This is a genomic window from Exiguobacterium sp. s160 (assembly GCF_018617575.1).
In the GTDB taxonomy this organism is placed as follows: domain Bacteria; phylum Bacillota; class Bacilli; order Exiguobacteriales; family Exiguobacteriaceae; genus Exiguobacterium; species Exiguobacterium aestuarii_A.
The window spans coordinates 229,675-454,133 of the sequence record NZ_JACSKK010000002.1 but is presented as its reverse complement, the minus strand read 5'-3'; the positions used below and the strand labels follow the sequence as shown (position 1 = coordinate 454,133).

Here is a 224,459-nt window from a genome sequence, read left to right as displayed (position 1 = left end):
GCTTTACATATTTTATTTGGACTCGTCTTGTCATGGCTGAGTCTTCTCGCAGCCATTCTGTTTTTCTTCATCGATCGTCGACTGATCAATCGGATGGACGTGACGAAACGAGCTGCAATCAGAAGTGTTTTCATCCCGATCGGGTGTTTGCTTGTCGTGATGGGAAGTGTGTATCTGATTGGGGTCGTTCAAGATTTTTTCGTTCGATTCAACTCCATTTAGGGAAACGAACAAGGACAACCTTACATAAGGAGGGGTAACCATGAGATGGATGATTTACGGGGCGAATGGATATACAGGGGAACTGATTGCCCGTCAGGCCGTCAATGACGGATTGCGTCCGATTCTTGCGGGTCGCACTGGTCGTGAGATTCATCGACTCGGAGACGAGCTCGACTGCGAGACATCGATTTTCGCATTAAGTCGTGAGGCGGCAATCAAGGCGCTTCGCGATATAGATCTAGTCCTTCACTGTGCGGGTCCGTTCACGGATACGAGTCAAGTGATGATCGAGGCATGTCTGGAAACGGGTACGCATTACTTGGATATTACCGGGGAAATCGATGTGTTCGAATATGTTCATTCTAAACAACGGGCGGCTCAGGCGAAGGCACGTGGTGTCATTCTATGTTCTGGCGTTGGATTTGACGTCATCCCGACCGACTGTGTCGCACGAAAATTAAAGGAACTCTTACCCGATGCGACATCACTCGCTCTCGGATTTTCGGCGGCAGGTGGCATCTCACCAGGAACGATGAAGACAGCTGTTCGTGGACTTGGATCGAGTAGCGTGGAACGTGTGAACGGAAAGTTATCACCGTTCCCAATCGGGGCAAAACGCAGAACGATTGATTTTGGACGAGGAAGCCGCACCGCGATTGCGATTCCGTGGGGAGACGTTTCGACCGCCTACTATACGACGGAGATCCCGAATATTACGACGTGGGTGCCAGTGCCGACAGCGGCAGCCTATGTGGCACGCGCCTTGTCTTGGTTCAGTCCCATTCTTGGGAAAGTTGCTGTGCAGCAGCGATTGCTGCGTTATGTTGATGAGAACGTATCGGGACCGAATGAAGCAGAACGTGAAAAAACCTCGACGTATGTATGGGGAGAGGCGACAAATGAGGAGGGGCGCAAAATCGTCGTTCGCATCCAAACGGCGAGCACGTATGCTTTCACCGTATACGGTGCACTCGCCGTCGTCAATCGATTGCTCGGTTCCGGTCGGATGCTTGCAGGCAGTTTCACGCCGGCCATGTTGTTTGGATCACATTTCATCGAAGAGATTCAAGGTTCATCTTCTTTCACGATTGATGAGATTCGTCCATGAGCCGGGAAATGTGGGATTTACTAGACGAAAATCGGCAACCGCTCGGTCGAACGCATCTTCGTGGAGATGAACTGGATCCGAATACGTTTCACACAGTCATCGAAGTATTCACATTTGATCCGAATGGCAAATTGTTACTCTCGAAGCGTCATCCTGATAAGAAGTATCCTCTTCTTTGGGAAGGGACAGGCGGCTCGATTTTAACGGGCGAGACGAGTCGGCAAGGTGCGGTCCGTGAACTCCAAGAAGAATTAGGACTAAACGTCGACCCCGAACAGTTGCGTTTCGTGACGACAATCAAGCGCGGGACGTACTTCTTAGATGTGTATGTCTACACGAGCGAGCGGCCGATTGATGTAAATCAACTTTCCTTACAAATCGATGAAGTGGTCGATGTGAGATTAGAGGAGTGGGACACGGTGCTCGATTCTGTTGAACTCGTGCCTAATGTCAAAGAACGGTTAATCCAGTACGGTCACTTGATTCGAACGTGATATGCTACACTCAACATGAAAAGCAAGGGAGGGAACAAAGTGAAACGTTTAGAATTGGCACGACGCATCGAAAGCATTAAAGCAGAGGGAACGTCTGCTTATATTCGACACCGCAAACAAACCCCTCCCTATGAAGGTGCGGAATTACACGTAGAAGGTAAGGGGCACGTGTTCAAAATGGGGAATATGAGCTTTGCAGTCGGATTCGGACTCAATCGACCGACAAGCTTTTACGACCTGCACCAGATGGAAAAGTGGGTGCGTGGAAAAAATGTGTCCCGACTACATATCGAAGTTTGTCCGTTAGCGGACGATTCCTTACTACGCTTACTGCAAGAACGTAACTATACGCTCGATCACTTTTTAGACGTATGGACGTTAGATGTGACGCAATATGATGGACCGCCGGCTTCGAATCAAGTGGAAAAGGTACAAGATGAGACGCTCCATGAATGGGCGCACGCGATTGCGGCTGGATTTGCCGAATCTGGAACAATTCTTCAAGAGACGGTCGATACGGCGAAAGGATTTTATGCGATGCCGAGTAATCATGCTTATCTCGTTCGGGAAAAAGATGCCGTCGTAGCGGGTGGGATTCTCGCCACGCAAGACGGAATCGGGGAATTGTTTCTAACGAGTACCGTACCGTCTTACCGTCAAAAAGGCTATCAAACCCAACTCATCTTAGAACGAATCGCCGAGGCGAAAGCGCTTGGCTGTGACGTTCTGACCGTCACGACGAAGGTCGACTCAGCTTCAGGGCGAAATATGGAACGACTCGGGTTTCAACCGTTTTACCAAAAAGCGGTCATGAAAAGTCCGATTCTCAAATAAAAGTAGACCATTTCGTATGAAATGGTCTACTTTTTGATTACAAGAGAGATTCAGCACCGTCAACGTACACTTCAGAACCGGTGACGTGGCTTGACATGTTGCTCGCAAAGAATAAAACGACGTCAGCGACTTGTTTCGCAGCACCGGACTTTCCAGCAAGCGGTTGGTTGCCGAGCGGATACTCGATAGGGATGACGATTTCTTCGAGCAATGCGTCATCTCGATTGGTCGAATCATCGATATTCGTATCAATGGCTCCAGGACAAATCGAATTTACGCGAATTCCGAATTGCGCGAGCTCCGCAGCTGCCATTTTCGCAAATCCGGTCTGACCTGCTTTCGTCGTCGCATAGCCACTGAAACCAAAGTTTTTAAAGTATCGATTGCCGTTGATTGACGAGGTGATGATGATACTGCCACCATTCTCTTTCAAATGAGGAATGGCATGTTTGACGGTCAAAAACGTTCCCGTCAGATTCGTCTCCACGACACCATTCCAGTCTTCAATGGACAAGTGTTCAATTGGTGTGATGGTCCCGTTCCGTCCGGCGTTGGCGAAGACGATATCGATTTGTCCGAATCGCTCAATCGTCCGTGCATACGCTTCTTTCATTGCTGCTTCATCCGCAACATCGGCGCTGATCCCGATGGCCCGTTCCTCTCCGACGAGACTAGCGAGACGCATGGCGTCCTCTTCGTTCAAATCGAGAATGGCAACTTTCGCACCCGCTTGAATGAAACGGATGACGGCGGCACGTCCGATACCGGAGGCTGCTCCAGTGACGAGCGCTACTTTTCCAGATAGTAATTTATTTGAAATCAATCCGATCACTCCTTTATCATGACTCTTTCTCATATTCCACAGTTCTGGAAAAGTTACGCTTCATTTCAGAAAATCATGGTGATGTGACTTCAATCGTCCGTGCGATGTTCAAGTTGGACTCCGTGGGGATGACCTCGATGGTGACGAGCTGACCGCTTTGTAATCCTTGTACGCTATTGACGATGCCAGTCACTTCGGTTTGGTCGTTGATTAAAATGACGCGCAACGTGACCTCTTCTGAGGATTCAGTGGATTCAATCAATAGCTGAGGAATGTCGACCCGTTCAATTTGGCCTTCGACCACATTGTCATTCCATGTACTCATCCAATACATGACGATTAAAAAAAGACCGAGAAAGACTAGGGCAAAGGTTAACCTTGCACTCATGCGCAACCCACTCCTTCATTGTCCGGCATCGCATCTTGTCTAATTTACCTTTACCCGGAAATTCTCTCATTACTTGAAAAAATAGTAGGAATCTCAAGAAAAATGGGGAATAGAAAGAAAAACGAAAAGGTGAGGTGCGGGCGAATGTGGATGATGGTTGCGGCGCTAGGATTTGTTGCTTGTGTATGGATCGCGTTTGGTTGGTTTACAATCGGTAATGCAAGGCGACGAGTACGTGGAGGGCTCTTTTCGCTGAGTCTGACTTGTTTGTTCGCGCCACTCTTACTTGTGAAACTAGGAGAACAGTACGGATTTATCGGGGTTCAAGTAGGGCTGACCGTCTTATTTGGTTTACTAGCGGGTGCTTTTTTCTTCGTTGCGCTCGGCTGGACGGGGCGACCGACGAAAGTCCGAAAAGTAAGAACGCTATCGGAAGACCCTGATTTATTTTGAAGCCTGACTTACCACTCCTACGGTATAATGCGGTCATAACGATGTTTACAGGAAATGGAGTGGAAATGATGATTGCACCACCACAGTTAAAGAACGGAGATACAATTGGGATCATCACGCCTTCTTTTCCAGCACCCGTGCAGTTTGAGGAGCGCTATCAACGAGGGATCAATCAGCTTAAGCGTATGGGGTTCAAGGTGAAAGAAGGCACATGTACATATGAATCAGAAGGGTATCGGTCATCCTCCATTCAGAATCGAGTGAACGAACTGAATGCGTTTTTGCATGACTCTGAAGTGAATGCGATTATCAGTACGATTGGAGGAACGAATTCGAACTCATTGCTCCCATATATCGACTATGAACAATTGCGACGCCACCCCAAAATCATTATGGGCTATAGTGATGTGACAGCAATTTTGATGGCGTGTTACGCCAAAACGGAAGTTGTCACGTTTTACGGACCGGCTGTCGTACCATCATTCGGCGAGTATGGTGGGATGTTCGAGAAAGGGTCCCAGTACGTACGAGATATCCTCAGTTTGGAGAAAACTGCCCCGTTCGATTTGGACGTGCCGAAAGAGTGGACCGAAGAGATGCTCGATTGGTCGACGCAGCAACGTATCAAAACCTTCCAACCGAATGAAGGATGGGTACCATTAAGGGATGGAAAGGCACAAGGCACATTGATTGGCGGGAATTTGAATACGATGTCAGGTTTCTTCAAATCGGACTATTATCCCGATTTGAAGGGGGCGATTCTTTTCCTGGAAGACTCGTTCAAAACGATGGCTGAAGAAGAACGTTCGCTTAGCATGTTGAAATTGGCTGGTGTATTTGATGAGATTTCGGGTCTGGTCATCGGCAAGCACGAACATTTCCAAGATCAATCAGCTCCGTTCTCGTTCAACGACTTGTTGCTTGAAGTCGTCGGCGACACGGACATCCCTATTTTGACGAATGTCGATATTGGTCATACGTTCCCGTCACACGTCTTCCCGATTGGCATTCAGGTCGAATTGGATGCGACGAATGGAACCATCCGGTTTTTAGAAGATGGGGTGTCAGCATGAAAGAATACCTCACGATATTTGACGAAAATCATCAAAAAATAGGAGAGAAAGAGCGGGGACAGGTTCATGTAGACGGAGATTGGCATGAGACGTTCCACTGCTGGTTCTGGAAAGACCAATTTGTCTATCTACAGCGTAGAAGTATGGAGAAACAGGATTTTCCCGGGAAATATGACATCACCGCAGCGGGACATCTCTCTTCAAACGAGACGTTCATTGATGGTATTCGTGAAATTGAAGAAGAGCTCGGACTGTCATTGACGTTCGAACAGCTCACAGCTCTTGGAATATTTGAAGACGTGATTGAACTGAACGGTTTCCTCGATCGCGAGTTTGCACATACGTATAGCTACGCTTATCAAGACGAACCGCTCCGTTTTGACGACCAGGAAGTGATGGACGTGGTAGCTGTGTACAGGGACGAGCTGATGGCGCTCACGGAAGGACGATTGCGTACGATTGAAGGAAACTCCATCCTGACGAACCATCTCGTTCAAATCACACAAGCCGATTTAGTTCCGCATCGTCTGACGTATTGGCACCGTATATGTGAGGGATTGGCACGAATCGATGCGTCAAATCGATAAAGAGAGAATTCTCTGCTCGCCGATCGGTCCACCGATTCGACGTCCGGTATCGACCCATCCGTTTGTCGTATAAAGTGTAAACGCCACATCATTTTTCAGGTTGACGGACAATACGACTTCACGGATATGAGGGAAATGTTGACGCACGAACTTCGGAAGTTCTTGGAGTGCCGCTTTTGCGTACCCCTTGCCTTGATCTGCCTCATTGATGGCAAAAGCCGAGAAGAGCAGCGCATGTGGTTCATCCGTATAAGAAGCGACTCGTTCGTTGTCATGTAGTAAAAACATTCCGACTGGCTTCTGCTCGACGACAACAATCGGATGAACGCCTTCAGGAAGTGGGTCGTCCATGTCTTTTGGAAGGGTTGTATACTTTTCTTGGTCCGTCGGCAACGTGAACGTATCGAGAATCGGTCGATGCGTATCATTTCGATATTCTAATGAGATGTTCATAAGGCGTCTCCTTCTGGCTTTATTGATTTCATTCAGAAAAGGGGAATTATATGACTACACAAGTTACATATCGTCAAAATCCGCCTGTACAAGATCTATATCGGGCGTTTATGACTGGTTTTTCTGATTATATCATTCCGTTCCAATTCGATGAGCAGACGTTTGAAGACGTCTTTCTCGTACGAGACCAAAATCAGCCGTCTCGTTCAATCGTCGCTTATGACGGGGAAGAGCCGGTCGGCGTCGTATTGAGTGGGATTGCATATCTCGATTCGGGATGGCAGACACGTTGCGGCGGACTTGCTGTCGCCCCGCACGCTCGGAAATTAGGCGTTGCGACCGAGTTGATGCAACGATTTGAAGAGGACGCCAAAGGAACTCGTTTGCTTGAAGTAATTCAAGGGAACGATGCAGCGTTGTCGCTTTATCATCAACTTGGATATAAGACGACACGTGAAATCTATTACTTTCAGGCGGTACCACTTGAAACGACTGCTCACATGACTTCGGAACCGATTCAAACGTTGTTCGACCGACTATACCCGACAGCTCAGCATGTTCCGATTTGGCAACGCGATGTGCGCGTGACTCAACAGGAGGCGGAACTTGTGAAAGTGGTAGAAAATAAACAAGAAGGATTTTTGTTATACCGCGATCATGTACTGCTCGATGTTTTTGGTCACGCTGAAGATGCAGAATGGCTATTGCGCGCGGCTGCGAGTCGATCTCCGCTTTACCTCACTTTGACGTCCGACCGTCCTGAATGGATTGACGCAGCACGACGATTAGGATTTGTACAAGACGACATTTCGCAGTTTGAAATGGTGAAGGACGAACGATGAAGCGATTGTTACTTGTCTGTATCATCGGATTGATGTTAGGAAATACAGCGACCATCATCGCGCTGACGACAAATCTCTCGCCAGGAACGGCGAATCTGTTGCTAACAGGTGGGGTTGGACTGACCATCCTGTCAGTCCTCGGCATCGTCCTTGCCGGATATTATACGAGAAAACGCAAGTGAAATCCTTGTGAAGTAATGCTTGAAAATATCACATTGTCCTGTCATGAATGACATGAAAATGAAAAACTTCATTTATTGAAATGTTTAACCCCCAGTGGTATATTCGCATATGTAGCTTTTTTGAAGTTCATGAATGTATCAATTTGGAGGGTTTATTATATATATGTGGAAACAACTGATCATGACAGCAGGTGTCGGCGTACTCTTGTTCCAAGGACAAACCGCATCCGCTAACGAAATGACCCCGCAAGACCTCGTTCAAACGGAGAAATCTGTCCAACAAACTACGAAACAAGTCAAAGAAACGAAACAAGCCATTCAAAAAATCCAGTCAAAGTTGGATGAAGTCAATCAAAACGCGGAAGTATTGCGTGACAAGATTGAAGGCACTTCTGAAGAATTAGAAGCGGTCGAAGAGGAACTCGTTCCGACAGAACAGTCGCTCTTTGCGAAAGTCGTATCTTCTGTTCTACCGAGTGCGAAAGCGGAGGCTGCTGAGGCCGAGGAAGCGCATCAAGCACTCATTGAGAAGAAAGAAAAAGCGAATGAATCGCTGAAACAATTAAAAGAAGAACAACAACAGATTGAAGCGACACGTCAAGACGTGAAGACGGCATATGACGAGAAATCGAAACAATATAAGAAACAAACGAACCAGTTAAGTGATTTGAAAAAACAGTACGAAGCGATGGCGCCTGATCGGTTCTTGATGCCTGCAGAAGGACGTCTCTCACAAGGGTTCGGTGCAGCAAGCGGACAGTTCGGATACACGTTCCACAACGGTCTTGATATTGCCGCTAAAACAGGTACACCGATTTACGCCGCAGAAGCTGGAAAAGTCACAAAAGTTAGCTCAAGTGGACCTTATGGAAACCATATTCAAATTGAGCATAACGTAGATGGCCAGAAATGGACGACGGTCTATGCCCATATGCATAAAGTCGATGTGAAAAAAGGTCAGACGGTGCGCCAAGGTGAACCGATTGGTCAAATCGGAAACACGGGCAACTCGTCAGGTCCACACTTACACTTTGAAATTCATAAAGGGAACTACAATTTCTCAGCTAGTTCAGCTGGAAATGCCGTCAACCCGATGAAAGTGGCAGAGCGCCTTGGTGGTGCTTCTCCAGTGAAAGCAACGTTTTAATCAGACAGATGCCCTGAGCCTCGTAAACGAGGTCAGGGCATTTTTCATTGTTCGCGTGTCGGGTCGTGGTTGCCTTCACTATCGGCAATCGTATCCGAACTGCCGTAATCTTCAACTTGTGAAAAGGCATCCGTTTTTTGACCGGGTTCATCCGTTCCGTCCAGTTCTTTGCGACGGGCCGTCTCGTTCGGGTTCAATACGTCTTCTTCGACCGGTCGATCGAGTTCATGTTCGTGCTCTTCTTCTTCCTGTGCACGAGCATGTTCGATGCAAAGTGTAGCTTCTGGGATGACTTCAAGCCGGTCCAGTTCAATGTCTTTCCCGCACACTTCACATTTGCCATACGTACCATTCTGGATGGCGAGTAGTGCTTTATCGACATCGCTCAAAAACTCTTCGTCGAGCTCGTTGAGCGCTTGATCGCGTTCCCGTAAAAAGAGTTCTTCACCGGAATCGGCCGGGTGATTATCGTAATGAGAGAGCTCGCCTTCATCATACGTCTCTTCTCGGCTATCCATGTAACCTTCTGTTTTTGCTTTTTCTTTCAACAGACGTTTTTTAAACGTTTCGATTTGTTCTGCAGTCAACATATTGATTCACTCTCCAGTTCTCAAGTCATTAATATAAGGTTTCCCATTTTATATGCGCACAAACCTTTTGAAGTGGAATCCATTATGTCGAGAGGGGAAAAGGGTATGATGACAATAGAGCATATGGATTTTAGTGAGGAGGAACGAATCATGCGAAAAGTTGAAGTGGTCGCATATCATCCGGAATGGAAGCACCGATTTGAAGAAGAGGCAGGGAAATTGCGCCGATTGTTTGAAGGAGAGCTCGTCGCGATTCATCATATCGGGAGCACCTCGGTCGAAGGACTCGCGGCGAAGCCAATCATCGATATGATGCCTGTCGTACGGGACATCGAACGAGTTGATGCGTATACGGAACGGATGGAAGCGCTTGGGTATCGAGGGCTCGGTGAATACGGTATTCCAAAGCGTCGCTATTTCCGGAAAGGGGAAGAGGAGCGGACGGTTCACGTACATGTGTTTGAAGAAGGGAACCCAGATGTCTTGAGACACCTTGCCTTCCGGGATTACTTGCGTACATTCCCTGAGGTGCGCGATGCGTATGGAGAATTGAAATTGCAGCTCGCAGCGCAACACCCGGAAGATATGGAAGGCTACATCCAAGGAAAACATGGGTGGATCATCGAAACGGAACGACTGGCGACGAAGTGGTATAAAGAAAATCATGGCGTGTGAAACCTTTTTGTGGGAATCGTCGTATAATACATCAAACCTTGAGGGGGGGAGATCTCATATGAAATGGTTTTTTGGAAAATGCGTAGAATACTCCTTGGCTGCACTCGTATTCGTCGGGTTATTCTTCGTCCTCCGGATGATCGCTGGGGATACAGATAAAGGGTATATGTTGACGGTACTCGGTTCATTTTTTCTTGTGTTGCCGATTTCGCTTCTTATGGGTTACTTCTTGGCCCGTCCGCTTCAACGTCGCCTAGAAGGGAAAGGGACTTCGACTTCGAAAGAGCATACGTTGCATGGGACTGAAAAACCACATGGTGTGATAGAAGATCGGAATCACACAGGATTTAACGGTTGATGGACAGCGTGTTTGTCTCGACAACAGATGCCCGACTCATCGCACGATTGAATCGTTCCATTCATGAGCATCACGTCCGAATGAATTCAGATTACTTTGCAGAGTATGAGGAAGAGAAGATGTATGAAGCCTTTTTGACGCTGATAGGGAGATCGAATCATCATTTCATGGTGATGGAAGTAGAGGCAACCCCTGTCGGCTACATATGGTTCGAGGAGAAAGTGAGTGAGGCGACCGCGTTTCGTCAAGCCGTCCGAACGGTGTATGTGCATCACATCAGCATCGATACGATGTATCAGCGCAAAGGATATGGACGCCGCATGATGGAGTGGATCGAGCAATGGGCACGTGATCACCAATTCAAGTCGATTGAGTTGGACTATTGGATGATCAACAGCGAAGCGGCCTCTTTTTACGACGAAATCGGATTCGCTCCGAAACGTCAGATTGTCATCAAAACATTGGGGGAATGAGCAAATGGAATTGTTCGCAATTGGATTAGGAATTCTCGGGGTACTTTCATTGGGTTGGTTCTTTTATAGTTACTGGCTCGGATATAAAGGGGGCAATATTGTCATGACCCTCGATGAGCATTACACGAAGTTAGAAGAATACGTGCCTGCCATTTTGGCGAAGCTATATGAAGACGGCAAGGCTGCCCACTACCTTGGGGACCGCAAGTTCGAAGTCGAAGGCAAACGTTACGTCCTCGTGGAGCGTACTGTACCAATCGGTCACGTTCCGACACAACAAACCGTATTACAACCGGAAAAATGAACGGAAGGGAGCTCTCGCGAATGAGATGCTCCCTTTGTTTATTTGACGGCTGGAGGGCCGAAGCCGCCGCTGTGGTAGTCGCGGAAGGCTTGTCGAATTTCTTCTTCGGTATTCATCACGAAAGGACCGTGCGCGATATACTCTTCCCGAATCGGTTTTCCCGAATAGATGAGGACGCGTGTGCGGCTTGTCGCTTGGAGGTGAAGGGTACTCATCGCATCGGATGTTTCATCAAACGTCAGTGTCGCCACATACGTCTTATCGAGCGGGATACTGGACGTCCCGACTTCAACAGATCCTGCTAGGACATACAGGAAGCTGTTATGATTCGCAGGAAGGACATGTTCGTACGCACTCCCTTCTTTCAACCATATTTCGGTCATTGTGATTGGAACGAGACTCTCCATCGGTCCTTTCATACCGGCAATTTCGCCAGAGTAGACACGAAGCTGCCCACCGTCAATCAGAACAACCGGCGCGTCTTCGACATACACATTTTGATAAGAGGTCGTCGTTGTTTTTAGTGACTTCGGCAAATTCAACCACAATTGAAGGGTATGGATGAGGTCATCATCGACGGCTTCCTCAGCGTGGCGAGCCGCCCATCCGGCGTTCATATATTGGACATCACCGGCATCTAAAATCGAATGTCCTCCATGATTGTCAATGTGTTCGAGACGCCCGTCGATGACATATGTGATCGTCTGGAACCCACGATGTGGATGATCGGAAAACGTTCCTCGTTTGAACCAGTCTTCGGCCATCAAAATGAAGGGGTCGAACGCTTCTTTTTGTTCAGGTGGTAATACCCAACCTTGTTGAACGTGCGGATATCCGTTTTGGCGATAACTGACGCGCCAATGCTTGTCGACATCTCTAACAAATGAATTGGTCACAACACTTCACTCCTTTCTCTTTTTATCTTCCCAAAAAACGTTTTCGTTAGGGTCTAATTTGCTTCATGGATATACAAAAAAGGCAGATGCGCTTGGCATCTGCCGAATCAACTATTGTCTTTAAATAGGTTATGCCACTTGATGGCGTCCTCACGTAACAGTTTAAAGTGGGCCCCCGTCTCCGCATTCGTTACGTAGACATCGTTCCCGTCATAACTCACGTCAAACGTTTGGGCACATACACCTTGAAACAGTGTCAAATAAGGAACGGGTGCAGGTGTTCCTGCGTGAGATGTCGCATTCGCCTGTTCAATCGCACGGAAGAGAAAGTCTACTTCTTCTGTTCCGACATGCTGTAAAAACGAGGCGTCTTTTGACTCTGTACCGAGAAGCGCTAACTCATGAAACAGGGCATGCCGCTCACTGCTTAACGTTTCATGAATCTGTTTATTCAATTCCTCTCCATCCATTAATTCTGGTTGATGATACGTGATGGAGACGAGCTGACGGTGCGCCGTTCCGTCTTTCATGTACGTAAAACTATACAGTGGATAGCTGTGTCCGGGTATAAGAACGGATGGCAATTGAGATGCTGCCTTCGCACCGAATACCTGTGACATATGACCATCTTTCGGTCGTAAGACCGTTTGATAATCGTTTTGATCTGAACTGGTGTAAATCGCATATTGTAACGTATCATCCGATTGCTCTGTCCCGAGCCCTACTGACAGATAAGGATGACGCGATGCATCAATTGAAATCATCAGACGCTCTTCTCCTTCTGATGATTTCAATGTCAGTTCAAATTCTCCGTTAAACGGCATCGTGATATGGAAGAGGGTATGTTCGATTCCGGTTCGTTCTGGATAGGGCTCATTACCTATCGACTTTTTCATCTCTTCAGCAAAGTGATCATATTCATGTGGTTCGGCAGAGCGAATCTTCGCGATATCTGGATAAGAGTCTGCTGTATATTGGACATCATGTAAGCTTTCAGGAAGATTGTTTGTTTTGGTGACATACATAATCGAGTCTAGCTGACATTGTACGTACGATTCATTATTGACTGTAAACAATGTGGCCGTCGGGAACGCGGATGACGTGGCGACATCTGTTAAGGGCTGTGTCAGCGTGACCGTTCCAAGCCAATGTCTCTCGCCGCTCGGGATTGTCGAAACTGCATTGTCTGGTTGACACAATTCGATGATCAATGCGCGATCGGATTCTGGCATTTCGATTTGTTGTCCATTCGGTAACAAGGCACGTCCTTGATAATATTCTGGGGCAGGTTGGAGTCGGAGTGCGCGTTCTTCCTCGCACCCGAATAAGAAAAATAGGATGACGAGGGTACTGAAAATCAGGTACTTTTTCACATCGGTACTCTCCTTCGATGAATCACTTTCACCATTCTAGCACCATTTTTTTGTGACTTTAGTCTTAGGAAAATTAATGTGTTATTTTAAAAAAAAATTAAAAAACCCGTCCAACTTGAACTGGACGGGGGATAAAACCATTTATGTTTTATTTTTACTTTTAACCTTTTTTGCCGTGTCGATTTTTGACGAAAAAACGTTGATTTGAAGCAGATTCGAAAAATAGCAATTTTTCGTCTAAATCATCAGATTAGAATCCGATGGAATTTATTTGATGAAGTTCCCTTCAATCAACATCTCGACCGCGTGCTGCCTTCAAAATTTCGAACCATTCTTCACGCGTGAGATCGATTTGAAGTGCGTCGACACCTGTTTGAACGCGCTCGATTTTTCCTGATCCGATGATTGGCATGATGTTCGCAGGGTGTTTGATGAGCCATGCATACACAATCGAGTCGATTCCGCTCGCATTGTGACGTGCGCGAATCTCCTCGAGTTTTTCACGAAGAGGTGCGTACTGTTCGTCTTTGAAAAGCTGCCCTCCTGCGAGTGGGCTCCAAGCCATGAGTGGCATCCGTTTTTCGTGACAAAGGTCAACCGACCCATCTTCGAAATGCTTCAATTGCATTGGAGAGAGTTCAAGTTGGTTCGTCACGAGTTGGAACGGGAGACGTGATTGAAGCAAGTTTTGTGTGGCCGGCACGTGGTTGGATACACCGAATTCACGTACTTTCCCGCTATCACGTAACGTAATGAAGGCCTCGGCCACTTCATCCGGGTTCATGAGTGGGTCTGGGCGGTGAATCAATAATGTATCAATGTGATCGATGGCAAGTTCTTTTAACGAACGCTCCGCTTGCGCGATGATATGTTCTTTTGTCGTGTCATAATAGTTGAGCGTTTGACCCGGATTGAATGATCCTGTCAATTTGATGCCTGTTTTTGTGACGATCTCCATTTGGTCACGGAGTTCAGGCTTTAGTTTTAACGCTTCCCCAAATAATCCTTCACATGTATAACCACCATAAATATCCGCATGGTCAAACGTCGTGATGCCGAGTTCGAGACATTGTTCGATGAACGTGAGACGTTCCTGTGGGGTCATGTCCCAATCAGCGAGTCGCCACATTCCATGGATGACGCGTGAGAATGATAGTTCTTCTGTTAAAGCGATGCGTTGCATAATAACTCCTCCTTGGTTGTCAGTCGCTTTTCATTATACGTCTTCAAAGAAAGCGCGTCACTTGTCACCCCCTCGAGCAGTTTTAGCGTCAAATGAGCTTGTATGCGCTATGATGATAAAGAAGAGAAACAGGAAAGAGGCGTGACAGATGAGTGACTATAAACCATATGCGGACGTCACCTTCGAGCGGGTGGGCGACTCGTTTCAGGTAATGGCGATGCACCCCGATCTTCAGTTACACGGGATTGGACGCAGTGCGGCCGTGTTTCGTTTAAAAGAAAGGGACCGCGTCATTAAAGTGTTCTTTCCGGGATACGAACAAATCGCAATCGAAGAGGCAGCCATCTATGAAAAGCTAAAAGAGCTTCCTTATTTTCCGACTTGTTATGAAGCGGGTGACTCTTATTTAGTCATGGATTACATCGAAGGGAAGACGCTGTTTGAGTGTCTGACAGAGGGCATCTGGATTGACCCGTCTTATATCGAAATCGTGGACGAAGCACTTCGTCAAGCACGGTTGTTAGGATTGACCCCATCGGACGTCCATTTGCGAAACATTATTTTGACACCGAACGGACAAGTTTTCTTGATTGATTTGGCACGCTTTAGACAAGGACAACAAATCGACCATCAATGGGAAGACTTGAAGCGAATGTATCGTCTCTATCGTTATCGTTTCATGCCGAAACAGTATAATGAGGCCTTACTTAATCGAATCGCTTATTTGTACCGTAAACTCGTGAACGATCCGGATGTTTAATCTGGGTCGTTTTTCTTTTGTCGATTAGGGAACATGAGTAACGTGTCCAAATCCAAAGGAGAAGTGAAAGGAGAATGACGAATGGCTCATCGAATCTATGCGAATGAACTCGAAACACTCCACGAATGCGTGGAGACATGTAATTATTGCTTGGAATCCTGTCTAGAGGAAAAAGATGTACAGATGATGGTCGATTGTATCCGGCTCGACCGTGAATGTGCCGCGGCCTGTGCATTTCTCGCTGAGGCGATGACGCGTGATTCGGCATTTGTCCCAGAACTTGCTCGAGCGTGTGCGGTCATCTGCAAAGCCTGTGCACAAGAGTGTGGGAAACATAAACACGCGCATTGTCAGGAATGTGCACGCGTCTGTGCAGAATGCGCCTCGATGTGTGACCGCTTAGCAGCATAATCTGAGTGACTGGTCGATGGGACCGGTCACTTTTTTCGTGTCTTTTGAAGAGGGGATTCGTATAATGAAAAAAACGAGAAGTAGGTGTTTGTATGATTCGCAACTGTCGGCGAGACGATCTTCAAATGATTTTACATATTTATAATGACGCAATCGTGAACAGTACGGCCGTCTATCATTATGAACCGGTAACGCTCGAGAACAGGGTCGCCTGGTATGAAGAGAAGAAAGAACAAGACTGTCCGATCATCGTGTGGGTTGAGGATGATGTCGTCATGGGATTTGCGACGTTCGGGCCATTCCGCCCGTGGCCTGCATACCACTACACGGTCGAGCATTCCGTGTACGTACACCCTGGCTATCGCGGGAAAGGGATTGGCAATAAATTATTAAAGGAAATCATCCGTATCGCAGAAGCGAGAGGGATGAAGACTGTGATTGGTGGAATTGACGCGTCGAACGTGACGAGTATCCGTGCCCATGAAAAAGTGGGATTCGTACATTCAGGAACGATTCGAAATGCCGGGTATAAATTCGGAAAATGGCTCGATTTATCGTTTTATCAACTGGATTTAGAAGGTCCTGCGTCACCCACGGAAGGATGAACCGTCTAGAAAGGGTGCCACTCCATACGATATACTGAAACGAGTGAATCGAATGGAGGAAAATGTATGAACGAGTACCCGAATTGCCCAAAATGCCAATCGTCTTATGTATATGAGGACGGTCCACTGCTCGTCTGCCCGGAGTGCGCCTATGAGTGGTCACCGAGCGAGGCAGCCGAAGCGGAAGCCGCGTCTCAAATCAAAGACGTGAACGGAAATCCACTTCAAGATGGAGATACTGTCACTGTCATCAAGGATTTGAAAGTGAAAGGCACATCGCTTGTCGTCAAACAAGGAACGAAAGTAAAAGGGATTCGACTTGTGGACGGTGACCATGATATCGACTGTAAAATCGACGGTCTAGGTGCGATGAAACTGAAGTCAGAGTTTGTGAAGAAAATCTAACATAACGTCAGACTGTCGACGAATTGGGGCGTGAAATGCGCCTTGGTTCGTCTTTTTTGTAAACTTTTGTTTATCGTAATGATGTAAATGAACTCTTAGAGTGATTGGAATGGTAAAAAATAGTATGTGCCTTATGTAGATATGAGATGATGAAGGCATTCTAAATCGAAAAAGAGGAGGAAGACATTCGTGGGACAACGATTTGTATTGAAGTCAAAACAGCATATGAGTGGTGGAATTATAAAAATTGTCGTGGATAGCTATACAGGCGTTCACTACTTGATGACTAGCGGCTTAGGATTGAGTGGAATGACGCCTCTCTTAGATGAACATGGAAAAGTCGTCATTGAGAAGCCGAAATCGACTTCGTGAAATCGTGGAGTATAGAATTCATACAAAAAACCAAGCTGATCAGCCTGGTTTTTTGTATGGCCGTATTATGAGAAGAATGGTTTATACTCGCGACGTTCATGCATGACCGACACCCATTGGAGAGTCGTGAACTCTTCGAGTACCCATTCGCCGTTGAAACGTCCGAGACCAGAGTTTTTCTCGCCTCCGAACGGCATGTGCGGTTCATCGTTGACCGACTGGTCGTTGACGTGAATCATGCCGGTTTCGACTTTTCGTGCGAAATTGGTCGCACGGTAAACCGAACCGTGGACGGCACCGCTCAATCCATACGGCAATTCATTCGAGAGACGGAGTGCCTCTTCGTCATCTTTAAACGACAGGATGACCGCAACCGGTCCAAAGATTTCATTTTTCGCAAGTGGCATGTCATTCGTGACACCACTGAGGACGGTCGGTTCGAGAACGTTGCCGTCGGCTGTTCCACCAGTATGAACGGTCGCACCTGCATCGACGGTTTTCTCGATTTGCTCTAAGATACGATCGATTTGATCGTGGTCGATGAGCGGACCGACTTGCGTGTCTTTTTCGTTCGGGTCACCCGCTTTTAACTGTTTAACACGCTCGACGTAACGTTTCACGAACTCGTCATGAATCGATTCAGCGACGAGGATTCGGTTCGTCGACATACAAATTTGCCCTTGATGGTAGAACTTGCTGTATACCGCAGATTCGACGGCACGGTCGAGGTCAGCATCATCGAGCACGACAAACACGTTATTCCCACCGAGTTCAAGAGCCGTCTTTTTCAATAGACGACCGGCTTTCTCTGCGATTCCTTGACCGACCTCGGTCGAACCTGTGAACGAGATGAGACGCGGAATCGGATGTTCGACGATGGCGTCGCCGATTTCAGACCCTCGTCCGACGACGACATTAAGTACGCCTTTTGGAAGTCCTGCTTCTTCAAAGAGCGATGCGAACAGAAGACCACCTGTGACCGGTGTCGCGGTAGCTGGTTTGACGACGACCGCATTCCCGGTCGCGAGAGCTGTCACGATTGAACGAACAGCCAAATGGAACGGGAAATTCCAAGGACTGATGATTCCGATGACCCCGAGTGGTTTCCGATAAACCCGGTTCTCTTTGTTCGGCACGACCGAAGGTTTGATGAGTCCGTCCATACGGAATGGGAATGTCGCGGCTTCCTTGATGATAGCCATTGATGCGGCAAATTCGCCTTCTGCCTTGATCCGTGTACTGCCAGACTCTTTCACGAGCCAGTCGACGATGTAGTCCTTGTTGTCCATCGTCACCTGAGCAAACTTCTCGATTAATTCCCGTCGTGCTTGCGGAAGCATGTCAGCCCAGTCCGTCTGAGACGCTTTGGCTGCTTCATAAGCACGATTCAAATCATCTTCATCCGCTGATTGAATCGAGAACAGTGTTTCGTTCGAGAACGGATTGACGTTGTCGATCAACTTCTCACTTGATCCGCTTACCCACTCACCATTGATGTGCATTTTCGTAAAATCTGTATGCATATAGAACACTCCTTTGTTTTTCTTCACCATAGGAAGTATTCACTTATTTTATAAAAATAAACATCTTAATCGGTCGAGCGATCAGACTTGAAGCATGACGTTTGAGACGGATAAGGGAAGTGGGGAGGTCTGTTAGCAAGAGTAGAAACATTCCATTACTAGAACTCAAGTGTGGGTTCGTCCATCACCACTCCTTTTGAAGTTCCTGAATACTTCCTGTACAGTTAGACGAAGAGAGGGGTTAGAAAGAAACATGAAACGATATGAAGCGATTTTATTTGATATTGATGACACGTTGTTAGATTTTAAGCAAAGTGAGCACGTCGCCTTAGAACAATTACTCGCATTCTACAATGTCCGGATGACGGATGAAGTGAAGGCGCGGTACGTCGACATTAACAGCGGCCTATGGCGCGCATTTGAGCGCGGCGAAGTAGACCGTGAAGAAGTACTCGTCGGTCGTCACACGAAACTGTTCGATTCGCTCGGACTCACGGTCGACGGTCCGCAGGTCGAACAGCAGTATCGGGACTACTTACATGCAGGCGTACACATGGTCGACGGCGCGTTAGAGATTGTCCAAACGCTGAGCGCGGACTATCCGCTCTATATCGTCACAAACGGTGTGACGGAGACGCAATTCAAACGGTTAGAGTCATCGGGACTATTGCCGTACTTCCAAGACGTCTTCGTATCGGATGCGACCGGCTCACAAAAACCGATGAAGCCGTTCTTTGACTACGTCTTTGATCGAATCCCGAACGTAAAGCCAGAGAAGGGCTTAATCATTGGCGACTCAGTCACGGCAGACATCGCAGGTGGGCGGATGTACGGCCTAGATACATGTTGGTTCAATCCGAATGAAGTGGCCGCGACGATGGAGTCGACGTACGAGATTCGACACTTAAACGAGTTGAAATCACTTCTCTAAGTTCAAGCCGGATTTAGTGAATGAGACGGCAAGCGATTCGGTAGTTGCGCGAGTACTTCTGGATAGAGTGTGACGTCTCGAAGACGGTCAAGTTTTTGCCAACGATAGATGAGGTGGTCTCCTTCAGGTCCGTAAAAGTCCCCTTCTTGGAGCGGGAGGTCACCGTCTACATAAAAATAGAGACCGATTTCATGAAACGGTTGGTCGTTGTAGGTAAACAAGTTCTCGTGGACGAAGGCGAACGTGGTATCGGTCACGCGCATATCCAATTCTTCATGTAGCTCGCGTGCGAGGGCGGTTGCGGCTTCTTCACCGAGCGTCACGCGACCACCAGGCAGTGCCCAAAAGTCATCTCGGATATTTCGGTGAATCAATACGTGTCCGTCTTTCACGAAAATACCGGCGACGCGGTAATTGAAGACGCCTTGTTCAGTCGGGAATACGAGGTCCATCTATATCACTTCCAATCTTTGTCATATGTTCTAGTATACCTGAAGGAGGGATATTATGTTTCAACCACATACGCAATATCGAGATGAAGATTTCCGCGACGTGACACTCCGTGACGAAGAGCTGTCACACGTCACGTTCGAGAACTGTCGCTTCACATACGTCGATGCGACGGAACTACAAACGGAACGCTGTCAGTTCATCAACTGTGATTTTACCGATTCGAAATGGAATGCGTCCCGTCATATTGGCAGCTCATTTTTGAACTGTCAGTTCCATGGTGCCAATTTGTTCACGAGTGAGTTTGAGCAATGTAAAATGACGGGGTCTTCCTTTGAGGAGAGCCAGTTTGAAGGCGTCCATGTCACAGAAGGGGACTGGTCATTCGTCAACCTTCGTCACGTGTCTCTTAAGAAAATGGATTGGTCCCACGTTCGTTTGGTTGAGGCGGACCTATACGGTGCTGATTTGACCGAGACGGTTTGGCATCAGGCGGACTTGTCACGAGCGACACTTCAACATGCGGTGTGCCGTGGTGCTGACTTCAGAGGAGCACTTGTCGACGGGGTTGATTTTTCGAACGTGACGTTACAACAAACAAAACTAGACGCGATGCAGGCAATCCAAGTCGCGCGCTCATTGGGGGCGATTATAGAATGAAACCGGAACAAATTATTGAACAGTTGATTGCGTTCGCGAAAGAACGTGAATACATCCGAACGGTCGTCTTAAACGGTTCGCTCGTCAATCCGAACATCCGACCAGACCCATACCAAGATGTCGACCTTGTTTTTTACGTAGAAGATGTAAAAGCGGTTGCGACCGATCGCTCATGGATCGATATGTTTGGAGAAGTCTTGATCATGCAGACACCTGAAACGTCTGATCCCGAACGACATGTGGCATTTTTGGTGCAGTATGTAGACGGACATCGTATTGATTTGACGATTCGAAGCATCGAGCAACTTGATGAGATGCTCGAAGCCGATTCGCTCAGTCAGATTATGTTCGACCGAGACCATCATCCGAGTGTGACACCGTCAGACGACACATACCGTGTGACACGCCCGTCTGCTGATGAGTATGCGTCTTGTTGGAATGAATTTTGGTGGGTGTCACTTTATGTTGTCAAAGGAATCAAACGACACCAGGTGTTATACGCGCTCGATCATCTCGACATCATGCGAAATATGCTCCGTCAGATGATGCAATGGAATATCGGCTATGCGACGAACTTTTCTGTGAATCTCGGAAAATCGGGCGACGGGATGCGAGAGCATTTACCGGAAGAGTTGTGGGAGATGCTCACGGCGACGTATGCCTCGGCTGAGCTGAGCGCGATTGAAGACACGCATGACCGCCTGCAATCACTCTTCTTCTTTTGCGCGCAGCGTGTCGCGGAACAAGGTGATTTCGTCTTCCAGGAAGAAGAAGCCAGACGCGTCCGTGCCGCATGTGCAACACTTCGACATTCGAACGATTAATGAGGCCGTGAGCCGGGAAACGCTCCTTATAGAGAAAGGAGCGTTTTTTCATGAACCCATATACGACATTTATTGCTCTTCTAGTCGGAAGTCTTGTCCTCTTTGTCGGCATTCGCTTAAAAAAATGGCCAATCATTTTGGTTGCGATGCTCCCCCTTGGTCTCGTCGCATTTAATATGTTCTTACTCATCACGGGGCGCTAGGACATGTTCACTTGTCTTTTTGATACATCGATTTGATGAAGAAGGCACTCGGTAACAAAATGCCGATGGCGCCTTCGATGATGGCGAATAATCGGGTCAAACCAATCGGCAACAAATCACCAAATCCGATTGATAATAAAGTGACCCCGCTGAAATACAGGAGGTTTTCCCAAGTCGGTTCAACGGCATTCATGGATTCGAGTGAAGTCACAAGAATGACTGAATCACGAGATAAAGCATAATAAATCAATGTGAATCCTAACATGACACCAAGTAGGCTAACGAACAACTGAGCGAACAATCTCCCGTCAAATCCTGTTTGCTTGTACGTTTGACGTTTGAAAAACCAAAATACGTTCAAACTGATGAAGAGTAATGCAATGGTTAATAAAATCGTATTCAATCCGGACACATCCTTTTCATGTAAATGAGTTCATTTATTCATTCCCGAAGCGAAGAATGAAAAACAGAATCGGAAAAGGTTTGCAATTGATGAAAAGATTGATAGAATGTGGTCGAAGACGACTGAATTTCATAATGTTTGCCACTAGGGGAGTCGCGTCACGCGGCTGAGATGGACAAGGTCCAGACCCTTCGAACCTGATCTAGTTCACGCTAGCGTAGGGAAGTGGGCGAGACGACTCATATGGCTTCACCTAGATATGACTGTTCGAGACGCCGCTTCCGTTATGGGAGGCGGCGTCTTTTTATCTGTTATAAGGGGGAGTTATTATGAAATTTACAGATCACTTACGTCAGGAAGCGGATGGATTGTTTGAAGCAAGCTTTCATCATCCGTTCGTTCGTTCACTCGGAGAAGGAACGCTCGATGAGAAAAAGTTTAGACATTACGTCATGCAAGATTCGTATTACTTGAATCAATTCTCGAAAGTCCAGGCCAAAGGGGCGACGCTCGCACCGACGATGGAACTATCGAGTCGCTTTTTGACACATGCGTTGCACACGATTGAGGCGGAACTCTCACTTCATCGTGAGTTCTTTACGATGCTCAACGTGACGGATGTTGAACTGGCGACATTCGAGCCGGCACCAACCGCTTACGCGTATGCGCTTCATATGCAACAGGCAGGACCGACACTCGGTGACGTATTGGCGTCAATCCTTCCGTGTTATTGGGTGTATTACGAAATCGGTGAACGTTTAAAAGATAAACGACCCGACCATCCGATTTATTCAGCTTGGATTGCGACGTACGGTTCGGAGTGGTTCCGTGAGTTGGTGGAAGAACAGATTGATCGGTTGGATGAATTGGCTGGACAAGCGACAGAAGAAGAACGGCTTCGTTACACAAAACTCTTCTTGAAGAGTTGCTATTACGAAGTCGCCTTCTGGGAAATGGCATGGACGCTTGAATCTTGGACGTTGTCACAGGAGGTCAACCAATGAGACATGAGATTTGGAGTGAGATTCGAAAGCAGGAACCGTTGATTCACAACATCACAAACACGGTCGTCGCCAACTTTTCGGCGAATGGACTGCTCGCCATCGGTGCCTCTCCCGTCATGGCAGATGCGATTGAAGAAGTGGCAGAGATGACATTTGTGAGCGATGCGCTCGTGTTAAACATCGGAACACTTGGGACGATGACGGAAGCGACGATGATTCGTGCGGGGCAAGCTGCAAATGAAGCGGGATGTCCGGTCGTGCTCGATCCCGTCGGTGTCGGGGCCACGTCGTTCCGTCGAGATGTCGTCGAGCGGATCCTTCGTCACGTCCGCGTGTCAGTCATTCGTGGAAATGCAGGAGAAATTGCCACATTGATCGGCGTTGATTGGACAGCGCGAGGTGTCGATGCGGGTGACGGGGCGTATGAACCAAATCAATTGGCACTCGAAGCGGCGAAACGATATGGATGTGTCGTGGCCGTGACAGGAAAAGAAGATCAGGTCAGCGATGGAAGTATCGTCATAGAAGTTCATGGAGGGACAAAACGGATGACTAAAACGACCGGTACAGGCTGTTTACTCAGTGCGGTCGTCGGAGCATGTCTAGCGGTCGAAAAGAATGCACTCAAAGCGACGGTGACAGCCGTGTCGGGATATGCCTATTGCGGAGAGTTGGCGAGTGAACGGGCAGAAGGACCAGGAGATTTTCCGATTCATTTTTTAAATTCCCTCCATCAATTGACGCAATATACAATCCCGACGAATCGAATCGAGGTGTCGACCTCATGAGACCACAAGTATTGACGATTGCAGGATCTGATTCAGGGGGCGGCGCCGGTATTCAAGCCGACTTAAAAACGTTTCAAGAGCTCGGTGCGTTCGGGACAAGTGTACTTACCGCCATCACAGCCCAGAATACACTCGGTGTGCATGGGATTGAAGCGATTTCCCCGGAAATGATCACCGGACAAATCGATGCAGTGGCCAATGACTTTCAGATTACAGCATGTAAGACCGGCATGTTGGTAGATGCGGAGCGGATTGAAGCGGTAGCCGTAGCACTTGAACGTCATCGTTTCCAACACGTTGTCGTCGATCCTGTCATGGTGGCGAAAGGGGGCGCTTCTCTGTTGCAAGATAGCGCGGTCGAGGCACTTCGGACGAAGCTGTTGCCACATGCGACGGTCGTGACGCCAAATATCCCTGAGGCAGAGGTATTGGCCGGACTCGAGATTCGAACAGAGGCAGATCAGATGAAGGCCGCTCAATTGATTCGGGCACTCGGAGTCGAAGTCGTCATCATCAAAGGTGGACATATGGAAGGTGTGAAGGCCGTCGATTTGATTGTGTCCGAATCTGAAGTGTTTCAAGTGAGCGCACCCCGCGTTCGGACGAAAGACACACATGGAACGGGATGTACGTTCTCTGCAGCTTTGACGGCTGAGCTGGCATACGGAAAGACACTTCGTCAAGCTGTCGTGGACGCGAAGCAATTTATCCATCAGGCGATCACGCATGGATTATCGATTGGACAGGGGCATGGCCCGACAAATCATTGGGGACATCGTTTAGCGAAAGAAGAGGTGGTTACCGTTGACGTCATGTACGAAACAAGCACTTACTAAGCAACTTTGTCTTTATTTTGTGTGTGGGACGACGGATACATCTGATTTGGTGGGGACACTCGAAGCGGCACTTCGATGTGGTGTGACATGTTTTCAATTTCGCGAAAAAGGTAAAGATGCATTGTATGGAGATGAAAAAGAAGCAATGGCGAAGGCGCTCCAACAGGTATGTCGACAAGCGAATGTTCCATTCATCATCAATGACGATGTGGACTTGGCAATCTCGATTGATGCAGACGGTGTGCATGTCGGACAAGACGACTTGCCTGCCGAATGGGTCCGTGCAAAGTTAGGACCTGACAAATGGTTAGGGGTGTCGGTCCATACGATGGAGGAAGTGCGTGCAGCTCTTCCATTCGCAGATTATGTCGGGATTGGCCCGATTCACGCGACGAAGAGCAAGTTAGACGCGGGACGTGTGCGCGGGACGGAACTGATTCAGCAAGTTCGTCAGCGATATCCGCGGCTTCCGATTGTGGGGATTGGAGGTATTCTTCCGGAGCATGTTCCTTCAATCATTTCTGACGGGGCAGACGGCGTTGCCGTCATCTCTGCCATTGCTTCTGCACCGGACGTAGCAATGGCTACCCGGCGTTTCGCTTGTCTCTGAATTTAATGCTTGAGGAGGAAGACAGATGAACGTATTTGTAATCGGTGCAAACGGCCAGATTGGCCATCAATTGGTGGAAAAGTTACACAATGAAGGAAAGCATCACGTCACGGCGATGGTGCGTAAAGAAGAACAACTCAATGACTTCAAGTCAAAAGGATACAACGCCGTACTCGGTGATCTCGAAGGTTCAGTGGCAGACTTGGAAAAGGCAATCGACGGAATGGATGTCATCGTGTTCGCAGCCGGTTCTGGTGGAAGCACTGGAGCAGACAAGACACTCTTAATTGACCTAGATGGTGCAGCGAAGAGTATCGAAGCAGCACAAGCGAACGGGAACATCAAACACTTCGTCATGGTCAGCGCCTTGAAAGCAGAGGATCGCTCAGCTTGGCCAGATTCGATGAAGCCGTACTATGTAGCGAAGCATCATGCCGATCGCTTACTCGAACAGAGTGGACTCACATACACGATTGTTCGTCCGGGCGCGTTGACAGATGATGCGGGAACGGGCAAAGTGAACACGCAATTTGAGGGAAGTGGAGAGATTCCACGCGAAGACGTGGCATCATTCTTGGTGCATGTCCTTCATAACCATTCAAACGCGCAGAACAAAGCAATCGATTTAATTAAGGGGGATACCCCAATCGAAGAAACGCTATAAGTATGTAACATCAAGAACGGGATGTGAACCATCCCGTTTTTTGTCGCGTTAAAGAGGGAAAAGAACGCAGAATAACGAAATAATAGAAGAATACGAACAGGTGAGGAGGTCCCGCATGACCGAGATGTTTATTTATCTGGCGGTCTATTTGTTACCGTCATTTTTGCTCGGCTTTTTAGCAATCGATGTCTTTCAACGAAATCCGAATAAAGTAGAGCATCGTTTGCTGAGCCTGTTTGTGTTCGGTTATTCGATGCTCTTCTTGGCTGAATTTGTCCGCCATCTTTCTCCGATTGAATACAGTCCGGCACTCATTGCGTATTGGTTTGGGAATGCCGGCATCTTCATCTTTATCTTTTCTGTTCATTTCATATTAAGTATCACAGGCGTCGGAGCAAAGGCACCGAAGTGGTTGTATCCTTGGGTCGTCTATTTGCCGCTGATTCCCGTCATACTGACGTATATCCGGCGAGAGAACATCATCAACAGTCAGCAGTTTGAGCAAGTGGGGATCTGGATTTATCCCGAATTCAATGCTTCTTATTTGATTACGCTGACCGTCGGGAACATCTTTCACATATTGATCATCGGTCTCATTTTTTATGCTCTCAAACGTGCGGAACGAAGAGAACACCAACGCGTGTTGCGCATGCTTTTTTGGACGGCGAATGTCGTATTGTTATGGGATGTTGTCTTCGGTTATTTTCAATTCCGTGGGTTCATTCCGCCGTACTCTTATATGTATGGAGGGCTCGTATGGGCAGTGGCGCTCGTCATCGCAATGAATCGTTTGGATTTCTTGACCTCTTACGTGAAGCGATACGGGACACTATATAACTTGAATCCATCTGCCATCTTGTTGATTGATCCCGATGGAAAAGTGGAAAGTGCGAATCCGGCTGCACGAACGCTATTTCATACGGTCCGGGTCGTAAATGAACGCTTTGTCGATTTATTACCGGAAAAGAAAAAGGCGGAGTGGATGGAACATTATCATCAACATTTCCAGACTCGCAAAAAGTTTTTAGAGTTCGAGACGAAGATTATGACGAAATCCGGCCAAGAGCGATATGTCGTCATTGATGGGGACTTTGTTGATATCGATCGAACAATTCATGGGATGATCATCATTCGGGACGTGCATTCGTTCAAAGAAGCCGAGCAAACAATCCGTTTCTTTGCCTATCATGACCCACTGACGAAGTTGACCAATCGACGTGCGTTTTATGAACAGGCAGACCATGCGTTACTAAGTTCCTCAAGATTATCTTTATTGATTATTGATTTGGACGGTTTCAAAGCGGTCAACGATACGTATGGTCACCAAGAGGGCGATCATTTCTTAACGCATTTAGGTGGATTGTTAGAAGCATCAACGCGAGACGTCGGCTTGGCTTCTCGTGTCGGAGGCGATGAGTTTTATATCTACTTAGTCAATCTGACGGAATCTGAAGTACTCGCATTTATTCACGAACTTCAAATGACGTTGAATCGGAATCCATACAGAACGTCGGATGTGACGATACCAATCCGGGCAAGTATTGGGGTCAGTCATGCGCCGGACCAAGGGACGGACTTGGATACGCTGATTCATAAAGCGGACCAAGCGATGTACCAAATCAAGCAGGACGGAAAAAATGATTATGCGATTTATGACGAGGCGTTACATGGCCCGAAATAAAGGGAACATAGAAGTGTTTGATTATGGAGAGGAGGATGGAACATGTCAGAAAGACCGTTAGTGACGATGCGCGCCGAGGGAGAAGCCGGAGGCGTCAAGACGACTGTACGTGTAGGTGAGCACACCCCATTTATCGTAGATGAGCCGGAACGACTCGGTGGAACGAACAAAGGACCGAACCCGCTTGAGTATCTTCTCGGTGCCCAGTCGTCCTGTACGACCATCATGATTGCGTATGCCGCACAGGACTTAAACTTTGATTACGAAGGGGTCGAGTTCGTAACAGAAGGAACGCTCGATCCACGAGGATTCCAAGGGATGGAAGGTGTCCGAACTTATTTCGAGTCGACTCATATGAAAGTTGTATTGGACACGACCGAATCGGATGAGCGAATCGAAGCATTAAGGAAGGCTGTCGAAGCACGCTGTCCGATTCATAATCTGATGCATGCAGCAGACGTGGCGATGACGGCAGAATGGACTCGAAAATAAAGATGGGGGCGACCTCATCTTTTTTACATAGTAATCGTGAAAAGAGTACGGAGGGGAGACGAATGCATCACCGACCGATGAAGCGTGAATGGGCAAGTCAAATTCAAGAATGGACATACGGAGTTCCTTATGACTTTTATAATCAGTCGCCTTCTGAAGAGGGGATTGACGAGTTGATGACATATCAGGCGATGTTAGAGGATCATGAGCTGATTGGATTTTATTGCATCGGTTCACCGGCTCAAGTACCCAATTCGACATATCCGTATTCGTCAGACTTCGCGGACATTGGGCTTGGGATGCGACCTGATTTGACAGGAAAAGGATATGGGAAATCGTTCGTGACATACGTCATGGAGAGAGCGGTGGAACAGGGGAAACCGCTCCGTCTAACTGTTGCCTCTTTCAACGAGCGTGCGATTCACCTATATGAAACGCTTGGATTTCATACCATCACATCGTTTGAGCGGAATGAGGTTCCGTTTCAAGTGATGGTGCGCGATTAACCATATTGTTTCTGATGTGCCTTTTTACGTCTTAAATAATCCTCATCGGCACGGAGTTGATCCCAATACGTTTTGAAGATGCGGGCAGACTCTGCTTTTTCTTCGTCGATTTCGCGCTCGTGGATGTCACCATCTTCTTTATATTTACGTCCTCCTTTATAATTGGCGTAGCGTCGGGCTCGCGTGTAGCCCATTTGGATGAACTTTCGGGCCATGTCCATTCCGATGAAATCATCGTTTGCGCGATACGCTTCAAACAATTCCATGATTTCTTCAGCGGATTGCTTGGCGATCTCTGGCGTTTTAAATCGCCAATGTGGCAAAATCTCACTTTTATACGGTTCGACAAGTAGTACCCCTTGTTCACCACGCCCGACTCGGTACAGTTCGGGTTGTTTTCGGAAGTCGATTTCATCAAAATTTAAATCATAGTCAAATGGCATGTTCATTCCTCCTCGCCTAACGTTTTCCCATTAGGTCGGGGAAAGAAACAACTTGAAGGAAAAGGATGGGTTTGTATGATCAAGATGGAGACAGAACGATTGATCTTAAGAGCATTTACGCTAGAAGACGCAGAGGATATGTATCGTTACGCCAAAGACGAACGTGTCGGACCGATGGCAGGTTGGGCGCCACATGAATCCGTTGAAGAGACGAAAGATGTCATTCGACTGTTTGTTGAGGAAAAAGACGTGTGGGCGATCGTGTTGAAAGAAACCGGGCAAGTGATTGGCAGCATCGGATTACACGACCGAAGACCGGACCCTACGATTCAACATGAGGCTCAACGTGAAATCGGTTATGTGCTCAGCCCCGATTATTGGGGGAACGGCTATGTGCCGGAAGCCGTTCAGGCGATGATTCGATTTGGATTCGAAGCATTAGGGCTGGAGCGAATTTGGTGCGGCTATTTCAGCTTCAATGACCAATCCCGACGCGTCGTTGAGAAATGTGGGTTCACCTATGCGTTCACGAAGACGCAAGAATTGACCCGACTCGATGGACGGACGGTAGAATGTCTCGTCTATGTCCAACTCAATCCGACATTCTCTACACATTGAAGCGCTGTTTCAATGTGTTTTTTCATGAAATCATAAAAACCCCTTGATATGTAACCGGTTACACATTAAGATGGGTTTGTAAGCGTTTCCAGAACGGAGGATGTCAAATGGCGACCATCAAACAAGTGGCAAAACATGCGAACGTCTCAGTGGCGACCGTATCACGTGTCATGAATAAGAGCGGATATGTGAGCGAAGAGGCGAAAGAAGCGGTCGAAAAGGCGATTGCGGAACTGAATTACGCACCGAACCGAGTCGCTCGTTCGCTCTATAAAAAATCGTCGAATTTGATTGGACTCATCATGCCAGACATCACAAACCCGTTCTTTCCACAGCTGGCTCGGGCGATTGAGGATGTCGCCAATCAGCATGGGTATCAAGTCGTCTTATGCAACACAGACGAACAGCTCGAAAAAGAGCAGACATATTTGGTCGCCTTGCAGACGATGCATGTCGACGGGCTGATCATCACGACGAACCATTCGCACAACCCGAATTACGAGACGTTGGATTTACCGATGGTCGCGCTCGACCGAATCGTGAAGGCGGGAATCGACGCCGTTGTATCGGACGGTTATGAGGGCGGAAAGTTGGCAGCTGACACATTGTTACAACACGGTGCGACACGTCTGGCTCATATTGCCGGACCTGATCATCTCAAGACGGTCAAGCGTCGGACCGAAGGATTTGTCGAAGTAGCGGGAGACAAGCTCGTCGGGATGACCGAGTCCACGTTCACGTTCAAAGACGCCTTGAAAGCGTCCCAAGAGCTGTTCGATCATGCGTGGCCGTTCGACGGCATCTTTGCAGCAAACGATGTGATTGCAGCCGCCGTATTGCAGGAAGCAGTTCGTCGAAACATTCGTGTCCCAGAAGAACTACAGGTCATCGGATATGACGGGATCGAGCTAGGGGAGATGACGTCTCCGCCGCTGACGACCATCGTTCAACCGATTTATGAGATGGGGCGAGTGGCGACAGAACGATTGCTCGATTTGATTGAGAAAAAAGATACACGACCGAGAGAGATGCTGTTACCGGTCACGTTACTTGAAAGACAAACGACAAAGCGGAAGGAGAAATAAAGAATGAAACGCATTGTTGTCATTGGCAGTATATCGATGGACCTTGTCGTCACGTCCGACAAACGTCCGCAAGCAGGGGAAACCGTCATCGGCGAGTCGTTCCGTACCGTTCCAGGGGGGAAAGGTGCGAACCAAGCGGTCGCTGCTTCTAAGTTAGGGAGTGCCGTGCAGATGGTCGGTTGTGTAGGGAACGATCCGTTCGGTCAGCAGATTGTTGAGAACTTCAAACAGCATGGTGTCGATGTTGCGCACGTTCGGGTCATACCGAATGAAGTGACGGGGACGGCACACATCGTATTGGCGGAAGCAGATAATTCGATTGTCGTCGTTCAATCGGCGAACAAGCAGGTCTTCTTCAAGGACGAGGAACTAGATCAGCTTCTCGATGAGCAGTCGTTCGTACTCTTACAGCTCGAGATTCCGATCGAGATCGTTCAGCAAGTGACCGCTTACTGTAAAGCGAAAGGGATTCCGGTACTACTCAATCCGGCACCGTCGCAACCACTCCCGCCAGAAGTGATTGAAGACGTCACGTACTTGACGCCGAATGAACATGAATGCCGGGATTTATTTAAGGGATTGTCCGTGGACGAAGTGCTTGAACGATATCCGAACAAGTTACTCGTGACAGAAGGCGTCCGAGGTGTTCGATTCCATGACGGACGAGAAGTGCGGCATGTGCCAGCTATCCGAGCGAACGTCGTCGACACGACAGGAGCCGGTGACACGTTCAACGGTGCGCTCGCTGTCTCCCTCATCGAACAAGATGATTTGGAGACGGCCGTACGGTTTGCCGTGGTCGCATCCGGCATGAGCGTCGAAGGCTTTGGTGCACAAGGTGGTATGCCGACACGAGAAGATGTACAACAACGATTGGAGCGCGTGTGATGAAAAAACAAGGGATATTAAATAGTCATCTAGCAAAAATCTTTGCCGATCTCGGGCATACGGATCGCATCGTCATCGCAGACTGCGGACTCCCGATTCCGGACGGGGTGAAGCGTGTCGACCTTAGCCTCCGAATCGGGGAACCTTCCTTTCTTGAAGTACTTGATGTCGTCGAATCGGATTTGGTCGTAGAGCGCATCACGATTGCCGAGGAAATCCTCACACACAACCCGACGATTGCAGATTCACTGAAAGAACGATACACAAGCATCGACATGTGTTCGCATGAAGACTTCAAACGGGAGGTCGCAAAAGCAAAAGTGGTCATTCGAACTGGGGAAGCGACACCTTACGCGAACGTCATCTTACACGCCGGGGTCATTTTTTAAGGGGGGATTTCGATGCATATTCAGTTGAAAGGCATCCATAAGTCGTTCGGTCCGGTCTCCGTCTTGAAAGGAGTCGACTTCGACCTGTTGCCTGGAGAGATTCATGCGCTCATGGGAGAAAACGGAGCGGGCAAGTCGACGTTGATGAAAGTAATGACCGGTCTTCACGCTCAAGATGAAGGAGACATCCTCATCGACGAGAAGAAACGTCAATTCAAACACCCAAAAGAAGCGGAGCAAGAAGGCATTGCCTTCATCCATCAGGAGCTCAACATTTTACCGGAGATGACGGTAACGGAAAACTTATTTTTAGGTCGAGAGCTGACGGGACCGTTCGGGATGGTCAAACAACAGGAAATGACACGACGCGCTCGTGAATATTTGGCAGAATTGAACGTCTTCATGGATGTCGATGAAGTGGCACGCAACTTATCGGTCGGACAGCAACAGATGATTGAGATTGCCAAGGCCCTCATGACAGATGCGAAAGTCATCGTCATGGACGAACCGACGGCCGCCTTGACGGACCGGGAAATTCAGGCACTCTTTGCCGTATCGCGAGCTCTACGGGATCAAGGTGTGTCAATCATCTATATCTCTCACCGCATGGAAGAAATTTTCGACTTGTGTGATCGGATCACCGTGCTTCGGGATGGACAGTCCATCTCGACCCGTATGATTTCGGACACTTCTTTTGAAGAAACCGTGCGCGACATGGTCGGACGTGAGATCGGTGAACGTTATCCGACGCGCACGGCGACGCTCGGGGAGGTCGTTCTTGAAGTAGATGATTTAATAGGTAACCGGTTCCACAACGTATCATTCAACGTTCGAGCTGGTGAAATCGTCGGATTCTCCGGATTGATGGGAGCAGGACGGACTGAAGTGATGCGTGCTTTGTTCGGAGCAGACACCCACAAAGGGGGAGTCATCAAGCTGAACGGGAAACCGATTCGAATCAAGACTCCGGCAGACGCCATCAAACATGGCATCGCCTTTTTGACAGAAGACCGAAAAGGCGAGGGCTTGCTTCTCGACTTCTCGCTAAGAGAAAACTTATCACTCCCGACACTCGATAAACGGGCGAAAGGGTCAGTCATCTCGAAGCAGCAAGAAGCGACGTTCGCCGAGACATACTTACAAAAACTGCGGGTCAAGCATCATTCGATGGAGCAAAAAGTGAAGTCGTTATCCGGTGGGAACCAACAGAAGATTGTGCTCGGTAAATGGTTAGGTGTCGAACCGGACGTCTTGATTTTGGATGAACCGACCCGTGGAGTCGACGTCGGTGCCAAGAAAGAAATTTACAACATCATGAGTGATCTTGCGGAGTCAGGTGTTGCCATCATCATGGTCTCCTCCGATTTACCGGAAGTGCTCGGGATGAGTGACCGAATCGTCGTCATGCGGGAAGGTGTTGTGACCGGAACGCTCACGAAAGAAGAGGCGACGCAAGAAAAAGTAATGACGTATGCGACAGGAGGGCAATGATATGGAATTGAAAGCAACGACTGCACTGAAGCGCCCGGGTCGACTTGGATGGGGACAAAAATTAGGACCGCTGTTTGGTCTACTTGTCATCGTCGTCGTTGTGACCGCGCTCGAACCTGGATTTTTATCATTAAATAATATCTTTAACGTACTTCGACAAGTTTCCATCAATGCCTTGATTGCCTTCGGGATGACATTCGTCATCTTGACAGGCGGGATTGATTTATCGGTCGGCTCGATTTTAGCGCTCGCCTCTGCACTAGTGGCAGGCATGATGGTGGACGGTCAACATGCGGTCATGGCCGTTGCACTTGGCTTGATTGCGGGTGCCGTTCTCGGGGCCTTTAACGGGGCGGTCATCACATACGGGAAAGTGGCGCCGTTCATCGCGACATTGGCCACGATGACGATTTACCGAGGTTTGACGCTCGTCTATACGGACGGGCGACCGATTACTGGTCTCGGAAATTCTGGGTGGTTCGAGATGCTGGGACGTGGCTACTTCTGGATTATCCCGGTGCCGGCATTGACGATGTTACTCGCGTTCGGTGTTCTTTATTTCATTTTGAAAAAGACGACATTTGGTCGTCACACGTACGCAATCGGTGGAAATGAAGAAGCAGCAAAATTGATGGGGATTGGCGTCAATAAAGTCAAAATTATGATTTATTCGCTATCGGGTATGCTTGCTGCACTCGCGGGCATCATCTTGACATCACGTCTCAACTCCGCACAACCGACGGCAGGAACGTCATATGAACTCGATGCTATCGCGGCGGTCGTTCTCGGGGGAACGAGCCTTGCAGGTGGTCGAGGTTGGATTGTCGGAACATTGATTGGGGCACTGATCATCGGAACGTTGAACAACGGATTGAACCTTCTCGGCGTATCATCTTTCTTCCAACTCGTCGTAAAAGGTGCAGTTATATTGTTTGCAGTATTGCTTGATCGTCGACAAAACGCGTAACACGCGAAAGGGGAAAACGGAACATGAAAAAATGGACAGCTTGGCTACTCGCACTGACTATGGTACTGATGGCAGCTTGCTCGACTGAACAACCGGGGTCTACGTCTGAGACGGAAACGAAAGATGGGGATTATGAAATCGGCTTATCCATCTCGACATTGAACAACCCGTTCTTCGTCGCATTGAAAGAAGGCGCGGAAGAACAGGCGAACGAAATGGATGCGACATTGACAGTGGCGGACGCGCAAAACGATGCCGCGAAACAAGTGAATGACGTTGAAGACATGATTCAAAAAGGAATGGATTTGATTCTCATCAACCCGACAGATTCAGAAGCAGTCGGCGCAGCGGTACAAGCAGCAAATGATGCAGGCATTCCGGTCATTACGGTAGACCGTAACGCAGAGACTGGTGAAGTGGTCGCACACGTCGCTTCAGACAACGTCGCGGGTGGACAGTTGGCGGGTGATTATATGGTTGAACTCGTAGGCGAAGGTCAAAAAGTCGTCGAACTCGAAGGGATTCCGGGAGCGTCAGCGACACGTGACCGTGGACAAGGATTCAACGAAGCAATCGATGGGAAATTGGAAGTCGTGGCAAAACAATCTGCAAACTTTGACCGTGCAGAAGGATTAACGGTCATGGAGAATATTTTACAAGACAATAAAGACATCGTCGCTGTATTCGCACATAACGATGAGATGGCACTCGGTGCCGTTCAAGCACTTGAAGCGGCTGGAATGAGTGACGTGAAAGTCATCGGATTCGATGCAACAGACGATGCGGTCAAAGCGGTCGAAGGTGGGACGATGGCAGCAACGGTTGCCCAAAAACCAGCTGAGATTGGAAAATTGGGTGTAGAAGCGGCAATCAACCATTTGAAGGGTGAAACGGTGGAAGAAAACATCCCGGTCGAACTCGAATTAATCAAATAAGGAAGATGAAACCTCACGATGCCTCGATTTCGGGTAGAACTCGTGAGGTTTTTAAATGTTTACATATCCCTCTTCAAAAATTGGATAGTTCCTCCCTTTTTAAGGGTATATCTAGGTAAAATACAGGAAGGGGGGAGTCGTTTCTTCTTTTTGAGAAACGCAGCACATATGTATAAACTCAAACCGGTGTTTAAAGAACGTATTTGGGGTGGCCGTCAGCTAGAGACGTTATTTCATCTTTCGTTACCGGAAGGGAAGATTGGCGAGTGTTGGGCGGCATCCGCACATCCGAGTGGAATGACAAAATTTGAAAATGGACCATATGTAGGACAGACGCTCGCGGATTTATGGGATGCCCACCGTTTAGAGCTATTCGGTCCGTATCCATTCGCGATATTTCCGTTACACGTCAAACTACTCGACGCGCGTGCCTATTTATCAGTGCAAGTTCACCCGAACGATGAGCAGGCGCAACGTCTCGAACAAGAAGAGTTTGGGAAAGAAGAGTGCTGGTACGTGTTAGACGCAGAACCGAATGCCGAGATTATCGTCGGCCATACGTTCCGAACGAAACAAGAGGTATATACATGTGTGCAACAAAAAGAATGGGCGACTCGTCTAAAGACGCAAACCGTGAAAAAAGGTGACTTCATTTACATCCCGAGCGGAACCGTTCACGCTCTTGGTCCGGGTGTCGTGTTGCTTGAAATTCAACAGACGAGTGACCGGACATATCGTCTTTACGATTTTGATCGAGTGGATGACACGGGTCGTCTTCGTGACCTTCATATCGAGAAAGCCGTGGAAGTGATGAACATTCCGGATCGTCGGACAGACGAACTCGTACGGACAGATTTAAAAGATGCGTTGACGACCGAATTGATTTCAAAACCATCTTTTAAAATCATGCGACACCAAGTGAATGGAACGCCAGCGATTTTAGAGAAGTCGGAAACGTTCCGATTGATCTCGGTCGTTTCGGGAGAAGGCTTCGTGCAAGGTGAAGACGGCGTTCAAGCCATCCGGGCAGGAGATCACTATTTCGTTCCAAAAGGAAAAGGACCTCACTTGTTCACCGGAAAGGTGGAAATCGTCACAAGTGAAGTCCCTGTTCCAACAACGCATCGCGTCAATACTGTTTATCAAGTGGAGACGGCACAGGACAAGCATCGTCGAGTGTCCAATCGTTTGAATACTGAACCTCGATGAACACGACGTCTTCGTGAGCTTTGAGCGTGTGAGCCGCACCGCGTTGAATCGAGATGACGTCGGTCGGCTTCGCCTCAAATGATTGTCCGTCAATTGTTACGGTCGCCGTTCCTTGAAGCATCGTCCAAATCGTATCGGTCGCTTCGTGATAATGATAGCTGAGTTCTTTTCCGACCTGGACGAGCATCCGTCGCGTCACACTGTGATGACCGTCCGCGAGCGTCTCGTGATGAATCACTTCGGATTGTCCCCAGCGCTTCCATTTGAACTTTGGATAGTCGTCAGAGGAGGCTAGATAATCTTTTAACTGCGGCGTCGCATCTTTCGTCGAGACGAGAATCCCGTCCGCGTTGACGGCGACAACGAGATCTTCGAGCCCGATTCCAATCAACGGAAGATTCAATTCATTGATGACATGGGTGTTCGTCGACTCGAACAACTCAACCTGACCGTGCGTGGTGGACGTCATTTCTTCGGTCAAGGTATTCCATGTCCCTAAGTCCTTCCAGTCCCCATCGTAGCGATGGACGAACACGGACTCCGCATGTTCGACAACGGCATAGTCGAACGACGTTTTTTCTAAATCATCGTAGCGGGTCGTGAGCTCTGAATATGTCGTCGGTAAGTTTCGCTCCGTCAGTTCATCGAGCAACAAGTGCAACTTACAAGCGAAGATTCCACAGTTCCATAATGCGCCTTGTTCAATCAACTGTTCCGCCACATCGACGGTCGGTTTCTCTTGGAACAACCGGACGGAGGAGACTTGAGCCGTTTCGTCTGGGACGATGTATCCGTATTTCGATGTCGGGTGGAGGGGCGTGACCCCAATCAGATGCAAGGCATCGTCACTCGCTTGTACCGCTTCATCTACTTGAGGGAAATATTCAAAGAAGCGAAGGTCGACATAAGCATCGACCGGCATCACGAGTACTGTCTCATCCGGGTCGACACGTTGTTCGTTCAAATAACTAGCACCGAGCACGATGGCAGGGAATGTATCTCGACGACTCGGTTCGGTGATGATATTGGCCTCGGTCCCGATTTGATAAACGATGGCATCGCGTTGAAGCGCGTTTGTTAAAATAAAGGCATCTCGATCTAATTGCATGTCACTTAGTTGGGAGAAGACCCGTTCAATCATCGATTGTTTGGCACCTTGACCGTCATCAAGTAATCGAATGAACTGTTTCGAGTTGATATCGTTCGAAAGTGGCCAAAGACGCTTTCCTGATCCACCTGATAGTAAGAGTAGTTTCATTTCGTGACACCCTTTCTCGATTAAAATTTCGGAGGTACACAACATGGCAAATTACTTACTCGTCGAACCGCACGAGCATACGCGCAAGACGTTGGCTCGTCTGTTGATGAAAGAAGGAGAACTCATTTTTGAAGCGACGGAAGCGACGGAAGCGATTGAGATTTTAGAATCGAGCGACATCGACGTCGTCATCACCGAATTAAGACTCCCCCATACGGACGGGGTCGAACTGTTATCGTATGTGAAGAAAAAGTTCCCGCTCATTCATCAAATCGTATTGACGGATTACACGCATACCCATACGTTGATCGCGGCCGTCAATTATGGAAACGTCAAGCGCATCATGACAAAACCGATGAAAATCGATGAGTATGTGATTCGCGTCATCAAGGATGTCGGTCAAGAAGCCGTCAACATGAAGACGAATAAGTATCGAGTCGCAGACATGTTGACGGAGTTTCTAGACGATCTTGGACAGGCATACTGTCTGTTTTATGAGAGCGGAGACTTGGTCAGCTCGGAAAATCTTGTCGTCCCGTTCGAATCGGGGGAGACGAGCGAGCTGAAACGGTTCGTCATTCCGACGCAATATGGAGAATTTATTTTGTATCAGTCACGGGATCGTTCTTCCCGAACTTGTGGGTAAAGAGTTGCGATACTCCGATCATCGTTAATCGAAGGTACATGTAGGCGACCCCTAATGTTAATACAGGGTGTCGTCTATATTTTTTGAGGTTGGACGGATGATAGAGCACCGGTCTGAAGAAATACCAGCGAGCGAGTGCCTTTCGGAAGCCGCCTTCCTCTGTCTCGAGCGTTTGCGGCATCACTTGGAAGTAATAGCGCTTCTTCTCGAGCAGATTTTGGAGCGTCACTTCCTTCTCGTTATGTTTCACCGCAGTGAAGGTGGCGCGACGGATGATCCCGCCTTGTTGGATGTAACGAATGGTCGGTTGGGTCTCTTCAAAACTGATTTGAGCAGGGTTGATCCCGCCTGATGCCTCGTACGCTTCCATCCGCCAAAACCGTGCCGCCTCGATGGAGCGGTCATCAATCCGTTCTTCTGGGATTTGGAATAGATTCCGTTCAAACACCTTTACTTTGGAGAAAAAGTTGGTGTACGTGCTATAGGCCTCTTCTGGGATGACGAGCGCCCCGACCTCTTCGTGATGCTTAAGGTAAAGCAGGCAACTCGTCAACAGTCCCTCGGTCAACACCATGTCCGAGTCGATGACATACAAGACATCGACGTGGAGTTCACGAAGTCGACCGATTGCCTCTTTACGGGCGATGCCACGCTCCCCATGTGGGAGGGAAAGAATGATGAAGCGGTCATCGTCTACAGTCAACTCTCGCATGACCTCGACGGTTCGATCGGTCGAGCCGTCATCCGCGATCACACAGACAAACTCGGCCGTTTGCTGTTGGATGGACTGAATCGTTTCCCGAATGATTTCCTCGTTACAATACGTAGACATCGCGATTCCAATCATGATGTTCTCCCTTCCTGAATCAAGATTCCTAACTTTTGATTCAACCATTGTTCAAATGCCGCGCCGGTGCGACTCCATTGCAGTGTTTTTGAAAATGCATGGGCATCACGTCGCACGACCTCATAATGATCTTGATCGTTCAAACAGCGTCTCATCTCGAGCGCGAGTGCCTCTGCGGTCTGTGCCATCGTCATGTAACCAAGTTTTCCATATTGAACCGCGTCCCGAAGTCCCGGCGCATCGTACACGATGGTCGGTGTCCCGACAGCAGCGGCCTCGCTGACGGTCAAACCCCATCCTTCACGACGGGACGGAAAGAGGAGGGCTGTCGCCCGACTCATGCGTTCGAGTTTCTCTTCTTCACTGACGAATCCGAAGTAATGAATATCCGACCGTACATCCTCAGGCGTGATCGGATCAAGTTGTTCGGCGATGTACGCCTCGTTCTTCTTCCCGATGATCCACAGTTGTGCGGTCGGGAAATCGCGCTTGATCGATACGAACGCCTTGACGGCATCATTGATCCCTTTATAGGCGGACATGCGTCCGACGTATAAGAACGTGGGATGCTCTTCTTTCTCAAACCATTCTTCTTCTGGCCAAGGTGTGAAGTTGAGTCCTTCCGGCAAAATCGTGACATGAGACTCAGGAATTCCGACGGCGACGAGGTCATCTGCCGTCGACTGGCTGACGGTCAAGACATCGCTTTGCCGATAGAGCCGCAGACGACTCGTTTCCGTCCATGCCCCGACCCATGACACGGGAGGTGGTAGGTTGATTCGCCAAATCTCACGCGTCAATTGGTGGATGAAGAGAACACGTTTATGTGCCGGCACATAGAATGGCGTGAAGTAATGGTGTGTATTCATTTGGTCGAGGACGAGATCGATTTCTTCTTCGTGCGCTTTGTAGTAGCGCCGTGCCTCTAAGATGCTCGTCATGTCTGTACCGGAGCGAATATACCGAACACCATCAATCCATTCCTCGTCCTCACATCCTTCGATATGAGGGGACAGATGGATAATATTGTAACGAGGAGAAACGTAAGCTAGCATCTCATGCGTGAATACTTCGGCTCCTCCTGCTTTCGGATGTTTGATGTCTCGCCAAGAGAGACATAATAAAGTGGGTTTCATCACGATTCCTCCTTTAATTGTTGGCGTCGCTCAGAATGAAAGCGGAAACGAAGAAGTAGAGACCCTCCGAGTAAGACGACCGCTTGAGCGAATAGCCACATCTCCATCGATTGCCGGAATAGGAATAAGGCAACGAGAAAGACGAAGAGTAGCGCCCAATACCAACGCAAGTACCGATTGTTTCGTAAGATGAATTGCAACATCGCCTCATATTGCACAATGATGATGCCGATATAGGTGAAAATCATATAGCGTACGAAATAACCTGCCTCGTCATATCCTTGACCGAAGAAAATCGGTACAACCGACGGAATGACAAAATAATAGACGATGGTGATGATTCCGAGAGCAGCCAATAATAATCGGAATACGGTGCGCTCAAACGATAGGAATGAATCCGTCTCGGCCGCCCGGCTCAGACGTGGCAAAAGGACTTGGAAAATCGACAGACAGACGAACAAGACGAGCTGACTAAAGCGTAGGCTGACGGAATAATCTCCGACTAACGATGGAAAGAATAAGGTGACGAGTAAGCTGTCGACCGAGAAGAAGAGTGTCATGACAATCTGCACATGGATGAGTTGGAACAAACCATGGAACTGTTTGTCACCAGCCGTTTCCGGGAAGTGAGTTTGCCATATACTGAGTCCATATGTGAGAATCATGCCGATCAAAATCCCAATCAAAGCGAGCGTGATATCAAGCTGTTCGAGAAAAATCCACGTGACCCCCACTTTCACAATCGCTTCAACGTAATAAGAAAGGGTGAGGGCATAAAATCGTTCATTTGCCTGCAAGACCCCACGCCGGAATGATACGAGAATATGGAAAAATACTGTAACTGCAAGTAAAAAGAGGTTAATCCTAGATAAAGGAAGAATATATGGGATAAGTATAAAGAGTACACTGGATAAACCCATCGCGACGAGTAAGATGATCCGTTCGATATACCGATAGTCGGTCGCGATTTGTTGTCCTAAGTTTCGGGTGACAATCCATTGGACGGCGCTCCCGATGATGAGTAACAGTCCGAGAAGGGCGAGATATGCGTTTAAGAGACCATAATCTTGACTCGTTAACCCGCGGGCTAAGAAGAAATGATATGAATAGTTGATGATATTTAGTAACGCATCAAGAACAGGGAAGATGAGTAAGATCGAATAACGGCTCATGACAGCTTTCATACAATCACCTCTTTCAGGTCGTCAATCTTAAAAGGAGGACAATGTGATGGATAAAGGTAAAGTAGTGATTTTTACAGATCAACAACGGCAAATTCCTTATGCTTCGTCTATTCCGCACTACGAACTTATCATTTCTGAATCAGGTATATCATCTGAACCGAAAATTTCACCAGACATTCGTGCCATGAAAGAGCAAATTAAAGTGTATGTGATTGACTATATCGACTATGAAACGGGTTTAAACGTAGCGGCAACGTTACGGACGTATCATCCCCAGTCGTCGATTCTGTGGGTTGATGACGTTATTCGACATAAAGGAAACTTCCCCTTCAAACAATTGTTAGGGAATGGGATATTTAGAATATTTTATTATAGAGAAGAATACACAGATGAACTTTTAGCTGAAATTCAAAATATCATTCATCCAGAATATGCTGTGAAAAAAGGGACTGTAGCCTTTATATTACCAATTTTCAACGAAGAGAAACGGTTTTCACACATTCATGCTTTTTTGACATCCCTTACCAAAATGATTGAACGGAACTATTTGCACGGGTCCATCTACTTTGTGGACGATGCCTCCTCCGATCAGTCGAAACACCTGTTACAGGAGTATCGGGACATCGTCATGAACGCGACAGACACGTTGTTCAAAATTGATTATTTAAAGATGTATGAGTTGAAGCAGAATACGAAAAAAGCGGGTCTCTTTATCGAAGGGATGACGCATATCTCGAGCGAATATTATGTGTTCGTTGATGCGGACAATTCGTTCAAAGTCGATGACATCGCTCAACTGCTGAGTATTGCGGAAAATGATTATTACGATATCGTCATCGGGACGAAAGATTTGACGATTGAAGACCGAAGCTTTGTCCGAAAGTTTGTGAGTTTTGCAAAACGAACCATCACAAAACCGTTCCTACCAGAAGGTGTGTCGGATTCTCAGACGGGTCTTAAAATCATCAATCGTCGGGCGATTCCACGGTTACTTCCGTATTTGAGCGCGACGAGCGGGTTTGCCATCGATTTAGAGATGATGTACGCCGCAAAAAAAGAGCGTCTCCGTGTCTATCAGCAGCCGGTGACTTGTATCGAGCGGGAAGGGTCTCACGTTGACCTCGTGAAAGACTCGATTGCGTTCCTTAAGACGATGGTCCTTCTTTTACGACGACAGCGAGCTGTCAGTCGGGCAAGACGATAAACGCACATCACGCATAAAGCCCACGTCGTTTATTGGACGTGGGCTTTTGTTTGGGCTTATTCGTGGGTGATTGATTCAGCGATTGAAGAGTCCGTCTCTGTATATTCAATCGTGATAACATCTCCGACGTTCAGTGTATCGAGGTGGTTGGGTTTCCCGTCGACAATCGTCGACGAAGTAAGTGTCACCTCCCGTAGCGCATACTGTTCCTCAGGGTCTTGATGAGATGGCGCAATCCATAGGGTGTTGCCTTGTCGGTCTTCAATCACACTGTCTTCGTCACCCATCGTACAAGCGCTAAGAATCATCATGCAGCCCAAAAAAGTAGTGAGCAGTAAAGTCCGAAGCATGAGCCGTCACCCTTTCTTCAATCGTTGTCGTACTCGGCGGAGGAGCGGCTCTTCCTGCCGCGCATTCCAATAGAAGAAGAACGAGACAGGTGTGGCGAGTAACAAAAGGGTCATGCCGGCGAAGTAGACGAGACGTAAGACGGCATTCACCTGTACGTCACTTTCAGAGGACATGTACAGTTGTGTCACGCCATTCAATGCGACTTCACCGCGCTGTGCCCCTTCACTGGTCGAAAGCTCGAATAACGGAGATGGGGAGTCGTTTAACGTGAAGCGGCCGAGTGAATCTTCGTGAGAGACCGTCCGTTTCATGACACTTCGCGTCACATCAAGAGATTCGGCGTCTGTTGTAGTGAGTAGCGGACGTTCTGTCACTTCCTCGACGGTCACTTGGTCGGTCAGGAGAAGGTGGTCGTAGCGGACGACGTTCAAGTTCTTCATCTCCAGTCGTCCTGCATTTTCAACATTTCCACGTGCCCAAATATGAAGCTGCATCGAGTCGGTTCCCTTCGGTGGGATCAAAATCTGTTCGTAGTGGTTCCATGTCGATTTACGATACTCTTCCACTTCGCTGATGAAGTCGGTCCCGATCACGCGACGTTCCTCGTCAAGATAGTACATCTTCACATGGCGATTTCGAATCTGTTCGCTCCTTGCGTCAAAAGCGACCAAATATTCTCGGTCGGGGAGTGCTTCGATTTGATCCGACGCGAAGATATACCAGTCACAGGAACAGGTCGATTCGTAAGATGCGATAAACGTGTCATCTTCTACCGTGGACTCGAACATATCGTCTGTAATGGATACACAAGTCGCGCACGTCGCGGCAGCTTCAGGTGTCGCGAGTGGTTCAGTCACGACAATCTCATTCGGGTCGAACTTCCGTAAATCCTCCAACTCGATTCGTGACGGCACGTTACTGTCTACGGTCAATTCGAGCGTGTATGATCCCGGCTCCATCTCGAATGTATTCGGTGTCCACCGTTTCAATGTCGGATGGACATCTTCGAGTGATTGAAGTTGGTATGGAAAATCGCGACGCAAGGAGTCATACGTGACCGTCTGTGTACCGATATCCGTTTTCACATCAGGCAGTCGCTGCATCGCCGTGACGCCAATCGTCTCTTCTTGGACAACTTCTTCGTCCTGCAGGAGGCGTAAGCGAATCGTCCCATCTGTCGAAACAGGAGGTGTCAAGTTGATGTGGAAACGGTAATCACCAGGCTCTGCCACATCGATTGTACGAGACAACGTACCGGATGTGAGTGAGACGCCTTTCCCGAAACTGAGAGACGGGTAGTTGCGCTCAGACTGGATCGTCCCGCTATAATCGAAATCTTGTTCACCTTCGAGAACCATGAAGGTGTTCGTGGGTTCTAATACCTTTTGGAGTGACTGTTGTAACGTCTTCCATTCTTCCTCTGGTAAGAAGACGATGTTTTGAATGGCATTGAAACCGACCGTATTCTCGACAGTGATGGTCGTTTCACTCGTATCAACATCGTGTATTCCGAGCGGTACCCACTCGAGCCGTGCCCCCGTTTGTCGGGTCGTTTCGACGTTTTGCTCGTCATCATTGATCGTAACGTCAAGCTGTCCGCCACTTTGATTCATCAAGACACGCGCGAATCCGATGTAGCGGTCCGGAGGTGTCTCTTTCGTGATGGAGAACGTGTTCGGTACCATGTGTGACTCGAAACTCTCGATTTGAACATCGTGAATCCACCAATATGTCTTCCGTTCTGGTTTTTGATAACTTAGTAAGTCGATGCGCATCGTCTCGGCAGCCCGTGGCGTCACGTATTCCCCACGAAGGTGAATCCCGTCTAAATTCCCGGAATCTCTCGGGGCGACGACGTAAGTCTGGTCGATTTCTTCCCCGGATGCATCGAAAAAGCGGACTTTCACGTGCAAGCGGTCGACCCCTCGACCCGATGCGACGATATCGAACCGATAGGCGTTATTCGGGAGTGCCGGTAAGAGACCGGACTTCGCGACTTGCCAAATGTAGTTCGGGTCTCCTTTGGCGACTTCCGCTTGAAGAAGGGGCAAGTCGTTCGTTGAAGACAACGGGTTAGGTGACAGATCGACGATGTCCGGGTTATCGGCTTTGAAGAACGTTTCATCCTCAAGCATCGAATTGAACGATGCGACTTGTTTCGTCGACAAATCATCGAGCTCGTAAGGGGGGGCATCGATTCGGGCAGAAGCGAAGGAAAGTCCGACACCGTCTCCGAAATCAAGATCGAATGCAGGATCTTTCACACCTTGCGTTTGTTGATACCAACGCCAGTCACTGTTCGCGAAAAGGGTCTTGCCCCATGTGAGGAACGGGTTGGCGGAATCGATTGCCTCAAACGGCTTCCAGTAATAGTCATCGGGGACCTGACTGAGCAGCATGTCTTTTTGTTCGATCATCTCAATCGCATCACCTGAACGAATCCAATCAAAATCGTCACTATGTCGCTGTGTCGTGAATAAAATGGATTGCTTCCCTTGCTCATATTCAGGAATCGTTCCATATGTGATGGAACGGTCGATTCCGTAAGGCGTTACGATAAGCTGTGGGACGGTTCGATCGGTGAGCGGTGCGACGACATCGAATAAAGTGAATAGACCGACTTGCTTCGTCCGCAGTAAATCACGTTGCGAGTCAAGGACCTCTAAGTTGAACTGCTGTCGCTCTTCCATCCCTAAATATTCATCCCGATATGCGAACTGGTCGACACCGAACACTTTAATCAAGTTACTCGCCTCGTCTGAACGTCCTGTATCGAGCAAGTATTGTAAGAGTGAAAACAGATAACGAATCGCAGGCGTCGACCCTTCATGATGGAACACTGTATTTTCAAGCGAACTGTACACGTGGAAGTCCCCGGTCGGTTTGACCGTCTCGCCGAGTGCGGGATTTTCGTTCCATCTCGGTGTCGCCACCCCGGTAATCGGCTGGGTCATCTCATCGGCAACGGGGAACTGTAGCCACTTCCCATCGATTTCTTGTTGTACGGTCGCGTATTCTTCAGGAACGTCGACCGGTTTATAAAAACCCTCCATATACACGGTGCGATACGGATAAATAAAGAGCGTCAACGCGACAAAACTACCGATAAAAAGGATACCGCGATAAAGCGGACGTGGTATCGCTTTAGATTGTCTGGCATCAACAATCCCGATACCGAGAGAGAGCAGCAAGCTGTAACTGACAATCAATAGGCCGACGAGCTTATTCGGGTCGCGGAACATCGGACCAATCAACGGTGTGTACGTGACGAGCGCGACGAACGCCGTCGCGACCCATTCATACGTTCCAGTCGCAAAGATGATCAAACCGATGCCGAGTAAGCCGAAGAACAGGTGAATCGGTCGTTTGTAGCTTCCGAGAAGACCGATTCCGATGAAGAAGAGCAAGATTCCACCGGCCACCCAAAACGTCAGTGGAAGTGTATGCAAGTCAAACATCGGCCACCAATAACTGATGGTATACAACACGTTCTCAATCGACGAGTTTCGACTGAACAGCATCAACGTCTCGGTGACGTTAATATTATGTTGGGATGCCTGCGCCCCGAACAGGATAGAACCGACATACATAAAGAACCAGTAGCCGTTGAACAAGATGAACACGAACCCGACCGCTGTGATCAGGCGGACGTAATAGAAGAAATACGATTTGAACAATAGCGTCTTCCGTTCGGTCCAAAGCGTTTTGAGCACGATCAGTCCGAGCATGATGCCCATATAAATGGCTGAGAAGAAAAAGTAATGGATTCCGGCAGACATGAACATGAACACAACGGACAACCCGATGGCATCAATCCAGATTCTCGGTGAGAGTCGTTTGTTAAACGAAAAGTCTGGATCCAACTGACGTCGGAATTTCGGGTCGAACAAGTTAAAGAAGAGTAGAAGTGCGAACGGGAACAGCGCATAGCCGCACAGGAGATAAATATGTTGAATGCGTGTGATGATCCACGGGTTCAACGCGTAAAAGAGCCCGGCAAGCGTGAATGTCATGAGTGTCATCAACTGAAAGTGTTTCGTGATATAAATCGAATGAAGTCGTTTGACGAGCGCATACATGCTGAGTGCCGAAACGATGAGCAACGTCAAGATGAATGATTTGATTAAGAATGGTCCAGATGCACCGAACAATAAACTTAATCCATACAGTGGTGCGATGAAGACGAGTCGAGGCACATTCAACAATGTTGTCGTGCTCCATCGTTCATTCCAGGCACCAAAAATCTCTTCGATATAACGGTCGGACGATAGACCGAATGCGATATCACTAAAGACGACCATCCCCGACGAAAAGAGTGGGTACGCATAGGCGAGGATACATGACAACATAATCGTCAAGGCGATGAGGTCGTAACGGTACGTATGCAGACCGTTTCGTAGTGTAGATAAGATGCGTTGCAAATCCGATCTGCCTCCTTTCATCACGTATGTCATCTATTTCGCCAAACGTCGAACTATCCCTGTCTAATCAAAAAAGAGACAGCCGATTCCGGCTATCTCTTTACGACATGGGGCGAAGCAGTGCACGAACGGGGCTTCCGTCACCTTCGACGATTGGGAGCGGGACGGCATTTAAGTCATAATCCCCCGGCAAAATATCGTCTAGGACGAGCCCTTCTAATATATGGACACCATTTCGTGCTAACGCATGATGAGCACCCATCTCTTTACTGTCAATCGCATCAACGGACGGCAAGTCGAGCCCGATCAAGAAAATCCCAAGTTCTCCGAGACGATCGGCAAGAGACGGCGTCAGTTCAGGAATTGTCTCTGGGAAGACGCTCTTATCTGGCCAACCATCCGTCTTCAAAATGAGGCGTTCGACCCCGGTCAAGTCATGAGCGTCCAAATCAGATGCTTCAATTTTTGTCTTATGTGGCATATGAATGACACGGGCTGGACCGATATAAAGGGAAGGGTCGAGGTCGATGACGCGCTTCCCGTGGTCGTCAAAGTGAAACGGGGCATCGATATGCGTCCCGACATGTAAACTCATCGTCACTTTCCCGACATTCACTGAACCGCTCTGTGCCATCGGCCAAGCGATCTCGTACGAAAACTTCGTGTCTCCCGGCCATGTCGTCACATCGGCATGAAGCGGTTGGGATACATCAATCCATGTCATTTCGTTCAGCTCCTCTTATAATGATGTTCGGACCGTCCAAAGCTCTGGGAAGAAACGATGATCGAGCACGCGGCGCAAATAGTTCACGCCAGACGAGCCGCCTGTTCCCATCTTCTGTCCGATGATGCGTTCTACGGTACTCATATGGTTGAAGCGCCACATCTGTTGCTGGCTTCCGATATCGAGTAGCTTTTCACCGAGCTCATACAAATCCCAATACGTGTCGACGTCGCGATAGACCTCGACCCATGCCTTCTCGACACTCTCGTTCCATTCCCAGTCCTGCGTGACATCTCGTTCGAGCACGCTCGCATCAATCGGAAGACCACGGCGATGCATCTCACGGACGGTCACGTCATAAATGCTAGGTGCTTGAAGCGACCCTTCGAGCAGTGGATATAGTTTTTCATCATGCGCATAGACGCTGAGCGTCCGTGCGTTTTTGAAGCCGAGCGCGAATTCAATCTGTCGGTTTTGGTAAGACTGAAAACCAGATGAAGAGCCGAGTTGGTCTCGGAACTCTAAATACTCGGCCGGTGTCAACGTAGCGAGGACGCCCCACGACTGGATGAGTTGTTGCTGAATCTTTGAGACGCGAGCGAGCATCTTGAATGAGCGCTCGAGTTCCCCGTTCGTGATGGCCGTCGTGGCTGCCGTCAATTCATGCAAGATGAGCTTCATCCACAACTCGCTCGTCTGATGGATGATGATAAAGAGCATCTCATCGTGATGGTCGGAAAGGCGATGCTGGCTCGATAAAATCGGGTCGAGCTGGAGATAGTCCCCGTACGACATATCTTTAGAGAAGTCGGTTTGAATCGTTTTTTCCACTTTATGTTCCATACGTTCACTCATGACAATTCCCCCTTATGCGACCACTTCGCGGACGTTCTCGAACGCCTCATATTCTTTGTCATCCATGATTTTCTTCAACGTCACAATCACGTCATACACGTCGGTAAACGTGTTATACAATGCGACCGGTGCGAGACGGATGATGTTCGGTGCCCGGAAGTCAGGGATGATGTGATGTTTTTTCAATGCTTTACAGATGCGTGCCGCCTCAGGGTGCTCGAGGCTCAAGTGGGCACCGCGTTGACGTGTGTCTGTCGGGCTTCCGATGAAGAACCCGTGTGGTGCAAGCATGTCTTCAATCAACTCCATCATATATGTCGTGAGCGTGAGTGATTTTTGACGAATCGCTTCCATCCCGACCTCGTTAAACATCTCGAGGGCACCAAGCTGCGGAGCGAGGCTCATGACATGTGGCGTCCCGATTTGGAAAGCACCGGCATGTTCAGCCGGTGTCATCGTATGGTCCATATCGAACTGTTTGTCTTTGCGTGAACCGAACCATCCAGCGAGTCCTGGTGTCGTGCCGAAGTGACGTTCATGTACGAATAAGCCGCCGACCGTTCCCGGACCACCGTTCAAATGTTTATAGTTGCACCAGTAAGCGAAGTCGACACCCCAGTCGTGGAAGTCGTGAGGGATGGCACCGACGGAATGACAAGCATCAAATCCGATTAAAATACCACGCTCGTGCGCCGCTTTCGTCAGGCGCGGCATGTCTAAAATCTGACCGCTCCGATAGAGGACAGTCGGCAATACGATCAGGGCAATCTCGTCGGTCATCGCAGCAATCAAGTCGTTTTCTACTAAGAAGCGCCCATCCGGACTGCCTACTTGAACGAGGTGCTCCGAAGGGTCGAGTCCGCGCAGTTCGAGCTGACTTTTCAAAGCGTAAATGTCAGACGGAAATGTGAGGGCATCTGCCAAAATTTTCGTGCGTTTTCCTTCTGGTTTAAAGAACGAAGCAACGAGTTGATGCAAGTTCACCGTCGTCGAGCCGGTGACCATCACTTCTTCTGGCTTTCCACCGATGAGCGGCGCATTCAGTGCGGCCAACTCTTCGGACAAGTTGAACCAAGGATGACGACCGGACATCCAGCCGTCAATCCCGAGCTCTTTCCAGTCCGCAAGTGATTCAAGGAGCGTGCGCTCGGCTCGTTTCGATAAGAGACCGAGTGAATTCCCATCCATATAAATCCCGTCTCCCGGTAAATAAAATTCTTCCCGATAAGATGCGAGCGGGTCTTGTTTGTCTAGTTGTTGTGCGTAAGCACGTGTGAAATCGTTCATATCCCCATTTCCCCCTTCATGCTGTGTACGTTGTCAAAATCGTAGCAATCGGTCATGAGGAAGTCAACAAACAACGAGGTGTCGGCGAGTCAAACTAAAAAACGCTCAAGCGTAATCTTGAGCGTTTAGGAGTGTAGCTTATTTTATTTTTCGAACATTCTCTTGTCGGAGTAACTTGAATAGTGTGAAGACCATCAACAAAAGGATGATGGTAAACGGCAAGGCGGAAATCAACGATGCGGTTTGAAGTCCTTCTAAGCCGCTCGCGATCAACAGGACGGCGGCGATTCCTCCTAACAGAACACCCCAGGCGATTCGAACGGGGAGGGGAGGATTCAAGCTTCCGTTTGTCGTCATACTACTGATGATATAGGTAGCAGAATCGGCCGACGTGATCAAGAACGTCAAAATCAAGAGAATCGACAAGACGGACAGGATGAAGCTGAACGGCAGCTCGGCAAACGTCACAAACAACGCGCTCGTCACGTCCGCATTGACGGCTTCGGCGATGGAAGTTCCTTCGAACAAATCTAAATGGAGGGCAGTGCCGCCAAACACGGCAATCCATAAGAGTGCGATGAACGGAGGAACGATGAGGACCCCGACGATGAACTCACGAATGGTGCGTCCTCGTGAGACACGTGCGACGAATGCTCCGACGAACGGTGACCAAGCGATGGCCCACGCCCAATAAAAGATCGTCCAATCTCGGACCCACGTCCCTTGCTGATACGGTTGTAGACGCAGACTATAGCGAATGAAATTTTGTAAGTAGTCACCTAAGCCAAGGGTGAGGGTCTCTAGGATGAAGATGGTTGGACCGGCAAAGAAGACAAACACCATCAACACGAGTGCGGTCCCTAAATTAATATTACTCAACCACTTGATGCCGCGATCGAGCCCTGTCGTCGTCGATGTTAAAAAGAGGGCTGTCAAGACGACGATGATGGCGACTTGCATCCAAGCGGTGTTCGGGAGCCCGAATACACTGTTCAGTCCGCCATTGATTTGAAGAACACCTAAACCAAGTGACGTCGCGACACCCATGACAGTGGCGATGACCGCTAAAATATCAATCGTCTGGTTCAACGGTTGTTTGTACGGTCGCTCTTTTATAAGCGGTGAAAGGCTAGTCGAGATGAGTCCGTCCGCATTACGACGGAACTGGAAGTAGGCGATGATCAGTCCGACAATCGCAAAAACAGACCACTGACTGACACCCCAATGGAAGAACGAATAGGCCATCGCAAGACGTGCTCCCTCAACCGTCAGTGGCTCCGTATCCGCGTACGGTGGCGTGAAGAAATGACTCATCGGCTCGGCAACACCCCAAAAGACGAGTCCGACACCGAATCCGGCGGAGAATAACATGCCGATCCAAGTGAAGAACGGATATTGAGGGCGATCGTCATCTTTCCCGAGACGAATTTTTCCGTATTTACTAAACGCTAAAAAGACTAAAAAGAGCACAAACAAGAACACGGAAAGTAAATAGAACCAACCGAACGAGCGAGTCGTAAAGTTAAAAATGGATCCTGCGATTGAAGCGAATGTCGTTGGTGCAATCGCTCCGAATAGAACGAGTAAGGCGATCAAACTTGCTGAAATGTAAAAGACGCGATTCAAACGTGGCTTTTGTGTAGAATCTTTCATAGATGTCTCCTTTCAAAAAATATTATGTAGGACTAATAAACGATTCCCTAATCTTCACGTTGCAAACAGGAAGCGCGTTTTATCGTGTTTTGTATAGTTGAATCGGGAAAAGAACCAAAGAGGAGGAAATGCTATGAAATTGATTGCGATTGATTTAGACGGGACGCTGTTATCGCGCACGGGTGTGATTACAGAGGCGAACCAGGAAGCGATTCGTCGTCGACAAGAAAATGATGATATCGTCGCCATTTGTTCAGGACGTTCGATTCATGATATCGAAGAACTGTTGAAGCGAAGTGACCTCGTCTGTCCGATTTTGTCAGGTAACGGAGCAATCGGCTTTTATGAGAACGAGCGAATTTACTATCATGCGATGGACCAGACAATTGTAAATGAACTATGGGAAATCGCAAAAGCGGACGATGCGTACGTCGAATTTTATACGAATGCGGGAGTGAAGGTGCTTCGTTCGGGAAGCGATTTATTAAAGCGGGAACTCGATGAAGTGTTGCCGCACGATCAATCATTTAGTCGGGAATGGGCAGAACGTGAGATTGAAATTCAAAATGAACAGTTTGGTCTGACGTACATGGACTCGATGGAAGACATCGACTTTGAACGAGATGAAGTGTACAAGGTGTTTGTCTACTCGTTCGATCGCCGAAAACTACACCGCTTGCGCAAAGTTTATGAACCACGGAACGACATTTTGATCACGACAGCGGGTTGGACGAAAATTGAGATTGGACATCCTCATGCAAGTAAAGGAGCGGCGCTAAAACAGCTAGCGGAGCATTATCAGATTGCCATGCATGATGTCGTTGCCATCGGAGACAATTTGAATGATGTATCGATGTTTGAAGTAGCAGAGACAAGGATTGCGATGGGAAATGCCGTGGATTCGCTAAAAGATTTGAGCACACATATTACCAAAGATGTGGAAGAGGACGGGGTCGCTTACGCGTTGGCGCATTATGTATAAATTGGATTATGGAGAAATCGTGAACGAGGATTGAATCTCGCTTAAAACGGATATTGTATACATGTAACCATTCACTTTCTGAAATGAGTCGGGGAACGGGGAGGCACTTTCGTCACCTGTAGCTGATCGCAGAAAGCGGATGGGAAAGTCCATGTGAGCGTGAATCGTGTATTCCAAACGATGATGCGTCGGCCTCTGCTTGCCATACGATCAAGCATACCAGACAGACTGTTTGTATAAGGAATTCCACATGATCCGCGCCAGAAGTGGACAGTATAGGTGCCAAGTCTATCGTGCCCATTCAATCAAAATGTCTACGAGTCACCTGTTCGATTTCATTTTATGTAATGAAAAACGATTGGTGAACCAATGGACGATGAACTGATTCGAATGATGCGTCACGTTGGCTTGGACATCTCTAGTCGAACCAAATCACAGATGGGACGGTCAATCGAGCGGAGCTTGGTTGGATGAAAGTCCGGGGACTAGAGAATCAAGAAAAGCGCCGGGTGAGGGCGCTTTTCTTGTGGTATCCTATTGAGTGAATGCAACCGATGGAGGGATCATATGCCAAAGCTATATTGGTTTGGGACGTTCTTGAGTGGAATGATTCTTTTGACCACGGGAACGATGGAAGGTCTTTATCGCATATTCCCGATTGGGTTGATGGCCATCGCGGTCATCGGCTATCTCATACAGACTCGATTTGAGCAAAAGAAGCGACGCCCTTGATTGGGTGCCGCTTCTTTTTATAAAGATTCGAGTAAACGTGTCATCACGTCATCGATTTCTTCTTGCAGTGCATCAACTTGTTGTTGTAGCGCCATCAATTCATCAAGGTCATCCAATTCATTCATCCGTTGGAGCAGTGCCTGATGCTCTGCTTCTAATCGGGTCAGGTGAGCTTCTTCATCAATCGTAGATGGAGTAGATTTCGTCTGCTTCACCGATTTCGATGGTTTAACGTGTTCCGTTATAGGTTCATCTTTCGATTCCTGTCCACGTTTGTCGAGGGCATAGGCGACGTTGCCTTCAAACCGCGTCATCGTCCTGTCAAGCCAATACGTGATGGGGAACAATTTATTTAAGAAGTAGCGGTCATGGGAGACGGTAACGACCGTTCCAGGGAAACGTTCGAGCGCTTCTTCAAGTGCCTCTCTCGATTCGATATCAAGGTGGTTTGTCGGCTCGTCTAAGACGAGGACATTGATTTCTTCATGGACGAGGATTGCAAGCATGAGGCGCATCTTCTCACCGCCGCTTAAATTCGAGACAGGTTTGAACACACTCGGTCCGTAGAACAAAAACTGAGCAAGGAGGTGTCTCGCTTTTCCTTCATCGACCGCGATTCGGTCTCGGAATGCTTCAATTAATCGATGCGACTCATCAAACGTGATGTGTTGCGATAAATAACCGATTTTGGCTTGGTCGGCTCGCCTCACAGTTCCGGCTTGCGGTACGACTTGATCGAGCAATATCTTCAACAGCGAAGACTTCCCGCTCCCGTTCGGTCCGACGATGGCGACGCGTTCCCCGTGCCCCGTGTAAAAATGCACGTCTTCAAATAGAGGACGATCATAGGCGAGTGTCACGTCACTCACTTCGAAGACGTCGCGCCCGGTCCGTCCGTTCGTTGTGAAGTGGATGTTCGGTTGGTCGGCTTCGAGTTGTGGTTTCTTGATCCGCTCGATTCGTTCGAGAGCCTTTTCCATCGATTTAGCGCGACGATAGAACTTTTCATTCGGTGGATTGCCTTCGTTGGCCCATTGCCGTAACTGCCGAATCGTTTCTTTCATCTTTTTAATCTTCTTTTGTTGCTCGGTATAGGCATGGAACTGATCGAGCAATTGTTTTTCTTTTTGGGCGACGAAATCGGTATAGTTTCCGGGATAACTCGTCAATTCGCCGTCTTCACACTCGACGATTCGCGTGGCGACCGCATCCAAGAAGACACGGTCGTGGGACACAATCAGGAGCGCTGAATCGTAATCCTGTAAATAGGATTCGAGCCACGTCATCGCTTCTAAATCCAGATGGTTCGTTGGTTCATCCAAAATGAGTAGGTCTGGCTCTTGAAGAAGCGCCAAGGCGAGGCCTATTTTTGTACGTTCCCCGCCGCTCAACGTATCGAACGGTTGGTCCACGAATGAGGTCAGCTTCAACCCGTCAATCATCGCATTGATTTTTGACTCGTAGACGTAGCCGCCCGCATGTTCGAATTGCGCTTGGGTCGTCCCGTATGTTTCGAGAAGACGTTCGAGCTGTTCGGTCGTCGCCATCTCTTCCTCGAGGCGAGACATCTTATCGCGAAGGCGAAGGACTTCCTCGAAAGCGGTCTGGAGGACATCGCGTCCACTGTTTCCTGGATAGTCAGGAAGCTGAACCAAATAGCCGATAGAGAGTCGCTGCCGACGGTAAATCGTTCCGGCGTCATGCTCTTCAGAGCCGACGATCATGCGTAGTAGTGTCGTTTTACCGCTGCCGTTCCGACCGACGAGGCCGACTCGTTCGCGTTCATTGATCATTAAATTCGCATCTGTGAGAACGGCGTGACCACCGTATTGTTTTTGAATGTGTTGTAAATCGATTAACATAATAGGTTCCTCCTGAGATCAGGGCCTATCAAAAAACCGAGCGCAAAGAAGCGCTCGGTTTAGAGAGAGAGGCGCTTTGTCGTATATTCAGCAATGTCTAAAAAAGGACAGACGGGTCCCTTGATTAAGCGACATCGTGAAAAATCGCACGCAAAATGTACAAATGTTCAGTTGTCCAATGCGTACGTCCGACAAATTTCACCTTTCTCCCTCCTTTCATTCATCTATGTCTTGATTGTAAGCGTTTTTCTTGAGACTGACAATGAAAATAAAGGAAATGGACACAAGGACGTCGTATATAGTCGCCATTGAGGAGGCGAGAGCATGAGGAAAGAATGGCTAGGAGCACTCAGTTTGACACTTGCGGCGAGTATATGGGGCGGGATGTATGTGGTCAGTAAGTATGCGCTCGCTTATATTGAACCGTTCACGTTTGTCTGGCTACGATATGCTGTTGCATTTATGGTCCTATTCGTTGTCTGGCTTCGGTTTGGACGGGAGCGGATTCGACGGACAGATTGGAAATGGATTGGACTCGTCGGTGTCATCGGGTACGTCGCTTCGATTTCGTTTCAATTTATCGGGACGAAGCTATCGGATGCGCATACCGGATCGCTCGTGACCGCAGCGACGCCGGCGTTCATGGTCTTATTCGCTCGAATCCTATTGAAGGAGAGATTAACTCCAGTCAAAGTAGGTGCGCTCGGACTGGCGACGGTGGGTGTTCTCATTGTGGTCGGTTGGGAAGGGGAAGGGACGTATCGTTTAGGTAGTTTTATACTCGTATTAGCCGCCGTGACGTGGGCGCTCATGTCCATCTACGTGAAAATCGGGACACAGACCTTATCGACGTTGACACTGACGACGTTTGCGATTGGAGTCGCCTGGTTGTTGATGACTCCTTTGATGAGTATGGAGGTCATGCAAAACCAAAACGGCTTTCCGGAATTGAATGGTGTCCTTTGGCTCAGTGTCCTGTATATCGGTGTCGTGTCGACGGCAGGGGCGTTCTTCTTTTGGAACAAAGGACTTGAGTTGATGGATGCTAGTGTCGGGTCACTCTTTTTCTTCTTCCAGCCTTTGGTCGGAGGGACGCTCGGGTGGCTCGTCTTGAATGAGACGCTCCATCTGAATTTCTTTATCGGTGCCGGTTGTATCATGACAGCCGTGACGTGGTCGACGCTCGCAGAACGGCGACAACAACTGCCCATTTCAGAACGCAATCTTTGACGACAAAGCGGTCGCCCTCATGTTTAGAGGGCGACCGCTTTTATTAAAATCCATGATGATCGAGCTTGTCTTGTTCGCGTTTCATTTCAAGTTCAAGACGTTGAATGGCGAGTTTCTCTTCTTCGATTTTCAGGCGACGTTCTTCGACACGAGCTTCTCTCGTTTTGATAATCGTATTGGCACCGACCGACGAAACGACGATTACCATGACCATAACGTAGAAAAAGAAATCCATGTGTTTCCCTCCTTTACTCGAAACATTTTGTGACAAGTCGCTGTGTCTCAAGCGCAACACGACCGTCTGTTTGAATGGGTGTATCATCGATGAGCGCTGAAATGAAGTGGTCAATCGCCTCTTGGAAACCACGTTGGGTGAGTGTCGGGTCCCACGATCCGAACGTCTCCATTCCATGTCGTCCATCTTTGAAGCGATGTAGCGTGACCATCTCGTCAACGGATAGTCGTTCTCCGTCACGGACGATGGAGACGTGCTCATGGTTCGCCCCGGCCGAGCGATGCATCGATGTCGTATGCATTCCGTGCTCGTCTTGCCATACATGACGGGCGAAGCGAAGTTCTTGTTTGTCATTGACCTCGAGTTGACCTGAGACGAGTCGAAGCTCATTTCCGGCGAGGAAGCGTAACGTATCAACGACATGCAGATAATCATCGAGTAGGATGAACATCGCATCCTGTGGACCGACACCGTTCTCCCGGTGTTTCACCACATCGATCATATGTGAGGGCGATTCTTGTTGGAGACGTCTATACATCGGGGCAAAGCGTCGATTGAACCCGACCATCAATTTGCGACCGAGTCGCTCGGCTAGTTCGACGAGTTGTTCCGCCTCATCCAATGTTGCAGCGAGGGGTTTATCCACGTAAATGTCGACCCCGCGTTCTAGTAAATACGAGACAACGTCATAATGGGTTTCAGTCGAACTATGTACGAATGCCGCATCGACCGATGAGGCGAGGTTCTCTAACGTGTCGAACGAGGTCATCCGATACGTTTGGCAAATCTTTTCTCGCTTCGATGTATTCGGAGAAAATGCACCGACAATGTCAATTAGGGGGTGGTTCGCGAGAATCGGTAAATACGCTTTTTGGGCGATGTTTCCGAGTCCGACAATCCCGATTTTAGGTTTTTGCATCCCATTCACTCCTTTGGTCCATCATAACAAAAAACCGGACGGCAGATGCGTCCGGTTAGGGAATTATAAACTTGCGCTTAAGACCATTTCACCTTGTGGTGTCTCGTTGCCACGATTCGGTTCTTTTGTGACGGCGACTGTATCCCAGTCGACGTCGACTTCATCCGAGTCGAGCGTATAGATGACCGTCCCGTTACCCTTATCGTCTGTGACGAAGGCACCAGTCGGGATTGGGGCATTATCTTTTAACAGCCACACTTGGTACACTTCATTGTCATCGAGTGAGCCTAAGCCGTTCGTTTGAACAATCAATTGTGTTGTACCATCCTGTTCTGCGAGATAAGCAGTCCCTTCGGATTCACCTTCAAGTGGAATGGTTTCAGTCAACGCGATGCCAGGTGAATCGGATTGATTGGTAAGCAGATACCCGTTTCCGATCAAAGAGAGCAGGAGCGCCGCCGCGAGCGCAACCATTCCCCAAACAGGTACGTTTCGTTCTCGTTTCTGTTTGAAAGGTGTGACGGGTGGAGCGGATTCGGATGTCACGGGCGATGTGACGGGTTCGTTGTCTTCTTCTTCGAATACACGATCGAGGACACGTGCTTTCATGCCTCGGGGTGGTTCAATCGGAGTAGACAAGAACGCGACGCCACCGACAAGTGCTTCGAGTTGCTCGAGCTCTTCTTGACAATCTTTACACGATGCTAAGTGTTGTTCGAATTTCTCTCGTTCATCTTCCGATAGATGTTGGTTGAAATAGTCAATCAATTGGTCGCATGCGTTCATTGTTCTACCTCCTTTCCGATGAATTCATGGGATAACTGTTTCCTCAGTTGCTTCAGCGCCAGTCGAATCCTTCCTTTCACTGTACCAAGCGGGATACCACATGCATCAGCAATCTTTTGCTGACTGAGCCCTTGGAAGTACATGAGTCGGACGACTTGCTGTTGTTCGGCCGGCAGTGTCGCCATGGCCGTCTCGATTTGAGCGCGTTCTTCTTGCCACTCCACTTCCTTTTCAACGGATGGTGAATCAGAAGGAATGGCTTCGGCGTACGATTCGTCTAGTTGTAAATCAGGTTTACGCTTTCGAATCAAGTCGATGGCCACGTGACGGCTCATCGTAAAGAGCCAAGACCTGAACTTGCCTTTCGAATCATCATAGACGCCACCGCCGCGCCACAACTTGATAAAAACTTCTTGCATGGCTTCTTCGGCTAAGTCGCGATCCTTTGTCAGCTGTAAAACAAAAGCATATAGAATTCGTTCATACCGATCATACAATATTTCGAGCGCTTCTTTGTCTTTTTGCCGGACACGCTCATATAACTCTAAATCAGTCATAACATACTCCTTTGCGCAGAAGGGATGTCCCTTGTATTGATCTAACGTACAAAACAGAAAAATGGATGACTATTTTGTGTGACGATTTATTGAACATGTTGTTGTCTGGACTGGAAGCTTTGTATAAATGAACAAGCGTAATTTTTCTGAAAGGATATAGCTAATGACACTTAATCCAATGGATGTCATTAGCATCAATCCGATTGCGATTAAGGAAGAGCTTACTGCCGCCCAAAAGAAATATGAGCGGATGCCAAAAAGAAAAGCAAATACAATGAAACATCCTGTGATCAGGCTACTCATTTGGCAATAGGCTTGAGAGATTCGTTGAATCATAAGATGCCTCCTTTGTTTCATTGTACTATAGGAGAAAGAGAAAACGATAAGGAGACGATAGAATGAGACGATTTACACACGAGGGGCGTACACTCGTTTGTTTTGACTTTGATGAGACCTACTTTCCACATGCGTGTTCTGATGACCAACTAGCCTCCGTCCGTCAACTCGAGGATTTTCTGGAACGACATTCGTCACACGTGTCGACGATGTGGGTGACGGGTAGTTCTCTTGAATCGTTGCACGAGAAAGTAGAGCGAGCGAATCTTCGCTTTTGGCCTCATCGGATTGCTTCGAGTCTCGGCACAGAATTATATCGAATCGAGACGGACGGAACGTTCATTGAGGATAAGGTCTATCAAGAACTATTTCCGAGCGATTTTGTATCACGTGTGGAACGTATTGTGTCACAGACTGACCAGATGCGTATTCAATTAGATGAACAGCCGGGGAATGAGATGAGTCCTTGGATTCGAAGTTACTATGTCCGCGACCAAGTTGGTTCATGGAAAGAAACGCTTCGCATGCTGACAGATTCAGCTGGCATCGCAGTCAATATCAGTCAATGTAATCCGAACGCAGGTGATCCGGCTGATGCATTTGATATCGATTTTTACCCGATCCATGCCGGGAAAGTCTCAAGTATTAAATATGTATGTGCCACTTCTTCTTTTGTACGAGAAGATACATATGCTTTTGGAGACAGCGGGAATGACCTAAACATGTTGGCACATGTGGGGAACGGATACTTGGTGAACAACGCGACCGAACAGGCGAAACGGTTATATTCAAAGGTGACAAAAAAACCTTATGCGGAAGGTATTTTAGAAGTGCTCGAAGCGGATGTTTCTTCGTTCATCTGATAAATGATGTGTTCTAAAGAACGGATCAGGGTTTCACGAACGGTTTCTGTATGAGGTTCAAATTTGAGACGTTGTTGCCAGACACGACAAAATAAATCAGTCAAAGCCGCTTCTGCAGTTGCAGGGCGGTTATTTAAATGAAGTGCGTATCGATAGAGTAAGTTTTCATAACGGGCATATAAGTGTTCTAGGGCTTGTCGATTTTTTAAACGAATTTGATCGATTAGGCGCTCGTCGAGTGTAGGAAGCATATGCAACTCCTTTCGCATGGAGTGAAGGGATCAACGATGAAAGAATCAGGAACTTTACTCAGATAAAGCATCCTTTCTGTTCTTTCACTCATTTGCTCTCATTCAAACCAAGGAATATGAAAAATAGCGGTCGAATATGCAATACCCCTCAACGATTCAAAACGTGTGATAACAATTCGGACACGTCTGCGCATCTCCCGGCGCGCGTTTAAATGACGTTTTGCACTTCGGGCAAGTGACGGTCTCACTCTGTTGATTGAACAGGGTGCCGCGATTGAATAAAATGTTGCGAAGATTTGGTAATGCCAGTGCAGCGAAAATCATCGCACCGAATAAAAAGGCCGCTAAAACGAGTAATAAAACGTAGGTCATCGTCTTCTTTCCTTTCCTGTTGAATTTCTTCCATCATAATCGAAATTTACATATGCGAACAGCTTATCAATAGAAATGAGAACAAATGTTCTGTATACTTATACTAAATAAAAGGAGGGGAAAACAGGATGAGAGAAGAATTGTTACGATGGATGCGTTCGGGTCTGGTCACAGAAATGGTATATGTGGATCGACATGGAGTGTTTTCAAAGCGGCGGGTCAAATTGATGAAAGTGCAGGGAGAACATGTCGTGGCGTGGGATTTGAATAAACGGGCCAGACGAACATTTCGAATCGAACAAGTTCTTGCCTGTCTTCCCATCAACGAACGATTTAGAAAGCGGAAGGTGGAAATTGGATGATTGCCTTACCGAGATTAGCTGCACCAGCCAAAAGAGCTTTGACGTCAAAAGGAGTCGATTCCTTAGATGACTTGGCTCTTTATACGCGTCGCGAAGTAGAGAGTTGGCATGGCATTGGTCCCAATGTCATCCACGTCCTGCAAAACGAGTTAACCAAATATCATCTAGCATTTAAGGAAGAGAAACCTAGTACGTGAATGAAACGTCTAGGTTTTTTTCATGCAGTGATTGCTTTTCATTGAAAACGGGAAGTAATATATTTGTCATCTCAATTGCCGTTAAAATCTAGTAACATGACGATAAGGTTTATACACCTAGCGACACCCATGAGAAAGGACGTACACAGCATGAGAACGAAACGTTTATCCGCCATTTTACAAAATGAGATGGATGACATAAAGCTTGATCCATGGGTGACCGGAGTCGAAACGGATTCCAGAAAGGTCAGTTCAGGGAATGTCTTTATTTGCATTCGTGGCTATACGGTTGACGGGCACAAGTTTGCCGAAGACGCCGTGACCAATGGTGCGAGTGCGGTCATCTCAGAATATCCACTCGATCTCGACGTACCGAATGTGGTTGTTGCCGATACGAAGCAGACAGCAGGAGCGGTTGCGAGTACTTTTTATGATCATCCGTCTCATCGGATGCGTATATATGGTGTGACAGGAACGAATGGAAAAACAACGACAGCGACATTGACATATGATTTATTGCGTCTCTCTGGACTTCGTGCAGGGATTGTCAGTACAATCGGTGCCCGTTTCCACAATCAAACGATTGAGACGGCCAATACGACCCCGGAAGCCGTCGTCTTACATCGTATTTTAGCGGATATGGTCGATGCAGGTGTCACAGACTGTGTACTTGAAGTGTCATCTCATGCATTGATGGAGGGACGTGTGGCCGGAATTCACTTTCATGCGGCCGCATTTACGAATTTGACGCATGATCATTTAGATTACCATCGTTCGATGGATGAATATGCTCGTGCAAAAGCACGATTGTTTGAACAGATAGAAGTGACGAATGGAGACGCAATCGTGTTAAACGCGGAAGACAAGGCGAGCCGAGTCATGTCCGAGTTTGCACCGACACGCCAAACCATTATGTATAGTACATCAGAGCAAATAGAGGCCGACATTCAAGTCATCTGGCGTGAAGATACGGTTCTTGTTCATATGAAAGAATTTAAGCTAGAAGTTCCCGTCCGGTTTATGGGCGCATTCAATGCGTCGAATTTGGCAGCTGCAATCGGACTTGTCTCCACTTCTGATATGGCACTTCGAACGATTGTCTCGAACGTACCGGGACTCACGTTGCCAAAAGGACGTCTCGAACGTCTCGATACAGAAGATGCTGAAATTTTTATTGATTACGCACACACTCCGGACGGTCTAGAGAAATGCTTATCTACGTTACAACAAGACGACCGATCTCTTGTCGTCGTCTTAAGTGCGGCAGGAGACCGTGACCCGACGAAACGTCAAGATATGGGACGAATTGCGAGTCAATATTCAGATGACGTGATTGTCACTGTACATGATGTTCGAATGGAGGATCCGAAACAAATCATTGAAGATTTAGTCAAAGGGATTCAGCCGAACGTGAAGTACGTGACATTTGAAGCGAGAGAAGATGCCCTTCGCCATGCTGCGATGCAGGCATTAAAAGGGAAGAGAGTCGTGGTCGTCGGTAAAGGACACGATCACATCGAGCGAATCGGTCGACGTTCGATTCCCTTCAATGAATCAGATATCTTATTGGAAGAATTGAAAAAACAAAAAGGGCAGGAACCTGCCGTTTAACAAAACGATGACGGTTGTCATCGTTTTTTAATGTGTGAAAAATGATGAGGAAGGTAATACATAATAATGTAGTAGAATTGAAGGAGGAGAATAGACATGTCAGTTTTGTACAAAGAATTTACAAATGATGAAGAAGTCGTAACCGCCGTTCAATCGATGAAATCAAATGGGGTAGATGAGTCCAACATCTATGTCATCACACATGACAATGACAGAAGTAAACGTATTGCGGACAATGCAGATGCGAACACCGTCTCTGCGAGTGATGTTGGCTTGGGGACAGCCGCTAAAAACATGTTCCGTAAAAAAGGGGACGAGCTTCGCGCTGAGTTCCAAGAACTCGGTTTTACGAAAGAAGAGTCGGAACGTTTAGAAGAAAAACTAGACCAAGGAAAAGTGCTCGTCGTTGTGAAAGACGCACCGGCTGGCTTTACCATCTAATTCCACACCATGGAGAATAGAGAGAAAAGAGGCTGAATCGCGAGCGATTCAGCCTCTTTTGATGTGTTTAGCGAAGACGGACAACGGTGCGACCGCTCAATTCGCCACGCATCATCGCTTCGGCGTGACGTGGGACGTCGTGTAGCGGAATCTCGTGGATCATGTCATTCAACACTTTCGTGTCAATGAGTTCCTCAAGGCGTTCCCATGCATTCGTACGGCGTGCCATCGGCTGCATAACCGAGTCGATTCCAATCAGTTTCACCCCACGCAGGATGAACGGATAGACACTCGTCGGCAAGTCGGCGCCGCCGACGAGACCGCATGCGGCGACAGCACCTTCGTATCGGGTTTGGCTCAAGATGTTAGCGAGGGTGTTTCCGCCGACCGAATCAATCGCAGCATCAAAGCGTTGTTTAGCCAGTGGACGAGGAGGTCCTTCTAATTCGCTTCGGTCGATGATGGTCTCGACACCGAGTGAGCGTAAGTATGGTGAATCCGTTTTACCAGTCGAGGCGACGACATGATAGCCGAGACGACGGAGTAACGTAATGGCGAAACTTCCTACGCCACCCGTCGCGCCTGTGACAAGCACTTCTTCCCCAGGTCGAACGCCAGCATGTTCGAGCGCATCAATGGAAAGCATGGCTGTGAGTCCCGGAGTCCCGATTGCGATGGCGTCCCGCATGCTCATCCCTTTCGGTAATTTGACGAGCCAGTTACCTGGCACTTGGGCGTATTGACTGAAGCCGCCGAAATGACGCTCCCCGATTCCGAAACCGGTGGCGATGACTTCGTCCCCAACTTTAATATCCAGATGATCCGATTCGACTACTTTCCCGACAAATTCACATCCTGGAATAAATGGGTAATGGCTTACGATTTTGCCTGATGTCGTCAATCCGAGCGCGTCTTTATAATTCAACGCGGAGTAGTGGACTTCCACTAACACATTTCCGTCTTCTTCTTTCGGAAGGACGTCGGATTTCACTTCTTTCACTTCGGCATGAAGGTGTTCATCATGCTGGTCGAGCACGAGTGCTTGGAATGATTCATTCATGTGCGTAACCTCTTTTCCTATGGATGTTCTCACTCTAACATTCTTTCCCGTGACAAATAAAATATATGCACGAATCTTTAGGGGGAATCGGGTAGAGAGTGGTACAATAAAGGGGATTCAAATTGCGTAAGGAGGAATGTAGTATGCGGCACGATGACTATGAGTTTGATGATGTAGAAGTAGAAGAAGGCGAATTGTTCAACGTATACGATATTCTCCCGCCAGATGGGACAATCCTCGAGATGGCGACCGCTGAAGAAATGGTCCGAGCGGCCGAATTAGAAGCGAAACATCATGCGCTTCAACGGCTCCAAGACTCAAACTTCCAATTAACGGGTGTTTCGTTCAAAGAACTCCTGACAGAATTTGAACAGTATGAGCAAGAATCGATGGAGTTCTGGACAGGGGTTTATAACCGGTTACGCATTCCTTGGGCGTGGACGATTCGCATCGATGTGGCCAATGGTCCAATCCACGTTGTGAACGATCGCGATATCTTTATCGACGAAGAAGACTTTGAAGAATATGATGTCGACGATTTATTAGAAGAATACGAAGAAGATTGAATCAAAAACGTCTTTCCCTCATTCAGATGGGAAAGACGTTTTTTGGTCATGAAGCAAATCGCTGCGGACGCGGGCAAGCTCAGTCGACCCGAAAAAGAGACCGACACTACACAATAGTGCGACGCCACTGACCATTGCCCCGACGACAGCGGTATCTCCAATCATCGTGAACGACATCGTCAAACTAAATAATCCAAATAATAGTAATCCTCCGGCAATCGTCTTCATCATGATTCACCCTTTCACATGTCTATGAGAGTAGTGTAGACGGTTTACCGATAAGAGGGTGATTCTATTTTTGACCAGGTAAATTATTTGATTAAGTCATAAATCGAGTACGTCTTGCCGTTTTCAAGAGGGCGGTCAATCAATTGTTCGACGAATACACGCGCGACCGTCTCGGGAGAGCGGAGTCGGCCCTCTGTTTCGTATGAACGGAATTGTTCGAGGTCAGCGAACGCCTCTTCTGAAGAAGAACGAATCTCCGCCTGCATCGATGTATCCATCACGCCAGGATTAAAGAGTGCCGCTCGATGCGGGGTACCTTCGAGCTCGAGTGCTAGCGTTTCCGTGAAATGGTCGAGTCCTGCTTTCGTGCCGCAATACGCACTCCAACCTGAAATCGGACGTTTGGCCGCGCCAGACGTCACATGAATCAAATCGGTCGGCTTGTTGAAAGCGAGGACCGCGTTCGCCAATAGCATCGGTGCGAGTAGGTTGGCATGGACATGGGCCGTCACTTTCTTCCCATCCAACTGTCCGACACGATGAATCGGTTCGATCCATGCGGCATTTTGAACGAGAAGAATCGAATCGGCATTCTCTAAAAGGGAAGTGATGTCTCGAATGGCCGTTTCGATTCCTGAGACGTCTGAGAGGTCGATGGGTAATTGTTCATATGTGACGTCTTCAGACTGTGAACGTGAGAGACCGATTACGTCATAATCTCGAGCTTGGAGTTCTTGGGCAATGGCACGACCGAGACCGCGTGATGCCCCGGTGACGAGTGCGAGTTTCATATATATTCCTCCTATTCGTGAATCGTTTTCCGAAAGCCGTAAAACGGACGGAATCGTAGTTTTTTGTAATATGTGTGCGAGGCTTGACTCGCTAGCATCTCAAGACGCGTGTCAGGATAGAGCGCATGGACATGTTGAAGAAGTTGTTCACCAAGACCTTGTTTTCGATAGGCGGAAGCGACCAACAATTCACAAACATACAAGCTGACTGTCGTATCGGTCAGTCCCCGTAAGTAGGCGACAATCTCTCCATTATCAGACTCCATGACATACGTGACGTTCGATTGACGCCACGCTTCACGGGTCAGCTCTCCCTGTTCGACGAGTTGAGTCCAACCTTCCTCACGATTGAGCTGCTGGATGTGTTCAAAATCAGATGCGACATATGCAAGGATCTTCATTCGATTCGCTCTCTAATCTGTGCTTCGATTTGCTTCATCACATCAAACGCACCGTCTGATTGATTCGAACAAACGACCGAAATGACCTCAGTTTCCGGGTAGTACCCGGAATGAAAGCTGACGCCCGGGTCATATCCCATCACATGGTACTTATAAATGTCTCCTGAAGAATGATGCTGAATCCAAACCCCGTATCCATAACTGCCACCTCGGTCATTGACCGTCACATGTGGTGTGAGAAGTAGGGACGTGGAGGCGGCGTCAAGAAGTTGATGTGAAAACAAAGCCTCCCAAAAACGAGTCATATCTTGAACGGTCACATAAGCTCCGCCATCTGCTCCGCCTTTGACCGGAATCGCATATTGATTCGTACGCCATGAGCCGTCCGAATGATCGATATAGCCGAGCGCCGTCTTGGCGGGTAAGGCATCGAGCGAGAAATATCCGGAATCGCTCATGTTAGCAGGTTGAAAAATCGACTGTTCGATATAGTCGGTGAAGGGTTGCCCGGTCACTTCTTCGACAATCAACCCTAACAGAATATACCCGGCATTGTTGTAGGAGAATCGGGAACCTGGTTCATTCTTCATCGCTTTTTGTTGAAATAGCGGTAAAAAATCTCGTAGTTGTTGAAGACGATACATCGGAACATCACGCCACAACGCTTCGAAGTCGTCAGAGATGGACTCATCAAAATAGTCAGGGATGCCCGACGTATGCGTTAATAGCTGATGGATTGTAACTTCTGAGGATATGTAGGGCAGGTCGAATGTCTGAAACGAATCCAGTGAAGTTGAAAAAGAGAGTCGACCTCGTTCGACTAACTGACAAATGGCGATTGCTGTGAACAGTTTGCAACCGGAAGCGATTCCGAACCTCGTTGCGACTTCATGTTGAATCTGTTCCGAGCGATTAGCATAGCCAAGGGATTGATGAATGGACGTATCCGGGTTGGTGACGGAATAGACACCAGAGAATGTTTCGTCCAATGTGAGATGCGTGATGTTTTGCAAAAGAACCTCCAAATGTTGAGTCATCAAGTACTTCGACTATATCACGTCTAAATGCACCATCCATAAATTTACTCAATATTCAAAAAAACATTTACCAAATAACAGGAATTGAGACAGGTGTCTGACCTCGAACGTGGTACGATATGTGCGAACAGAGAGGAAGTGTATTCAATGAAGCTATTCTTTTTAGGGATACTCGTTGGATGTTTGATTGCTTTGTGGCTACATAAGCGTCAACGGCCACATCCACAGACGCTTTCGTTCATGCATTTCGGGAACCAAACGAAAGATGTCATCTATATTTTTGAAACGAAACCAACGTGGCGTTTTCGGTATATTAGTCCTTCTTTAGATTTATATCTAGGGGAAGGGACCGTCATACGTAGTTATTCGAATGCGCAGGAATGTTTCCGCAGAATCCATCCGGACGATCGGCGATTGTTGCTAGACAAAGTGTTGGGGCGCGTCGACTATGAAGAAGCAATTCTTCAGCGGTGGCGGACGAATGAAGGGACTTATGTATGGTTCGAAGAGTATACGACCCCGATCTATGAGAACGGTCAGATTGTGGCGGTGCAAGGTGTGATTCGGAACATCGAGGCGGCCATGACAGAGCGTGAGCGTCTTCTGTATGAAAGTCGTCATGACAGTTTGACGGGTGTCTTCAATCGTCGGGCGTTTGAAGAGACAATCGGTCAAGCGGAAGGGATGAGAAACACCGGAATCATCGTACTCGATGTGAATGACTTGAAAGTCATGAACGATCAGAAAGGACACTCTGCCGGTGATGGTTTATTGAAGCGTGTCGGTAACCTCCTTCAAACCATCGAGTCCTCTGTCTATCGGATTGGAGGAGACGAGTTCGTCTTGTTTCTTCAGATGATGTCAGAAGAGGCATGTGAGAAGATGGTTCATGAGATTGAAACGACATGCCGAGAAGAGGAAATCTCAGTGGCCATCGGGTTGGCCTGGGCATCTCATCCAGAATCAATCGAAGTACTCTGGCAAGAAGCAGATGACGCGATGTATGAACAAAAGCAGCAACAAAAAAGAGATCTTCTTGACGTTTAGTTCAAGAAAATCTCTTTTTCGTTAACTACTCGCTTCCTCTACTTCAGGTGGTTCTTCACCTAAGTTATTGAGATAACGTTCATATCGTGCGAGTCCATAGCGATAAGATGCCCAAATCAGAAGGGTCGTCACGGCAATGAGTCCAACCGTCAATGGAGCGAACCATCCGGAAACAATTCCATCCGCGTAGGCAAGTCCAATTGGTGAAAAGACGAGATAGACGAAAATCATCGAAGCGACAAGTAAAATCGAAGTCGATAGCGCATGACGCCACGGTTTGACTCGTCCGAGGTCGATTCGAATCGGATTCACTTGAAGCATCGGTCGTACGCGAGCGAAGATGAGCATGATAGCCGTCTCGACGACGAAGAGAATACCGTAAATATGGATAAAGTTAATCCCGATTTCCACGCCGAACCATTGCTCCGTTCCCCACACGAGGAAATAGTAAGCAATGACGTGGAAGACGACGACGGTCTTCGCAGCAATCGGGGGAACTCGTTTGACGAGCATACCGATTAGGACAATGACAAGAATTGGGATGTTGAAGAAGCCTGTAAAACGACGAATCAAATCCCATAACCCGTCTGGTGCATACATGAGATTCGGGGCGACAAAGAAAGAGACGAGCGCCACGAACGTGCCAAACCATTTGCTGACGCGAATCAAATCTTGATCGGAGGCATCTGGTTTGAACTTCGGTTTATAAATATCGAGTACGAATAGCGTTGCGATACTATTTAATAGTGAGTTAAATGAGCTGAACACGGCACCGAGTAAGACGGCAAGGAAAAAGCCCATGAGCCACATCGGGAGTAGCTCAGCAATCAAGCTCGGATACGCTAAATCGGCTTTCTCGACGTTCGATCCATACAAATGGAAGGCGATGACGCCAGGCAAGAGCATAAAAATGGGAACAAGTAGTTTTAAATAACCCGTAAAAAGTACTCCTTTTTGTCCTTCTGCCAAGTTTTTTGCGCCGAGAGCGCGTTGAATCACGTATTGATTGAGTGCCCAGTAGAACAAGTTCGCAAAAATCATCCCCGTAAAAATGGAGAGGAACGGGACCGAGTCATTGGCGGAGCCAATGGCGTTCAACTTTTCGGGATTCGTCGTCGCAATCGTCTTCATCCCGTCCAACAGATTCCCGTCACCTAATGCGAGGAATCCAAGCGTCGGAACGAGGAAGCCGATGATGATGAGACCGATTCCGTTTAGCGTGTCGGAAACGGCGACCGCGCGAAGCCCACCGAAGATGGCGTAAATCGCCCCAATGATCCCGATGAACCAGACGACAATCCAAAGGGACTGCTCGAAGCTAATCCCGAGAAGGGCAGGCACGTCGAATAGTTGGAGGACAGCTAATCCGCCAGAATAGAGCATGGACGGAATCGTGACACACATGTATCCGAGTAAGAACAATAAGACGGTCAATCGACGAACGTCCTCGTCATATCGTTGACTTAGAAATTCAGGGATGGTCGAGATCCCGATGCCAAGAAAACGCGGTAGTAAAAAAAGCGCCATGATGATGGCTGCAATCCCGGCCGTGACTTCCCAAGCCATTGCCGACATATTGCCGGCGAACGATTGACCGTTCAAACCAATCAATTGTTCAGCAGACAAGTTGGTCAACAGGAGCGAACCTGCGATGAAGACGCCCGTCAATCCGCGACCAGCCAAGAAATAATCATCGGCACTTTCGACTTTTCCTCGCGTCATGCGATATGAGACGTAGGCGACGAGTGCCATGAACAAAGCACCAGTCACGAGTATGTAGAGTACTTGCTGAATCGTCATAGAATCCCCTCACTTCTTACTTATGTTATATAATCTATTTGTAGAAAATACCCTAAAGTGTAAGAAAGTAGTCCTCTTATGTTGATGGAATGATAAAAAGTCATGGGCTAGGCATAAATTAATAAAGTTCTCAATGTGATCGATTAGAAATTCAATAGGGTGAATCGGTGGGAGGAATCTCTTTGAGGAAATGGATGATTGGAATATTATCTGTTGCAGTGGTAGCAGGTTATGTCATGTTTAGCGAAATCCTGAAAGAAGGAAACACGAGTGATTTGGCTGTGACCGAAAGCTTCCGACACATAGACGATTTAGCTACACGCTCGCCGGTCGTCATCGTCGGCAAAGTCAGCAGTCACCCGAGATCTTTTGAATATCATTCGGTTACTTTCTTTGAATCAGATATTCACGTGCAGCGTGTCTATCGAGACGTGAGTCATGAACTCAAGCAAACAGATACGATCACCCTCTTACAAAACGATATGGAAGAAGACCGGCTCGTCAGACAAGGAGAAAACGTTCTCTTGTATTTACAAAAATATGAAGGACCCGTGATTGAGAGCGCGTATCGAATTGTCGGTCTACAACAAGGACATTTCAAAGTGAATCGGGCGGGGACACTGACTTCGGTAGGAGAATCCAATCTGTATCAAGAAAGCAGGCGAAGTGCTGACTTGAGTAAACTAGAGACATTATTGAAAGACAACCCTTATATGGCAGAACAAAACGACGTGATGACGGATGAAGACATTGAAGCTTTTAACGAGACCCAAGAACGTCTATTAGAGGAATCTCATTAATATAACGAGTGAAAGCGGCGCTGACAAAATCAGCACCGCTTTTTCGTGTGAACTTTTATAAATGTCATAAAAACTGAAGCATGGACGTCGCGACCGTGAAATAGATGATGAGACCGAGGTTGTCCATCAGCGTCGTAATGAACGGTCCGGATGCGACAGCGGGGTCTAACTTCAGGCGATTGATGAGAAGCGGAACAATCGTGCCGATCATCGTGGCGACACTGAGTGCTGCAAAGATGGAGACCCCGACAATGAAGCCGATGAGCATGTTGTCATAAAGAATCGTGATGACCCCGAAAATGACAATCATACAAGCAATTCCTAAGATGATGCCCGTCCCGAGCTCGCGTCGAATCATCTTCATGACGTTCTTGCGATTGATTGTGCCAAGCGCAATCGAACGAACAGCTACGACAAGTGACTGGGTGGCTGCGTTCCCGGCAGACCCCATGACAAGTGGCATGAAGACAGCGAGGAGCACAATTGTTTCAAGCGTCTCTTCAAAACCACCGATTGTCGAAGCCGTAATCATCCCGAGAAACATGAGGCTGACAATCCACGGGGCGCGTTTTTTCGCCGCCTCGAACGGACTCATGTTGATATCGGACGATCCCTTCGTCGCGGAAAGTTCTTCAAAGTCTTCCGTCGTCTCGCGCTCGATGACGTCTAACACATCATCGACTGTGATGATGCCGAGTAGCTTTTGCTGATCGTCGATGACAGGAAGGGCCAATAAATCATACTTTTGGACAATCCGAGCCAAGTCTTCCTGGTCGGTCATGACGTTTGCCGAGATGACACGAAAACCCATGATGTCCTCGATTTTCGCCTCGAGCGGCGCGACAATCAAATCACGTAAGGAGACAACACCAACCAGTTGGTGCGCTTGGTCGACTACATATAAGTAATAAATCGTCTCAGCGTCTGGTCCGAGTTCACGCAATTCTTCTAAAGTCAGTCCGACCGTCTTGTTCGCTTGAAGGACGACGAACTCGGTCGTCATGAGCGCCCCGGCCGTCTCTTCCGGATATTGCATCAAATCTTTGACTTCTTGTTCCTCGATATCGTCCATCTGTTCGAATAGTGTGTCCATGAACGCATCGGGTAGCTCCCGCATCAAATCGGCGGCGTTATCTGAATACATCTCATTTAAAATTCGGACAGCATACGGCTGAGGCGTTTCTTGGATGAATGTACATTGCTCTTCTAACGTCAGTTTTTCAAAAAGGTCAGTAAATATTTCAGGTGAGATTGTTCGATATACGAACGCGCGCTCATGCTGATTGAGTTCGATAAAATGATCAGCCTGTTCACCGGGGTGGAGGGAGAGGAAGAGGTCTTGAAAATCGACCGGGTCTCCCTTTTGAATCAATGTGCGAAGTGCCGCTTCATGTTCGTTGTATTCCATTTCTTCTATTTTCATATGCTCACATCCTGATCTTTCGCATTTTTCAAAAAAAGTTTTCCTTATTTTTTAGAAGGATTGTATTCATCATCCATACATCTCGTTTCCCCTTGTCAGGGCGCCGATTTTTCGTGCATTGTTTGTTCATTCACAAAGGTGAACATTTATACATAGCCATGTGGAATCACTAACAGGTGAAGTGCCGGATTAGACATTCGCAAATTTGGTAAAGTGATAAGGTAAGGGTAGTCACACACCCGAATCACAAGGAGGAAGCGAGATGATCTCAATGACGAATCAACCGATTTCACAAGATACGACGCTGAAACATCCGATTCATGTGTATTCAGAAATTGGAGAATTAAAAACGGTATTACTGAAACGACCGGGAAGGGAATTAGAAAACCTCACCCCGGAATATTTAGAACGCCTCTTGTTCGATGATATTCCCCATTTGCCGGTCATTCAAAAAGAGCACGACTATTTTGCGAGTGCGCTCCAAAATCGCGGTGTGGAAGTCCTTTATCTCGAAAAATTAATGGCTGAGACATTGTCGCTCCCTGGTGTGCGCGAAAAGTTTGTCGCGGATATCTTATCGGAGTCGAAATCAAATATCAACGGCTCTTATGAAACGTTAAAAGAATATTTACTGGATTTTGATAATGAGATGTTGATTGAAACGGTGATGGCCGGTATCCGAAAATCGGAGATCAAGCCGGAGAAACGCCGACATTTACACGAAATGATTGAAGATACGTACCCCTTCTTTTTAGATCCTATGCCAAACCTCTATTTCACACGAGATCCGGCCGCCGCAATCGGTCATGGTCTCTCTATCAACCGAATGAAAGAACCGGCACGTCGCCGTGAATCACTCTTCACGCAATATATTATGCGCTATCACCCACGCTTTGCGAAACATGATGTTCCGATTTGGTCAGACCGCGACTATCGATTTGCGATGGAGGGCGGAGATGAGCTTGTCTTATCGAAAGAAGTCGTCGCCATCGGCATCTCTGAACGAACGACTGCGCAAGGAATCGAACGCGTCGCCCTCAATTTGCTCAAACATGGAGACAGCTTCAAAAAAGTCATCGCCATCGAAATTCCAAAATCACGCGCCTTCATGCATCTCGATACCGTCTTTACGATGGTCGACCATGATAAATTCACCATCCATCCGTTCATTCAAGGGCCGGAAGGAAAGATGAATATTTTCGAACTTTCATTGAATGCAGAAGGTGAATTGCAGATCACGCAGCACAGTGATTTGTTGAACGTGTTAAAAGACGTCCTCGGCTTACAGGAAGCGACGTTGATTCCTTGTGGAGGCGGCGACCCGATCGCAGCGGCACGCGAACAGTGGAACGATGGATCGAATACGCTCGCCATCGCACCGGGTGTCGTGGTCACGTATGACCGGAACTACGTCTCAAATGAACTGCTCCGTAAAGAAGGCGTCGAAGTGATTGAAATCATGTCGAGTGAACTATCGCGCGGACGTGGGGGTCCACGTTGCATGAGTTGTCCGATTATCCGCCAAGACATCTAAATGTGATAAGGAGGAAGCAGTATGTCTACAACGTTCAATTTTGATTTGAAAGGTCGTCACTTTTTATCGTTAAACGAGTTTTCTGGTGAAGAAATCAATTATTTGATCGACTTGTCTGCTGCATTCAAACGTCAAAAGAAACAAGGCATCCCACATCGGATTTGTGAAGGCAAAAACATTGCCTTACTCTTTGAAAAACCATCGACGCGGACGCGTTGTGCGTTCACGGTCGCCGCAATCGACTTAGGGATGCATCCTGAATATTTAGGCAAAAATGATATCCAGTTCGGGAAGAAAGAATCGGTGCGCGATACGGCCATCGTCCTCGGGCGCATGTTTGACGGTATTCAATTCCGCGGTTTCGCCCACGAGACGGTCGAAGGTCTTGCGAAAGATGCAGGGGTACCGGTTTGGAACGGATTGACCGACCTCTATCATCCGACACAAATCTTGGCCGACTTCTTGACGGTGAAAGAACAAAAAGGAGAATTGGCCGGAATCAAATTCGTGTACGTCGGCGACGGCCGGAACAACATGGGGAACACGCTATTGATCGGTGGCGCAAAAGTAGGGATGGATATGCGGATTTGCGCACCGAAATCACTTTGGCCATCTGACGAAATCGTTAATTATGCGAAATCGGTTGCTGCTGAAACAGGCGCTGTTATCACATTGACGGAGAGCATTGAAGAAGCGATGGACCAGGCAGACGTCGTCTACACGGATGTATGGGTGTCGATGGGCGAAGAGGCGGCCTTCGCAGAACGGATCGAATTGTTGCGACCATATCAAGTGAACATGGATATGTTTCAAAAAAGCGGCAACCCGGACATCATGTTCTTACACTGCCTCCCTGCCTTCCACGACTTAGAGACAGAGGTCGGTCGGGCGATTCATGAACAGTACGGATTGACAGAAATGGAAGTGACTGATGAGGTGTTCCGCAGTCGTCACTCGTTCGTATTTGATGAAGCGGAAAACCGGATGCATACGATCAAGGCGGTAATGGCGGCAACGCTCACGGAGACACGCGAATGGCTTGAACGTTGACGGGGGAGGGGACTTCCCCTCCCGTTTCAAAATAACCGAAAGGGATGAGTAGAATGTCTACGAAGTTGGAGCATGACTCAGGTGGTTCGGCTGGAGTACATCCTGACAAGCAAGACAAGCGATTAGGTCTCGGAGCGTTGACGGCACTTGTCGTTGGATCGATGATTGGCGGTGGAGCCTTCAACTTGGCCGCCGATTTGGCACAAGGGGCGAACGCGGGTGCCATTCTCATCGGGTGGGCCATCACGGGAATCGGGATTATCGCGCTCGGTCTCAGTTTTCAAAATCTGACGATGCGCCGCCCTGATTTGGATGGTGGTGTCTATAGCTATGCCCGTGCCGGTTTCGGTTCGTTCGTCGGATTCAACTCGGCTTGGGGATACTGGTTATCTGCTTGGCTCGGAAACGTGGCGTATGCCACACTGCTGTTCAGTTCGGTCGGCTATTTCTTCCCGGTTTTTGAAGGGGGACAAAATATTGCCTCCATCGTCGGGGCCTCCATCATGCTCTGGCTCGTACACACGCTCATTCTTCGTGGGGTGCATGAGGCGTCGATGATCAACATTGTCACCACGATTGCCAAGCTCGTTCCGATTTTTGCATTCATTACGATTACGTTGTTCTTCTTCAATCTCGAAAACTTCACCTTCGATTTTTGGGGACAAGGCGGCTTCTCATGGGGAAGTGTTCGCGACCAGGTCGTCTCGACGATGCTTGTCACGCTGTGGGTATTCATCGGTGTCGAGGGGGCAGTCGTTCTCTCGGGTCGTGCTCGGAAGCGTTCTGACGTCGGAAAGGCAACTGTCATCGGGTTACTCGGGACACTCGTCATCTATCTGCTCATCTCTGTCATGTCGCTCGGCCTCATGACACCGGAAAACGTAGCGAACGCCTCGCAACCGGCGATGGCTTACTTGCTCGAGTCAGCAGTCGGTCCTTGGGGCGCGATGCTCATCAACGGTGGACTCGTCATCTCCGTACTCGGGGCATGGCTCGGTTGGACGCTTCTCGCGGCTGAGATTCCGTTCGTTGCTGCGAAAGACGGCGTGTTCCCGAAATGGTTCACGAAAGAGAATAAAAATCAGGCACCTGTCAACGCACTTTGGTTAACAAACGGATTGATCCAGCTCTTCCTCTTCACCTTCTTGATTTCAGATGCCGCCTATAATTTTGCGTTCTCCCTCGCTTCAAGTGCCATTTTGATCCCGTATGTATTCTCGGCATTTTACCAAGTGAAGGTATCGAAAAATGGAATCGGTTATAGCACCGGTGAACGGAGAACACGCGATTTGACGATCGGATTGGTCGCTTCCATTTACGGATTGTGGCTCATCTATGCGGCAGGAATCGATTATTTACTGCTCACGACCCTTCTATACGCACCAGGAACACTTCTCTACATGAAAGCGCAACGTGAAAATGGCATCAAGTCACTCAACAAAACGGAATGGTTGGTCGCCGGAGTGTTGACCGCACTCGCCATTTTCGCAGTCGTACGCATACTATCTGGTAATATCTCAGTCATCTGATCGGGGGTATCGATATGGAGAAAAAACGTGTGGTCATCGCCCTAGGCGGAAATGCGATTCAACAAGGTAAAGATGCGACAGCGGAAGCACAAATGCGAGCGGTCGAGGCGACGGCAGAATCTCTCGCAGCACTGATTGCAGAAGGGGTCGACGTCATCATCACACACGGGAACGGTCCGCAAGTCGGAAATTTAATGTTACAACAAGCCGCATCAGACAGTCCGGCTACGCCGGCGATGCCCCTTGATGTATGTGGTGCGATGACGCAAGGAATGATTGGATACTGGTTTGAAAATGCGCTGACGAAAGCACTGCGTGCGCGCGGTCTTGAACGAGATGTGGCTTCGCTCGTCACACGAAGCGTGGTCGATCCGAATGATAGTGCGTTTCATCATCCATCGAAGCCGATCGGTCCGTTTTATACGGAAGAAGAGGCACTTCATCTCGAACGGACGACGGGTTACGTATTCAAAGAAGATGCAGGTCGTGGATACCGTCGTGTCGTCCCGAGCCCGGTTCCGATGAAAATCGCGGAACACGCCGTCATCCGAACGCTCGTTGAAGCGGGGCATATCGTCGTCGCTTCCGGTGGCGGTGGTATTCCGGTCATGGAGACGACTGAAGGGTATGTCGGAATCGAGGCGGTCATCGATAAAGACTTTGCGGCTGCGAAACTCGCGGACCTCGTCAACGCAGACGTATTGCTCATCCTGACTGCGGTCGAACATGTGTATGTCAACTTCGGGAAGCCAGATGAGACGGCGCTCCAGGAGACCTCAAAGGAACAGATGGAGATGTATATCGCCGAAGGACAGTTTGCTCCGGGCAGCATGTTACCAAAAGTGAGAGCGGCACTACAGTTCGCAGAATCCGGCACGAACCGGATCGCCATCATCACGTCACTCGACCAGGCGCTAGCTGCCATTTATGGGGATGCCGGAACACGCGTCCGTTTAGCTCCATCCCTCCAACAATAAGAATGTGTCGCAAACGTGAAACGTTTGCGACTTTTTGTTTTCTGTCCCGATTCAAGGGGAAGGAATGTTGTATGCCAAAAATGAGATTGCTATCATATTCAGTGTAAACGTTTGCACTAATTTCAGGAAGGAAGTGACGGAGAGCGGAAACGCTCGAGTGTATGCGCCTATTCGAAGAAAATCATGTATATCAGTCGTGGATGAGACCGAAAGCAAGAGAAGAGGCAATCGTGCAAGGAAGCTGTTATCGTTTTACCGTATTGACGAGTCAGTTAATTCGGATGGAGTATGCAGAAGACGGGATTTTTGAAGACCGTGCCACCCAAGTGGCGTGGAATCGAGAATTTGACGTTCCACAATTCCGAGTGATTGAAGATGAGGCAGAGCTCCAAATCATCACGGAACACGTTCACTTATATTATACGAAAGGACCGTTCGCACCGAACACGCTCTATGTGGACGTGAAAGGGAACTTCAGTACGTATTACAGCCGCTACATGTTCAACGGTCCCGAGCGGACGCTGAAAGGGACGGCGCGGACGCTCGACCATGTGGACGGGGCGACGGAGTTAGAAGAAGGGATCCTTTCGAAACAAGGATATGCGATCATTGATGATTCGTCCTCGTTTTTGATGACGGATGATCGCTTCGTCGAGCCGAGACGAAAAGGAATTCATGACATTTACTACTTCGGATATGGCCATGACTATAAACAGGCACTTCGAGATTTTTACACGTTGACGGGCCCGACGCCGATGCTTCCTCGTAAAGCGCTCGGAAACTGGTGGAGTCGCTACTGGCGATACGACGAAAAAGAATATAAGGCGCTGATGCGCCGCTTCAAATCCGAAGACGTCCCGTTCTCGGTCAGCGTCATCGATATGGACTGGCACGTGACAGACATCCCGGAAGAGTATGGGAGTGGCTGGACGGGCTATTCGTGGAATAGAAACTTATTCCCTGAACCGAAGCGATTCCTCAAATGGTTAAAAGACGAGGGGATGATGGTGACATTGAACTTACACCCCGCTGACGGGGTCCGTGCGTTTGAAGACCAGTATGCGGCGATGGCTGAGGCGATGGGGGTCGATCCGGAATCGGGTGACCGAATCCCGTTCGATTTTTCGGATAAGCGATTCATTCAAGCGTATTTCGAACAGATGCATCACCCGCATGAAGCAGACGGCGTTGATTTTTGGTGGATCGACTGGCAACAAGGGTCGACGTCGAAGATGGAAGGACTCGATCCGTTATGGATGTTAAATCATTATCATGCCATCGATATCGCCCGTGACGGCAAACGCCCGCTCATTTTTTCTCGTTACGCTGGGCCAGGGAGCCACCGTTACCCGGTCGGATTCTCAGGGGACACAATCATCTCTTGGGCATCACTCGCCTTCCAGCCGTATTTCACGGCAACAGCGACGAACATTGGTTATGGATGGTGGAGTCATGACATCGGAGGGCATCATCGTGGTAAAAAAGACGATGAGCTCGCGGCACGTTGGGTCGCATACGGAGTGTTCAGTCCAATCATGCGCCTCCACTCGACGTTCAGCACGTTCAACGGAAAAGAGCCTTGGCGTTTCGGAATCGAAGCCGAACAGTCGATGAAGCGATTCTTACGCCTGCGTCATCAACTCATTCCTTACTTGTATACGATGAACTATCGGAACCATGCAGAAGCGTTGCCACTCGTGTTACCGATGTATATCGAACATCCCGATGATGAAGCGGCTTATCAGGTGCCGAATCAGTTTTATTTCGGAAGTGAACTCATCGTCTCCCCGATTGTCACACCAATGGACCGACAGCTCCATGTCGCGGGTGCGAACGTGTGGTTGCCGAAAGGGCAATGGTTCGATTTCTTCACGGGTCATCGTTATGAAGGCGACAAGTCGATTCGTGTGTTCCGTGGACTCGAAGGGCAACCGGTCTTCGCCAAAGCGGGTGCCATCATTCCAATGATGCCGCATGAACCGCATGCGAACGAAACGGGGAACCCGAGCGAGCTAGAAGTACTCGTCTTTCCAGGTGCCTCGAACACGTTCACGATGTACGAAGATGACGGGGAAAGCCGTGATTATGAGACGGGGGCGTCACTCGAAACGACGTTCACGCTCGATTGGGAAGCGCGTACGCTTCACATCGAGACATCAGGTGATTTGACACTCGTCCCGGCGAATCGGACGTTGACGATTCTTGTCCGGGGGGTCGTCGGAGAAGGGGACTATGATGCGGAGACGCAGACGTTACACATCCCACTCGGTGAATGGAAACGGGAGCAGACCGTGACGCTTCCGGTCGATCTGACACAAAACGCACATCGACTCGACCGTCTCTATCGGTTCTTAGACCGCGCCGAAATCGCTTATGACTTAAAAGATCGTCTGTATCAGATGGCGACCACGAAGACGCGTCTCGAGGCATGGCTGTTTGACCTCCATGCGTTAGAGCTCGATCGTGATTTACAGGACGCGCTATTGGAACTGATGTTGGACTGAAAAAGGGGGGGAGACCCCCTTTTGTCATGTCAGAAAACTGTCGGATTTAGAAAGCGCTTTCAATAAAAATCCCACTATACTGAAGATAGAAGAATAGAAATGAGGGGATGAACATGCGACACATGTGGACGATTGACGATTTACGGCAGTTGACGCTGTTTGAGACATGTCCGAGTCGAGCACTTGAACAGTTGATTCCGCACGTCTATTGCCGGACGTATCGGAAAGGACAACTGTTGTTCATGGAAGGGGATCCGCGTGAGCGTGTGTATTTCTTGATGAGCGGTTATATCAAACTCGAACGGATGAATGAGAATGCGACCCATCATTACGCCGATTACGTGAAACCGAAACAATTTTTCCCATACAACGGTTTATTCACAGGGGAAGACTATCGTCATACGGCTGAAGCGGTGACGGACATTGAGGTCATCTACATCCCGACGGATCGCTTTGAGCGGTTCGTGTCCACGCAGTCGAGCATGCTGCTCTATATCATTGGCCAGATGAATCGTATTCTTGATTTGCATGAAAGGCGTGTCCAAGAAATCATCACGCCGAGTGCGAAAGAGCGTGTCATCAATACGCTCCATTTCTTGATTGAAGATTTAGGGGAACCGGACGAACAAGGTGTTCGCGTCCGATGCCCATTCACCGCAATCGAACTTTCTCGTCTGTCCGGTACGTCTAGGGAGACGGTCTCGACGATTTTAGCCAAGCTTCGAAAAGAAGAGATACTTCGCATCGACGCCCATCAACTTGTGATCGGGCATCCTGAATATTTTGAACAAGACATCGACTGACGCCACTCGGATGAGGGCGTCTTTTACATGTTCGTACGAGCGGAGCGTTCGCTTCAACACGTGGCATATTGTATAATTAGTGATGAATCTCACAAAGCAATGGAATTGTAAATAGAGAAAGGATGAATGCAGTGAAACGACTGCAAGCCCTTGCTTTCGCCGAAAGGGGTCACATCATCGGACTCGTGTTATCCGCGGTCATGATTGGACTATCGATTTTGGCGCAAGCGTATTTAATCGTCGACATCGTCGACCGAATCTTTTTAAAGGATGAATCATTCGAAGCCATCCTTCCGGCTTTGCTATGGCTCGTCGTTGCCTTATTGGCACGAGCGCTTTTTGGATACGTGTCAGGACGCATCGGTGCGAGTTTATCCGTAAAGGCGAAACAGACGTTACGCCTTCAACTGTTGGAACGGTACGCCACGAGTCCGGTCGAGTCATCTTTGACAGGACAATCAGGTAAAAAGGTCAGTGTGTTCATGGATGCTGTCGACGAGGTGGACGCTTACTTCAGTCAATATTGGCCGCAAGTCATCCAAACATCGATCATCCCGCTCCTCATTTTGGTTGTCGTCTTCAGCCAACACTGGATTTCAGGAGTCATCATGATGGTCACTGCACCGTTCATTCCACTGTTCTTCATCATCATTGGGATTGCGACCCAGAAAAAATCAGAAGAACAGATGGAGAAGATGAATCAATTTTCCGGTAAGTTTTTAGATGTCTTACAAGGATTGACGACGCTCAAGCTTTACAATCGCACGGAGCAAGAAGCGAAGGCGATTGAGAAGAGCAGCCTCGACTTTCGAGATGCGACGATGGTCGTTTTAAAGACGGCGTTCTTATCGGGACTTATGCTCGAGTTCATCTCGATGCTCAGTACCGGAGTTGTCGCGTTAGAAGTCGCCTTACAAATGGTCGTCTGGGAGAACCTCACGTTCTTCTCTGGCTTTTTGATTCTCGTATTGGCGCCAGAGTATTATTTGGCGATTAAAGATTTAGGAAGTGCCTTCCATACAGGGCGTGGAAGTATGGGCGCAGCCGACCGAATTTTTGAGGTATTAGACGCCCCCGATGACCGCATCGAATGGGGAACGAAGTCACTTGGTTCACGAACACCAAACCTTGAACTCGAAGACGTCACCTTCGAATATGAAGGCGGACGCTTTGCGCTTCAACCGTTGAGCGGTCGGATTCCGTCCGGCACTCACCTGGCCTTAGTTGGTGCGAGCGGTTCCGGGAAGACGACAGTACTGAATGTCATCTCCGGACTGCTACAGGTGAAATCGGGACGTGTCCTCGTGGATGGTGAACCACTTCAGTCGTTTGACGAGTCTGCCTGGTACGGAAACATTTCCTATATCTCACAAAACCCTTATCTATTCGCCGGGACACTTGCCGATAACATCTCCTTAGGCGAAGAGACTGATGAGCTCGCGTTACGGGAAGCGGTCGATGCGGCAGGACTGTCTGAGGTGATTGATCAATTACCGAACGGGATTTGGACGGAACTTGGAGAAGGTGGATTTGGTCTATCGGGTGGGGAACGACAACGTCTCGCGCTCGCCCGGGCCTTCTTTAAACGACCAGGAATCCTTTTATTCGATGAGCCGACGACCGGTCTCGATTTGAAGACCGAGCAGATTGTGAGACGTTCAATCGCTGAGTTGTCGAAAGAGGCAACGTTGATCACGGTGGCACACCGTCTGCATACAATCAAAGAGGCAGATATGATTTGGTTTATGGAGGATGGGAAGCGAATCGCAGAAGGGACGCATGACGCGTTGCTCGCCGTCCCAGAGTATGCGGAACTGTTTGCGCTTCAGAAAGGGGTGAGCCGATGAACTCGCTTTGGACGATTACAAAATGGATGATGCGCGAGAAGAAAGATATCCTTCTCTCCATCTTCTTTGGATATGCAGCCGGGATTGCGGCGGTCGCCCTGTTTGCAGCAAGCGGATACCTCGTCTCAAGGGCAGGGCTTGTTCCGCCACTGTATGCGCTCATGGTACCCGTCGTTCTCATCAAACTGTTCGGAGTCATTCGGGCAGGAAGTCGTTATCGGGAGCGCCTCGCGTCACACCGGGCGACGTTTACGATATTGAGCGAGCTGCGTGTCCGCTTTTATCGACAACTTGAACCGCTCGTCCCCTCGATTTTTGCGAAATATCGGAGTGGGGATTTGCTTGCACGTGTCGTCGGAGATGTGGAGAGCCTACAAAACTATTTTCTCCGCGTATTCTATCCGCCGATTATACTCGTGCTCGTGTTCTTAAGTACGATCTTCTTTGTGACGTTCTTCTCGTTCGCGGTCAGTCTATGGATCTTACTCGGTGTGCTCGTCACCGGATTTTTGATCCCACTCGGATTTGCTCGAATTCGCGCTCGTCATGACGAGACGATTCGTGCATTGCGCGGGGATGTATCGATTCAGTTGACCGAGATGATGTACGGATATCGAGATTTAAAACTACATCATCAACTCGACCGTACGAAGCAAGCCGTCTATGCGCGTAGCGAACGCTACATGGAAGCGGAGCGGAAAGATGCGACGAACCAATTTTTCAACTCCGCACTCGTCGTTGCTGCCTCTTTACTCGTTTCATGGGGCGTCTTAGCAATCGGTGCCTATCAAGTCGTAGATGGAGATTTGAACGGGCTCTTCTTGGCGATGCTCATCATGATGTCGCTCACAGCGTTTGAGAACACGACACCGATGGCTGTATTTCCGGGACACTTTGCAGATAGCAAACAAGCTGCTGATCGATTGTTTGAAGTGATGGAGCCGAGTGAAATGATTGAGGCGCTCGAAGCGAAGCGTCAGGATGTGACGTTCACGACATCGCCATCCATCTCATTTGAGCATGTTCACTACCGCTATCCGGATACGTATCGAGACGTGATTGACGATGTGTCGTTACACATCCCGAGCGGTTCGAAGACGGTCATCGTTGGACCGAGCGGCTCCGGGAAGTCGACGTTGCTCCAACTGTTGTTGGCATTTGTCCGGACAGAAGACGGGACAATCCGACTCGATCAAGACAACTTGAATGACATGAAACAGACTTCAATCTGGCAACATGCAAGTGTCGTCTTGCAAGACAATCACTTCTTTTACGGGACCGTACGGGAGAACTTGGCACTGGCTGGCGACTTTACCGATGAAGAGATGCTTGTGGCGCTTGAACGTGTCCGTTTATCGTTTTCACTCGATGAGCCGGTCCTTGAGAAAGGAGCGAACTTGTCAGGCGGAGAACGTCAACGGTTAGCGATTGCACGAGCCCTTCTAAAAAACGGGCTGATCTGGTTGCTCGATGAACCTACTTCAGCGCTTGATGCAGGAACGGAAGCGCATGTCTTTTCTGAACTAGTGAATCAGGCTGGGGCAGGGACGCTCATTCTTGTCAGTCACCGCTTGACGGGACTCGAAACCTTCGACCAAATCATCGTTATGGAAGCTGGACGAATCGTCGAAGTTGGATCTTATGAGGAATTGATGATGAAACGTGGTATGTTCTACGAATTGAAACAAATCGAACAAGAAGTGTTCGCATAACAAAAAGACGAGCAGCCCCGTCGGTGGCCTGCTCGTCTTGTTTTTGGCAAATATGGGTGCAACAAATGGGGGTTGTCGCAGCAATGCTTTCAAAAAGAGTGTCGTGGAGGGGAATCCACGTGACGTGATTGGTTTGGGGAACGTGCACGTCAAGCTTTTAGGAAGCTACATCTAGAGTATAGTTGATAACGATTCTCATTGTCAATGAGAATTGCGAAAAAAATATCCATACGTGCGAACACGTATGGATAGGATCTCGAATCAGTTCGAGGCCACGCCTTTTTGAACCGTGAATCGAATGAGACTGAACAAGTATCTCGTGAAGAAGAGCGCGAACGCATAAAATAGCGCGATGAACGGTGACTGGAGGTCGATTCCAGGAATGTTCATCAAAAACTCTAAGACGAGAATCGATAGCAAGAATACGTAAAGAGCAGCGTCTAAATAAAGTGGCATGAGACGACCCCGTTGATGCCAAAACGTACGAATCAGTGGTGCGACGGTCATTCCGATGATCCGTTCGGCAAAACCGATACTAAGTACGGCGATCAAGAAAGATGAGACGGTGTTAAATGCCACTAAATCTGAAAACACGAGTCCTGAAATGAGTAAGAGTGGGCCGATGACAATCATCATCGAGAGCGACGTACGGAAAAAGATCCATAAGTTTTGTTGTATCGAACGAATTCCCCCGAGTGTCGATTGTTGAAGCGTCTTCCCACGTTTATAGTCAATCGCGAACGAGCTGATAAACATAATTCCAAACAAAGATAACAAAACTGACATGAACGATGTTTCCCCTTTTCTGAATAAATCCTGATGTACAAATCTGAACCAAAGTCTAGCCTAGTTTAACGATTCGTTTCGAGAAAGTAAAGCGAGAAAACATGCCCAAGTGTGAAGTGTTCAATCCTTTAAGAAGCGAGAATGAATCGATTTCGTCCAGACTCTTTTGCGTGATATAACGCTTCGTCTGCGTGCTTCAATACACTGTCGATTTCAATATCGTTCGAATGGCAGGCTCCTAGTGAAACGGTGATGTGTAGCGTACCTGCGCTCGTTTCGAACGGGAACGACGAAACCTTTTCTCGGATAGATTCTGCGAGGCGAGACACTTCATCCCGCGTAGCGTGTGGCATGACGATTAAAAATTCTTCTCCACCGAAGCGACCGACCAGATGTCGCTCTTCACTTTCGTTGACGAGCAGCATACCGAGTTCACGTAACACGTCATCACCGACGTCGTGCCCGTACGTGTCATTCACCCGCTTGAAGTGATCAATATCGACTAAGATTAATGCATATTCTTCTGCTTCGACCGTCAAGTTGGCCATCGCTTCATTCAACAGGCGTCGGTTGGCAATTCCAGTGAGCGCATCAGTGCGCGCAAGCTGTTGTTGATGTTGGACGTTCTCAAAGTGACGGCGTAATTCGAGCAATAACCGATAGGCGGCACAAGCTCCACCATAAGACATTAACGTGTAGACGATTAGGACGGGATAGAATAGATTGAGCGGCAGTGCGGCATAGATGGCTGCCCCGAAGATGGCGATGCTAACTGTCGTGAAGACGAGTAATGTCGGGCGTGTGTTATCCATACGTTTCCGTAAAATACTAATCGATCCGACGAGAACGAACATGGTTGCAAACGCTAAGTACAATCCAATCATTGCGCCGTCCGTGTACCAGACGACGAAAGCACGGCCAATCAGATAGATGATTCCAGCGACTGTACCGCTTACCCAACCACCGAATAAGACAGCTAGCATAATCGGAATGGCGCGCAAATCGATGAGTACCCCTTCGAGAGGCAGGGCGTTTGCTAACAGTAAGATGGCAATCAGTCCAGTCTGTACACCGAGCAAGACTCTGCCCTTTAACGGAGATTGTGGTGTCAGACGAGGGCGATTACGGAACGGTAAAAAGGAAATCGTGAAGAGCGTGAACAAGATACACAGGTTGATAAAGAATGCATTGACGATTGTGAGCATCGAAGCTCCTCCTTATCCTGTATGGAAATATTTAGTTTTAGTATAAATCATCTTGTCGGAAACAGGTAGGATTAACCTGCGACCAAAAATATAATTACTTCTGATTAGAATTCAAGTCCAACCCCAATCATTCCTTTTCAGTTTCACAGACATGTTTCAACTTTTTAGAACTTTCGTTATCGAAAATCGAAAGTTTGGTATGATAAGAGAAAAGGAGGACTGTCCGTGCGTTACTGGGATCATTTTAAACGAGCGTTTATTCCGATTGCGCTCATTTTGATTGGATTAGCGATCTTTTATACTTTATCGGCTAGAGATAACATGGTGTTGACGCTTTTAGGGGCTGCGATTGTAGGAGTCATCTTATTTTTAGTGATGCGTCATGTGAACCAAGTCGAAGAAGACTAAAACGAGAACACATTTTGTGGTTCTCGTTTTTTGTTGTCTTGCGACTTTTTTGGGTACACTACAAAGTAAGGAGGGATTTTTTATGGCAAAAGCTACATTTGCGGGAGGCTGTTTTTGGTGTATGGTCAAACCGTTTCATAAATATGAGGGGGTCGAACGTGTCATTTCCGGATACACGGGAGGACATGTCGATAACCCAACGTATCAACAAGTCTGTTCAGAGACGACGGGACATTTAGAGGCGGTCGAGATCACGTTCGACCCTGAGGTCATCTCGTATGAGGAGTTGCTCCGTATCTATTGGCGTCAAATCGACCCGACAGACGGCGGGGGACAATTCAATGACCGAGGCGAATCATATCGTCCGGCCATCTTCTATCATTCAGAGGAACAACGGGACGCAGCGGAACGTTCGAAACAAGAAGTGGAAGACTCCGGACGCTTTGATCGTCCGATTGAAGTCGACATCCGCCCTGCGAAAACGTTCTGGGAAGCGGAAGATTACCATCAGGATTACTATAAAAAGAATCCGTTCCGCTACGAGATGTATCGGGTCGGGTCGGGGCGCGCGAAATTCATCAAAGAGGCTTGGAGCGATCGGAAGAAGCAACAGGCACTCCGTGAACGTTTGACGCCGATGCAATATAAAGTCACGCAAGAAAACGGAACAGAGCCGCCGTTTAAAAATGAATACTGGGACGAAGAACGTGAAGGATTGTACGTCGACATCGTTGATGGGACACCACTGTTCACATCTCACGATAAGTTCCAGTCAAACTGTGGATGGCCGAGCTTCTCACGTCCAATCGAAGAGAAACGAGTCGACTTGAACATGGACACGACGCACCACATGGTACGGACGGAAGTCCGTTCAAAACAAGGTGACAGTCACCTCGGTCACGTCTTTGATGATGGACCGAAAGAACTCGGTGGTTTACGCTATTGCATCAACTCGGCCGCTCTCCAATTCATCCCTGTAGAAAAGCTTGAGGAAGCTGGGTACGAGGAATATAAACACTTATTCAACAAGTGAAGGGGAGAGTCGTATGTTCACAGCCGTCAAACAACAAATTCGGTGCGAAACGATTGGGACCGTCCTTGATTTTTACGACCAGTCGATTCGACATCTTTCGGAAGAAGCGAGACAAGAGAAGTACGCCAAAATGAGTTCGAGCCCGTTCTCGTTCTTTCGAGGGAGCTCACACTTGTTCTATTACGACTTTGCGAAAGTCCCCATCGCGTTTGACACAGGTCCCGACCACCCGACGTTCATTCAAGGAGACTTGCACTTTGAGAATTTCGGTGTGTTCGAGGACGGGGCTGGTACGATCATTTATGACGTAAACGACTTTGACGAGGCGTATATCGGCTCCTATCTGTTCGACTTATTGCGGATGGCGGTCTCTGTCGATTTGTTCGCGGCCGAATCAGGGTTTGACGGTAAAGCGGCCATCGAGGCATTTGCACGCTCGTATGCAGAGGCGATTGAGAAGCATGCGAACGGAAAAAGTGAACATATTCAATTTACAAAAGAGAATACGTGTAAAGCTGTGAAGAAAGTCATTAAAAAGGCGGAGAAAAAGAAAGACGAATTTATGTCCGAACGGACGGAAGTACGGGACGAAGAACGTTATTTTTCAACGAGTGACGACTTACTTGCCGTTTCACCTGAAGTACGAGACAAAATCGAGGCGGCCTGGGAAGATTATTTATCTTCTTTGTCGGATGAGCATCGTCATCATGCCGATCATTATGAAATCAAAGATATCGCCATCAAGCTACAAAGCGGTACGGCCTCTATCGGTCTAGAGCGTTATTATATTTTGATTGAAGGGGCCGATCAAGAGCACGATGAAGATGTCATTTTAGAGATGAAACAGGCACAGTCCGCTGTTCCATCGCTATTTCTGCCGACACATCCACTATTTGAGAATGGATTGTCGCACCAAGGGGCGCGTGTCGTTGCCGCGCAGCGGGCAATGGTCCATAGTCGTGACCCTTATCTCGGTTATTTGACGATTGATGGGAAAGAGTACTATGTCAGGCAGCGTTCGCCGTACAAACGAAAAGTGAAGGCAAAGCATATGAAAGACGAGACGTCACTCATTGAGACGTTGAAGGTGCAAGCACAAATCACAGCGAAAATTCACGCACGGGCCGATGCGACGTCTAACGCGCTAGATTATACGGCGAGTGAACGAATTACGGCGGCCATCGGGGACTCACCATCGTTATTCATTCGACAGTTGTCGAGATGGGCCGATTTTTATGCAAATCAAGTTCGCTTTGATTACGATGCCTTTTTGAACTGGGTCGAATCAAGGAAACGTTGAGGACACTTGCGAATCGTAGGGGAAATCCTGCACAATGGAAGCGTAAAGGATGTGTAAGGATCATGATTACAGAACAACAAGTCATCGCCCAGATGCGTCAGGTGATGACACAAATTGAGTCGTCGACGGGCGAAGTGCAAAAGCGTCATTTGGCAAAGTTGATGGGTTTTTGCGAACTGCTGCTAGCGGAGACGTCTGAAGGGAAACCTGTCAGCACGCCACAAATGACGACACCTACGAGTGAGGAAAAACCTCCGCTTGATCGTCAGATGGCCGCTTTCCTCGGGATTCCCATGGAAGAAGACGAACCACCCAAATCCGATTCATTGCTCGATTTTTGAACCACATGTGATACACATGTGGTTTTTTTGTGGATTCACATTCATTGACTTAAATACCATAGGGGGTATAATGAGTGTAAGAAATGAAAAGCAAATGGAGGCGTGAATATGTTGGACTTTCTTTTTGTGGCGGTCATCATTGGAATCGTGTATTTTTGGTGGAGTCGCCGAAACAATGTTAAAACGGTCTCAACGGATGATTTGAAGCGTAGAATCGCAGAAGAGCGGAACATTCAATTGTTGGATGTACGTGAGCCGCATGAATACCGTGGGGGACACATTAAACAAGCGAAAAACGTCCCACTTTCTGGTTTCGGGAACGCACAAGCGAAATATCCGAAAGAAAAGGAGCGTCCCGTCTACGTCATCTGTCAAAGTGGCATGCGTAGCCAACGCGCTGCAGCGATGCTCAAGAGTGCCGGATATACCGACGTCTATTCTGTAAAAGGCGGAATGAACTTCTGGCGTGGATAATAGATGCGACTGAACGAATCGGTTCAGTCGTTTTTTTGTCACCACGTTTTCTCTTTTGCATTTTCGGGGATTCTGCTACGGTAAGGGAAGCAATTGAAAGAGAGGAGATTCATCCAATGGCAGTGATTTTATTTGATATCGATGGCACGTTAGTAGATACGACTGGACCGATGACGCAGGCGATTCATGAGGCGCTCGAGGAACTTCCTCACCTTCCGAAACCGAGTGAAGAGGCGGTCCGTTCAGGATATGGCTTGGCAGGTAACGCGTTTTGGGAGCATGTCATCCCGGAAGCGACGCTCGAAGAAATTCGTCTCATTCGGAGATTGCGTCACACGACGCTCGAAAAGACGATGGAAGGGCAAAACGTCTTATTCGATGGCATTCGTGACATGTTGGAGACGCTTCACGAACAAGGTCATACATTGACGACGGCGAGCAACTGCGGTGTTCATTACATGAACTTGATTTTAGATACGCAACAGATTCGCTCCTACATGACGGCACCGGAATGTTTGGAGTCTGTCAGTGGCGAAAAGAAAGCGGACATTCTGACAGCACACCGTGTCCGTCACGGTGAGGCGGACTATATGATGGTTGGCGATCGCAAATCGGATGTCGAGGCAGCACGGGCACATGATTTCCCGGTCGTTTTGACAGGGTTCGGATTCGGAAATGAAGAAGAGTGGGCGCTTGCGGATCACGTCATCAAATCGCCGAACGATTTAGTCGAATGGGTCAACCGATAAGAAAAGGCTTGTCGCACGTGCGACAAGCCTTTTTGTATGCCTATTCTTACAACCCGAGTGAGATGTATTTGACTTCTAAAAATTCTTCGATGCCGTGATGACCACCTTCACGCCCGAGTCCACTTTCTTTCCAACCACCGAACGGCGCTTGAGGAGTTGAAGGAAGACCGTCGTTCACACCAACGATTCCATACTCTAACGACTCCGCTAAATAGACGGCTTCGTTGATGTCTTGTGTGAACAAGTAAGCGGCTAAGCCGAACGGCGTATTGTTCGCCCGTTCGATCACTTCGTCGAGTGAATCGAATGTCGCGATTGGGGCGACAGGACCAAATGTCTCTTCATTCATGCAGAGCATGTCTTCATTCGCATAACGGATGACTGCTGGACGGATGAAGAGGCCATCTAACACTTCGCCACCATACACTTCACCGCCGCGAATTTGAGCGTCCTCGATATGCTTTTCGACTTTACTGAGCGCATCATCATCAATGAGCGGACCGATGTCGACACCTTCCTCTAGACCGTTCCCGACTTTCAGCGCTTCGACTTCTTTGATGAAACGCTCCGAGAATTCATCGACGACGGCACGTTCGACATAGATCCGGTTCGCACAGACGCACGTCTGTCCGCCATTACGGAACTTCGTGGCGACCGCTTGCGGGACGGCTTTATCTAAGTCAGCTTTGGCCGTGACGATGAGCGGGGCGTGCCCTCCGAGCTCAAGGGAAATCTTTTTCATCGTGTCCGCCGCGTCACGCATGAGCATTTTCCCGACTTCGGTCGACCCGGTGAACGTCAATTTTCGCACTCGCTTGTCTTGTTGCCACGCTTTGACGATATCAGATGCTTGCCCTGTCACGAGGTTGATGACTCCTTTTGGGAACCCTGCCTTTTCGGCTAATTTGACCAATTCAATCGCAGTCAACGGAGTCGCCGATGCAGGTTTCATGACGACCGTACAGCCTGCGGCGAGTGCTGGTGCGACTTTTCGCGTGATCATGGCAGCCGGGAAGTTCCAAGGTGTGATGGCGGCGATGACGCCGACCGGTTGTTTGATGGCAAAGATTCGTTTTTGGTTCGAAGAGGCGGGAATCGTTTCCCCGTACACGCGCCGTCCTTCTGCCGCATACCAGTCGATAAAGCCGTTCGCATAATTGATTTCACCGATGGCTTCTTTCAGTGGCTTTCCTTGTTCCTCGACCATCGTCCGGGCAAGTTCTTCTGTATGTTCTGCAATCAAACGATGCCACTCATTGAGTAGCGCCCCTCGTTCGTCCGCGGTCTTCTGTTGCCATTCCTGAAGCGCTTCATGCGCCGCATCGACAGCTTGTGTCGCTTCGGCGGTATCACTTTTCGTCACGACGGCCATCACATTTCCTGTGGCCGGATTTCGTACCTCGATCGTCTGTTCCGTCTCTGTCCATTCCCCGTTAATGAAGTTTTTCTCTTCTCGCATCTTGATTTCCCCTTTCCAAAAAGTGCACAGTTAATTAGAGGATACCCGTTTTTCTGAAACGCACACAAATTTCCAAAAAATGAGGGGATACAATGTGGATCATCATCGGCTATCTAGTCGGGAGTCTGCTCGGCGGAAGACTTTATGGGTTGTTAAGTGGTCATGATTTAGCGACATCTGGTTCCAACAACACCGGTGCCCGCAATGCGCATCGTATCGGAGGGGTGAAGGCGTTTCTGATCGTGTACGGATTCGATGTGTTGAAGACGATTCTTGTCCTACAGGTGAGCGGAACGTATTTTTGGCAGACGGCACTCGCACTCACGCTCGGTCATATTTATCCGTTTTGGCGAATCCGCGCCGGCGGGAAGGGATATGCCGTTTTTTCTGGAATCATATGGGCATACGACCCGTGGTGGTTTATCGGTGGTCTCCTGATCTTATTACTTTTGATCAAAATGACGGGCAATTCGCGTGAGACCGGGCTCATCATGCTCGTCTTACTTCCGTTGGCTGCACTTGGAAGTATCGGAAATATCATTTGGGCCACACTCATTGCCATCGTGATTGTCTATCATCATGTGAAGGAGGGGAAAGCATGATTGTTTATCGAAAAGCCAGTTCATCTGATTTTGACGCCATTCATCGATTAAATTACGAAACGTTCGTCGAAGAGATTCCGCAACATCCGCCGAATCTAGAACGTCGACTCGTCGACAAGTTTCATGAAGAGAATACATATTGGATTGGGGAAGTGAATGGTGAAGTGGTCGCCATGTGCGCGCTACGTGGCGAAAGACCTTTTTCGTTAGAACAAAAAGGGGTGTGTATGCCTGACGGGGAATGGCTTGAGATACGTCTGCTCGCTGTGAAGAAAGCGTATCGGCGCAATCGTACGTTCGCCGGATTGATGCGAGCAGTCATTGGGGATGCGACAGAACGTGAAGTCGACGGTATCGTCATCAGTAGGACAACGCGTGAACAAGTGCTCTATCGTCGATTCGGGTTTGTCCCATTTGCGGATCCAATCGGTCCTGAGGAAGCACGATATGTACCGATGGTGTTAACGCGTTCGGCATTTTATGAATCAAAGTCAGCGTCGACGCTTCGGCCAAAGAGTTTGCTCGCAGGTCCTGTCGAATGCTCGGAGCGTGTAAGAGCGAGGCTCTCGAGACAGCCGCTCCCACATCGTTCAAACGAGACGGGCCGTATGCTTGAATCCGTTCAGCAACAATTGACGAAACGAATCGGACTTCCTTATGTCTACACGCTTTTAGGAAGCGGCACGGTGGCCAACGATGCGGTCGCATCACGATTGAGCGGACATGGTGTCATTTTATGCGCCGGCGAATTCGGAGAACGTCTTATGGATCACGCATCTCGCGTCAGTCTCTCGTTTGACGTCATTCAAGCTGACCGTAAAGGGAAGTGGGATGTTTCTGAACTTGAACGCATTAAACCAGACTGGGTGTGGACGGTGCATTGTGAGACATCTTTGGGGATCTTAATCGATCTCACCCCGCTTCATGCGTGGCAAGATGTCGTTGCCGTCGATGCGATTAGTGCTGTTGGGACACTCGTCTATGACTATTCCTTTGCTGATTTTGTGACCTTCTCCTCAGGAAAGGCGCTACGGAACGCCCCAGGTCTCGCGTTCGTTGCCATGAAAGAGCGGGCAGAAGCGTTACGAGACGTGCCTCGCTACTTTGACTTATCCCTTTACCAACCAATCGCCTTCACACAGTCAGAACCGCTCCTTGCGGCGATGGATGTCGCATTAGAAGAACTGACGGAAGAGGAAGTCGCGTCGCATGAAGAGAAGATGCTCGTCCTGATCAACTCACTCCGTGAGAACGGCTTACAGATCGAGCTGAGTCCCGCCCAGTCCCCCGGCATCATCACGATCCCGGTGCCGTACGGACAGTCCTCAATCGAGCTCGGTCGACAGCTGTCGTATCAAGGTTATCTCGTGCAATATGAGAGTGAATATTTGAAGCGGGCGAACGTCATCCAAGTATCGACGATGGGTTGGACGACACCTCGCATGATGCGTGACGTCGGTGCCTATATTGCCGAGTGGATGCAACAAAAAACCGCCACTCCTGAGAGTGACGGTTCGCTCAAACTCGAAAATCCTGACGTGCCAAGTGACGAATTTTTCGTCCGAGGCGTCTCCAATTGAAGTAAGCCAGTACGGAGACGACGCCACCCGACCAGAACAGCCATTCATCCGGTCGGATATAGCCGAGTAGTCCGACGAGCAACCCGAGCAAGATGACGATGGCATTGAACGTTTGGCGGTGCAACAGTTCTTTGGATTCCAAGTTGCGTTGGAACATCGCTTGCTCCGACAGGCGTTTTCGCGTTGGTTCTTTTAAGTAGTTGTCGAGAAGCGGCGGGACGTTCAATAATTTCTTCGCATAATTGATTCCGGTCTTCACATATCGGTTTTGAAGCGTTGTCCCGTCTTCCTCGAGCCATTCGATGACAATCGGTTTGCCGAGTGTGAACAGGTCGATTTTCGGGTCGAGAATTTGCAGGATGCCAAGCAAGGTCGACGCGGCCCGCCCGAAGAAGGCAAATTCCGCCGGGAGTTGAATTGGTTCATTTTTGACGAGCAACTGAATATCTTGCAACACTTTCTCGATTAACTTCGTATCGACCGTATCGATATCGGTCTCCAAATAAAACGTCACGGCCTTTTCGAGTGCTTGGCGGATGTTTTGTTTGTTCGCCGTCGGTAGCAAGAATCGTAAATCCTCGAGTCCGTCGACGATGCTGTCATAGTCGAGCGAGATGAACGCCTGTAGAATGTTTCGAATCGTCGCCATGTCTTGCGCTGTCGTCTGTCCGACCATACCGAAGTCGAGTAAGATGATGGTGCCGTCCGCCCGAATTTGGACGTTTCCGGGGTGTGGGTCGGCATGGAACTGTCCACCGAACAACAACTGTTCGGCGGCGAGCGTGAACAGCCGTTCGGCTAGTGCGGAGCGATCGATGTCATTTTCTTTTAAGAAGGCGAGATCGGTGATTCGTCTCGCATCGACCCAGTCCATCGTCAAGACACGGTTTGTACAGAGGTGCTCGTGATAATCCGGGATATAAACGTCCGGGTTATCGGCATACTTTGCTTTAAAATAGAGAGCATTTTTTAATTCGGTTTGAAAATTTAGTTCATCCCCGATGACAAAAATCATTTGGCGATATAAGCTATCTAAGTCGGTCGATTTAGCGAGGGATGTCCGCTTCAACATCGACGTGACAATTCGCATGGCACGGAAGTCCGTACGAATGATTTTTTCGATATTCGGACGTTGAATTTTGATGGCGACCCGTTTCCCGTTTTCAAGCAATGTGGCGCCGTATACTTCCCCAATCGAGGCGGAGGCGACGGCATCGATTCCGACGTCTTTGACGACTTGCGAGTAAGGAACGCCCCATTCAGCCTCTAGAATCGCGCGCGACTTCTCCCAACCCGATGTCGGGACACGGTCGACAAGTTCAGAGAGCTCATTCAGGACGGCGGGTGGCAATAAGTCTGCACGAATGGACAAAAATTGTCCGAGCTTGATCAACAAGCCTTCGAGCCGTAACGCATTTCGTTTATACTCACGCGCGAGCTTGAGCATAAGTGCTTCATATTCTTCTGTCGTGGCAACGCCTTGTTGTTGTTTACGTGAAAAGGCGTACAGCCGAATGATGAATCGGGCGAACATGGTGACGATAATCCATATACGGAACAAAGCGATACGTTTCATTGTAATACCGACATCCTTTACGACAGTCGCTCGACTGACCTGATTTTTTGTAACTATACTTTACCATACAATGCGTTGAAGAAAGGGCAAGGGATGTTCATGGAGTGGGAATTGCTCAACGTCGTCGGAACGATAGCGTTCGCGGCGAGCGGAGCCATCATTGCGATGGATGAAAAATACGATATTTTTGGGGTGTGGCTGCTCGCGTTTATCACCGCCTTTGGGGGCGGTGCGATCCGAAACGTCCTATTAGGAAACCCCGTCAGTTTAATTTGGCAACAGAATGATTTATTTATTTTATGTTTTCTTGTCGCACTCCTTATCTTCCTGCTACCGAGTGTCGTATTGCCACATTGGGAACGTTGGGGTGTCATTGTCGATGCCATCGGTTTGGTCGCCTTCGCCTTTCAAGGAGCACAAGTCGCCATCAAGCTAGATTTGCCATTATCGGCAGCGATTGCGGCTGCTGTCCTGACAGGTGTCGGGGGTGGTGTGGTCCGCGACTTACTGGCCGGGCGTAAACCGCTCGTCTTACAATCGGAAGTGTATGCGATTTGGGCGATCCTCATCGCGGTCATCACGTATTACTTCAAGCTCGAAGGTGGCCTTGCCGTCTATGCACTTTTAATTGTCGTGGCGACACTTCGAGTGATATCCTACTATCGGAAGTGGAATTTACCAGCACGTAAAGTCAGATAAGGGGGAACACAAATGAAAATCTTATTAATGATTGGTGCCGGATTGATGGCACTCGGCGTAGCACTCGGTGCGTTCGGCGCACATGCCTTAAAAGAGAGACTGTCACCAAACATGTTGGCGAACTGGCAAACCGGGGTACTCTATCATATGATTCACGCACTCGGAATCATCGGAATTGCGTCACTGCTCATGCGTGTGAGCATCAGTCAATTTAACATTGCCGGATGGCTCATGTTTGCCGGAATCATCTTCTTCTCAGGAAGCTTGTATGTCATGGCATTGACGGGGATCACGAAACTCGGAGCCGTGACACCGATTGGCGGAGTCTTGTTCATCGCCGCTTGGATTTTTGTGATCGTTGGCGCAACCAAGTTATAACAGAAGACCAGTCAAACCGACATCCATGTCTTTGCTCATGTGTACATGAGGCGAGGATGTGGATTTTTTTTGATGGGTCGTTCCATCAATTGGAAACTTATGAATGATGTATTCAAAATATTATTTGAAAATAGGGTAAAGCGTTTTCTATTTACATAAAACATTACAGGAAGATTTCAAATTGAACGATTCAAAAAGGTATTGATAAATAATAAGTTAGACGATTTCGTTGCCTGCGCGTCTGTCTGTGCGTAATAAAATTGAAATATAACTTTAACAGGAAAATATCTAGCAGTTAGATATAATTAGTCGTGTTGAAACTCAACTAAATGATCGTTTTTGTTACATACTGAAACGGCTTTAAAAATATGTAGTGTAGTAGGTACCCACGTTTGTTATTTAAGAAAGGATGTACCCCATTCATGAATTGGAAACGCACAGTCTCGACGCTGACGCTTGGTGTGATGCTCATCAGCACACATACAGTTGCCGATGCATCGACTTCAATTAAAGAAAAGCAAGAAGAACAACAAAAAGTACAAGAAAAACGCAATAGCGTGAAAAAAGACCAAGCCGACACGTCTTCAAAGATTGAAGTGAACAAAGAAGAGATTTCAAAAGTTCAGGCAGAGGTCAATAAAATGGACGCACAATTGCAAGACATCATCAATGATGTCGCGATGAAGCGCCAAGAAATCAAGCGTACCGAGATGAAAATCGAGGATCTTGAAGCCGACATTAAAGATTACCAAGAAAAAATGAAGGCACAAGAAGCAATGATGAAAGAACGGATGGCCACGATGCAAAAGAACGGTGGCGGCTCGATCAACTGGGCTGAATTCATCTTCGGTTCAAAAAACCTTTCGGACCTCGTCACGCGTATGATCACGGCTGGAACAATCCAGCGAAGTGACCAGGAATTGTTCGATGACTATGAAGCGACACAAAAGTCGTTGAAAGAAGCACAGGCTGACTTGAAAGCAGAACGCGCTTCACTTCTCGAACAGCAAAAAGCACTCGAAGTTCGTCAAGCCGAACTTGAGAAGAAAATGAAGCAACGTGAAAAACGCATCAAAGAACTTGAAGAGAAGAACATCAAGTTCGAATCGCAAATTTTCGATCTTCAAGAGATTGAAGCGACGTTAGTCGCACAAGAACAGGCGATTGCGGCTGAAATCGAAGCACAACGTCGTGAGGAAGAAGAAGCTCGTCGTCGTGCTGAAGAAGCAGCTCGTCAAGAGGCGGCACGTAAAGCAGAAGAAGCACGCCAAGCAGAAGCTGCACGTCAAGCTGAGGCTGCTCGTAAGGCAGAGGCAGCACGAGAAGCGGAAGCGGCTCGTGAAGCTGCACAACAGAAGCAAGCTGCACAACAGAAGCAGGACAATAAATCGAATACCCCGTCTTCGTCGTCTTCAAACAACACGGCTTCATCAACACCAGCACCAAAACCTGAGCCAAAACCGGCGCCAGCACCGAAGCCTGCACCAGCACCAGCGCCAAAACCGGCACCGACGACGTCGACACCAGCACCATCTAGCTCAATGTTCATTCAACCGGCTTCAGGACGCTACTCACAAGGATGGGGTCCTGCGAGTGGCGCGTATGGTTACACGTTCCATAATGGTTTAGATATCGCAGGTCCGACAGGGACACCGATTCGCGCGTCTGCGACAGGTACGGTCATTCGTGCAGGTTGGGGTGGCGCATACGGGAACCACGTCATGATTGCGCACGTCATCAACGGTCAAGTTTGGACAACGGTCTATGCACACATGAACTCGGTATCTGTCAGCTCTGGACAACGTGTGACACAAGGGTCGAACATCGGGACACTTGGGAACACAGGGAACTCGTCAGGTCCGCACTTGCACTTTGAGATTCATAAAGGCGGCTACTCATACTCGGCAACGAGCGCAGGTAGCACAGTCAACCCGCGTCAGTTCTTCTGATACCTCATACAGAAAGCTCCTTTCGATTGCGAAAGGGGCTTTTGTGCGTACAAAAAATCCCTCCGCTGTCGCGAAGGGATGCTTGTTAGTTGGCTTGTTCGATATCGCTTTGACGATTTTGTTTTTTACGCATTTGTTCACGCACGACATAGACGATTGTCAACCCGACCAACCAAGGGATCCCGAACTTCAGCAAAATATTGAAGTCCGTGAACCATGTCGTGATCATTAGGCTGAGGAGTAAGACTGCTCCGAGCAATGGGAGGAACGGATACCCCATCATGCGGACAGGAAGTTTTCGCCCAGTCCATTTCTTACGGAAGAACAAGTGGGAGACGAAGACCATGAACCAAGTGAAAATGGCTCCGAACATCGAGATTCCCATCAAGAACGGATACGATGACTCCATGAATACTTGTAGCAAAGCAGCGAGGACAATCCCGCCCGTTGAAACGAGTAGCGCGAACATCGGAATGCCATTTTTGCTGATTGTTTTGAATGCTTTCGGTGCATCACCGGCTTCCGCGAGTGAGTACATCATACGTGTCGACGCGTAAAGCTGTGCGTTCATCGCAGACAAGGCAGCAATCAAAATGACAAAGTTGAGGATGCCTGCCGCGAACGGGACATCAAACTGTTCCATGACGAGCACGAACGGACTTTGATCGATCCCTGCTTGCTGCCATGGGATGAGCATGAGCATGATGGCGAGCGTGACGACATAGAAGAACGTCAAGCGGAACACGGTAGCGCGTAAAGCGCGTGGTACGGCTTGGTCCGGGTCTTTCGCTTCACCTGCAGTGACGGCAACGAGTTCGGTCCCGAGAAAACTGAAGAGGGAGATGAAAATCGTCACCCACATCCCGTAAAAGCCGAAAGCGAAGAATCCTTCGTTTCCTGTCGTGATCGATTCAATCGGTGATCCTGGTTCGCCGAACAATGTAGCGGCACCAAGGACGATGAAGAGGATGATGGCAGTTACTTTGATGAATGATAACCAGTATTCGGTTGTTCCGAACGTATGAACGTGACGGGCGTTGACGTAAATGAGGAGTCCACCGAAGAGGGCGACCCATACGAACCCGTTCACATCCGGGAACCAGTAACGCATATAGATGGCGATGGCACTGACCTCAACCCCTACAGCTAGTACGTTCGCGACCCAGTAAGAGTAACGGACAAGAAAGCCGGCGAGTGGATGGACGTAGCGCTCGGCGATCGTCCCGAATGATCCGGATGTTGGATGAGCGACCGTCATTTCGGCGAGTGCACCCATGAGTAAGAGGACGATGAACGCCCCGATGGCATAACTGACGAGCACGCTCGGACCAGCAGTTTGGATCGCAAGACCGCTTCCGAGGAAAAGCCCGGTTCCGATGGCGCTCCCGAGGGAAATCATCGTGAGTTGCCGGGTGGACAGCTCGCGTTTTAGTTTATTTGTTTCCAAAATCGATTCTCCTTTAACTGAGTGAAATGTTGTTGTGGACGACTATAGCAGACCGAAAAAAACGATGTCAATTCGAAAAATCGGTGAAGGTTCTCCATTTCGGGGTGCACATATAGAGGCAAAGTTTTTTTAATTTTTTTATTTGACATGGATTCATCCGCCCTGTATAGTACGAGTTAACTTAACTGAAACGAATAAAGGCGTCGACGAAGAGAAGTAACGACGAATCCTGTATGACAGAGAGCTGATGGGTGGTGCGAATCAGTATATAGGACGTCGCGAATGGACTTCTGAGCTCTAAACCGAACTTTGAGTAGGCTTTAGCGGGTTACCCACCGTTATCACGGGGAAGCGGATGATTGTCCGTGAAGTGGGTTCTGTAGAACCAACGAAGGTGGCACCACGGGGTTACTCGTCCTTCTTGTAGCGTAAGCTATGAGGAGACGGGTGACCCCTTTTTCGTTTCAACAATACAAATCGAGGATTGAGAAGAGTAGCGCGAGAAGACGTTTCGTCCAGAGAGTCAGGGATAGTGAAATCCTGACCGAGGCGTCCGCGTGAATGGGCTCATGAGAGCATGGCTGAATGAAGTAGGTCGTGACGGTTTCCCCCGTTATCGGGATACGATGTGATTGCATCGGAGAGAGGATTCTTTGGAATCAACGAGAGGTGGCACCGCGGTCTAGAACCGTCCTCCATACGACGACTGTCGTGTGGAGTTTTTTTATACACATTTTTAGAGGGGGAACAGACGATGATTCAACAATTGGAGACAAACGCATTATCAACAACAGATATGAAAGTGGCAGCAAGCGAGATGTTCCAAGCGGATGAGGCGCAAATCGAACGGGTGCTACTCGCGATGAAAGAACGCGGGGAGACGGCAGAAGAGATGGCGGGACTCGCAGCGTACATCCGTGAAGCGGCACAGTTCCCCCCGACTGATTTACCGGTACTCGATGTGTGTGGTACTGGCGGCGATGGGGCGCACACGTTCAACATCAGTTCGACCGTCGCGTTTGTCCTAGCCGGTCTCGGCATTCCGGTCGCCAAACACGGAAACCGAAGCGTATCGAGTCGATCGGGAAGCGCCGACGTCCTCGAGGCATTGAACGTTCCAATCGTGAAGACGGCAGAAGAAGTACATGCCGACTTGAAGCGGACGAATTTGAGTTTCCTCTTCGCCCAACATGTCCATCCGATTATGAAGCACGTCATGCCAGTCCGGAAACGACTCGCAACGGCGACCATCTTCAATCAAATCGGACCGTTGACGAATCCGCTTCGTCCGAAACGACAACTTGTCGGTGTTTATCATCCGTCGCTACTTGAGAAAATGGCGACCGCGATGCGTCATCTTGGCGTAGAGCGCGGCATGGTCGTACACGGTGCGGGAGGCCTCGATGAAGCGAGCCTCGCCGGTGTGAACGATGTGTACTTCTTTGATGGGGAACAGACGGCGCGTTACGCGGTCGACCCACGAGATGTCGGCTTGATGCGGGCACCGCTCGAAGCATTACGCGGAGGGACACCGGAAGAGAACGCCGCGACACTTCTCGCCGTGTTGAACGGAGAAACAGGTCCGGCACGAGACGTCGTCTTACTGAACGCGGCGCTGGCACTTTGCACGTACGGCACGACTTCGACGCTCCGTGAGGGAGTGAAAGAGGCGAAACGAAGCATTGACGAAGGACACGCCTTGCGCGTGTTACAACACTTACAACGTACGGAGGTAGAGGCATGAGTTATTTAACGAAAATCATCGGAACGAAAATCGAAGAGGTCAGTCGCATGCAGCCTATTGATGTTGCTGTGACAAAACCGGTTGCTCTTTTAAATATGATGAATGATGGATTTCATATCATCTCGGAAATCAAGCGATCATCCCCCTCGAAAGGAATGATTCGAGAAACGGTCGACGTCGCCGAACGGGCTCGTCAATATGAACAAGCCGGTGCCACGATGATTTCCGTTCTGACAGACAAAACGTATTTCAACGGATCGTTTGACGATTTGCGACAAGTCGCCGACGTTGTCACGATTCCGGTGCTCTGTAAAGATTTCATCATCGATGAACGACAACTCGACTATGCGAAGCATTACGGAGCGAGTGTGGCACTTCTCATCGTGGCAGCCCTTCATCCGACACGTCTCCACGAGTTGACGCGATATGCCCGCTCCATTGGTCTCGACGTCTTAGTCGAAGTACATGACGAGACGGAGTTACACATCGCGCTCGAACTTGATGACGTGTTGATTGGCATCAATAACAGAGACTTAAAAACGTTCGATGTATCCCTCGAGACATCGATTGATTTGATGAAACGCTACCCCGACGTCACATTTGTCAGCGAAAGTGGTGTCAGTACGGTCGAGGCAGCTGCGCGTTTACAAGAAGCTGGGGCAAGCGCCATTCTCGTCGGGGAAGCACTCATGCGTGAAGAAGACCCGACCCGGTTACTCGAGGAGTTGAAAACATGTTCGTTAAAATCTGTGGAATAAAGACAGAAGAAGCTGTCCAGGCAGCGGTCGAGGCGGGAGCGGATGCCATCGGGTTCGTATTCGCACCGAGTTCCCGTCAAATCGACGTGGCGACAGCGAAGGCGCTAGCTACACAGATCCCACAATCGGTTCGAATCGTTGGTGTGTTTTTAAGTCCTTCAATGGAAGACATCAAGCAAGCGATGGACGTCGGGCTGACGGATTTACAAATTCACCATCGGACACAATCAATGGAAGAACTCCGCATCTTCGGGTTACCGGTTATCGATGCGTCGACCGAGGAGACGGCGGATGTCCGGTTGATGGATCATCCGAATCCGGGAAGTGGGCAAGTATTAAACTGGGACGCAATCGACCGGCCGAAACGTCCGTTTTGGCTAGCGGGTGGTCTATCCCCAGATAATGTGAAACAAGCGATTCAAACGATTCAACCAGACGGCGTCGACGTCTCGAGCGGTGTCGAGACGGACGGTGTGAAAGATATCGAAAAAATTCGTGCGTTCATTCAGCGCGCCAAGGAGGAACTATGATGTATGCACAACCAGTGAACGGGAAATTTGGACAATACGGTGGGAAGTACATTCCGGAGACGCTCATGCAAGCGGTCGAAGAATTAGAGGTCGCTTACGAAGAAGCGAAGCAAGATCCTGAGTTTCAAGAACGCTTCTCTTCTTTATTAAGCGAATACGTGGGACGTGAGACACCTCTCTACTATGCGTCGAACTTGAGTCGTCGCCTCGGGACGAATGTCTATTTGAAACGGGAAGACTTGAACCATACCGGTGCCCATAAAATCAATAACACGATTGGGCAGGCGCTCCTCGCGAAGCGGATGGGGAAACAGAAAGTCGTCGCGGAGACGGGTGCTGGTCAGCACGGCGTCGCGACTGCGACGGTATGTGCATTACTCGATTTAGAGTGCACCATCTTCATGGGTGAGATCGACGTCGAACGCCAAGCGTTAAACGTCTTTCGGATGGAACTGCTCGGAGCGAAAGTCGTCCCTGTCAAATCAGGCAGCCGTACGCTAAAAGATGCCGTCAATGAAGCGCTCCGTTACTGGGTCAAACATGTCGACGATACACATTATGTGATGGGCTCTGTACTCGGACCGCACCCGTTCCCGCAGATGGTACGTGACTTCCAAAGCGTGATTGGAACAGAGACGCGTCGTCAAATCCTCGAACAGACCGGACGCCTCCCAGACGCCGTGGTCGCTTGTGTCGGTGGAGGAAGTAACGCCATGGGGATGTTCTATCCGTTCTTGAACGATGAGTCGGTCGCCCTCTACGGTGTCGAGGCGGCAGGTAGTGGCATTGATACAGATAAACACGCGGCAACCCTTACGAAAGGGGAAGTCGGTGTCCTACATGGTTCGCTCATGTATGTCCTACAAGATGCGGCGGGTCAAATCGAGGAGGCACATTCAATCTCAGCCGGGCTCGATTACCCAGGGGTAGGACCAGAGCATAGCTTCTTGAAAGATATTGAGCGGGTGCGGTATGCAGCTGTTACAGATGAAGCGGCACTCGATGCGTGTCTTGCTCTCAGTCGACAAGAAGGCATCATTCCTGCCTTGGAGTCTTCGCACGCTCTCGCTTACGCGGAGACGCTCGCGAAGACAATGGGAGAAGACGAAACATTGGTGATTTGTTTATCAGGGCGCGGAGACAAAGATGTCCACACAATCCGAGAGAAGGTGGCGACACGATGAAACTAGAGACAGCGATTCGAGAGCGAGAAGGGGCTGCATTCGTCCCGTATATCATGGCTGGTGATGGCGGGATGGACCGACTCATTCCGACCATTGTGGAACTAGAACGGATGGGTGCGACGGCGATTGAACTAGGAATCCCTTTCTCGGATCCGGTGGCAGATGGCCCCATCATTGAGGCGGCAGGAATGCGTGCTCTTGAAGCAGGTGTGACGCTTGAAATGGTATTGAACCATTTAATAGAAGGAAATGATCAATTTAACGTTCCAATCGTCTTGATGACATACTTGAATCCAGTGTTTCGGTTCGGGGTTCAACCGTTCTTTGACCGGGCGAACGAATGCGGCGTAAGTGGGGTCATCATTCCGGATCTCCCGTTTGAAGAGAGTCTCCAATTGTTCGCAGATATCGAGCGGCATGACGTCGCCGTCATCCCGCTCGTTACATTGACGAGTAGCGAAGAGCGTACGGCATCCATCTTAGAGAAAGCGGAAGGGTTCGTCTATGCGGTCACGCTCAAAGGGACGACAGGGAAAGCGGATGTGTTCCCGGACGAGTTACTCGCCTATCTGACTCGATTGACAGAGCAGTCGCGCGTTCCCGTCTTAGCAGGGTTCGGCGTACATCGTCCGGAGCAAGTGCAGACGTTAGGACAAGCATGTGATGGTGTCGTCGTCGGAAGTTTCATCGTCGAGGCACTCCATGAAGGACGAACAGATGACGTCGAGACGTTGATTCGATCGGCAAAGCACATACACGCATAAGAAAACCGGCGCTTCAAAAGAGGCGCCGGTTATTCGTTTACTCATAATTCCACTCGATCGAGACCGTCTTCACCAAATTTTTGGTCGAGTTGATCATGACGATACATCGAAGCGAGCACATATAAAAGGTCGCCTTCTTCGATGGATGTTTGTCCATTTGGTGGAATCAAGTATTCGTTTCGGACGATGGCGTTCACGACGGTGTTCGGTGGGAGCGTGATATCCGCTAGCGTCTTGCCAATCATCGAAGAACTCTCCGTGACAACATAAGGAACGAGCTTATGTTGGGACTGTTTACTCGAGACGAGGGCAATCGTATACGGGGAACGGATTTTATCCGGACCGAGTAACCCTAATTTTTCAGCGAGCGGTGTCAACGTCGTTCCTTGAATCAAGGCACTCGTTACGACGACGAAGAAGACGGCATTGAATAAAAGCTGACTGTCTTCAATCCCTGCGATTAGAGGGAAGGTAGCTAATACAATCGGGACAGCTCCCTTTAATCCGGCCCAAGAGATAAACAGTTTCTCTTTTCTCGTGAATGCCATGCCGAGCGTCGATAGATAGACGGCGATCGGGCGGGCGAAGAACATGAGGACGAATGAAATGAGTAGGCCTTTCCAAATCAAGTCCGGTTCGATGAGTTGACGTGGGAAGACGAGTAACCCAAGAATGACGAACATGATGATTTGCATAATCCATGCGAGTGCTTCTGAGAATTGGACGATTGTCACTTCATGCGCCGTATCCGCATTTCCGACAATCATGGCGGCGATATAGACGGCGAGCAGTCCGCTTCCTAATAAGTAAGCCGTGATACCGTATGTGAGAAATGCCATCGAAATCATGAGGACGGCATGCAGTCCACTCGACTCTAATCTCAGATGATTCAACATGAGGCGTGACAGTTGGCCAAGGATAAAGCCGATGAGTGCTCCGACAACGATCTGAAGGACAAACATCCAGATCCCATCCCAGATGGTCGTTTCTGGCTTCATCATGAAATCGAGAGCGAGAATCGTCAAAAACATCGCCATCGGGTCGTTCGTGCCGGACTCGGCTTCGAGTGTCGCACCGACTTTCGGTGAGATGTTCTTTCCTTTAAATGCAGCGAAGACGGCTGCCGCGTCGGTCGAACCGATAATCGCACCGAACAAGAAAGATTCAATCCAATCGAAACCAAATACGAAACGAACGGCCACGGCAACAACGCTTGTCGTGATTAAGACACCAAGCGTAGCGAGTGAAGCGGCTGGCGCGAGCACGCGACGCATCGATGACCATTTCGTCTGAAGCCCCCCTTCAAACAAAATAACGATCAAGGCGGCTACCCCGATCAGCTGTGCCAGGTTGGAGTCGTCGAAGAAGATGAGACCTGTAATATCGCTTCCCATGATCATGCCGATCCCCATAAACAAAATCAAGGCGGGCAGGCCGAAGCGAGTCGAGATTCGCGTCGCCATGACACCGGCTACAAGGAGTAGACCGAAGAGTAAAATGAGTACATCAGTACTTAAGACAGGTACGGGCAAACACAACACATCCTTTCCAAAAGCAATACTCTTAAGTTCATTGTACCATGAAATCGTCTGATATTTCAGAATTGGGGATTATACCAACCTTGCGCATTGGAATTATGAGTTATGGATGTGGTAAAGTGAGGACATCGAATAAGGAGGGATGATGATGTCTAAAATTCACGTCATTCATGAGAACGAAGAATGGACGAACCACCTGGTTCATCGTTTAGAAGAACTACAGTTGCCTTATGAACTATGGCACTTGGACCAAGGGACGATTGATCTCGAAGCAATCCCCCCGGAAGGTGTCTTTTATAATCGTATGAGTGCTTCTTCGCACACACGCGGTCATCGGTACGCGCCTGAGTTGACGGAAGGTGTCCTCGCTTGGCTAGAGGCGCATGACCGTACCGTGTTCAACGGAACGCGTGCCATCCGTCTAGAAGTGAGTAAAGTCAATCAGTACACGGCGCTTCGCCGCGAAGGGATTCGTGTACCGAAGACGATTGCGGCGGTCGGTAAAGACCAAATCATCGAGGCGGCCGAAAAGCTAGACATGACACCGTTCATCACGAAACATAATCGTGCCGGAAAAGGACTCGGGGTCCAATTGTTCCATACGATCGAAGGATTGAAGGAATATGTGTATGGTGCCTCGTTTGAGGACTCGATTGACGGCATCACGCTCATCCAACAGTATATTGAAGCCCCGGAACCGTATATTACCCGTTGTGAATTCATCGGTGGGAAGTTCCTTTATGCGGTGCGTGTCGATACATCGGAAGGATTCCAGCTCTGCCCGGCAGATGCCTGCTCGATTGAAGACCAGTTCTGCCCGGTCGGGGAGACGCCACCGGCGAAGTTTGAAATCGTCGAAGGATTCGATGACCCCATCATTCCACAGCTCGAACAGTTCCTGAAAGCGAATGAGATTGATATCGCCGGAATTGAGATTATCCGAGACCGAGACGGTAACGTCTACGCCTACGACGTCAATACGAACACGAACTATAATTCCGACGCTGAAGCGAAAGCAGGGCGCTATGGGATGCTTGAATTGGCTACTTTCTTAGGCGACGCGCTTCACGTCACCACGACAAAATAAGGGTCAGGCGCTCGCCTGACCCTTTTGCTGTGTATGTTTGAGTTGCTCTTCAAATCGATGTTGGACTAATTCTGCTGTCGGTGCCATTCGTTCGATGAACGAATCTAAACGTTCCGCAGTGTCACGATCGGTTTCTTTAAACACGCGCATCGTTGTTCACCTCGTTAATCAGGATTACTTGCTTACATCATCCTTAATTCCCGAGGTGCTATACGCGTAAACCTTTTACACGCTAAAGAATGTGCTCAAATTTTCTTTCGGTAAGATGTTTCCGACGTAGAAGTCGCCGAACTCACCGTATTTCGCACTCACTTCATCGAAGCGCATCTCGTATACGATCTTCTTGAACTGAAGTGAATCTTCAGCGAAGAGCGTGACGCCCCATTCCCATGCGTCGAATCCAGTCGACCCACCGATGAACTGCTGAATCTTACCGGCATAACTACGGCCGATCATGCTGTGGCGATACATGAGGTCTTTGCGCTCATCCATCGACAACATGTACCAGTTGTCGCCGTCGCGACGAGCCTTGCTCATCGGATAGAAACAGATGTGTGCGGCTTTTGGAAGTGTCGGGTAGAGACGTGAGCGGATATGAGGGTTTTGATATGGGTCCCCATCTCCAGATCCACGATACATACCGAGCTCGATGACCGACACGTACGAATACGACGGAATCATATAGTCGTATAGCGCTGTTTTGCGGAATGCGCGCTCGACGTCTTCAAGTTCGTTGAATGTCGGGCGAAGCACCATTAAGACGAGGTCTGCCTTTTGACCGAGAATCGAGTAGAAGGCGTGGCTTCCTTCACCTTTTGCTTCAACTTCTTCAAGTGAGGTGAGGAACGCAGTGAACTCGTCAATCATCTGTTGACGCTTCTCGGCGTCGACGAGCTTCAAACGAGCCCAATCGATTGTGCGGAAATCATGAAGGGTATACCATCCGTCTAATGTGGCGGCGGCATGTTGTGTATCTGTCGTAGGTACTGGACGTTCTGACATAAAAAATCTCCTTTCGGGACTTGGCTTCGCCGTCTATTTTACCATACACGCTTCACTGACTGGCAACTTTGAGGCACTGTGAGGGTTATCACGATTCATGACGGGTAAAGAACAGAGGACAGAAACATGAAAACGGCTACAAAAATGGCTGTATCAGTCGATTTAGCGAAACTGTTCTATTCATATAATGATTGATTCTAAGCGATTTATGGCGGAATGGGCAGAATAGTTTATTTTAAAAAGGGTACTGTGTATAATTGAAATCGCGTAAAGACACAAGTCAACGGCAAAACCACTAGCAGTCATGCTGTAAATTGAGAAAAGGGGTTCATTCGTTATGAAATTATTTGAAACGTTGAAGCAAAAAGTCAGTCCGATTCGTCCGACCATCGTCTTCCCAGAAGGCGTCGATGAGCGTGTTCTTGGAGCCGCTGTTCGATTGAAAGCAGACGGTATGGTAGAACCAATCGTCGTCGGTACGAAAGCAGACGTCGAAGCGGTTGCGGCAAAACACGGTTTCGACATCTCAGGTTTGACACAATATGACCCAGCGACATACGAAGACATCGATGTTCTCGTCGAATCATTCGTCGAGCGTCGTAAAGGAAAAGCGACAGCCGAACAAGCGCGCGAACTCCTCACATCGGATGTGAACTACTTCGGAACGATGCTCGTTCATACAGGAAAAGCAGAAGGTCTTGTCTCAGGCGCGATGCACGCGACGGCCGATACGGTACGTCCGGCACTTCAAATCATCAAAATGCAACCAGGGATCAAAAAGACGTCGGGTGTGTTCATCATGGTACGTGACGACGAGCAATACGTCTTCTCGGACTGTGCAATCAACATCGCACCGGACGCTGCAGACTTAGCAGAGAACGCATTCTTGTCGGCAGCGACAGCGAAGACATTCGGTATCGACCCACAAGTCGCGCTTCTTAGCTTCTCGACGAAAGGTTCTGCGAAGTCACCTGAAACGGAGAAAGTCGTGGAAGCGACTCGCCTTGCAAAAGAAAAATCACCGAACCTTCCAATCGACGGAGAACTTCAATTCGATGCGGCATTCGTCCCTAGCGTAGCGGCGAAGAAAGCACCGGGTTCTGACGTTGCTGGTAAGGCGAACGTATTCGTCTTCCCAAGTCTTGAAGCAGGAAACATTGGCTACAAGATGGTTCAACGTTTCGGTGGATTCGAAGCGATCGGCCCGATCCTTCAAGGTCTCAACAAACCAGTGAACGACTTATCACGTGGTTGTAACGAAGAGGACGTCTACAAATTGACACTCATCACGGCAGCACAAGCAATCGACGAGCGCAACGAAGCGTAAGTTGGGAGCATCCTTCTTGATAGAAGGGTGCTTTTTTTGTGTTTTTTTGAAGGGGAGCTGAGGTAAACTATAAGAGGAATCCATTATCGAAAGGGGAGCTATGTATGCAAAGCATTCATGCGACGGAATTACGAGAAAAGTTAGAGAACGGGGAGTCTCTCCATATCATCGATGTGCGCGAACAAGATGAATATGATGCAGGGCATATCCCGAACGTACCGCTCTATCCACTATCTGAATTCCCACATGTGACAGAAAAGTTGGCACAAGACAATGTGTATCACGTCATCTGTCGCTCAGGTGGACGAAGTCAAACAGCATGTGATTACTTAGAGTCGCAAGGCTACAAAGTCGTCAACGTCGACGGCGGGATGCTCGCTTGGGATGGCGACATCGAAGCGTGATGCTAGAAAATCCTTGGGTCGTCGTACCCCTTCTCATCGCGCTCTACCTCACGGTCTATGCGGTGATGAAGCGATTTGACTGGGAGAAGTGGCGACTCGTCTGGGCAGTCTGGGTGATGCTTATCATCATCTTATTGACGATCGAACTCGTGACAAGTCTATAAAAAATGCGGAACCTTCTTAAAAAAGAGGTTCCGCATTTTTTATGCGTCTTGGCGCTTATCGAATGTGATCGATGCGATGGCATCATGCTGGTGAATTGATTCTTCGTTACGGCATTCGACGAAGAAGTTCAAGACTTCTTTCATCTCGTACAAGTCAGCCGCGATCAAGCGGACCATGTCCTCGACGAAACGCGGGTTTTCGTACGCAATTTCAGTCGCACGTTTTTCATCCGGACGTTTGAGGACCGGGTGGAGTGGTGCTGAGGCGTTCGACTCCGCTGCATCGAGAAGGGCTGCACGCCAGTCGAATCCGTCCATCGACGTCTCATCAAGACCTGCTTCAATCGTGATATAACCACGTTGGTTATGGGCGCTGTACTCACTGATTTCTTTTGAACATGGGCAAAGCGTCGTGACATTGATGACGAGACCGACCGTCACGTTTGCGACGCCCGTTTCAAGGTTGTACGTCACACGGTGCATGACGTCCGCGTTCATCAAACCGCTAAGACCTGTCGCAGGTGCTTTACGCGTGAAGAACCATGGGTAACGGATTGTCAATTGGCCTTCCGTTTGTTCCATACGCTCGGCAAGCTCCTGTGCGAACTCGATCAACGAACGGTTCGATACCGTCCACCCTTGTTGATGGTACGCGTCGAGCTGTTCCGTCAAACGAGACATGTTGATTCCTTTACGGTCTTGAACGAGCGATGTCGTCAATTCGAATGTAGCGACCGTTGATTGGACCCCTTCTGGCGTCTCGACGTTCACAGGGTGCTTCACATTTGAGATGCCGACACTGTCGAGGGCGAATAAGAAGTTTTTCGGTGTATTTTGTAAATCGACCATCTGTTCTTTCTCGGTCGGCTTTGTTCCTTTAATCGGTGGGACCGACCCGAACAATTTATGTCGTTCTGCTTTAGTAGGTAAAGCGACATGGCTTGTAGACATAATCGGATTCTCCTTTTTTTAGAGCGGTTCAAAGGACCACTCGTTCTTGTTAGGATTTTATCACGAAATGATGGCTGAACGGGTATGATTTTGCTCTCATAACATGTTTTGAATATGCAATCGCAAAAAAATCCTTCAGATATTGAAGAAAGAGGATTGATTTACTTTGTGAACGGGAATAAAATGGTCCTGTGAACTTAAAAAATAGATCACTATTAAATATGAAGGAATTGAAAGAAAAAAGGAGATGTTTTTATGGATTGGCAGTTAGTCCTGCAGTATGCCTGGATCGTCGTCGTGCTCGTCGGTTTGGAAGGCTTATTATCTGCAGACAACGCGCTCGTCTTGGCCGTCATGGTCAAACACTTGCCGCGTACAGAGCAGAAGAAGGCATTATTTTATGGTCTCCTCGGGGCGTTCGTCTTCCGATTTATCGCATTGTTCTTGATCTCGTTCTTGATCAACGTATGGCAAGTACAGGCACTCGGTGCACTTTACTTAATCGGAATGAGTGCGCGACACCTGTATATGACCTATAAGGCGAGGAAGATGGAGCCGCAACAGGAGTTGGCGGCCGAAGCGAAAGAAGAGACGGCTGTCACAGAAAAGCCGGTATCGAAGAAAGAGTTTTGGCTCACTGTTGCGAAAGTCGAGTTTGCGGACATCGCTTTTGCGGTCGATTCGATCTTAGCCGCGGTCGCGCTTGCGGTCAGCCTGCCACCACTCGGTCTCGGTGAAATCGGTGGGATTGACTCAGGTCAGTTCTTCGTTGTCTTGACTGGTGGACTCATCGGGGTCGTCTTGATGCGATTTGCGGCACGTATTTTCGTCAAATTGCTTCATCAACGTCCTACACTTGAAACGGCCGCCTTCATCATCGTCGGTTGGGTCGGGGTCAAATTGACGGTTCTCGTACTCGAGCACCCAGGGTTCAAAGAATTGATTGCCGGTACGCCGTTCGAATTCATGGGACTCCCAGACGGATTCGTCCACTCGACAGCTTGGACCATCTTCTTCTGGTCAGTCATGGTCGGGATTGCGACATGGGGCTGGTTCTCATCGAAACCGACAGCGGTCAAACATTAAAAAAATTGGTCTCTCGTTTTTAAGCGAGAGACCTTTTCTTATGCCTGTACATTCTCTTTTTCGTAAATCGGCACCCAGCCCTCGGTCGTCACGAAAATACGAACGGCGACGACTTGGCGGTCTTCTTGCAATGTGAAGTAATGACGTGTGTTGACCGGTACGGAGATGAGGTCACCCGGATTGAGCTCGATATTGAAGTAACCGCGTTCTGCATCGTCAATCGCAAAGATGCCGTGACCACTGACGATGAAACGAACCTCGTCGTCCGTATGGTGATGTTCTTTTTGGAAGTTGACGAGCAGTTCGTCTAAGTTCGGCGTCGCATCGGACAAGGAGATGACGTCAGCCGTTTGGTAACCACGTCGCGTCGATACGTCTTGAATCTCGTCTTGGAACGTCGATAAAATGACGGCTTTGTCTTCGTCTGTTAGTTGATAGTTCTCTTGAAGGGAAGCCGGTAATTTCGCGATGTCCCATGCTTCGTAAAGGATGCCTCGTGATTCTAAAAAGTCACGTACCTCTTGTTGATCACTGACACGTTCTTCGGTTTGTTGAAAATAAATCGTTGCCATGTTGAATTCCTCCTTATGAATGGACGCCTAAGGCGCGTAATTTTAATGAATAGCTAAACAAAAATTCATATGACTCTAAATAACGTTTTGCCGCAGCGGGCGTTTCGCCCCAAACGGTGATCCCATGGTTCCGGATGAGAACAGCACCGGCATCACTTGTAACATGTGGGGCAAATGCACGGGCAAGCGTCGGGATATCCGCATGGTTCTCGACAATCGGGATCCGGACAATTGCCGCTTCCTCCCAATGGCCGAGTGCCTTGATGATTTCTTGACCCGTGAACGTAACATGACCTTTTGCTGCATAAAGCTCCGAGATGACGTTATTGTCGACCGTATGCACGTGAAGGGAACAGGTTGCGTTCGTGTTGTTAAAGATTTCGACGTGTAGCAACGTCTCCGCGGACGGTTTGCCTGAGTGTTCTCCAATCAATTGACCGGTCGCATCGACGAGAACGAAGTCTTCATCCGTACGCTTTCGTTTATCACGACCGCTTGCTGTCACGAGGAACGTCAGCGGGTCGTCCGATACGCGGATTGCCAGGTTGCCGCTCGTGCCGGGGAACCAGTCCCGTGCGGCGAGCTCGTCTTTAATGTCGGCAAGTTCGACCCATCGTTCTTGTACAGTCATACGTTCACTCCTTTCATATAAGCTGAAATGTCATGGAATGTCTCGAACGGAACATAGTGAATTCCTTCCGCCTCGCATAGCGAAATCAGTTGACCGCGCGCATACACGACGTCGGCGCGTTTGGCGATTTCAAAATCGGTGACGGAATCCCCGATCACGATTAACGTGTCGGTAGGTGAGACGATCTGTCGGGCAATCGTCGGCTTGCAACATCCGCAATCGTTCGAGCAATGGGCATCACATGAATGAGGCCATGTGACGCGCGCTGTCGCTTCTGAAAAATCAACGTGATTGCAGTAGATGTGTTCCGGTGCGACATGACCTTCTAGAATCGGATGGACGAAAAAGTCCATGCCTCCACTGACGACATCAAATCGAAAACCCTGTGATTGTATCTCTTGCAAAAACTCGACAAACCCCGCTCGAAGCGTGATGGTCGACTGCAGAAAGTCGCGATACAAAGTCTCCTGATGACTCGGGAGCAGGCTGAACATCTGACCGACGCCTTCTCGAATGGAGAGCGTTTGGTTCAAAACACCATCTTTGAGTTCGACCCATTCAGGTGGGGCGAAGCGTCGCATCAACACGATGATGTTATCTTCTTCCGTGATGGTTCCGTCGAAATCACAGATGACGTGCGTACTCATCGCGCACCCCACGCATTCAGCGCAGTCGATAACGCATCGGTCTCGCTCGTTTTACCGATTACCTGATCGATTGCTTGGCGGAACGCCCTCGCTCCAGCAACCGCACCGTCGGGATGCCCATGAATCCCACCGCCTGCATTGATGACGACATCCGTTCCGAAGTCACGAATCAAATCCGGAACGAGTCCTGGGTGAATCCCGGCAGACGGGACAGTCAGAATCGGTTTCGTCCAATGGGATTCCGTCGCATACGTTTGAATCTGTTGTGTTTCGTCTTTCGGTGTCGAGAGTGAACCATATGGCGACGGGAAGAGCGTCAAGTCCGCCCCGGCGAGTCGAATCAGTTTCCCAAAGAGGAGGGAATGACGAATCGATCCGGTCAACGCTCCCGCAAAAGCAGGATGTGCCAAAATCGGGACGTGAATCTCAGGGTCTTTGGCGAGCTCTCGTAACACGTCAAGCCCGTACGTATACACGTTGAACAAAAATGCGGTCGCGCCTGCCTCGATCAAACGTTTTGCCTGATCGCGTAAGGTGAAAACGGGTCCGCTCAACGTGACGGCGTATAGAACGGAACGACCCGTCAATTCTTGATGTTCTTGAATGATCGATGCTCCAATTCGAGCCCGTTCGAGCGATGGGGTGAGCGGATTGTCATATAAAATCTCATCGTCTTTGACGAGGTCGATTCCGCCGTTGAATTGGTCACGGAGCTGTGTCGCCAAAAAGTCGAGATCCCGGCCGATGACACCTTTGAAGATGCTCATGGCGAGCGGTCGGTCGTGTACTTGAAGGATGTCGCGGACCCCTTCAACACCGAATGCGGCACCCGGAAAGTCCGATGCGAGCTCATTCGGGAGCGATAGGTCGACAAGTTGGACGTTTGGGTCGAGCGACAGCTTTCCGAATGTCGTCGTCAGAATGGATGAAAAGTCCGGCGTCACATTATGTAGCGGGTAACGAATCGAGAAGCGACTCGTCGTTTCCTGTTGGGAGGTATCGATGACCTCACCGCGGAATGCCTGTAGTTGATGCTGTTCGAGATGGTTCAATTCGGTCCATGTCCCGACGGTCAGCTCATGTGCGATTTTCTCAGCCACGCGTTCGACGTGATCGGTATGTTTGATTTCATAAGTTGCGATGACTCCCATAAGTTCCTCCTTTCAGGTCAAACAAAAAATGACCTCATGCCAAGGCAAGAGGTCATTCGAAAACAATGAACTCTTATCTCTCAGCGATAGCTGCAAGAATTAGCACCGTGCCATTACTGGTCGGTTGCTGCGACATCATCGGGCTTGTCCCTCCGTCTGCTCTTGATAAGAATAGTTGTGAAGTTGTGAAATTTAATTGAATTTTTACATAGAATCGCTCACTCGTCAATTCCTTTTTTTGAGAAAAAAAGTTTAAAAATAATGTTTCTATATATGCGTGTCAAAAATAGGGAGTCGATCGAAAATAGAGGATTGACAACTAGCGTGCCTAGTCCGTAATATTCGTCTCAACACGTCAAACACAATTACATCATTTACTCTTATCGCGAGTTGGCAGAGGGAATTGGCCCTAAGACGCCGCAGCAACCGACCATTTGGCACGGTGCTACATCCACCAGACATATGTCTGAAAGATGAGAGGAACAACCAATTTGGGTGTGCCTCTTTCTCGCGGAGAAAGGGGCTTTTTTCATGCATAGATTCAAGAAAGGGGAAAATCATCATGGCTTATGAGGCGTTTACAGAACAAAGTGTCGTCGAACACGTTCGACAGTTGGGGTTACTAGAAGAGGGGATTGCAGAATGTGAGGAAATTGGAGATGGAAATTTAAATCTCGTCTTTCGCATTCGTCAAGGAGAAACGTCATTGATTGTGAAACAGGCGTTGCCGTACGCAAAAGTTGTTGGAGAGAGTTGGCCGCTCACGCTTGACCGTTCGTGGATTGAACAACTGGCCCTCCGTGAGTTTTCAAAAGTCGTACCACAATTCGTACCGGATGTACTCGGTAGTGACCGTGAACTCGCCTATACGATTTTGGAAGATTTGTCAGCTTTTGAAATCGTCCGGACAGGCTTCCTAAAAGGAGAGAGCTATCCGAATTTGGCGCGTCACGTCGGTACATTCCTCGGGGAGACGTTGTTTGCGACGTCTGACTATGCGAAAGGACCGCTCGCCAAGAAACAAATCGAAAAAGAGTATTACAATCCAGAGCTATGCGATATCACGGAAAAGCTGATCTTCACCGACCCGTATCGTGATGCAGAATCGAATCAAATCGAAACGGCTCTTCGTCCGGACGTGGAGCAGCTGTGGTCAGATCTCGCCTTGAAAATTGAAGTGACGAAATTGAAGGTTGGGTTCGTGACCAAACATGAAGCGTTGCTACATGGGGATTTACATACAGGAAGCATTTTTGCGACGCGTCAGGAAACGAAAATCATCGATCCTGAGTTTGCCTTTTACGGTCCATTCGGTTTTGACATCGGTCAAATCATCGCCCATTTGGTGTTCTCGACGTATGCACATCCGTTGAAGCGGTTCGAACGCTTCACAGAAGTGCTCACTCTGTGGGAGACGTTCGAAAAAACGTTCCGCACCCGCTTCACACAGGCGGTCGAGCCGTTCAACACAGTAGGATTCGTGGACGAACTGTTGCCATCGATTTTGAGTGATGCGATCGGCTACGCAGGCTGCGAATTGATTCGTCGGACGGTCGGTCTAGCGGGCGTTGCTGACTTAGAAACATTACCAGACGACCTTCGGATCGAACGGAAACGTCACGCCCTAGAACTTGGCACGCGTCTCATCAAACAGCGTCATCAGATTCAATCCATCGATCAGCTGATCCCGGTTCTATCGGAGGTGCGGGTATGAGTGTGCAAAGTATACATTTCGATGCCGACACGGAAGTGTTGACGATTTTAGATCAGACGCTGTTGCCGCAAGAAGAGCGCTATATCGAAGTGTTGACGCTCGAACAGGCCGAACAGGCGATCAAGTCGCTTCAAGTCCGGGGTGCGCCGGCCATCGCTTATTTCGGTGCGTTCGTCCTTGCAAAAGAAGCGTCACGCCTGCAAGACAATCCCTATTTTCATCTCCAATTGAATCAGGTTGGTCAACGGTTGATTGCGACAAGACCAACAGCGGTCAACTTACAACACGTCATCGAATCACTCCTTCGACTGAATGTGGGGGAAGACTTTGAGCAGATCGCAAAAGCAATCAAAGCGCGTGCGATTGAAATCTATGAACAAGACGTGGCCACGTATCGCACGATTGGTGAACATGCGTTGACCGTGTTACCTGCTGGAGGGAACGTGTTGACGATTTGTAACGCCGGTGCCATAGCGACGTCACGGTACGGTACCGCGCTCGCACCGTTCTATGTCGGAAAAGAGCGGGGCATCCCGTTTCGTGTGTTCGCGTCGGAAACTCGTCCACTGCTTCAAGGGGCACGGTTGACGGTATGGGAGCTCGACCGAGCAGACATCGACGTCACATTGATCACGGATAATATGGCGGGGTGGACGATTCAGACGAAACAAATCGATGCCATCATCGTCGGGGCGGATCGCATCACTCGTACCGGTCATACGGCCAACAAGATTGGGACACTCCAACTCGCGATTTTGGCGAAGCATTACGGCATCCCGTTTTATGTGGCAGCCCCGCATTCGACGTTTGATTTGGAAGCAGACGACACGATTCAAATCGAAGAACGGGACGCACATGAAGTGACCCATATCGGGGGACACCCGACGGCACTTGTCGGCATCACCGTCTTCAATCCGGCGTTTGATGTGACCCCACCAGAACTCATCACCGGTCTGATCACAGAGACGGGTGTGCTCGAACCGACCGAGTCGGTCATTGTACAACACGTAGGAGGAAACGCATATGTCTAAAAAAATCATCTTCTTCCTGTTGACCGTCATTCTGGCGCTTGCCGGATGCACGAACGAACAGGCGCAACCGAAAACGACCGCGACAACAAATAAAGCGGAGACAAAAACAGTCAGCGTCTCAAATGAGACGCTTCCGAAAGACCTAGAGGTCGCACTCGTCATGCAAATGTCGATTGGGACATTTTCTTCGCAATATATCGAAGGGGTGACCGAGCAAGTCGAAGCGTTCGGAGGAAACGTGAAAGTGTACAACGCCGATAATGATTTGTCGAAGATGGCGAGTTACGTCGATACGGCGACAACACAAGGCGTCGATGTGATCTTGATTGACCACGGACGTGCCGATGCCTTGAAAGAGCCTGTTCAACGGGCGCTCGATAAGGGCATCAAAGTCGTCGCATTCGACAACGATTTAACGAATGAAGGGGTGACGGTCATCGATCAAGATGATTATTCCCTCGCTTGGCGCTTACTCAAAGCACTTGCTGAAGATTTGGACGGGGAAGGGAACATCGTCACAATCTGGGTCGGCGGATTCACGCCGATGGAACGTCGTCATACGATTTATGACGCGTTCTTGAAACGTTACCCGGGCATCCAAGAAGTCGCGAAATTTGGTTCGGCGACGAACAATACAGCGCTCGATACACAAAGTCAGATGGAGGCAATTTTAAAGAAGTATCCGGAAGGCGAAATCGATGCGGTGTTTGCGATGTGGGATGAGTTCGCCAAAGGGGCGAGCCGTGCCATCAAGCAAGCAGGACGTGACGAAATTGCGGTTTACGGGATTGACTTGAGTGACGAAGACCTACAACTCATGCAAGAGGACGGGAGTCCGTGGGGCGTGACGGCCGCGACAGATCCTGCTGAAATTGGTCGCATTCAAGTCCGTTACGCTTATCAAAAAGTGGTCGGGGAAGAAACCCCTTCGATTCACTCGGTTGATCCGTATTTAGTCGACCGTGACGTCTTGCCGGATGAGCCTGTCACGATGAATGACCTCGGACAGTACGTTAAAGGTTGGGGTGAGTCGAATGCGGCATGGTCGGACTGGATGAAGGAGACGGACTGATGATTTGCTTGGAACGAATCACGAAACAGTACGGTGAGGTGACCGTACTCAATCAACTGTCGTTCAGCCTAAAACCGGGAGACATTCATGGACTCCTCGGTCTGAACGGGGCGGGTAAGAGTACGCTCATCAAACTGCTGAACGGAACGGTCGAACCGACGTCCGGCGAGCTGTCCATCGATGGGACAACCATCCGTCTCACACCGGCGGAAGCCATTCGTCAAGGCATCATCACCGTATCGCAAGAAGTGGACGATGCGCTCTATTTGGATTTGCCTGTATACGAAAATGTTCTCCCATGGCAGACGGTGAAGCGGATTCGCCCACAACTGTTGAAACAGCAGGCAAAAGACGTGCTATCCCGGGTCGGTTTAGACATCGATCCAACGCGTCCGGCCGGTCACTATCCGCTCAGCGTAAAGCAACGTCTTCTCATCGCCCGGGCACTCGAGAGTGATGCCAAGTATTTATTACTCGATGAGCCGACCGCTGCCTTGTCGGAAACGGATGCCGCTGCCTTGCTTGAATTATTACAAACGCTGGCGGCAGAAGGGGTAGGCATCGTGTTGGTCACGCACCGATCAGATGAGCTCACGCGCGTCACCTCGACCTCTACGTTTCTTCGAGACGGACGCGTTGTATATGAGGGACCGTTTCAAACCCTTTCTACGGAAGCCGTTCAAACCTTTTTGAGTGGGGCGACATTTGAAGGGACACAGGAGAAGGCAATCCCTGAAGAGAAGATTCGCTTATCCGCGCAGTTGACCCTCCCTGCGTTCGGTACGAATCTCTCCGTTGAAGCGTACCGCGGGGAAGTGCTCGGGATTGGAGGGTTGACGGGAAGCGGGAAGACGGAACTGGTGGAAGCCTTGTTCGGTCTTTCTGGGCTTCGTCAATCCATCACAGTTGACGGAACAACATACGTGATCAAAGATCCGACAGACGCCGTACGCGCAAGGTTTGCGCTCGTTCCAGAGGAGAGACGACGTCACGGATTATTTCTAGACGAAACGATTGAGCGGAACGTGGTTTCTGTCGCAGGAAAGACCGATGGTGTCTCTGACGTATTGGCATCGCTTCGCGTTCGCTATGCGAATGTGAAACAAGCGGTCGGTGAGCTGAGTGGTGGAAATCAGCAGAAGGTCGTCTTTAGCAAATGGCTACTCGACGACCGAGATATCTATCTGCTCGACGAACCGACAAAAGGAATTGATATTGCAGCGAAGCAAGATGTGTATGAACGCGTCATTGCACTCGCGAAACAAGGGAAAACCGTGTTGTTCACGTCAAGTGAGCGACATGAACTTGAACGGGTCGCCAATCGGATTCTTTGGCTCGACCGTGGACAATTTGTAGAGAAAGGAGGCGCATGACATGGCACAATTAGTGGTCAAGGAACGAAAACGAATCAGCGGTCATATCGGTCAACACGGGACGTTACTTGCAATCTTTGGTTTGATTGCGGTCTTTACCGTGACGAACGATCAATTTCTGACGTATGCAAACTTTAGTGACATCATCAAATCGGTTTCAATCGTGTCGTTACTTGCCCTCGGCGTCACGTTTTCGCTCATCGTTGGCGGTTTCGACTTATCGGTCGGGTCGACGGCGAGTCTCGCGACAATCGGGGCAGCGGCAAGCCTTGTCCTTCATCGACAAGAGCTTCTCGTCGCCCTACTGATTCCGCTCGCACTCGGGATTCTCGTCGGATTATTGAATGCGCTCGTCACGATCAAATTCCGGTTACCGGATTTACTAGCGACACTCGCCATCATGTACGTCATTAACGGGATTCAATTGACGTATACGAAAGGATTCTCCATCTATGACAACATGCCGATTGAAGGGGGGACGGCGCCAGGACGCTTCATTCCATCCTTTTTATTTATTGGACAAGGAACAATCGGTCCGATTCCGTTCGTCGCCCTACTCATGCTGTTGTTCTTCATTGGGGCTCATCTGTTTTTAACGTATACACGTACCGGGCGTGAGTTTTATTACGTCGGGTCGAACGCAGAAGCGGCACGCCGCTCTGGGATTGCCGTGAATCGCATCAAGTTGTATGCCTACGTGCTCAGTGGATTGTTTGCGGCCATCGGCGGCATCATTCTCGCATCTCGAATCGGGACGGGGCAAGTTTCGGCTGGGGCGCCCCTCTTGATGGACGCCGTTGCGGCTGCTTATATCGGTTATGCCGTCTTTGGGACGGGGCGTCCGAATGTCATTGGGACATTGATTGGAGCTATTTTAATCGGGATTCTCTTGAATGGGCTGACGATGTGGGACGTACCGTATTATGCACAAGACATCGTCAAAGGGACGATTTTGATTGGAGCGCTCGGTCTTTCTTATATTCAAAAGAAACAGCGGACATGACAAAACCCCCGGACATCAGTTGTTCGGGGGTTCGCTTTGTTCACGCGTCATTGCGAGAAACGGATACACACCACCGTTCGTCTCCTGCATGAACGTGTCTTGTGGGAGGAAACCGAGTGATTCATACAAACGGATGGCTCGCTTGTTGAACGTGGCGACGGCAAGATGCACTGTTCGAGTCCCATATGTCGCCTCGATCCAATTAAGGATTGAAGTGAGGAATCGATGTCCGTTGCCGCTCCCCGTCAAATCAGGGCGCATGCCGAGACCGATGGAGGCAGCATCCGCTGATTCGAAGTCCAACGTGACAAAGCCAATTAGCTCACTCGCTTCAAGGATGGCGAACGTTGTATCACCTCGTTCATCCGCATCTAAAAATGAGGCGAGATCTTCTTCGTCGGCATCCATATTGTAAAACGCGTAGTCGCCTTCATAGCGCCACTTGAAAGCGATTAATTCGGCTTGCTCTTGGGTGAGTGGTTGAAACGTATGGCTCATAAAAATTCCTCGTCTCTAATGGAAGTGGTCATGCTACACTCAAATCGTATCATGAAAACAAGGGGAGGGAACGTGATGGCAGTTAAGTTGGACATGGTCGGGATCGTCGTGACGGATATGAAGCGGTCGCTCGACTTTTATCGGGCGCTTGGGTTTGAGATTCCAGAAGCGATGAACGGGGAAGCGCATGTAGAGATTGACGAAGGAGGCGTGCGTCTCGCGTTCGATACGGTAGAAGTGGCCGAATCAGTATACGGGGAATGGAAACAGGCAGACGGGCATCGGATCGAGCTTGCCTTCTTATGTGAAAGTCGTGAGGCGCTCGACCGATTATATGACACGGTACTTGAACAAGGCTATGCGTCACACAAAGCTCCATGGGATGCGTTCTGGGGACAACGTTACGCCATCCTGTACGATGCGGATGGGAATTTGATCAGTCTGTTCGCTTCATAAAAATAATCCCGGGCCATGTGGCTCGGGATTATTTGTTGTCGTGGCACTCTCCCCATGAACAAAGGGCATTCATGGCAGGCTGAAGGCCGAGAGCATCTTCAGTTAATGAATACTCGACATGGAGGTGCTTTTCGGTCGAATAGTCGACACGGCGAACCATACCGAGCTGTTCGAGTTCACGCAATTGATCGGTCAACACTTTTCGGCTGACGTCAGGAATCGCCCGTTGAATGTCAGAAAAACGGAGCGGTCCATCTTGAAGCGTACAATACACTTGAGGGCGCCATTTGCCGCCGATAATCTCGAGTGCGCGGTTGACGGGGAACGATGTGGTCATGTTCAAAGAGCCTCACTTTCGGGTAGTTACTTCAATGTGCGTACTTTTTTTCTTGCTTCAATGACAGTATCTTATCGTTATACGCTAAATTGAGCAAACAAAAAGGAGTAGATGAAACATGACGTATCCAAGAACATTTTCACACATCGGTCTTTCTGTGCCGAGCGTAACCGAGGCCGTAAAATTTTATGAGGACGTGATGGGGTGGTATACCATCATGACACCATCAGACGTCGTCGAGGATGATTCGCCAATCGGCGTGATGTGTACAGACGTCTTCGGACCAGGCTGGGGTAAATTCCGCATCGCCCATATGTCAACAGGAGACGGAATTGGAATCGAGTTATTCGAGTTCCCGAATAAAGAGACACCAGAAGACAACTTCGAGTTTTGGAAGACAGGGATCTTCCACTACTGTGTACAAGACCCTGACATCGAAGGACTTGTCGAGAAGATTGTCGCACATGGCGGCAAACAGCGGATGCCGATTCGTGAATACTACCCAGGCGAGAAACCATATCGTATGGTGTACTGCGAAGACCCATTCGGTAATCTCGTTGAAATTTATTCACATTCATACGAACTCACATATTCGGAAGGAGCTTACTAAACATGAAAGCATGGCTACTCGATCAACCCGGTCTAGATCATCTGCATATTGGAGAAATCGACCGACCGACACCAGGAACGGGAGAACTGTTGATTCGTGTCGAAGCGGTCGCCTTGAACCCGGTCGACTATAAAGTCGGTTCAAACGGAAACCCGAACTGGGCATATCCACACATTCTGGGTGTCGATCTCGTCGGAGAAGTCGTCGAGGTCGGTTCAAGTATCGCCAACATCATTACGGGTTCACGTGTAGCCGTGCATACGGATCTTTCGAAATATGGAGGGTTCGCCGAGTACACGGTCGTTGATGCTCGGGCGTGTGCGGTCGTTCCACAAGGTGTAAGTGATGAGGCGGCGGCTTCGATTCTGTGTGCCGGAATGACAGCTTATGAAGCGGTCATGCAGAAGCTGAACACGCGGGATAAGGAGACGATTCTCGTACACGCTGGAGCGGGCGGTGTCGGTGGCTTTGCGATTCAGCTCGCAAAACGCCTCGGGTTAAAAGTGTTCACGACGGCATCTCCGGAGAATTTTGAGTGGGTAGAATCACTCGGGGCAGACGTGGCGATTGATTATAACGTCGAGGACGTGACGGCACGAATCATGGAAGAGACGGATGGACGTGGTGTCGACTTGATTTTGAACACGGTCGGTCGCGACGTCGCGACGGCCGACCTCGATCGTCTCGCGTTCAGCGGACACCTCGCCTATATCGCCGGTCCACCAGATATGACGAACATGAAAGGCTTCACGTTATCCCCGTCGATTCATGAAGTGGCACTCGGGGCAGCACATGCGAGCGAGGACGAGCATGCGATTCGCAACTTGGCGTATATGGCCGAAGAGTTGATGAACTTGCTCGATGCAGGTGAACTGAACGATCTCGTCACAGAAGTGTTATCATTCGACCAGTTGAAAGAAGGTCTTGAAAAACTACAAACGCGGAAAGTACGCGGTAAACTCATCGTCCGGATTCGCGACTGAGTAGAGGACTCCCTGTTATACTGACAGGGAGTTTATTTGTCGAGGAGGCGAAAGAATGGAGCGATTAATAGACACGTATCGACAGACAGATGTTCAGTTGAGCGGTCACGGCAAACGGGAAGTCGGGGTGTTGAAACGTGCGTTTGAACAGGTGCGTGACGATGAGCCGAGTGACCAGTATGGACAAGGGAAAACGATTCGCCAGTTTGAAGAGAAGATGGCACAAGTTCTTGGGAAAGAGTCGGCGGTATTCTTTCCGAGCGGCACGATGGCGCAACAGATTGCCCTGCGCATTTGGTGTGATGAAACAGGGAAGAACACGGTCGCGTATCATCCGCTCTGTCACCTTGAAATCCATGAGCAGGATGGTTTGAAGGAGATACATCACATCGAACCGATTTTAGTCGGGGACGAAAATCGTCTTATGACGCTCGAAGAGATCCAAGCGTTACCGGATATCGCGTGTCTATTGCTCGAACTGCCACAACGGGAAATCGGAGGGGAATTGCCGACGTTCGAGGAACTTGTGGCAATTCATGAACACTGTCGTGAAAAAGGGATTTATCTGCATCTAGACGGTGCGCGACTGTTCGAATCGCTCCCGTATTACGAAAAAGAAGCATCTGAAATCTGCGCACTCTTCGATAGCGTATACGTCTCGTTTTATAAAGGAATCGGTGGGATTGCCGGTGCCATCCTTGCTGGACCGAAATCATTTTGTGACACGTCGAAGGTGTGGAAGCGACGCTACGGCGGTGATTTGATTAGCCTTTACCCGTATATTCTTTCTTCCGATTATTATTATGAGTTACGGAAAGACAAGATGACCCGGTATCGGGACGATGCAGTGCGGTTGGCAGCACGCTTTAATGAAATCGATGGAGTGTGGACGACACCACGCATCCCCGTCACGAATATGTTCCACTTACATTTTCAAGGGGAGAAGGAAGAACTAAGTGAGAACATTGCGCGCATTCAAGAAAAAACTGGGGTGGGCATTACGGGATATCTCGTTGAAAAAGAAGGATTTTGTTCAACCGAAGTCAGCATCGGGGATACGTTTGAGGAAATCACGCCAGAACAGCTTGACGTATTGTTTCGACAGTTCAGATAAATTAAAACATGCACCATTCCTATTTCGGGAACGGTGCATGTTTTTTACTGGCTGACAATCGCTTCAAGACGATCGAGTTGAGAGGTGAATCCTTCGACAGCTCCCATCTCGACGACTTGTTGGAGAGCTTCTTCATTCGGGAATTCGGAGCGGCTAATGAATAGTGTGCCTTCCGATGTATCGAGAAACTCATTCGTGATGGTCATGACAGGTAAGTCCGGATTGACGTGTCCGTCCGCATCTGAGAACGCATCCGTATAGACGATTCGGGAATAGGGATCAATCTCGATAAAGGTCGATTTTCCCCATGACTCCATGCCGTAAAAGTCACCTTGATTTTTGTCAACACACGTCATGCAGTAGTGCCAAATTCCACCTGGTTTGAAGTCGAAGCTGTATACTTTCGTCTCCCATCCAGCCGGTCCCCACCATTTTTCTAAATGTGCGGGTGTCGAGAATGCTTCGAATACAAGTTGCCGTGGTGCCTTGAACAGACGTTCCATAATCAATGTCGTGCCCTCTACATGTGATTTGACCGTACTCATGATTTATTCTCCTCTCGTTGTGACTCCGTTAAAAACGATTCCAATCGATCGAGACGCTCTGTTTCCCGCGCGATATAGGTCTGCCAAGCATCTAACGGTTCAAGTGCTTGAGACTTGAGCGCGTAGCGTCTCCGGTTGGCATCAATCGTTACCGTGACAAGCCCCGCATCATGTAAGATTCGCAAGTGCTTTGACGTCTGCGGTTGACTGATTCCAAGCTGTGTTGCCATCATTCCGACCGTCCACTCCTGTTTCCGTAACAATTCAATCATCCGTAACCGATTCGGGTCGGCTAACGCTTGAAACAAAGAAGCCAGTTTCTCTTCCATCTTTCGTCACCGTCCTCTTATTTCTTTGTATTCCCCATATGGAATATTCTAAAACAGGAATATAAAAAGGAATCCGTGATGAATTCCTTAATGTCGATATCCGCGAATCCAAGTCGTCATGTAGACGAGTGTCGCGATGATGAGCGTAGAAGCGAGTGCATAGATTGGATATGCGGGAAGTGTGTCTTCAAATAACGGATAAAACATGAACGACCCCATAAAAATAGGAACTGAGATGCCGAACGAAACGTATGCCGCTTTAGTCGCTTTCGCTGTGATGATTTGTTCGCGCTCATCGACTTCACTGAACTCGGTCATCCGGACAGACCATTGAGTAAAGCTCAACTGTTTATTCGGTCGCGTTTTAAATGAATACACTGTCCAAACAATACCGAAAATAACCAGTAACAGTATAGGCAGTAAGTTGAATTCAATGAGAAATCTGTCAGACTCGATGACGGTCTTCGATACATCAGATAGAAATGAGCTGAATAGAAAAGCCATCAGGATATACAAGATGATGCTGGAAATAGACTGAACGACGACGTGTTTCATTTTGTTTCCTCCTCGATTGTGAATATAGATTCGACCGGTTCCTCGAACACCCGTGCGATGTGCATCGCCAGCATGAGTGACGGCGTGTAGCTACCTTTCTCGAGCGAGATGATCGTCTGTCTCGTCACACCGACCTTTTCGGCAAGGTCGCCTTGGGTTAACTGGTGCCGGGCACGCAGTTCTTTTACGCGGTTGACTAATGGCATCGTGCCACCTCATTTCTAGTTTCTACCACTAGTGTAAAATAAACTTTACATAATGTAAAGGATACTTTACTTTATTAGAGGTGATACAATAACGATATAGTCGAAAGGGGAGAGAGCGGATGAAAGCGATTGGAGGACAACATCACGTGTCGGCGATGACCGGTGATGCCAAAAGGAACTTACGATTCTACACGGAAATACTAGGGATGCGGCTCGTCAAAAAGACAGTGAACCAGGATGACCCATCGATGTATCACCTGTTTTATGCGGACGAAACGGGGACGCCCGGAACCGATTTGACGTTCTTTGAGCTTCCGTTTCTCGGGCAGACGTATCGAGGGTCAAACAGTATCTCTCGAACAGCGCTCAGGGTGCCGGACGGGGCAATCGCATATTGGCAAGAGCGTTTTGACACGTTCGATGTATCTTACGGAGAAATCGAGTCGGTTTTAGGAAGGGCAACCCTTTCGTTCGAAGATCATGAAGGCCAACGCCTCTGTCTGGTGGAAGGAGGGAGCGGGACACCTTGGACAAATGGTCCTGTTCCAACGGATCTCGGCATCTTCGGTCTCGGGTTTAGTGAGTGGACGGTACGGCGGATTGACAAGACGGCACAGGTGCTGACTGAAATACTCGGTTATCGATATGTGACGACGTTTGAACGGAATGGCCACGATGTGCGTGTTTTTGAGACGGGAGAAGGTGGCGTGGCGACAGAGATTCATCTCGTTGATCGGCCGGATTTGCCATCGGAACGACCAGGGCGGGGAAGTGTGCATCATGTGGCGATTCGAGTGGAAGATACAGACGATATGACAAAGTGGATTGAGAAACTTGACGCACATGGGATCAGTCACTCTGGTCTCATTGACCGTTATTATTTCCAGTCGATCTACTTCCGTGAACCGAGTGGGATCTTAGTAGAACTGGCAACAGATGAACCGGGGTTCGCGACGGATGAATCAGTTGAAGCACTCGGAGAACGCTTGGCCTTGCCTCCGTTTCTAGAGTCGAGACGAGCGGAAATCGAGGAAAAGTTAAAACCACTGTAATCAAAAACCCGACGGACTTTTTTCAGTCCGTCGGGTTTTGTACGCCTAAGAGCAGGGCAAGTTCGTTCGTTCGATTGGCGACGAGATCGGCAATCGTGTAACGGTCGAGCACTTGAAAGAACGCCAGCATCGCCTCATTCAACACACTTCGTAAGTCACAGGCCGGTGCGATCACACATCGACCTTCCCCGAAGCATTCCACGAGCTCGAGCGGTTCCATCGTTCGAACAACCTCGCCTACATTGATGTCTTCCATCGGGCGCGCGAGACGGAACCCGCCACCACGGCCACGAACCGACTCCAAGTATCCATGTTTGCCAAGCTCGTATACGACTTTCATGACATGATTTTTGGAGATTTTGTATTGGTCTGCCACTTCTTGAATCGTGACCAGCCGATGCGAAAACGTGGCGCTATACATCAACGTCCGTAGTGCGTAGTCACACGTTTGCGTGAGTCTCATCCATCATCACCTCTTTTTCCATTGTACAAGACAACGTTTAAAAGTGCGATTCGAACAAATGTGAAAGGGTGATGGCAGAAATGAGTCGGAATCGTGAAATCTGTTTTAAAGAAGTATTTCATATATTGATTTAAGGTGATTAGACTCACATAATGAACGTGTACGAAACAAAAGGGGGATAAACACATGTTAGATCAACAAACGATTGAGGTTGTAAAAGCGACGGCGCCTGTTTTGAAAGAACATGGTGTGACGATTACGAAGCATTTTTATCAACGAATGTTTGAACAAAATCCAGAAGTACGTCACTTCTTCAACCATACGAACCAAAAACGAGGACGCCAACCGGAGGCACTTGCGAACGCGGTCTATGCGGCTGCCCTTCATATCGACCGGCTCGAAGCGATTCTTCCTGCCATTCAACCGGCACTCCATAAACATAAGAGTTTGAATATCCGCCCAGAACATTATCCAATCGTCGGTGAAAACTTACTTGGAGCGATTCAAGACGTCCTCGGAGAAGCGGCAACACCAGACATCATCGACGCATGGGCGAAAGCGTATGGCGTGATTGCAGACGTCTTCATCTCGCTCGAGAAACAGATGTATGATGACGCACCGTGGATCGGCTTTAAATCGTTCATCATCGAAGAAATCATTGAAGACACACCGGAAGTGAAGCGCTTCCGTCTCGTTGCGAAAGATGGAGTCGTCGGTACAGCCATCCCAGGACAATACATCTCGGTTCAAGCGCGAATCGTTGGCGAGGACATCTTGCACCACCGCCAATATAGTGTCATCGATACGACAGAGAACGGGTACTGGATTGCACCGAAACAAGAAGGGCTCGTTTCGAACTGGCTCCATGAACAGACGGTTGGTACCGAAATTCCGGTGAGCGCACCGGCAGGAGAATTCATTCTTGAAGCATCAGATCGTCCGCTTTCACTGATTGCGGGAGGGATTGGCATTACACCGCTCTTCAATATGGCGAAGACGGCACTCGGACAAGGGCGTTCCGTCACATTGTTGCATGCTGTTCGGAGTATGGATCTTCGTCCACTCGGCGAAGAACTCGACGAACTCGAGAAAGAAGGACTTCACCTCATCACACACGTGGATGACGTATCGGGTTGCATGAATGAATCACACCTTGAGGCACTCGATGTCGAAGGACATGATGTCTATACGTGCGGACCAAATGCGATGATGGAGACGGTTGTACGTGTGATTCCTCAGGCACGATATGAATTTTTCGGACCGTCTGCTGTACTCGCGACCAACTAAAAAAGACGACTAGAAAAAGTCGTCTTGATGCACAACGTAGGTTATTCCGTGAGTTCACTTGAATGCATGACTTGTTTGTTGGCATCCAACGTTTCAAGCGACCACATACCATCTGATCGTTTTGTTGTTTCGATGACGTATGTCATGGCATAACCTTCATTCTCGGGATCGTTGACGAGAAAGTCTTTTGAGACATCGTCGCCGTTCAACCGTAAATAAACGACATCTTCCGGGCGCTCTTTTAGATGGACGGCGATATATTCGGTTTCTCCGTCTTCAAGCACAACAAAATCGAACGGTTCGTCCGGTGTCACTTGTTTAGTGACAGACCCTAAGTACCCTGTCGTGACATCAATCTCGGCTAGACCGATGACGGAGCGATCTTCATTTGTGTAAAAAGAGAGAATAGACTGTTCCATGTTATGAATCTCAAAATTGTACCAGTCATTCATCGTGATATAACGGTTCAGTTCTTTTTGGGCATTTTCGTATGACTTGTCAGTCTGAATGTTAGTGTACGTATACAGTCCGACGCCGACTGCGATAGCGACGACGATGAGACTGGAGACGATCGTGAGTAGGATGATTCGTTTGGACATGACTCTTCCTCCAATCTGTTATAAATAGAGACACCCCATGCCTCGCGAATGCGTGCATGGGGTGTTTGAATTAGTACGTCAAGCTCGCGGCGACGATGATGCCGACGACGAGTGATGCGGCGAACAAGCTGAAACCGATCGCCATGTTGCCGTTCTCGACTTCTTTTTCTAAGTTCACGCCAGGCGTGAGGACATATTCAAACGTCCAGAACGCTAATACTTGAGCGACAATCCCGACGAGTCCCCAGATGAATGCGTCGAGTAAGTTGACGCTGTTCGCCCAAACCGTATAGATGACGATGGCGAGTCCGAGCGCTTTCCCCCAAAGTTTCAAGGCGACGGCCATGTTGCCTTCTTTGATTAACTTACGTTCCGAATATTTGGTCGTCAGGGCGAAGATGATGAGTCCCGCGAGAATGAGACCGAATCCTGTCCCGAGGTGGGCGAGGAAGCTTAAGATTGAATCGAGTGTGATGAATGTCATGAGTTCGTCTCCTTTTGTGTAGGTGTGCCAACGGCTAAGTAGTAAGATTGGTTGTTCGTGATCATGCTACCGGCGCGGACGCCGAGTGCGGACGGATGTCCGTTCAAGCAAAAACATCCGATCATAAAATGTGTCTCGACGCGACCTTTGACGGTCGTCGTCATCCGTGTCGGAAGTTCGATGAACTGTTGGTACACGGCTGTTTCTTCCGCATACGTTTGTAGTGCTTCGCGGTGAAACGGTTGGCCGTCTTTCGTGTACAAGATGACGGAGTCCCCTTCACGTCCGAACGCTGGCTTTTTGACGTAATCCGATTCGCCGAGAAACGGTATGTCTTCTAAGTAAGTCGGTAAAAAATAGGTTCCGATGATGTCGCGCTCGGCTTCATCGAACAATGTCTCGGTCTCATACAATTCCCAAATCAAGGCTTGTACGCCTTTCGACTGCATGAGAAAAGCAGAGAGTGGGTTGAGTAACGACACATGCTTTTGCAGGTTCAGTTCGAGTAACCGAATGCCGATCAAGTCTCCGTCTGCTGCTCGGTCGTCCACAAGGTGCTCAATCGGATACGTTTGACGATACAAGATGTCGATCCGTTCGCCCGATGGCGTGTAGACACCGTCTTCGTCGACGAGTAAAGCGTGCAACGGTACGAATTCAGACGGTAAGTCGAGCGTTTCTTGAAGAAAGCGCGCCGTCCATTTGTCTTCTATGTTGTCGTCATGTGCCGTAAAGACGATTTTTGGTGTGCCTTCTCGTCCGAGTCGTTTCCATGCGGCGACGATTGCCTTGCGCAGTTCGGTTTTCAGTTGAGCGGTCGCTTCCCTGTTCGGGTCGAGGAGACCAAACTCGGAAGCGACTACGCCGTTCACGTCAAACAGTTCCTTAATGAACGTCGGTGTGTCCGCATTGAACTCCATCAATTTGAGTTGACCGTCTTTCATGATCCAGTCGTAACGACCGATGATTGTCTCTTGCGGGATTGTCTTCTCCCGTAAAAAAGGGAGACTCGCCTCGGGGTAACCGAGTAGTCGGAGCGTCTCGTCCGGTAGCGTACGCAACAATTGATTCGTCTTCCGAAAAATCGAATCAACCGCCTCGGTCGCTTCTCGAATCGAGTCAACCTGCGAGGCGGTCATTTCGAAACAGTCATATAGGGCATATTCTTCATCGTTTAAATCGGGCCAAAAATAAGGGATTTGACTGTAAAGTTCGTCACGCGTCATCCGCCAAATCCACCTTTAGAGCCGCTGCCGAGTCCAGATTTTGACGATCCTGAATTAGAACCGTTCGATACGGCACCGGTCGCACCACCGTTAGCTTTATACGTCTTATATGACGAAGAGCTCTTCAATGCATTTTTTGAGCGGAATAGACTACCGAGTAAGAAATAGCTGCCATAGTGAGGAGAACGGTCGTCATCGCAATAATACGACTCAGTCTCGTCATCCCAGTCCCAATCGTCACATTCGTAGCCGGTCGGTTCTTCCGGGAGTGCTGCCTCTTCATATTCGTCCCCACCACATGCGGCAAGGGAAGTGGTCAAGACTGCGACCGATAGTCCGCTTAAAATTTTCTTGCTTGTCTTCATGTTGATTCCTCCAATTCATAACCCGTCGGTGTGACATAGATGACGTACACACCACGATCTTCATCTGTTTCTGCTGAATCCCGCTCATACTCTTTGCCGGCGACATACAGGTACTGGCTCCCGAGCATGGCGAGCGCATCGAGGTGACGGTCGACGTAATAGGCTTCGAGCAGCGGGTTGTCAAATCGGTCGTCAAGCGTACGGATCTCGACTTTGATCTCACTCGTTTCATGTTTGTCCATCGGTCCTTCTGTGTAACGGTCGACGTAAATCAAGAAGTATTGATCGCCTTCTAGGGCGGACGAGCGTTGTTTGTATGTCATGCCGTCTTTGACGAAAAACTCACATTCGCGACGGGCCAGCACTTCGTCTAATCCGAGAGACGTGTAATGATATAGCGGTTCGAACGATAATTCATTTTTATAGAGACGATACTCTAAGACGATTGAGTTCATATGTCAGTCCTTCCTTTTTTCTTCTTATACGGAATCACGATCAAAATGGTTTCGTGAATCTTTTTGTAGATACGTTTAGTATATAAGAGAGAAGGAGGGGGAAACAGTGCATATCTTATTTCGTTTCTGGAAAGGGTTAGCGAAATTATCATTTTTGAATGTCGTCTTGGCGTCAGTTGGCATCATCATCCTAGGAACCGTACTCGGTTATTGGTTAGAGCCAGAGACGTTCGGGTCATTATTTGATTCATTCTGGTGGACGATGACGACGCTGACGACCGTCGGATATGGAGATTTTTATCCATCCTCCGTGGCAGGACGATGGCTCGGAATTTTCTTGTTCCTATTCGGGATTGGGATTATCGGGGCATTGATTGGAAAATTAGTTGAAATCGGCGCGACGTTTCAACGGTTAAAACGGGAGGGAAGACTAGTGTATCGTGGAGAAGGACATTATGTGTATATCGGGTGGTCCCCGAAAACGAAGAAAGCAATTGATGAAGTACTTAACTACGAACCGAAAGCGGAAATCGTCTTGATTGATCAGTTGATCGAAGAGCCGTACGTGCACGATCAAGTGCACTTCGTTTCAGGGGATGCCTCAGATGAAGCGGTCTTATTGCAGGCGAACGTCCTGAAAGCACGACGCGTCGCCATTTTTGCGGATGCGCGCATCACGGAAACATTACTCGCCGATGGAAAATCGCTTTTGATCGCCTCAGCGGTCGAGGCGCTGTCCTCTGAACATCAAGTGGATTTGCACACGGTCGTTGAAGTGTGTGAAGAACGAAATATCTCGAAATTCAAACACGTCCGCGTCGACGATTTTATTTTGGCGAACGACTCAGTCTCCCTCTTAATGGCAAAAGCGACGTTACAGCCAGGGACGACGGCGATTTTCCGTCAATTGTTAAGCAAACAGTCAGGCGGGAACATCCAAGCGTTGAAACCAAAAATCGAGTGGCAAAATGTTCGGCAAGCGAACACGGCTTTACTTGAATCAGGGGTGACACTCATCGCGGTCAATGACCGATTAGATGTGGCGACGATGCTCGATTTGCCGCTACAAGACACAGACATGCTCTATGTCGTCTGTCATGACGATGTATTTGAACGATTATCATAAGGAGTGAAACCATGCATAACGGAACGTTTATCCGAAAGATGACACGCATGCAAAACGTGCAACGATGGGACGAATATGCCCCTCATTATCATGATAACGCAGCGAGTCATAGCTTTCGTGTCGCGGTCTTCAGCTTGATCGCGGCTTATGTGGAAAAAGAGAACGGGCGTGACGTCGACTTGCTCGATTTGCTCGGGAAAGCTATTTTCCACGACATGAATGAAGTACAGACCGGTCCAATCATGCACCGGACGAAAAAAGAGCCGACCTTGATCGGTCACATCGAACGCATGGAACGGACAGCGAGCCTCGGTCTTGTGGAGTTGCTGTCACAGTCGTTACGTCCTCACTTCCACCGTTTTGTTGTCGAGGCGGAAGATGACTCGTTCGAAGGACGGATTGTCGACGGAATTGATTCTTTCGATGCGATGCTGTTCGTGCGACGGGAAGTCGCCCATGGCTCTCCTCATTTCGATGACAAGTTAGAAGAGATGAAAGCCGCTCTCCGTCATCATCCGATTGATTCGGTCCGTTGGCTGTTCGACCAGGTCGAGGCAGAGACCGATGTGTTACGCTTCATCGAGAACGTCATGCGGATGGACAGTGTCCGTCGTTGGAAAGGGCGCTTCAATACGATTGACGACAACGATGCGATTCATGGTTTTCGGGCAGCAGCGCTCGGTATGTTCAGCGGACTCCTAGAGCGTGAAAAGTATGATGTTGACGTCGATGTCGCCGAACTCGTGGCACGTCTTCTTTGTCACGACTTAGTCGAAGGGGTGACCGGAGATGTGCTCGGACCGGTCAAGCATTCGACACAAGAGACGGGAGCGGCATTTGAGGCGTACGAACGGGCAGAGAGTGAACGTCTTCTCGGGCTGTTGCCGGCATATATGCAGCCGGCGTTCCGTCGATACATGGCTGATTCGAAAGATGACACGTATGAAGGGATGCTCGTCGACATGATGGATAAACTCGATGCCCTCATCAAGATGAACATGGAGCGGAAGATGAACGGGGCCGAGTATGAGGTCACATATCGCGAACAACTCCGTAAAGTCCAGATGCGTTATGAGAACCCGAGTATGATTTTCTTCTTGGCCTATATTTTGCACGATCTAGATTACGTCACAAGTTGATGAATAGGCGGATGGCACAAGCCATCCGTCTTTGTTTCGTTCAACTGAACTATTCAAATGAAAAATAGTTAGGGAGAGAGAACTGTTTTTGGACATCGGTCTATGCAACAAAATCAAAATCCTTCACAATAATTTATGCAAGCGCTTTCATTATTTAATTGAGGAGGAATGAATGATGTTGAAGAAACGACAAGGGATTGCCGTGCTGGCTGGCGTGACATCGATTGCACTGCTTTCGGGGCAACCGGTCGCACAAGCGGCAACTCCACAGAACGGTACGATGATGCAATACTTTGAATGGTATGTCCCGAACGACGGGCTTCATTGGAACCGTCTCTCGAATGATTCACAGCACTTGAAAGACATCGGCATCTCCACGGTTTGGATTCCACCGGCATATAAAGGGACGTCTCAAAATGATGTCGGATACGGGGCCTATGATTTGTATGATTTAGGAGAGTTCAATCAAAAAGGGACGACACGAACGAAGTATGGAACAAAAGCGCAGCTACAGTCGGCCATCTCCAACTTACGCGGAAAAGGGATTGGCGTATACGGGGATGTGGTCATGAACCATAAGGGCGGAGCGGATTATACCGAGTCCGTTCAAGCTGTCGAGGTCAATCCTTCTAACCGGAATCAGGAGACATCTGGGGAATATTCGATTTCTGCCTGGACGGGATTCAATTTTGCAGGCCGCAACAATACATACTCGCCGTTCAAGTGGCGTTGGTATCACTTTGACGGGACCGATTGGGATCAGTCACGGAGTTTGAGCCGAATCTACAAATTCAAGAGTACGGGTAAAGCGTGGGACAGTGAAGTATCCGGGGAGAACGGGAACTATGACTACTTGATGTACGCCGATGTCGATTTCGATCATCCGGAAGTTCGACAAGAGATGAAAAACTGGGGGAAATGGTACGCGGATTCGCTCGGTCTCGATGGATTCCGTCTCGATGCGGTCAAACATATTAATCATTCGTACTTGAAAGAGTGGGTGACAAGCGTCCGTCAGACGACAGGGAAAGAGATGTTCACCGTCGCGGAGTATTGGAAAAACGACCTTGGGGCCATCAATGATTACTTGGCGAAGACGGGCTATACCCACTCGGTATTCGATGTACCGCTCCACTACAACTTCCAAGCGGCAGGGAACGGCGGAGGTTACTATGACATGCGCAACATTCTAAAAGGAACGGTCGTCGAGCAGTATCCTACACTCGCCGTCACGATTGTCGACAACCATGACTCACAACCTGGGCAATCACTCGAGTCGACGGTTGCCAATTGGTTCAAACCGCTCGCCTATGCGACGATCATGACACGTGGTCAAGGATACCCGACACTCTTCTACGGGGATTATTATGGAACGAAAGGGACAACGAACCGTGAAATCCCGAATATGTCAGGGACTCTTCAACCGATTTTGAAAGCGCGTAAAGACTTCGCCTATGGCACACAACATGACTACATCAACCACCAAGACGTCATCGGTTGGACACGTGAAGGTGTGACAGACCGTGCGAAGTCAGGTCTTGCGACGATTTTGTCGGACGGACCGGGTGGCTCGAAATGGATGTATGTCGGGAAGCAGAACGTGGGAGAAGTATGGAAAGACATGACCGGCAACAATGGTCGTCTCGTGACAATCAACGCGGACGGTTGGGGCGAGTTCTTCGTCAACGGCGGCTCGGTTTCCATCTATACACAACAATAAATCCATCAGACTTGTCTCATCTAAAAATGAGATAAGTCTTTTTTCTGAATTTTCACCACATAATTTTTATACGTGATATAATGACCTAGTGTTAATTCTTGATAGGGACGACTTTCCGATCCATGAATTCACATTGAACAACGTTGGTTGTTGGTTTCATTTATATTTTTGCGTTGTGACGCTGTTGAATTCAAGGAGGTTGTTATGAGTAAAGAAAAGATTGCCCAATTAAGAAAGCACGTCTCGCCGTTTGAAAAGTCCGATATCCGGATTAGTGTTCGGCAGATGATCAATACGATTTTACCGTTTCTCGTATCATGGTTCTTAGCGTATCAACTACTGAGTGTCTCGATTTTCCTGACATTACCGTTCACGTTGATTGCGGCAGGATTTGTCGTGCGGATGTTCATCATCTTCCATGACTGCACGCACGGTTCATTCTTCAAAAATAAGAAGGCGAACGCGATTGTCGGAACCATTACAGGAATCTTGACGTTATTCCCGTACGAGAAGTGGAAGCGAGAGCATGCGATTCATCATGCGTCGAGCGGAAACTTGGATAAACGAGGCGTTGGGGACATCTGGGTCATGACGATTGAGGAGTACATCGAAGCCTCGAAATGGACGCGACTGAAATATCGCCTATATCGTCATCCACTCGTCATGTTTGGTCTTGGACCGCTTTGGCTCATTCTCGTGACGAGCCGTTTCAATCGAAAAGATGCGCGTAAGAAAGAACGCCAAAACACGTATATCATTAATCTCTCACTCGTCGTGTTATACAGTGCGTTGATTTATGTCATCGGATGGCAAGCTTTCCTCACTGTTCAAGGTACGACGATGTTCATCGCTGGTGTGCTTGGGATTTGGTTGTTCTATGTCCAGCACACGTTTGAAGATTCATACTTCGAAGATGAGCAGGAGTGGGACTACGTGAAGGCTGCAATCGAAGGAAGCTCGTATTATGAATTGCCGAAAGTGCTTCAATGGGTGACAGGAAATATTGGTTTCCATCACGTCCACCATTTGAGCCCGCGTGTCCCGAACTATCATTTGGAGAAGGCGCATACGTCGACACCACCGTTACAACGGGCGACGACGATCGGCCTGTTTTCAAGTTTGAAGTCGTTACGCTACAAATTGTATGATGCGAACAACAAAACATTCGTCACGTTCCGAGAAGTGCGCCATCTGTTGCGCCGAACGAACGCGGCATAAAAAAAGATTGTCCCCGTCAAAAGGGACAATCTTTTTAGCGTTTCCAGACCCATTCATCACTCTCATACTTCTTGATGAGCAAGTCGATTTCGGATTGCTGTTCTTCTGTGAAGACGAGCGGTTCGAACGTCAACGAGAAGGCGTCTTTGAAGCCGGTCTCGAATGCGGCCGCTACTTCGTCAAAGGAGACGAAGCGCTGTAACGTATCGTTCAAGGCGACGGCTTTTTCGCTGAACCGACTTTTGGCTTCACGTTTTTCGTACTCCTCCATCGCGAAACAGTCGAACAATACCTCATCGTCGACAGAAAGAGGGATGGATCCATGTTGCAAGACGGCGCCTTGGTGGCGCACTTGTGCACTGCCTGCAATCTTTTTCCCGTCGACGGCCAGCTCATAATAGGAGGCGGCATCGAAGCAGACGGCTGATTTCGGTTTGCGCAGTGCCTCACGGTCCTCTTCTGTCAACGGAACCGAAAACTCGGCCGGTACACCAAGCTCGTGGTAACCACGACGGACTCCTTCTGTGAGCAACCGATAGCTCTCGATGATATTCGTCGGGAGGGCCGGTGTCGATTCGGGCAAGATGACGCTATACGTCAGCTCATCGGCGTGCAACACAGCGCGTCCCCCGGTCAGGCGACGGACGACCGGGATGTTGTTCTTCGTGAGGGCGTCACGGTCCAAGTCACGCGTCGCCCGTTGGAAACGCCCGACGCTGATCGCATGAGGTGCCCATGAATAAAAACGAAGCGTCGGTTTGAGTTCTCCCTTCGCGACCCAGTTGGCGATGGCTTCGTCAATCGCCATATTCTCAGCCGGTGAAGTGGATTCAGTTCTAAGTAAGTGCCACGTCGTACCAGTCATAATCTCTCTTCTTTCTATTAGTCGATTGGCAACATCGTGTGGCGACGCGCCTTGTGTACTTGTTCATCCGCATGGTAAGACGAGCGGACAAGCGGACCTGCCTCACAATGTGAGAATCCTTTTGATAGTGCGATCTCTTTCAACTCGGCGAACTCATCCGGGTGGTAGTAACGTTCAACCTCGAGGTGTTTCTTCGTCGGTTGCAAGTATTGACCGAGTGTCAAGATGTCGACGTTATGTGCGCGGAGGTCATCCATCGCTTCAATCAATTCCTCTTTTGTTTCTCCGAGTCCGACCATGATTGATGATTTCGTCGGGATATCCGGGTTCAATTCTTTTGAGCGTTTCAAGAATTCGAGTGTACGGTCGTATGTCGCTTTGGCCCGGACTCTCGGTGTGAGGCGACGAACCGTCTCTAAGTTATGGTTCATGATGTCAGGACCCGCATCAATCAACGTCTGCAAGGCAGAGAAGTCACCCATCATGTCAGACGGAAGCACTTCGATTGATGTCTCTGGATTCATAGAACGGACGGCACGAACCGTTTCTGCGAAGACGGTAGCCCCGTAATCGTTCAAGTCATCACGGGCGACAGCGGTGATGACGACGTGCTTCAAGTTCATGAGGCGTACGGATTCGGCGACGCGCTTTGGCTCTTCCCAATCGAGCTCGTTCGGTTTACCGGTCGTGACGGCACAAAAACGACAGGCACGTGTACAAATACTTCCTAAAATCATGAACGTCGCGGTCCGACGTACCGCCCAACATTCATGGATGTTTGGACACTTGGCTTCCTCACATACCGTATGTAGATTTTTCTCGCGCATCATCTTCTTCAGCCCGGTATACGTGTCGTTCGTGTTTAATTTAATCTTTAACCATTCCGGCTTTCGTTTCAGTTCCCCTCTTGCCACAATAATTTCCCCCTTTTTGAAAGTTAACCTGTATCGAATTGAGTTTACCAAAAAAAGAATCAAAAACGAACCACGGAAATTATTGGTTTTGCCAATACAGTTTTCTGTGTATCAAAACAGAAACATTGTTTCAAAATGGTTACGCTTTCACATGAGTCATTGTTTCTGAAAAATGGAGTTGCTATACTGTTGTTGACCACCTGAATAAGAACCAAATGTAACTGATGCGATCAGGCATGGGGTGAACGAGCGTTGATGAGGCAACGCTTCTTCCTCCATGCCTTTTCGTTTGGGGGTCAGTCAAATTGGACTAAGGGGAGTGGGGAACATGAACAAGGCATTGAACTGGACAGCAACACTCGGATTGACGACGGCACTACTCGTTTCATCGATTCCTGCAGCGGATGCGGTCGTGGCGGAAGGGACGCCGATGATGTCAATCGACCAGCGCGTCAACACGAAGCTAGAATCGATGACGCTCGAACAAAAAATCGGGCAGATGATCATGCCGGACTTCCGACTCTGGAACGGGGCAAATCATACATCTCTTGCACCGGAAGTGGCGCGTGTCATCGATCGTTTTGATCTCGGTGGCGTGATTTTGTTTGCGGAGAACGTGAAGGAGACGGAACAGACGACGAAACTCGTTCATGATCTGCAAGAAGTCGTGAAGCAAGACGACAGCAATGACATTCCGCTCTTTGTCACGATTGACCAAGAGGGAGGCATCGTGACGCGTCTCGGGACAGGGACGAACTTACCGGGAAATATGGCAATCGGGGCCACTCGTAACAGTCAATATGCGTATGACGCTGGAAACATCATCGGTTCTGAATTGAACGCACTCGGGGTAAACGTGAACTTCGGACCAGTACTCGACGTCAACAACAATCCAGGAAATCCGGTCATCGGGGTCCGTTCATTCTCGAGCGATCCTGAACTCGTCGGTGAACTCGGGTCGGCGATGACACAAGGCATTCAAGACCAAGGTGTCGCGGCGACGGCAAAGCATTTCCCGGGTCATGGGGATACGGCGGTCGACTCACACTATGGACTACCGATTGTCGATAAGTCGCTCGATGAGTTGCGCGGACTCGAGTTGTTGCCGTTCAAACGCGCGATCACAGAAGGGATCGACATGATCATGACGGCACATATCGGCATGCCGCAAATCGAAGATGAGGTCGTCGAGTCGGATCGTGGGACGTTCCCACTCCCAGCGACGCTCTCGGACGATGTCATCACGGGCGTGCTACGTGAGGAACTCGGATATGACGGAATTGTTGTGACTGACGCGCTCAACATGCAGGCCATCTCCGACAACTTTACAGAAGCAGAAGCGGTCATCAAGACGTTTGAAGCGGGCGTCGATATCGCCCTCATGCCGACGATTTTGCGTTCGGAAGCAGACGTGATCAAACTCGAAGCCATCTTTGATGAAGTCATCCAAGCGGTGAAGGATGGGCGTTTATCAGAGGAGACCATCGATGAGTCGGTCGAACGTATTTTAAAACTGAAGGCAGAGCGTGGCATTTGGGGAGAGACGATCGATTCGACGACGCTCGAGGCGAAGCTCACAAAAGCGAACGCCGTCGTAGGTAGTGCGGAGCATAAAGCGAAAGAACGTGAAATCGCGGAAGCGGCCGTCACCCTCGTGAAGAATGAGGACAAGACACTCCCGTTCAAACCGAAAAAAGGGGACACGGTGCTCGTCTTGTCACCAGCGAAAGATCAGACGGACAGTATGGTGAAGACGATCAAGTCGCTTGAGAAGAACGCTGGGAATATGAAAGGCGTGAACGTCATCACGGCCAACTATTTGGCATCAACGCCACACTTAACGCAAAATCCGGCACTTCAGCAAAAAATCGAGGCGGCCGATTACATCATCGTCGGTTCGAACGTGAACAACAGCGCGAAATTGAAGCCGACATCGGCCGATCATTACGTACCGGCGGAAGTGTTCCGTTACGCTAACGAGACAGGGAAGAAGTCGGTCATGCTCAGCTTGCGTAACCCATACGATGTCGCCGTTCAGCCAGACGCTCCGGCGCAGCTCTTGATCTATGGGTTCAAGGGTGATCCGAACGGACCGGACTCGGAAGCGGGTAACTTGAAATCGGCCGGACCGAACTTGCCGGCGGGCATTCGTGCCATCTTCGGTGAAGTGAAGCCACAAGGGAAGTTGCCGGTAGACGTACCGAAATTTGTGGACGGTGTGTTCCAAGACGAGAACTATGCGCAGTTTGGAGACGGATTCACGAACTGGAACCGCTAAATGAAAATGAGCTCACCCGATAGCGGGGAGCTCATTTTTTTATGCCTCGAAATAGGCGATGACGAGTAGACCTGGACCGGTATGGGCACCGATGGCAGAGCCGACAAGTGTTTTCGTGATGTGTTTCGGTTGAACATGTTCAAGGACCATCTTCTCGAACTGTTCCGCTTTTCCAAGGTCGTCACCGTGACCGATGAAGAGGTCACCGTTCTCGACGAGTGGCTTCGATTCCATCGTCCATTCGACCATGCGGCGCATGACCTTTTTATGACCGCGTATCTTCTCAATCGGGACGAGTTTCCCGTCCTCGACCGTCAGTAACGGCAAAATCGTCAACAAGTCACCGATAAAGGCACTCGCTTTCGAGACGCGTCCGCCACGCATCAAATATTCGAGTGACTCGACCGTGAACAAGTGGCGAATCTTTCCGACGAGTGAAGCGGCATACGCGACCGTTTCTTCGTACGTATGATCTTGTCCGTACTTTGCGACCGTCTTGACGAACAATGCCTGTCCGACCGAAGCCGTTCGCGTATCGATAATCTTGAATTTGCTATCGGGATACTCCTCTTTGAGCATCTCACCGACCATGACAGCCGTTTGATATGTACCGGAGAGCTCTCCGGAGAAAGCGAGGTATAAAAACGGGATTTCGGCTTCGAGATGTTGACGGAAGCAACGCTCGATTCGTGACGCCTCGATTTGGAACGTCTTCGGCGTCTTGCCTTGACGCATCGCATCGTACACGTCTTTCGGTTGAATCGTCTCCCCGTCTAAAAATTCTTCGTTGTCGATGATGACACCGAGCGGTAAAATCTCAAGACCGTACTCGATAATTTGATCGTGTGTCAAATCGGCCCCGGTGTCTGTGATCAGTTTAAACATTGGATGAATCACTCCTCTGTTAATTGTTGTTCGATCTCGCGTAATGGTTCATTCCGTTTCCACATCCGTTCGAGCTGGCTCACGAGTGTCGTTTGTTCTTCAGCCGTCAGCGACGCGTTTTGGAGCGTGCTGACAGTGGAAAGGACGCGGTAGGCCCGTGTCAGGATATCTTGAACCGTGAGGGGGATGCCGAGCAAGTCTTCTAACGAAGCCATCGTTTCCGGTACAATGGTCGGGTATGTGAACTTGGTTGCCTCCCCTTGGATGGCCAAATCATAAAAGTCTCGAATGATTTCGGCACGTTCGCTCCCACTCTGTCTTACGCTCAAGTAAATTTGAACGGCGACACCACCACGGACGCGTCGTTGCGAAATACCGGCGAACTTTTTGCCGTCAATCGACAAGTCGAAACTTCCCGGACAGTACGAGCCAACGATTTCACCTGGGACGATGTCGTTCGTGACGTCTTGGAACATGTGTTGGATGAGGGAAGTCATGGCCTCATAGCCGCTGTCGATTTGAATGCCGTCATTCTCGGGTAAGATTAAAGATAAGTTCAGGACATCCTCGTCTAACACGACGGCGAGCCCACCCGAGTTACGGACGACCGGTCGGAAGCCGCGCTCGTGCAAATACCGGACCCCATCTTTTAAATGAGGTAACCTTGCATCTTGAATTCCGAGTACAATCGTATTCGTGTGCACCCATGCGCGCAAGACAGCGCCTGATTGTTGGGTCGAAGCACATAACGTGTCATCCGTCGCGAACGATTGTTCCGCTTGAAACATCGTGCCAAGGCTCGATTGGTCAATCACACGATAACTCGGTTGTTTTAATAATGGATGGATCATATACTTAATTCCTTTTCACAAATAATTTTCCTTCTCATTATAGCATGGAGGGAACGATTCGTTTGAAGTCGAATCTAGAACATAACGAAACGTAGGAGGGCATGTCATGTACTCGTCACGAGGACAATTATCTGGGTCAAAAGTGTTTAAAGACCCGGTACACCGTTATATTTACGTCTACGACCACCTTATTTGGGAACTGATCAACACGAAAGAGTTCCAACGCTTACGTCGCATCAAACAGCTCGGGACATCCTTTTTAACGTTCCACGGCGCAGAGCACACGCGATTCCATCATTCTCTCGGCGTCTATGAGATTGCGCGCCAATTGATTGACCAGTTCCAACAATACCCGGAATGGGATGACCGCGACCGCGAACTGTTATTGGCGGCGGCGCTTTTGCACGATGTCGGTCACGGCCCATTCTCACACGCGTTCGAACACGTCTTCTCTGTTCGACATGAAGTGTGGACCGAGCGAATCATTTTAGGCGATACCGAGGTCAACCAAGTGTTGTCGGAGATGGGTGTCGGGTTCGCAGAAGAAGTGGCTTCCATCATCAACAAGACGCACCCGAACCGCTTGATTGTCAATATGCTCAGTTCGCAGCTCGATGTCGATCGGATGGATTATCTATTGCGTGATGCGCACTTTGCGGGTGTCAGTTATGGAAAATTTGATTTGGAACGTATGTTACGTGTCCTTAGACCAGATGAGGACCAAGTCGTCGTCAAACAGTCGGGAATGCATACGATTGAAGACTATATCATGCGCCGCTATCAAATGTATTGGCAAGTGTACCTTCACCCGGCGACACGTTCGAGCGATCTTCTCTTAAAAGCAATTCTCGAGCGGGCGCAGGAACTATATGAGAGCGGATACGCATTCAAGATGGTACCGAAACATTTCTTACCGATCTTTGAGCAGAACAACATGTCGCTCGAACAATATTTGAAATTGGACGAGACGGTCGTCTACTTCTATTTTCAGGAATGGATGGAGGAAGACGACGCGATTCTAGCCGATTTATCGAGCCGTTTCGTGAATCGTCGTTTATTGAAATATAAAAACTTCCCGGAAGCGAACCGCGTCCGCTATATGGAACGGTTGCGTCAGACGATGGAAGGCATCGGACTTCCGCCGAAATACTACTTGCTCGAAGATCAGTTGAGTCAGTTGCCGTACGATTTATACAAAGGACAAGGCAAGTATGAAGGCATTTATCTTCAGATGAACGATGGGGAACGGAAAGAGATTTCGGAAGTGTCGATGCTCGTCCAGTCGATTTTAAACTCGAGACAATCGGATGAAAAAATTTATTATCCAGAAGATGTGTTACTGAACTTAAGGGATCATGCGAATGAAAAATCGTGGCTCTTGTCGACATTGAAATCCGAATAACCCGAAAAGGGGCGTGACACGATGGAGATTGCGACACTGATTGGTGGCATCGGGATTTTTTTACTCGGGATGACGTTACTCACAGACACGCTCAAAAAATGGGCCGGTACACGACTACGTCATCGGTTGAACCAATTCACCGATGGCTCGTTGTCGGGGGCAACACTTGGCGCGATGTTGACGGCTTTATTTCAATCCTCTACCGTCACGACATTGATGACGATTGGTTTTGTGAGCGCAGGATTGATCACGTTCACGCAAGCATTGCCGCTCGTTATCGGGGCGAACGTGGGTAGCGCGACGACCGGATGGATCATCGCCGTCCTTGGTTATAACGTTGACGTACGTCAAGTGTTCTTGCCGCTCATTGGGCTCGGGATGGCACTTCGTCTCTCAGGACCACGTCTACGACGAATCGGACTATTGTTCGTCAGTGTCGGTCTGATTTTTGTCGGGATTGGGACGCTACAGGAGGCGATGCAAGATGTAGTCACGTTCTCGTTCGGACCAAGCGGGGCGATGAGTTTTCCTCAACAGGCGTTCCTTATTGGCATCGGGTTTGCGATGACGGTTGTCCTTCAGTCGTCGACGATTGGGCTCGTCTTAACGATGACGGCTCTTGCGACCGCCGCGATTTCACTTCCGCAAGCCGCTTTTTTGGTACTCGGTCAAAGTGCTGGGACGAGTCTTGTCGTGGCACTCGGTTCAATTGGAGGCTGGAAGTCGGCCCGACGCATTGTATTGGGGCATGCGATCTACCACGTGTCCATCGTCCTCATCGGATGGCTGACGTTCCCCGTTCTCTTCTTTGTCGTCAATCGGGTAGCCGATTGGTTCAACTGGAACGACTTGTTACGCCTCGCCTTATTCCATACGACGTTCCATGTGTTAGGCGTCCTCTTGTTCCTACCATTTTATCAGTCGTTCGCAAGGCGCTTACTAAAATGGATCCCGAGCCGAGCAGAAAAACTGACACGTCTGCTCGACAAGAACATGTCCCAACTCCCGACGGTCGCCCTTGAGGCGGCGCGGCGATCTTTACTCGAGATTGAACGCTATTTAGGGAACGAGACTGAGTTGCTCGTCCGGGAGGGACGTCTCCGGGAAGATGAGTTGACGCTCGTCGACAAGACGCTGAGCGATGTCCGCGTCTTTTTGAGTACGATTCGTCTAGACGATGTCGGAAAGCAAAATGACTACGGGCAACACTTGTCCCTCCTGCATACAATCGACCATCTCGAACGGTGGTTGTACGTATTGCGAGAAATCGAACCGGTCCAGTCACTGCGGGACACGGACTTTTTAGCGGCGCGGGAACTCGTCTTGCACGAACTCGATCTCGTTCATCAATTGAATCATCATACGCCACCGGAAGACTCGAAGATGTGGAAACAGGCGTCAAAACAGTTGGCGGAATATCGGAAGGCGCATCGATCTGAGCTGCTTGAAGAAACAGCGGCGAATCAGTTGGAGATGGACCAGACGATTCAAAAAGTACAAGTATTGCTGTGGCTTGACCGTATCGGTTACCACATTTGGCGGGCAACACGGCACTTGATTAAGCCGACTGTGCCGAGTGAACGGTTCGAAGTGAACCGAGAAGACTAAACTAGAAATGGAGGAGTGGAAATGGCGACATGGGTGACTCACTTTCGTATCGCGGAGCGGATTCTCGAGACGGATTCCGCATTTGAGCGTATACCTTTTTTAGTAGGAAATATCGGTCCAGACTGTGGGTTGGTCGGAGCTGATGAACGTCCTGAACCACCGAAAACCATCACGCATTTCAAAACAGAGAACGGGATCTCTTCTGATTTGTTCAAACAGACGTATTTAGATGGAGGGATCACAAAATCGAATACAGAATGGTCTTATTTAGTCGGTTACTATTTTCATCTGGTCACAGACGAATATTGGGTGCGGTTGACCCGCGCGAAAAAAGAAGAACCGATTGTACAGGCAATCGTCGGGACACCAGACTATACTCGTTTAGTCAAAACGGACTGGTATGGGATTGACTTTGAGTATTTGGCAAAACATCCGAATCATATCTTTTGGACGGATTTTTGTCACATTGACTCGTTCGAAGACGTCTTACCGTTCTTCCCACAAGGACAAACGGGACAACAAATTCAAAACATCACGACCTTCTATAAAACACATCCGTTTGACCCACAGCATGAATATGTATATATGTCACCTGAAGAGGTCGATGATTTCATTGAAGAGGTTCTTTGTGGGCTACAAGCGAAAATTCAAGAAGTTCAACGAATACATATTTGACGTGGTGCTTAGACGAAAAAACGGACCCCGATTCAAGGAGTCCGTTCGTTACTTATTTCTTGTCCGCGTGCATGACGCCGGCTTGACCGTAGTGCGTCGCATCCATCTCTTCGATGAAGACGGTGATGTTCTCTTTTGGAGCGTTCGTCGTCTCGGAGACGGCGTCCGTCACTTTTTCAATTAATGCGCGTTTTTGTTCCACGGTACGGCCCGGGAGCATTTTTACTGTTACGTAAGGCATGGGTCATTCCTCCTTTGCTGAAGTCTCTTTCATTGTAGTGAATCCGCTTCACCGAGAAAAGAAAAATTCTCTTCCACCTCAAAGCTTGCGCTCACTTTTTCGACATTTCGGGTAAGGAACAAGACAGAGCGAATGTAGGAGGAATGAAGATGAAGTGGAAAGGTAGACAACAGAGTCGTAACGTCGAGGACCGACGAGGGCGCAGCATCGGAGGAAAAGGGATTGCCGGGGTCGGGGGTGGTCTCGGATTGATTCTCGTCATCGTCTTTACGTTATTGAATGGGGGAAGCCCGACTGACCTCGTCAACAATATCGGACTAGGCGAGCCGCAAACTGAAGGAACATACACCGGTACGGAGCGAGAAGAGGAGATGGCGGACTTCGTCGCGGTCGTCTTGAAAGACACGGAGGAAGTATGGACGGATATTTTTGCAGAGAACGGCATGACGTACCAAGAACCGACGCTCGTCCTGTTCTCGGGACAAGTTGAATCCGCTTGTGGCATCGCCGGGTCGGCGGTCGGCCCCTTCTACTGTCCGGGTGATCAAAAGCTGTACATTGATTTAAGTTTCTATGATGAGCTGAGTCAGCGTTTCAATGCGCCGGGTGATTTTGCGATGGCGTACGTCGTCGCCCATGAGGTCGGGCACCATGTCCAGACGCTTCTCGGAACGACAGAAGAGATTATGCCGCTTCGGAATGAGATGAGCGAGACTGAATTCAATCGCTATCTCGTCCGTTTCGAGTTACAGGCGGACTACTACGCAGGCGTATGGGCGCATCACGCGCAAGGACTCGGTTACCTCGAAGCAGGGGACGTCGAAGAAGCGATGAATGCAGCTCACCAGATCGGTGACGACACGTTACAACGTCAGGCGCGTGGATACGTGACGCCGGACTCGTTCACGCATGGAACGTCGGAACAGCGGATGCGCTGGTTCGAGAGAGGCTTTGAGAACGGGTCGATTCAAGGTGGAGATACGTTCAATACGAACAACTTATAGGTCGGGCGCACGCTCGACCTTTTTAGCCGGTTGGAATATGAGGAAAGAATCCGCTATCATAAAAGAACAACAGTTGCAGGAAGGGGATGACCCGATGGAATCCTTACTTACGAAAATTGATTTAGCAAAAGACGATATGACGGCGGTTGAAAAGAAAATCGCGGACTATATCTTGTCCCATTCAACGCTCATTCCAAATATGACGACGAAAGAACTTGCCCAAAAGACGGATGTGTCCGAAGCGAGTATCGTCCGTTTTGCCCGTGTGGTCGGGATTGATAGCTTTAAAGCATTTAAGCTTGCGCTCGTGAAAGACCTGGCCGTCACCGAAACGACATTGACGGACTTCAACGTTCTCCAGCAAAAAGATACGCCGTACGATTCGTTTCAAAAAGTCATCCATGTGAATAAAGCGGCCATCGAGGCGTGTGCCGAAGCGATGGACAAACGGGAGCTCGAACATGCGGTGGATATATTTGCCCGCGCGAATCGTGTCGTCTTTTATGGGGTTGGTGGATCATCGACCGCGGCCATCGATGCACACTATAAATTCACGAAGCTCGGGTATGCGGCCACGACGTCGCCGGATTTTCATTACATGTTGTCGTTGATTCCGCATTTAGGAAAATCAGATGTATTTGTCGCCATCAGCACGTCGGGTCGGACGAAAGATGTGCTCGAACTCGTTCGTTTCGCCAAGAAGAAGCGTGTGCCCGTCATCGCCATTACGAACTTGGACAAGTCGCCACTTTATCGGGAAGCGGACGTACGCCTTTGTACGCCGAACGTCGAGAGCGATTTCCGAATTGCGAGCATCGCCTCACGGATGACGCAACTGACGATTGTCGATACGTTATATATGGGTCTCTTGCATCGAAAAGGAGAAGGCTTGATTGATCGCTATGCGGAAGCGCGAGATGAGATGGTGAAGTTACGCCGATGATTCGACCGTATTCGAAAGAAAATCGCAAGGAGTTGGAAAACTTCTTGGTGAGGCAACATACCTTCGCTCGCTTGAATGGACAGTCCGTTGAGGAGTTTTGCGACGAGAATGTGGCGGATTTTGAAGAGGACGGCACCGTCAGTCTGATTATTCGTGAAGATGAACGGATCGTCGCCATCGCGGACCTATTAAAACGACATCCCGTGGACGGTTCGCTTTGGCTCGGATTGTTTGTCGTCGATGAGACCCTTCACGGGACGGGCTTGGCGCAAACGTTATATGAACAAGTGGAAGAAAAGTATATGCGCCCCTATCAGACGATATTTCGATTAGGTGTCCTTCCGAACAATCTGCGCGCTCGTCGGTTTTGGGAGCGGAACGGCTATGTATACGAAAAGGATTCTACCACGAATAAGGGTGTGCGCGTTCATGTCCTGAAGAAACAACTCATTCGACCGGAGTGAGTTTTTCTTTCGTAAATACTGAAATTAAATTTCAAAAATAATTAATAATAAATTGACTTTAAGTTTCAGTATAGTACGATGAAATCATAGAGAAGAAAGGATGGTGGCGATGCTAGAAAAATTGGCTACAGAAAGACGGAATGAACGAACGATGCAACTAGATGAGATGTCGATTGAGGAGCGATTGATGATTATGAACAGTGAGGATCAACAAGTTCCGCAAGTGATTCAACATCAGATTCCCGTCATCGCGCAAGTCGTGGAGCGGGTCATCGCATCCTTTCGTAAAGGCGGTCGCTTGATTTATATCGGGGCGGGCACAAGTGGACGTTTAGGCATTTTAGACGCCGCAGAGTGCGTACCGACGTTCGGGGTGTCCCCGGATCAGGTCATCGGGTTGATTGCCGGTGGCGAGCGTGCGCTCATTCAAGCGGTCGAGGGAGCAGAAGACAGCAAGGAATTGGCAGTCGATGATTTGAAAGCGCTTCAACTGACGGCGGACGACACTGTCATTGGGATTGCGGCGAGCGGACGGACGCCATATGTGATTGGAGGTCTCGATTATGCACGGGAAGTTGGAGCAACCACTGCGGCCATCTCCTGTAATCAAGACGCGGTCATCAGTCGCCATGCAGACTATGCCATTGAAGTGGAGACAGGACCGGAAGTGTTGACCGGTTCGACACGATTGAAGGCAGGGACGGCACAGAAATTGGTCCTCAACATGATTTCGACAACGTCGATGATTGGAGTAGGCAAAGTGTATCAAAACTTGATGGTCGACGTGAAACCGACGAACGAAAAATTAGAAGTACGTGCCAAGCGGATGATCGCAGAAGCGACAGGGGTCGACATGGAAACGGCCGCGCGTTATTTTGCGTCATCTAAAGGACATGTCAAAACAGCAATCGTCATGATTTTGGCGGACGTCTCTTACGAAGAAGCCATCAAACGATTAGAGCGTGCGAACGGGTTTGTCCGCGAGGCGCTATAAGGGGGAAAATCGAGATGAAGAAAGAAGAGGTTTTAGCACGGGACATCCTCGCACATGTCGGGGGGAAAGAGAACATTCGTCAACTCGCTCACTGTATGACGCGTGTCCGGTTGTCGTTGAAGGATCCGACCAAAGCCGATCTTGACGCCTTGAAGAAGATTGATGGCGTCATGGGTGTCATCGATGATGAGACGTTACAAATCGTCGTCGGTCCGGGAACGGTGAATCGGGTCGCGGATTATATGAGTCATGAGACAGGCCTTGCGATTGGAGAAGAGTCAGTGGATTCGAACTTGACGCCAGAGGAACGTGCAGCGGTCGAACGTCAAAAAGTAAAAGAGAAGCAAAAGTCACCGTTCAAACGATTTCTCCGTCGACTCGGGAATATCTTCATTCCACTCATTCCAGGTCTTGTTGCTTCAGGAATCATCAACGGTGCGGCGAACTTTGCTGTCAACGCCGGTGTCGACCGAACGGAGACGTGGATGCAGATTTTGCTCGTGCTCGGTAGCACAGTCTTTGCATACTTAGCCATCCTTGTCGGGTGGAACACGGCGAAAGAGTTCGGGGGGACACCGGTGCTCGGGGCGATTGCCGGGGGGATTCTGTTCAACCCGCTCCTTGCGGACATCGTCATTTATGGGGAACCGCTCGTCGTCGGACGCGGTGGCTTGTTCGGTGTCATTTTTGCCGGTTGGCTCATGACTTATATTGAGAAGCACATTCGTCGCTTCATGCCGGTATCGATCGATATTATCTTCACACCACTCTTCACGGTCCTCATCGTCGGATTTACGGCACTCTATGCGATCATGCCGGTCGCGGGTGTATTGTCAGATGGGATCATGCGAGGAATCAATGCGACGCTTGAAGTCGGGGGCCCCGTCGCCGGGGCACTTTTGGCCGGCTTCTTCTTACCACTCGTCATGGTCGGATTACACCATGGTTTGACGCCGATTCATTTAGAACTGTTGAACACAGTTGGGACGACGGCGCTCCTTCCAATCTTGGCGATGGCGGGTGCCGGTCAAGTCGGTGCGGCGCTTGCAATCTTTGTGAAGACAAGCAACCCGCGACTCCGTAATATTATTAAAGGGGCCATCCCGGTCGGTTTCCTCGGAATCGGCGAACCGCTCCTTTACGGGGTCACGCTTCCGCTCGGACGCCCGTTCCTAACGGCATGTCTCGGGGCAGCGGTCGGTGGTGCCTTCCAAGCAACGATGAAGACGGCCGCACTTGGAATTGGTGTATCGGGTCTATCCCTTACGCCGCTGATTGACGACGGGATGTACTTAACGTATGTCGCCGGACTATTGATTTCGTATACGGCAGGCTTCCTGTTCACTTATTTCTTCGGCTTCAAAGAAGAGATGGCGGATGGGATTTGACAAACAAAGATGGCTCGCTCGAGTCATCTTTTTCTATACGTTTTGTGAGGAGGGAAATAGATGAGAGGGATTTCCGTTTACTTAAGTGAGGAACTGACGTTTGCGTCCATTGATTGGATCGAACGCATGCGAGAGAGCGGATTCACGAGCATCTTCACGTCGCTTCATATTCCAGAAGACGATTCGACGTTATACACAGGACGGCTCCAGCAGTTAGGGGAATTGGCAAGACGCCTAAACATGGAGCTCGTGGCAGACATCGCCCCGTCATCTCTACAGGCGCTCGGCAAGGACTGGAATGATGCCCATACACTGTTGGACTGGGGCGTCACGGGGTTACGTGTCGACTATGGCGTCACACCGAAACAAGTGGCCGACTTGTCACGACATATGATGGTCGCACTCAATGCCAGTACACTCACGGAAACAGAGCTTGAAGAGATGTTGCGACAAGGGCTACGACGGGACCACGTCGAAGCGTGGCATAATTTTTATCCCCGTCCTGAGACGGGGCTCGACCGCTCCTGGTTTGACGAGAGAAACGCCTGGTTACATGCGCAAGGAATCAAAGTACAGGCGTTCATTCCTGGAGATGAACAGTTACGTGGACCTCTTCATGAAACGTTACCGGCACTCGAGGAGCATCGCCATCAGTCTCCGCTTTCGTGTTATATCGATTTACAAGCGACGGTCGACCGGATTTTGATTGGTGATCCACGTGTGTCAAATCAGGCGACGCGACAATTTCAGGCGTACGATGAAGGGATCATCCTCCTTCGTGCAACTTCAGAGTACCGTGTCGATTCATTACCGACACTGCATACGAACCGGATGGACCCAGCCCGAGATGTCATTCGCTCGGTCGAATCGAGAGCTTACGGACGACCTGGGGACCATTTGATTCAATCGCAAAATACAGAAGAACGACTGCTCGGCAGCATCACGTTGGACAACGAACGATATGGACGTTATGCGGGAGAACTGCAAGTGACGAAACGGGATTTGAAGGCAGATGAACGGGTCAACGTCATCGGTCGGGTCATTGAGATGGACCGCACGCTCATCCGTCACATTGGACCGGGAAGACGTTTTCAAATTGACTGGAAGTGACTCAGGATTGCCACCGTCCTATATCATTGTGTACAGTAGAGAGGGAGGGTGGAACATGAAAGACATTAATTTTAATATCATTTCAGACGACGCGACGGACGGACACGGCGGTTTTGGTGTCGGTTCGCTTAGTTTAAATAACATGTCCCCGGTCATCATCGATGTCGAGGCGGGCACGGCGACAATCGATATGGGTGCGATGCACGCAAAATCTGCCATCGAGAAGCGCATCAAGTTTTTGACGGACCAAGAAGCGGTACCGAATGGGAAACCATACTGGATCGTTTGGGTGACGGTCGGTCGAAAACGAGAAGGCTTTTATTATGGCGGCATCGCGGCGTGTGACATGTTGGTAGATGTCGAGGCGAGACGAGGTTATAAACTATTGCCGTATCACGTCAATCAGATGGACAAATCGTTGAAGGGTCGGATTTTAATCGACATGATGGACGCTCCGTCCCGCGACGTATTGGCGAATTTCTTGCAAGAACATCGCCCAGAAATTTGGTCAAACTCGACTGAACTTCATGCAGAGCTCGAGCGCTTAGGCGCCGAGTAAAAAGATTGGACGAATTTTTCGTCTCCAATCTTTTTTGTTTCGCATTTTTGGGAGTAACAGGAAATTATGTAACTGAAGAGATATTCATTTGTAATTGTATGAAAATTCAGTATTATGATATACTGACTACATTGTGAAAAAAAGAAAGGGTGATACGATGAGCGAAACGAAAAAAATCTTAATCGGTCTCGCGCTAGGTGTTGTAGTTGGTCTCGGATTGGCAGGATTGCCGGATTCAATTTATGAGATTGTAAATCCGTATATTTTATCTCCGGTCGGAACGATTTTTTTGAATTTAATTAAAATGTTAGTCGTGCCGATTGTCTTCTTCTCGATTATTTTAGGCGTCATGGGTCTCGGGGACCCGAAAGAGCTAGGTCGGGTCGGGACGAAGTCGATTTTGTTCTTCTTAGCGACGACAGCACTTGCGATTATGTTGGCGATGGGCGTCGCATCTGTCTTACAACCAGGGGAACGTGGGGACTTCCAAACAACAGGTCTTGAATTTGAGTCAACAGCGACCGAGGATTCTTCAAATATCGTACAGACATTCGTCAATATGATTCCAACGAATCCGATTACGGCACTCGCTGAAGGAAACATGCTTCAAATCATCGTCTTTGCAGCATTGATTGGATTTGCGTTAATCGCCCTTGGGGACAAGGCGAAGACATGGCGTCAATTCGTCAAACAAGGTGATCGCATCATGATGTACCTCATCCATATCGTCATGAAGCTCGCGCCATACGGCGCATTCGCATTGATTGCTTCGGCGATTGGAGGTATCGGTCTCGATGCGGTCGTCGCCATGGCATGGTATATGATCGCCGTCGTCTTGACGCTCTTCTTACACGCAACGATTGTATACGGGGCAGCCGTTTACTTCATCGGGAAGATGAGCCCAGTGTTTTTCTTCAAAAACTTCTATGAGGCGATGACGTTCGCATTCTCGACATCTTCGTCGAATGCGACGCTTCCGGTATCGATGGAAGTTGCACAGAGAAAACTCGGTGTGCCACGTTCGATTTCTTCGTTCGTGCAACCACTCGGGGCAACGGTCAACATGGACGGAACAGCCATCATGCAAGGTGTTGCAACCATCTTCATCGCGCAAGTATTCGCGTCTGATTTAACAATGACTCAATTGTTGACGGTCGTCATTACGGCGGTCCTCGCTTCAATCGGGACAGCGGGTGTACCAGGAGTCGGGCTTGTCATGCTTGCCCTCGTCCTTCAGTCGGTCAACTTGCCGGTAGAGGGAATTGCCCTCATTATCGGGGTCGACCGTATTCTCGATATGCTTCGCACATCTGTCAACATCACGGGGGATGCGGCATGTGCGGTTGTCGTTTCGAAATTGGAAGAAAAACACCTACCACCAGTCGACGAAGACTCGTGGGATGAAGCGGGTGCGACCTCTTCATCATCGCTATGATATAGTAAAGGACCATGACAAAACGCGTCATGGTCCTTATTTTGTGAATAGAAAGAGTGATGGTTATGGAATGGGAACTGCTCCCGCTTCCTTTATTTTTAGTCATAAGCATCATACTAAATAGTGTGATTGCGGTGGCCGGAGTGTTACCGAGTGCCTTTTTGACGGCGATCAACGTGAGCGTCCTCGGCCTCGTACCCGGTATTCTCATCTCGATTGTCGGTGAGGCGGTAGGAGCCATCGTCAGTTTCATCCTTTACCGAAAAGCGCTACATCGTTACACGTCCCCGGACGGTGGCCGGTTTCAGCGACTCCGTGAGGCCACAGGGGCCGAGGCATGGTTTCTCGTCCTTGGCATGCGTCTCATGCCGTTCGTACCGTCTGGACTCGTCACGTTATCGGCAGCGTTCAGTCGTATGACACTCGCCTCGTTCGCGGTCGCAAGTACGATTGGGAAAGTGCCTGGCCTCATCATGGAAGGACTAGCGGTGACAGCAGCGATGCAATTGACGGTCGGATGGCAATTGTTCTTGGTCGGTCTCGTCGGTGTTTCTTACCTTGTCTGGCGGATGCGTCAAAGAAGAGGCGAAAAGATATGACAAAACGCCTCGACGAATCGCTTACCGGTCGTTTTCTTTCGTAACACGGCCCAGTCGATTAAAATCGATTCTTCAAAATCTTTTAAAAAGGCTTCGTGAAGTTGTTGGATCGACGTCGTATCGAATTGAGCGATCATCATCTCATGGTTGAGAAACATACTTCGAAAATCGAAATTGGCTGACCCGACGAGGGCAACTTTGCCATCGATCAGAAGCGTTTTCGCATGAATGAAATGGCGATTGTATTTATAAATTTTAATGTTCCGCTTCAACAGCTGTTCGAAATAATACTCGGTCGCATGGAAGCTGAACCATTCGTCCCCCTTGCCTGGTACGACGATACGTACATCGATGCCGCTACGACCTGCGACTTCAAGAATCGCCAACAGTTCAGGTGGAGGCACAAGGTATGGGGTGGTGAGCCAGATCGACTCTTTTGCCTCCATCAACAGACGCATCAACCCGTCACGAATCGTCACGTCTTTACCCGGTGACGTGACGAGCAGTTGTGTCGCCCCGTTTTGTCCTTTCGGTTCATTCACAAAGTACTGAGAGAGATGCTCTTCATCTGCGAATAGGTCCCACGTCTCATCGATTGTCCCTTGTCCCGCATATAACCAGTTCTCGACGAAGAGCTGTTGGAGTTCTCGGACAAGCGGACCTTCGAGACGTAGATGCGTGTCACGCCAGAAACCGAGCTTCTCATTTTTTCCGAGATATTCATCACCGACGTTCAACCCGCCTGTTAGCGCGATTCGTCCATCCACGACAATCAGTTTTTGATGGTTGCGGAAGTTGGCATTGAAGACGAGATAAGGGTGCAGGACCGGATCGAATGCTTGGACGTGGACACGGGATTCCCGTAACGGCTGAATAAAATCTTCCCCGATTTCTTGGCTACCGAGTCCATCATATAAAAAGCGAACGATGACATTCTCATTTGATTTTTGGATGAGTGCATCTCGGACCTTTAGTGAAATCTCATCGGTTCTAAATAGATAGTATTGAATGTGAATATGGTCTGTCGCACTATTGATGGCGTCTAACAGTGCGTCGAATTTTTCTTCGCCGTTGACGAGGAGAGTTGTCGACGTGTGAGCGTCCGCACCGATTGCTCCTAGTTTTTCAAGTGTCCGTGTCAATGGATAGGCAGACACGATATCGGGAGAAGTCTCGATTTTTTCACTCTCAATCGCTTGCCTTAACATCCGTATTTCTGACGATGTCCGTTTAAAGCGTCGGTGGCGGCGTGGGGTACGTCCGAACATGACCCATGCCAAGACGCCGATGTATGGGATAAAGAATACGGTCAATAACCAGGCGAGCTTCCCTTGGGGCTGTACTTGGTCAAATAAAATCTGCCAACCGACGACGAGCGGTGCGACGATTGCGATTCCGATTAATACGGGAATGAGGACATCGAGCCAAAATAAGAGACCGACGAGCAAGATGACACTGATGATCATGATGATGAGTTGAATGACGCGACGTTTCAAAGGAAACACCACCTTTCCAAAACGATGAAAACGAGGGGATTCTCCCCTCGTTTTTTAGTACACACTGTTCAAGACAGCGTTGATTTCGTCCGCGTAACGAACGAAGAAGTATACATTCACTGCGAGAGAGAATAAGACGAGGAAGAGACCGAACTGTGCTTTGACCCGATTTCGATTCCAGTAGTAGAAGACGGACAAGAGCACTGCCAGTCCTACGAATAGAGCGATGACTTCAACGATTCCCCAGACGATGTCCTTGGATAAAAACATGTCGACGATTGTCATGACGACATAGATGAAAACGACAATCCCCATAATCACGACTAAAATAGCTAAAATGATGCTAATCCAATCCGAGCTAACTGCGTCAATTAGGTTTTCAACTGCCATTTCGTATTCGCTCACAACCGTTCCTCCTTTCGAGAGATTGCATAACTATACATCCATTACCCTTTTTTGCATTTCTAAAATCAAGGTTTCACTGGTGAATGGATGAATGAGGGAAGTGGAATTTTAGAAACGATTGCCACGACCGCAAATACATAGAGCCAACTATTCGGTGGGAAAAAGAGTACAAGTAATACGATGATGGCCAATGGTTGTCGCATTGCCGTGGCGAGTAAAGCACTCGTCGTCAGAACGACCGTAAACGTCATATCGAGTTCGAACAAGAGGCTGAAAAAATAACCGAGCGTGAACGAAGAGAAGAGCAGCGGATAAATATGCCCACCGCGCCATCCCGTCGCTAGACAGAACGCCGTAAAGAGCAGTTTCAATACACTAAATAAGAGAAGGGTGTAGAGCGGAATCAGACTCCATTCGTCGATATACTCAAGAATCGTTTCTTCTCCAGAGAAGAGGAGGTCCGGATAAAGAAGAGCCATGATCCCGATTCCGACGCCACCGAGTGTCGTGAGGATTAGAATAGGCACGTTTGAGAAGAGGCGCATCAATGCATGTTCACTGACCAAGTAAAGCCAGCCGAGAACCATGCCGCCAAGAACAATCCATAACATCCTCCAATCGATCTGGACACTTTCAATCGCGGGAAATTTAATGATGAACGGTGGACGCTCGTCAAGTTGGTTGAGTAAATAAAACGTCCCGATTCCGGCGAGTGTCGCAAGCAGGTTCAGTATCGGTTGCTTTTTCTGCTCGCTTTCTTCCGCCGCAATGGCACCAAATAGTGGCGCGTTGAAGACAATCCCGAGCACGACGGCATGACCGACTTCTTGTAATTCCCCTAGCTCTTGACGGACGTAGCGAATACGCTCCGAGAACCATGTCGTGAGTCCGCCGACGATGCCGACGAGCGCTGCCTCGGGACCGAGACTTGCGCCTCCGATGAGAACGAGGAGGGCGGTCAGTGTCGTAAATCCGATCAAACGATAGTCAATGCGTCCCGTTCCTTTTCGTTCTTCTAGCACCTCAGGCATGAGACGGGGCATTCGCCCATACCGACGTTGCAACAGACCGATGCATACACCGGCGATGACCGGGACAAGAAACACATAAAAAGGAAAATCAAATTGCTCAGGTACCGTATGCCACACAACATGAATCCCTTTATAAACAACGGATAAGAAAAGCCAACTTACTAAACCGATGATGATTCCAAGTACGATGGCATAGCCACTGACAATCCATGATTTCATCTACATCTCCACCTCTTTCGCTCACGTCGACCTTCTATAATATGCTATCTCCTGAACACATCAGACCGAAACCTAAAAATCGATGAAACGATTTAGAAGTGATAAATGGGCGCTGTTCACCATGGGAAATAAAAAAGTGCAGGCACTCGATGAAGTCGATGCCCACACTTGGAATAAAAATCCGTGCTTATGCTGTTTTGATGACGTGCTCTTTTGCAGGAACCGGTTTTCCGAAGAGATACCCTTGGGCCAAGTCAAAGCCGAGTTCACGACACACATCGGCTTCTTCGATGCGCTCGACACCTTCGGCGAGAAGTGTGATTCCCATCGAGTGGGTCAACGCACGCACTTTTTTGAGGAAGTCCCGCTTTTCGGCGTCTTCATCGCAAAACGAAACATACGAACGGTCGATTTTGACATAGTCCGGTTCGAGTCGTTTCAACATATCGATGGTCGAGAAGCCTGCACCGACGTCGTCTAACGCAACTTGCATCCCACGCTTTTTATATGTAGAAAATACGTGCTGTAAATGATCGACGTCATGTACCTTTTCCGTCTCGACGACTTCAAAGATGAAGCGATCCGGGCTCAGTTGATATCGGTCGATGATGTCGAACGTATGCTGGAGGCAATAGTCCGGGTTGTAAATCGTTGACGGTAAGAAGTTGATGAATGTCTTTTGGTGAGAGGCGACGGCTTCGTATGTCGCTTTAATCGCCTCAGCACGAGCTCTTTGATCGAGCTTCGAATGAAGACCGAAACGGTTTGCCGTCCGAAATAAATCAAAAGGCGAGATGTTGGCTTCGCTACGGAGGAGCGCCTCATACCCGAACGTTTCCGTAGAATCGAGGAAGATGATGGGTTGGAGGTAACTCTCGAACGTTCCGTGTTGAATCTGTTCAATGATATGCCGATGTGCAAGTTGATCTTTTAGCGCCTCGACCTCAAGCGGCGGGGTCTGACGGTTCGATGCAGGATCGACACAATATACCGTTCCGTTTGCTTGTGTGAGGAGTGCATCTAGTTCTTCAAACGATGTATATGGGTATTCCTTGAATGTTGTGACGAGCATCCCTTGAGCAATCAAAGGAATTATTGTATTACAAGAAGCGCAGGGTGACCACATACTATTCCACCTTTCCATTTAAAATTGGTTCATTCAGTATATCGGTCACGTCTCACAAAAAACTCACATTCGGGAAGCATTCTTCAAAAAAATCGTGCAAAATGGGTACAGGTTTTGTATACTTCCTATCGTATGATTAAGAAGCGCCTCAAAACGCCACTCGCATACGAACAACTTTTTGAACAGAAAGGGGTTCTATCGATGGACCAAAAATTAAAATTATGGTTTACGGAGCACCAAACAGAAGATTACGGGATCACGTTCCGTGTAAACCACGTTTATGAGAGCGAACAAACGGAGTTTCAACGACTAGAAATGGTCGAAACGGACGAGTTCGGAACGATGTTGTTACTTGACGGGATGGTCATGACGACGGATAAGGACGAATTCGTCTATCACGAGATGGTCGCACACGTCCCACTCTTTACACACCCGAATCCAAAGCATGTGCTTGTTGTCGGTGGGGGAGACGGTGGTGTCATCCGTGAAATCATGAAACACCCATCAGTTGAAAAAGCAGTTCTCGTTGATATCGACGGGAAAGTCATTGAATATTCGAAGAAATACTTGCCGAACATTGCCGGTGAACTTGATAACCCACGCGTTGAAGTCATCGTCGGTGACGGTTTCATGCATATTGCGAAGTCAGAGAACGAGTACGACGTCATCATGGTCGACTCGACAGAACCGGTCGGACCAGCAGCGAACCTCTTCACAAAAGGATTCTATGCAGGAATCTCGAAAGCACTCAAAGAGGATGGCATCTTTGTCGCACAAACGGATAACCCATGGTTCACACCAGAACTCATTCAAACGGTTCAACGTGACGTGAAGGAAATCTTCCCAATCACGAAACTATACACAGCGAACGTTCCGACGTATCCGAGCGGTATGTGGACATTCACAATCGGTTCGAAGAAGTATGATCCGGAACAAGTATCGGCTGAGCGTTTCCATGACATCAAAACAAAATACTACACGCCAAAGCTTCACAACGCGGCGTTCGTTCTTCCGAAATTCGTGGAGGATTTGACAAAATGATCAAACGTTTTGATGAAGCATACTCAGGTAAAGTGTTTATCGCTAGTCTCCCAGAGGTGACAGAGGCGAAGACGGTTCTTTACGGGATGCCGATGGACTGGACGGTCAGTTTCCGCCCAGGTTCACGTTTCGGTCCGAACCGAATTCGTGAAGTGTCGATCGGCCTTGAAGAATACAGCCCGTATTTAGACGGTGATTTGGCAGATGCGGCGGTATACGATGCAGGGGATATCCCACTTCCATTTGGGAACGCACCGAAGTCGCTCGACCTCATTGAGGCGTTCGTAAAAGATGTCGTCAAAGCAGGCAAGTTCCCACTCGGAATGGGTGGCGAACACCTCGTCACATGGCCGATCATCAAAGCGATGCACGACGTGTACGGCGACGACTTTGTCATCATCCACTTGGATGCGCATACGGACCTTCGGGATGAGTATGAAGGCGAGCCACTCTCGCACTCGACTCCGCTTAAAAAAGCGGCAAACTTGATTGGACCATCGAACTGCTACTCGTTCGGAATCCGTTCAGGGATGAAAGAAGAGTTCGAGTGGGCACGTGAAGTCGGCTACAACATGCATCAATTTGAAGTCATCGAGCCACTCAAGCGCGTCTTACCAACACTCGCTGGGAAAAAAGTATATGTCACAATCGACATCGACGTTCTTGACCCGTCAGCAGCACCTGGGACAGGCACACAAGAAATCGGCGGCATCTCGACGAAAGAATTGTTAGAAGCGGTACACGCCATCGCAAACGCAGACCTCGACATCATCGGTGCAGACCTTGTCGAAGTGTCACCGGCATACGATCAGTCGGATATGACGGCCATCGCGGCAGCAAAAATTCTTCGTGAGATGATGATTGGATTCGTGAAGTAAATGCGGAAAAAAGGTCAGCTGGAAATGGAACTGAGCGCCCGGATCACCCAATGGGAAAAAGAATACTTGGGTCGTGGGTCATTGACGTGTAAGGCAGACCTGCTTCGGGACCTCGCCATCGTCACACTCCAAGGTGTGTTGACGCCGGCCGAGTATGACTTGGCCACCAAGTCGTCAGGTCGCGAGCAATTGAAGAAATACCGCAACAATCTCGTTGAATCGGGGCGGAGCCAACTTGAAACGATTGTCGGGCAAGTGCTCGGCCGTTCGATTGTTTCGCTCCACACGGACATCAGTACGAAAACAGGGGAGCGTCTCATCGTCTTTCGGTTGGACGCACCTTGGGATCAAACCGATTGACAACGGAACGTCGACTTTTTAAAATGAAATTCAGAGACGTGAGAGGAGCGAATGGACGAGTCGTCACGAGGCGTGCTTTCGAGATCTTCTTACGGAGCTACTGAACAATTTAATCAACCGACAGTTGTCGGCCTGACGGAGCGAATAGTCGAGCCGTCGGCATACAGCGCACGCCTTCTTTAGGTGTGCGCTTTTTTGTCGCCAAGGAGGAACATGTATGGATCTGTTTTTATTTTTACTGACGAGCGCTCCCGTGCTTCTATTTGTGACGGGTGTGATTGCTGCAGTCGGGAAGTCGAACTTGAAGATTCCCGATTCACTGAGCACGACGCTCAACATTTACTTACTACTAGCCATTGGATTAAAAGGTGGGATGGGGCTCGCCTCGGTCTCCCTAGAGGAAATTGCCCTACCGTTGACGGTGACACTATTGATTGGAATTTTATTGCCGATACTCGCGTTTATTGCGGGAGGTCTTCTGAAATTCAGTTTCCATGAACGGATTGCCATGGCTGCGACGTTTGGTTCCGTCTCACTCGTAACTTATGTGGCCGCATCGACGCAGCTTGAGCGACTTGGGGTTGGATATGAGCCGTTCATGACGACATTGGTCGTCGTGCTTGAAATCCCTGGATTGATTGTGGCGTTGCTGTTGTACAACCAAACACAGGTGATGGGGATCACGGCGACGTCGAGTAAGACAAATTCGCTGTCTGTCCTCCGGGATAGCTTATTTTCGAAGAGCATCCTACTCATGTTGGCAGGTCTTGTGGTCGGACTCGTGACTCCAGATGCGACTCCGCTCAAACCGTTCTTTGTGGACTTGTTCCCAGGGGTGTTGCTCCTCTTCTTATTAGGATTGGGGGTGAAAGTCGGACAACAGTTGAAGACGGTACCAACGTATGGGCTGAAATTCGTCGCGATGGGGATGTTATTCCCGTTGATTGGGGCACTTGTTGGCTTTTTGGCGGCGGGTGTCGCTGGTCTTTCGGAAGGAGGAACGATACTTCTTATGACATTAGCTGCGAGCGGTTCATACATCGCCGCGCCTGCGATGCTACAAGCCTCAGTCCCTGAAGCGAAACCGTCCTTTTATTTGACTCTCTCCCTTGCGGTCACGTTCCCCTTCAACTTGTTGATTGGCATTCCGTTGTATATTGCAATCGTCACATGAAAAAGCACCGACTCTTCCCGAGTCGGTGCTTTTGTGTGTGTTGTGCATCACTGCGTCACTTTTTGCGCTTCCATACATTTAAGAGCGGCCGTCCAGCTTCCAAAGAGGACGTTAATCGTCGATGTACTGGGTACGTTTCGTCCTTCCGCCCATTTTCGATAATGAAGGATGCTGAAGTGAGACAATTCTTTTTTCGCAAGCCGGAGGGCTTCGATTACATCTTCCTCATCCCATTTTCGTTTTGGAGGAGCGATGTCCAGCACGAAAAGAGCATAGCTCCAAGAACCATACTTTCTGGCGATTGTCGCAACGGTCGGATAGCCTCGTTCCTGCGCCCACACGGCATAATGCTGAGACGTAAGGCGTTCGAGTTCTTCCGATGCTTCGATTAAGGCTTGGATAATCCGTTCCTCACTATTTTTTGCGGCCGTTGTTTGAAGTTTGGCTTCCCGAAGTGCGTTCGACCAAGAACCAAAACGACTGCTGATGAGTGTGAGAGAAGGCGATCGTGTCACTTTTGACCATTCTCGGTACGTTTGACTCGTGAACAGCGTGAGCTCTTCTGCAGCTTTGTTTAATGCACGTAGAATATCTTCGTCTGAATAATAATGAAACGAAAGCTTAATTTGTGCCGCAACGAGGGCTTCACGCCACGAACCAAATTGGTGGATGACGGTTGAAAGGGAAGGGACATTTTTGTCTTGAGACCAAACGCTATATTGTTTGGAATCGAGTTCTGCATATTCTTGGGCAGCCAACTGCAAAGCTTGTACGATTTGAGGTCTTGTCCATTTTTTCATCTTGGTGTCTCTCCTTTTGTGTGAACGCTCACGGGCGTCTCAGAGGGTCTCTTGGTGTGAATGAACATGTATGTTGTCAGATTGGTCGTACAGAAGTCAAACAGCGATGCGTTACGGGTACCTCCTTTTCATTCAAAACACAGTTGTCAACAACATCCAATTTTATTTGGTATGTTCTTTCCATTCCCGCTTAAGAGAAAATTATTCATTATGTGAAAGAAAAGATGAGAATAACTTCGTAAACTTATTTGTTACAGCGATTTCATTAATAACAAAAAGCTCGTATTATCCTTAAATTTGTTACAACGACTCGGGTAGTTTACTAGCATCAACGCATTCTTCGCACACCATACCCAACACGATTACACAACTTAGACATTTGGAGGTGCTAAAAACGATGGCTACACTCGTCAACGTATATCGAAGAAATCGCAGAAATCTCCTGTTTTTCTGCGTCGATATCGCAATCGTTTCAATCGTCTTATATATGACGTTTGATATTTTATTTTCGAAAGTGATGCCGTACACTGCGACGACGTATGATCTGTTGCTGATGGTGTTCATTAAGATGATCAGTTTTATGCTCGTCGGGGCGCATTTGAAAATTCATCGCATCGACTGGCGGTACGCTTCAATCCATGAAATGAAACAAGTAACCATTGCGTTGATTAGCAGCGACTTGATTCTATTCGCCTACAATCAATTTCAATTTGGTCGCGGGCTCGGTGTCATGATTGCGGTTCAAGGACTGCTGGCATTCAACATGATTTTATTTACTCGCTTTTTGGCCCGCCATCACGTTTTGCATACATTCAAACCGTATGCTACCCCACAAGGACGGAAAACACTCATTATCGGGGCGGGGAACTCTGGGCAGCTCATCGTACGTGAGTTGAAAGAGTATCGGACGAACGTACTTAACGTAGTTGGAATTCTTGATGATGATCCGATGCTCGAATCGTTATACGTACACGGGGTTCCGATTCTCGGAACGACAGACGATTTAGAACGGATTATAGAGGAGCAAGGAATCGAAGTCGTCATTTTCTCTATCCCGAGTCTAGCACACGCGAGACGCATCGAATTGTTGAAACGGATTGAAAAGACTGGCGTTGAATCACATGCACTCCCGATGTTGTCTGAACTTGCAACGGGAAATGTGTCGATCAATGAAATCCGTGAAGTGAAAATCGAGGATTTGTTAGGTCGAGAACCGGTACAACTTGATATTTCAGGCATCTCGAAACACGTGGAAGGAGCAACGGTCCTCGTGACGGGAGCAGGAGGATCAATCGGTTCGGAACTTTGTCGTCAATTGATCAAGTTTAAACCTGCTGAGATGATTCTTCTTGGACACGGTGAAAACAGTATTTATTTAATCGAAAAAGAATTAAACGGACTCGGGCTTGAGACAAAACTTCATCCAGTCATCGGGGATGTACAAGACCTAGAGCGCCTCGAACACGTCTTTCAAACGTATCATCCAGATATCGTCTATCATGCGGCAGCGCACAAACACGTTCCATTGATGGAAGACAACCCTCTTGAGGCGGTGAAAAATAACATCTATGGCACAAAGAATATGGTCGATGTGGCTTCGAAATATCGGGTCGATCGATTCGTCATGGTATCGACCGATAAAGCGGTCAATCCAACGAACGTCATGGGGTCGACGAAACGGATTGCAGAGATGATCGTTCAGGAAAAAGCTCGCTCAAGCAATACGATTTTTGCTGTCGTTCGATTCGGTAACGTTCTTGGTAGTCGTGGTTCGGTCGTTCCGCTCTTTAAGGATCAAATTGCCCAAGGGGGGCCAGTCACGGTAACGGACTCGGAAATGACACGTTACTTCATGACCATTCCAGAGGCGAGTCGACTTGTCATTCAAGCGAGCGTATTATCCCGAGGTGGAGAAATCTTCGTACTGGATATGGGAGACCCTGTCAAAATCATTGATTTAGCTAAGAAGATGATTGAACTTAGTGGATTCACCATCGAACAAATTCCGATTGAAGTAACCGGAATTCGCCCAGGTGAAAAGTTATACGAAGAATTGTTGGCTACGAATGAACTAGATCCAAAGGCGAATGTTTTTCCGAAAATTTTCGTCGGTTGCACCCGTCCCTTCACATCGGTCGGCCCAATCTTACGGTTGATTGAACACTTCCGACAGAACGGTCCAGCATTGACAGACGCTTTGCTGTTCGTCGCAAACAGTGACGACATTGATCGTGATCTGCAACGTATTTTTGCAAGTGGCTTCGAATTTATCCCTGCCCAGCAAGTGCATATCCGAGTCGTCGATGGAAATTAAAGGGGGGAGTGCAATGGATCGTGTCATGGTGGTTGGTGTGTCCACATTCAAAGGTTTTCACCTTGCTCGACGGTTATTAAAGGAAGGATATGAAGTGATTGGGATTGATGACGAAGGAGAAACGAAAACACAACTTGCGAGACAACGGCTATATGTCTTATCTCACCCGTTGTTTCATCTCATTCAAACGGATGTCGCACATAGACCAAACATGCGTCAAATCGCGACCATGTATGAACCGAATCACGTCATCTTGTGCAGCGGGTCATCGAATGTGTATCAACATCGAAAAATAGAACGTTATGAACAAGTAAAACAGCTTGTTACGAATCAAAAAAATCGAATGACGATTCAATCGTTTATCACGTTTGACCTTCCAGTCGAATACACTCGGCATTCCTCCTTAGCCCTTCATATTGTTACAGAAGATGTATACGGACCTTGGGATGATTCGACGACGTTGTTCTCAAAAGCGGTACTTGCCATCGATCAAGGACATCGTATGGTCGGATACTATGCAACGGATATTGTAAAAGCCTCTTATATCGATGATGTGGTCGAAACCGTCGTTCGCGTCATTCGATTGGTTCAGTCAGGATTGTCGCTTGTCGGGCAGTTCCGAATCGATGCCTCGGATTATGTACACGTCCAAACGCTGCTCACGGAAATCGGACACCAGCTACATCGACCTGTCCATGTATCTCTACCGATGCGTGACCATGTCTTTCAAGAAACAGATTTGCCTACGCTAGAAGTAATGATTGGATTTCGACCGCTCACCCCGCTGCATGAAGGGTTAAGGAAGACGCTTGAATGGTACGACACTTATCAAACGATGATGAAGGAGGACATGAGCACATGAATATTTTATTATCAAAACCGCACATGTCCGGACGAGAGATGGCATATGTAGAGGAAGCATTCGCAAGTAACTGGATTGCGCCACTCGGTCCGAACGTCAACGCCTTTGAGGAAGAGCTTGGGAAGTACGTTGATCATACGCATACGCTCGCGACGAGTTCTGGCACAGCGGCGCTCCATCTCGCGTTGTTGACGTTAGGAATCGAAAGAGGAGATGTGATTTTTTGTCAGTCACTAACGTTTGTCGCTTCGGTCAATCCGATTCTTTATGTCGGAGCAACACCTGTATTCATCGATTCAGAGAAGGAAACGTGGAACATGTCACCGGAAGCATTGCGAAAAGCATTGGTTCAAGCCGCTACGAAAGGAACATTACCGAAAGCGGTCATCGTTGTTCATCTATACGGGGTGGTCGCGAAAATCGGCGAAATTCGTCAAATTTGCCAAGAGTTCGGGGTGGCATTGATTGAAGATGCTGCGGAATCGCTCGGAGCGACTTGGCAAGGGCAGATGACCGGTACGATTGGAGATATCGGATTCTATTCGTTCAATGGGAACAAAATTATTACCACGTCCGGTGGAGGGATGTTATTGCTAGGCTCTGACAGTCAGCGCCAATATGCGTTGAAACTCGCAACGCAGGCAAGAGAGAACGTTTTACATTACGAGCATGAAGAAGTTGGTTACAACTATCGCTTGAGCAACGTGTCAGCAGGAATCGGTCGTGGACAGCTAGAGGTCATTGAACAACGAGTCCGAGCGCGACGCAACGTTTTTCGTCGATATGCACAAATGTTTTCAGAGATTGATGTCACGTATCAACAAGAAATTCCATTCTCTCGTGCGAATCGTTGGTTGACCGCCATGCAACTCGGACGAGACATCGCAAAACGCGATCAGTTGATTCAACAGTTAAACGATGCAGGGATTGAATCACGACCAGTCTGGAAACCGATGCACCTACAACCGCTCTATCGAGACGCCGAATATGTCACGGTGGATGGGGAAGACGTGAGTCGTCACTTATTTGAAAACGGCATTTGCTTGCCATCGAGTTCGAGCTTGACGATTGGCGAACAGCAGAGAGTGATTCAGGCCGTGCTAGATACACGCCATTTCGTAAAAGAAAAAAGCGTGTAAGGAGGAAATGAAATGAAAACGGAAGCAGAGATCATCCAAGCGCTTCAAACGGCGGCATCTCTGACTCCATCTCTCACAGTGACACAATATCAACGATGGAGCCAAGGACAAAATGCTCCCACGTTTCTAGATATCTTGCATGTCTATGGGACATGGACGAGTGCGTTGAAAGCATCAGGGTTACTTGAGGCGAGACGATATGAGGCGCAAGAAATCATTCTCGCGCTCCGTATCGCCTTAAAACAAGAAGGTCGGTTGACGAGTGCTCATTATCGACAATGGGCTGAAGACAAAGATGTTCCCTCCATTGGTGATATTATTACCCATTTTGGGTCTTGGAGTCTGGCGATTAAAGCAGTGGACCGCTTAGAAGAACAACACTTCACGGTTCAACCAGAACGCGAGAAAGTAGAGATGGTTCAAGCATTGTTCGAAGCGTATCGTATATTAAAGCCATTTAATGCAATCACGTATCAAAAATGGGCAAAGCGGTTTCGGAAACCGAGCGTCGCAAAAGTGTCGAGGCGCTTCGGATCATGGAAACGTGCGCTTGATGAACTAGGAATTTATGAAACGGAATGGAAAGGAAGGGAGTGAATCATATGAATGGGGCGTTTGTCATCTCACTAGACTTCGAACTGAACTGGGGAACATTCGATGCAGTCGCGTTGGGGGACTACAGTGAAAATATTTTAGGTGCTCGTCAAGTCGTGCCTCGTTTACTGGAATTATTTACGACATACGGCATGCATGTGACATGGGCGACGGTAGGATTTCTATTTTTTGAATCGAAAGCTGAACTACTTCGTCATTTACCGACACGTTTACCAAATTATGTTCATCCCGAGTATTCCTCATATGAATGGTTAAAGCAGGTAGGCGAAGATGAGCAAACGGATCCTTACCATTTTGGAAAATCGTTAGTCGATCAAATTATGAAAACCCCACATCAGACGATTGGGACCCATACGTTCTCACATCTATCTTGTCTAGAAGAGGGGGTCACGCTTGAAGCGTTCAAATCCGATATTGAAGCGGCGAAACGAGTAGCGGCGTCTCATAACATAACCATTCAAAGCATCGTTTATCCACGTAATCAATCAAGTGAAGCATTCCATCAAGCCGCAGGTATGCTGGGGATTGAAGTCTATCGTGGGAATGAACAACATCGGATTTATCATCCGGATGCTCGGGGAGACGAAAGCCTATTCCGACGTGCGGTTCGGTTGCTTGATACGTATATCAATTTGACAGGCCATCATACATCTACATGGAATGCCATACAACAGTCTCATCCATACAATGTGCCGTCGAGTCGTTTTCTTCGTCCATATTTCCCATCCTTACGAATGGTTGAATTCCTCAAACTCCGTCGTATTAAGCAAGGGATGACACAAGCTGCCAAACGGGGTGAGTTGTATCATTTATGGTGGCATCCTCATAACTTCGGAAAGAATATTGAACAAAATGTAGATATGCTTGAGGCTATTCTCAAACATTATAAAGTGCTCGAGAAAGAGTACGGGTGGATGAGTTTGTCGATGGAAGAGGTAGCTGAGCATTGTCATCAACAGACCCAAGTCTCGCAACAAGGACACGGCTAATTAATCCAATGACGGAGGTGTCATCGATATGGTTCGACCGATTGTTCTGCTGATTAGTGAGCATGAAACGTCTAAGCATATTTATCACGCTATCCGCGATTTAGGCGTGACACATGTCATTCAAGAAGACGGTCCCACTGAACATCGACCGCAGTCGCTCAAACAGTGGATGACTCATCTATATATTCGATGGGCGACGCCATTTATGAAATGGACGAGTCAAGCGCGTATTCGAGAAGTGAGAGAGCGTTATCCATTACAGGATTCTCCGATTCCTCCTCATCACCTCATCCATGTCTCATCCTTGAACGATGACAAAACGCTCATGTGGCTCGAACGACTTGCACCGAAGTTGCTCGTGATTCATGAAACCGGTCCAATCGAGTCGAGTCGTTTGAACCAGTTGTCATGCCCCATCATCACCGTTCGTCCATCGATGGCGGAAGGGCAGCTACAAGCCTATTGGGCGATTCAATCTGTGCCTTCTTTTTGTGAGGCGACGCTCGAACAATGGACGACACAAGGATGGCGCGTTCTCGATCGGGCGGTCATCTATAAAGGCGGAAGCGACAATTTTGCCACCTATCCTTATTTACAATTGACCACGGTCTTGCCGATGTTGCGCCGATACATTGAAACGCTGGATCACGCGCGACCGAACCGTCGACAGACCAAAGTCCAAGCCTGAGGCTTGGACTTAACTGTTGGCGATACAATAATATTGGATGGCTTCGTTATAGTACGATGCAAGACCTGGTTCGAAGCGGTCATAATAGGCGGTGAATCGCTCATCCGCTACATACATCTGTCCGAGTCCGCTGAACATGTCGAGCGAACAATCGTAAAAGTGTTTGTCGATAAACAGATGATTGTCTCTGACGACTGATTGAACACGGTCATCTTCGATTGCGACTTGTGAACGAAACAAATCGACGAGTGGCGCAATCAAATCGAGTTGCATCTGATTTATACGTTCCCAGTCCGCTTTTGAGCGCTTCGCAGCTCGTTCCTGTGCGGTTTTGTAAGCAGAACTCTCTCCCCAACGCTCGATTACCTCATCTTGATGCTTTGCCTCATGTGCTTGAATCTCTTCATAAGACAATCCTTTGAACAGTGATTTGTCATCCATTGGAATCCCTCCTTTGAGTGAGGTGAGGGTCTTTTCCGCCGTCTCCGCGAGTTGCGCGAAATAGGCGGCTTTTTGTCGTAACGCCTCGACATGTTCGTTCAGTACTTCGACTCGATCAAACGCCGATGCATCGAGTAGTTCTCCGATTTGATCGAGCGGAACGTCGAGTGTTCGATACAGTAAAATCAGCTGTAGACGCTCGGCATCTCGCGACGTATAACGGCGGTAGCCATTGTCGTCACGCATGGGGACGAGTAATCCAATCGAGTCATAATGTCGAAGTGTCCGCGCCGTCGTGCCGGCGAGTGACGCAAGCTGTTGAATCGTATACATCCCTTCACCTCCTTAGCACAAGCGTAAGGGTTGACGTCACGTCAAGGTCAAGCCTGTTTTTCAAATAACGAAAATCCGTTCCGCTCCCCGATGTAACGGAAGCCGAATTGAGGATAGTATCCGTTCAAGAACATGTTGTCTGCCACGCAATCCAATCGAACGGTCGAAGCAGTGTGAGATAGGGCGTACTGCATCAGACGCTCGCCGATGCGTTCTCCTTTTACGTTCGAGTCCGTGACAAGTCGGTGCAAGTAGACGGCACCGTCCGGGTCATCCCATAGATGATGGTCCCAATCGGTCGGTGGGATGAGACTGACGGCACCGACGACATGGTGGTCACGTTCATATACAAATACAGTCCCTTTCGTTAAATCGTGGCGGACATAATCCGAGCGACTCGGCTCTAAATATTTGGCCCATTGGGACTTCCCGGCTGTCTGAAATTCTTTCGCTTTCTTTACAATCAATTGGTCGATGGCTGAAAAATCATCAAGTGTAGCAAATCGAAACATGATGAGGCACCTCGCTTTCATTTCTTTTCAAAATCGTGTAGGGTACACGTTGAGTATGCTGATGAAACATCTTTGTATCATCGAATGTTTTTTGGTAAGATAAATTTATTGCATCGTGCAAACGATTGCGCTAATGATATAAAGTTCACAGCACGAATAAGATAATTATAAATGATGAGCAGTGAGTTTTGGGATAAGGAGTATCTAGATCACATGCAACTTTTACAACGAGAACAACAACAAACACAAACGCTTAAACGCAACTGGTGGAAAGAAGCCGTCGCCTATCAGATTTATCCGCGCAGTTTTTATGACGCGAACGGAGACGGAATCGGAGACATTCAAGGAATCATTGATAAGCTCGACTATTTGAAAGACCTCGGCATTGACGTCATCTGGATTTGCCCGATGTATAAATCGCCAAACGATGACAACGGCTATGACATTAGTGACTATCAGGACATCATGGACGAATTCGGTACGATGGAAGACTTCGACCGCTTATTGGACGAGGTGCATCAGCGCGGTATGAAACTGTTGCTCGACCTCGTCGTCAACCATACTTCGGATGAGCACCCTTGGTTCATTGAATCGAAGAGCTCAAAAGACAATCCGAAGCGCGACTGGTATATCTGGCGTGACGGAAAACCGGACGGATCGAAGCCGAACAACTGGGAATCCATCTTTGGCGGCTCGGCTTGGGAATTCGATGAAGCGACGGAGCAATACTACTTGCACGTCTTCTCGAAAAAACAGCCAGACCTCAACTGGGAAAACGCTGAGATGCGTACAGCCGTATACGACATGATCAACTGGTGGCTCGAAAAAGGAATCGACGGATTCCGTGTTGATGCGATCAGCCACATCCGCAAGAATCCGACGTTCGCCGACTTGCCGAACCCGAACGACCTCGACTTTGTACCGTCATTCGAGATGCACATGAACGTGGACGGGATTCACGATTATTTAGAAGAACTTCGTGACGAGACGTTCAATAAACATGACATCATGACGGTCGGTGAGGCGAACGGCGTATCACCTGACGATGCACACCTTTGGGTCGGTGAAAAAGAAGGGAAGATGAACATGGTCTTCCAATTCGAACACATGGACCTATGGAGTGAGGACGCCGATTCGAAACTCGATGTCGTCCACTTGAAGAACGTGTTGACGAAATGGCAAAAAGGACTTGAGGCTGACGGATGGAACGCCCTTTACGTCGAAAACCATGACCAGACGCGTACGGTCTCGAAATGGGGAGACGACGAGCGTTACTGGAAAGAAAGCGCCAAGTCGATTGCGATGATGTACTTCCTCATGCAAGGAACGCCATTCATCTATCAAGGTCAAGAAATTGGGATGACGAACGTCAAATTCGATTCAATCGACCAATATGACGATATCGCGACACGCAATCGCTACTATATCGGCGTCGAACAAGGGAAGAGTCATGACGAGATGATGCGCATCACGTGGAACTCGTCACGCGACAACACACGCACACCGATGCAATGGAGTGATGCTCCGAATGCCGGCTTCACATTCGCAGAGAAGCCGTGGGTCGGCATCAACCCGAACTATACAGACATCAACGTCGAAGCACAGCTTGAAGATGAGGACTCTATCTTTAACTTCTATAAAGAGATGATTCAACTCCGTAAAGACGATGAGACGTTTGTATACGGGGCGTATGATGTTGTCTTACCAGATCACCCGGAAGTCTATGCGTATACGCGTACACTCGGTGACACGCAGTACTTTGTCGTCACGAACTTGACGGCGAAAGAGACGATGTTCGATATGGACCAGACACTTCGTGCGAAAGATGTCGTCTTGAGCAACATGCCGGTCGAGGGCGATACAGAATCGACGCTTCTTCACTTGAAGCCGTTCGAAGGTCGCGTGTATAAAATCAGCTAATTTTTCAGAACTCCAAGGTCGTGGACGAAAATTCGTCTACGGCCTTTTTTGTTGGAAAAAGGGGATAACGGCGACTCATGCGAACTCCTTATAGGGAGATGAAGAAGGAGGAAACGTAGATGAAACTGTTATTGACGTCAGCAGGTATTAAGAACGAAAGCATCAAACAAGCACTTCTAGAATTATTGGACAAGCCGATTGAAGAGTGTACGGCACTCTGTATCCCGACAGCCATTTATGCGTTGAACGGGGGAACGCAGCACGCATGGAACTTTTTCAAGGGGGATTTCTCGACACCGATGTGTGAATTGGGTTGGAAGTCGGTTGGGGTGCTCGAGCTGAGCGCGCTCCCGACTATCGATGAATCCGTATGGAGACCGGCGTTTGAACGGGCGGACGTGTTACTGGTGAACGGTGGCGATCCGCTGTTTTTATATCATTGGATGAAACAGTCCGGGGTGGCGGCATTACTCCCATCTTGGGAAGGCGTCTATGTCGGATTGAGCGCGGGCAGTATGGTGATGACGCCACGAATCGGGGAAGAGTTTGTCGGATGGCGCGCATCCGACGACCAAAACGATGAGACGTTAGGATTTGTCGACTTCTCGATCTTTCCACACCTTGACCACGAGATGCTTCTGGAGAACACGTCACGAGATGCGGAAGAGTGGGCGGAAGCGTTACAGGCACCCGCCTATGCGATCGACGACGAGACCGCGATTCGTGTGAATGAAGGAAAGGTCGATGTGATTTCGCAAGGAAAGTGGAAGAAATTTATCTGACTGTATAAAACCAATAGGAAGGGGACCTGAGAGATTGAATCGATTTACACATCAACGAAAAACGAATCGAATCGTCGTACGACCGTTAGAGAAACAAGATTATGACGCGTGGTTGAGTGGTTTTACAAATCGTCTTGTTTCGCAACATGAGTATGATCCTGGGAAATTAGACATGAGCGACTGTACGTCCGTTTGGTTTGACCAGCTAGTCGACAATCATCAATCACTTGCGCTTGAAGACGAGGCACATGTCTTCGCCATTTTCCGACTTGACGATGGGGCACACCTTGGTATGGTGGATTTTTCTACTCTTGCGCGAGATGCGTTTCAATGGGGAAGGGTCGGGTATACGATTCATAATCAGCATTGGGACCAGGGGTATGGGACGGAAGCAGTCGACCTGGCGATGCGCATCGCTTTTGACGACTTGAACTTTCAACGAATCGAGGCACATATCAATCTCGATAATGAAGCATCCATTTGTCTCGCGGAGCGTGTCGGCATGTCGTATGAGTGCACGAGAGAAGGGTTTATCTTTGAGAACGAAGATTGGGTAGACCATCTCGTCTACGTGAAAACGAAGCGCCGTCGATAGAACGACTCCTACCACATATGGTACGATGAGTTGACGGAAAGGGGGATGAGCATGGCGATTGAACCACTTCGCGTGCGTGTCCAGCAAACAACACGGATGAGTGACATGCCAGAGGCGATCGAGCTCTCGGCTGACGGTTTATACTATCCATTGAAGACTGGCTTTATTTTAATGTTTGACCAACAACAAGAGGACGGACCGGTCCCGACGACAATCAAGTACACGCCGGAACGATTGGCGCTGATCTGTAAAGGACCGATCGAGATGAATCACTCCTTCATCGAAGGTCGCTTCACGCAAAGCCTATACAAGAATCCATATATGTCGATGACGATGGCGACGACGACATCGCGCCTCGATGTGTCAGAAGAATCATGTACGTTCGTATATGAGTTGTCCATGAATGAAGAAGATGTTGGCATATATGAAGTACATGTCACATGGACATTTGAAGGAGGAGAAGACTGATGAACTTTACAGAACGCGTAAACAAGATTGAAGAGATGTTGAACGAAGACTGGTTCGAGATGCTCGAAACGAACGAAGAAGAGTATGAAGAGTGGCGCGGTCGTCTCGAGGATCATGCCGAGCAAGTCATCACGCACTACGATCAGGAGAACGGTGTCGATGTCAATTCGATCGATAAACTGCTTCAATTGAACGATGAGTTCCCGCTCCTTTACGGAGAGGACACCGTTCGTCTGTATATCGCACTCATCGAGGCACGCCCAGAAGACAAAGCGGTCTACGATCGGTACGTCGATTATTTGGCAGCCATCAGCGATGCATCGCACGAACAGTTTTTACATTTCCATACGCTCGTCGAAGCAGGACGGTTAGAAGAAGCGAGACAACTCGCTCCGCACATGCCGCAACGTCTCGGACTCGAAGAATAAGCATACCGAAAGTGTCATCTGAACAAGGTGGCGCTTTTTTCATGCCTGAAAGGGGACAAACTTTGACGAGAACGTCCATTTTATTTCGAGTGTGCGTTCCCTAAGATGAAGGAACAAGGAAATCCATTTAGAGAGCGCGAATGGAAATGAATAAAGGGGGAAATGTGATGTTAATACTAATCAAGACATCTGTCGAACAAAAAGAACAGATTCTGGCATTTTTAGAGGAATGGTACGAACGGGATGAGCGAATCGTCCCGACCTCAGTGGACCGTGAAACGACAGACTTCGAGGCATACGTCAACACGTTACGTCAGAAAGAGTTACGTGAGAACATAGAGGACGACTGGGTCCCGAGCACAACGTATTGGCTCACGGACGGAGAGGAGCTTCTCGGGGCGGCGAACATTCGTCACGAATTAAACGAATCGCTCTTGAAGATTGGTGGGCATGTCGGATATGGAGTGAAACCGAGTGCGCGCGGACGGGGGCTCGCTACGATTCAATTACAACTTGCGCTTGAGAAAGTGAAAGAGCTAGGCATTGAGCGTGCCTTAATCACGTGTAATCAGACAAACGTCGCTTCCCGTCAAGTCATTTTAAACAATGGGGGCGTCGCGGACACACCGTATACGGAAGAAGATGGGACGATCGTCGAGCGATTTTGGATTGATTTGAGAGGATGAAGACGAGATGGCGAACTGGATCATCATCTATTTGGCGCTGATTAACTTCTTCGGCATCTATTTGTTCCGGGAAGAGACCGTTCCTTCAAAGAAGTGGTTCTCTTTCTCGAGCGGGGTCGCCATCACGTACTTTTTCATGTATCTCTTGCCGTCGCTGAATAAACGCCAGGACACGCTTCGCATCGATTGGTTGAATCTGGCCCTACCTTCAGAGATCTACATCGTCAGTCTCATTGGGTTTACGTTGTTCTACGGTACGATGCGGTTCGTTCGGACGCCTCACTTCCAAGATGAAGCGGTCGATCGGGCCGTTTCGTATTGGCTGCAGGTGACGCTCCTCACAGCATACATGACATTTTCGGCGTATGTGGTGACGGCGGACTCTGTGACGTTTGTTGCGAGAAGCTTCTATGCGACAGCGCTCGGTGTCCACTTTTTAGCGCTCGGGCATGACTTGAACCGGCACTATGGAGAACGTTATATGCGACAAGGACGCTACTTGTTGAGCGGTGGGATTTTGCTCGGTGGGTTCTTTTCACGCTGGATTGACTTGGCCGCACACGTCGAAGCGCTCTGTTTTGCGTTCGTGGCCGGGGCGATGATTCTCAATATCGTGAAGTTTGAACTCCCGTCCGACCGAAATCTGCACTTCCGCACATTCGTATTGGCCGTATGCAGTTATGGGGGATTATTGCTCATCTTGAAACATCTTCTAAACTTCTGACGAGAACTTCACAAAAATGAATGACTGTTCATTCATCATTTGATATACTGAATTCAAGATTGAATCCGTTTTCAAAAGGGGGAGTTTTGGGGATGTCTACATTTTTAATCGTCAACTGGATTCTATTCTTGCTCGTCCTCGGCTATGGTGTGTATTTATTTGCTTCGCTGGTTCATCAGCGTTATACATTCATCAAGCTCGGGAAGAAGGCAGAATGGAGCCAAACGAACAAAGAACGACTCGAACAGGTCATGATCAACGTGTTCGGTCAAAAGAAATTGTTAAAGGATAAAAAGAGTGGCGCCATTCACGTCATGATGTTTTATGGCTTTATCCTCGTCCAATTCGGGGCGATTGATTTTATTTGGAAAGGACTAGCGGTCGGAACACGTTTCCCACACATCCCGCTCGGTCCACTCTATCCGATCTTCACGTTCATGCAAGAAATCGTCATGCTCATGATTCTCGTCGCGGTCGTTTGGGGATTCTACCGTCGTTACGTCGAGAAGCTCGTGCGCTTGAAACGAAACTTCTTAGCAGGTCTCGCCCTCATCTTCATCGGTGGGTTGATGGTTTCCGTCTTGTTCGGGAACGGGTTTTACCTCGTCTATAAAGAAGAGCTTCCGATGTGGGGTGAACCGGTCGCGACACTCATCGGTTCAGCGTTTGCTTGGGTACCAGGTCCGGTCGCTTTCGCCTTGTTCGTCGTCTTTTGGTGGATGCACCTCTTATTCTTACTCAGCTTCATGGTCTACATCCCGCAAGGCAAACACGCGCACTTGATCGCCGGGACGCTCAACGTCTGGCTCGGGCGCACACACAAAGTCGGTCGCTTGGCACCTGTTGATTTTTCAGCGATGGAAGAAGCGGAAGAGTCAGATGAAGAAATCGTCTTCGGGGTCAACAAGATTGAAGACTTTAACCAGAAGCAACTCGTCGACTTATACGCTTGTGTCGAGTGCGGACGTTGTACGAATGTATGTCCGGCAACGGGAACAGGGAAGATGTTGTCGCCGATGGACTTGATCGTCAAACTTCGTGACCATATGAATATGAAAGGTGCGGCGGTCACGAGAAAATCACCGTGGGCACCGGCACTCATGTTCCAAAACACGCAAGGTGCTGAAATCGCAGCAGCGGCGCAAGATGGCCATATGCTCGTCGCAGACGAATTGATCGGCAACGTCATCACGGAAGAAGAAATCTGGGCGTGTACGACATGCCGAAACTGTGAAGATCAATGTCCGGTCATGAACGAGCACGTCGATAAAATCATCGACCTTCGTCGTTACCTCGTCATGATGGAAGGGAAGATGGATCCGGAGGCGCAGCGCACGGTCGCAAACATCGAGCGTCAAGGAAACCCGTGGGGAATGAACCGGAAAGAACGCGAGAACTGGCGCAAGGATACAGAACTCGTCATTCCGACGGCGAAAGAGAAGAAAAAAGCAGGCGAAGAATTCGAATACCTCTTCTGGGTCGGCGCGATGGGCTCTTACGATAGCCGTAGTCAAAAAGTCGCGCAGAGTTTTGCGAGCGTCTTGAACAAGGCGGGCGTTTCATTCGCCATTCTCGGAAACGAAGAGAAGAACTCAGGGGACACACCTCGTCGAATCGGAAACGAGTTACTCTTCCAAGAACTCGCCGAAGCGAACATTAAATTGTTTGAGAAGTATGGGGTGACGAAAATCGTCACGGTCGACCCACACGCCTACAACACATTCAAAAACGAGTATCCAGACTTCGGACTTGATGGTGTGAAAGTGTATCACCATACGGAGTTACTCGCCGAATTGCTCGATACGGGTCGGATTCAGCCGGATCTTCAAGTGAACGAACGTGTCGTCTATCACGACTCATGTTACCTCGGTCGTTACAACGGCATTTATGATGCACCACGATTCGTCCTCGAACGGATCCCGGGTGTCGAACTCGTCGAAGCGACACGTAACCGTGAAAACGGTATGTGTTGTGGAGCCGGTGGTGGTCTCATGTGGCAAGAAGAGAAAGTCGGGACACGTGTCAACGTGGCCCGGACGGAACAATTGCTTGAGACGAAACCGACAGTCATCGGTTCGGCATGTCCGTACTGTTTGACGATGTTGTCTGATGGAACGAAAGCGAAAGAAGTCGATGAGACGGTCGGCACGTTCGACGTCGTCGAATTACTCGATCGCTCACTGAAAGCCATCGAGATACCAGAACCGGTTGTACAATAATGCAGGAAGGCACGGTCCGCGGACCGTGCCTTGTTTGTTTATTGCATTTCAGCGGTGGATAGAAGCGAAGAGGTCAAATGAGACAAACCTTGTGTCGTCTCGTTGATGGATGAAATGGTTTCAACCATCTGTCCGAGGTCTTGTTTGTTCCGTTCAAACGAAAGGACGTATTGCCCCATTTCATCTTGAACGGTCGAGAAACCTGCTTTCACGGCGTTCAGTTGGCGCATGGCTTCATCGTTCGTCCGATGCATATGTCCCATTTGATCGAAAAGTTCGGCGATATTGGCTTCATTTTCGTTAATGAGCGCATTGATTTGACTGCTCAGTTGTTTCGCGTTCTCCGCGAGTGTGCGCACTTCGGTGGCGACGACAGCGAATCCTTTCCCGTGTTCACCCGCTCGAGCCGCTTCGATTGAGGCGTTTAGGGCGAGCAAGTTCGTTTGATTGGCGATTTGTTCGATACTTCGCGTCATGCTGACGATTTCTTGAGAACCATTTTTTAGAGCTGTGATGCGATCGAGCGAAGTGTCGACGTAAGTAGCAGACTGTTTGAATTCGACTTCCATCTGTTCGATTTGTTCGCCGTTCGTATGTGTCAACGTCATCAAGTGGCGACTCATCTTTTCCGTTTGTTCCGTTTCCGCAAGAACTTGGTGTGCGCGATTGCTTGTTTCAGACATCGCTTGCCCTGTTCGGTCCATCGTCGTAGCGACTTCTGCACTGACGCGTGAGACGTCGCTTAACAATGTGGCACGGGCCTCGTTCGCGGACTCGAGTTCATCGAGACGGGCATTGACGTATTGTTCGGTAACGATTTGAGCGTCTAAGTTCATCGCGTGTGATAACGCCAAAAGCGATTCCGTCAAAGTCGCCGGGTCATGTTGATACGTCTCGACGACTTTTGGGACAAGTAGTGTGTTAAAAGCAGAATACGTCGCAAGGAACCAGACGACAGGGACCGCGAAGTGGTGGTGAGTTTGTCCCATTCGTTTTCGCATGGCTAAGAACTTGTCATCGATGTTTCCCGTCAACAAACTGCGGAAATAATCGGCGAATACTTTCTTTAAACGTTCCCTTGTTGATGAAGCGTTTGCGATGCGAACCATTTCGGGTTGGAGCATTAAATGGTCGAGCACGCTTTCAAGTACGTCATCTAGCACGGACTCCACGAGTGGAGCCATATCTTGTAGACGCTTCACTTGAGAGGTCGTGTAACCCATATAATGAGTGCGTCCGCTCAAACTCGAGTCAGACGGTTTGGCGATTGTCTGAATGTCGGGAAAACCTGCTGAAGCAACGAAGTCCGTTAAGGTTGTCTTACGAAAAAATGCCATATTTTTATTCTCCTTTTATCTCATATCTAAATTGACGTTCTCTTCTATATCGACAGAAGTGTGAAGAAACTGAGAAGTGAATGTGTTTCGAAAAAGGTTCACCGATAAATGGATATGGGAAAGGATGATTGAAGAGCAGAATATTCAATCTTGAGTTAGGGGTGCGGACTGTGAAAAATATGGTTGTTTTGTTGACGATTGTCAGTGCGCTCAGTAGCCAAATCCTTCCCCAGATTTTGTTTTTATCCATCATGGCAGTCGAAGAAGGGGTTGGGCGTCTCATTCCATTCCTGATTTTTTATGTGGCGAGTATGTCCGGTCTTTTATTGTGGGTGTATGTCATCGGTCGACGCGGTTCAAAGGATACGTTTTTAATTGCTTCGTCTGTCCTTCTGGTCGGTCTCGTGTGTTTTGTGCTTCCATTTGATCGTGCCATTGAATGGAGCGCATTTTTGGTAGGCGTCGGCTCGATTGGAGTCGGTACCATCATGACGACGATTTTATCGCAATTGAATGAATTGAAGCCTGCTGAGAAAGCTGACTCGAATGAAGAGAGTGGCAGTTCATTACCATTAGTCCTCGCGTTAGTCGGCTGGATCGCTTTGTTCTCTTACGCATTGTCACAGTCGTACAATCTTGCCATCGCCTTATTCTTAGTGAGTCTCATTTTGCCTTGGCTATTCGTACGAAAGTTGCCCCTTCAAAAATCTGCGACATGGCAGTTTGAAACCCGTTCTTTTCTCCGCGCCTTTATCGCGGTCACCGTCTTTACGTTGATTAGTCGTCTCCTTAGTCTCTTGGAAGGAGCGCGAGGCTACATCGAAGTGTTTAGTCTGATGATTATTTTGTTAGCATATGTGGGTTGGTTGTTATTCCAAAAACGAGTTCGTGCCTTCATTGGGGCGAGTCGGACGCGCCAAGTTCAATTATTGTCATTTGTCATCGGATTGTTCGGCGGTTGGACGTTAATTGGTGCTGTGTTTGTCAGCATTGCTCTCTATTCGTTCCAAGTGTTAATGATATATGTGTTCGTTCCGTTTTTAGCCGGCGTGATTGGTTGGATCTTGTTTGGTCATATATTTGATTTTGCGAGACACCCTTATCTCGTTTTACTGATTTCATCCCTTGTGTTTTTCCTTGGTTTTCTTAATCCGCTTGCGTTCATACCGGTATTGTTCGTAAGTGGATATACACAGACGATGTATTCTAATGTGAGTCACACGTATCTATTTGGTGAGTATGGTGAAAATAAAGAGTTCGCATCATTACTTCTCCAATTATGGAAGCGATTCGGGATGGTCGTATCGTATTCGTTCTTGATGGTCGGATTATTAGCGTACGGTTTATACGTTGGACAGACCGTCAATGCGGAATTGTCATTTCAAATTCCGCGAGGATGGATGTTTGGCGTTCTGGGACTGACGTGGTTGTTCAATATCGGGTTGATCAGTGTTTATTGGTTCCGTGTTCGAGCCGAGGTCTCCAATGAATCATAATTTCCTCTAGCTTTTTCATATCGCTTTTGTTTATAATGAGGAGTGATGTTTAACTAGTGACGGAAAAGGAGTGTCCTTTAATGAATAAATCGTTGATTGATTTCGTTTATGAACTTCTCCAAGAAACTGGCGAACAGCCTGTTTCTTTTGATGAGATTCGCGAAAAGATCAAGCAAAACTATACGTTTGCGAGTGAAGAAGAAGAGCTCGAGAAAATCGCACAACTTTACACCGATTTGAACATCGACGGGTTGTTCGTCAACTTGGGAGCAAACCGTTGGGCGCTTCGCGTTTGGTACCCATTCGACAAGTCGGATGAGGATCTCGTCATCGAAGCACGTCAACGTGGTGAACTTGACGAATTCGAAGAAGAGTTCGAAGAAGCAGACGAAGGCATCGTCGATATCGAAGATGACTTGGATGTATTCGCAAAAGTAGAAGATTATGATTCATCTGAATTTGACGATGAGGACGAAGAAGAAAAAGTAGAAGGCCTTGATGACTTCAAGGATGACGACTTGGACGACGACCTCGATCTCGAAGACGAGGATGATTTATAAGAGACCGCAAAAAAGCCGGGCATCGCGCCCGGCTAGGCGTGTCTCTTTTTCTTTTTTAGTCGTTTTCACCGACTTGAAAAAAAGAAAAAATAATATCTTGACGACTGTATCGTCTCTGGCGTAAATTAGTCATGGGCTAGTTTAGCACGTAACGATACAGCAAAAGTGTCCCCCATTCACGGGGGCACTTTTGCTTTTTTTGTTTTTTCGTTTCCCGATGGTTGGTATTCAAGAGAGGAGAAAGAAACATGACAAAGTACATTTTCGTAACAGGCGGGGTAGTATCTTCGCTCGGTAAAGGGATCACGGCAGCTTCACTCGCGCGTCTACTCAAAAATCGAGGACTCAACGTCACGATTCAAAAGTTTGACCCATACATCAACATTGACCCAGGTACGATGAGCCCGTATCAACACGGAGAAGTATTCGTCACAGATGATGGTGCTGAGACTGACCTTGACCTCGGACACTATGAGCGTTTCATCGACATTAACTTGTCGCAAAACGCGAACGTCACATCAGGGCGCATTTATTCGACTGTCTTGAAGAAAGAGCGTCGTGGAGACTATAACGGTGGAACGGTTCAGGTCATTCCACATATCACAAATGAAATCAAAGACCGTGTCTTCCGTGCAGGACGTGAAACGAACGCTGATGTCGTCATTACAGAGATTGGTGGAACAGTCGGAGATATCGAATCTCTTCCGTTCATCGAAGCCATTCGCCAAGTAAAAAATGACATCGGGAAAGAGAACGTCATGTACGTTCACTGTACACTCGTTCCTTACCTTCGTGCGGCAGGTGAAATGAAGACGAAACCGACACAACACAGCGTCAAAGAGCTTCGCAGCTACGGGATTCAACCAGACATCATCGTTCTCCGTACAGAACACGATATCCCGGAAGACATGCGTGAGAAAATCGCACTCTTCTGTGATACGCGTAAAGAGGCGGTCATCGAAGCACAAGACGCATCGACGCTTTACGAAGTACCACTCAACCTTCAAAAACAAGGAATGGACCAACTCGTCAACGACTACTTCGGTTTCAACACACCGGCTGCTGACATGACGGCTTGGAAAGAGCTCGTTCACACGGTCACACACCTTGAGAAGAAAGTAAAAATCGCACTCGTCGGGAAATACGTCGAGTTGCGTGATGCTTATATCTCAGTCGCAGAGGCACTCAAGCATGCAGGTTATGCGTTCAACGCGGACATCGACATCGACTGGGTCAACGCAGAAGACGTGACAGCTGAAAATGTCTCAGACATCCTCGGCGATGCAGACGGTATCCTCGTTCCTGGTGGATTCGGAGAACGTGGGATCGAAGGGAAAATCGAAGCGACACGTTTCGCTCGTGAAAACAACGTCCCATTCTTCGGGATCTGTCTCGGGATGCAACTCGCGACGGTTGAGTTTGCCCGTAACGTCTTGAAGTTGGACGGTGCCCATACGGCTGAAATCGATCCATCGACACCGTATCCAATCATCGACCTTCTTCCAGAGCAAAAGGACATCGAAGACCTTGGCGGTACACTCCGTCTCGGACTCTACCCATGTAAACTCGAAAAAGGGACGAACGCACACGCCGCATACGATCAAGAGCTCGTATACGAGCGTCATCGTCACCGTTATGAGTTCAACAACGAGTACCGTGAAGCGTTTGAAGCAGAAGGCTTCAAGTTCTCAGGTACGAGCCCAGACGGTCGTCTCGTAGAAATCATTGAAATTCCAGAACACAAGTGGTTCGTGGCATCACAGTTCCACCCAGAATTGATTTCGCGTCCAGAGCGTCCACAACGTCTATTCCATGACTTCATCCAAGCGTCACTTGGAGAATAAGTGATTGAAAGCCACGGTCCATTGCGGATCGTGGTTTTTTCTACATCAAAAGCATGAGAGGGAAGGTGCCCTTGGCAGGATACATCCCCTTCACTTTCTGGGTACACTAGAAGTAGAACGGGGAGAGGGTGATGGCTCATGAAAGAACGACATTCGATTTATCTTGGATACGGGTTGGGGCTTGTGGCGCTCAGTCTGTTGCCGTTCGTCGTCTTGCCATCCCTCCTTTTGCCGTACCAACTCGGGTGGACGGGCATTGTCTTACTCGCACTCTCGGTCGGACTACTACGGGCGATTCGGGACGGCTCGAACGTCATCCTGAAGCAGATGTGGAAAATTACGTTTTCTCTCTTCTTAATTTTCGTTCTCGTCTATTACGTCTCGTTCGGACTTGTTCTCTATGACACATACGGATTAGATCGTCTATTAGAACAATATGAACGACAGGCGGTCTGGGTGTTCGCGGCATTCAGCTTTTTACAGCCGATTGCCTTGCCGGTCCCGGAAGCGGTCAGTGTGCCGATTGGAAGTGTAGCGCTCGGACCGTTTCGTGCCGCTTTAGTCGGGAGTATTTCGACTACACTTGGTATCTTTGTCATGTATGGGTTGGCCAGGTTCGGTCGTGAACGGATCATCCGTTGGGTCGATGAGGAGAAGTTGAAGACGTACGACCGATATGTCGAGAAGTATGGTCTTGGAATTTTGCTCGTCTTATTCATCATTCCGATTTTGCCGGACGAGGTCATCTGTCTTGCGGCCGGATTCAGTCGCGTGCCGTTCCCACGTTTCGCGGGCATCGCGTTCGGTGCAAAACTCGTCACTTCGTTCGGACTTGCCTATTCTGTCTCCATCGGACAATTGTTTATGACCGATTCGAGTCCAATTGCAATCGCTTCCGTCATGGCGAGTTTGATTGTCTTGATTCTTGCGTTCATCTGGCGCAAGCGAAAAAAAGGAGATTCGAATGGGACGCAAGAATAAGGTAATGACGATCTATAGAGAGGAAGACAAGATGCGACAAGACAATGAAGTGGTCATTCGACCGATTGAAGAACAAGACTTATCACGACTATGGGAATTGATTTATCGGGATGCGACACCGGAGTGGAAACAATGGGACGCCCCTTACTTTGAACACAAGACGATGTCCTACGAAGAGTTTCAGCAAATCGAGCAGTCGCTCATCCAAAAAGATGACATGTGGGTCATTGAAGTGGATGGAACCGTATATGGGACCGTTTCTTACTATTTCGAAGATACCGGACGAGAGTGGCTCGAGATGGGCATCATCTTGCATCAGTCCGACCGCTGGAATCGTGGTGTCGGGACGCGTGCCCTTCGTCTATGGACAGAACATTTATTTGAGACGTTACCAGTCGTCCGTGTCGGCTTGACGACATGGTCAGGAAATGAACGGATGATGCGGGTCGCTGAAAAAGTAGGTATGCAACTTGAAGGTCGAATCCGTCAAGTGCGTGTCGTTAACGAGAAGCGCTATGATTCGATTCGGATGGGTATGTTACGGGAAGAATGGATTACGCAAAAGCACCGCGGATAAAAAGTCCGCGGTGCTTTGTGTTATTTCACTTCTTGATCTTTAATCGGGAACCAACCGGCACGAGTCGTGATGGCATTCCAAAGTGGAGCGGGGACGGCGAGTTCGGCTTGTTTGTTCAAGTCGAGTTCTGTCTCGATCTCGTCTTCGCGGTCCGATTTCACTTTTTCAAGCCACTCCGGGTCGATGATGAGTTCACGACCGAGTGCGGCAAGGTCGACGACCTCGAGTGCGTCTTCGACTTGCGCCGGACACTGAAGCTGCCCGACTCCGATGAGTGGGATGGCACCATTGATTCGTTTTGCGATGCGATCAATCGAACGTTCCGTGACGTTCTCGTCACGCATAGAAGCTGTATTGAAGTTCCAGAGAGAAGCGTGAATATAATCAACGCCTTCTTCTAAAATCATATCGAGCAACACATCCGTGTCGTCGAGCGTGATGCCTGGCTCTTCGATTTCTTCTGGTGAGAAGCGATAACCGACCAAGAAGTCTTCTGCATCTACAGCTGCTTCTTTGACACGACGAATGACTTCGCGCGGGAACGTCAAACGTCCATGGACATCACCGCCGAAGCGATCTTCACGGCGATTTGAGTGCGGTGAGAAGAATTGTTGAATCAAGTAGGTGTTCGCCCCATGAATCTCGACTCCGTCAAATCCGGCTTCGATGGCGCGACGCGTCGCTTCGCCGAACGCCTCGATGATGGCTTCGACTTCTTCGGTCTCGAGGGCACGTGGTGTAGCGGCGCCTTCGCGAACAGGTGCGACGGCACTTGCACTGACGGGTTGTTCGTTCGGGACGAGTTCAGGTGGTGACATCCGTCCTGCGTGGAAAATTTGAAGGATGGCTTTTGCGCCTTCCGCTTTTAAACTTTCTGCCAATTGACGGAGACCCGGGATGAATTTGTCGTCATTGACCCCGAATGCGTTCGGGAACCCTTTCCCGTCTTCTGTCACGTACGCGCAAGCCGTGATGGCGAGCCCGACGTTTTGCGCCCGCTTCCGATAGTAGGCGAGCTCATGCTCGGATACTTCGCCCGTTGGCTCTGATGAGTAATGTGTCATCGGTGCCAACACGAGGCGGTTCGGTAATTCGACGCCATTTTTGAACTGAAAAGGTTGTAACATACGTTTCATCTGAAATCCTCCTTCAACATGATACCTTGAAGTCTAAGCTTCTCGACTCAAAAATGCGAGTCGGATGCTTGTGAAACAACACATTACAGGTTGCTCAAGCGTAAGAGATGATTGAACTCAAAAGAATAGGGTATAATACAGGAGAAAAGTTGATATTCGGTTCGAGACAATAGAGAGACCACAACAGAAGGGGGAAGCCTTGTTTTTGTTGTGGTCTCTTTTTCTATTCATTGAACCGTACTTACTATAGGAGGGAATAAGATGGAAATCAGAAATTTCTCAGCGAAAGAACGAGCGAAACGATATGAGCAACTGACAAGTGAACGTCATGACGTTCTTGTTGTCGGTGGAGGGATTACCGGAGCGGGGATTGCGCTCGATGCGTCGTCGCGTGGGATGAAGACAGCTGTCCTCGAGATGCAAGACTTTGCGGCAGGGACATCAAGTCGTTCGACGAAGCTTGTTCACGGGGGACTCCGCTATTTGAAACAATTCGAAGTGGCGCTCGTCGCAGAAGTCGGGAAAGAGCGGGCCATCGTATATGAGAACGGTCCACACGTCACGACACCGGAACAAATGCTTTTACCGATGCACAAGGGAGGCACGTTCGGTCCCTTCTCAACATCGATTGGACTCATGGTGTACGACTTCCTCGCAGGTGTTAAACGTGCAGAACGTCGCATGATGCTCAAACCAGATGAGGTCATCAAAAAGGCACCGCTCGTGAAAAAAGATGATTTGGTCGGAGGCGGTTATTACGTCGAGTACCGCACAGATGATGCACGATTGACGATTGAAGTGGCGAAAGAAGCAGCGAATCATGGTGCGCTTCTCATGAACTACGCCAAAGTGACAGGGTTGATTTACGAAAACGGCAAAGTGGCCGGTGTACACGTTGAAGACCAGATTGACGGGTCAACGTATGACGTCTATGCGAAGAAAATCATCAATGCGACAGGTCCATGGGTCGACGAGTTGCGAGAAGAAGATAACTCGAAAAAAGGGAAGCAGCTTCGCCTGACGAAAGGGATTCACTTGGTCATCGACCAGTCAAAATTCCCGCTCAAACAAGCGATTTACTTTGATACACCAGACGGTCGCATGGTCTTTGCGATTCCACGCGGAAACAAAGCATACGTCGGAACGACGGATACGTTCTTCGATAAAAACAAAGCGCATCCACGCATGACGACGGAAGACCGCGATTATATTTTAGAAGCCATTCACTATATGTTTCCAGACGTCAATGTCACAGCGGATGATGTGGAGTCGAGTTGGGCAGGTATTCGTCCGTTGATTTACGAAGAAGGAAAAGACCCTTCTGAAATTTCACGTAAGGACGAAATTTGGCAGTCAGACAGCGGCTTGATCACGATTGCCGGCGGTAAATTGACAGGGTATCGCAAGATGTCAGAAACGGTCGTCGACCTCGTCGCGAAACTGTTGAAAGAAGAAGACGGTGTCGTCTATTTGGCCAGCCGGACGAAGCATATGCCGATGTCAGGTGGTCATGTCGGCGGTTCGAAAGGCTTCAAAGACTTCCTTGAGAAGAAAACAAAAGAACTTCAAAATCATGGCTTGGACGAAAACCATGCGGAAGAACTTGTTCGTCTATACGGATCAAATATCGATCGTGTCATCGAACGGATGGACGCGAACGCATATGACCTTCCTGAAATCGTCTATGCGCAATTAGTTTACGGAATCGAAGAAGAATCAGTCGTTCGTGCCATCGACTTCTTGATTCGCCGGACAGGCGCAATGTTCTTCGATATCGACTTCGTCCGTCAATATAAAGACGGTGTCCTTCGTTGCATGGCCGATGTCTTCAAATGGTCAGATGAGCGTTTGAAAGAGGAGCGTGAAGAGGTCGAGAAGGAGATTGAAATCGCAGTCGTTCCAGTGACTGTCGAATCATAACATCCAACGCGTCACACGAGAGGTTCATTCTGAACAGGATGAACCTCTTTTTGTGGAATGGTTTCATGACTTCGGAATAACGGTATATCTCATAAGTAGTCACTCTCACGTTGAAGGAGAACTGTTTATGATACGAAAGCTCATCGCCGTCTTATTAATCGGCGTTCTATTCATAGTAGGCTGGCGCTATGTCAATCTGGATCGTCTGTTAGCCGATGTGTATTATGTCAAGGTCCCGAGCGCGGAAGTGGCGACACAGACATCGAACGGATATCGGTACGACCTCATCGGCTACGATGAAGACGGGAAGAAGCGACCGCTCGCCATTGCGACTCCCTCATTATTTGCAGAAGGGGACTTTTTGAAAGTGTATGTCAAAGAGGAAGCTCCTGAAGTGACCGATTATGAACGTGTGAACGCGCTAGAGGTACCTGCACAGTTGAAAGAAGAACAACAAGAAGATACCGAGTCATCGTTCCCTTGATTTCAAAAGATAGGCATCGCGAAAAAGAGGCGAGTTTGGTAAGGTTAAATTGTTTGATTATGGAAAATGATGAATGAAAGAAGGGACATGCATGTCACGGATGTTGATTGCAGATGACCAGGACGGAATTCGTACGATGCTCGCACAAGTGTTCACGAACATGGGTGTTGACGTGGACACGGCACAAGACGGCATCATGGCCTGGGAATTTTTAGAGCGAGAGCAATACGATTTAGTACTTCTCGATATGAACATGCCCCGTATGTTCGGTCATGAAGTGTTGCGTCGGATGAGAGAACAAGAACTAGAGACACCTGTCATGATCATGACGGCATTCGGAGAAGAAACGGTGATTGACGAGGTGCGTCGTCTCGGAATCACTGCACAATTTGAAAAGCCGTTTGATATATACGGAATGATTGAAAAAGTGAAGGAAGTCTTGAAAATTTGACGTTTCGTCACCAAGATGACATATGTAAACGCTTGCGCTAAGCCATTTCTATGCCCGAATAGCATAGGCACATGTTTTACGGTGTGTTATAATGGGAACGAATTGCACGGGGGAACTTTTCCCAAACGTGTATAATAGCGAACAGACAGGAGGATGTCATTATGCCATTAGTATCAATGACAGAAATGCTTAACAAAGCATTCGAAGGCAAGTATGCAGTCGGCCAATTCAACATCAACAACCTCGAGTGGACGCAAGCGATTCTTCGCGCTGCGGAAGACGAGAAATCACCAGTAATCCTCGGTGTATCAGAAGGTGCAGCGAAGTACATGGGTGGCTTCACAACAGTTGTCAAAATGGTTGAAGGTCTCATGCACGACTACAACATCACTGTTCCAGTTGCAATCCACCTTGACCACGGTTCTTCATTCGACAAGTGTAAAGCAGCGATCGACGCTGGATTCACATCAGTCATGATCGACGGTTCACACCACCCGATCGACGAAAACGTTGAAATGACGAAACAAGTTGTCGAGTACGCGCACGCTAAAGGCGCTTCTGTTGAGGCAGAAGTCGGTACAGTTGGCGGCGAAGAAGACGGCGTCATCGGTGGCGTACAATACGCTGACCTCGAAGAGTGTGTACGTGTTGTCAAAGAAGCGAAAGTGGATGCACTTGCTGCAGCACTCGGTTCTGTACACGGACCATACCAAGGTGAGCCGAAGCTTGGCTTCAAAGAGATGGAAGAAATCGCGAAAGCGACACAAACTCCACTCGTTCTTCACGGCGGATCAGGTATTCCTGAGCACCAAGTTAAAAAAGCAATCGAGCTCGGACACAGCAAAATCAACGTTAACACTGAGTGCCAACAAGAGTGGACTCGTGCGGTACGTGAGAAGCTTGACGCTGACTCGAAAGTATATGACCCACGTAAAGTTATCGGACCTGGGATCGAAGCGATCTACAACGTCGTAACTGGCAAAATGCGTGAGTTTGGTTCTAGCAACCAAGCATAATCCTGTTTGATTAAGTCGGTTCTCTATGAGAACCGACTTTTTGTATGTTCGACTGACATCAGGCTCTGAATCTGACAAAGGGTGTAGTAATTCACCTGTTCTTTCCTCATAATAGAGATTGTAAGCGATCACAAATTGAGGAGGAGACACATATGCGTTTTTTCATTGACACAGCAAATGTGCAAGACATCAAACAAGCCCATCAGATGGGCGTCATCGGAGGCGTGACGACGAATCCGTCGCTCGTCGCTAAAGAAGGTGTCGACTTCCATACAAGACTTCGTGAAATTTGTGAGATCGTCGGGGATCTCTCAGTCAGCGCGGAAGTTATTGCACTGGATGCAAAGGGTATGGTGGAAGAAGGAAAGGAACTTGCTGCCATTGCGCCGAATATTACGGTAAAGGTTCCGATGACACCAGCGGGGATGGAAGCGGTGAAGCAGTTGAAAGAGCTCGGGATCAAAACGAACGTGACACTCATCTTTAACGCGAACCAAGCGTTACTCGCGGCACGTGCCGGTGCTTCATATATTTCTCCATTCATCGGACGTTTGGATGACATCGGTCAAGATGGACTCGACCTCGTCGAGACGATTGCCAACATCTTTGCGATTCATGGCATCGAGACAGAAATCATCGCGGCCTCTGTACGTCACCCGGTTCATGTGACGAAAGCCGCACTCCTCGGGGCTGACATTGCGACAGTCCCTTACAAAGTCATCGAACAGATGATGAAACATCCGCTCACAGACAAAGGCATTGAGCAGTTTTTAGCGGATTGGAACAACGCTCAATCCAAATAAGTCCGTCGTAGAAAGGTTTTGATCAGCGTGGAAATTCTCCATATCGTTGGGCAGCAAAAATTAGAAGGAATCGTTGAGATTAGCGGGGCGAAACAAAGCGCTCTCCCTTGCCTTGTGGCTGCACTTCTTACAGAGGAGTCGGTGACGATTGAAAACGTCCCGATGATTGAGGATGTAGAAGTGATGGTCAACTTGTTGAGAGAGCTAGGGGTTCAGGTCGAGCGTGAGGGCGAACAGATGACCATTCATTCGAATGAAGCTGTCGCCATGCCTCTTCTCGGCTCCGAGACGCGGAAAGTCCGTGCCGCTGTCTATTTACTCGGTGTCTTCGCCGCTCGATTCGGAAAAGGGGCGGTCGGGCTACCCGGAGGATATGCGATTGGTCCACGACCGATTGATTTACACTTGAAAGCGTTGGAACGTCTTGGCATTCATGTCGAAAATGAATCCGGGCTCTATCACGTCCGAGTCGAAGAACTCGTCGGGAATCGGATTTATTTGGACTTGCGGTCGTTCGGGGCAACTGTGAGTGCGATGCTTGCGGCGGTCTTGGCGAAAGGGACGACTGTCATCGAGAATGCGGCCTGTGACCCTGAAGTCGTCGATGTGGCAACGATGCTCACATCAATGGGCGCACACGTGAGTGGAGCGGGTACCGATGAGATTCGTATCAAAGGAGTCGAACGTTTGCATGGGTGTACCCATACGTTAATCCCGGATCGCCTCGAGGCAGGTACATTTATGATGTTCGGCGCGGTGTCGGGTAGTGTGACCGTGCAACCGGTCATTTCGACTCACCTTGAAGGGGTCATCCAAAAACTATTGGATTATGGTGCGCAGGTGGAAGTTGGCGAGGAATCGATCACAGTGACCGCCAATCAATTCTTGCCGACAGACATTCGCGTGTTCCATTATTCGGGATATCCGAGTGACTTGCAGCCGATCATGTCAGCGGCTTTGTTGAAGGCAGACGGGACGAGCGTTGTCACGGACAAGCTGTATTCCCAACGATTCCGACATATCGCCGAGATGCGCCGAATGAACGCGCAAATCACGCTAGAAGATGCGTCTGCTGTGATTCGCGGAGGAAATCAGCTCGCAAACGCAGAAATGGAATGTACAGATGCGCGAAGTGCCGCGGCACTCGTTTTATCAGCACTTCAAGCGTCTGGAGAATCGACGTTACTTCATGCAGAACGGTTGAATGATTCATACGTCGACTTTGTCGGCAAATTAAAACAACTCGGTGCGCTCGTTTGGGTGGAAGATCACACCGAGGCATAAAGGGGAGATTTCGGGTGGAACGAAGTTTATCGATGGAACTGGTCCGGGTCACAGAAGCAGCGGCACTTGCTTCAGCCCGTTGGATGGGTCGCGGTTTGAAGGTCGAGGCAGATGATGCAGCGACGACGGCGATGCGTGACGTCTTTGATACGATTCCGATGAAGGGGATTGTCGTCATCGGAGAAGGTGAGATGGACGAGGCCCCGATGCTCTACATCGGGGAAAAGGTCGGGAACGGCTATGGCTCACGTCTCGATGTCGCGGTCGACCCGTTAGAAGGAACGAACATCGTGGCGACCGGAACGTGGGGAGCGCTTGCTGTTCTCGCAGTCGCCGATGCGGGAGACCTTCTTCATGCACCGGACATGTATATGGAAAAAATCGCAGTCGGACCGGAAGCTGCCGGTCTCGTCAGTCTCGATAACTCGATTGAAGAGAACATCGAGATTGTGGCGAAGGCGAAGAAGAAAAACGTGGAAGATGTTGTTGTGACGATCTTACATCGGGACCGACATGAAGAAATCATTCAGCGGGTCCGGGCGACCGGTGCGCGAATCAAGCTGATTCCAGACGGGGATGTCGCCGCAGCCATCAACACAGCTTTCCCGAAAACAGGTGTCGACTTGCTACTCGGTTCAGGTGGGGCACCGGAAGGCGTCATCGCCGCTGTCGCGATGAAGTGTCTCGGTGGAGACTTCCAAGGACGCTTGCTCCCGGAAGACGAGGCGCAAAAACAACGTTGCCATGACATGGGCATCGAAGATACGGATCGAATCCTTCTACTCAATGACTTGGTAAAAGGCGAGGATTGTATCTTTGCGGCGACAGGTGTGACGGACGGTGAATTGTTACGTGGCGTCCAATTCACATCGCAAGGTGGGCAAACGCATTCCGTTGTCATGCGTGCCAAGTCTGGTACCGTACGCTTCGTAGAAGGGAACCACTCCCTCACGAAAAAACCGAAAATGGTCATGAAACCCGAATAACATGGAGTCGCGGATGTGTAAACGTCCGCGACTTTTTTGTGATGAAATCGTATGAAAACGGGAATGGATAGTCAGGAGGTGGGTGTGATGATTGAAGTGGAAGGACTCGTGAAGACATTCAAAGATGTTCCGGCGGTGAACGATGTTTCGTTCTCCGTGAAAGAAGGAGAGATTTTTGCATTTTTAGGACCGAACGGCGCCGGCAAATCGACGACGGTGCAAATGTTGACGACGCTCGTGCGTCCGACATCCGGAGTGGCACGGGTAAACGGATTCGATGTCGTCAAACAAGAAAAAGACGTCCGTCTGTCGATTGGGGTCGCTTTACAGGAAACCGGGATCGATAAAGTGCTGACGGGGCGTGAGTTGCTCGTCTTACAAGGGCGATTGTTTAAGATGTCAAACGAGGAGGCGCACCGTCGTGCGGATGAGTTGTTAGAAGTCGTGTCCCTGACAGATGCCGCAGATCGACGGAGTGGAACATATTCAGGTGGGATGCGGCGACGTCTTGACTTAGCCCTTACGCTCGTCCATCGCCCGACCGTATTGTTTTTAGATGAGCCGACGACGGGTCTCGATCCGGCGAGTCGGATTGAAATATGGAATGAAGTGCGCAGACTGAACCAAGAGTTTGGGACGACGATTTTTTTGACGACCCAGTACTTAGAAGAAGCGGATGAATTGGCTGACCGAATCGCGATCATCAATCACGGGAAGATCGTCAGTGAAGGAACAGCCGAAGAGCTGAAACAACTCGTCGGTGGTGAGACGATTGCGATGGATTTTTCGAACGAATCAGACGCGACGACTGCCGCCGCGCTCTTTCAGACGACGGCGAACGGGAACCATGTATCTTTCGAACTGCGTGATGTGACGCTGACCGAAATCGTTCGGTCGTTAGATGAACAAGGACTACAGCCTGAACGATTGACGGTGAAGCAACCGTCGCTCGATGATGTGTTCTTGAAAGTGACAGGCGAATCATATGAAGGAGGCGAGCTTCGTGTGGACTGAGACATGGTTATTCACGAAACGGAGTTTAGTGACGACGATTCGAAATCCGTTTTCGTTTATCCCGAACTTGATCATCTCTGTTTTCTTTTTACTCGTGTATACGAGCGGCTTATCGAGCGTTGCCTCGTTGCCTCAGTTCGAAGGAAGTGATTACTTGAACTTCATCTTACCCGTATCAATCGTCTCGGGTGCAGTCGGGGGAGCAGGGGGGACCGGACAAGCCCTTGTACGTGATATTGAGAGTGGGTATTTTGCGAGGTTATTATTGACTCCCGCGACCCGGACCGCGATCGTGCTCGGACCAATGATTGCCGGGATGTTGCAACTACTTGTTCAAACGCTACTCATCTTTGCGGTCGCATTTCTCCTCGGCCTCACGATTCCGGTCGGCGCGGTCGGGTTCTTCTTCACGGTATTACTCGCCATCGGGTTCGGCCTTGGATTTGCGGGCTATTCCGTTGGTGTAGCGCTAAAAACACGGAATGCGCAAGCGGCGCAGGCGGGTACGCTGTTGTTCTTCCCTCTCATTTTCTTATCGACGACGTTCGTTCCGAAAGAATTGATTGAGGCGGAGTGGCTGAAAGTGGCGGCGACATTCAATCCGACCACGTATATTTTTGAAGGGATGCGGGCCGTTTTGACCCAACCGGAGATTGATTGGGGTGCTCTATCGGCAGGGCTCGCGGTAGCTGGTACGATGAGTGTACTCATGATTGTCTTTGCGGCGACGAATGCGAGAGGGGCATTGAAACAAAAATAAATAAGGGAGGAGTTGGATGCAAGAACTTTCGACGATGATTCGGATTGTTTTGACAGGGGTTGGTGCGTATATATCAATCATTTTGATGTTGCGTATTTCTGGTAAACGAACGTTAGCTAAAATGAATGCATTCGACTTTATCGTGACGGTGGCGATGGGTTCTATATTAGCGACTACGTTAACGAGTCAACAAACAACATTGCTTGCAGGGTTAACGGCATTTGGAACGCTAGTCGTCTTACAATATTTGTTGGCGAAATTGTCTAAACGATTTAGAACAGTGAACCGAATGATTAAATCGGAACCGACTTTACTATTTTATAGAGGAAATTATTTGGAAAAATATTTAAGGAAAGAACGAATATTAGAAATGGAAGTCATGCAAGCGATACGTGCGAGTGGAACTCCTTTAGAACAAGTCGAGGCGGTTGTTTTGGAAACCGATGGGACTTTCTCGGTACTAAAGGATTCTCAGGATGTGATGGAACACGTAAATCAATAAAAAACGACTCGGTTCCCATGAACCGAGTCGTGATGTTGAATTAGAGGTATGATCCAGCGCCAACGTAACGTGGTGCCCAGTATCCAGAAGTGAAGCTCGCGTATTTCACGCCGCCTGTTTCTGAGTTGATCATTTGTGTTTTGCTAAGTGCCATCCCAACGTGTTGGATCGTCCCACCTGAGTGTGAGAAGAAGACGAGGTCACCAGCTTGAATCGATGACTTCGAGATTTTTTTCGCGCTTGAGTATTGCTGGCGTGAAGAACGTGGGAGTGTTTTGCCGATTGCTTTTTTGTAAACATGTCCAGTGTAGCCTGAGCAGTCAAATCCAGCAGTCGTTGTTCCACCGTAACGGTAAGGTGTACCGAGGTATTTTTTCGACTCAGCAACGAGTTTCGCACGTTTGCTTGACGATGACGTTGAAACTGTCGTCGTTGTTGAAGTTGATGTTCTCGGCTTCAAGTACGTGTACGTTGAAGAAGCTGAGATGTAACGGTGTGTACCTTTGTAGTTGATCTTATAAAATGAACCGGATTTACCAAGGTATGTATAGCGTTGACCTTTATCCATCTTCGCGACAACTTTCGATGACGTAAGTGACGGGGCAGTGCGGATGTTCAAGCCGTTGACTTTCGAGTAAGCGAACGTGCCAGTAGCGGCTTCTGCTTGTTCACCAGTTGAGAACATGAGACCCGAGAAAGCAACAGTAGCAGCGACGACGATAGATGCAATACGCTTTAACATTGTGTAATTCCCTCCGTTTTTAAAATCAAATCGTTATTATATGACAAAGTCGAGTATTTTATAGTCGAGCACAAGTTGCGAGTATTACCCGGTTTCCTGTGCAAATAAACTATATCATGCGCAAGACCGATGGCATTTTTCAATCACAAGTCAAAAAAGCGTTTTCTTGTAACAGAAATGAAACAATATGTGGATATAGCACTTATTTTGTTACAAAATCATCTTTTACTGTGTAAGGTTTTGTACAAGAGGGAAACGCATGAGCAAAAGGTGATTTTTGCACGGTGACGACACGGAGAAAATGTGATTAGATGATGACAGAACAAAAATAATCAAGTTGAATACTTCTTGTAATGAAATGTAGAAAGATAGGTGACTTGAATGAGTCAACAGACAGAACCGACAAAAAATTACACGCTTCGTGAACTCGAGACGAAGACGTTAAAAGAACTATATGAGATCGCCAAAGAAGTCAAAGTTCCAAACTTCCGAGAAGCACGGAAACGTGAACTCATGTTTCGGATTTTGAAATCTCAGGCCGAATCAAAAGATTTGTACTTCCTCGAAGGTATTCTAGAAATCATTCCACCGAATCCTCAGTCGCAAAATGACGGCGGATTTGGCTTCCTCCGACCAATCAATTACTCTCAATCTTCCGAAGACATCTACATCGCTGCTTCACAAATTCGTCGTTTCAACCTCCGAAATGGGGACCTCGTGACGGGGAAAGTCCGCAAACCAAAAGAGAACGAACGATTCCAAGGGTTGTTGAGTGTAGAGGCGGTCAACGGGGAGTCGACGGACTCGACGCGGTCACGCGATTACTTCCCGGCGCTCACTCCGATTTACCCGGAACAACAGATGGTGCTCGAGACAGAACCGAAACATCTCTCAGTACGTGTCATGGATATGATTGCGCCAGTCGGATTCGGACAACGTGGATTGATTGTCGCACCACCAAAAGCGGGGAAAACCTCGCTCTTAAAAGAGATTGCGAACTCGATCACGACGAATCATCCAAACGTCGAACTGATCATTCTGTTGATCGATGAGCGACCAGAGGAAGTGACCGACATCCAACGTTCTGTCCCGGATGCGGACGTGGCCTTCTCGACGTTTGATGAGACACCGGAAAACCATGCGCGCATTTCAGAACTCGTCCTCGAACGGGCGATGCGTCTCGTGGAACATAAGAAAGACGTGGTCATCTTACTTGATTCGATCACACGATTGACGCGTGCGTATAACCTATCCGTTCCGCCGAGCGGACGAACACTCTCTGGGGGGATCGACCCGGCAGCGTTCCACAAACCGAAAAAATTCTTCGGGGCGGCCCGGAATATAGAAGACGGGGGTAGCTTGACGATTCTTGCGACCGCACTCGTCGATACCGGTTCACGAATGGATGACGTCATCTATGAGGAATTCAAAGGAACGGGGAACATGGAGCTCCATCTTGATCGGAAATTGGCGGAACGCCGCATCTTCCCGGCAATCGACATTCGTCGTTCGGGGACGCGGAAAGAAGAGCTGTTACTCGGCAAGGACGAACTCGACTCGCTATGGACGATTCGTCGTACGATGAACGAGTCTCCGGACTTCGTGGAACACTTCTTACGCCGTGTCCGTGAGACGAAAACGAACCTCGACTTTTTCGCTGCGTTAGAGGCAGATAAGAAAAAAAGACGACCGGTGAAAAAAACGAAAACAGACTTGTAAATCCTATAGTAGGGTGATATTATATTCTAGTGAACTTTCTCTAGGTTGAAAGAATACTTAGGGCCGAAGGAGTTGAAAAGCAATGAAACAAGGAATCCACCCAGAATACCGTAAAGTCGTATTCATGGACTCGACGACAGAATTCAAATTCATCACTGGTTCAACTCGTTACTCTAACGAGACAATCACGATGGAAGATGGAAACGAGTACCCACTCATCCGTGTCGATGTATCTTCTGATTCGCACCCGTTCTACACAGGTCGCCAGAAATTCGCATCTGCAGATGGTCGTATCGAGCGCTTCAACAAGAAATACCAACGTTAATCGTAAAGTTGTATGCTCACCGCCTAGGGATTGCCCTTGGCGGTTTTTTGTTGCATAGACGCGGGTAAAGAGACAAAAGACTGTCGTTAGGGGGCCGTTATGGAACTTATACTCATCAGTATCAGCTTGTTAATCGGGGTCGGCATCATGTCACAGTGGTTGGCATGGCGCTATCAAATTCCGGCAATCATCATTATGACGCTCGCCGGGGTGTTGGCAGGTCCGATTCTTGGGCTGTTTGATCCGCGTGAACTACTAGGGGATTTATATAGTCCCATCATTTCGTTTGCGGTCGCCATCATCTTATTCGAAGGAAGTCTCGGGCTTCACTTCAGCGAGATCAATCAATTCCGACGGTCAATTGTTCGCATCGTCACGGTCGGAGTCGCCCTGGCGTTCGTCGGGATGTCGCTACTCATCCAGCACGTCGGAGGGTTGCATTGGGTCGTTGCGTGGACGATGGGAGCACTCTTCGTCGTGACGGGTCCGACTGTTGTCATCCCGTTATTGCGACAGGCTCACTTGAAAGATCGTGTCGGAGCGATTTTGAAGTGGGAAGGAATTATCGTGGATCCGGTCGGGGCACTGCTTGGACTCTTCGTCGTCCGACTTGGATACATCGTATATGAAGGAATGGACTTATGGATGCAGCTCTTGTTTGCCGGTGCTTGTATTGTCGGGATCGGACTCGGGTATTTGTTCGGACATCTCCTCATGGGATGGTTTGTCGCGGAGAAAGTACCACGTTATCTACGTGCCTCGGTCACATTGACGGCCGTCCTCATCTTATTTTCGCTCAGCGAGCTCATGATGCACGAAGTCGGTCTTCTCGCCGTGACGGCGATGGGGATGACGATGGCCAATACGAAACATCGGGACGAAGAGATTATCGAAGAACTGCAATCGTTTAAAGAAGACATTTCAATTTTGCTCATTTCGTCCGTCTTCATCTTATTGACGGCGTCGCTTTCACGCGCCGAGCTTTTAAATATCTTCCAATGGCCACTGCTCTTGACGATTGCCGGGATTCTCTTCTTGGTTCGTCCGGTTGCGATTTACTTGTCGACGATTGGTGGAGGACTGCCGCTAGCGGAACGAGGGTTCATCGGTTGGATTGCACCGCGCGGAATCGTCGCGATGACGGTCGCTGGATTCTTTGCTGAAGAAGTCGCACATCTCGGGATTGACGATGCGAAGCAAATGTTACCGCTCACGCTCGGACTCGTCTTCATTTCCGTAACGTTACACGGTCTCACGATCCGACCGCTCGCACGTAAATTAAAATTAATTGATGTGCAAAAAGAAGCGAAAGCCGACGAGTAAAGGGCGGATTCACTTCTAAGAAAATTTGGAAGAAGTCAACCCTTTTCCTCAACTCGAAAGATAGGTATAATCGGAAAGCGATTATCGATGGAGAGGGCGAAGAACAATGATGCATGTGACGAACCGATACGGTTGGATTGAAGTGATTTGTGGGAGTATGTTTTCAGGGAAGTCGGAGGAATTGATTCGCCGTGTCCGCCGCGCTCACTATGGAAAGATTCCGGTCCAAGTGTTCAAACCAGCAATCGACGACCGGTATCATGAAGAGAACGTCGTCTCACATACGGGCAACTCGGTCGTGGCGGTACCCGTCGCATCGAGCCAAGACTTATACGATGCCGTGCGGGAAGAAACGCAAGTCATCGCGATTGATGAGGTACAATTCTTTGACGAAGGCATCGTCGATGTCATCGAACAGCTCGCGAACGAGGACAAACGCGTGATCTGTGCCGGGCTCGATATGGACTTTCGAGGTGAACCGTTCACGATGATGCCTGAACTGTTGTCGCGTGCGGAGTTTGTGACGAAACTGCAGGCGATCTGCTTGTCATGTGGCGCACCGGCTTCACGGACGCAACGATTGATTGACGGACAGCCGGCTCGTTATGAAGATCCGGTCATCTTGGTCGGCGCTTCGGAGTCGTACGAACCGCGATGCCGTCATTGCCATGACGTACCGAATAAACCACATCCGGTCCGCCATACGGTGGTAGACTGATGAATCAACGGACCGCCCTCGGCGGTCCGTTTTTTTGCTATAATAGATAGAGTTTGATTTGACGGAGAAAGGACGGATCATCATGTTTGACCGTTTAAGTGTATTAGAAGATCGCTATATGCAATTGAATGAAATGCTCGCCGACCCAGAAGTGCTCAGCGACTCGACGAAGTTGAGACAATATTCGAAAGAACAGGCGCAGTTAGAAGAGACGGTACAGATGTATCGTCAATATAAAGAGAAGAGCGAGGCGTTCAAAGAAGCGAAGGCAATGCTCGAAGACCGGACGCTCGATGCCGACATGCGCGAGCTTGCTAAAGAAGAGATGAATCTCTTGGAGCCGGAAGTGAAAGAGCTTGAAGCGAAGTTGCGGATTTTGTTGCTTCCGAAAGACCCGAACGATGATAAGAATGTTATCGTCGAAGTCCGAGGCGCGGCAGGTGGAGACGAGGCAGCCCTTTTCGCGGGCGATTTATACAAGATGTACACGCGATTCGCCGAGCGTCAAAACTGGAAAGTTGAACTGATTGACGCGAACTATACGGAGCTCGGTGGGTTCAAAGAAGTCACGTTCATGATTAACGGGGCAGGTGCTTACTCGAAGCTCAAGTTTGAGAACGGGGCGCATCGTGTACAACGCGTCCCGTCGACGGAGTCGGGAGGGCGAATCCATACGTCTACGGCAACGGTTGCCGTCTTGCCTGAAGCGGAAGATGTCGAGGTGCATATCGATATGAAAGATGTACGTGTCGATACGTTCACTTCGTCAGGTCCAGGAGGACAGTCCGTCAACACGACGCAGTCCGCCGTCCGTTTGACACACATCCCGTCCGGTCTCGTCGTCTCGTGTCAGGATGAGAAGTCACAACATAAAAACAAAGACAAGGCGATGAAGGTGCTTCGGGCACGTCTGTATGACAAGATGCAAAGCGAGCATATGGAAGAACTGTCGGCACAGCGGAAATCCGCTGTCGGGACAGGGGACCGCTCTGAACGGATTCGCACGTATAACTTTCCACAAAGTCGTGTCACCGATCACCGTATCGGATTGACGCTCCAGAAGTTAGATCGTGTATTAGCGGGTGAACTCGAGGATATCATTGACGCCCTCATCATGGATGAACAGGCACGTCTCATGGAGGATGCGGAATGATGCGTGTCGCTGCGCTACTTAAGCAGACAGAAGAGCGGCTTCAAAAGGCCGGGCGTGACCGTGCGGCTGCCGAATGGTGGCTCATGCACGTGCTTGATGTCGACCGAACAGGTCTCCTCGTTCGATTGTCGGATGAACTATCCGCGGATGAATCGGAACGGTTCGAAGCCGGAATCGAGCGTCTATTGACTGGAGAACCCGTACAACACGTGATCGGACAGGCACCGTTTTATGGTCGCTCGTTCGAAGTGAATCGGGACGTCTTGATCCCGAGACCGGAAACAGAAGAGTTGATTGACTGGCTTCTCGGGCAAATTCGTCACGTAGCAGACGATGAAATCGTGGACATCGGAACAGGGAGCGGGGCGATTGCAATCACGCTCAGTTTAGAACTCGGTGTCCGGGTACAGACGGTCGACATTTCCCCGAAAGCGATTGTAGTCGCGAAACGGAATGCGGAAGCGCTCGGTGCGAATGTTCGCTTCTATGAAGGGGACGGACTCGCCCCGATTGCCGATCAATCGATTCGGATTCTCGTCTCGAACCCACCATATATCGAGGCCAACGTGTTATTAGATGAAACGGTTGTCGGCTATGAACCGCATCTCGCACTCTTTGGCGGAGCGGATGGACTCGACATGTATCGCCAACTGATTTCAGAGTCAGTGCGCGTCTTACGTGCCGATTGGCAATTGATTGCGTTTGAAATCGGGTATAACCAAGGACAAGATGTGAAATCATTACTGTCTGAACGTTATCCTGAAGCAGAAACGGGTATTTTAAAAGATATAAACGGCAAGGACCGTATCGTCTATGCCGTAAGGGAAGGGATTGCGTATGGAAACGAAATGGATTAAATCGAATGAGATTGAAGAGGGGGTACGTCTTCTTCAAGCGGGTGAAATCATCGCCATGCCGACAGAAACGGTCTATGGTCTCGCAGGGGACGCCATGAATGATGTGGCGATTCGCAAGATTTTCGAGGCGAAGGGCCGACCGTCGGATAACCCACTCATCGTCCATATCGCTTCAATCGAACAAACGAAACTGTTTGTCGATTCGATTCCTTCTGTTGCCATGCGCTTGATGGATGCGTTTTGGCCAGGCGCTTTGACGATCATCTTGCCTTCAAACGGCCGAGCCTCATCGCTCGTGACCGCAGGACTGGATTCCATCGGACTTCGGATGCCGAATCATTCGGCGGCACTTGAGTTGATTCGCGAGTCAGGCTTAGGGCTTGCGGCACCAAGTGCGAACCGTTCCGGGCGTCCGTCTCCGACGACCGCTCAACATGTGGCTGACGATTTGGCCGGGCGGATTGCGGGGATTGTCGATGGAGGTCCAACTGGAATCGGCGTCGAGTCAACCGTCATCGATTGTACGGGGGACACGGTGACGATTTTACGACCGGGTGGCGTGACGCGAGAAGAAATCGAAGCTGTCATCGGACCGGTCGCCTTAGATGCCAATTTGAGTGATGACAAAGCCGCACCACGATCACCGGGAATGAAATACACGCATTATGCCCCAACGGCGCCCGTCTTTTTAGTCGATGGCACACGTGAAGATTTACAACGTGTCATTGAGGAGCGGAAGCAAACAGGGTTGCGGATCGGTGCACTCGTATTCGATGAAGAGCCGACAATGGCTGATGTCACCTATTCCCTCGGTACTTCGATGGAAATGGCGGCGCAACGTTTATACGATGCCCTTCGTCGATTTGATGAAACGGACGTCGATGAGATTTATGTGAACAAGATTGAACCGGTCGGGGTCGCCTTAGCCGTCTATAACCGCTTGTACAAAGCGGCGGGAGGGAAGGTCGTTCACCCGACGAAAGATGCCTAAAGACATAGAGGAGGACACGCGATGTCAATGAAACGCGTATTATTCATATGTAGTGGCAACACGTGCCGAAGCCCGATGGCGATGGCCTTGCTCCGTTCGAAAATGACTGGGGACGAGTTTGATATTCGCTCAGCCGGTCTACGGACAATGCAAGGATTCGATGCTTCTGAAAATGCACTGCAAGTTCTCAGAGAACGTGGGATCGAGCTCGACCACGTCACCCAGACGTTTGATGAGGTGTTAGGAAATTGGGCAGACATCATCTTGACGATGACACGTGCGCACCGCGAACAAATTCGGGATACATACCCGGATTTGGCAGAGCGGACGTACACGCTCTACGAATTCGTGACAGGGCTTGAGCGAGACATCAATGACCCGTTCGGCGGTTCGATGAATGTGTATCGCCAAGTGCGAAACGAACTCGAGCCACTCGTGAATCGACTTGTGCTAAAATTAACGAATGATGGGTCAAAGGTGACGAAACCACCGAGACGCCTACCAAAGAAGACGGGGGAATGAACGAATGAAAATTGCAATTGGCGCCGATCACGGCGGATTCAACTTAAAGAGAGACATCGTAGCATTGCTTGAGGAACTCGGACATGAGTATAAAGACTTTGGCACGCACTCGGCCGACTCGATTGACTACCCAGACGTAGCCATTCCGGTCGCAGAAGCTGTCGCGGCAGGCGAGTTCGATCGTGGGATTTTGATTTGCGGTACAGGAATCGGAATCGGGATCGCAGCGAACAAAGTCAAAGGGATTCGTGCGGCACTCGTTCACGACTCATTCAGTGCGAAAGCGACACGTCAGCATAACGACTCGAACATCATGACGATGGGCGAGCGTGTCATTGGACCTGGCCTTGCGGTCGATTTGGTGGCGACGTGGCTTGATACGGACTTTGAAGGCGGTCGCCATTCAAACCGTGTCGACAAGATGAGCGCATACGAATCGAAGTGAGCCCGATGAAGACGGAACTTCTCGGATTATTAACGGAGCTTCACGAACGGTTCCCGTTGAATGATGAGCGTATTCTCGTCATCGGATGCTCCACAAGTGAAGTGCTTGGGAAGACGATCGGCAAGGCAGGGTCCATCGACGTCGCAGAAGAATTGATGGAGGCCTTCCTTGAATTGAAAGAGAAGACGGGTGTCCATTTGGCGTTCCAAGGGTGTGAGCATATCAACCGTGCTCTCACCGTGGAACGACGGACGCTCAAGCAGTTCGGTCTCACAGAGGTGACGGTCGTTCCTGTCCGTTCGGCGGGTGGGGCGATGTCGGAGAAGGCATATGCGAACTTCGAGGAACCATGTGTCGTCGAATCGATTCAAGCGGATGCGGGAATCGACATCGGCTCGACGTTGATTGGGATGCATTTGAAGCCAGTGGCCATCCCGGTCCGACTATCGTCGAAACATCTCGGCGAAGCGTACGTCACGTTTGCGGTCACGAGACCAAAACTGATTGGTGGGCCACGAGCTCACTATCCAAACAAATGAAAAAAGCATCGCATTCAGGTTTTTCGACCGAATGCGATGCTTTTTTGTGGTTACAACTCTTCACCGAATAAATACGACACGACCATCGGGAAACGTTCACGCCATGCAAGTTCGTTATGGACGCCTTCTTCGATCACTTCGAAACGGATGTGCTCGACCTTGTCTTTTAACAGGTTGTACACCCGTTCGCTCGACTCCAGATACATCTCATTCGTCGGTCCGTTCTCCATCGGTTCTTCGACTTCTTTGGCACCGACGTCTAAATAGAGACGTTCGACACCTTTTAAATCACTTGCCTCAATCAATTGCTCCAGCTCGGTTTGATTGAACCAGAAGGCAGACGATAAGGAAGCAACGCGCTTAAAGATTTCAGGATACACACACGCTGCGTAGACCGAGATGAGTCCACCCATCGAGCTTCCCATCATCGCCGTTTCTTCCGGAATGGTCCGGTAGTCGGCATCGATTTTAGGTTTTAGTTCTTGGGCGATATATTCAATGTATGCCGATCCTTCCCCACCAAGGACGATGTCTCGTCCGAGCAGGCTGTCCCCAATGTATGGATTTTCCCACGGTCCGTACTCATCGAGTCGTTTTTCCCCAGGTGCGCTATCGAGGGCGACGACAATCAAGTCACGTTTCGAGGCGTCTAAATATTCACCAATGCGCCAGCTCATGTTGTAGCTTGCCTCCTCGTCAGCGAAACAGTTTTGCCCGTCATGCATATAGAGAACGGGATACCGTTTTTCCGATGTCTCATAGTCGGCAGGTGTATACACCCGAACCGTCCGGGTGCGTTCGAACGGTGTAATCGTGATTTCTTTTGTCTCAATCATGAAGTGACCTCCTTTGCATTCTCTCTAAATGATACCCAACTTTTCGTCAGATTATAGCGATACCCAAAAAAACAAGCGTGTGGTACGATGGGGGTGTTGATTTTTAGACATTTAGAGGGGGTCTTCACATGGTAAACACGACGAAGTTAAAAGTGCAGGATGCAGAATTGTTTGAGGCAATGCAACACGAGCTCGGTCGTCAACGCGACAACATCGAACTCATCGCTTCAGAAAACTTTGTTTCAGAAGCAGTCATGGAAGCGCAAGGAGGCGTATTGACGAACAAATATGCCGAAGGATATCCAGGACGCCGTTATTATGGTGGCTGTGAGTTTGTCGACGTCGCTGAAAACTTGGCGCGTGACCGTGCGAAAGCATTGTTCGGTGCAGAACATGCGAACGTACAACCACACTCTGGTGCACAAGCGAACATGGCAGTTTATTTCACAGTGCTTGAAGCAGGAGACACGGTGCTCGGGATGAACTTATCACACGGTGGTCACTTGACGCACGGTAGCCCGGTCAACTTCTCGGGAGTGCAGTATAACTTCGTCGAATACGGTGTAGACAAAGAGACAGAACACATCGACTATGAAGTCGTCGCAGCGCTCGCGAAAGAACATAAACCGAAATTGATTGTCGCGGGAGCTTCGGCTTATCCACGTACAATCGACTTCGCGAAGTTCCGTGAGATTGCGGACAGTGTCGATGCGTACCTCATGGTCGATATGGCACACATCGCTGGACTCGTGGCAGCAGGTCTTCACCCGAACCCGGTCGAGCATGCGGATTTCGTCACGACAACGACGCACAAGACACTCCGTGGACCACGTGGCGGTATGATTCTTTGTAAAGAAGAGTTTGCGAAAGCAATCGACAAATCCATCTTCCCAGGAATTCAAGGTGGACCGCTCATGCACGTCATCGCAGCGAAAGCAGTTGCGTTCGGAGAGGCACTCCAACCAGAATTCAAAGACTATCAACGTCAAGTCATCGCCAATGCACAGGCACTTGCGGCTGGTCTTGAAGAAGAGGGGCTCCGAATCGTATCGGGCGGAACGGACAACCACCTCTTACTCGTCGACCTTCAAGGAATTGACATCACAGGGAAAGCGGCGGAGCATGCGCTCGACGCTGCAGGGATCACGGTCAACAAAAACACGATCCCATTCGATCCAGCGTCACCGTTCGTCACAAGCGGAATCCGTCTCGGTACGGCAGCGATGACGACGCGTGGCTTCAAAGAGGACGATATGCAAGAAGTGGCACGCCTAATCGGTCGTGTACTCAAACAACATGAAGATGAGTCGGTACTCGCAGAAGCACTTCAAGACGTGCGTACGTTAACTGCGAAGTTCCCACTTTACCCAGAACGAGGCTGAGTCAATGGACATCCGGACACTCGCAGAACGAGAGCTATCCGAACTCCCATTGTTCGATATGACGGAATGGTTGGCTCGTAAGGGGGAACACGACCCATCTTTCCGTCTTGTCGCCAGTGAGTTCGGGGTCATCACGACGCTCCTCGACCATGGCTATTACGAAGAAGCGAGCGAACGAATCGTACCGCTCCTCGGGATGAAAGTGCCCGCTGCGTTCCATCGACTAGGTCTTGCGCTAGAAGTGAAGGCGAACGGGAAAAAAGCGGCCAAGCGCCGCTTTCGTTCGTTTTCTCCGGCCGTCATCCAGCACTCAGATTTAGCCGAGTGGCGACAGGCTTTCAAGTTTGATAAGAAATGGCTCGGTCTTCCGCTCGTCGTGGGACTTGCTGCAGCTGCGCTCGTGTTTTGGCCAGATACCGAACCTCCGATTGTCCCGCCAAGCGAGACCGATCAAGTCGTCGTCGAGACGGTGACCGAGGAAGAGGCGATGGCGGAGCGCTTGAAGGAACTAGAAGCGGAAGTCGCTCGACTTGAGAAGGAAAATGAACAGCTACAAGGTCAAGAAGAAGCACCAAGTGATTCAGCGGAAGAGAAGCCGAAACAAGCGACTGACGTCGTACAGTTAGCGGAGGTCGAAGCGCTCGTACAAGACAAACAGTACGAGCAAGCTGAACAGTTGCTCGACGGAGAAGCGAAAGCAGGTCAAGAACAGGCGGTTGGATTTTATCGACTCCTTGTCGACAACAAGTTAGGAAAAGCGAAAATCGCGGATTACGCTTCTTATCTCGATTCCTATCCTGAGTCTGGGTACAAGGCAGACGTCCTATGGATGAAAGGGATTGCCGAGAAAAAAGCGGACGATCCCGCTTATCGAGAGACGTTGACGACCGTGTCAGAAATGAAAGGAACGTATTGGGCGCCGATTGCGAAATCCGTGCTCGACGAGTGAGGTGTTGCGCAAGCAGCGCCTTTTCTCATGAAATTTTAATGAACTCCACCTCGATTTCTCGTTTTCACCTCGTATGATGCGAGTAGGAGGGATGCGCGAATGAAACGTTTACTGAAAACAATTGGGACTAGTTTATTGGCAATCGGACTGATGGGAATCGGACTTGCCGGTTTCTTGTTCTTTACGACACCGGGGCAATCAAGCCTCACGCAACTGTCGCTCGCGGCAACGGGCATCGAGCAGCAAATCGAGCAAGTCGATGAGACGTGGGACCAATGGGAAGACCGTCTCGAACGACAAGTGGAATCAGCAATCCCGGAAGGCGTCCGTCTGTTTTTTGAGGATTGATTTCGGGAAATGAATACCAATACGTCGAGCGGTCCGCTCGGCGTTTTTTCAAAGGAGTGAGCAGGATGCAGACGATTCTGGTCGTAGAAGATGATTCGAAGATTGCACGGTTACTGGAACTAGAGTTGAAGCATGCAGGGTATGAAGTCGTTGTGGCGACAGATGGGCGTAGTGGTTTAGAGCGGGCCGTCGTCGACGAGATCGACCTCGTCTTACTCGATATCATGTTGCCTCAAATGAGCGGACTCGAGGTAGTCCGTCGATTAAAAGAAGAACGACCACTGTTGCCCGTTCTCATGGTGACGGCGCGGGGAGACCGCTATGACAAAGTGAGTGGACTCGACCTAGGTGCCGATGACTACATCACGAAACCGTTTGAAATCGAAGAAGTGCTCGCTCGAATCCGGGCGTTTTTGCGCATGCGCCAGCTCGTTCGGCAGGACCATTCCGAGCATGTCCTGACCTATGAGACACTCAAGGTCGATGTGAATCGACATGAAGTGTTTTGCGAGGGAAATAAAGTCGATTTGACGCGACGGGAGTTTGATTTATTGGTCTTCTTTTTAGAGAACCCCGAGCGCGTCTTGACTCGTGATCAACTCGTCGAACATGTGTGGGGATTTGATTACTTCGGTGATACGAACGTCGTGGACGTATATGTCCGTTATGTCCGAAAGAAACTGACCGGGTCTTGGATTCAAACCGTCCGTGGTGTCGGGTATATGTTGAAGCGTGGTGAGTGAACATGTTACGTACAAAAATCGCCTGGGCGATGACCGGGTTCATGTTGCTGCTCCTTCTCGTCTCGTTTGGCGTGACATGGTTCGTCGCGAGGCAAGAAATCGTCGATTCACGTTTTGACGTGTTACTACAAGCGTTAAACTTATTAGAAGAAGACGTCCGAAACAGCGATGCCGTGTTGTCCCTTCATGAAGACAGTGTCGTTCTAGAGCGTCAAGAAAACGGGGAGTGGGGAATCATCGGTGGAGAAGTGCCGAATGGAACAGAGTTTCCCATCAATTACGGAGAACCGGCACTCATCGATGACTGGTTTGTCGTCGTAACGACGGATGGACTGGCATTCGGGTTTCAAGACCGAGCGGTGAGTGACACGATTCAAGCGTTGGCGACAATTTTTCTCGTCATGTTTTTCCTAGCCGTCCTTTTGACCTTCCTCGGTACATGGTGGATTTTACGCCAAGGGCTGTCGCCGTTACGGCGATTGACGGATACGATGGAACGGATTACCGAATCGGGCAAATTAGAAACGATTGAGGTCGATGACCGAAAGGACGAAGTGACACTCCTTTCAAACGGATTCAACCATATGATTGAGCGGGTCGAAGGGACGATGGACCAACAGCGACGTTTCGTTGCCGATGTTTCACATGAACTAAAAACACCACTGACCGTCATCGAAGGTTACGCGAAATTATTGCAGCGCTGGGGACAAGAGGACGAGAGTGTCCGCGCCGAGGCAATCGATCATATTTTGACGGAGTCGCGACAGATGCGAAACGATTTGATTGAACCGATGCTAGAATTAAATCGCTTCGCTGCGCTTGAAGAGGTCGACCGAGAAGACATTGATTTGGCTGAGCTTGGAGACATGTTAACAGAACGATTTTTACGGTCGCACGGCGTACACCTTCCCATCGATGCGAACGGTAGCTGGTATGGACATCGTGAATCGTTACAACGCATTCTCGTCATTTTGATCGATAATAGTTTGAAATATGCAACAGAGACGAACCTTCACCTGACAGACAATCGAATCGAAGTGTGCGATAGGGGACCTGTCTTGTCAGATGAGATAAGAGCTCGTCTGTTCGACCGGTTTTATCGATTGGATGAGGCGAGGGACCGGAGCGGGAGTGGACTTGGTCTTGCGATTGCTAAGGAAGTCGCAGATGTGAACGGCTGGACGATCGGAAGCGAACCGAATGATCCTGACGGCAGTGTGTTTTTCCTCACTCGATGATGAACATTTCGCATTTTCTCATCAACTTCTAATGTAGTCTTAAATGCTCTCTCACACATGAGGGTTATGATGAAAATAAGAAGAACACATCACGAGGAGGAAATGAACATGAAACGCATCGGCTGGATCATCGGAGCTTTACTTGGCGTCATGGCAATTGTAGGAATTGGATTTTATGTGAGCGGGAATCAGACGGACACGGTCATCGTCCCGCAAGCCATCAATCAAGCGAGTGACGACAAATCGCAAGAAACAGCGGACGATTCTTCGTCAGCAGAAGATTCAAGCGTCAACGCATCAGATGACTCATCATCTTCACGAGTAGAAGATGACTATGAACTATACGGGACACTTGTCAACCTGACAAAAGAAGATGTCACAATCAGCTTCAATGGGAAAGAATCGACGTACCGCTTAGCGCAAACACATGAGATTGACGACGATACACCGCAAGTCGGTGACCGAGTGAAACTCGAATTGAATCGAAATGATGAAGTGAAAGAAGTGGACCGTGAAAGCGGAGATGACGATGCATATATTACTGGAACGCTCGTTAAACTCACAGATCAAGAAGTCACAGTCAACATCGATGGAAAAGAAAAAACGTATCCGCTCGCCGCACAATCTGAAATCGATGACGACACACCTCGGGTCGGGGATCGCGTCAAACTTGAAGTGAATCGAGATCAAGCAGTCATCGAAGTGGACAATGAATCCGACGATGACCAATATGAGCAAGAGGATTCTTCACAGGACGATTCCTCACAAGATGATTCTTCTGAAGATGAACGCGAGAATGATTAATTAAAGATTCGAAAGAACCAATCTCTCAAGAGGTTGGTTCTTTTTTGTAGATATATATATATCCAATCAAAAGCTTCTACCCAACCATCAGAAACGTAATAATTCTGAAATCATCACAAAAATAGGTTATATGTTATGATGTACAAGAAAAATTTAGGTGGTTTTCACCTAATTGGGAATGAGGGGAACATCAATGCGGACGTACTGGGGGATTTTACTCAGTTGTATCTTGTTGAGTGGATGTGGTGCCGAGACGTTGAACGCGATTGAATTACGTCCTTTGTCATCTTATCGAGTCGAACAAGAGCCTGAGGTGGCATTAACCGAACAAACAAAAGAAAATATGCTTACATATTGCGAGAAGCGTCCGACCGATGTCTTACCGAAACGGAGAGCGAAGGTGGCAGAGGTGACATTCCGTCACCCTCTTTACGAAGCACTCGGCTATAAAAATGTGAAGTATTTTGCAGCAGGGGAAGAGCGATATCTGACTTGTGCAAACAGTAACCAATTGATGGAACGGACGTTTGCGATTGAACCGATTCCAGAGTTTGAAGCACTCGACAAGGAACGATTCGTCGAATCAGAGGTCGTCTCGACGATTGAGTTTGATCGCGTCGAGGACATGAAAGAAATCACGAGCACGTTTAAAATGAACGATACCCATGAAGCAGTGATTGCGGATTCGGCATTCCGTTACACGACGCCGGACACGGGTGCGATCTACGTGACGTTCGAGACCATTCGGAACGGCCGGACGCTTGATCCGATTGTCGAACCAAAACTGTTCCCGTTCCAAAGTGGAGAAAACGAAGGCTATGTCTTTTTGACAAGGCGGGCAGACAATCGAGTCGCTCTACAAATCGGGAAGACCCCTTCGCTTAGACAACTCGTTCTTCCGAGTATGTACGAAGCGCCGTACATGAAGGTCGACGCCAAAGAAGAAGAACTCTCGCTCGAAGGAAACCATCGAGAACTGATGAAACGAATCATCCTCTCGGAACAACCGATCGAGGAGGACGTGTCTGAACAAACCTCACTTGCGCTCTCGAAAACGTACGGTACCGTCCTTGAAATCTGGGGACACGTCCGCCGACCGGTCCTGAACAAGATGTCGTCACGACCAACTGATGAGGAGATGCAACTCGCTGTCTTTGAATCTAGCCGAGATACGGTCTGGTTAGACGGACCAAAAACCCAAGAACTGTTTGATGAATTGTCTCACGTCCAAATGCGTGAGAAGCCGACGAATGCCGTCAACATGGGGCAATTACACTTATATAGAGAATTGACGAAACAGTCGTTTGACGTATGGAAGACGGAAACCGAATTCTATTTAGTCGACCAAACGACGTCTCGGTCATATGAACTTCCTGCGAACGACTATTTCCAGGTCAATTGACGTTCAGGGCGTCTGACCTCTGATAAAATAGAAGTTGGCTCTACCCATCTCAACAGAGTTAGGGTACAATGCTCGAGAGAGAATGAGAGAGGAGTGAAGTAAGATGGGAAAAGTACATGTTTATGACCATCCTTTGATTCAGCACAAAATGACGATTATGCGAAAAGTAGAGACGGGGACGAAGCAGTTCCGTGAACTCGTCGACGAAGTTTCTTCACTTATGGCATACGAAATCACGCGCAGCCTACCCCTAACAGATGTAGAAATCGAGACACCGGTCTCTGTTTCCACTCAAAAGATGATTGCCGGCAAGAAATTGGGAATCGTCCCTATTTTACGTGCAGGACTTGGTATGGTGGATGGGTTCCTCAAAATGATGCCGAACGTAAAAGTCGGCCACATCGGTCTCTATCGTGATCCGGAAACACTTGAGCCACACGAATACTACTTGAAGCTCCCGACAGACGTGACGGAACGCGACTTCATCGTCGTCGACCCGATGCTTGCAACGGGCGGTTCTGCTGCTGATGCCATCGCGGCTCTTAAAAAACACGGAGCGAAGTCAATCAAGCTGGCTTGTCTTTGTGCAGCACCAGAAGGCGTAGAGCGTGTGCAAGCAGAACATCCGGATGTCGAGATTTATCTCGCGGCACTCGATGAAAAATTAAATGATCACGGTTATATCGTTCCTGGACTTGGGGATGCGGGTGACCGTTTGTTTGGTACAAAGTAAGAATGAAGCGGGAATCGTCGATGCGATTTCCGCTTTTTTTCATGATGCGTCTCAAATAATATTTGTCATTTTTGAATGTCACAAAATAGACACAAAAGTGAACGGGAAGAAATCGAAACACGAGACACTTGAATGCTGTTTCTTCTTATTTAAATAGAATCCCACAATCTTTCGTTTAGACGCCACGTGAAAATACGTCCAAAAAGAGCGATGAGATTCCTCACAAAAAAATGGGCAAAATCGCTCGACATGGCAAAAACATCCTCGGTATACTAAAACAGGACGTTGAAAACGATTTCAAAATGAAGTCAACGACCGTTTCGTAACTCTTTGTGAACGTAAACGTTTACCGATTGAAATTTCCAAAACGTGGGGGTATAAATGAACTATTCTTCATCTGATTCCGTTTATGAAATGTTATAAAGTCAACATTTTTATTTCAACGTTTCTTCACAATTTCTTTAAAAAGTGCATCAATTGTTTACTTTATGAAGTGCGTAAAACTATTGATACGACTTGATTTAAAGCGCTTTTATAATTGTGAAATTCATTGACTTCTTATGCCATTTCTATTACTCTGAACTTGTGTGACTTTTGATGGTCACGCGAGTGTGAATCCGTGAAGAACAGAGAAGCGCACCATGCGTGAAAGGGGGACCAGGATGGCGAAAAAAGACAATCGTTACCTATCCTATGCCTCACTCGCTTCACAAATTTCAACAGCACTTGCTGGGCCGATCGTCATCGGTTATCTCGTCGGACAGTACGGCGAAAGACGTGAATTTTGGGGCACGTTTGGTTGGAATGTGTCGATCATCCTCGGACTCGTGTTCGGGATTACGGCGCTAGTTCTCACCCTTCGGAGTTTATTGACAGGAGAGGACGAATGAATACGATTCAAGCAGACAGAAAAGCACAGAAAGAACTGATGAAGCGTTATACGAAATGGTTTACCGTCTGGTTTGCGATTTTGCTCATCGGCGCATTCATCATCCCGATGTATAAAGCCGTATTTCTCGGGCTATTCATCGGCGGGGTCGGAAGTCTCATCATTCTACATATGCAGAATCGGAGCGTCATTCGCATGTATGACGTCATCGAGCATGGACGACGACCAAAGTCGCACGGGACCGTTTCAAGAATGGCGGTCGGTGCGTTAGCAGTGATAGTCGGTCTTCTCTATGAGGATCGGGTGTCCGTCATCGCGGTGGTAACTGGTCTAATCGCCGGCCACATCATACAATTTGGCGAGTTCACACTTGCCCAGCTCAGCAGGAAAAGAGGTGAATATTAATGGGTCATGAGTTTCCCACATATTCTCTGCACTTTGGGGACTATACGTTATACGGGAGCTGGACGAACGTCATTACAGTGCTAATAGCAGCGTTACTCGTCTTCGTATTCGCCATCTGGGGAACAAGACGTTTGGCTATGAAGCCGACTGGCAAACAAAACTTCATGGAATTCTTCGCGGAGTTCGTGCGTGGAATCATCGCTAGTGCGATGGACTGGAAGACAGGAGGACGCTTTATCGGATTTGGGATGACGTTGATTTTGTTCATTCTCTTCTCAAACTTGATGGGTCTACCGTTTAACGTCATTTCCGGACACTATCTGTGGTTCAACTCACCGACGGCCGATCCTTACGTAACCTTGGCGTTGTCGACACTCGTCGTTGCAATGTCGCATTACTACGGGGTGAAGCTACACGGATTCAAGCACTATTCGACGGAATTCGTAAAACCAGTCTGGTTCTTACTTCCGATCAAATTGATCGAGGAGTTTGCAAACACGTTGACGCTCGGTTTGCGTCTATACGGTAACATTTTTGCCGGTGAAATCATGATTACCATCATCTTGGGACTCGCGATTACAGCCGAAGGAGCACTCAACCCGCTCGGCGCAATCTTTGCGGTCGTACCAATGATTCTATGGCAAGGTTTCTCAATCTTTATCGGGGTTATCCAATCCTACATTTTCCTGACGCTTGCAATGGTGTACATCGGGCACAAAGCTTCGGCCGAACATTGATTCGGACATCTCGCCAAAGCGTTACAAACAACTTATTTACTTAACTTTTAGGAGGAATATACACAATGGAACAACTTAATCTTCTCGCAACAGCAATTGTTATCGGTCTTGGAGCACTCGCAGCTGGTATCGGTAACGGTTTGATCGTATACGGAACAGTACAAGGACAAGCACGTCAACCAGAACTCAAAAACGAACTTCGTCAAACAATGTTCATCGGTATCGGTTTGGTTGAGGCCCTCCCGATCATCGGTGTGGCTGTCGGTTTCCTTCTCCTCAACTCTTGATTCCGAGTTAACGAGAATAGCATGAGAGGGAGCACGTCTCCCTCACTTATTTAGTCAAGAGGAGGGTATGCATGGATACGATGATGATTGCAGCTGGTGCTGGTGGCGAAGGCCTCCGCATTCTAGATATGATCTTTACAATTTTCACATTCCTCGTACTCTTGGCCCTGTTGAAGAAATTTGCTTGGGGACCACTCCTTGGAATGATGAGACAGCGTGAAGAGTATGTAGCGAATGAGATTGAGCTCGCTGAAAAGAGCCGCAAAGATGCGGAAAACTATGTCGTCGAACAACGTGATGCACTCAGTGCGGCACGTACAGAGTCGAAAGAAATGCTCGACGCAAGCCGTCGACAAGCAGAAGCAGAACAAGCACGCTTGGTGGAGCAGGCGCGTTTGGAAGCTGAACAAATTAAAATCGAGGCAGAGAAAGCGATTGAGCGTGAGCGTGAGCTTGCGAAACAATCTCTTCAAACGGAAGTCGTCACACAGGCGCTTTCGGCAGCACGCCACGTCCTTCAATCAGACCTTAAAGGCGATGAAGCGAAACAACGTGCCCTCGTCACAGACTTCCTGTCTAAAGCGAAAGGTGCGAACTGATGAACGCATCACTAGCAAAACGCTATGCCAAAGCGCTCTTCGACTTAGCACGGGAACAAGGCACGCTCGACCAAGTCGAAGCGGAAGTGCGTCTGCTCGATGAAGTGCTCCACGCGACTCCTGAACTCATGGATCTCTTAACGAATCCGGCAGTCAGTGACAGCGAGCTTGCACAGCTTTTAAAAGACAGCTTTGGTGATATGACGGCGATTGTCGTGAACACACTTCTCGTCATGGTCGAAAACGACCGTGCGGCAGAGGTTCGCGCATTGCCACGTTACGTCCGCGACTACATCAACGACTATCGTGGGATTGCAGAGGGTATTGTCACAAGCGCCTACCCGTTGTCGGCAACAGACTTGAAAGACGTCGAACTCGTCTTCGGACAGAAGCTCGGGAAGACGCTCCAATTGAAGAACGTCGTCGATGAAGAAGTCATCGGTGGACTCCGCGTCCAAGTCGGATACACGACGTACGATGATACGATCGAAACGAAATTGACACGCCTCGAGCGTGAATTGTTGAATGCGTAAGAAATAGGGGTGAATTCAATGACAATCAAAGCTGAAGAAATTAGCGCCCTGCTAAAAGAACGAATCGCTTCGTACGGTTCTGAAATCGAAGTCAGCGAGACAGGTACAGTCATTCAAGTAGGTGACGGTATCGCTCGTGCACACGGACTCGATAACGTTATGGCGGGGGAACTCGTAGAGTTCTCTAACGGCGTAATGGGCTTGGCGCAAAACTTAGAAGAAGGTAACGTCGGGATTATCATCCTTGGCGATTACAAAGGCATTAAAGAAGGCGACTCTGTCAAACGTACAGGCCGCATCATGGAAGTACCAGTCGGTGAGGCACTCCTCGGACGTGTCGTGAACCCGCTCGGACAACCAATCGATGGTCAAGGACCAATCGTAACAGACACATATAACCCAATTGAGCGTAAAGCTTACGGCGTTATGGCGCGTAAATCGGTTCACGAACCACTTCAAACAGGAATTAAGGCGATTGACGCCCTCGTTCCAATCGGTCGTGGTCAGCGTGAGCTCATCATCGGTGACCGTCAAACAGGTAAAACATCTGTTGCCATCGATGCGATCATCAACCAAAAAGAAGAGAACATGATTTGTATCTACGTCGCAATCGGTCAGAAAGAATCGACTGTACGTGGTGTAGTAGAGACGCTTCGTCAAAACGGCGCGCTCGACTATACAATCGTTGTTTCGGCATCGGCATCACAGCCGGCACCACTTCTTTACCTCGCACCATTCGCAGGGGTATCGATGGGTGAGTACTTCATGGACCGCGGACAACACGTCCTCGTCGTTTATGATGACCTCTCGAAACAAGCGGCAGCTTACCGTGAGCTCTCGCTCCTTCTCCGTCGTCCTCCAGGCCGCGAAGCCTACCCAGGGGATGTCTTCTACCTCCACTCACGCCTTCTTGAGCGTGCAGCGAAGTTGAATGACGAACTCGGCGGTGGTTCATTAACAGCACTTCCGTTCATCGAGACACAAGCATCGGATATCTCAGCATATATTCCGACAAACGTTATCTCGATCACGGATGGTCAGATCTTCCTTCAGTCGGACCTCTTCTTCTCTGGGGTACGCCCAGCGATCAACGCCGGTCTCTCAGTATCACGTGTTGGTGGATCGGCACAGGTAAAAGCGATGAAGAAAGTTGCTGGTACACTTCGTCTTGACCTCGCGTCTTACCGTGAGCTCGAAGCGTTCGCTCAGTTCGGGTCAGATCTCGACAAAGCGACACAATCGAAGTTGAACCGTGGTCAGCGTACGGTTGAAGTCTTGAAACAAGACTTGAACGCACCGCTTTCTGTAGACAAGCAAGTTATCATCATCTATGCACTCACGAAAGGTCATCTCGATGACATCCCAGTCACAGACATCCGTCGTTTCGAAACAGAAATGAACGCATGGCTCGACCAAAACCGTAAAGATCTCTGCCGTGAAATCCGTCAGACAGGAAACCTTCCTTCAGACGAGGCAATGGTCGACGCAATTACGGAATTCAAAAAGACGTTCTCGCCATCGGTTTAATCCGGTGACGAGCGTCTATTAAGGTGGTGAATCGAAATGGCATCATTACGTGAGATCCAGATGCGGATCACCTCGACCCAAAGCACGAAGCAAATCACGAAAGCGATGAACATGGTGTCGGCATCGAAGTTGAACCGGGCCCAAGGGAACAACGCCAACTTCAAACCGTACATGGACAAGTTGCAAGAAGTCATCTCGTCGATCGCCGGTGGTACATCAGGCGCGACACACCCGATGCTTCAAGTACGTCCCGTCAAACGGACTGGTTATATCGTCATCACGTCAGACCGCGGACTCGCAGGTGGATACAACGCCAGCGTCTTGCGTGACGTGTACCGTGAACTCAAAGACAAGCACACATCAACAGATGAGTATCGTCTTTACGTAATCGGAAAAGTCGGTGTCCAGTTCTTCAAGTCACGCAACATTCCGGTGTATAGCGCGATGACAGGGCTAAACGACCAACCAACTTTTGTTGAAGTCGCCGAAATCGTCAAGCAGACGGTTGGTGCCTTCAGCGAGAGCGAGATTGATGAATTGAAGCTTTGCTACAACTCGTTCATCTCGGTCATCAGCCAAGAAGTGAAGATTCAACAATTGCTCCCGCTCGGGGATATCGAACAGTCCGCATCCAATGTGATGTATGAATACGAACCAGAAGAAGAAACGATCTTAGCGGCGCTCCTCCCACGTTATGCGGAAGGACTCATCTACGGCGCATTGCTCGATGCGAAAGTATCAGAGCACGCAGCACGGATGACGGCGATGTCGAGTGCGACAGACAACGCGGATGAACTCATTCGCGGACTCAAGCTCAAATTCAACCGCGCGCGTCAAGCAGCGATCACACAAGAAATCACAGAGATTGTCGGAGGTGCGTCGGCGCTTGAATAAGCGCACGCTCTCTAGATTGTAGGAGGCTAACACGATGAACGAATACGGCATGAAAGGCCGCGTAGTCGCAGTCATGGGCCCAGTTATCGACGTTAAGTTCGACAACCACTTACCGAACATCTACAACGCTCTCAAAGTCACACACGTGGCAGCGACAGCAGACGATGTTAGTGTCGACTTGACGCTTGAAGTAGCTGTTCACCTTGGTGACGACACGGTCCGTACGATTGCGATGGACTCAACTGACGGCGTTCGCCGCGGTATGGAAGTACTTGACTTAGGATCACCGATTTCGGTACCAGTTGGAGAAATGACACTTGGACGTGTCTTCAACGTTCTCGGTAACCCAATCGATGATAAAGAAGTGGCAGCTGACGTGCTTCGTGCACCGATTCACCGTCAAGCGCCAACATTTGACGAATTGTCAACGAAAGTTGAAATCCTTGAAACAGGGATCAAAGTCGTCGACCTTCTCGCACCATACATCAAAGGTGGTAAAATCGGCCTCTTCGGTGGTGCCGGTGTAGGGAAGACCGTCCTCATCCAGGAACTCATCAACAACATCGCGCAAGAGCATAGCGGGATTTCTGTATTCGCAGGAGTCGGTGAGCGTACGCGTGAAGGAAATGACTTGTTCCACGAGATGACGGACTCAGGCGTTATCAAGCAAACAGCGATGGTCTTCGGTCAGATGAACGAACCACCTGGTGCACGTCTTCGTGTTGCCTTGACTGGTTTGACGATGGCAGAATACTTCCGTGACGAGCAAGGACAAGACGTTCTTCTCTTCGTTGATAACATCTTCCGTTTCACACAAGCAGGTTCTGAGGTATCGGCCCTTCTCGGACGTATGCCATCGGCGGTAGGTTACCAGCCGACACTTGCTACGGAAATGGGTATGCTTCAAGAGCGAATCACATCGACTGCAAAAGGATCGGTAACTTCGATTCAAGCGGTTTATGTACCAGCCGATGACTATACGGACCCGGCTCCAGCAACAACATTCGCCCACCTTGATGCAACAACAAACCTTGAGCGTCGTCTTTCGGAGATGGGGATTTACCCAGCCGTTGACCCACTCGCATCGACTTCACGTGCCCTCTCTCCTGAAATCGTAGGGAAAGAGCACTATGAAATCGCGCGTAACGTTCAACAGACGCTTCAGCGCTATAAAGAACTTCAAGACATCATCGCAATCCTCGGGATGGACGAGTTGTCTGAAGACGACAAACTCACGGTTCACCGTGCACGTCGTATTCAGTTCTTCTTATCACAAAACTTCCACGTGGCTGAGCAGTTCACGGGCCAAAAAGGTTCATACGTGCCAGTCAAAGAGACAGTACGCGGCTTCAAAGAGATCCTCGAAGGTAAACACGACGATCTTCCTGAAGATGCATTCCGTCTCGTTGGTCCAATCGAAGACGTCATCGAAAAAGCGAAGACGTTGGTCTAAGACCTACGCGGAAGGGGGAAACTAGACGATGAATACTGTTCACGTCAACGTCGTCACCCCGGATGGTGCAGCCTTTGAAGGGGACGCACGAATGGTCATCGCCAAATCGGTCACTGGTGAGCTCGGTATTTTACCGAAGCACATCCCGATGGTGACACCACTCGACGTCTCAGTCCTCAAACTGCGCCACGAAGATGGTGGACGCACGCTGATCGCAATCAGCGGCGGTTTCATGGAAGTTCGTCCC

Annotated in this window: 246 protein-coding genes, 3 riboswitches and 2 other annotated features (2 of these 251 only partly in view); of the genes, 170 read left to right on the top strand and 76 right to left on the bottom strand. The window is 48.9% G+C overall.

The features are described from left to right. The 4 genes in view from KNO86_RS08235 to KNO86_RS08220 are tightly spaced (at most 40 nt apart) and all read left to right on the top strand, a layout consistent with a single transcriptional unit that may run on beyond the window. A protein-coding gene (locus tag KNO86_RS08235; RefSeq protein ID WP_214695044.1) for a hypothetical protein crosses the window boundary here: on the top strand, positions 1-222 show its final stretch. Its footprint begins 258 nt before the window's first position; 222 of the gene's 480 nt are visible here — the last part of the coding sequence; its start codon lies off the left edge, out of view; its stop codon occupies positions 220-222. A 40-nt stretch (positions 223-262) separates the two neighbouring features. Beyond that, positions 263-1,330, top strand: coding sequence for a saccharopine dehydrogenase family protein (locus tag KNO86_RS08230; protein ID WP_214695042.1), 1,068 nt, complete (start codon positions 263-265; stop codon positions 1,328-1,330). Continuing rightward, the gene (locus KNO86_RS08225) at positions 1,327-1,824 is read left to right on the top strand and encodes an NUDIX hydrolase (protein WP_214695040.1); all 498 of its coding nucleotides are present in this window, start codon (positions 1,327-1,329) and stop codon (positions 1,822-1,824) included. Before KNO86_RS08230 ends, KNO86_RS08225 begins: the two co-directional genes overlap by 4 nt. A gap of 39 nt (positions 1,825-1,863) precedes the next feature. After that, positions 1,864-2,658 carry a GNAT family N-acetyltransferase gene (locus tag KNO86_RS08220; RefSeq protein ID WP_214695039.1) on the top strand — a complete coding sequence of 265 codons (795 nt, stop codon included), beginning with the start codon at positions 1,864-1,866 and terminating at the stop codon, positions 2,656-2,658. A gap of 37 nt (positions 2,659-2,695) precedes the next feature. Here the strand turns inward: KNO86_RS08220 and KNO86_RS08215 are convergent, their stop codons facing one another. Continuing rightward, on the bottom strand, positions 2,696-3,481 hold the full coding sequence (locus tag KNO86_RS08215; RefSeq protein ID WP_214695037.1) for an SDR family oxidoreductase: 786 nt from the start codon (positions 3,479-3,481) through the stop codon (positions 2,696-2,698). A gap of 73 nt (positions 3,482-3,554) precedes the next feature. Next, complete coding sequence (locus KNO86_RS08210; RefSeq protein WP_214695035.1) at positions 3,555-3,869, bottom strand: hypothetical protein; 315 nt, start codon at positions 3,867-3,869, stop codon at positions 3,555-3,557. A gap of 144 nt (positions 3,870-4,013) precedes the next feature. Here KNO86_RS08210 and KNO86_RS08205 point away from each other — a divergent pair, with 144 nt between their 5' ends. From KNO86_RS08205 to KNO86_RS08195, 3 genes are all read left to right on the top strand, one after another. Continuing rightward, positions 4,014-4,322 carry a hypothetical protein gene (locus KNO86_RS08205; RefSeq protein ID WP_214695033.1) on the top strand — a complete coding sequence of 103 codons (309 nt, stop codon included), beginning with the start codon at positions 4,014-4,016 and terminating at the stop codon, positions 4,320-4,322. Between the two features lie 68 nt (positions 4,323-4,390). Next, on the top strand, positions 4,391-5,395 hold the full coding sequence (locus KNO86_RS08200; protein ID WP_214695031.1) for a S66 family peptidase: 1,005 nt from the start codon (positions 4,391-4,393) through the stop codon (positions 5,393-5,395). Beyond that, complete coding sequence (locus tag KNO86_RS08195) at positions 5,392-5,982, top strand: NUDIX hydrolase (protein ID WP_214695029.1); 591 nt, start codon at positions 5,392-5,394, stop codon at positions 5,980-5,982. The genes KNO86_RS08200 and KNO86_RS08195 overlap by 4 nt, the downstream gene beginning before the upstream one ends. On the opposite strand, the gene KNO86_RS08190 is transcribed toward KNO86_RS08195, so the two are convergent. Then, positions 5,971-6,435 (bottom strand): GNAT family N-acetyltransferase, encoded by a 465-nt coding sequence (locus KNO86_RS08190; RefSeq protein ID WP_214695026.1) that lies wholly within the window; start codon positions 6,433-6,435, stop codon positions 5,971-5,973. The genes KNO86_RS08195 and KNO86_RS08190 overlap by 12 nt on opposite strands. 50 nt (positions 6,436-6,485) lie before the next feature. Here KNO86_RS08190 and KNO86_RS08185 point away from each other — a divergent pair, with 50 nt between their 5' ends. From KNO86_RS08185 to KNO86_RS08175, 3 genes are all read left to right on the top strand, one after another. After that, positions 6,486-7,277, top strand: a complete 792-nt coding sequence (locus KNO86_RS08185) for a GNAT family N-acetyltransferase (RefSeq protein WP_214695024.1) — start codon at positions 6,486-6,488, stop codon at positions 7,275-7,277. Further along, a complete protein-coding gene (locus tag KNO86_RS08180) occupies positions 7,274-7,459 on the top strand; it encodes a hypothetical protein (RefSeq protein ID WP_214695017.1) in 186 nt (61 codons plus the stop codon). The genes KNO86_RS08185 and KNO86_RS08180 overlap by 4 nt, the downstream gene beginning before the upstream one ends. Before the next feature lie 163 nt (positions 7,460-7,622). Beyond that, positions 7,623-8,606 carry a M23 family metallopeptidase gene (locus tag KNO86_RS08175; RefSeq protein ID WP_214695015.1) on the top strand — a complete coding sequence of 328 codons (984 nt, stop codon included), beginning with the start codon at positions 7,623-7,625 and terminating at the stop codon, positions 8,604-8,606. Positions 8,607-8,650: 44 nt separating this feature from the next. Here KNO86_RS08175 and KNO86_RS08170 read toward each other — a convergent pair whose 3' ends face one another. Then, positions 8,651-9,196 carry a TraR/DksA C4-type zinc finger protein gene (locus tag KNO86_RS08170; protein WP_074035454.1) on the bottom strand — a complete coding sequence of 182 codons (546 nt, stop codon included), beginning with the start codon at positions 9,194-9,196 and terminating at the stop codon, positions 8,651-8,653. A 150-nt stretch (positions 9,197-9,346) separates the two neighbouring features. Here KNO86_RS08170 and KNO86_RS08165 point away from each other — a divergent pair, with 150 nt between their 5' ends. From KNO86_RS08165 to KNO86_RS08150, 4 genes are read left to right on the top strand one after another with little or no spacing between them, the layout of a single operon-like run. After that, the gene (locus tag KNO86_RS08165) at positions 9,347-9,871 is read left to right on the top strand and encodes a GrpB family protein (RefSeq protein WP_214695008.1); all 525 of its coding nucleotides are present in this window, start codon (positions 9,347-9,349) and stop codon (positions 9,869-9,871) included. Between the two features lie 58 nt (positions 9,872-9,929). Continuing rightward, the gene (locus tag KNO86_RS08160) at positions 9,930-10,229 is read left to right on the top strand and encodes a hypothetical protein (RefSeq protein ID WP_214695006.1); all 300 of its coding nucleotides are present in this window, start codon (positions 9,930-9,932) and stop codon (positions 10,227-10,229) included. Further along, positions 10,229-10,702, top strand: coding sequence for a GNAT family N-acetyltransferase (locus KNO86_RS08155; protein ID WP_214695004.1), 474 nt, complete (start codon positions 10,229-10,231; stop codon positions 10,700-10,702). The genes KNO86_RS08160 and KNO86_RS08155 overlap by 1 nt, the downstream gene beginning before the upstream one ends. Positions 10,703-10,706: 4 nt before the next feature. Next, positions 10,707-11,006, top strand: coding sequence for a hypothetical protein (locus KNO86_RS08150; RefSeq protein WP_214695003.1), 300 nt, complete (start codon positions 10,707-10,709; stop codon positions 11,004-11,006). Positions 11,007-11,044: 38 nt separating this feature from the next. On the opposite strand, the gene KNO86_RS08145 is transcribed toward KNO86_RS08150, so the two are convergent. The 3 genes from KNO86_RS08145 to KNO86_RS08135 all read right to left on the bottom strand — a co-directional run bounded on the left by KNO86_RS08145 (position 11,045) and on the right by KNO86_RS08135 (position 14,458). After that, positions 11,045-11,902, bottom strand: a complete 858-nt coding sequence (locus KNO86_RS08145; RefSeq protein WP_214695001.1) for a pirin family protein — start codon at positions 11,900-11,902, stop codon at positions 11,045-11,047. Between the two features lie 107 nt (positions 11,903-12,009). Continuing rightward, positions 12,010-13,275, bottom strand: coding sequence for a hypothetical protein (locus tag KNO86_RS08140; protein WP_214694998.1), 1,266 nt, complete (start codon positions 13,273-13,275; stop codon positions 12,010-12,012). Positions 13,276-13,561: 286 nt separating this feature from the next. Continuing rightward, positions 13,562-14,458, bottom strand: a complete 897-nt coding sequence (locus KNO86_RS08135; RefSeq protein ID WP_214694996.1) for an aldo/keto reductase — start codon at positions 14,456-14,458, stop codon at positions 13,562-13,564. Positions 14,459-14,606: 148 nt separating this feature from the next. On the opposite strand from KNO86_RS08135, the gene KNO86_RS08130 reads away from it, so the two are divergent. The 5 genes from KNO86_RS08130 (at position 14,607) to KNO86_RS08110 (ending at position 17,011) form a co-directional block, all read left to right on the top strand. After that, positions 14,607-15,218 (top strand): protein kinase family protein, encoded by a 612-nt coding sequence (locus tag KNO86_RS08130; RefSeq protein WP_214694995.1) that lies wholly within the window; start codon positions 14,607-14,609, stop codon positions 15,216-15,218. 81 nt (positions 15,219-15,299) lie between these two features. Further along, positions 15,300-15,629: a four-helix bundle copper-binding protein gene (locus tag KNO86_RS08125; RefSeq protein ID WP_214694993.1), complete on the top strand. Its 330-nt coding sequence runs from the start codon at positions 15,300-15,302 to the stop codon at positions 15,627-15,629. Positions 15,630-15,721: 92 nt separating this feature from the next. After that, positions 15,722-16,234: a GNAT family N-acetyltransferase gene (locus KNO86_RS08120; RefSeq protein ID WP_214694991.1), complete on the top strand. Its 513-nt coding sequence runs from the start codon at positions 15,722-15,724 to the stop codon at positions 16,232-16,234. Positions 16,235-16,300: 66 nt separating this feature from the next. Next, entirely contained in the window at positions 16,301-16,639 is a 339-nt protein-coding gene (locus tag KNO86_RS08115; RefSeq protein ID WP_074035492.1) for a zinc ribbon domain-containing protein YjdM, read from the top strand. 189 nt (positions 16,640-16,828) lie between these two features. Then, complete coding sequence (locus KNO86_RS08110; RefSeq protein ID WP_074035494.1) at positions 16,829-17,011, top strand: DUF6440 family protein; 183 nt, start codon at positions 16,829-16,831, stop codon at positions 17,009-17,011. Positions 17,012-17,076: 65 nt separating this feature from the next. Here the strand turns inward: KNO86_RS08110 and KNO86_RS08105 are convergent, their stop codons facing one another. After that, positions 17,077-18,534, bottom strand: coding sequence for an aldehyde dehydrogenase family protein (locus tag KNO86_RS08105; protein ID WP_214694989.1), 1,458 nt, complete (start codon positions 18,532-18,534; stop codon positions 17,077-17,079). A 253-nt stretch (positions 18,535-18,787) separates the two neighbouring features. Here KNO86_RS08105 and KNO86_RS08100 point away from each other — a divergent pair, with 253 nt between their 5' ends. Further along, positions 18,788-19,465, top strand: coding sequence for a YjjG family noncanonical pyrimidine nucleotidase (locus KNO86_RS08100; protein ID WP_214694983.1), 678 nt, complete (start codon positions 18,788-18,790; stop codon positions 19,463-19,465). A gap of 2 nt (positions 19,466-19,467) precedes the next feature. On the opposite strand, the gene KNO86_RS08095 is transcribed toward KNO86_RS08100, so the two are convergent. Continuing rightward, complete coding sequence (locus KNO86_RS08095) at positions 19,468-19,917, bottom strand: NUDIX hydrolase (RefSeq protein WP_214694981.1); 450 nt, start codon at positions 19,915-19,917, stop codon at positions 19,468-19,470. 55 nt (positions 19,918-19,972) lie between these two features. Between KNO86_RS08095 and KNO86_RS08090 the strand changes: the two genes are divergently transcribed. The 3 genes from KNO86_RS08090 to KNO86_RS08080 are packed head-to-tail and all read left to right on the top strand — an operon-like array spanning position 19,973 to position 21,602. Further along, positions 19,973-20,575 carry a pentapeptide repeat-containing protein gene (locus KNO86_RS08090; protein WP_214694974.1) on the top strand — a complete coding sequence of 201 codons (603 nt, stop codon included), beginning with the start codon at positions 19,973-19,975 and terminating at the stop codon, positions 20,573-20,575. Continuing rightward, complete coding sequence (locus KNO86_RS08085; protein ID WP_214694972.1) at positions 20,572-21,399, top strand: aminoglycoside 6-adenylyltransferase; 828 nt, start codon at positions 20,572-20,574, stop codon at positions 21,397-21,399. The genes KNO86_RS08090 and KNO86_RS08085 overlap by 4 nt, the downstream gene beginning before the upstream one ends. 50 nt (positions 21,400-21,449) lie before the next feature. Then, the gene (locus tag KNO86_RS08080) at positions 21,450-21,602 is read left to right on the top strand and encodes a hypothetical protein (protein ID WP_012727577.1); all 153 of its coding nucleotides are present in this window, start codon (positions 21,450-21,452) and stop codon (positions 21,600-21,602) included. 7 nt (positions 21,603-21,609) lie between these two features. On the opposite strand, the gene KNO86_RS08075 is transcribed toward KNO86_RS08080, so the two are convergent. Further along, positions 21,610-22,014 carry an ion channel gene (locus tag KNO86_RS08075; protein WP_274664709.1) on the bottom strand — a complete coding sequence of 135 codons (405 nt, stop codon included), beginning with the start codon at positions 22,012-22,014 and terminating at the stop codon, positions 21,610-21,612. Positions 22,015-22,141: 127 nt separating this feature from the next. Continuing rightward, positions 22,142-22,246: riboswitch (TPP riboswitch) on the top strand. An 88-nt stretch (positions 22,247-22,334) separates the two neighbouring features. Here KNO86_RS08075 and tenA point away from each other — a divergent pair. The 8 genes from tenA (at position 22,335) to KNO86_RS08035 (ending at position 28,586) form a co-directional block, all read left to right on the top strand. Continuing rightward, on the top strand, positions 22,335-23,009 hold the full coding sequence (tenA, locus tag KNO86_RS08070; RefSeq protein WP_012727575.1) for a thiaminase II: 675 nt from the start codon (positions 22,335-22,337) through the stop codon (positions 23,007-23,009). Beyond that, positions 23,006-23,797: a hydroxyethylthiazole kinase gene (gene thiM / locus KNO86_RS08065; protein WP_214694962.1), complete on the top strand. Its 792-nt coding sequence runs from the start codon at positions 23,006-23,008 to the stop codon at positions 23,795-23,797. Before tenA ends, thiM begins: the two co-directional genes overlap by 4 nt. Next, positions 23,794-24,633: a bifunctional hydroxymethylpyrimidine kinase/phosphomethylpyrimidine kinase gene (thiD, locus tag KNO86_RS08060; RefSeq protein WP_214694961.1), complete on the top strand. Its 840-nt coding sequence runs from the start codon at positions 23,794-23,796 to the stop codon at positions 24,631-24,633. The genes thiM and thiD overlap by 4 nt, the downstream gene beginning before the upstream one ends. Further along, positions 24,602-25,243, top strand: a complete 642-nt coding sequence (thiE, locus tag KNO86_RS08055) for a thiamine phosphate synthase (RefSeq protein ID WP_214694959.1) — start codon at positions 24,602-24,604, stop codon at positions 25,241-25,243. Before thiD ends, thiE begins: the two co-directional genes overlap by 32 nt. A 25-nt stretch (positions 25,244-25,268) precedes the next feature. Then, positions 25,269-25,907 carry an SDR family oxidoreductase gene (locus KNO86_RS08050; RefSeq protein WP_214694957.1) on the top strand — a complete coding sequence of 213 codons (639 nt, stop codon included), beginning with the start codon at positions 25,269-25,271 and terminating at the stop codon, positions 25,905-25,907. A gap of 115 nt (positions 25,908-26,022) precedes the next feature. After that, positions 26,023-27,588, top strand: coding sequence for a GGDEF domain-containing protein (locus KNO86_RS08045; protein ID WP_214694953.1), 1,566 nt, complete (start codon positions 26,023-26,025; stop codon positions 27,586-27,588). A 42-nt stretch (positions 27,589-27,630) separates the two neighbouring features. Further along, positions 27,631-28,080 carry an OsmC family protein gene (locus tag KNO86_RS08040; protein ID WP_214694945.1) on the top strand — a complete coding sequence of 150 codons (450 nt, stop codon included), beginning with the start codon at positions 27,631-27,633 and terminating at the stop codon, positions 28,078-28,080. Between the two features lie 62 nt (positions 28,081-28,142). Continuing rightward, positions 28,143-28,586, top strand: coding sequence for a GNAT family N-acetyltransferase (locus KNO86_RS08035; RefSeq protein WP_214694943.1), 444 nt, complete (start codon positions 28,143-28,145; stop codon positions 28,584-28,586). Here the strand turns inward: KNO86_RS08035 and KNO86_RS08030 are convergent. Next, positions 28,583-29,029, bottom strand: coding sequence for a DUF4385 domain-containing protein (locus KNO86_RS08030; RefSeq protein ID WP_214694941.1), 447 nt, complete (start codon positions 29,027-29,029; stop codon positions 28,583-28,585). The genes KNO86_RS08035 and KNO86_RS08030 overlap by 4 nt on opposite strands. A 75-nt stretch (positions 29,030-29,104) precedes the next feature. On the opposite strand from KNO86_RS08030, the gene KNO86_RS08025 reads away from it, so the two are divergent. The 8 genes from KNO86_RS08025 to manA all read left to right on the top strand — a co-directional run bounded on the left by KNO86_RS08025 (position 29,105) and on the right by manA (position 36,611). Continuing rightward, positions 29,105-29,647, top strand: coding sequence for a GNAT family N-acetyltransferase (locus KNO86_RS08025; protein WP_214694939.1), 543 nt, complete (start codon positions 29,105-29,107; stop codon positions 29,645-29,647). Positions 29,648-29,754: 107 nt separating this feature from the next. Beyond that, on the top strand, positions 29,755-30,732 hold the full coding sequence (locus KNO86_RS08020) for a LacI family DNA-binding transcriptional regulator (protein ID WP_214694937.1): 978 nt from the start codon (positions 29,755-29,757) through the stop codon (positions 30,730-30,732). Positions 30,733-30,735: 3 nt separating this feature from the next. Further along, positions 30,736-31,620, top strand: a complete 885-nt coding sequence (gene rbsK / locus KNO86_RS08015) for a ribokinase (RefSeq protein ID WP_214694935.1) — start codon at positions 30,736-30,738, stop codon at positions 31,618-31,620. After that, positions 31,620-32,009: a D-ribose pyranase gene (gene rbsD / locus KNO86_RS08010; RefSeq protein WP_214694934.1), complete on the top strand. Its 390-nt coding sequence runs from the start codon at positions 31,620-31,622 to the stop codon at positions 32,007-32,009. The genes rbsK and rbsD overlap by 1 nt, the downstream gene beginning before the upstream one ends. A gap of 12 nt (positions 32,010-32,021) precedes the next feature. Further along, positions 32,022-33,500, top strand: a complete 1,479-nt coding sequence (locus KNO86_RS08005; protein ID WP_214694932.1) for a sugar ABC transporter ATP-binding protein — start codon at positions 32,022-32,024, stop codon at positions 33,498-33,500. A gap of 1 nt (position 33,501) precedes the next feature. Next, on the top strand, positions 33,502-34,467 hold the full coding sequence (locus KNO86_RS08000; protein WP_214694930.1) for an ABC transporter permease subunit: 966 nt from the start codon (positions 33,502-33,504) through the stop codon (positions 34,465-34,467). A gap of 23 nt (positions 34,468-34,490) precedes the next feature. Beyond that, positions 34,491-35,402: a ribose ABC transporter substrate-binding protein RbsB gene (rbsB, locus tag KNO86_RS07995; protein ID WP_214694925.1), complete on the top strand. Its 912-nt coding sequence runs from the start codon at positions 34,491-34,493 to the stop codon at positions 35,400-35,402. Between the two features lie 168 nt (positions 35,403-35,570). After that, entirely contained in the window at positions 35,571-36,611 is a 1,041-nt protein-coding gene (gene manA / locus KNO86_RS07990; RefSeq protein ID WP_214694924.1) for a mannose-6-phosphate isomerase, class I, read from the top strand. Here the strand turns inward: manA and KNO86_RS07985 are convergent. Beyond that, entirely contained in the window at positions 36,532-37,869 is a 1,338-nt protein-coding gene (locus KNO86_RS07985; RefSeq protein ID WP_214694922.1) for a sugar phosphate nucleotidyltransferase, read from the bottom strand. The two genes, manA and KNO86_RS07985, sit on opposite strands and share 80 nt — an antisense overlap. Before the next feature lie 43 nt (positions 37,870-37,912). On the opposite strand from KNO86_RS07985, the gene KNO86_RS07980 reads away from it, so the two are divergent. Continuing rightward, positions 37,913-38,515: a response regulator gene (locus KNO86_RS07980; RefSeq protein WP_214694920.1), complete on the top strand. Its 603-nt coding sequence runs from the start codon at positions 37,913-37,915 to the stop codon at positions 38,513-38,515. Here the strand turns inward: KNO86_RS07980 and KNO86_RS07975 are convergent. Genes KNO86_RS07975 through KNO86_RS07965 form a run of 3 tightly spaced genes read right to left on the bottom strand, consistent with a single transcriptional unit; the run spans position 38,469 to position 41,682 of the window. Beyond that, positions 38,469-39,362, bottom strand: coding sequence for a glycosyltransferase family 2 protein (locus KNO86_RS07975; RefSeq protein ID WP_214694918.1), 894 nt, complete (start codon positions 39,360-39,362; stop codon positions 38,469-38,471). The genes KNO86_RS07980 and KNO86_RS07975 overlap by 47 nt on opposite strands. Then, the gene (locus tag KNO86_RS07970) at positions 39,359-40,498 is read right to left on the bottom strand and encodes a glycosyltransferase family 4 protein (RefSeq protein WP_214694917.1); all 1,140 of its coding nucleotides are present in this window, start codon (positions 40,496-40,498) and stop codon (positions 39,359-39,361) included. The genes KNO86_RS07975 and KNO86_RS07970 overlap by 4 nt, the downstream gene beginning before the upstream one ends. After that, the gene (locus tag KNO86_RS07965) at positions 40,498-41,682 is read right to left on the bottom strand and encodes a lipopolysaccharide biosynthesis protein (protein WP_214694915.1); all 1,185 of its coding nucleotides are present in this window, start codon (positions 41,680-41,682) and stop codon (positions 40,498-40,500) included. Before KNO86_RS07965 ends, KNO86_RS07970 begins: the two co-directional genes overlap by 1 nt. A gap of 46 nt (positions 41,683-41,728) precedes the next feature. Here KNO86_RS07965 and KNO86_RS07960 point away from each other — a divergent pair, with 46 nt between their 5' ends. Further along, positions 41,729-42,886, top strand: a complete 1,158-nt coding sequence (locus KNO86_RS07960; RefSeq protein ID WP_214694914.1) for a glycosyltransferase — start codon at positions 41,729-41,731, stop codon at positions 42,884-42,886. 56 nt (positions 42,887-42,942) lie between these two features. Here the strand turns inward: KNO86_RS07960 and KNO86_RS07955 are convergent, their stop codons facing one another. The 6 genes from KNO86_RS07955 to KNO86_RS07930 form a co-directional block, all read right to left on the bottom strand. Continuing rightward, positions 42,943-43,236, bottom strand: a complete 294-nt coding sequence (locus KNO86_RS07955; RefSeq protein ID WP_214694912.1) for a hypothetical protein — start codon at positions 43,234-43,236, stop codon at positions 42,943-42,945. 6 nt (positions 43,237-43,242) lie between these two features. Beyond that, a complete protein-coding gene (locus tag KNO86_RS07950; protein WP_214694906.1) occupies positions 43,243-47,658 on the bottom strand; it encodes a glycosyltransferase family protein in 4,416 nt (1,471 codons plus the stop codon). Between the two features lie 100 nt (positions 47,659-47,758). Continuing rightward, entirely contained in the window at positions 47,759-48,382 is a 624-nt protein-coding gene (gene kynB / locus KNO86_RS07945) for an arylformamidase (RefSeq protein ID WP_214694904.1), read from the bottom strand. A gap of 15 nt (positions 48,383-48,397) precedes the next feature. Further along, positions 48,398-49,237 carry a tryptophan 2,3-dioxygenase gene (gene kynA / locus KNO86_RS07940; RefSeq protein ID WP_074035540.1) on the bottom strand — a complete coding sequence of 280 codons (840 nt, stop codon included), beginning with the start codon at positions 49,235-49,237 and terminating at the stop codon, positions 48,398-48,400. Positions 49,238-49,249: 12 nt separating this feature from the next. Further along, a complete protein-coding gene (gene kynU, locus KNO86_RS07935) occupies positions 49,250-50,524 on the bottom strand; it encodes a kynureninase (RefSeq protein WP_214694899.1) in 1,275 nt (424 codons plus the stop codon). Positions 50,525-50,662: 138 nt separating this feature from the next. Further along, on the bottom strand, positions 50,663-52,177 hold the full coding sequence (locus KNO86_RS07930) for a glycine betaine uptake BCCT transporter (RefSeq protein WP_214694897.1): 1,515 nt from the start codon (positions 52,175-52,177) through the stop codon (positions 50,663-50,665). 133 nt (positions 52,178-52,310) lie between these two features. On the opposite strand from KNO86_RS07930, the gene KNO86_RS07925 reads away from it, so the two are divergent. Both KNO86_RS07925 and KNO86_RS07920 read left to right on the top strand, forming a co-directional pair. Further along, complete coding sequence (locus KNO86_RS07925) at positions 52,311-53,159, top strand: Cof-type HAD-IIB family hydrolase (protein WP_214694895.1); 849 nt, start codon at positions 52,311-52,313, stop codon at positions 53,157-53,159. Between the two features lie 567 nt (positions 53,160-53,726). Beyond that, positions 53,727-53,891 carry a hypothetical protein gene (locus tag KNO86_RS07920; RefSeq protein WP_214694894.1) on the top strand — a complete coding sequence of 55 codons (165 nt, stop codon included), beginning with the start codon at positions 53,727-53,729 and terminating at the stop codon, positions 53,889-53,891. A 17-nt stretch (positions 53,892-53,908) separates the two neighbouring features. On the opposite strand, the gene abc-f is transcribed toward KNO86_RS07920, so the two are convergent. Continuing rightward, on the bottom strand, positions 53,909-55,753 hold the full coding sequence (abc-f, locus tag KNO86_RS07915) for a ribosomal protection-like ABC-F family protein (protein WP_214694892.1): 1,845 nt from the start codon (positions 55,751-55,753) through the stop codon (positions 53,909-53,911). A gap of 324 nt (positions 55,754-56,077) precedes the next feature. On the opposite strand from abc-f, the gene KNO86_RS07910 reads away from it, so the two are divergent. Then, positions 56,078-56,983: a DMT family transporter gene (locus KNO86_RS07910; RefSeq protein WP_214694890.1), complete on the top strand. Its 906-nt coding sequence runs from the start codon at positions 56,078-56,080 to the stop codon at positions 56,981-56,983. 43 nt (positions 56,984-57,026) lie between these two features. On the opposite strand, the gene KNO86_RS07905 is transcribed toward KNO86_RS07910, so the two are convergent. The 4 genes from KNO86_RS07905 to KNO86_RS07890 all read right to left on the bottom strand — a co-directional run bounded on the left by KNO86_RS07905 (position 57,027) and on the right by KNO86_RS07890 (position 59,480). Then, on the bottom strand, positions 57,027-57,218 hold the full coding sequence (locus tag KNO86_RS07905; RefSeq protein ID WP_214694888.1) for a hypothetical protein: 192 nt from the start codon (positions 57,216-57,218) through the stop codon (positions 57,027-57,029). A gap of 13 nt (positions 57,219-57,231) precedes the next feature. Further along, on the bottom strand, positions 57,232-58,137 hold the full coding sequence (locus KNO86_RS07900; protein ID WP_214694887.1) for a Gfo/Idh/MocA family protein: 906 nt from the start codon (positions 58,135-58,137) through the stop codon (positions 57,232-57,234). 63 nt (positions 58,138-58,200) lie between these two features. After that, positions 58,201-58,923, bottom strand: coding sequence for an anti-sigma factor (locus KNO86_RS07895; protein WP_214694885.1), 723 nt, complete (start codon positions 58,921-58,923; stop codon positions 58,201-58,203). Next, a complete protein-coding gene (locus KNO86_RS07890) occupies positions 58,920-59,480 on the bottom strand; it encodes an RNA polymerase sigma factor (RefSeq protein ID WP_214694878.1) in 561 nt (186 codons plus the stop codon). The genes KNO86_RS07895 and KNO86_RS07890 overlap by 4 nt, the downstream gene beginning before the upstream one ends. Before the next feature lie 398 nt (positions 59,481-59,878). On the opposite strand from KNO86_RS07890, the gene KNO86_RS07885 reads away from it, so the two are divergent. Continuing rightward, positions 59,879-60,679, top strand: a complete 801-nt coding sequence (locus KNO86_RS07885) for an HAD family hydrolase (protein WP_214694876.1) — start codon at positions 59,879-59,881, stop codon at positions 60,677-60,679. On the opposite strand, the gene KNO86_RS07880 is transcribed toward KNO86_RS07885, so the two are convergent. Then, the gene (locus tag KNO86_RS07880; RefSeq protein WP_214694874.1) at positions 60,625-60,930 is read right to left on the bottom strand and encodes an RNA polymerase sigma factor; all 306 of its coding nucleotides are present in this window, start codon (positions 60,928-60,930) and stop codon (positions 60,625-60,627) included. The two genes, KNO86_RS07885 and KNO86_RS07880, sit on opposite strands and share 55 nt — an antisense overlap. A 156-nt stretch (positions 60,931-61,086) precedes the next feature. Further along, complete coding sequence (locus tag KNO86_RS07875) at positions 61,087-61,302, bottom strand: zinc-ribbon domain-containing protein (protein ID WP_214694872.1); 216 nt, start codon at positions 61,300-61,302, stop codon at positions 61,087-61,089. A gap of 128 nt (positions 61,303-61,430) precedes the next feature. On the opposite strand from KNO86_RS07875, the gene KNO86_RS07870 reads away from it, so the two are divergent. From KNO86_RS07870 to KNO86_RS07855, 4 genes are all read left to right on the top strand, one after another. After that, positions 61,431-61,664: a hypothetical protein gene (locus KNO86_RS07870; protein ID WP_214694870.1), complete on the top strand. Its 234-nt coding sequence runs from the start codon at positions 61,431-61,433 to the stop codon at positions 61,662-61,664. Further along, positions 61,661-61,861: a helix-hairpin-helix domain-containing protein gene (locus KNO86_RS07865; protein ID WP_214694869.1), complete on the top strand. Its 201-nt coding sequence runs from the start codon at positions 61,661-61,663 to the stop codon at positions 61,859-61,861. The genes KNO86_RS07870 and KNO86_RS07865 overlap by 4 nt, the downstream gene beginning before the upstream one ends. 150 nt (positions 61,862-62,011) lie before the next feature. After that, positions 62,012-63,472, top strand: a complete 1,461-nt coding sequence (locus KNO86_RS07860) for a UDP-N-acetylmuramoyl-L-alanyl-D-glutamate--2,6-diaminopimelate ligase (RefSeq protein ID WP_214694867.1) — start codon at positions 62,012-62,014, stop codon at positions 63,470-63,472. Between the two features lie 96 nt (positions 63,473-63,568). Then, positions 63,569-63,913, top strand: coding sequence for a YflT domain-containing protein (locus tag KNO86_RS07855; RefSeq protein ID WP_214694865.1), 345 nt, complete (start codon positions 63,569-63,571; stop codon positions 63,911-63,913). 67 nt (positions 63,914-63,980) lie between these two features. On the opposite strand, the gene KNO86_RS07850 is transcribed toward KNO86_RS07855, so the two are convergent. Next, positions 63,981-64,973: an MDR family oxidoreductase gene (locus KNO86_RS07850; RefSeq protein WP_214694857.1), complete on the bottom strand. Its 993-nt coding sequence runs from the start codon at positions 64,971-64,973 to the stop codon at positions 63,981-63,983. A gap of 143 nt (positions 64,974-65,116) precedes the next feature. Here KNO86_RS07850 and KNO86_RS07845 point away from each other — a divergent pair, with 143 nt between their 5' ends. Next, on the top strand, positions 65,117-65,539 hold the full coding sequence (locus KNO86_RS07845; RefSeq protein ID WP_074035571.1) for a hypothetical protein: 423 nt from the start codon (positions 65,117-65,119) through the stop codon (positions 65,537-65,539). Between the two features lie 18 nt (positions 65,540-65,557). On the opposite strand, the gene KNO86_RS07840 is transcribed toward KNO86_RS07845, so the two are convergent. The 4 genes from KNO86_RS07840 to KNO86_RS07825 form a co-directional block, all read right to left on the bottom strand. Further along, positions 65,558-65,767 (bottom strand): hypothetical protein, encoded by a 210-nt coding sequence (locus KNO86_RS07840; protein ID WP_074035574.1) that lies wholly within the window; start codon positions 65,765-65,767, stop codon positions 65,558-65,560. A gap of 83 nt (positions 65,768-65,850) precedes the next feature. After that, positions 65,851-66,558 carry an SDR family NAD(P)-dependent oxidoreductase gene (locus KNO86_RS07835; RefSeq protein ID WP_214694855.1) on the bottom strand — a complete coding sequence of 236 codons (708 nt, stop codon included), beginning with the start codon at positions 66,556-66,558 and terminating at the stop codon, positions 65,851-65,853. An 11-nt stretch (positions 66,559-66,569) separates the two neighbouring features. Continuing rightward, a complete protein-coding gene (locus KNO86_RS07830) occupies positions 66,570-66,959 on the bottom strand; it encodes a GNAT family N-acetyltransferase (RefSeq protein ID WP_214694853.1) in 390 nt (129 codons plus the stop codon). Then, entirely contained in the window at positions 66,956-67,996 is a 1,041-nt protein-coding gene (locus KNO86_RS07825) for a serine hydrolase domain-containing protein (protein WP_214694851.1), read from the bottom strand. The genes KNO86_RS07830 and KNO86_RS07825 overlap by 4 nt, the downstream gene beginning before the upstream one ends. A gap of 147 nt (positions 67,997-68,143) precedes the next feature. Here KNO86_RS07825 and KNO86_RS07820 point away from each other — a divergent pair, with 147 nt between their 5' ends. Then, positions 68,144-69,043, top strand: coding sequence for a GGDEF domain-containing protein (locus KNO86_RS07820; RefSeq protein WP_214694849.1), 900 nt, complete (start codon positions 68,144-68,146; stop codon positions 69,041-69,043). A 21-nt stretch (positions 69,044-69,064) separates the two neighbouring features. On the opposite strand, the gene KNO86_RS07815 is transcribed toward KNO86_RS07820, so the two are convergent. Beyond that, positions 69,065-70,843, bottom strand: coding sequence for a solute:sodium symporter family transporter (locus tag KNO86_RS07815; protein ID WP_214694848.1), 1,779 nt, complete (start codon positions 70,841-70,843; stop codon positions 69,065-69,067). Positions 70,844-71,025: 182 nt separating this feature from the next. Between KNO86_RS07815 and KNO86_RS07810 the strand changes: the two genes are divergently transcribed. Further along, positions 71,026-71,643, top strand: coding sequence for a hypothetical protein (locus tag KNO86_RS07810; RefSeq protein WP_214694846.1), 618 nt, complete (start codon positions 71,026-71,028; stop codon positions 71,641-71,643). 64 nt (positions 71,644-71,707) lie between these two features. Here the strand turns inward: KNO86_RS07810 and mgtE are convergent, their stop codons facing one another. After that, a complete protein-coding gene (gene mgtE, locus KNO86_RS07805; RefSeq protein WP_214694844.1) occupies positions 71,708-73,066 on the bottom strand; it encodes a magnesium transporter in 1,359 nt (452 codons plus the stop codon). A gap of 304 nt (positions 73,067-73,370) precedes the next feature. Here mgtE and arcA point away from each other — a divergent pair, with 304 nt between their 5' ends. From arcA to cydC, 8 genes are all read left to right on the top strand, one after another. Further along, positions 73,371-74,600, top strand: coding sequence for an arginine deiminase (arcA, locus tag KNO86_RS07800; protein ID WP_214695125.1), 1,230 nt, complete (start codon positions 73,371-73,373; stop codon positions 74,598-74,600). Between the two features lie 21 nt (positions 74,601-74,621). After that, positions 74,622-75,650, top strand: a complete 1,029-nt coding sequence (gene argF / locus KNO86_RS07795) for an ornithine carbamoyltransferase (RefSeq protein ID WP_214694843.1) — start codon at positions 74,622-74,624, stop codon at positions 75,648-75,650. A 53-nt stretch (positions 75,651-75,703) separates the two neighbouring features. After that, positions 75,704-77,179 carry an arginine-ornithine antiporter gene (gene arcD, locus KNO86_RS07790; protein ID WP_214694841.1) on the top strand — a complete coding sequence of 492 codons (1,476 nt, stop codon included), beginning with the start codon at positions 75,704-75,706 and terminating at the stop codon, positions 77,177-77,179. 14 nt (positions 77,180-77,193) lie between these two features. Beyond that, positions 77,194-78,156: a carbamate kinase gene (gene arcC, locus KNO86_RS07785; protein WP_214694839.1), complete on the top strand. Its 963-nt coding sequence runs from the start codon at positions 77,194-77,196 to the stop codon at positions 78,154-78,156. A 161-nt stretch (positions 78,157-78,317) separates the two neighbouring features. Next, positions 78,318-80,660, top strand: a complete 2,343-nt coding sequence (locus KNO86_RS07780; RefSeq protein WP_214694837.1) for a glycoside hydrolase family 31 protein — start codon at positions 78,318-78,320, stop codon at positions 80,658-80,660. Positions 80,661-80,773: 113 nt separating this feature from the next. Next, positions 80,774-81,463, top strand: coding sequence for a Crp/Fnr family transcriptional regulator (locus tag KNO86_RS07775; RefSeq protein ID WP_214694835.1), 690 nt, complete (start codon positions 80,774-80,776; stop codon positions 81,461-81,463). A gap of 122 nt (positions 81,464-81,585) precedes the next feature. Beyond that, positions 81,586-83,310, top strand: coding sequence for a thiol reductant ABC exporter subunit CydD (cydD, locus tag KNO86_RS07770; RefSeq protein ID WP_214694833.1), 1,725 nt, complete (start codon positions 81,586-81,588; stop codon positions 83,308-83,310). Continuing rightward, positions 83,307-85,022, top strand: coding sequence for a thiol reductant ABC exporter subunit CydC (cydC, locus tag KNO86_RS07765; RefSeq protein ID WP_214694831.1), 1,716 nt, complete (start codon positions 83,307-83,309; stop codon positions 85,020-85,022). The genes cydD and cydC overlap by 4 nt, the downstream gene beginning before the upstream one ends. A 261-nt stretch (positions 85,023-85,283) precedes the next feature. On the opposite strand, the gene KNO86_RS07760 is transcribed toward cydC, so the two are convergent. Continuing rightward, complete coding sequence (locus KNO86_RS07760; RefSeq protein WP_214694829.1) at positions 85,284-85,808, bottom strand: hypothetical protein; 525 nt, start codon at positions 85,806-85,808, stop codon at positions 85,284-85,286. Between the two features lie 128 nt (positions 85,809-85,936). Further along, a complete protein-coding gene (locus KNO86_RS07755) occupies positions 85,937-87,013 on the bottom strand; it encodes a diguanylate cyclase (protein ID WP_214694821.1) in 1,077 nt (358 codons plus the stop codon). A 225-nt stretch (positions 87,014-87,238) separates the two neighbouring features. Between KNO86_RS07755 and KNO86_RS07750 the strand changes: the two genes are divergently transcribed. From KNO86_RS07750 to KNO86_RS07725, 6 genes are all read left to right on the top strand, one after another. Continuing rightward, complete coding sequence (locus KNO86_RS07750; protein ID WP_031422036.1) at positions 87,239-87,421, top strand: hypothetical protein; 183 nt, start codon at positions 87,239-87,241, stop codon at positions 87,419-87,421. An 82-nt stretch (positions 87,422-87,503) separates the two neighbouring features. Then, the gene (gene msrA, locus KNO86_RS07745; protein ID WP_214694819.1) at positions 87,504-88,454 is read left to right on the top strand and encodes a peptide-methionine (S)-S-oxide reductase MsrA; all 951 of its coding nucleotides are present in this window, start codon (positions 87,504-87,506) and stop codon (positions 88,452-88,454) included. 13 nt (positions 88,455-88,467) lie between these two features. Then, positions 88,468-89,754, top strand: a complete 1,287-nt coding sequence (locus KNO86_RS07740; protein WP_214694817.1) for a DUF2252 domain-containing protein — start codon at positions 88,468-88,470, stop codon at positions 89,752-89,754. 62 nt (positions 89,755-89,816) lie between these two features. After that, complete coding sequence (locus tag KNO86_RS07735) at positions 89,817-90,095, top strand: DUF5327 family protein (protein WP_214694815.1); 279 nt, start codon at positions 89,817-89,819, stop codon at positions 90,093-90,095. Positions 90,096-90,203: 108 nt separating this feature from the next. After that, the gene (locus KNO86_RS07730; protein ID WP_214694813.1) at positions 90,204-90,569 is read left to right on the top strand and encodes a rhodanese-like domain-containing protein; all 366 of its coding nucleotides are present in this window, start codon (positions 90,204-90,206) and stop codon (positions 90,567-90,569) included. A gap of 116 nt (positions 90,570-90,685) precedes the next feature. After that, a complete protein-coding gene (locus KNO86_RS07725; protein ID WP_214694811.1) occupies positions 90,686-91,318 on the top strand; it encodes an HAD family hydrolase in 633 nt (210 codons plus the stop codon). Between the two features lie 46 nt (positions 91,319-91,364). Here KNO86_RS07725 and KNO86_RS07720 read toward each other — a convergent pair whose 3' ends face one another. Then, the gene (locus KNO86_RS07720; protein WP_214694809.1) at positions 91,365-92,777 is read right to left on the bottom strand and encodes an NAD-dependent succinate-semialdehyde dehydrogenase; all 1,413 of its coding nucleotides are present in this window, start codon (positions 92,775-92,777) and stop codon (positions 91,365-91,367) included. A gap of 92 nt (positions 92,778-92,869) precedes the next feature. Here KNO86_RS07720 and KNO86_RS07715 point away from each other — a divergent pair, with 92 nt between their 5' ends. Both KNO86_RS07715 and KNO86_RS07710 read left to right on the top strand, forming a co-directional pair. Then, positions 92,870-93,379: a glycerol-3-phosphate acyltransferase gene (locus KNO86_RS07715; protein WP_214694803.1), complete on the top strand. Its 510-nt coding sequence runs from the start codon at positions 92,870-92,872 to the stop codon at positions 93,377-93,379. Further along, the gene (locus tag KNO86_RS07710; RefSeq protein ID WP_214694801.1) at positions 93,376-94,959 is read left to right on the top strand and encodes a GNAT family N-acetyltransferase; all 1,584 of its coding nucleotides are present in this window, start codon (positions 93,376-93,378) and stop codon (positions 94,957-94,959) included. Before KNO86_RS07715 ends, KNO86_RS07710 begins: the two co-directional genes overlap by 4 nt. On the opposite strand, the gene KNO86_RS07705 is transcribed toward KNO86_RS07710, so the two are convergent. Further along, positions 94,898-96,535, bottom strand: coding sequence for an ABC1 kinase family protein (locus tag KNO86_RS07705; protein WP_214694799.1), 1,638 nt, complete (start codon positions 96,533-96,535; stop codon positions 94,898-94,900). The two genes, KNO86_RS07710 and KNO86_RS07705, sit on opposite strands and share 62 nt — an antisense overlap. A gap of 93 nt (positions 96,536-96,628) precedes the next feature. On the opposite strand from KNO86_RS07705, the gene KNO86_RS07700 reads away from it, so the two are divergent. The 3 genes from KNO86_RS07700 to KNO86_RS07690 all read left to right on the top strand — a co-directional run bounded on the left by KNO86_RS07700 (position 96,629) and on the right by KNO86_RS07690 (position 99,561). Then, positions 96,629-97,234 carry a trimeric intracellular cation channel family protein gene (locus KNO86_RS07700; RefSeq protein WP_012727503.1) on the top strand — a complete coding sequence of 202 codons (606 nt, stop codon included), beginning with the start codon at positions 96,629-96,631 and terminating at the stop codon, positions 97,232-97,234. A gap of 12 nt (positions 97,235-97,246) precedes the next feature. Continuing rightward, on the top strand, positions 97,247-97,612 hold the full coding sequence (locus KNO86_RS07695; RefSeq protein WP_214694798.1) for a DUF423 domain-containing protein: 366 nt from the start codon (positions 97,247-97,249) through the stop codon (positions 97,610-97,612). A gap of 422 nt (positions 97,613-98,034) precedes the next feature. After that, positions 98,035-99,561 carry a murein hydrolase activator EnvC family protein gene (locus KNO86_RS07690; protein ID WP_214694796.1) on the top strand — a complete coding sequence of 509 codons (1,527 nt, stop codon included), beginning with the start codon at positions 98,035-98,037 and terminating at the stop codon, positions 99,559-99,561. A gap of 85 nt (positions 99,562-99,646) precedes the next feature. On the opposite strand, the gene KNO86_RS07685 is transcribed toward KNO86_RS07690, so the two are convergent. Then, the gene (locus KNO86_RS07685) at positions 99,647-100,960 is read right to left on the bottom strand and encodes an amino acid permease (protein WP_251126967.1); all 1,314 of its coding nucleotides are present in this window, start codon (positions 100,958-100,960) and stop codon (positions 99,647-99,649) included. A 242-nt stretch (positions 100,961-101,202) separates the two neighbouring features. Further along, positions 101,203-101,431, top strand: a binding site (T-box leader). A 48-nt stretch (positions 101,432-101,479) separates the two neighbouring features. Continuing rightward, positions 101,480-101,707, top strand: a binding site (T-box leader). Between the two features lie 55 nt (positions 101,708-101,762). Here KNO86_RS07685 and trpD point away from each other — a divergent pair. From trpD to trpA, 5 genes are read left to right on the top strand one after another with little or no spacing between them, the layout of a single operon-like run. Continuing rightward, complete coding sequence (gene trpD, locus KNO86_RS07680) at positions 101,763-102,752, top strand: anthranilate phosphoribosyltransferase (protein WP_214694787.1); 990 nt, start codon at positions 101,763-101,765, stop codon at positions 102,750-102,752. Next, on the top strand, positions 102,749-103,510 hold the full coding sequence (gene trpC / locus KNO86_RS07675) for an indole-3-glycerol phosphate synthase TrpC (RefSeq protein ID WP_214694779.1): 762 nt from the start codon (positions 102,749-102,751) through the stop codon (positions 103,508-103,510). The genes trpD and trpC overlap by 4 nt, the downstream gene beginning before the upstream one ends. After that, positions 103,486-104,040 (top strand): phosphoribosylanthranilate isomerase, encoded by a 555-nt coding sequence (locus KNO86_RS07670; RefSeq protein WP_214694777.1) that lies wholly within the window; start codon positions 103,486-103,488, stop codon positions 104,038-104,040. Before trpC ends, KNO86_RS07670 begins: the two co-directional genes overlap by 25 nt. After that, the gene (trpB, locus tag KNO86_RS07665) at positions 104,037-105,224 is read left to right on the top strand and encodes a tryptophan synthase subunit beta (RefSeq protein WP_214694775.1); all 1,188 of its coding nucleotides are present in this window, start codon (positions 104,037-104,039) and stop codon (positions 105,222-105,224) included. The genes KNO86_RS07670 and trpB overlap by 4 nt, the downstream gene beginning before the upstream one ends. Then, complete coding sequence (gene trpA / locus KNO86_RS07660; protein WP_214694773.1) at positions 105,221-105,988, top strand: tryptophan synthase subunit alpha; 768 nt, start codon at positions 105,221-105,223, stop codon at positions 105,986-105,988. Before trpB ends, trpA begins: the two co-directional genes overlap by 4 nt. Before the next feature lie 41 nt (positions 105,989-106,029). On the opposite strand, the gene KNO86_RS07655 is transcribed toward trpA, so the two are convergent. Further along, positions 106,030-107,520, bottom strand: coding sequence for a potassium/proton antiporter (locus tag KNO86_RS07655; protein ID WP_214694771.1), 1,491 nt, complete (start codon positions 107,518-107,520; stop codon positions 106,030-106,032). A 154-nt stretch (positions 107,521-107,674) separates the two neighbouring features. Here KNO86_RS07655 and KNO86_RS07650 point away from each other — a divergent pair, with 154 nt between their 5' ends. After that, positions 107,675-108,613, top strand: coding sequence for an ATP-grasp domain-containing protein (locus KNO86_RS07650; RefSeq protein WP_214694770.1), 939 nt, complete (start codon positions 107,675-107,677; stop codon positions 108,611-108,613). A gap of 3 nt (positions 108,614-108,616) precedes the next feature. On the opposite strand, the gene KNO86_RS07645 is transcribed toward KNO86_RS07650, so the two are convergent. Continuing rightward, positions 108,617-108,763: a hypothetical protein gene (locus KNO86_RS07645; RefSeq protein WP_012727492.1), complete on the bottom strand. Its 147-nt coding sequence runs from the start codon at positions 108,761-108,763 to the stop codon at positions 108,617-108,619. Positions 108,764-108,838: 75 nt separating this feature from the next. Next, complete coding sequence (gene hemQ, locus KNO86_RS07640) at positions 108,839-109,615, bottom strand: hydrogen peroxide-dependent heme synthase (RefSeq protein WP_214694768.1); 777 nt, start codon at positions 109,613-109,615, stop codon at positions 108,839-108,841. A gap of 337 nt (positions 109,616-109,952) precedes the next feature. Between hemQ and pta the strand changes: the two genes are divergently transcribed. From pta to KNO86_RS07625, 3 genes are all read left to right on the top strand, one after another. Beyond that, positions 109,953-110,942, top strand: a complete 990-nt coding sequence (gene pta, locus KNO86_RS07635; protein WP_214694766.1) for a phosphate acetyltransferase — start codon at positions 109,953-109,955, stop codon at positions 110,940-110,942. A 104-nt stretch (positions 110,943-111,046) separates the two neighbouring features. Continuing rightward, positions 111,047-111,346 carry a rhodanese-like domain-containing protein gene (locus tag KNO86_RS07630; RefSeq protein WP_074035656.1) on the top strand — a complete coding sequence of 100 codons (300 nt, stop codon included), beginning with the start codon at positions 111,047-111,049 and terminating at the stop codon, positions 111,344-111,346. Further along, complete coding sequence (locus KNO86_RS07625; RefSeq protein ID WP_158024803.1) at positions 111,343-111,510, top strand: hypothetical protein; 168 nt, start codon at positions 111,343-111,345, stop codon at positions 111,508-111,510. Before KNO86_RS07630 ends, KNO86_RS07625 begins: the two co-directional genes overlap by 4 nt. Positions 111,511-111,549: 39 nt before the next feature. Here KNO86_RS07625 and folE2 read toward each other — a convergent pair whose 3' ends face one another. Then, positions 111,550-112,461 carry a GTP cyclohydrolase FolE2 gene (gene folE2 / locus KNO86_RS07620; RefSeq protein ID WP_214694764.1) on the bottom strand — a complete coding sequence of 304 codons (912 nt, stop codon included), beginning with the start codon at positions 112,459-112,461 and terminating at the stop codon, positions 111,550-111,552. Positions 112,462-112,716: 255 nt separating this feature from the next. Here folE2 and KNO86_RS07615 point away from each other — a divergent pair, with 255 nt between their 5' ends. Beyond that, positions 112,717-113,547 (top strand): TerC family protein, encoded by an 831-nt coding sequence (locus tag KNO86_RS07615; RefSeq protein ID WP_214694762.1) that lies wholly within the window; start codon positions 112,717-112,719, stop codon positions 113,545-113,547. 38 nt (positions 113,548-113,585) lie between these two features. On the opposite strand, the gene KNO86_RS07610 is transcribed toward KNO86_RS07615, so the two are convergent. From KNO86_RS07610 to KNO86_RS07595, 4 genes are read right to left on the bottom strand one after another with little or no spacing between them, the layout of a single operon-like run. Continuing rightward, complete coding sequence (locus KNO86_RS07610) at positions 113,586-114,119, bottom strand: cupin domain-containing protein (protein WP_214694760.1); 534 nt, start codon at positions 114,117-114,119, stop codon at positions 113,586-113,588. Between the two features lie 13 nt (positions 114,120-114,132). Next, a complete protein-coding gene (locus KNO86_RS07605) occupies positions 114,133-114,750 on the bottom strand; it encodes a methylthioribulose 1-phosphate dehydratase (RefSeq protein WP_214694758.1) in 618 nt (205 codons plus the stop codon). Beyond that, complete coding sequence (locus KNO86_RS07600) at positions 114,747-115,397, bottom strand: 2-hydroxy-3-keto-5-methylthiopentenyl-1-phosphate phosphatase (protein ID WP_214694755.1); 651 nt, start codon at positions 115,395-115,397, stop codon at positions 114,747-114,749. Before KNO86_RS07600 ends, KNO86_RS07605 begins: the two co-directional genes overlap by 4 nt. After that, positions 115,394-116,548: a 2,3-diketo-5-methylthiopentyl-1-phosphate enolase gene (locus KNO86_RS07595; RefSeq protein WP_214694753.1), complete on the bottom strand. Its 1,155-nt coding sequence runs from the start codon at positions 116,546-116,548 to the stop codon at positions 115,394-115,396. The genes KNO86_RS07600 and KNO86_RS07595 overlap by 4 nt, the downstream gene beginning before the upstream one ends. A 70-nt stretch (positions 116,549-116,618) precedes the next feature. Then, positions 116,619-116,720, bottom strand: a riboswitch (SAM riboswitch). 205 nt (positions 116,721-116,925) lie between these two features. Further along, positions 116,926-117,028: riboswitch (SAM riboswitch) on the top strand. 82 nt (positions 117,029-117,110) lie between these two features. Between KNO86_RS07595 and mtnK the strand changes: the two genes are divergently transcribed. From mtnK to KNO86_RS07570, 5 genes are read left to right on the top strand one after another with little or no spacing between them, the layout of a single operon-like run. After that, positions 117,111-118,262, top strand: coding sequence for an S-methyl-5-thioribose kinase (gene mtnK / locus KNO86_RS07590; RefSeq protein WP_214694751.1), 1,152 nt, complete (start codon positions 117,111-117,113; stop codon positions 118,260-118,262). Then, positions 118,259-119,293 carry an S-methyl-5-thioribose-1-phosphate isomerase gene (gene mtnA, locus KNO86_RS07585; RefSeq protein WP_214694743.1) on the top strand — a complete coding sequence of 345 codons (1,035 nt, stop codon included), beginning with the start codon at positions 118,259-118,261 and terminating at the stop codon, positions 119,291-119,293. The genes mtnK and mtnA overlap by 4 nt, the downstream gene beginning before the upstream one ends. Beyond that, complete coding sequence (locus KNO86_RS07580; RefSeq protein WP_214694741.1) at positions 119,286-120,365, top strand: sugar ABC transporter substrate-binding protein; 1,080 nt, start codon at positions 119,286-119,288, stop codon at positions 120,363-120,365. Before mtnA ends, KNO86_RS07580 begins: the two co-directional genes overlap by 8 nt. Next, positions 120,365-121,738 carry a sugar ABC transporter ATP-binding protein gene (locus tag KNO86_RS07575; RefSeq protein ID WP_214694740.1) on the top strand — a complete coding sequence of 458 codons (1,374 nt, stop codon included), beginning with the start codon at positions 120,365-120,367 and terminating at the stop codon, positions 121,736-121,738. The genes KNO86_RS07580 and KNO86_RS07575 overlap by 1 nt, the downstream gene beginning before the upstream one ends. A gap of 1 nt (position 121,739) precedes the next feature. Beyond that, positions 121,740-122,741: an ABC transporter permease gene (locus KNO86_RS07570; RefSeq protein WP_214694739.1), complete on the top strand. Its 1,002-nt coding sequence runs from the start codon at positions 121,740-121,742 to the stop codon at positions 122,739-122,741. 15 nt (positions 122,742-122,756) lie between these two features. Here the strand turns inward: KNO86_RS07570 and KNO86_RS07565 are convergent, their stop codons facing one another. After that, positions 122,757-123,239 (bottom strand): GNAT family N-acetyltransferase, encoded by a 483-nt coding sequence (locus tag KNO86_RS07565; RefSeq protein WP_214694737.1) that lies wholly within the window; start codon positions 123,237-123,239, stop codon positions 122,757-122,759. 75 nt (positions 123,240-123,314) lie between these two features. On the opposite strand from KNO86_RS07565, the gene KNO86_RS07560 reads away from it, so the two are divergent. Next, complete coding sequence (locus KNO86_RS07560; protein ID WP_074035677.1) at positions 123,315-123,695, top strand: VOC family protein; 381 nt, start codon at positions 123,315-123,317, stop codon at positions 123,693-123,695. 28 nt (positions 123,696-123,723) lie between these two features. Here KNO86_RS07560 and KNO86_RS07555 read toward each other — a convergent pair whose 3' ends face one another. Next, positions 123,724-124,032 carry a winged helix-turn-helix transcriptional regulator gene (locus KNO86_RS07555; protein WP_031422089.1) on the bottom strand — a complete coding sequence of 103 codons (309 nt, stop codon included), beginning with the start codon at positions 124,030-124,032 and terminating at the stop codon, positions 123,724-123,726. Positions 124,033-124,150: 118 nt separating this feature from the next. Here KNO86_RS07555 and KNO86_RS07550 point away from each other — a divergent pair, with 118 nt between their 5' ends. The 3 genes from KNO86_RS07550 to KNO86_RS07540 are packed head-to-tail and all read left to right on the top strand — an operon-like array spanning position 124,151 to position 126,739. Next, the gene (locus tag KNO86_RS07550; RefSeq protein WP_214694735.1) at positions 124,151-124,642 is read left to right on the top strand and encodes a lactoylglutathione lyase family protein; all 492 of its coding nucleotides are present in this window, start codon (positions 124,151-124,153) and stop codon (positions 124,640-124,642) included. A 2-nt stretch (positions 124,643-124,644) separates the two neighbouring features. Next, positions 124,645-125,625 (top strand): zinc-binding dehydrogenase, encoded by a 981-nt coding sequence (locus KNO86_RS07545; RefSeq protein WP_214694733.1) that lies wholly within the window; start codon positions 124,645-124,647, stop codon positions 125,623-125,625. A gap of 55 nt (positions 125,626-125,680) precedes the next feature. Beyond that, on the top strand, positions 125,681-126,739 hold the full coding sequence (locus KNO86_RS07540; RefSeq protein ID WP_214694731.1) for a threonine aldolase family protein: 1,059 nt from the start codon (positions 125,681-125,683) through the stop codon (positions 126,737-126,739). Between the two features lie 44 nt (positions 126,740-126,783). On the opposite strand, the gene KNO86_RS07535 is transcribed toward KNO86_RS07540, so the two are convergent. The 4 genes from KNO86_RS07535 to KNO86_RS07520 all read right to left on the bottom strand — a co-directional run bounded on the left by KNO86_RS07535 (position 126,784) and on the right by KNO86_RS07520 (position 128,374). Beyond that, positions 126,784-127,284 carry an SRPBCC family protein gene (locus KNO86_RS07535; RefSeq protein ID WP_214694729.1) on the bottom strand — a complete coding sequence of 167 codons (501 nt, stop codon included), beginning with the start codon at positions 127,282-127,284 and terminating at the stop codon, positions 126,784-126,786. Next, entirely contained in the window at positions 127,281-127,613 is a 333-nt protein-coding gene (locus KNO86_RS07530) for an ArsR/SmtB family transcription factor (protein WP_214694727.1), read from the bottom strand. Before KNO86_RS07530 ends, KNO86_RS07535 begins: the two co-directional genes overlap by 4 nt. Positions 127,614-127,700: 87 nt before the next feature. Further along, positions 127,701-128,168 (bottom strand): hypothetical protein, encoded by a 468-nt coding sequence (locus KNO86_RS07525; protein WP_214694725.1) that lies wholly within the window; start codon positions 128,166-128,168, stop codon positions 127,701-127,703. Further along, positions 128,165-128,374 carry a helix-turn-helix transcriptional regulator gene (locus KNO86_RS07520; RefSeq protein ID WP_214694717.1) on the bottom strand — a complete coding sequence of 70 codons (210 nt, stop codon included), beginning with the start codon at positions 128,372-128,374 and terminating at the stop codon, positions 128,165-128,167. Before KNO86_RS07520 ends, KNO86_RS07525 begins: the two co-directional genes overlap by 4 nt. A gap of 119 nt (positions 128,375-128,493) precedes the next feature. Between KNO86_RS07520 and KNO86_RS07515 the strand changes: the two genes are divergently transcribed. Next, a complete protein-coding gene (locus KNO86_RS07515; protein ID WP_214694715.1) occupies positions 128,494-129,426 on the top strand; it encodes a ring-cleaving dioxygenase in 933 nt (310 codons plus the stop codon). Between the two features lie 22 nt (positions 129,427-129,448). On the opposite strand, the gene KNO86_RS07510 is transcribed toward KNO86_RS07515, so the two are convergent. Continuing rightward, positions 129,449-129,889, bottom strand: coding sequence for an RrF2 family transcriptional regulator (locus KNO86_RS07510; RefSeq protein WP_214694713.1), 441 nt, complete (start codon positions 129,887-129,889; stop codon positions 129,449-129,451). A 186-nt stretch (positions 129,890-130,075) separates the two neighbouring features. Between KNO86_RS07510 and KNO86_RS07505 the strand changes: the two genes are divergently transcribed. Continuing rightward, positions 130,076-131,176: a globin domain-containing protein gene (locus KNO86_RS07505; RefSeq protein WP_214694711.1), complete on the top strand. Its 1,101-nt coding sequence runs from the start codon at positions 130,076-130,078 to the stop codon at positions 131,174-131,176. 41 nt (positions 131,177-131,217) lie between these two features. Here the strand turns inward: KNO86_RS07505 and KNO86_RS07500 are convergent, their stop codons facing one another. The 5 genes from KNO86_RS07500 to KNO86_RS07480 form a co-directional block, all read right to left on the bottom strand. After that, a complete protein-coding gene (locus tag KNO86_RS07500; protein WP_214694709.1) occupies positions 131,218-131,775 on the bottom strand; it encodes a hypothetical protein in 558 nt (185 codons plus the stop codon). A 70-nt stretch (positions 131,776-131,845) separates the two neighbouring features. Then, entirely contained in the window at positions 131,846-132,259 is a 414-nt protein-coding gene (locus KNO86_RS07495) for a DUF350 domain-containing protein (protein WP_074035708.1), read from the bottom strand. Further along, positions 132,256-133,485 (bottom strand): glutathionylspermidine synthase family protein, encoded by a 1,230-nt coding sequence (locus KNO86_RS07490; protein ID WP_214694707.1) that lies wholly within the window; start codon positions 133,483-133,485, stop codon positions 132,256-132,258. The genes KNO86_RS07495 and KNO86_RS07490 overlap by 4 nt, the downstream gene beginning before the upstream one ends. Beyond that, positions 133,482-133,850: a hypothetical protein gene (locus tag KNO86_RS07485; protein WP_012727458.1), complete on the bottom strand. Its 369-nt coding sequence runs from the start codon at positions 133,848-133,850 to the stop codon at positions 133,482-133,484. Before KNO86_RS07485 ends, KNO86_RS07490 begins: the two co-directional genes overlap by 4 nt. Continuing rightward, positions 133,847-134,305 carry a hypothetical protein gene (locus tag KNO86_RS07480; RefSeq protein WP_214694705.1) on the bottom strand — a complete coding sequence of 153 codons (459 nt, stop codon included), beginning with the start codon at positions 134,303-134,305 and terminating at the stop codon, positions 133,847-133,849. The genes KNO86_RS07485 and KNO86_RS07480 overlap by 4 nt, the downstream gene beginning before the upstream one ends. A gap of 106 nt (positions 134,306-134,411) precedes the next feature. On the opposite strand from KNO86_RS07480, the gene KNO86_RS07475 reads away from it, so the two are divergent. The 4 genes from KNO86_RS07475 (at position 134,412) to desA (ending at position 139,508) form a co-directional block, all read left to right on the top strand. Continuing rightward, positions 134,412-135,431 carry an ion channel gene (locus KNO86_RS07475; protein WP_214694703.1) on the top strand — a complete coding sequence of 340 codons (1,020 nt, stop codon included), beginning with the start codon at positions 134,412-134,414 and terminating at the stop codon, positions 135,429-135,431. An 11-nt stretch (positions 135,432-135,442) separates the two neighbouring features. Then, positions 135,443-136,570: a YfbR-like 5'-deoxynucleotidase gene (locus KNO86_RS07470; protein ID WP_214694701.1), complete on the top strand. Its 1,128-nt coding sequence runs from the start codon at positions 135,443-135,445 to the stop codon at positions 136,568-136,570. 178 nt (positions 136,571-136,748) lie between these two features. Then, entirely contained in the window at positions 136,749-138,290 is a 1,542-nt protein-coding gene (amyS, locus tag KNO86_RS07465) for an alpha-amylase (protein WP_483298401.1), read from the top strand. A gap of 204 nt (positions 138,291-138,494) precedes the next feature. After that, positions 138,495-139,508, top strand: coding sequence for a Delta(5) desaturase DesA (desA, locus tag KNO86_RS07460; protein WP_214694697.1), 1,014 nt, complete (start codon positions 138,495-138,497; stop codon positions 139,506-139,508). Between the two features lie 34 nt (positions 139,509-139,542). Here the strand turns inward: desA and KNO86_RS07455 are convergent, their stop codons facing one another. Together KNO86_RS07455 and lipA are read right to left on the bottom strand one after the other, a co-directional pair. After that, positions 139,543-140,373, bottom strand: coding sequence for a lipoate--protein ligase family protein (locus KNO86_RS07455; protein WP_214694695.1), 831 nt, complete (start codon positions 140,371-140,373; stop codon positions 139,543-139,545). Between the two features lie 17 nt (positions 140,374-140,390). Then, positions 140,391-141,293 carry a lipoyl synthase gene (lipA, locus tag KNO86_RS07450; protein ID WP_333781802.1) on the bottom strand — a complete coding sequence of 301 codons (903 nt, stop codon included), beginning with the start codon at positions 141,291-141,293 and terminating at the stop codon, positions 140,391-140,393. Positions 141,294-141,615: 322 nt separating this feature from the next. Here lipA and KNO86_RS07445 point away from each other — a divergent pair, with 322 nt between their 5' ends. Then, positions 141,616-143,565 (top strand): glycoside hydrolase family 3 protein, encoded by a 1,950-nt coding sequence (locus KNO86_RS07445; protein ID WP_214694691.1) that lies wholly within the window; start codon positions 141,616-141,618, stop codon positions 143,563-143,565. Between the two features lie 39 nt (positions 143,566-143,604). On the opposite strand, the gene KNO86_RS07440 is transcribed toward KNO86_RS07445, so the two are convergent. Together KNO86_RS07440 and KNO86_RS07435 are read right to left on the bottom strand one after the other, a co-directional pair. Continuing rightward, positions 143,605-144,450, bottom strand: coding sequence for a DegV family protein (locus KNO86_RS07440; RefSeq protein WP_214694689.1), 846 nt, complete (start codon positions 144,448-144,450; stop codon positions 143,605-143,607). 8 nt (positions 144,451-144,458) lie between these two features. Further along, entirely contained in the window at positions 144,459-145,301 is an 843-nt protein-coding gene (locus tag KNO86_RS07435; protein WP_214694687.1) for a lipoate--protein ligase family protein, read from the bottom strand. Between the two features lie 106 nt (positions 145,302-145,407). Here KNO86_RS07435 and KNO86_RS07430 point away from each other — a divergent pair, with 106 nt between their 5' ends. From KNO86_RS07430 to KNO86_RS07420, 3 genes are read left to right on the top strand one after another with little or no spacing between them, the layout of a single operon-like run. After that, positions 145,408-146,703, top strand: a complete 1,296-nt coding sequence (locus tag KNO86_RS07430) for an HD domain-containing protein (protein WP_214694686.1) — start codon at positions 145,408-145,410, stop codon at positions 146,701-146,703. Between the two features lie 21 nt (positions 146,704-146,724). Then, on the top strand, positions 146,725-148,311 hold the full coding sequence (locus KNO86_RS07425; RefSeq protein ID WP_214694684.1) for a Na/Pi cotransporter family protein: 1,587 nt from the start codon (positions 146,725-146,727) through the stop codon (positions 148,309-148,311). Between the two features lie 21 nt (positions 148,312-148,332). Further along, positions 148,333-148,986, top strand: coding sequence for a hypothetical protein (locus KNO86_RS07420; RefSeq protein ID WP_214694682.1), 654 nt, complete (start codon positions 148,333-148,335; stop codon positions 148,984-148,986). Between the two features lie 52 nt (positions 148,987-149,038). Here the strand turns inward: KNO86_RS07420 and KNO86_RS07415 are convergent, their stop codons facing one another. Further along, positions 149,039-149,227 (bottom strand): 2-hydroxymuconate tautomerase, encoded by a 189-nt coding sequence (locus tag KNO86_RS07415; protein WP_012727443.1) that lies wholly within the window; start codon positions 149,225-149,227, stop codon positions 149,039-149,041. Between the two features lie 149 nt (positions 149,228-149,376). Between KNO86_RS07415 and ypfJ the strand changes: the two genes are divergently transcribed. The 9 genes from ypfJ (at position 149,377) to KNO86_RS07370 (ending at position 157,723) form a co-directional block, all read left to right on the top strand. Further along, complete coding sequence (gene ypfJ / locus KNO86_RS07410) at positions 149,377-150,231, top strand: KPN_02809 family neutral zinc metallopeptidase (protein ID WP_214694680.1); 855 nt, start codon at positions 149,377-149,379, stop codon at positions 150,229-150,231. 94 nt (positions 150,232-150,325) lie between these two features. Continuing rightward, positions 150,326-151,174 carry a MurR/RpiR family transcriptional regulator gene (locus tag KNO86_RS07405; protein WP_214694679.1) on the top strand — a complete coding sequence of 283 codons (849 nt, stop codon included), beginning with the start codon at positions 150,326-150,328 and terminating at the stop codon, positions 151,172-151,174. Positions 151,175-151,221: 47 nt separating this feature from the next. Then, positions 151,222-151,638: a GNAT family N-acetyltransferase gene (locus KNO86_RS07400; protein WP_353047687.1), complete on the top strand. Its 417-nt coding sequence runs from the start codon at positions 151,222-151,224 to the stop codon at positions 151,636-151,638. A 100-nt stretch (positions 151,639-151,738) separates the two neighbouring features. Continuing rightward, positions 151,739-152,632 (top strand): N-acetylmuramic acid 6-phosphate etherase, encoded by an 894-nt coding sequence (murQ, locus tag KNO86_RS07395; RefSeq protein WP_214694675.1) that lies wholly within the window; start codon positions 151,739-151,741, stop codon positions 152,630-152,632. Positions 152,633-152,646: 14 nt separating this feature from the next. After that, on the top strand, positions 152,647-154,020 hold the full coding sequence (locus KNO86_RS07390) for a PTS transporter subunit EIIC (protein ID WP_214694673.1): 1,374 nt from the start codon (positions 152,647-152,649) through the stop codon (positions 154,018-154,020). Positions 154,021-154,080: 60 nt separating this feature from the next. Next, positions 154,081-155,130, top strand: a complete 1,050-nt coding sequence (locus KNO86_RS07385) for a DUF871 domain-containing protein (protein ID WP_214694671.1) — start codon at positions 154,081-154,083, stop codon at positions 155,128-155,130. A 55-nt stretch (positions 155,131-155,185) separates the two neighbouring features. Beyond that, positions 155,186-155,689 (top strand): YwhD family protein, encoded by a 504-nt coding sequence (locus KNO86_RS07380; RefSeq protein ID WP_214694668.1) that lies wholly within the window; start codon positions 155,186-155,188, stop codon positions 155,687-155,689. A 157-nt stretch (positions 155,690-155,846) separates the two neighbouring features. Next, positions 155,847-157,124, top strand: a complete 1,278-nt coding sequence (locus KNO86_RS07375; RefSeq protein WP_214694666.1) for a dicarboxylate/amino acid:cation symporter — start codon at positions 155,847-155,849, stop codon at positions 157,122-157,124. 65 nt (positions 157,125-157,189) lie between these two features. Next, the gene (locus tag KNO86_RS07370) at positions 157,190-157,723 is read left to right on the top strand and encodes a TVP38/TMEM64 family protein (RefSeq protein ID WP_251126952.1); all 534 of its coding nucleotides are present in this window, start codon (positions 157,190-157,192) and stop codon (positions 157,721-157,723) included. Here KNO86_RS07370 and cls read toward each other — a convergent pair. The 4 genes from cls to KNO86_RS07350 all read right to left on the bottom strand — a co-directional run bounded on the left by cls (position 157,699) and on the right by KNO86_RS07350 (position 161,946). Next, a complete protein-coding gene (gene cls, locus KNO86_RS07365; RefSeq protein WP_353047686.1) occupies positions 157,699-159,228 on the bottom strand; it encodes a cardiolipin synthase in 1,530 nt (509 codons plus the stop codon). The genes KNO86_RS07370 and cls overlap by 25 nt on opposite strands. Positions 159,229-159,273: 45 nt before the next feature. Then, positions 159,274-159,624: a hypothetical protein gene (locus KNO86_RS07360; RefSeq protein ID WP_214694660.1), complete on the bottom strand. Its 351-nt coding sequence runs from the start codon at positions 159,622-159,624 to the stop codon at positions 159,274-159,276. Between the two features lie 65 nt (positions 159,625-159,689). Continuing rightward, a complete protein-coding gene (locus tag KNO86_RS07355; RefSeq protein ID WP_214694658.1) occupies positions 159,690-160,874 on the bottom strand; it encodes a chloride channel protein in 1,185 nt (394 codons plus the stop codon). A 187-nt stretch (positions 160,875-161,061) separates the two neighbouring features. Then, positions 161,062-161,946, bottom strand: a complete 885-nt coding sequence (locus KNO86_RS07350; RefSeq protein ID WP_251126951.1) for an EAL domain-containing protein — start codon at positions 161,944-161,946, stop codon at positions 161,062-161,064. A gap of 255 nt (positions 161,947-162,201) precedes the next feature. Between KNO86_RS07350 and speE the strand changes: the two genes are divergently transcribed. From speE to KNO86_RS07330, 4 genes are all read left to right on the top strand, one after another. Then, entirely contained in the window at positions 162,202-163,041 is an 840-nt protein-coding gene (gene speE / locus KNO86_RS07345; RefSeq protein WP_214694654.1) for a polyamine aminopropyltransferase, read from the top strand. Further along, positions 163,038-163,919 carry an agmatinase gene (speB, locus tag KNO86_RS07340; protein WP_214694652.1) on the top strand — a complete coding sequence of 294 codons (882 nt, stop codon included), beginning with the start codon at positions 163,038-163,040 and terminating at the stop codon, positions 163,917-163,919. The genes speE and speB overlap by 4 nt, the downstream gene beginning before the upstream one ends. Further along, positions 163,920-164,279, top strand: coding sequence for a Na-translocating system protein MpsC family protein (locus KNO86_RS07335; RefSeq protein WP_031422162.1), 360 nt, complete (start codon positions 163,920-163,922; stop codon positions 164,277-164,279). Positions 164,280-164,496: 217 nt separating this feature from the next. Further along, positions 164,497-165,453 (top strand): sodium-dependent bicarbonate transport family permease, encoded by a 957-nt coding sequence (locus KNO86_RS07330; protein ID WP_214694650.1) that lies wholly within the window; start codon positions 164,497-164,499, stop codon positions 165,451-165,453. A 47-nt stretch (positions 165,454-165,500) separates the two neighbouring features. Here KNO86_RS07330 and KNO86_RS07325 read toward each other — a convergent pair whose 3' ends face one another. Further along, entirely contained in the window at positions 165,501-166,253 is a 753-nt protein-coding gene (locus KNO86_RS07325) for a homing endonuclease associated repeat-containing protein (protein WP_214694643.1), read from the bottom strand. Positions 166,254-166,650: 397 nt separating this feature from the next. Here KNO86_RS07325 and KNO86_RS07320 point away from each other — a divergent pair, with 397 nt between their 5' ends. The 6 genes from KNO86_RS07320 to KNO86_RS07295 are packed head-to-tail and all read left to right on the top strand — an operon-like array spanning position 166,651 to position 172,860. After that, positions 166,651-168,567: a polysaccharide biosynthesis protein gene (locus KNO86_RS07320; protein ID WP_214694636.1), complete on the top strand. Its 1,917-nt coding sequence runs from the start codon at positions 166,651-166,653 to the stop codon at positions 168,565-168,567. A gap of 13 nt (positions 168,568-168,580) precedes the next feature. Further along, on the top strand, positions 168,581-169,429 hold the full coding sequence (locus tag KNO86_RS07315) for an NAD-dependent epimerase/dehydratase family protein (RefSeq protein ID WP_214694630.1): 849 nt from the start codon (positions 168,581-168,583) through the stop codon (positions 169,427-169,429). Then, the gene (locus tag KNO86_RS07310; RefSeq protein WP_214694629.1) at positions 169,426-170,568 is read left to right on the top strand and encodes an aminotransferase class I/II-fold pyridoxal phosphate-dependent enzyme; all 1,143 of its coding nucleotides are present in this window, start codon (positions 169,426-169,428) and stop codon (positions 170,566-170,568) included. The genes KNO86_RS07315 and KNO86_RS07310 overlap by 4 nt, the downstream gene beginning before the upstream one ends. A 12-nt stretch (positions 170,569-170,580) precedes the next feature. Then, positions 170,581-171,165, top strand: a complete 585-nt coding sequence (locus KNO86_RS07305; RefSeq protein WP_214694627.1) for a hypothetical protein — start codon at positions 170,581-170,583, stop codon at positions 171,163-171,165. A 5-nt stretch (positions 171,166-171,170) separates the two neighbouring features. Then, positions 171,171-172,172 (top strand): polysaccharide deacetylase family protein, encoded by a 1,002-nt coding sequence (locus tag KNO86_RS07300; RefSeq protein ID WP_214694618.1) that lies wholly within the window; start codon positions 171,171-171,173, stop codon positions 172,170-172,172. 28 nt (positions 172,173-172,200) lie between these two features. Next, positions 172,201-172,860, top strand: a complete 660-nt coding sequence (locus tag KNO86_RS07295; protein WP_214694616.1) for a hypothetical protein — start codon at positions 172,201-172,203, stop codon at positions 172,858-172,860. 9 nt (positions 172,861-172,869) lie between these two features. Here KNO86_RS07295 and KNO86_RS07290 read toward each other — a convergent pair whose 3' ends face one another. Both KNO86_RS07290 and KNO86_RS07285 read right to left on the bottom strand, forming a co-directional pair. Then, positions 172,870-173,634: a MerR family transcriptional regulator gene (locus KNO86_RS07290; protein WP_214694614.1), complete on the bottom strand. Its 765-nt coding sequence runs from the start codon at positions 173,632-173,634 to the stop codon at positions 172,870-172,872. A gap of 47 nt (positions 173,635-173,681) precedes the next feature. Further along, positions 173,682-174,146 carry a GNAT family N-acetyltransferase gene (locus tag KNO86_RS07285; RefSeq protein WP_214694612.1) on the bottom strand — a complete coding sequence of 155 codons (465 nt, stop codon included), beginning with the start codon at positions 174,144-174,146 and terminating at the stop codon, positions 173,682-173,684. 213 nt (positions 174,147-174,359) lie between these two features. On the opposite strand from KNO86_RS07285, the gene KNO86_RS07280 reads away from it, so the two are divergent. The 8 genes from KNO86_RS07280 to KNO86_RS07245 all read left to right on the top strand — a co-directional run bounded on the left by KNO86_RS07280 (position 174,360) and on the right by KNO86_RS07245 (position 181,968). Next, positions 174,360-176,066, top strand: a complete 1,707-nt coding sequence (locus KNO86_RS07280; protein ID WP_214694610.1) for a glycoside hydrolase family 13 protein — start codon at positions 174,360-174,362, stop codon at positions 176,064-176,066. A gap of 119 nt (positions 176,067-176,185) precedes the next feature. Continuing rightward, the gene (locus KNO86_RS07275; protein ID WP_214694608.1) at positions 176,186-176,848 is read left to right on the top strand and encodes a Type 1 glutamine amidotransferase-like domain-containing protein; all 663 of its coding nucleotides are present in this window, start codon (positions 176,186-176,188) and stop codon (positions 176,846-176,848) included. A 34-nt stretch (positions 176,849-176,882) separates the two neighbouring features. Continuing rightward, complete coding sequence (locus KNO86_RS07270; protein ID WP_214694607.1) at positions 176,883-177,443, top strand: GNAT family N-acetyltransferase; 561 nt, start codon at positions 176,883-176,885, stop codon at positions 177,441-177,443. A 51-nt stretch (positions 177,444-177,494) separates the two neighbouring features. Further along, positions 177,495-177,911 carry a YwiB family protein gene (locus KNO86_RS07265; RefSeq protein ID WP_214694605.1) on the top strand — a complete coding sequence of 139 codons (417 nt, stop codon included), beginning with the start codon at positions 177,495-177,497 and terminating at the stop codon, positions 177,909-177,911. Beyond that, the gene (locus tag KNO86_RS07260) at positions 177,911-178,339 is read left to right on the top strand and encodes a hypothetical protein (RefSeq protein ID WP_074035800.1); all 429 of its coding nucleotides are present in this window, start codon (positions 177,911-177,913) and stop codon (positions 178,337-178,339) included. Before KNO86_RS07265 ends, KNO86_RS07260 begins: the two co-directional genes overlap by 1 nt. Before the next feature lie 167 nt (positions 178,340-178,506). Further along, complete coding sequence (locus KNO86_RS07255) at positions 178,507-179,025, top strand: GNAT family N-acetyltransferase (protein WP_214694603.1); 519 nt, start codon at positions 178,507-178,509, stop codon at positions 179,023-179,025. 7 nt (positions 179,026-179,032) lie between these two features. Further along, a complete protein-coding gene (locus tag KNO86_RS07250) occupies positions 179,033-179,749 on the top strand; it encodes a hypothetical protein (RefSeq protein WP_214694601.1) in 717 nt (238 codons plus the stop codon). 92 nt (positions 179,750-179,841) lie between these two features. Continuing rightward, positions 179,842-181,968, top strand: a complete 2,127-nt coding sequence (locus tag KNO86_RS07245) for a (Fe-S)-binding protein (protein WP_074035807.1) — start codon at positions 179,842-179,844, stop codon at positions 181,966-181,968. Positions 181,969-182,006: 38 nt separating this feature from the next. On the opposite strand, the gene KNO86_RS07240 is transcribed toward KNO86_RS07245, so the two are convergent. Continuing rightward, the gene (locus tag KNO86_RS07240; protein WP_214694594.1) at positions 182,007-183,305 is read right to left on the bottom strand and encodes a globin-coupled sensor protein; all 1,299 of its coding nucleotides are present in this window, start codon (positions 183,303-183,305) and stop codon (positions 182,007-182,009) included. A gap of 179 nt (positions 183,306-183,484) precedes the next feature. Between KNO86_RS07240 and KNO86_RS07235 the strand changes: the two genes are divergently transcribed. From KNO86_RS07235 to KNO86_RS07215, 5 genes are all read left to right on the top strand, one after another. Then, positions 183,485-184,801 (top strand): hypothetical protein, encoded by a 1,317-nt coding sequence (locus tag KNO86_RS07235; RefSeq protein ID WP_251126965.1) that lies wholly within the window; start codon positions 183,485-183,487, stop codon positions 184,799-184,801. 80 nt (positions 184,802-184,881) lie between these two features. Continuing rightward, a complete protein-coding gene (gene rpoE / locus KNO86_RS07230) occupies positions 184,882-185,361 on the top strand; it encodes a DNA-directed RNA polymerase subunit delta (protein WP_012727404.1) in 480 nt (159 codons plus the stop codon). Between the two features lie 248 nt (positions 185,362-185,609). Next, positions 185,610-187,205 carry a CTP synthase gene (locus tag KNO86_RS07225; protein WP_214694590.1) on the top strand — a complete coding sequence of 532 codons (1,596 nt, stop codon included), beginning with the start codon at positions 185,610-185,612 and terminating at the stop codon, positions 187,203-187,205. Between the two features lie 138 nt (positions 187,206-187,343). After that, entirely contained in the window at positions 187,344-188,186 is an 843-nt protein-coding gene (locus tag KNO86_RS07220; RefSeq protein ID WP_214694588.1) for a TVP38/TMEM64 family protein, read from the top strand. A 31-nt stretch (positions 188,187-188,217) separates the two neighbouring features. Further along, a complete protein-coding gene (locus KNO86_RS07215) occupies positions 188,218-188,763 on the top strand; it encodes a GNAT family N-acetyltransferase (protein WP_214695123.1) in 546 nt (181 codons plus the stop codon). 20 nt (positions 188,764-188,783) lie between these two features. Here the strand turns inward: KNO86_RS07215 and KNO86_RS07210 are convergent, their stop codons facing one another. Further along, the gene (locus KNO86_RS07210; protein WP_214694586.1) at positions 188,784-189,899 is read right to left on the bottom strand and encodes an NADH-dependent flavin oxidoreductase; all 1,116 of its coding nucleotides are present in this window, start codon (positions 189,897-189,899) and stop codon (positions 188,784-188,786) included. A 261-nt stretch (positions 189,900-190,160) separates the two neighbouring features. Here KNO86_RS07210 and KNO86_RS07205 point away from each other — a divergent pair, with 261 nt between their 5' ends. The 10 genes from KNO86_RS07205 (at position 190,161) to KNO86_RS07160 (ending at position 199,119) form a co-directional block, all read left to right on the top strand. Then, entirely contained in the window at positions 190,161-191,819 is a 1,659-nt protein-coding gene (locus KNO86_RS07205) for a glycerol-3-phosphate dehydrogenase/oxidase (RefSeq protein ID WP_214694584.1), read from the top strand. 127 nt (positions 191,820-191,946) lie between these two features. Continuing rightward, the gene (locus KNO86_RS07200; protein WP_214694582.1) at positions 191,947-192,303 is read left to right on the top strand and encodes a DUF1093 domain-containing protein; all 357 of its coding nucleotides are present in this window, start codon (positions 191,947-191,949) and stop codon (positions 192,301-192,303) included. Positions 192,304-192,394: 91 nt separating this feature from the next. Next, on the top strand, positions 192,395-192,754 hold the full coding sequence (locus KNO86_RS07195; RefSeq protein ID WP_214694580.1) for a response regulator: 360 nt from the start codon (positions 192,395-192,397) through the stop codon (positions 192,752-192,754). Between the two features lie 161 nt (positions 192,755-192,915). Next, entirely contained in the window at positions 192,916-193,770 is an 855-nt protein-coding gene (fba, locus tag KNO86_RS07190) for a class II fructose-1,6-bisphosphate aldolase (protein WP_214694578.1), read from the top strand. A 152-nt stretch (positions 193,771-193,922) separates the two neighbouring features. Further along, on the top strand, positions 193,923-194,573 hold the full coding sequence (fsa, locus tag KNO86_RS07185) for a fructose-6-phosphate aldolase (RefSeq protein ID WP_214694576.1): 651 nt from the start codon (positions 193,923-193,925) through the stop codon (positions 194,571-194,573). Between the two features lie 27 nt (positions 194,574-194,600). Then, positions 194,601-195,857, top strand: a complete 1,257-nt coding sequence (gene murA / locus KNO86_RS07180) for a UDP-N-acetylglucosamine 1-carboxyvinyltransferase (RefSeq protein ID WP_214694574.1) — start codon at positions 194,601-194,603, stop codon at positions 195,855-195,857. A gap of 14 nt (positions 195,858-195,871) precedes the next feature. After that, positions 195,872-196,843: a class II fructose-bisphosphatase gene (gene glpX / locus KNO86_RS07175; protein WP_074035838.1), complete on the top strand. Its 972-nt coding sequence runs from the start codon at positions 195,872-195,874 to the stop codon at positions 196,841-196,843. 87 nt (positions 196,844-196,930) lie between these two features. After that, positions 196,931-197,857 carry an ATP-binding cassette domain-containing protein gene (locus KNO86_RS07170; protein ID WP_214694572.1) on the top strand — a complete coding sequence of 309 codons (927 nt, stop codon included), beginning with the start codon at positions 196,931-196,933 and terminating at the stop codon, positions 197,855-197,857. Then, entirely contained in the window at positions 197,847-198,617 is a 771-nt protein-coding gene (locus KNO86_RS07165) for an ABC transporter permease (protein ID WP_012727390.1), read from the top strand. The genes KNO86_RS07170 and KNO86_RS07165 overlap by 11 nt, the downstream gene beginning before the upstream one ends. A 16-nt stretch (positions 198,618-198,633) precedes the next feature. Next, entirely contained in the window at positions 198,634-199,119 is a 486-nt protein-coding gene (locus tag KNO86_RS07160) for a DUF421 domain-containing protein (protein ID WP_214694570.1), read from the top strand. Between the two features lie 40 nt (positions 199,120-199,159). Here KNO86_RS07160 and KNO86_RS07155 read toward each other — a convergent pair whose 3' ends face one another. Next, positions 199,160-199,861: a C40 family peptidase gene (locus KNO86_RS07155; protein WP_074035842.1), complete on the bottom strand. Its 702-nt coding sequence runs from the start codon at positions 199,859-199,861 to the stop codon at positions 199,160-199,162. Positions 199,862-200,242: 381 nt separating this feature from the next. Between KNO86_RS07155 and rho the strand changes: the two genes are divergently transcribed. The 10 genes from rho (at position 200,243) to KNO86_RS07105 (ending at position 208,453) form a co-directional block, all read left to right on the top strand. After that, positions 200,243-201,580 carry a transcription termination factor Rho gene (gene rho / locus KNO86_RS07150; RefSeq protein WP_074035844.1) on the top strand — a complete coding sequence of 446 codons (1,338 nt, stop codon included), beginning with the start codon at positions 200,243-200,245 and terminating at the stop codon, positions 201,578-201,580. A gap of 82 nt (positions 201,581-201,662) precedes the next feature. Beyond that, complete coding sequence (locus KNO86_RS07145) at positions 201,663-201,905, top strand: type B 50S ribosomal protein L31 (protein ID WP_012727387.1); 243 nt, start codon at positions 201,663-201,665, stop codon at positions 201,903-201,905. 99 nt (positions 201,906-202,004) lie between these two features. Continuing rightward, positions 202,005-203,228 (top strand): cation:proton antiporter, encoded by a 1,224-nt coding sequence (locus tag KNO86_RS07140; protein ID WP_214694568.1) that lies wholly within the window; start codon positions 202,005-202,007, stop codon positions 203,226-203,228. A 106-nt stretch (positions 203,229-203,334) separates the two neighbouring features. Further along, positions 203,335-203,946 carry a thymidine kinase gene (locus tag KNO86_RS07135; protein ID WP_214694566.1) on the top strand — a complete coding sequence of 204 codons (612 nt, stop codon included), beginning with the start codon at positions 203,335-203,337 and terminating at the stop codon, positions 203,944-203,946. A gap of 82 nt (positions 203,947-204,028) precedes the next feature. Next, positions 204,029-205,099, top strand: a complete 1,071-nt coding sequence (gene prfA, locus KNO86_RS07130) for a peptide chain release factor 1 (RefSeq protein ID WP_074036532.1) — start codon at positions 204,029-204,031, stop codon at positions 205,097-205,099. Then, positions 205,096-205,956 (top strand): peptide chain release factor N(5)-glutamine methyltransferase, encoded by an 861-nt coding sequence (gene prmC, locus KNO86_RS07125; RefSeq protein WP_483297444.1) that lies wholly within the window; start codon positions 205,096-205,098, stop codon positions 205,954-205,956. The genes prfA and prmC overlap by 4 nt, the downstream gene beginning before the upstream one ends. Further along, entirely contained in the window at positions 205,937-206,947 is a 1,011-nt protein-coding gene (locus KNO86_RS07120; protein WP_214694563.1) for an L-threonylcarbamoyladenylate synthase, read from the top strand. Before prmC ends, KNO86_RS07120 begins: the two co-directional genes overlap by 20 nt. Positions 206,948-206,968: 21 nt before the next feature. Continuing rightward, positions 206,969-207,469 carry a low molecular weight protein arginine phosphatase gene (locus tag KNO86_RS07115; RefSeq protein WP_214694549.1) on the top strand — a complete coding sequence of 167 codons (501 nt, stop codon included), beginning with the start codon at positions 206,969-206,971 and terminating at the stop codon, positions 207,467-207,469. A gap of 4 nt (positions 207,470-207,473) precedes the next feature. Continuing rightward, positions 207,474-207,914, top strand: coding sequence for a ribose 5-phosphate isomerase B (gene rpiB, locus KNO86_RS07110; RefSeq protein WP_214694546.1), 441 nt, complete (start codon positions 207,474-207,476; stop codon positions 207,912-207,914). Beyond that, a complete protein-coding gene (locus KNO86_RS07105; RefSeq protein ID WP_483297443.1) occupies positions 207,911-208,453 on the top strand; it encodes a TIGR01440 family protein in 543 nt (180 codons plus the stop codon). Before rpiB ends, KNO86_RS07105 begins: the two co-directional genes overlap by 4 nt. A gap of 50 nt (positions 208,454-208,503) precedes the next feature. Here KNO86_RS07105 and KNO86_RS07100 read toward each other — a convergent pair whose 3' ends face one another. Then, positions 208,504-209,289 carry an alpha/beta hydrolase gene (locus KNO86_RS07100; protein WP_214694543.1) on the bottom strand — a complete coding sequence of 262 codons (786 nt, stop codon included), beginning with the start codon at positions 209,287-209,289 and terminating at the stop codon, positions 208,504-208,506. Between the two features lie 128 nt (positions 209,290-209,417). Between KNO86_RS07100 and glyA the strand changes: the two genes are divergently transcribed. From glyA to KNO86_RS07010, 18 genes are all read left to right on the top strand, one after another. Beyond that, positions 209,418-210,671, top strand: a complete 1,254-nt coding sequence (gene glyA / locus KNO86_RS07095; RefSeq protein ID WP_214694541.1) for a serine hydroxymethyltransferase — start codon at positions 209,418-209,420, stop codon at positions 210,669-210,671. Positions 210,672-210,675: 4 nt separating this feature from the next. After that, positions 210,676-211,620 (top strand): hypothetical protein, encoded by a 945-nt coding sequence (locus tag KNO86_RS07090; RefSeq protein ID WP_214694539.1) that lies wholly within the window; start codon positions 210,676-210,678, stop codon positions 211,618-211,620. Between the two features lie 99 nt (positions 211,621-211,719). Then, the gene (locus tag KNO86_RS07085; protein ID WP_214694537.1) at positions 211,720-211,968 is read left to right on the top strand and encodes a hypothetical protein; all 249 of its coding nucleotides are present in this window, start codon (positions 211,720-211,722) and stop codon (positions 211,966-211,968) included. Between the two features lie 65 nt (positions 211,969-212,033). After that, positions 212,034-212,711 (top strand): response regulator transcription factor, encoded by a 678-nt coding sequence (locus KNO86_RS07080; protein ID WP_214694535.1) that lies wholly within the window; start codon positions 212,034-212,036, stop codon positions 212,709-212,711. Between the two features lie 2 nt (positions 212,712-212,713). Further along, positions 212,714-213,949: a HAMP domain-containing sensor histidine kinase gene (locus KNO86_RS07075; RefSeq protein WP_214694533.1), complete on the top strand. Its 1,236-nt coding sequence runs from the start codon at positions 212,714-212,716 to the stop codon at positions 213,947-213,949. A gap of 108 nt (positions 213,950-214,057) precedes the next feature. Next, the gene (locus tag KNO86_RS07070; protein WP_214694531.1) at positions 214,058-214,753 is read left to right on the top strand and encodes a hypothetical protein; all 696 of its coding nucleotides are present in this window, start codon (positions 214,058-214,060) and stop codon (positions 214,751-214,753) included. Between the two features lie 193 nt (positions 214,754-214,946). After that, positions 214,947-216,155, top strand: a complete 1,209-nt coding sequence (locus KNO86_RS07065) for a hypothetical protein (protein WP_214694524.1) — start codon at positions 214,947-214,949, stop codon at positions 216,153-216,155. Positions 216,156-216,258: 103 nt separating this feature from the next. Next, positions 216,259-216,888 (top strand): uracil phosphoribosyltransferase, encoded by a 630-nt coding sequence (gene upp / locus KNO86_RS07060; protein ID WP_074035874.1) that lies wholly within the window; start codon positions 216,259-216,261, stop codon positions 216,886-216,888. A 662-nt stretch (positions 216,889-217,550) separates the two neighbouring features. Then, positions 217,551-217,778 (top strand): hypothetical protein, encoded by a 228-nt coding sequence (locus tag KNO86_RS07055; protein WP_026825087.1) that lies wholly within the window; start codon positions 217,551-217,553, stop codon positions 217,776-217,778. Next, the gene (locus KNO86_RS07050; RefSeq protein ID WP_074035876.1) at positions 217,775-218,182 is read left to right on the top strand and encodes an ATP synthase subunit I; all 408 of its coding nucleotides are present in this window, start codon (positions 217,775-217,777) and stop codon (positions 218,180-218,182) included. The genes KNO86_RS07055 and KNO86_RS07050 overlap by 4 nt, the downstream gene beginning before the upstream one ends. Then, complete coding sequence (gene atpB / locus KNO86_RS07045) at positions 218,182-218,919, top strand: F0F1 ATP synthase subunit A (RefSeq protein ID WP_214694522.1); 738 nt, start codon at positions 218,182-218,184, stop codon at positions 218,917-218,919. Before KNO86_RS07050 ends, atpB begins: the two co-directional genes overlap by 1 nt. Positions 218,920-218,984: 65 nt before the next feature. Then, the gene (atpE, locus tag KNO86_RS07040; RefSeq protein ID WP_214694520.1) at positions 218,985-219,206 is read left to right on the top strand and encodes a F0F1 ATP synthase subunit C; all 222 of its coding nucleotides are present in this window, start codon (positions 218,985-218,987) and stop codon (positions 219,204-219,206) included. A 71-nt stretch (positions 219,207-219,277) separates the two neighbouring features. After that, positions 219,278-219,805, top strand: coding sequence for a F0F1 ATP synthase subunit B (atpF, locus tag KNO86_RS07035; RefSeq protein ID WP_074035884.1), 528 nt, complete (start codon positions 219,278-219,280; stop codon positions 219,803-219,805). Further along, complete coding sequence (locus KNO86_RS07030; protein WP_074035886.1) at positions 219,805-220,338, top strand: F0F1 ATP synthase subunit delta; 534 nt, start codon at positions 219,805-219,807, stop codon at positions 220,336-220,338. The genes atpF and KNO86_RS07030 overlap by 1 nt, the downstream gene beginning before the upstream one ends. Before the next feature lie 18 nt (positions 220,339-220,356). After that, the gene (gene atpA / locus KNO86_RS07025) at positions 220,357-221,865 is read left to right on the top strand and encodes a F0F1 ATP synthase subunit alpha (RefSeq protein ID WP_214694518.1); all 1,509 of its coding nucleotides are present in this window, start codon (positions 220,357-220,359) and stop codon (positions 221,863-221,865) included. 36 nt (positions 221,866-221,901) lie between these two features. Further along, a complete protein-coding gene (gene atpG, locus KNO86_RS07020) occupies positions 221,902-222,759 on the top strand; it encodes an ATP synthase F1 subunit gamma (protein ID WP_074035890.1) in 858 nt (285 codons plus the stop codon). A gap of 34 nt (positions 222,760-222,793) precedes the next feature. Continuing rightward, positions 222,794-224,212: a F0F1 ATP synthase subunit beta gene (gene atpD / locus KNO86_RS07015; protein WP_159562971.1), complete on the top strand. Its 1,419-nt coding sequence runs from the start codon at positions 222,794-222,796 to the stop codon at positions 224,210-224,212. A 28-nt stretch (positions 224,213-224,240) separates the two neighbouring features. Then, positions 224,241-224,459 carry the 5' portion of a F0F1 ATP synthase subunit epsilon gene (locus tag KNO86_RS07010; protein ID WP_012727354.1) on the top strand. 192 nt of this gene lie beyond the right edge of the window, so 219 of the gene's 411 nt are visible here — the first part of the coding sequence; its start codon is at positions 224,241-224,243; its stop codon lies beyond the right edge, outside the window.

What these genes read in the sequence shown, in the direction of transcription:
- KNO86_RS07845 (WP_074035571.1), top strand. Translation starts at nt 65,117, where the DNA reads ATGCGGCACGATGACTATGAGTTTGATGATGTAGAAGTAGAAGAAGGC.
- hemQ (WP_214694768.1), bottom strand. Translation starts at nt 109,615, where the DNA reads ATGTCAGAACGTCCAGTACCTACGACAGATACACAACATGCCGCCGCC.
- KNO86_RS07575 (WP_214694740.1), top strand. Translation starts at nt 120,365, where the DNA reads ATGATTTGCTTGGAACGAATCACGAAACAGTACGGTGAGGTGACCGTA.
- KNO86_RS07685 (WP_251126967.1), bottom strand. Translation starts at nt 100,960, where the DNA reads ATGATTTCCCTCGGGAGCGCCATCGGAACCGGGCTTTTCCTCGGAAGC.
- KNO86_RS07425 (WP_214694684.1), top strand. Translation starts at nt 146,725, where the DNA reads ATGGAGATTGCGACACTGATTGGTGGCATCGGGATTTTTTTACTCGGG.
- KNO86_RS07610 (WP_214694760.1), bottom strand. Translation starts at nt 114,119, where the DNA reads ATGGCAACGATTTATTTTCAACAAACCGAAGAACGTGTCAGTGATCAA.
- KNO86_RS07170 (WP_214694572.1), top strand. Translation starts at nt 196,931, where the DNA reads ATGATTGAAGTGGAAGGACTCGTGAAGACATTCAAAGATGTTCCGGCG.
- KNO86_RS07885 (WP_214694876.1), top strand. Translation starts at nt 59,879, where the DNA reads ATGAGACGATTTACACACGAGGGGCGTACACTCGTTTGTTTTGACTTT.
- prmC (WP_483297444.1), top strand. Translation starts at nt 205,096, where the DNA reads ATGATGCGTGTCGCTGCGCTACTTAAGCAGACAGAAGAGCGGCTTCAA.
- KNO86_RS08130 (WP_214694995.1), top strand. Translation starts at nt 14,607, where the DNA reads ATGAGTGACTATAAACCATATGCGGACGTCACCTTCGAGCGGGTGGGC.
- KNO86_RS07430 (WP_214694686.1), top strand. Translation starts at nt 145,408, where the DNA reads ATGTACTCGTCACGAGGACAATTATCTGGGTCAAAAGTGTTTAAAGAC.
- KNO86_RS07155 (WP_074035842.1), bottom strand. Translation starts at nt 199,861, where the DNA reads ATGTTAAAGCGTATTGCATCTATCGTCGTCGCTGCTACTGTTGCTTTC.
- KNO86_RS07895 (WP_214694885.1), bottom strand. Translation starts at nt 58,923, where the DNA reads ATGAACGCATGCGACCAATTGATTGACTATTTCAACCAACATCTATCG.
- KNO86_RS08190 (WP_214695026.1), bottom strand. Translation starts at nt 6,435, where the DNA reads ATGAACATCTCATTAGAATATCGAAATGATACGCATCGACCGATTCTC.
- KNO86_RS07050 (WP_074035876.1), top strand. Translation starts at nt 217,775, where the DNA reads ATGAATACGATTCAAGCAGACAGAAAAGCACAGAAAGAACTGATGAAG.
- speB (WP_214694652.1), top strand. Translation starts at nt 163,038, where the DNA reads ATGATCAAACGTTTTGATGAAGCATACTCAGGTAAAGTGTTTATCGCT.
- KNO86_RS07880 (WP_214694874.1), bottom strand. Translation starts at nt 60,930, where the DNA reads ATGCTTCCTACACTCGACGAGCGCCTAATCGATCAAATTCGTTTAAAA.
- KNO86_RS07855 (WP_214694865.1), top strand. Translation starts at nt 63,569, where the DNA reads ATGTCAGTTTTGTACAAAGAATTTACAAATGATGAAGAAGTCGTAACC.
- KNO86_RS07875 (WP_214694872.1), bottom strand. Translation starts at nt 61,302, where the DNA reads ATGACCTACGTTTTATTACTCGTTTTAGCGGCCTTTTTATTCGGTGCG.
- KNO86_RS07455 (WP_214694695.1), bottom strand. Translation starts at nt 140,373, where the DNA reads ATGACTGGTACGACGTGGCACTTACTTAGAACTGAATCCACTTCACCG.
- KNO86_RS08195 (WP_214695029.1), top strand. Translation starts at nt 5,392, where the DNA reads ATGAAAGAATACCTCACGATATTTGACGAAAATCATCAAAAAATAGGA.
- KNO86_RS07970 (WP_214694917.1), bottom strand. Translation starts at nt 40,498, where the DNA reads ATGAAACCCACTTTATTATGTCTCTCTTGGCGAGACATCAAACATCCG.
- thiD (WP_214694961.1), top strand. Translation starts at nt 23,794, where the DNA reads ATGAGACCACAAGTATTGACGATTGCAGGATCTGATTCAGGGGGCGGC.
- KNO86_RS08210 (WP_214695035.1), bottom strand. Translation starts at nt 3,869, where the DNA reads ATGAGTGCAAGGTTAACCTTTGCCCTAGTCTTTCTCGGTCTTTTTTTA.
- KNO86_RS07955 (WP_214694912.1), bottom strand. Translation starts at nt 43,236, where the DNA reads ATGCTTCGGACTTTACTGCTCACTACTTTTTTGGGCTGCATGATGATT.
- KNO86_RS07740 (WP_214694817.1), top strand. Translation starts at nt 88,468, where the DNA reads ATGTTCACAGCCGTCAAACAACAAATTCGGTGCGAAACGATTGGGACC.
- KNO86_RS07385 (WP_214694671.1), top strand. Translation starts at nt 154,081, where the DNA reads ATGAGAGGGATTTCCGTTTACTTAAGTGAGGAACTGACGTTTGCGTCC.
- KNO86_RS08120 (WP_214694991.1), top strand. Translation starts at nt 15,722, where the DNA reads ATGATTCGCAACTGTCGGCGAGACGATCTTCAAATGATTTTACATATT.
- KNO86_RS07315 (WP_214694630.1), top strand. Translation starts at nt 168,581, where the DNA reads ATGGATCGTGTCATGGTGGTTGGTGTGTCCACATTCAAAGGTTTTCAC.
- KNO86_RS07290 (WP_214694614.1), bottom strand. Translation starts at nt 173,634, where the DNA reads ATGTATACGATTCAACAGCTTGCGTCACTCGCCGGCACGACGGCGCGG.
- KNO86_RS07245 (WP_074035807.1), top strand. Translation starts at nt 179,842, where the DNA reads ATGTCTACATTTTTAATCGTCAACTGGATTCTATTCTTGCTCGTCCTC.
- atpF (WP_074035884.1), top strand. Translation starts at nt 219,278, where the DNA reads ATGGATACGATGATGATTGCAGCTGGTGCTGGTGGCGAAGGCCTCCGC.
- KNO86_RS07865 (WP_214694869.1), top strand. Translation starts at nt 61,661, where the DNA reads ATGATTGCCTTACCGAGATTAGCTGCACCAGCCAAAAGAGCTTTGACG.
- KNO86_RS07720 (WP_214694809.1), bottom strand. Translation starts at nt 92,777, where the DNA reads ATGCGAGAAGAGAAAAACTTCATTAACGGGGAATGGACAGAGACGGAA.
- KNO86_RS07755 (WP_214694821.1), bottom strand. Translation starts at nt 87,013, where the DNA reads ATGCTCACAATCGTCAATGCATTCTTTATCAACCTGTGTATCTTGTTC.
- KNO86_RS08000 (WP_214694930.1), top strand. Translation starts at nt 33,502, where the DNA reads ATGGAATTGAAAGCAACGACTGCACTGAAGCGCCCGGGTCGACTTGGA.
- KNO86_RS07825 (WP_214694851.1), bottom strand. Translation starts at nt 67,996, where the DNA reads ATGACTCAACATTTGGAGGTTCTTTTGCAAAACATCACGCATCTCACA.
- KNO86_RS07335 (WP_031422162.1), top strand. Translation starts at nt 163,920, where the DNA reads ATGCGGAAAAAAGGTCAGCTGGAAATGGAACTGAGCGCCCGGATCACC.
- KNO86_RS07550 (WP_214694735.1), top strand. Translation starts at nt 124,151, where the DNA reads ATGACGTATCCAAGAACATTTTCACACATCGGTCTTTCTGTGCCGAGC.
- KNO86_RS08100 (WP_214694983.1), top strand. Translation starts at nt 18,788, where the DNA reads ATGAAACGATATGAAGCGATTTTATTTGATATTGATGACACGTTGTTA.
- KNO86_RS07485 (WP_012727458.1), bottom strand. Translation starts at nt 133,850, where the DNA reads ATGAAGACAAGCAAGAAAATTTTAAGCGGACTATCGGTCGCAGTCTTG.
- KNO86_RS07325 (WP_214694643.1), bottom strand. Translation starts at nt 166,253, where the DNA reads ATGAAAAAATGGACAAGACCTCAAATCGTACAAGCTTTGCAGTTGGCT.
- KNO86_RS07725 (WP_214694811.1), top strand. Translation starts at nt 90,686, where the DNA reads ATGGCAGTGATTTTATTTGATATCGATGGCACGTTAGTAGATACGACT.
- atpG (WP_074035890.1), top strand. Translation starts at nt 221,902, where the DNA reads ATGGCATCATTACGTGAGATCCAGATGCGGATCACCTCGACCCAAAGC.
- KNO86_RS07860 (WP_214694867.1), top strand. Translation starts at nt 62,012, where the DNA reads ATGAGAACGAAACGTTTATCCGCCATTTTACAAAATGAGATGGATGAC.
- mtnK (WP_214694751.1), top strand. Translation starts at nt 117,111, where the DNA reads ATGGCTTATGAGGCGTTTACAGAACAAAGTGTCGTCGAACACGTTCGA.
- KNO86_RS07715 (WP_214694803.1), top strand. Translation starts at nt 92,870, where the DNA reads ATGTGGATCATCATCGGCTATCTAGTCGGGAGTCTGCTCGGCGGAAGA.
- rho (WP_074035844.1), top strand. Translation starts at nt 200,243, where the DNA reads ATGAGTCAACAGACAGAACCGACAAAAAATTACACGCTTCGTGAACTC.
- argF (WP_214694843.1), top strand. Translation starts at nt 74,622, where the DNA reads ATGTCTACAACGTTCAATTTTGATTTGAAAGGTCGTCACTTTTTATCG.
- arcC (WP_214694839.1), top strand. Translation starts at nt 77,194, where the DNA reads ATGGAGAAAAAACGTGTGGTCATCGCCCTAGGCGGAAATGCGATTCAA.
- KNO86_RS07605 (WP_214694758.1), bottom strand. Translation starts at nt 114,750, where the DNA reads ATGACTGTACAAGAACGATGGGTCGAACTTGCCGACATTAAAGACGAG.
- prfA (WP_074036532.1), top strand. Translation starts at nt 204,029, where the DNA reads ATGTTTGACCGTTTAAGTGTATTAGAAGATCGCTATATGCAATTGAAT.
- KNO86_RS08205 (WP_214695033.1), top strand. Translation starts at nt 4,014, where the DNA reads ATGTGGATGATGGTTGCGGCGCTAGGATTTGTTGCTTGTGTATGGATC.
- KNO86_RS07830 (WP_214694853.1), bottom strand. Translation starts at nt 66,959, where the DNA reads ATGAAGATCCTTGCATATGTCGCATCTGATTTTGAACACATCCAGCAG.
- KNO86_RS07380 (WP_214694668.1), top strand. Translation starts at nt 155,186, where the DNA reads ATGAAAGACATTAATTTTAATATCATTTCAGACGACGCGACGGACGGA.
- KNO86_RS07295 (WP_214694616.1), top strand. Translation starts at nt 172,201, where the DNA reads ATGGTTCGACCGATTGTTCTGCTGATTAGTGAGCATGAAACGTCTAAG.
- KNO86_RS07480 (WP_214694705.1), bottom strand. Translation starts at nt 134,305, where the DNA reads ATGAACTCAATCGTCTTAGAGTATCGTCTCTATAAAAATGAATTATCG.
- trpA (WP_214694773.1), top strand. Translation starts at nt 105,221, where the DNA reads ATGAAACTAGAGACAGCGATTCGAGAGCGAGAAGGGGCTGCATTCGTC.
- KNO86_RS07260 (WP_074035800.1), top strand. Translation starts at nt 177,911, where the DNA reads ATGAACTTTACAGAACGCGTAAACAAGATTGAAGAGATGTTGAACGAA.
- KNO86_RS08020 (WP_214694937.1), top strand. Translation starts at nt 29,755, where the DNA reads ATGGCGACCATCAAACAAGTGGCAAAACATGCGAACGTCTCAGTGGCG.
- KNO86_RS07235 (WP_251126965.1), top strand. Translation starts at nt 183,485, where the DNA reads ATGGTTGTTTTGTTGACGATTGTCAGTGCGCTCAGTAGCCAAATCCTT.
- KNO86_RS07555 (WP_031422089.1), bottom strand. Translation starts at nt 124,032, where the DNA reads ATGACCACATCGTTCCCCGTCAACCGCGCACTCGAGATTATCGGCGGC.
- KNO86_RS07975 (WP_214694918.1), bottom strand. Translation starts at nt 39,362, where the DNA reads ATGATTGGAATCGCGATGTCTACGTATTGTAACGAGGAAATCATTCGG.
- KNO86_RS07370 (WP_251126952.1), top strand. Translation starts at nt 157,190, where the DNA reads ATGGAATGGGAACTGCTCCCGCTTCCTTTATTTTTAGTCATAAGCATC.
- glyA (WP_214694541.1), top strand. Translation starts at nt 209,418, where the DNA reads ATGGTAAACACGACGAAGTTAAAAGTGCAGGATGCAGAATTGTTTGAG.
- kynA (WP_074035540.1), bottom strand. Translation starts at nt 49,237, where the DNA reads ATGAGTGAACGTATGGAACATAAAGTGGAAAAAACGATTCAAACCGAC.
- KNO86_RS08200 (WP_214695031.1), top strand. Translation starts at nt 4,391, where the DNA reads ATGATTGCACCACCACAGTTAAAGAACGGAGATACAATTGGGATCATC.
- KNO86_RS07565 (WP_214694737.1), bottom strand. Translation starts at nt 123,239, where the DNA reads ATGAGCCATACGTTTCAACCACTCACCCAAGAGCAAGCCGAATTAATC.
- KNO86_RS08155 (WP_214695004.1), top strand. Translation starts at nt 10,229, where the DNA reads ATGGACAGCGTGTTTGTCTCGACAACAGATGCCCGACTCATCGCACGA.
- pta (WP_214694766.1), top strand. Translation starts at nt 109,953, where the DNA reads ATGAAATTATTTGAAACGTTGAAGCAAAAAGTCAGTCCGATTCGTCCG.
- KNO86_RS07300 (WP_214694618.1), top strand. Translation starts at nt 171,171, where the DNA reads ATGAATGGGGCGTTTGTCATCTCACTAGACTTCGAACTGAACTGGGGA.
- KNO86_RS08025 (WP_214694939.1), top strand. Translation starts at nt 29,105, where the DNA reads ATGATCAAGATGGAGACAGAACGATTGATCTTAAGAGCATTTACGCTA.
- KNO86_RS08035 (WP_214694943.1), top strand. Translation starts at nt 28,143, where the DNA reads ATGCATCACCGACCGATGAAGCGTGAATGGGCAAGTCAAATTCAAGAA.
- KNO86_RS07920 (WP_214694894.1), top strand. Translation starts at nt 53,727, where the DNA reads ATGCCAAAGCTATATTGGTTTGGGACGTTCTTGAGTGGAATGATTCTT.
- KNO86_RS07525 (WP_214694725.1), bottom strand. Translation starts at nt 128,168, where the DNA reads ATGAAACACGTCGTCGTTCAGTCTATTTCCAGCATCATCTTGTATATC.
- KNO86_RS07760 (WP_214694829.1), bottom strand. Translation starts at nt 85,808, where the DNA reads ATGTCAGTTTTGTTATCTTTGTTTGGAATTATGTTTATCAGCTCGTTC.
- KNO86_RS07910 (WP_214694890.1), top strand. Translation starts at nt 56,078, where the DNA reads ATGAGGAAAGAATGGCTAGGAGCACTCAGTTTGACACTTGCGGCGAGT.
- KNO86_RS07615 (WP_214694762.1), top strand. Translation starts at nt 112,717, where the DNA reads ATGGATTGGCAGTTAGTCCTGCAGTATGCCTGGATCGTCGTCGTGCTC.
- KNO86_RS08050 (WP_214694957.1), top strand. Translation starts at nt 25,269, where the DNA reads ATGAACGTATTTGTAATCGGTGCAAACGGCCAGATTGGCCATCAATTG.
- KNO86_RS07985 (WP_214694922.1), bottom strand. Translation starts at nt 37,869, where the DNA reads ATGAAACTACTCTTACTATCAGGTGGATCAGGAAAGCGTCTTTGGCCA.
- KNO86_RS07650 (WP_214694770.1), top strand. Translation starts at nt 107,675, where the DNA reads ATGTCTAAAATTCACGTCATTCATGAGAACGAAGAATGGACGAACCAC.
- KNO86_RS08230 (WP_214695042.1), top strand. Translation starts at nt 263, where the DNA reads ATGAGATGGATGATTTACGGGGCGAATGGATATACAGGGGAACTGATT.
- KNO86_RS07495 (WP_074035708.1), bottom strand. Translation starts at nt 132,259, where the DNA reads ATGACATTCATCACACTCGATTCAATCTTAAGCTTCCTCGCCCACCTC.
- KNO86_RS07085 (WP_214694537.1), top strand. Translation starts at nt 211,720, where the DNA reads ATGAAACGTTTACTGAAAACAATTGGGACTAGTTTATTGGCAATCGGA.
- KNO86_RS07250 (WP_214694601.1), top strand. Translation starts at nt 179,033, where the DNA reads ATGGCGAACTGGATCATCATCTATTTGGCGCTGATTAACTTCTTCGGC.
- KNO86_RS07055 (WP_026825087.1), top strand. Translation starts at nt 217,551, where the DNA reads ATGGCGAAAAAAGACAATCGTTACCTATCCTATGCCTCACTCGCTTCA.
- atpA (WP_214694518.1), top strand. Translation starts at nt 220,357, where the DNA reads ATGACAATCAAAGCTGAAGAAATTAGCGCCCTGCTAAAAGAACGAATC.
- KNO86_RS07220 (WP_214694588.1), top strand. Translation starts at nt 187,344, where the DNA reads ATGAAAGAACGACATTCGATTTATCTTGGATACGGGTTGGGGCTTGTG.
- KNO86_RS07255 (WP_214694603.1), top strand. Translation starts at nt 178,507, where the DNA reads ATGTTAATACTAATCAAGACATCTGTCGAACAAAAAGAACAGATTCTG.
- KNO86_RS07570 (WP_214694739.1), top strand. Translation starts at nt 121,740, where the DNA reads ATGGCACAATTAGTGGTCAAGGAACGAAAACGAATCAGCGGTCATATC.
- KNO86_RS07580 (WP_214694741.1), top strand. Translation starts at nt 119,286, where the DNA reads ATGTCTAAAAAAATCATCTTCTTCCTGTTGACCGTCATTCTGGCGCTT.
- trpB (WP_214694775.1), top strand. Translation starts at nt 104,037, where the DNA reads ATGATGTATGCACAACCAGTGAACGGGAAATTTGGACAATACGGTGGG.
- KNO86_RS07415 (WP_012727443.1), bottom strand. Translation starts at nt 149,227, where the DNA reads ATGCCTTACGTAACAGTAAAAATGCTCCCGGGCCGTACCGTGGAACAA.
- KNO86_RS07960 (WP_214694914.1), top strand. Translation starts at nt 41,729, where the DNA reads ATGGATAAAGGTAAAGTAGTGATTTTTACAGATCAACAACGGCAAATT.
- KNO86_RS07145 (WP_012727387.1), top strand. Translation starts at nt 201,663, where the DNA reads ATGAAACAAGGAATCCACCCAGAATACCGTAAAGTCGTATTCATGGAC.
- KNO86_RS07535 (WP_214694729.1), bottom strand. Translation starts at nt 127,284, where the DNA reads ATGAGTACGGTCAAATCACATGTAGAGGGCACGACATTGATTATGGAA.
- atpB (WP_214694522.1), top strand. Translation starts at nt 218,182, where the DNA reads ATGGGTCATGAGTTTCCCACATATTCTCTGCACTTTGGGGACTATACG.
- KNO86_RS07160 (WP_214694570.1), top strand. Translation starts at nt 198,634, where the DNA reads ATGCAAGAACTTTCGACGATGATTCGGATTGTTTTGACAGGGGTTGGT.
- cydD (WP_214694833.1), top strand. Translation starts at nt 81,586, where the DNA reads ATGAATGCAGTGAAACGACTGCAAGCCCTTGCTTTCGCCGAAAGGGGT.
- KNO86_RS07090 (WP_214694539.1), top strand. Translation starts at nt 210,676, where the DNA reads ATGGACATCCGGACACTCGCAGAACGAGAGCTATCCGAACTCCCATTG.
- KNO86_RS08165 (WP_214695008.1), top strand. Translation starts at nt 9,347, where the DNA reads ATGCGAAAAGTTGAAGTGGTCGCATATCATCCGGAATGGAAGCACCGA.
- KNO86_RS07815 (WP_214694848.1), bottom strand. Translation starts at nt 70,843, where the DNA reads ATGACGATTCAGCAAGTACTCTACATACTCGTGACTGGTGCTTTGTTC.
- KNO86_RS07375 (WP_214694666.1), top strand. Translation starts at nt 155,847, where the DNA reads ATGAGCGAAACGAAAAAAATCTTAATCGGTCTCGCGCTAGGTGTTGTA.
- atpD (WP_159562971.1), top strand. Translation starts at nt 222,794, where the DNA reads ATGAACGAATACGGCATGAAAGGCCGCGTAGTCGCAGTCATGGGCCCA.
- KNO86_RS07280 (WP_214694610.1), top strand. Translation starts at nt 174,360, where the DNA reads ATGCAACTTTTACAACGAGAACAACAACAAACACAAACGCTTAAACGC.
- KNO86_RS08135 (WP_214694996.1), bottom strand. Translation starts at nt 14,458, where the DNA reads ATGCAACGCATCGCTTTAACAGAAGAACTATCATTCTCACGCGTCATC.
- KNO86_RS07355 (WP_214694658.1), bottom strand. Translation starts at nt 160,874, where the DNA reads ATGAAATCATGGATTGTCAGTGGCTATGCCATCGTACTTGGAATCATC.
- rbsD (WP_214694934.1), top strand. Translation starts at nt 31,620, where the DNA reads ATGAAAAAACAAGGGATATTAAATAGTCATCTAGCAAAAATCTTTGCC.
- KNO86_RS07510 (WP_214694713.1), bottom strand. Translation starts at nt 129,889, where the DNA reads ATGAGACTCACGCAAACGTGTGACTACGCACTACGGACGTTGATGTAT.
- KNO86_RS07115 (WP_214694549.1), top strand. Translation starts at nt 206,969, where the DNA reads ATGTCAATGAAACGCGTATTATTCATATGTAGTGGCAACACGTGCCGA.
- mtnA (WP_214694743.1), top strand. Translation starts at nt 118,259, where the DNA reads ATGAGTGTGCAAAGTATACATTTCGATGCCGACACGGAAGTGTTGACG.
- KNO86_RS07420 (WP_214694682.1), top strand. Translation starts at nt 148,333, where the DNA reads ATGGCGACATGGGTGACTCACTTTCGTATCGCGGAGCGGATTCTCGAG.
- KNO86_RS07890 (WP_214694878.1), bottom strand. Translation starts at nt 59,480, where the DNA reads ATGACTGATTTAGAGTTATATGAGCGTGTCCGGCAAAAAGACAAAGAA.
- KNO86_RS08005 (WP_214694932.1), top strand. Translation starts at nt 32,022, where the DNA reads ATGCATATTCAGTTGAAAGGCATCCATAAGTCGTTCGGTCCGGTCTCC.
- manA (WP_214694924.1), top strand. Translation starts at nt 35,571, where the DNA reads ATGTATAAACTCAAACCGGTGTTTAAAGAACGTATTTGGGGTGGCCGT.
- KNO86_RS07930 (WP_214694897.1), bottom strand. Translation starts at nt 52,177, where the DNA reads ATGAAAGATTCTACACAAAAGCCACGTTTGAATCGCGTCTTTTACATT.
- KNO86_RS07600 (WP_214694755.1), bottom strand. Translation starts at nt 115,397, where the DNA reads ATGAGTACGCACGTCATCTGTGATTTCGACGGAACCATCACGGAAGAA.
- KNO86_RS07445 (WP_214694691.1), top strand. Translation starts at nt 141,616, where the DNA reads ATGAACAAGGCATTGAACTGGACAGCAACACTCGGATTGACGACGGCA.
- KNO86_RS07835 (WP_214694855.1), bottom strand. Translation starts at nt 66,558, where the DNA reads ATGAAACTCGCACTCGTCACCGGGGCATCACGCGGTCTCGGTCGTGCC.
- KNO86_RS07195 (WP_214694580.1), top strand. Translation starts at nt 192,395, where the DNA reads ATGTCACGGATGTTGATTGCAGATGACCAGGACGGAATTCGTACGATG.
- KNO86_RS07435 (WP_214694687.1), bottom strand. Translation starts at nt 145,301, where the DNA reads ATGATCCATCCATTATTAAAACAACCGAGTTATCGTGTGATTGACCAA.
- KNO86_RS08180 (WP_214695017.1), top strand. Translation starts at nt 7,274, where the DNA reads ATGAAGCGATTGTTACTTGTCTGTATCATCGGATTGATGTTAGGAAAT.
- abc-f (WP_214694892.1), bottom strand. Translation starts at nt 55,753, where the DNA reads ATGTTAATCGATTTACAACACATTCAAAAACAATACGGTGGTCACGCC.
- ypfJ (WP_214694680.1), top strand. Translation starts at nt 149,377, where the DNA reads ATGAAGTGGAAAGGTAGACAACAGAGTCGTAACGTCGAGGACCGACGA.
- KNO86_RS07440 (WP_214694689.1), bottom strand. Translation starts at nt 144,450, where the DNA reads ATGTTTAAACTGATCACAGACACCGGGGCCGATTTGACACACGATCAA.
- KNO86_RS07500 (WP_214694709.1), bottom strand. Translation starts at nt 131,775, where the DNA reads ATGTCCAAACGAATCATCCTACTCACGATCGTCTCCAGTCTCATCGTC.
- KNO86_RS08105 (WP_214694989.1), bottom strand. Translation starts at nt 18,534, where the DNA reads ATGCATACAGATTTTACGAAAATGCACATCAATGGTGAGTGGGTAAGC.
- rbsK (WP_214694935.1), top strand. Translation starts at nt 30,736, where the DNA reads ATGAAACGCATTGTTGTCATTGGCAGTATATCGATGGACCTTGTCGTC.
- KNO86_RS07700 (WP_012727503.1), top strand. Translation starts at nt 96,629, where the DNA reads ATGTTCATGGAGTGGGAATTGCTCAACGTCGTCGGAACGATAGCGTTC.
- KNO86_RS07350 (WP_251126951.1), bottom strand. Translation starts at nt 161,946, where the DNA reads ATGCTCGTCACAACATTCAAGGAATACCCATATACATCGTTTGAAGAA.
- KNO86_RS07560 (WP_074035677.1), top strand. Translation starts at nt 123,315, where the DNA reads ATGGCAGTTAAGTTGGACATGGTCGGGATCGTCGTGACGGATATGAAG.
- KNO86_RS07265 (WP_214694605.1), top strand. Translation starts at nt 177,495, where the DNA reads ATGGCGATTGAACCACTTCGCGTGCGTGTCCAGCAAACAACACGGATG.
- KNO86_RS07070 (WP_214694531.1), top strand. Translation starts at nt 214,058, where the DNA reads ATGAAACGCATCGGCTGGATCATCGGAGCTTTACTTGGCGTCATGGCA.
- KNO86_RS07140 (WP_214694568.1), top strand. Translation starts at nt 202,005, where the DNA reads ATGGAACTTATACTCATCAGTATCAGCTTGTTAATCGGGGTCGGCATC.
- KNO86_RS07120 (WP_214694563.1), top strand. Translation starts at nt 205,937, where the DNA reads ATGGAAACGAAATGGATTAAATCGAATGAGATTGAAGAGGGGGTACGT.
- KNO86_RS08160 (WP_214695006.1), top strand. Translation starts at nt 9,930, where the DNA reads ATGAAATGGTTTTTTGGAAAATGCGTAGAATACTCCTTGGCTGCACTC.
- KNO86_RS07135 (WP_214694566.1), top strand. Translation starts at nt 203,335, where the DNA reads ATGATGCATGTGACGAACCGATACGGTTGGATTGAAGTGATTTGTGGG.
- KNO86_RS07850 (WP_214694857.1), bottom strand. Translation starts at nt 64,973, where the DNA reads ATGAATGAATCATTCCAAGCACTCGTGCTCGACCAGCATGATGAACAC.
- trpD (WP_214694787.1), top strand. Translation starts at nt 101,763, where the DNA reads ATGATTCAACAATTGGAGACAAACGCATTATCAACAACAGATATGAAA.
- KNO86_RS08085 (WP_214694972.1), top strand. Translation starts at nt 20,572, where the DNA reads ATGAAACCGGAACAAATTATTGAACAGTTGATTGCGTTCGCGAAAGAA.
- KNO86_RS07330 (WP_214694650.1), top strand. Translation starts at nt 164,497, where the DNA reads ATGGATCTGTTTTTATTTTTACTGACGAGCGCTCCCGTGCTTCTATTT.
- KNO86_RS07200 (WP_214694582.1), top strand. Translation starts at nt 191,947, where the DNA reads ATGATACGAAAGCTCATCGCCGTCTTATTAATCGGCGTTCTATTCATA.
- KNO86_RS08090 (WP_214694974.1), top strand. Translation starts at nt 19,973, where the DNA reads ATGTTTCAACCACATACGCAATATCGAGATGAAGATTTCCGCGACGTG.
- KNO86_RS07490 (WP_214694707.1), bottom strand. Translation starts at nt 133,485, where the DNA reads ATGACGCGTGACGAACTTTACAGTCAAATCCCTTATTTTTGGCCCGAT.
- KNO86_RS07775 (WP_214694835.1), top strand. Translation starts at nt 80,774, where the DNA reads ATGCGACACATGTGGACGATTGACGATTTACGGCAGTTGACGCTGTTT.
- KNO86_RS07075 (WP_214694533.1), top strand. Translation starts at nt 212,714, where the DNA reads ATGTTACGTACAAAAATCGCCTGGGCGATGACCGGGTTCATGTTGCTG.
- KNO86_RS07505 (WP_214694711.1), top strand. Translation starts at nt 130,076, where the DNA reads ATGTTAGATCAACAAACGATTGAGGTTGTAAAAGCGACGGCGCCTGTT.
- folE2 (WP_214694764.1), bottom strand. Translation starts at nt 112,461, where the DNA reads ATGTCTACAAGCCATGTCGCTTTACCTACTAAAGCAGAACGACATAAA.
- KNO86_RS07405 (WP_214694679.1), top strand. Translation starts at nt 150,326, where the DNA reads ATGGAATCCTTACTTACGAAAATTGATTTAGCAAAAGACGATATGACG.
- KNO86_RS07840 (WP_074035574.1), bottom strand. Translation starts at nt 65,767, where the DNA reads ATGAAGACGATTGCCGGAGGATTACTATTATTTGGATTATTTAGTTTG.
- KNO86_RS08040 (WP_214694945.1), top strand. Translation starts at nt 27,631, where the DNA reads ATGTCAGAAAGACCGTTAGTGACGATGCGCGCCGAGGGAGAAGCCGGA.
- KNO86_RS07820 (WP_214694849.1), top strand. Translation starts at nt 68,144, where the DNA reads ATGAAGCTATTCTTTTTAGGGATACTCGTTGGATGTTTGATTGCTTTG.
- KNO86_RS07980 (WP_214694920.1), top strand. Translation starts at nt 37,913, where the DNA reads ATGGCAAATTACTTACTCGTCGAACCGCACGAGCATACGCGCAAGACG.
- arcD (WP_214694841.1), top strand. Translation starts at nt 75,704, where the DNA reads ATGTCTACGAAGTTGGAGCATGACTCAGGTGGTTCGGCTGGAGTACAT.
- KNO86_RS07080 (WP_214694535.1), top strand. Translation starts at nt 212,034, where the DNA reads ATGCAGACGATTCTGGTCGTAGAAGATGATTCGAAGATTGCACGGTTA.
- KNO86_RS07730 (WP_214694813.1), top strand. Translation starts at nt 90,204, where the DNA reads ATGTTGGACTTTCTTTTTGTGGCGGTCATCATTGGAATCGTGTATTTT.
- KNO86_RS07240 (WP_214694594.1), bottom strand. Translation starts at nt 183,305, where the DNA reads ATGGCATTTTTTCGTAAGACAACCTTAACGGACTTCGTTGCTTCAGCA.
- tenA (WP_012727575.1), top strand. Translation starts at nt 22,335, where the DNA reads ATGAAATTTACAGATCACTTACGTCAGGAAGCGGATGGATTGTTTGAA.
- KNO86_RS07215 (WP_214695123.1), top strand. Translation starts at nt 188,218, where the DNA reads ATGCGACAAGACAATGAAGTGGTCATTCGACCGATTGAAGAACAAGAC.
- fsa (WP_214694576.1), top strand. Translation starts at nt 193,923, where the DNA reads ATGCGTTTTTTCATTGACACAGCAAATGTGCAAGACATCAAACAAGCC.
- desA (WP_214694697.1), top strand. Translation starts at nt 138,495, where the DNA reads ATGAGTAAAGAAAAGATTGCCCAATTAAGAAAGCACGTCTCGCCGTTT.
- KNO86_RS07870 (WP_214694870.1), top strand. Translation starts at nt 61,431, where the DNA reads ATGAGAGAAGAATTGTTACGATGGATGCGTTCGGGTCTGGTCACAGAA.
- KNO86_RS07690 (WP_214694796.1), top strand. Translation starts at nt 98,035, where the DNA reads ATGAATTGGAAACGCACAGTCTCGACGCTGACGCTTGGTGTGATGCTC.
- speE (WP_214694654.1), top strand. Translation starts at nt 162,202, where the DNA reads ATGGACCAAAAATTAAAATTATGGTTTACGGAGCACCAAACAGAAGAT.
- KNO86_RS07900 (WP_214694887.1), bottom strand. Translation starts at nt 58,137, where the DNA reads ATGCAAAAACCTAAAATCGGGATTGTCGGACTCGGAAACATCGCCCAA.
- KNO86_RS07065 (WP_214694524.1), top strand. Translation starts at nt 214,947, where the DNA reads ATGCGGACGTACTGGGGGATTTTACTCAGTTGTATCTTGTTGAGTGGA.
- KNO86_RS08045 (WP_214694953.1), top strand. Translation starts at nt 26,023, where the DNA reads ATGACCGAGATGTTTATTTATCTGGCGGTCTATTTGTTACCGTCATTT.
- KNO86_RS08095 (WP_214694981.1), bottom strand. Translation starts at nt 19,917, where the DNA reads ATGGACCTCGTATTCCCGACTGAACAAGGCGTCTTCAATTACCGCGTC.
- KNO86_RS07710 (WP_214694801.1), top strand. Translation starts at nt 93,376, where the DNA reads ATGATTGTTTATCGAAAAGCCAGTTCATCTGATTTTGACGCCATTCAT.
- KNO86_RS07205 (WP_214694584.1), top strand. Translation starts at nt 190,161, where the DNA reads ATGGAAATCAGAAATTTCTCAGCGAAAGAACGAGCGAAACGATATGAG.
- KNO86_RS08080 (WP_012727577.1), top strand. Translation starts at nt 21,450, where the DNA reads ATGAACCCATATACGACATTTATTGCTCTTCTAGTCGGAAGTCTTGTC.
- KNO86_RS07470 (WP_214694701.1), top strand. Translation starts at nt 135,443, where the DNA reads ATGCATAACGGAACGTTTATCCGAAAGATGACACGCATGCAAAACGTG.
- KNO86_RS07225 (WP_214694590.1), top strand. Translation starts at nt 185,610, where the DNA reads ATGACAAAGTACATTTTCGTAACAGGCGGGGTAGTATCTTCGCTCGGT.
- trpC (WP_214694779.1), top strand. Translation starts at nt 102,749, where the DNA reads ATGAGTTATTTAACGAAAATCATCGGAACGAAAATCGAAGAGGTCAGT.
- KNO86_RS07540 (WP_214694731.1), top strand. Translation starts at nt 125,681, where the DNA reads ATGGAGCGATTAATAGACACGTATCGACAGACAGATGTTCAGTTGAGC.
- KNO86_RS08150 (WP_214695003.1), top strand. Translation starts at nt 10,707, where the DNA reads ATGGAATTGTTCGCAATTGGATTAGGAATTCTCGGGGTACTTTCATTG.
- KNO86_RS08030 (WP_214694941.1), bottom strand. Translation starts at nt 29,029, where the DNA reads ATGCCATTTGACTATGATTTAAATTTTGATGAAATCGACTTCCGAAAA.
- murQ (WP_214694675.1), top strand. Translation starts at nt 151,739, where the DNA reads ATGGTGGCGATGCTAGAAAAATTGGCTACAGAAAGACGGAATGAACGA.
- rbsB (WP_214694925.1), top strand. Translation starts at nt 34,491, where the DNA reads ATGAAAAAATGGACAGCTTGGCTACTCGCACTGACTATGGTACTGATG.
- rpoE (WP_012727404.1), top strand. Translation starts at nt 184,882, where the DNA reads ATGAATAAATCGTTGATTGATTTCGTTTATGAACTTCTCCAAGAAACT.
- KNO86_RS07285 (WP_214694612.1), bottom strand. Translation starts at nt 174,146, where the DNA reads ATGTTTCGATTTGCTACACTTGATGATTTTTCAGCCATCGACCAATTG.
- KNO86_RS07695 (WP_214694798.1), top strand. Translation starts at nt 97,247, where the DNA reads ATGAAAATCTTATTAATGATTGGTGCCGGATTGATGGCACTCGGCGTA.
- KNO86_RS07530 (WP_214694727.1), bottom strand. Translation starts at nt 127,613, where the DNA reads ATGGAAGAGAAACTGGCTTCTTTGTTTCAAGCGTTAGCCGACCCGAAT.
- kynU (WP_214694899.1), bottom strand. Translation starts at nt 50,524, where the DNA reads ATGAACGATTTCACACGTGCTTACGCACAACAACTAGACAAACAAGAC.
- KNO86_RS08115 (WP_074035492.1), top strand. Translation starts at nt 16,301, where the DNA reads ATGAACGAGTACCCGAATTGCCCAAAATGCCAATCGTCTTATGTATAT.
- KNO86_RS07310 (WP_214694629.1), top strand. Translation starts at nt 169,426, where the DNA reads ATGAATATTTTATTATCAAAACCGCACATGTCCGGACGAGAGATGGCA.
- KNO86_RS07390 (WP_214694673.1), top strand. Translation starts at nt 152,647, where the DNA reads ATGAAGAAAGAAGAGGTTTTAGCACGGGACATCCTCGCACATGTCGGG.
- KNO86_RS07630 (WP_074035656.1), top strand. Translation starts at nt 111,047, where the DNA reads ATGCAAAGCATTCATGCGACGGAATTACGAGAAAAGTTAGAGAACGGG.
- KNO86_RS07925 (WP_214694895.1), top strand. Translation starts at nt 52,311, where the DNA reads ATGAAATTGATTGCGATTGATTTAGACGGGACGCTGTTATCGCGCACG.
- KNO86_RS07595 (WP_214694753.1), bottom strand. Translation starts at nt 116,548, where the DNA reads ATGGGAGTCATCGCAACTTATGAAATCAAACATACCGATCACGTCGAA.
- KNO86_RS07905 (WP_214694888.1), bottom strand. Translation starts at nt 57,218, where the DNA reads ATGGATTTCTTTTTCTACGTTATGGTCATGGTAATCGTCGTTTCGTCG.
- KNO86_RS07735 (WP_214694815.1), top strand. Translation starts at nt 89,817, where the DNA reads ATGATTACAGAACAACAAGTCATCGCCCAGATGCGTCAGGTGATGACA.
- KNO86_RS07210 (WP_214694586.1), bottom strand. Translation starts at nt 189,899, where the DNA reads ATGAAACGTATGTTACAACCTTTTCAGTTCAAAAATGGCGTCGAATTA.
- KNO86_RS07545 (WP_214694733.1), top strand. Translation starts at nt 124,645, where the DNA reads ATGAAAGCATGGCTACTCGATCAACCCGGTCTAGATCATCTGCATATT.
- KNO86_RS07515 (WP_214694715.1), top strand. Translation starts at nt 128,494, where the DNA reads ATGAAAGCGATTGGAGGACAACATCACGTGTCGGCGATGACCGGTGAT.
- KNO86_RS07705 (WP_214694799.1), bottom strand. Translation starts at nt 96,535, where the DNA reads ATGAAACGTATCGCTTTGTTCCGTATATGGATTATCGTCACCATGTTC.
- upp (WP_074035874.1), top strand. Translation starts at nt 216,259, where the DNA reads ATGGGAAAAGTACATGTTTATGACCATCCTTTGATTCAGCACAAAATG.
- KNO86_RS07780 (WP_214694837.1), top strand. Translation starts at nt 78,318, where the DNA reads ATGCGCCTATTCGAAGAAAATCATGTATATCAGTCGTGGATGAGACCG.
- KNO86_RS08185 (WP_214695024.1), top strand. Translation starts at nt 6,486, where the DNA reads ATGACTACACAAGTTACATATCGTCAAAATCCGCCTGTACAAGATCTA.
- KNO86_RS07670 (WP_214694777.1), top strand. Translation starts at nt 103,486, where the DNA reads ATGTTCGTTAAAATCTGTGGAATAAAGACAGAAGAAGCTGTCCAGGCA.
- KNO86_RS07030 (WP_074035886.1), top strand. Translation starts at nt 219,805, where the DNA reads ATGAACGCATCACTAGCAAAACGCTATGCCAAAGCGCTCTTCGACTTA.
- atpE (WP_214694520.1), top strand. Translation starts at nt 218,985, where the DNA reads ATGGAACAACTTAATCTTCTCGCAACAGCAATTGTTATCGGTCTTGGA.
- KNO86_RS07520 (WP_214694717.1), bottom strand. Translation starts at nt 128,374, where the DNA reads ATGCCATTAGTCAACCGCGTAAAAGAACTGCGTGCCCGGCACCAGTTA.
- KNO86_RS08175 (WP_214695015.1), top strand. Translation starts at nt 7,623, where the DNA reads ATGTGGAAACAACTGATCATGACAGCAGGTGTCGGCGTACTCTTGTTC.
- msrA (WP_214694819.1), top strand. Translation starts at nt 87,504, where the DNA reads ATGGCAAAAGCTACATTTGCGGGAGGCTGTTTTTGGTGTATGGTCAAA.
- mgtE (WP_214694844.1), bottom strand. Translation starts at nt 73,066, where the DNA reads ATGAAAATAGAAGAAATGGAATACAACGAACATGAAGCGGCACTTCGC.
- KNO86_RS07100 (WP_214694543.1), bottom strand. Translation starts at nt 209,289, where the DNA reads ATGATTGAGACAAAAGAAATCACGATTACACCGTTCGAACGCACCCGG.
- KNO86_RS07645 (WP_012727492.1), bottom strand. Translation starts at nt 108,763, where the DNA reads ATGCGCGTGTTTAAAGAAACCGATCGTGACACTGCGGAACGTTTAGAT.
- KNO86_RS07305 (WP_214694627.1), top strand. Translation starts at nt 170,581, where the DNA reads ATGAAAACGGAAGCAGAGATCATCCAAGCGCTTCAAACGGCGGCATCT.
- KNO86_RS08125 (WP_214694993.1), top strand. Translation starts at nt 15,300, where the DNA reads ATGGCTCATCGAATCTATGCGAATGAACTCGAAACACTCCACGAATGC.
- KNO86_RS08225 (WP_214695040.1), top strand. Translation starts at nt 1,327, where the DNA reads ATGAGCCGGGAAATGTGGGATTTACTAGACGAAAATCGGCAACCGCTC.
- cydC (WP_214694831.1), top strand. Translation starts at nt 83,307, where the DNA reads ATGAACTCGCTTTGGACGATTACAAAATGGATGATGCGCGAGAAGAAA.
- kynB (WP_214694904.1), bottom strand. Translation starts at nt 48,382, where the DNA reads ATGACATGGATTGATGTATCCCAACCGCTTCATGCCGATGTGACGACA.
- KNO86_RS07275 (WP_214694608.1), top strand. Translation starts at nt 176,186, where the DNA reads ATGAAACTGTTATTGACGTCAGCAGGTATTAAGAACGAAAGCATCAAA.
- KNO86_RS08170 (WP_074035454.1), bottom strand. Translation starts at nt 9,196, where the DNA reads ATGTTGACTGCAGAACAAATCGAAACGTTTAAAAAACGTCTGTTGAAA.
- fba (WP_214694578.1), top strand. Translation starts at nt 192,916, where the DNA reads ATGCCATTAGTATCAATGACAGAAATGCTTAACAAAGCATTCGAAGGC.
- KNO86_RS07965 (WP_214694915.1), bottom strand. Translation starts at nt 41,682, where the DNA reads ATGAAAGCTGTCATGAGCCGTTATTCGATCTTACTCATCTTCCCTGTT.
- KNO86_RS07320 (WP_214694636.1), top strand. Translation starts at nt 166,651, where the DNA reads ATGGCTACACTCGTCAACGTATATCGAAGAAATCGCAGAAATCTCCTG.
- thiM (WP_214694962.1), top strand. Translation starts at nt 23,006, where the DNA reads ATGAGACATGAGATTTGGAGTGAGATTCGAAAGCAGGAACCGTTGATT.
- rpiB (WP_214694546.1), top strand. Translation starts at nt 207,474, where the DNA reads ATGAAAATTGCAATTGGCGCCGATCACGGCGGATTCAACTTAAAGAGA.